The organism is Paenibacillus hebaui (assembly GCF_051934385.1).
In the GTDB taxonomy this organism is placed as follows: domain Bacteria; phylum Bacillota; class Bacilli; order Paenibacillales; family Paenibacillaceae; genus Paenibacillus.
In genome coordinates this window covers 4,093,412-4,324,097 of the sequence record NZ_CP196836.1, presented here as the reverse complement: position 1 = coordinate 4,324,097, position 230,686 = coordinate 4,093,412, and the positions used below count along the sequence as shown (strand labels likewise).

The following is a 230,686-nucleotide window of genomic DNA, read 5'->3' as shown; positions in this document are numbered from 1 at the left end:
TCGGACGATTGAATGCAACCAATGAGGAAGTGGAGGAAGCAGCGAAGGCTGTTAATGCCCATGAATTCATTATGAAGCTGCCAGGCGGATATGATACCGAAGTCGAGGAACGTGGGAATGTACTATCCATGGGACAAAGACAGTTGTTATCCTTTGCTCGTGCGCTCCTTGCTGATCCTCGCATATTGATTCTGGATGAAGCGACAGCCAGCATTGACACCGAGACGGAGCTTAAAATTCAGGAAGCGCTGAAGGTTCTGTTACAGGGAAGAACGTCCTTTATGGTCGCTCACCGCCTCTCGACGATTCGAAACGCGGATCACATTATCGTCCTGGATCATGGCGAGATTAAAGAAGAAGGAACCCATGAGGAACTTATCCAGAAACAGGGCGTTTATAATGGATTAATTGAAGCTCAGTACAGATTTTTATAATTAAATGCTGGACGCGTGCGAAGCGTCTCGTAGCAAATGAACTCATAGCACTCTGGCGTTCTTTAGCCTGATCCTTCAAAATAAGAGAAACTTACTTATTGAAGGCAGGTATAGGGATTGCCGGAGTGTTTTTATGTTGATTAAGAGGTTGCTCTTCTCGGTACTGAAAAACAGACTTTTTGAACACGCACTTTAAGTTTTTCGAATTTAGCTCATGGTTGTCCAGTATGTTATATTTTGAAAGGAACAATAGGAACCCATATTCACGGCTGGAGGGAGATCAATGCACATTGACAACAACGAAATAAGATCAGAGCGTTTTGATCACCTGGATCAGATGAGCTTTAAGCTCATAGATGTGGATCATACTAGTGAAAATGCAAGGGAGTGGTCTTTGAGGAAACACTTCATTGAAACATACATGTTATTATTTGTAGCCAGTGGTCAGGGCTGGTTAATGGCAGATGGAAACTTTATTGAATTGAGGTCGGGCGGACTGTATATGGGATTCCCGGGACAGCTGGTTGAAGCGGATGTCCGTTCCTTGGATGAACGCGGCGTATATCACATGAGCTTTGATGTCATGTATTCATCGGAGCAAAATGGTCAGGGGGTCCTTGATATTATGAAGCAGCTTCTGCGTTATGAGGTGAACGGCGAGGTCACGTCTGCTTCTCCGGTTGCCGTGGGTGTACTCTGTCAGATGATTTACCACCACACCTTGAAGAAGGATGGATTGCAGCGTTATTATGGTCAGATCCGTTTTCAGGAGCTGTTGTATACGATGTTTTACGATGGTGCCTGTGCAGAAGGGACAGATTTAGCTTCACTGATTGAACATGTTAAGGCCTATCTGGAACAGAATTACACGAACAAAATAACAATTGAGGAATTGGCAATCGTTGCACGAATGAGCTCTCGTCACTTCATGCGTTTGTTCAAAAGAAGATATGGCTGTAGTCCAATGGACTACCTGACCATTTACCGAATAAAACAGGCCCAAATATTAATGAGGAATGATCATAATTATCGACTCAAGGATGTTGCATCGTATGTGGGTTACCAGGATGAAACGTATTTCCGGCGCAAATTCAAGCAAATCTCCGGCATTCCGCCAGCAGCATTTATACGCAATAGTAAACAAAAAATTGCTGCGGTTCATCCCTTAAGTATTGGTACATTGCTAGCCTTGCAGATCATCCCTTGTGCCGCTCCAGCAAGTCACCCGTGGACATATTATTACAGACGTAAATATGAAACAGACAAAGTTATGCCGCTGGCAGAGGTCGAGACGATCTGGTTGGAACAGCTTCGTTTGGTCAATCCTGACTATATTATCACGCTCCAGACCGAGATGTCTGCTGCCCTGCATAGTCAGCTTCGTGCCATCGCACCAGTATGTATCATTCCGTATAAAAAAGGCGATTGGCGGGAGCATTTGAGATTTCTTGCACACTTTTTGGACAGATCGGATATTGCAGAGGTGTGGTTGCAAAGATATGAAGAGAAGGTAGCTTTGGTGAAGCAGCAGCTTGCAGTAACCATACAGAAAGATCGGCTTCTTGTACTGAAAATATACGGTGAAGCGTTGCAGGTGTTGGGCCCAAGTAGCATTGCATCTGTATTTTACGTAGATATGCAAATGGACGGCCCAGAAGAAATAGAGAAGTATTGGGAACAGAGTAAAGTGACAATGGGGCAATTGTCGACCCTTAACATCGAAAGAATACTGCTGATCGTGGGTGAAGACGAGACATCCAGACAGACATGGGCATCCCTTCGGAAATCCGATGAATGGGGCGGTATAACAGCAGTACAGAATGGGCGCCTGGATATGCTTATGTCGAGTGTTCTGTTGGATTATACAGCGTTTACTCATGAACTTATGCTTGATGAAATATTAAAGTTATGGCAAGATCGTCCATAGCAAAAAGTCTGAATCGTCAATATCATGCCAGCGCGTATTTTATTATACTACTCCTATATCACAATGATAATGATAATTATTATTAATTAGACATTGTCAACTATTATTGACTTATAGGGGGTACATACAGAGATGAAGTTCAAATGGTTAACAGTCGTATGCTCAATTTTGATCCTGCTTGTTATATCGGCGTGCGGTGTGAGCAATCAGGAGAAGTCCACGAGCAATGAAGAAGAGGCGGGCTCTGCCAATTCATCAGCAGGGAAAGCCGATAAGGTGAAAACGGTGAAGAGTGAAATGGGAGAAATTACGATTCCGGAAACGCCGCAAAGAGTAATTGGTCTCTCGGTGGTATATCCAGAATTTTTATACTCACTTGGTATCGTACCTGTTGCTGTACAGAACTATCACTCCGACTTTCCTTCTTATTTAGAAGGACCGTTCACCAATACTCAGAAAATGGGTATAGCAAATACACCGGATTTTGAAGCCATCTTGGATGCAAATCCTGATTTGATTGTTGCACCTACCTGGTGGTCGAAGAAGGACTATGATCAGCTAACCCAGATTGCACCAACCGTACTTCTACCACAACGTGATGATTGGCGTGAGGAACTGCGTGATATTGCAGTGATTGTGGGCCAAGAGGAGCAGGCAGAGAAAGTGATACAAGACTTGGAGAAGAAGGAGAAGAAGGCTGCCGAAACGCTACAAAATTGGATTGGTGACGAGACGGTGCTGTACATCAGAGTGATGGAGAAGGAAATTATAGTGCATGGCGAGAACATCGACCGGGGAGGCTTTATCCACAAACGATTGGGTATGAACCCCCTTCCTAATTTCCCGAAAGCAGAAAATGCAATGTCTGTATCCTTAGAAGTACTGCCCGAATATGATGCAGATCATCTGATCGTTCAGCTCGACGATGAGACGAACACAGCAATAAAAAACAAATTCGAAGAGATGTTATCTACGTCGTTGTGGCAGAATCTAAAGGCCATCAAGCAGGACCATGTGTACATGGTCGGAGGCAAGGAATGGTTCAATCTGGGGATGTCTCCGCTTGCGGACAACTACGTAATTGATGATATTGTTGCTGCTTTTGAGGAGAAGAATAAATAAGTCAGACAGGCTACTGCTTAAGCAGTTTATGATTGATCAAACTCCAAAAACAGGATGTGTTCAAAATGTGTGAAGAAGAAATAGTTGACGTGACCATTATCGGGGGCGGACCGGCTGGAATGTATGCCGCCTTTTATGCAGGGATGCGTGAGATGAAAGTCAAAATCATTGAAGGCAAGGACCAGCTTGGCGGATTTCTGCATACCTATTCGGAAAAAACAATTTGGGATGTAGGCGGGGTGCCGCCTATGAAATGTTCCAAGCTGATCGAGTGGCTTGTTCAGCAGGCAATGACCTTTGATCCAGCCGTTGTGCTGAATTGCAAAGTGGAGAAATTCACTCGTCTGGAGAACGGAATATTGGCCCTGCATACTGCCGGCGGAGAGCTACATTATACGCGTACCCTTATTGTGGCTGTAGGTCGTGGCATAGCTGAAGCTCATAAGCTGGATATCGAAGATACGAATGAATATGAACGGGGTAATCTCTATTATACGGTGCAAAATCCGGAGCATTTTAGGGGTAAACATGTACTCATCTCTGGTGGAGGCAACAGCGCCGTTGACTGGGCGATTGAACTTGCTGGTATAGCCGATCGTGTAACCGTTATTCATCGTCAAGCGGAGTTTCGCGCCATGGAACGAAATGTAAGTCAAATGAAAGATATCGCTGATGTGAAGACACCCTATCAAATCACAAAGCTGCATGGCAATGGCGAACGTATCCATCAGGTGGTCATTACCCATATGCACAGCCAGGAAAATGTATTGTTAGATGTGGATGAAGTTGTGGTCAGTCACGGCTATAAAAGCAATGTAAGTGATCTCGCCAGCTGTGGCTTGGTCATGAACGATGGAACGATACTTATGAGTCAGCTTGCCGAGACCAGCATACCCGGTATTTTCGCGGCAGGAGATTGTGCAACCCACGATAGCAAAGTCAGACTTATTGCCGGAGCCTTTAATGATGCGATTGTAGCAGTAAATAGTGCGAAAAAATACTTGACTCCAGAGGCTCCCGACATGGCCTATGTTTCCTCACATAATGAGCTTTTTAGAGAAAAAAATCGGCATATCAAAAGCGTTTGAGTTTGAGAAAAACGTGTTTAATCAGATTTATTAGATGAATGACATTAACACTGTCAATATATCCTTATTTCTGGGAAGAATGGAAGGAGTATCGAATCGCTGAGCAGTAATTGTAAAATTTGATCGAAAAAACACAAAAAATCTTGTAAAATTCACAAGAAAAATAGGGAGCACTCTTGCATTCTTTAACCAAAACCCCGAAAATAGAGAGATAGATATAGAAGATTTCTCTTTGGGAGGATTGGAAAGAACATGTGGGGTGCTCCTTTTACGGCTCAAGCCAAAAAAATGCTGCTTTTGGGTAGCGGAGAATTGGGAAAAGAGGTCGTTATTGAGGCCCAACGACTCGGAGTGGAAACGATCGCTGTAGATCGTTACGACAATGCGCCTGCCATGCAGGTTGCTCACCGGTCATACTGCATCGACATGCTGGATGCGGAAGCTTTGAAACAATTGATCCGTAAAGAAAAACCTCATTACATCGTACCTGAGATTGAAGCTATTGCAACAGAAGCTTTACTGGAACTTGAGGAAGAAGGATTTTGTGTCGTACCTACGGCTCGTGCTGCACGTTTAACGATGGATCGCGAAGGCATTCGTCGTCTGGCAGCTGAACATTTGAAACTTCCGACAGCAGCCTACCTTTTTGCGGACAACCTGGAGCAGCTTCAGGAAGCCGTTCGTGAACTTGGCACACCTTGTGTCATTAAACCGCTAATGAGTTCTTCCGGCAAAGGGCAGAGCGTATGCCGTACACCGGATGATGTGGAGGATTGTTGGGACATCGCACTTTCGGGTGCTCGTGGCAAATCCGTTCGTGTCATCGTGGAGAGCTTTGTGCAATTTGATAGTGAGATTACATTGCTCACTGTTAGGTCTGTATCAGGCACCGTATTTTGTCCTCCGATTGGTCATATTCAGAAGGATGGGGATTATGTCGAATCCTGGCAGCCACATGCAATGACTACTGAGCAGTGGGAGCAAGCTTGTCATATTGCCAAATTAGTTACGGATGAACTTGGTGGTTATGGACTATTTGGAGTTGAATTGTTCCTGACATCGGATGGCGTTGTGTTTAGCGAGGTATCACCTCGTCCGCATGATACGGGCATGGTTACAATGGTAACGCAAGACAGTTCCGAGTTTGCGCTGCATGTACGTGCAATTCTTGGTTTTCCGGTCACAGGAGTACATTTACTGACACCGGGAGCTTCAGCAACGCTGAAGGCTAATGATGAAACATCTGACTTTACGGTAGGCGGGATCGAAGAAGCACTGGCTCTTCCTCGTACTCAGGTTCGTGTATTTGGCAAGCCTGAGACCAAAGTGGGACGCCGAATGGCCGTAGCGCTAAGTGCTGGCCAAGATGTGGAAGAAGCTCGTAAAACAGTGGTGCAAGCCGCTAATATGCTGAAAGTGGAGGTAAATCATGTCCTATAATGTTGAGGCCCCTGTACTGATGATCCGAGAGTGTGAGCTGCGAGATGCTGAAGCGGTAACGGGACTGATGCGAGAGGTCAGCTACCCGACAACAGCCAATGTTATGAAAGAGCGCATTGAATGTTTGGAGACTAATCCAAACGCATGTATGCTTGTTGCCGAAGTGGATGAACAAATTATTGGTGTGATTGGCGTGCAATGTGTACAAAGTCATGCCTATCCGGAACCAGCAGCACAAATCACTTCCCTCATTGTAGGTCAGGAATATCGTGGAGGCGGAATTGGCCGCAGGCTGATGGCTCGTGCTGAAGAGTGGGGTAGAAAAAAAGGTGGTAAACAACTGTTTTTCACTGGTGCGAACCGTGAAATTACTTCAAAGACTTGTTCTTTCTATGAGCACATTGGCTTCCAGAAGAGAGGCTATCGTTTCAGTAAAGTTCTCTTGTAGCAAAAAGATTCTCATTATATCGTGATCTTCACGTTCTGTTGTGGTGAATGATAAATAGATGATAAAGTGGCATTCGGCAAGCATTTTTTGTCCGAATGCCGTTTTTTTTATGATTTGACGTGAAGCTACCGAATCCTGCTGACTGAACCTTACTTTAAAGTAATAAAGAGCCCAGTGCAGTGTGATATAAACCTTCTGAACCTGCTTGAAACATGCCCTAAAAATGACAAAAAATTTACTTTTCCATATTTTATAGGTTAACATGCTTCCTATGAATTGATATACTGCTAGAGTATTCATTACAAAGTTGTAATAACTAATTCTTAAGGAGATGAATGAATTTGAAGAAGAAATGGATGAAAACAGTCGTAACTAGCAGTCTGACAGCTGTACTGGCCGTAGGGATCATGCTCCCTGCCTCCGCATCTGCTGCAGATACAACATATAAGACTACAACGACGTACAAGATTGCGAGCACAGACAGCCTGAAGGCTTACATTGAGAAATGGCTGAAGCAAAACGGATACACCGTATCCGAGGGACAAATAGTAGTGAAGCCTGTAACGAAGCCAGAAACTACAAAGCCAGAAACTACTAAACCTGCTCAACCAACTCAAGAAGAGAAACCGGCAACTACACCGGCTAAAAATCCTTCGAACACGGGTAATACGGATAACAATACAAGCAACAGCGGTAGCGAAAGCACACAATCAAACTTTGCAACTGAGGTTGTTAAGCTTGTGAACGCTGAACGTGCGAAAGCAGGCCTGAGCGCGTTAGCTTCAGATGCTCTACTCGACAAAGTGGCATTAGCCAAAGCTAAAGATATGAGCGATAACAATTATTTTGCTCACCAATCCCCAACGTACGGTTCTCCGTTTGACATGATGAAACAATTCGGAGTAACTTACAGCTATGCTGGCGAGAACATCGCCAAAGGGCAAAAGACACCTCAAGAGGTGGTTACAGCCTGGATGAATAGTGAAGGACACCGTGCAAATATCCTGAGCAAAAACTTTACGAAGATCGGTGTAGGTTACTACAACGGATACTGGGCTCAAGAATTTATCGGCAAATAATAATATATTATGAAAAACGTTCACACTTGATTTGAAAAAGGTTATGTCATCACAGCTTGGAGCTGTGCATGGCATAGCTTTTTTTCGTAGATTCGATATGCATTATGAATTTTCATATATATATCGGCAAAGTTTGCAAATTAACGACAGAACATTTATGTTATTTAGGAAAAGCGTCATCTTAATGTAGAAATATTTTAAAAATTTTAGCACCAAGTTCCGGTGTACATGAGCGGAGATGTGATGAATGAAAAGTAAAAAAAGCCTTGATTCAGCGCCAGGGATCTGGAGAACCATCAGTACAGTATCCATTTTGGCAACCTTGTTGCTGTTATTCGGATTCGGGTACGCCATAAAAGATGTGATCTTTCCCAAGGGAGATTCTGAGTTAACTACAGGCCAGGAGACAACCGCATCACCTAAGGATAACGAGGGGCAACCAGCTGTAGTGGAGGATGGCAAGATTCGGATGGCTGTCATCGGTGATTCCCTGGCAAGAGGCACAGGAGACGATGAGGGTCTTGGTTTTGTGAGACGGGCGGGGAATCTGCTCAAAGATAAAGGATATGATGTACAGGTTCTTAACAATCTGGGTGTGAATGGTCTGAGAACAGACGCACTTTTGAACAAGCTGGATGAACAGGGTGTACGTTATGTATTGCAACAGTCCAACTTTATTCTGTTGTCCATTGGAGCCAATGACCTCTTTCAGGGTGGACAAGTACTTCAGGGAGAAGACACGCCAACGGCTGAGCAACTGGCGGCAGCTTTACCAGAGACATCGAAACGTCTGCAGGAGATTTTGAAGAAAGTGAAAGAGATTAACCCTGATGCACAGATTGCTTACATAGGGTTGTACAATCCATTTGGTGATGTGAAGGAACTGGAGAAACCGGGAAATGCAGTTGTAGCTGCATGGAACGATGCTGCACTGGCTATTTTGAACAACGAGGACAAGATGACACTTGTGCCTACATTTGATTTGTTTGAAAATCATCTCGGACAGTACCTGTCTTCAGATCATTTCCATCCCAATGGCGAAGGATATGAGCAAATTGCAGTTCGGATTGCACAAGAATATCAGGCAGAAACCCCAGCAGAAGGGAGTGTGAAATAAATGACAGAAGAGCGAGTTGATCCCGTACTGTCTGTTCAGCATCTGAAGAAAAAAATCGGACGTAAGTGGATTATTAATGATGTTACATTTGACGTCAAACCTGGCGAGATTTTTGGCTTCTTGGGACCCAACGGTGCAGGGAAAACAACAACCATTCGTATGCTGGTCGATCTGATCAAACCAACGGAAGGCAAAATCAAGGTCTGTGGTTATGATGTGAATCGTGATCCTGAACGAGCATTGAGATACGTGGGTTCTATTGTGGAGAACCCGGAAGTCTACACGTATTTGACCGGATGGGAGAATCTGGAGCACTTTGCCCGTATGCAGCCTGGCGTGGATAATGATCGTATTCAGGAAGTGGTAGATATTGTACGCCTCGATCAGCGGATTCATGATAAAGTAAGAACTTACTCCTTGGGCATGCGTCAACGTATTGGTATTGCACAGGCTTTGCTCGGACGTCCTCGGTTGCTGATTCTGGATGAACCAACGAATGGGCTTGATCCCAAAGGAATCAAAGAATTGCGTGTCTTTATCAAGCAACTGGCAAGCGAAGGCATGGCTGTATTTGTCAGCAGTCATTTGCTGAGTGAGATTCAGTTGTTATGTGACAGAGTGGCTATTATCAGTGCCGGACGCGTACTGGCGGTTGGTGGAGTCAACGAACTGATCGAAGACCATTCCAAATTAGCGATATGGCATGTTTCTCCACTGGAAGCTGGCAAAAAGATATTGCTGGATGCAGGCTTTGCCTTGGTCGATCGGCCTGCTGATGTAATGGATGATACCATCGTTGCAGGACTTGGTCCAAACGCTGTCGTTGCTGAAATGCATGAGGATCAGATTCCGGTCCTGGTACAACAGATGATTCAAGCTGGAATTCAGGTTGAAGGTGTACAGCGGATTCAGCCAACGCTGGAACAACTATTTTTAAAATTGACAGAAGGTGAATCCATTGAGTAACATTATGCCTCTGATCCGAAACGAAACGATCAAGATGGTGAAGAAAAAACGTCTTTATATTATTTTTATCGTACTCGCGGTCCTGGTACCGATGTTCACGTATGCCCAGATGAAATCTGCGGAAAATAACCGTGACAAGTTTAACGGCGATTGGCGGCTTGAACTGCAACAGGCCATCACGGATAATCAAAACTCGCTGGGTAGTGATCGGGTACCTGAAGAATACAAAAAGTATAGAACAGTGTACATTCAACAGATGCAGTATTATCTGGAGAATGATATCAATCCGAAGGAACCAGGCGGTGTTACCTTTACGCGTGAGTTCATGAATAATGCGGTTGGGTTGTTTATTCCGTTGCTGATCATGGCGATTGCTTCAGATCTTGTGTCAGGCGAGCGCACCACAGGCACAATTAAAATGTTACTGACCCGTCCGGTCAAACGATGGAAAGTATTGCTGAGCAAACTGATTACGCTGATTATGTTTGTGTCGATCATTGTGGTATCTGCGTATATTATCTGCTATGTGATATCTGGAGCTGTGTTCGGATACAAAGGTTTTGGTATGCCGATCTTCACCGGATTTAAGGTTGTGGGAACGGATGTCGATATGTCCGCTGTGCACGCGGTAGACCAGTGGTTGTATCTGCTCATGCAGGCGGGATTAATCTGGTTTGTCAGTGTAATCGTGGCTATGCTTGCATTTATGGTATCTGTGCTTGTCCGCAGTACTGCCGCAAGTATTGTCATTATGATGGCCGCTCTGATTGCTGGAACGATCTTGACCAGTATGGCGGCATCCTGGCAGACAGCGAAGTATCTGTTCATGGTTAACCTTGAGCTTCCTAATTATTTGTCTGGAGGATTACCGCCAATCGAGGGAATGAATCTTGGTTTTTCCCTTATTGTGCTTAGTGTTTGGGGCATTGCTTCACTCATTGTGTCATTCCTTGTCTTTACGAAACGGGATATCTTGAATTAAAATGGACAAGGATAAGAAAACATCTGTTTGCATTTTAGGCATTTTTTTAGTTGCAAGTTAAGAAGGGGGAGCATGAATGGTCGAGCAAAGCGATATGTCGGCAGGTTCGACAGGCGGAGGACAAGGGTCTTCAGGCTACGACGCGGACGACATTCAAGTACTTGAAGGGTTGGTAGCGGTACGGAAACGGCCGGGGATGTACATCGGCAGCACCAGCACTTCGGGTCTACATCATTTGGTATGGGAAATCGTGGACAATGCTGTCGACGAACATCTTGCCAAATTCTGCTCCAAAATCGATATCACACTGCATAAGGACGGTTCTATTACGGTTCAAGATAACGGTAGAGGAATTCCGACAGGTATACATAAAACAGGAATTCCTACTCCCCAGGTCGTGTTTACGATTTTGCACGCAGGCGGTAAGTTCGGTGGATCAGGTTACAAAAAATCCGGCGGTTTGCACGGTGTAGGTGCGTCAGTTACAAACGCATTGTCCGAATGGCTTGAAGTCGAGATTTTCCGTGATGGCAAGATTCATCGTCAGCGATTCGAGTATTGGCAGGACAAAAAAGGGATTGAACATGTCGGAGAATCGGTGACCGGTCTCGAAGTGTTGGGTAATACCAACCGGACAGGTACAAAAGTTACATTTAAACCGGATATTCGAGTGTTCCAGACCGGCATTCAATTTAATTATGATACACTGGCAGAACGTCTTCAGGAGATTGCTTTTCTGAACTCTGGACTGAGAATTGTGCTCAAGGACGAACGTTCAGGTAATCAGGATGAATACATGTATGAAGGTGGAGCAAGCCAGTTTGTTGCTTTTCTTAATGAAAATAAAGATGTGCTGCATGATGTCATTCACTTCTATGCGGAGAAGGATGACATTGAGGTTGAAGTGGCGATCCAGTATAACGCGGGTTATACGGAAACGCTGGCTTCGTTCGTGAACTCGATCCCTACTCGGGGTGGCGGAACACATGAGACCGGATTCAGGGCAGCTTATACCCGTGTGATGAACGATTACGCACGGCGTACCAGTATGATTAAGGAAAAAGATAAAAACCTCGAAGGTAATGACTTGCGTGAAGGCATGATGGCTGTCATCAGTGTCAAAATGTCAGAGGTTGAATTCGTGGGGCAAACGAAGGATCAGCTCGGTAGCGCTTCCGCTCGAAGTGCAGTGGATTCGGTCGTATCCGAGAATATTCAGAGGTTCCTGGAAGAAAACCCACAAGTTGCGCAAACGTTAATTCGCAAAGCGGTTCAAGCTTCCAGGGCTAGAGAAGCAGCTCGCAAAGCACGTGATGATATGCGCACAGGCAAAAAACGCAGTGAAAGCTCCAACCTGAATGGCAAGCTGACTCCTGCGCAATCCAAGGATTTTACCCGTAATGAGTTGTTTATTGTCGAAGGTGATTCCGCAGGTGGTTCTGCCAAACAGGGACGTGACTCGAAGATTCAGGCTATTTTGCCCCTCAAGGGAAAACCGCTCAATCCGGAAAAATCGAAGCTGGCTGATATTCTCAAAAATGAAGAATACCGTGCCATTACAGCGGCGATCGGGGCGGGCATAGGAACCGAATTTGCAGTTGAAGACAGCAATTATTCCAAAATCATAATTATGACCGATGCCGATACGGATGGTGCACATATTCAGGTACTGTTGTTGACGTTTTTCTACCGCTATATGAAACCGTTAATTGACGCAGGGAAAATATATATCGCTCAGCCACCACTGTACAAACTCACTCGCAAATCCGGCAAAATGGCAAGTGTACGTTATGCCTGGACGGATGAAGAGCTGGCGAATTACATGAAAGAATTTGGAAACAATGTGGAGCTTCAACGTTATAAAGGTCTTGGTGAGATGAATCCAGATCAACTGTGGGAGACAACGATGAACCCTGAAACGCGTGCGATGCTTAAGGTACAGATTGTTGATGCAGCAAAAGCGGAACGTCGTGTATCTACGCTCATGGGTGATAAGGTTGATCCACGGAAACGCTGGATTGTAGAGAACGTCGACTTTACAGAGTACGAAGAATAGAAGGTGCTTGGAATGAGTCCATCAGAACAATTTATGCCGGCCTTTCTCGAAGAGGTCGTAGGTGACCGTTTTGGTCGCTACTCCAAATACATTATTCAGGATCGAGCCATTCCCGACGTGCGGGATGGTTTGAAGCCTGTACAGCGGCGTATTCTGTATGCCATGTACGATTCAGGTAATACGCCTGATAAGACTTACCGCAAGTCTGCCAAAACCGTTGGGGACGTAATGGGTAACTATCATCCTCATGGTGACTCCTCCATCTATGAGGGTATGGTGCGGATGGCACAGCCATGGAAAATGGGCCATATGCTCGTGGACGGTCATGGTAACTGGGGATCTCAGGATGATGACCCGGCAGCGGCGATGCGGTATACGGAGGCTCGTTTGTCGCCCATTGCGATGGAGATGCTTCGCGATATCGAGAAACGTACCGTTCTGTTTAAGGATAATTTTGATAATACGGCTAAAGAACCGGTTGTACTGCCATCTCGTTATCCGAACTTGCTGGTTAATGGTGTAAGTGGAATTTCCTCAGGGTTTGCAACGGAGATTCCTCCACACAATTTGCGTGAAGTCATTGATGCTTCCATCGCTGTAATGGAGAAGCCGTCCATTGAGCTGGACGAGATCATGATGTTTATGAAAGGTCCTGACTTTCCGACAGGCGGATTGATTATGGGCGGGGACGGCATTCTGGATGCCTATCGAACAGGTAAAGGACGGATCTATATCCGGTCCAAAACCGAGATTGAAAACATGCGCGGTGGCCGACAGCAGATTGTCATTACCGAGATCCCTTATCAGGTCGTGAAATCTCGTCTGGTTACAGCAATGGAGAACATTCGACTTGAGAAAAAGGTTGAAGGTATTGCCGAAGTGCGTGATGAGAGTGGACGTGAAGGTCTGCGAATCGTGGTTGAGCTGAAAAAAGAAGCGGACGCACAAGGTATTTTGGCTTATTTGCTGAAGAAAACAGACCTACAGGTCACCTATAACTTCAATATGGTTGCGATTGTAAATAAAGCGCCTCAGCAATTGGGATTGAAATCAATCCTCGAGGCTTACATTGCCCATCAGCGTGAAGTTGTGACCTTCCGTACCCGGTTTGAGCTGGAGAAGGCGGAAGACCGTGCTCATGTGCTTGAGGGCCTGGTTAAAGCTCTTAACATCCTCGACGAGGTCATTGCTGCGATCAAAGCCTCGAAGAACCGTCAGGATGCTCAAAATAACCTAATGTGGATGTTTGGATTCACCGAACGTCAGGCAGATTCCATCCTTACGTTGCAATTATACCGGTTGACGAATCTGGAGATCAATTCTCTGGAGAAGGAACTCGGTGAACTGATGAAAAAGATTGCACAATTACGATCCATTCTGGATAGTGACCGCAAGCTGATCGGAGTCATTCGCAAAGAATTGATGGAGATTCGTGAGAAATACGGAATAGACCGTCGCTCGGCGATTCAGGGTGAAGTGGAAGAACTCAAGGTGAATCTGGAAGTGCTGGTCAACTCGGAAGATGTATTCGTTACGTTGTCCAAAGAGGGATACATCAAGCGCACAGGTATGCAGTCATTCACACGATCGGGCGGCGAACGTAACGCAAGTGGTGTGAAGGACGGCGATTATATCTCACAGGTCCTTGAAGTCAACACGCTTGAAAATCTGCTGGTATTTACGAAGAAAGGCCAGTATTTCCTGTTACCTGTTCATCAGGTGCCGGAATTCAAGTGGAAGGACCCGGGAACAGCGATTGTCAACGTCATTCCACTTGCGAAGGATGACCGGATATCCAGTGTACTTGCTGTGAAATCCTTCGAAGAGCCGAATCACAGTCTGGTCTTTGTCACGCGCAAAGGACAGGTGAAACGAACCGAGCTGAAGGAGTACGTTACCAAGCGGTCAGGGGCAGTAGCGGCGTGCAAAGTGGGCAAGGATGATGAAGTATTATCTGTACATCTGAGTACAGGTGGTAAAGATATTATGCTGGTTACCAGGGAAGCGATGGCGATTCGTTTTTGTGAGGATGAGGTCAATCCGATGGGCCGTGTATCCGGTGGTGTTCGTGGTATTCAGTTAAAAGACACGGATGAAGTGGTTTCTGTTCTATGGGTAGAAGGCGATGAAGGCGAAGTTGCTGTATTGTCTGACCTCGGTTATGGTAAACGCTCGTTATTGCTTGACTATGCTCTTCAGAGCCGTGGAGGCAAGGGACTGGCGACCTTTGAATTCAAGGAAGGCAAACGGGTGAAACCAAACGGTAGCCGAATTGCCGGAGCTTTCTATTGTCGAGAACAACGGAATGTAACGGTGATGACCAAGGAAGGACAAGCACATCACATTTCTTCCGAAGCCGTACCTATTACTGAACGCAAACATATCGGTAAATTATTAATTCATGTGGATAAACAGGATGAAATTATGGAGCTTATGATAGATATCACTGAGAATCAATCCAGTTCATCCTCATAAAAAAGGAATGAAATAAGACTCTTTGCAGCGCAGGATAGCCTGTCATGCGAAGAGTCTTATTTTGTTGTTCTGGCGCGGAATGAAAGAGGCCGTCCATGCGAAGTTTAACAACCTTCGTCGATTACGGTCGATCGCTAGGAAATTGAAAAAAGGCAGCAGGAATGCGGCTTTGAAGCGCGAAAACTTAAGCATGTGAAGTGATAACCGGTTGCAGAGAGGAGCGATTCAAGATGTATAATTCCGATTTTGCCAAGTGCTGGTCGAAGCTGACCAAGGACTACAAGCTTCATATGGATCATGAATTGGCACCAACATTAACGGAGGCACAGCTGGCCGTGCTGGAGGTTCTTGAGGATCACCAGAAGATGAAGCCGTCCGATCTTATTCCTTTTCTGGCTACAACACCAGCAGCGGTAACTATGCTGTTGGATCGTATGGAGAAAAATGGACTGATTCGCAGGAACCGGGACGATCAGGATCGGCGTATTGTATGGGTATCCCTTTCCGATAAGGGGCGGACGGAGACCGAACGGGGAATCTCCATCCGCAATGAATTTATGAATTCGGTTCTGAGCAACATTTCGATGCATAATCAGCAATTGCTGGTTTATCTGTTAGGTAAGATGACCACACCTAAGAACAAAGAGCATGCATTGTCCACATCTTAATAATCGATCCTGGTTGATCATAATAACCATAGGAGAACCTGTCTGTGTACAGGAGTCCTATGGTTATTTTATGTGTAGCTATCGATATACAACTCGCATGACAAGGGTAATCTTATGGTCAATTTGGATATGGATGATGTGTTATTTAGTATGCTTCAATATTATTTGTTAAAATTATATGTAAAGAGTTGACTATGTAAATATTTTTGCTATAATAAGTAATTGTTCCCCTGATATTTCGTGTACGAAATATTATATTCCATAAGTAAAAGGGTGAATTAATGTCACACATATACGAAGTATTTTACATTATTAATTCGTTTCGGCAGGTCAATCAAATGCTCTTCCGGGCATTCTGGAATGAAAACAAGCAGATTGAGCTTACTTCAATTCAATTTATGGTGTTATCCATATTGAGGGAACGTCCTTCCATCGGAATAAACGAAGTGGCTGAACTATGCCATATGGGAAGCAGTTCTATGAGTGCTGTTGTGGAGCGTTTGGTTAAAGGCGAGTATATTGTTCGCACACGATCTCACTCTGACCGCCGATCCGTCATGCTGCAAATTACGGACAAAGGGGAAAAGGCCCAACAGGAGACACACCACTTGTGGATGGAGAGAGTATCTCCCATTCTGGATATCCCGAAGGAAGACATTGAGCACCTGCTCAGAATTCATAATCAAATGATTGAAAAGTTAGAAGGAAGAGAGATGAACAACCCATGAGTACTACTGCAACAGCAGCGCCATCCTCCGCAATGGACAACATTAAGAAAGGCCCAATTGTGGCCGCACTGTTAATCGGTGCTTTTGTTGCCTTCCTGAATCAGACCCTGATGAACGTAGCTCTTCCTAAAATTATGGAAGACCTCGCTATTAATGCAAACAAAGCTCAGTGGTTAACCACAGGTTATATGCTCGTCAACGGTGTGCTGATTCCGATTACGGCTTATCTGATCGCCAAATTCTCGACACGTCAAATTTTTATTGCAGCCATGACACTATTTACAATAGGGACTCTGGTCTGTGGATTAAGTCCGAACTTTTCTATCCTGATGGTCGGTCGTGTGATTCAAGCAGCAGGTGCAGGTATTCTGATGCCTCTGATGACCGTTGTGTTCCTGACCATCTTCCCAATTGAAAAACGCGGTCAAGCGATGGGTACGATGGGGATCGCGATGATCCTGGCTCCTGCGATTGGACCGACTCTGTCGGGTTATGTGGTTGAACATTATTCATGGAGATTACTGTTCTACATCATTTTGCCATTCTCCGTTATTGCGACTGCAATCGGAATCGCTTTTGTCAAAAATGTAACACGGCAATCCAAACCTAAACTGGACTATCCAGGTGTAATTTTATCCACACTTGGTTTTGGTAGCTTGTTGTACGGCTTCAGTGATGCGGGTACAGACGGATGGGGAAGTGCCATTGTTATCGGATGTCTGGTCATCGGGTCGATCTCCCTGATCCTGTTCGTTATTCGCCAGCTGACAACCGATCATCCGCTCTTGGAGTTCCGTATTTTCAAATACAACATGTACACATTAACAACGATCATCAATATGCTCGTGACGATGGCGATGTTCGCCGGTATGATTTTGCTTCCGATTTTCCTGCAAAATATTCGCGGCTTCTCACCGATTGAATCGGGTTTGCTGATGATGCCGGGCGCCATCCTGATGGGGATTATGTCTCCGATCACTGGCCGCATCTTTGATAAAGTTGGAGCACGCTGGCTGTCTGTTGCTGGTCTTGCAATTACAGCCATCACAACATGGGGACTCAGCCGCCTGTCGATTGATACAACTTACAGCTACATGATGTTTATCTATACAGCTCGTATGTTTGGTATGTCGATGTTGATGATGCCCATTCAAACGGCGGGTCTGAATCAGTTGCCACAGCGCCTGAACGCGCATGGTACAGCGATGTCCAATACACTGCGTACCGTTGCAGGTGCGATTGGTACAGCGATTCTCGTTACGATTATGAGCAGTAAGCTGAAATCCCATCTGGCAGATGCCTTGGCTACAGGCCAAGTCGCTACAGATGATAAGGCTGCGATGCTTCGTGCTACCGCCGATGCAACCATCTATGGGGTAAACTATGCGTTTATGATAGCAACCGCAATGACAGTTGTTGCTTTGCTGCTGGCGTTCTTTATCCGTAAAACAAAACCGGCTATTGAACCTGTAACAGCTGAGCAGCAAAAAGTGAATGCAACTGCGTAAACCGTACTCGCTTAATGTCCTTATCTATTCAATATTTCGCGTTAAAAATAATAAAAGAGAGTTCAGGCAGTCTCTACTGCTTGAGCTCTCTTTTTTGGGATTATGTCGTGAATGGACATTATTCTTCATGAGCCGATGCATCTATGAGAAAGATCGGTTCAGGATCATGGCCGTAGATTCTGAGGTTGATACTTCCATCCATTTGAAATTCAATACCTTCGCTTATGAGTTCCGTTTCTTGCATCAAGCGCGAGTGTTCATCTGGAATGGAGATTTGACCTTTAGCATTGACAACACGGTGCCAAGGAAGGCGCTCCTTGCGGCTCATGGAATGCAGAATGCGTACAACCTGTCTGGCAGCTCTAGGACTGCCGGCATGAGCAGCAATCTGCCCATACGTCATCACTTTGCCTTCAGGAATGGCTGTGATAATGGCGACGACCTGTTTGGTAAATGGTGTCATAATGCAGAGTCTTCCTTTCTGGTGGAGGTATCGAATAAGGCTCCAAGTGTGCAGTCTTCTAAGGAACAGTTTAACATATGGTTGGAGTCGTTAAGAAAGAGTTCGTTCCGAAAGGCAGCTACTAAAAAACCGTGCCATCGGGATATAGAATCCAGATGACACGGCTTACGATCAACTCTGATCCTGTGATCGTGTATAGTAAATGAATAATTTAATGATCCGTGTTAAACGCGTTGTCATAAACAGCAGACGGCCACTCTGCCCAAGGAAATTCCCGGGGAGGCAGGGACTGTAGAACAATCTCTTCCTTCGTGACCGGATGAGGAAAAGCTGCAATAGTAGACCAAAGGGCAATTTGTTGGCCTGGCTTATTTACATCTGCGCCGTATTTCTGATCTCCAAACAGGGGGCAGCCGATTTCTTTCATTTGCACCCGAATCTGATGAGATCTGCCTGTATGCAGTTCAATGTGAACCAGACTGTAACGGTCATTTTGGCCGATGACTCTGTAATCCAGAACGGCATCTTTGCCGCCAACTGTACCCTGAGGCACAACGGTGACGGTATTTGTGCGCGCATCCTTCAGCAGGGTGTGCTTTAACGTTCCTTGCTGAGCAGGCGGCTTGCCGTGGACAACAGCCGCATATATTTTGCGAAAATGACGTCCTCGGACCGTCTCGGATAATCTGGAAGCCGCTTTTGATGTTTTGGCAAAAATCATCGCTCCACCAACGGGTCGGTCAAGTCGATGCACCAGTCCAAGATAGACATTGCCGGGTTTGTTATACCTGTCTTTCAGGTCCTGCTTCAGCAAGGTAAGCAAATCCGGATCACCTGATGCATCTTCCTGGGTAGGTACATTGACCGGCTTTGTAATGCCTAACAAGTGGTTGTCTTCGAACAAGATCGGAATTTCTCCGGTTCCATGCAGTTGTTCCGACATGATCAGGACTCCCAGCGGCCCAAGATGCCACAAGGCAGATCAAGGCCACTGCGGGTAATCGGAAGACCAATTTCACCTGCCGTAATGTTTCCACCGTATTGTGCAGACATCGTCATCGTCAGCATGTTGCGCAGAACCGTTGAGGAGATGCCTGTTGTATAGGAATTAACCAGCATGAATAATGGGTTGTCCGACAAAATATCCATGCACGATTTCAGGAACGGGTAGAGGTTCTCTTCCAGCTTCCATGTCTCTCCGTTAGGGCCTCGGCCGTAGGAAGGAGGGTCCATGATAATCGCGTCATATCGATTTCCACGCCGCTGTTCCCGTTGTACGAATTTGAATACATCATCTGTGATGAAACGAACAGGACGATCAGCCAGTCCAGATAATTGAACATTTTCTTTGGCCCACTGTACCATGCCTTTGGCAGCATCTACGTGTACCACCGAAGCCCCGGCATAAGCAGCCGCAACGGTTGCACCGCCTGTATAGGCAAACAGATTCAGTACAGAAATCGGACGTCCTGCACCTGCGATTTTATCCATCATCCAGCTCCAATTGGCCGCTTGTTCAGGGAACAGGCCCGTATGCTTGAAGCTGGTCGGTTTAATGTGAAATTTCAGGTTCTCGTATCCGATGGTCCAGCGTTCCGGGATCGGTTTTTTCATATCCCAGTTTCCGCCGCCGGAAGAGCTACGGTGATAATGACCGTGCACCTGGCGCCATTCATTCGTTTCTTGTTCGAGAGGCCAGATAATCTGTGGATCAGGTCTGCGCAAAATGACATCGCCCCAACGCTCTAGCTTCTCGCCACCTCCTGTATCGATTACTTCATAGTCCTTCCAGTTCTTTGCTACGTACATAGTGGTTTATCCATCCTTCAAAAGTCATTTGGATACTATTGTACAACAAAAAAGGGCCTGTACGCCAGTTGTGGTGGGCAGGAAAAGAAAGAGGTGTGAGCATTTTGCCTGAAAGGAAGGAGTGCTTTTCATTGTGGTGAAATTCGACACACGCCATATACTTGGAAAAGTATAATAGATAAGTTCAACTATACATTTACACAATAACGGAGAGGACAGAAATAACCTGAAGAAGCGAAGCGTTCGCCTTTATCCCCGGATTTTCCCTATTGAAAAGGAATTGAAAAAATCTGGGGGTAACAGTGATCGGAAGGTTGTTCTGTCATCGGAGTGCCAGTGTAAATATACATAAGTTGAATTTATATAGATAAAAATTAATTTGACAATGATAATCATTATCACTTATGATTTTGATAATTCAAATGTTACTTCTTCAGGAACAGTATGTAGATGATTAAATAAAGTGAGGGAAAATAGATGGCTAAATTGTTGGTGGCTTATGCAAGTATGACAGGAAACACAGAAGAAATTGCAGAACTGATTGTTGAAGGAATTACGCAGGGAGGACACGAGGTGGATTTGAAGTCAGTAACGGATTGCAATGCAGCCGATGTGTTGGACTATGACGGTTTTCTCATCGGGGTCTATACCTGGGGAGATGGCGAGCTGCCAGACGAATTTCTTGATTTTTACGAAGAATTGGATGAGCTTGATTTAAGCGGCAAAAGAGCTGCGGTGTTTGGAAGTGGTGACACTTCTTACGAGCAGTACTGCGGGGCGGTTGATCTTGCGGCTGCGAAGCTGCAGGAGCGTGGGGCGGAGGTATCTCCAGAGATGCTGAAGATTGAATACAGTCCATTGGAGCAGGAGAAGGATACATGCCGTGAATTTGGCAAAAACTTCGCTGCTGCCGGATTACAGGTATCTTAAAACGTATGGTAAGACATCATGTTCAGGCAGCTATGCAACCGGGAAAGTCAGACATACCGGAACGGCTGCTTGAAGATTACCGATTGGAAGAGATGCTGCGCAGTCCGCACTGGTTCATCCGCCCGGAACTGGAGGCTGAACAGCGCTCTCCGCTGCAGTGGAGACACCGCGTACAGTATGCGGTCAGCCATGCAGTCAATGCATTTTACAGTATGGAGCCAAGTGTACGCAGAGAAGTGCCGGTACAATATTTGCTCGAAAAGTGGTGGCCCAGAAAGACAACCGGTTTCGAATCGGTACTTCATTACTGGGACGTGAAGAACAAGATTACGGATGAATTATCACTCGCAATTGCGATGAACGATGTTTTGAAGCATCCTTCCATTCTGTTTGAACAGTGGAGAACGGAGCTTCCTTCATTGTCGATGCATTTATCGATGATCTTTCAAGCGGCCTGGCAGCCTGAGGGTTGGGATTCCCTGCTCGTTCAGAAATATATGGTTGTCCATGATCCAAACGTCGTTGAGGCGTTTCAGCATATGGTGAGTGTATTCTGCTGGGAAGCTTTCGGCAAATTACCGGGTATGATCGAAGTCTACTGTCTGCTGGAAGGTCGCAAGATTCGATATATCCCTGGGCGTCAATCTCTGGTTCGCGCCATGGATTATATTCAATTGATTCGTGACAGTATTCCAACTGTGGAAAAAGTGGAGTCTGACCGATTTACGATGCGGGACAAAGCACGTGTTCATGAAGAGGTTGATCGCTGGAGAAGTGAGGCTGAACCGAAGAAAACGTGGTTAATGTGAAGACTTGTAGGGGATGACGTGATATATCGTGCAGATAGAGGAAGGGATGATGTTATGTCTACCGGTTTGAGACAAGAGGCGATAAGCAGCAAGAGGCGTACAGGAGCTTGTGAATTCAGCCCGTTGCCGGTGCCACAATCCGTAATAAGACGATTGCTGGATGAAGCAGATCCGACTTTGTATGTCATGAGTTCAGAACCTTGGCGGTTTATGTTATTTGCAGGTGAAGGACGGCAGCTTTATCTGGAGGCAGTCAGACAGAGTTACCCGCCCCATCTGGCTGATCGCTACGGGGATTGGGCTACATATCAATATACCGAGGCCATTCCTGCACATCTGGTGGTCGTGGCCCCTTCATGCGCCCGAGAAGACCATCTATTGCCTGCAAAAGCCTGGAGCAAGCGCTTTTGCATCCTGGCCGCGGAACAGGGATTAAATGCTGTATGGAAAATCAATGATTACCAACAGCATCCTGTGTTTATGAATTTGATGGGCTTAACCAGTGAAGAAAAGGTGCTGGGGGTATTTCACCTCGGTTACGGAGACCAGCCTGCACTGCGCGATGTCGATGCAAGCAGACCAGCCTCTGAACTGATGACGGTCTATGACCATCTGGTTTAAATATCGGTATCAGTCCCGAATCTTATTTGTCGGTGTTGGCGATAAATTCGCGCACAAGCTGACGATACTGGAGATCCTTTGAGCAGGCAGAGTATAGCCGGTTAGAGACTGTAATCGAGTTGCCAAAAAAGAAGCGTTCGAACTGGGTCTGTCTGCCACCAAATGATCCAGCACCAAGCTCCCAGATCAGACGGAACAAGGCTGTTCGTTCCTGGGATGCCATATCTGTTCCTCTCAGGTAAGTATCCAGGTGCGGAGCAATGTCTGAGCGAAATTCTTCTTCCTGAGGAACCATAATTACACCGCTCGAACCCAGGAGCTGAAGGATTTCAATCATTTCAGGATACAGCTTAGGAAACAGAAGGTTTGCTGCCATCAAAGGTTTGGGTGCGGGTAACACAAATCCCCGCCCGTCCGGTATGGCACCGGCTTCTGCAGCCAGGGCCAGTGCTTTTAATGATTCAAGGCCAGCAAACACTCGCGCAGTTTTCTCAACAACGTGAGTCTCGGAAGCCTGGTCGAGCGTATCAACGAGTAATTGGATCGTACCGAGTACAAATTCCGTTTTGGCAATATATCGGCATAACACCTGATGACCCGCGTGAATGTGGAAATGGCTCCCGCTGAAGAGACGGGAGGACATGTCTTCACTGCCGGCAAAAAATATCCGTTCATGTGGAACAAGTACATGATCAAAAATGACAATGTTGTCCATCTCTTCATATCTGGAACTGAGTGGATAGTTGAACTTGGAATCGCCTGCATAGGTATCCCGGCAGATGAAGCTAATTCCGGGCAGGTCGTTTGGCACAGCAAAGGCAAAAGCGAACGGATTTTCATCGTCGAATGGTGCTGGTGAAGGAGAAGGGTATACCAGGATCTCGTCTGACGTTGCGGCCTGAGTAGCCATCATGAACGCACCAGTGATGATCAGACCTTCGTTGGTTCGTTCAACGATTTTGGCAGCAATGGCATCCTCAGTAGCATCCATCTGGCCCGATATTTTACTGGCATGCGGTTGAATGAAAGCATGGGAGAGCGTGATGTCATGATCACGGCAGTAGGCATAGTAATTTTTCAAGTTTTCGGCGTATTGTGGTGATAATTCATTAAGAAGATCCGCACCCGTATAAAAGGCCATGATCGCTGTGTTCATGTAATCTGGTGAACGTCCCAGAAAACCATGATGAGTTCCCGACCAGATCCTCATGGCTTCACGGCGCTTGCGCAGATCATCTACACTGGTGGGAGGAAGAAAGGATATGCCTACAGGTTTTCCATCAGCAGGGGATGCAAAAGTCATTGTATCGATTAATTTTGGATCTGACTGCAGATCGTAGAGCTCGGCCTGTGTCTTCATTAAACCAGCAAAGGCGACATGTTCTGAGCGTTTTTCGGTAACAAGCTCCCCTTTGTACCAGCAGGGAACGGTCTGGGCATCAATTCGTTCAATGTACTGTGTGCCATTTTTGACGGACATTGTTATTCACCTCTTGGATCTAATCGTTCATGGGCAGTTTGACTGCTCTCGTAGTGTACGTAAATGGGCAGTCGAATGTGCAACCTAGGAGATGAATACAATTTTTGCGGGATAGGGCTTGATAATAATTATCATTCTTGTTACAATACAAAAAGAAAAGGAACCCCTTAGGGCTCCTTTAACTGGTTACAACCTGTACATTTTTTATTTTACCTCGAAGGTTTTGCAGTCTGTTTCAGCGGAATGACTTGCTTCTTGTTTGGAACTGTGACTTACAATGTAGATTGAAGATGCGCTGCATTTGTTCTCTTCAGCCCAGTGACGACAGGAATTAACTTCACACAATACGTCTTTTGCCATGATTGTTAACCTCACTTTAGATTGGATTACATTCGTTGGTATAAAGAAATCTGGAGATAGCAAGTTGCCGCTTGCCAATCTGGATATTCTACTCGCTCTCAAGAAAATAGAGGGCTTTTTTGTGTTATACACAACGATGCACTTTCAGGATAGCAAAGTTTCCTGCGGCTTGCAACTAAATGACCTCATCTGTGGCAAAATAGTGGACGTGCTGTAGTTATCTTTGCAAACAGGCTATAGTGTGATATTGTTTAATAGTAAATATTACGATTAAATAAAGTCGAAGTGATTCCTTCTTGAATCACGGAGAGAAACCATAGAATGAAGGAGCACATGCACACATGAGCAAAACGAATCATATCAACCGAATTCCCCGAGCGAAAGGGATTGATATGGCTACCTTTTACACACCGAAAGAGTGCAGGCGCAGAGCCCAGCATATCGTATTTTCAGCTGAAAACAAGCGCATCATTGATGAATTCATCACCATTCTGGGCATGAAAGAGAAATTCAGAGAGCATGAGGTATCGATACCCAACAAGATGGTCATGTTTGGGCCACCCGGCACGGGAAAAACATTAACGGCATCACATCTGGCTGAACGTCTTGATCTACCCTTGGTGCTCGTGAGACTGGATGCAATTATTCATAGCCATCTTGGGGAAACAGGAAGCAATGTGCGCAAGTTGTTCGAATATGCACGAGTTAATCCCTGTGTGCTTTTCCTGGATGAATTTGATGCCATAGGTCGTACACGTGAGAGTAATGATGAAGTGAAAGAGATGGCTCGTGTCGTAAACACGTTGTTGCAGTGTCTGGATGAATTCGAAGGTGACAGCATTCTGGTTGCGGCTACCAATCTGGAAACCCAACTGGATCACGCCATCTGGCGTCGTTTTGATACTAAAATGACGTACGGGATGCCAGATGATTCAAGTCGCAGATTGTATATCAGCAAGTTGGTTGGCACATTTGAACAGGAGGCCCAACTGGATGATTACATATGTGAACGTTTGGCAGGATGCAGTTATGCGGACGTAGAGCAGATTGTTCTAAAAGCAAAGCGGAAAGCGATCATTGCGAGCAGTGTACTTCATAAGGAATTGATCTCGGATGCTTACGATGAATACAGGCCACGTGTATTATAGGGCTAAAGCTGCCATTTATGATAATACGACGAGGAACGAAGAACAACATGCCAAATAGCCCAGTCTCCTGTAATGGAGTGCTGGGTTATTTGGCATGTTAGCGCGGTGCGTTAAGCCTTGGCGGGCGTTCCGTATGCCTTTTCTGGTACAGTGGCTTCGTGTGTTGCCATCCAGCGCGGAAGGCTTAGTCTGAACATACTTCCTTCTGAGCTACTGGAGACAAGCGTTAGTTCACCGCCCTGTTCCTGGGCAAGCAGGCGACTATATGTCAAGCCAAGACCCAGACCACGATTGCGACGTTTCTTGAGTTCCCCACGGTAGAAACGTTCGAAGATTTTGGGCTGATCTTCCTGGGCAATGCCTGTACCGTTGTCCTGAACATCAATGAACAGGTGATCTTCTTCGACGCGCAGTCGAATATGAAAGATCGTTGCCTGTTCTGAGGCCGCTGCCTGGAGTCCATTATTCAGCAGATTTACGATAATTTGCTGAATCCGGAGGGCATCACCGATCGTATAATGCGTGCCCGAAGGGGTATGCAGCTCAACCTCGGGAGATTTATCCTCATAAGCGATTTTCCATTGATAGACAATTTCACCCACCAGCAACTTCAGATCAATGCGTTCTTGACAAACGGCAACACTGCCAGCACTCATGGCGTTGTAATCGAGCAGATCAGTTACCATACGCTCCATTCGTTCAGATTCCTTCAAGGCAATGTCGAGGAACTCCTTTGCTTCCTGCGGAGACACGATATCATCCCGAACAGCCATTACCAATCCTTTAATAGAAGTGACCGGTGTTTTCAATTCATGACTTACACCAGCAAGTGACAGGGCACGCCATTCCTCCAACTGCTGCAAACGAATGGACATCTCCCGGAAGGATTCAACGAGCTCGCTCATCTCCCGTTCTCGTGTGTTCAGATCCAGATTCACTTCGTAATTTCCGTTTCGAATCTGCTCGGCGGCATGAGCGACCTGCCTTATGGGCCTGGACAGTTTACGAGACAACAGGTAGATGGTAAACCAGCCACACAGAATGAGCGCTGCAAGGAGCAACCCAACAATCAGCAGTGTTTCCTGACTGTAGGAAATGGATTTTTTGGATTGCATTACCCAGACTTTCCCCAGTGGTTGATCACCGTCCAAGACAGTGACGTTTACGCCTGCGTATTTACTATTCCGTGGTTCACGCATGTCATCAGACAGTCTGTAATGAACATCTTTCTGAGTCATTTCAGGCTTAGAGTAGAGTAATTGGTTGTCATTGTCCAGTACCATAATGCAAAAGTAATTATCGGTATTAAATAACTGTGTACGCTTGTCCATCAGCCTGTCGAGATCTGGAGGAATCTGTAATTTGTTTTCACTGTCGGTCACTTTTTCGGCAATTTCCAAGCCCAATAGCTGGGCTGTCTTCAGACTTTTCTCAATGGACGTTGTCCTGATCCAGTAGAGTGCTCCTGCGGCAATTAACGTGAAGCCGATACAAAGGATTAGAAAATATTGAAGTGTCCAGTAAGACAAAATGGATGTCTTCCGTCTTGGCGTCTTTCGCTTCAGTTGGCGATCCAAAATTGATACCCCATTCCCCGTAAAGTCCGGATTTCTCCCGTTTCAGGTAACCAGTGGGAGAGGGCCTGGCGTAATCGTTTGATGGAGAGGTCCACAGCGCGGTCGCTTCCATCGTAGTCCATGCCCCATACCTGCTCAATGAGATGATCACGCGTAAAAGTACGGTTGGGATATTCCGACAGAAACAGCAGCAACGACAAATCACGCGGGGTCAGTGCGACTTCGGCTCCGTTTAATAGTACGTGTTTGGCTGCCAGGTCAATGACCAGATTGCCAAAATAACGTTTGCCTTTACCACCAGCTGTCCAATGGGAGTTGCGGCGAAGTACAGCATTAACCCGGGCTACGACTTCTTCGGGCACAAATGGTTTGCTCATATAATCGTCAGCACCGGCATTCAGACCGTCCAGTCGGTCCTGAATATCATCCAGTGCAGTTAGCATGATGACGGGACAAGCACTTTTTTCGCGGATGATCCGCAATAAATCCCAACCGTCCATTCCTGGTAACATAATGTCCAGCAAGACAAGAGAAGGCACGGCAGAGTCGAACAAGGTTAGAGCGGTGTGTCCATCAGCGGCGTGACGAACTTCAAATCCCGCTTTTCTCAGATAGGCAGCCAGCACACGGGCGATAGCTTCCTCATCTTCGACGATGAGTATGGATTTCAAGAAGGTGTCTCCTTTCACTTCGGAAGCTTGTGTACTGATTTTACATGAGGTGAGGGATAAAGCCAATCCTGCAATTATTTTCTGAAAAAAATGCATGATGAGTCATCGCTTGACGTCTTCCTGACACATTGGGCTGATAAGATGGATTTTAACAACCAACTTATACATATACCATTGGAGGAGAATAGAGATGAACCAAAAAACAAAAACGTGGATTATATCAGGTGTCGCAGCGGTGGCAGTACTCGGAGGTGGAGGTTATTACTTCGCGAACAGCTACCTGGGAAACAATGTAGCGATTGAGCAGGTACTCCCTGCCAGCACAGCAGCGTCTACAACGGATGCGGGAGCAGACAGTGGCAAAGGAAAAGTGGTAGCTAAGGAGTCTGCTGGACCAGAACAACTTAATGGAGACTGGAGCATTAGCGAAGGTTCGAAGGTATATTTCTCTGTTACGACATCTCAGGAGACCGTCAACTTTGTGGACCCGCAGGTAAGCGGTAAATGGACCATTAATGTTGATGATACATCCAAGATGAAAGCGGATGGACAAATCGAGATGAGTGGAATTGATTCGGGTAACGGTCAGCGGGATGCTCATGTCAAAGAAGCGGATTTCTTCGACGTCAGCACTCATCCACAAGCTACATTCACTGCTAATTCATTCGAAGGACTACCGACAGAATGGCCTGCGGGTCAGACAGTTGATTTCAAAATGAACGGAACCATTACAGTGAAAGGTGTGGAGAAAAAGGTCACGTTGGACGCCAAAGCGGCTTATGAAAATAACCAGGTGTTGTTGTCTGCAACAACAATGGTTACCTTTGAAGATTTTGGTATGAAAAATCCCCACTCTGTTGTGCTCACGACTGAAAATGACATCAAGGTTCAACTGGAGCTGAAGCTTAGCAAGTAAGCATTCGGCATATATTCAGAGAGGAAATTTAATTTGAGCCTATAAGGATTAACATAAAAAAATCAAAATCTGTTCCTTTCTGCCAGAGGCGGTGGGGGACAGGTTTTTTTCATTAGGCATTCCCAGTCCGTCTAGGTTGTGATGAAGGTAGTTATATCGCCAATTCGTTAAAATAACTGCTGTTTCCTTTGAATAATACCGTGTCCACTATCGTTGTAAAGCGCTTACAATGATAGTGGTTTACAACATTCATTGATCCAAGCACATTAAAACACAAAAAGGGGGAGATCAAGAGTGAACAAAAGATACATAAGCGGGTGTCTGGTTTTGCTAATGCTGTTCTGTGATCTAGGGATGATGGTTCGTCCGGCAGCGGCGGCAACGAAAGTGAACGTTGCTTTGAACAAGGAGGTAACGGTTAGCTCTGAATATCTGGAGTGGGGTAGCAATAAGGACCATCTGGTAGATGGTAAAACAGAAACGCATTGGAGTGCGAATGATGGAACCTCGGTGGAACAGCCACAGTGGGTGATGATTGATCTGGGTGGAGCCTATCATTTATCCGGGGCTGAACTGTTATGGAAAGATGATAGAATTGTGAAATATATGGTTGAAACATCTCCAGATCAGACCAACTGGACCAAAGTAGCTGATCAGAGTGACAATAATTCGCTTCAACAGACGGTTAATCTGGAATTTCAGATGGATGCTGTTCAATATGTAAGGGTTACGATACCTTTTTACGATCAAACAGGCGCGTGGCCTGCCATTTCGGAGATCAAAGTTTGGGGAGAAGAGGAGGGACGTGAACCAGCAGACATTAAGAGTTATGATACGGTTCAAGTTTCCACTGTGACTGGAAGCGCTCCTATTTTGCCTGCGGAGGTTCAGGCAAAATATCAGAACGTAAAATCGGGAGCTGTTCCAGTCGAATGGGAGAACATTGATTCTTCGCAGTACGCAAAGGCGGGCGATTTTACCGTGACAGGTGCAGTATATGGTGCGTCTGTTAAACCGGAGGCCACTGTAAAGGTAGGAGGATATCGAGCGGATTATGTCAGAGGAGTGGATATTTCCACGTTAACTGCCATTGAGGATAATGGTGGGAAGTATCTGGATAGCAATGGCACAGAAAGGGATTTGCTCGATATCCTCAAAGACCGTGGCGTGAACTATGTGCGTCTGCGTTTGTGGAATGATCCACAGAAATCTGGCGGGTATAACGACAAAGATGATGTCATTGAATTAGCTGCGCGTGTGAAGGCAAAAGGCATGAAAGTGCTGCTTGATTTCCATTACTCAGATGAGTGGGCACATCCCGGACAGCAACTTCGTCCGAAGGCATGGGAAGGTCTGTCATTTGATGAGTTGAAGCAGGCTGTTTATGATTATACGGTTGAAGTCGTGGGTGAGATGAAGGCTGCAAAAGCGATGCCTGATATGGTTCAAATCGGTAACGAGATAAACAGCGGTGTACTGAATGGCTTGAACAGTAATGTTAATTTTGACGAGAATGTAGCGTTGTTGAAGAGTGGGGTAGATGGTGTGCACGCGGCCGCAGGAGAAGAGAAGGTTCAAATCATGATCCATCTGGCTGAAGGCGGCAAGCCGGAGATGTTCGACTGGTATTTCAGTGAGTTAAAGGAGGGTGGACTGGAGTACGACATTATCGGACTTTCCTATTACCCGTTCTGGCATGGGACATTTGCCGATGTGCAGAAGACCATGAATGAAGTATCTGACAAGTTCAAAAAAGACGTTATTATTGCCGAGACTTCGTATCCGTTTTCGTATAAAAACGGGGATGCTCACGGTAATATCATTGGATCAGACGAAGCGCTCCATGTGGGTGGAGCAACATTCCCTGCAACGGTAGAAGGTCAATATGATGCTATTGCTGGCATTATGGATATGATCGCTGACGTGCCTGAGGGTCGCGGAGCAGGGTTCTTCTATTGGGAGCCCGCATGGATTGCAGCAGAAGTAGGCTGGATTGCTTCCGAGGGAAATGCGTGGGAAAATCAAGCCATGTTCGATTATGATGAATACCCGGACAATGGGGGTTACTCTTATGAGGGGCGAGCCTTACCATCCCTTAATGTGTACAAACGCGGACTGGAACTTCTGCCAGCAGATCGACAGCATTTGTCGGCAGCCCTTACACGGGCAAAATCGCTGGTTTCCAGTGATTTTACACCTGAAAGCTGGGGAAATCTTGCTCCTGCCATTGAAGCCGCAGAGGCTGTTTATCGTAAGGCATATACATCAGGTGGACTTACGCAACAGGAGACGGATACAGCAACAACAGCACTGGAAGGTGTAATTCTACAGTTAGGTGTTATTGCTCCGCAGCTGGGCGATCTCACAGCAAAAATGGCGGAAGCACGCACGTACAAACAGGAAGATTGGTCTGCTGCAACGTGGGCTGTTTTAACCAAAGCGCTTGAACGCGCCGAGCAGGTGATCGCTGATCCAAGGGCGACTCAGACAGACGCCAACACTGCGGTAAAACATCTGAATGATGCCATTCAGGGTCTATCCAATGTGGACAAGACGGAGCTGCATAAGTTGATTGGGGAAATGCAGCAACAGAATGAATCTTCATATACACGCAGAAGCTGGACAACATTGAAGAATGCGTTGCAGGCGGCAATCGTTGTTAGAGACAACACGAGTGCCGTGCAGTCCGAAGTGAATTCAGCGCTGAATGGATTAAAGCAAGCCTCTAATGACCTTGTATTGCTGGAAGCATTGACCACAGGCAAAACAGCAACCGCTTCAACCAGTGCCGGTACAGGTGGCGGACAAGACAATTCTCCAGGAGGAGCTATTGATAGTAATCCAAACACATCTTGGGGGACCGATCAGAGCGTAGGCAAAAGGTGGTGGCAAGTGGATTTGGGACAGGTTGCTAACCTTCGCAAGATCGAGATGTCAATGTGGAGTGGCGGGATCAAATACATGATCGAAGTGTCCAACGATAACGAAAATTTTGTGGAAGTGGTTAATACCACAAATGATGTTATCGTTTCGACAGCGCCAAGCCATGTACTTCCTGCTAATACAGAGGCACGTTATATTCGCGTAACGATTACCGCAGGTTCTACATGGGTAGGATTTATGGATTTTGAAGCATATGGTACATTCCCGGCGGATAAATCTGCACTGCAAGCTACGGTAGATACCGCTGTGAAATTAAAGCAAAGCGAATACACCGCTTCAAGCTGGAATGTATTCAGTAAGGCGCTTGCTGAAGCGAAGGCGTTCATTCAAGATGCAGAATCTTCAACTCAAGACGTAAGCAAGGCTGATCGTGCGTTACAAGATGCCATTAGCCAATTGGTACGTCAAGATGCAACACCTGGCCCTGGCCAGCCATCAGAACCTAATGGTCCATCGCAACCTTCCAACCCGGGAACAGTTACAACGCCGGGGAACCCAGCTGTAACCCCGCCGGTTGGAACGGGTGATACGCCAGCGAAGGGTTCCATCACGTTAAAAGGAACGACATCCGGGGATAATCAGTATTCCATTCGTCCGGATGCATCCCAATTAACACGGGCACTGCAATCCATGGATGCAGGAGACCGAACTTTGAAGCTGATTGCAGATGTGCCTGACACCTCCAAGTCAGTCACATTCCAGTTGGCTGCAAGTCAACTTGCAGCGTGGATTCGTTCCGAGGAAGTGCAATCCATGGATGTAGTCGCAGGACAGACAAGCATACGCGTACCATTGAAGTCGCTTCCGCCAATGAATGCGGAGACTGCTGGAACGTTGGATATTGTAGTGGCCAAAGGATCAACAGACACGCTGTCTGCATCGCAAAAAGCAGCCATCGGTAATCATTCGATTGTCAATGTGGATTTGTTGATGAACAATAAGCTATTGCAATGGAAGGACCGAGCGGTTGAAGTTGCCCTATCCAATGTGAAGAAACCTCAGAAGAGTGACGTCGTTATGGTTGTGCAATCCATATCTCCAAGCGGGGAGATGAAGCCTGTTACGTATTCCAATTACGATGACAAGACAACGACCATGGCGTTCAAACCTCTGGAATCCGGCAGTTATGTCATTGTAGAAGTTGAGGTGCCACTAAGTGATTTGCAAAATCACAATTGGGCAATCCAAGAGGTGCAGAACCTTTACGCTAAAGGGATTATTTTGGGGATGAGCCAAACCCGTTTTGCCCCGGAAGGTGAACTGACCAGAGCACAATTTTTACAAATGATTATTAAAAGCATGGGTGATGCACGCCAGCCCGATCCATCGATTTCAACTCCATCGGATGTGAAGGAAGGGCAGTGGTATGCAGACTCGGTACGACTTGGTATTGAGATGAACATTATTCAAGGGCGAGCAGATGGAACATTTGGAGCTAATGAGCGCATCTCTCGGGAAGATATGGCCGTTATGCTGAATCGAGCTTTACAGGTTATGCAGCATGATCTGGATGCGACCACTTCTGCACAAGGAAATACGGTGTTTGAAGACAACGCCGAGATCGCAGGATATGCCAAAGAAGCCGTAGCCTCGATGCAGCAACTTGGACTGCTGAATGGCATGCCTGATGGCACGTTTGCTCCGAAAGAAACTGCGAATCGTGCACAAGGTGCGGTCGCAGTAGCCAGACTGATGAAACAGCTGTATTAGAGGTCCATTTCTAGCTTCATCCCATCTTCTCGGTACTGAAAACCGGTCTTTTTGAACACGCACTATTAGAAAATAATGAAGCAGGTAAAGAGATCGGATCAAATGATTCGATCTCTTTATTTTTTTTGCGGAAGAAGAGAAGTTCAGTCTTTCTCCCTTTTTTAATAGGCATATGAATAATTTGTTAATGTCGTATTGACAATATCATTTCCGTTTGTTATCATTTCGATAATATCATAATGACATTATTAAGGGATGGGGAATGAGCCATGTTTGGATTCCGCTTTGTGAAGTTTCAACCCAGTGAATATGTGATGAAAGTGAAGAACGGTCAGGTGCAACGTCAGGGTGTGGGTTTGTCTTTTTATTACTATGAGCCGACAACGTCGGTTGTGGTTCTGCCAGTATCCTCTGTTGATGTACCATTCATGTTTGAAGAGATTACCGCAGATTATCAGACAGTTACCGTTCAGGGCCAACTCAGCTATCGCATTGTCGATTACATGAAAATCACGCAAAGCTTGAATTATACGTACAATTTACGTAAAAACCGATACATCTCTGACGACCCGGGCAAGCTGGATCAACGCGTGATTACCACCGCCAAAGTGTTAACCAAAAAACAGCTGGAACAGATGCCCATGAAAGAAGCCATTCAGTCCAGTGAGCGGCTGGCAAGCAGCATGAAACGTGAAGTGGTTCAAAATGCGGAGCTGGAAAAATGGGGCGTAGAGCTCATGAGTGTATCCATACTCGCCATTCTGCCAAACAAAGAGACCATGCGTGCATTGGAAGCACAGGCGCGAGAAGAGATTTTACGTCAGGCTGACGAAGCACTGTATGTACGGCGCAATGCTTCCATCGAACAGGAACGCAAGGTGAAGGAGAATGAGCTGAACACGGAAATCGCGGTAGAAACGAAGAAACAGCAAATCCGTGAGGCACAATTACATGCTGAGCGTTCCGTGAAACAGAAACAAAATGAGATGGAGCAGGAGCAGCTTCAGTTCAATACAGCGATGGAGGAACGCAAGCAGCAGCTCATTGAGCTGACCATTGCGAATCATAATGCCGAAGCGGATGCCAAGGCCTATGAAATCGCGGCCGTAATGAATTCATTGCAAAATGTACAGCCGAATGTACTGCAAGCGATGGCGAACATGGGGATGAATTCCGATAAGCTGATCGCACTTGCATTCCAGGAATTGGCCGAAAATGCAGGCAAGATCGGACAGCTTAATATCTCGCCAGATCTGTTGCAGGGATTGATGTCTCCCGCACCAGGCAGAGAGCAGGGAGGTCGAACCAGATGAGGCTGGGTCAAGCAGGGAAGTCAGCACGTCAGCAGACTATGACGGACGATCGAATGAGCGAACACAAGCTAATCCTGGTTAAGCGCAGAACGAGGCTGGAGGAACTGGTGGTTCGATATAATACCGTGCAGCAAGCACAATTTTATATTGAACGTCTGGGTGCAGACTTCAGTGATTATTTGGAGGAAGACCGCCGCTACCGGCAATCCGTGCAGCAGGCGCAGCAGCAACTGGGTCAGCTGGGGAGGGTGCAGACCATTGATCGTGAACATGTGCCCAATTTTATTTTTGGAGAGCAGGATATCGTGGTGGTAATCGGACAGGATGGGCTTGTGGCCAATACCCTCAAATATGTAACCGAGCAGCCACTCATTGGTGTGAATCCGGATCCGATGCGTTGGGATGGTGTGCTGTTACCTTTTACCGTGGAGGACCTGAGCTTCATTATCCCGGATGTCATTCGTAAGCAAAGATCGCTAAAAGAAGTCACTCTGGCCAAAGTCGAACTGAACGATGGGCAATATCTGTATGGTGTCAATGATCTATTCATTGGCCGGAAAACGCATGTATCTGCCCGTTATGAAGTTCGATGGGGTTCGTCAGTAGAACAACAATCCTCCAGCGGTGTCATTGTGTCCACGGGCATGGGATCGACGGGCTGGTTCAAAAGTGTACTGGCTGGAGCCGCCGGAATTGTTGAGTCAGCGGCTTGGCAGCGTATGAGTCCAGAAGGTGAAGTTGCTCCAGCATCTGCATTTGTTCAAGAAAACAGGAATAGTCTGGCCCACTTTGGCTGGGATTCACCTTATCTTTATTTTACAGTACGTGAACCGTTTCCTAGTCGGACAACGGCCGCCAATCTGGTGTTCGGGCAGATTGATCAGAAGCAACCACTGCGGATTGTATCGCAGATGCCAGAAGATGGTGTCATTTTCAGCGACGGGGTAGAACAGGACTTTCTTGAATTTAATTCAGGGGTGGAAGCAACCATTGGTTTGGCAGAGAAAAGGGGGCGTCTGGTGGTCTGACCCTTTATTTCTAATCCGTTTCCGACTAGAATGGTAAATTAGATCATATAGGCTACGTCAGCGAACGGAAAGAAGGGTTACGATGCAATCGATATTATTGGTCGAAGATGATGCTAAGCTTGCAGGCTTGCTGGCGGTTTATCTGACTCGAAATGGATTCCAGGTGCAGATCACAGATGAGTTCCGTCATGTACTGGATGAATTTGTGAAGCTGAAGCCAGATCTGGTACTGATGGATGTGAATCTGCCACAATACGATGGTTACTACTGGTGCAGGCAGATTCGTACACACTCTATCTGTCCCATTCTGTTTATTTCGGCACGCGACAGTGGCATGGATCAGGTTATGGCGCTGGAGCATGGGGCGGATGATTATATTACGAAACCTTTTCAATATGAAGTGGTGCTTGCAAAAGTAAGAAGTCATTTGCGCAGGGCTTACGGTACGTATGCTGCTGCACAACAGGAAGTGAGAGTAAGAAATGGTCCCATGAACCTTTACCCCGAGCGCTATGTGCTGGAGTATGGCGATCGTTCAGTGGAGCTGACACAGAAGGAATCGATACTGGTGGAGGTGTTAATGGCAAAAGCCGGCCGGGTTGTCAGCCGGGAGCGTCTCCTTGAACTGATGTGGGAGGACGAGCATTTTATCGATGATAATACGTTGAATGTGTACATTACACGTGTTCGCCGCAAGCTGAAGGAGCTGGGTGCAGAAGAGATATTGGAGACCGTTCGGGGAGCGGGGTATCGGTTACTGGAACTGGATTCCTCCGTTCAGGAGAAAGGGCAATGAGGCTTTTTCTGAAGGACCATTTGACTTTATTCAGCTTCTATTTGCTGCAAATGCTACTTGTTCCTTGTGTATATTGGCTCTCCGGTGAGGAACGGCCTATGAAAATCGTCCTTTACGGTATGGTGCTAAGTACGGTTGTTCTGATTATATTTCTGGTTGTACGTTATTTCCAGCTAAGTCATTACTACCGAGCACTGCAACAGCCGCAACTGCTGGTACAGGAGCCTTTTCAAGCGCTTGGTACAACTCCAGTAGCTGAAGCGGCTCATCGTTTGATGCACGAACTGGAGCGTAACCGCCAGAATGAACTCAGCCAATTGCGTACCCATAATGAACAGCAGGTTGTCTTCATGAATCGATGGGTACACCTGATGAAAACCCCGCTCTCCATCATTCAATTAACACTGGAAGACGTGGAGGGTGAGACGGCTGGCAGCATTCAGGATGAACTGGATAAAATGCGAAAAGGACTTGAAATGGTTTTGCACTCTTCCCGGCTGGAACAGTTTGAAGGGGATTTCCGTGTGGAACTTCTATCCCTGCGTGAGGTGGTCCGGAGCAGCATAGCCGAGAATCGGCGTTTGTTCATTCGCAGAGGGATTGCGCCGGATATTCGGATCGAAAGCGACCTCCAAATCTATAGTGACTCCAAGTGGCTGCGTTTTATGTTTACCCAGATTCTGACCAATGCTGTTAACTACTCCGATAGCAAATCAGGCAAAAAAGTGATCATTACCGGCTATAAGCAGGAAGACTGTACCGTACTTGATATTCAGGATGAGGGGATCGGCATATCCTCTGAAGATATTCATCGCGTGTTCAATCCCTACTTCACAGGGGAGCGGGGAAGACAATATCATGAGTCAACAGGCATGGGATTGTATCTGGTTCGTGAGATCAGTGCACGTTTGGATAACCGGATCGAGCTGTTCTCAGAGCCGGACGAGGGAACGTTGGTCAGATTCAGCTGGATGAATCAGAAGTAGAGCGCTTTGCCCATGGGCAAAGCGCTTTTTTTATTGGATGCAAGGTTTGGGCACGAAAGGGGAACACAAGCTTAATGACGGTGTAAGGAAAGTTTAAGGTAAATCGATAGCGTGGTTCTGGGAGGTCGTTTAGGATAGGATAAGTAAACTAATAATGGTTATGTTGGAGGGGATATACGTATGGAGATGTTGCAAGTAACGGCACTTAACAAAGTGTATCAGGGCAAAGTGCAGACACAGGCCCTTAGTGATATTCATCTGACCATCAAGCAGGGTGAATTTGTAGGGATTATGGGACCATCCGGCAGTGGCAAAACCACGTTGTTAAACATGGTCTCCACCATTGATGAACCCACCTCAGGCAAAGTGCTGATTAACGGCATGAATCCTTTTGATATGAAAAAGAAAGAACTCGCCATGTTCCGGCGTCGGGAACTCGGGTTTGTGTTTCAGGATTTCAATCTGCTGGACACGTTGACTGTCGCTGAAAATATTGTCCTTCCACTGACCTTGGACAAGGTGAAGTTTAAGGAGATGGAGAGCAGACTAAACCGTATAACGACCCACCTTGGAATCGATCACATTCTGGATAAACGCGTATATGAAATCTCGGGCGGACAACGGCAGCGTACAGCCATAGCCAGGGCCATGATTAATATGCCATCCCTTGTACTGGCTGACGAACCAACCGGAGCCTTGGATTCTACCTCTTCACAGGCCGTGATGGAATCGCTTGAACAGATTAACCAACAGGAGAAAACAACGATTCTGCTGGTCACCCATGATCCTCTTGCTGCAAGTTTTTGTAATCGGATTGTGTTCATTAAGGATGGTAAATTGGCTGCCGAGGTGCATCGGGGAGATAATCGTCAGACATTCTTCCAGCGAATCATTGATACCTTATCTTTCTGGGGAGGGAATTCACATGAGCTTTCCTCAGTTCGCGTTTAACAACATTCGCCGAAATGGGCGAGCGTATATTGCTTTTTTTCTCAGCAGTGCATTTATGGTTATGATCTTCTTCGCGTATGCGATGTTCATGTATCATCCGTATGTGACAAAGTTGCCGATGGGTGCAACAACCGCTGCGGGTATGCAGGCGGCTTCGGTTATTGTGTATGTGTTTGCATTCTTCTTTGTCATGTTTTCCATCAGTGCTTTTCTCAAATCACGGAACAAGGAATTTGGCATTCTGACCATACTTGGTGCAGAACCCGGACAGATTCGGAGATTGGTCATTCTGGAAAATATGTTGATCGGTTGCTTGTCTATTATTGCCGGTATAGGCGGAGGCATGTTGTTGTCGAAGCTGTTCCTGATGTTAACCACTCGTTTTATCGGCATGGATGATCTGCCCTTTTATTTTCCGATCAAAGCGATTCTGATTACCGTAGGAGCCTTTTTGCTATTATTCTTCTGCATTTCGCTCTTCACGCTGGTTTTTATCGGGAACAAGCGGGCATTGGAGCTCTTGAAGGGTACCAGCAAACCCAAAAAAGAACCCAAAGCTTCATGGTTCTTCTCACTTCTGGGATTGGTATTACTTACAGTGGGTTTTGTTGCACTCCGCAGTGACTTGAATGGCGGGACGATCATGACTGCAGCAGTGACAGGAATTGCAGGAACCTATTTCTATTACTCTCAACTTTCCGTGCTCGTCCTCCGTTTGTTGAAGCGTAACCGCAAGCGGGTGTGGTATGGAACACGATTGTTGTGGATTTCGGAAATGAGTTACAAGATCAAGGATAACGCACGGATGCTGTTTATGGTGACCGTGGTTATTGCCATTGCTTCGATGAGTGCGGTTGTGATTTTGTCACTGGATCAGGAGAATCGGGAACAGTTTACAAATAATGATTTTCCAATTCGTTACAACGTATACAGTGCATCGGAAGAGCCAAATATGGCTCCTGTCAATGAGATTCTCGATGCCGCTGGTCTTCAATATGAAGCGATCTATCTTAAATATTTATGGGCAAGCACGAATGATAGCGGCATCAGTGTGATGTCTATAAGTGATTACCATCGGTTCAACACGATTCGGAACAAATCAATCCGTACGCTCCCATCTGATGCAGCGATTTTCATTGATTCTCGGAATGAGAAAAACAAGGATCAGTACAGCCAGTTTCGTACCTATGCCGAGGGAGATTCGTTGAAGCTGAATATGAAATCAGAGCAGGTTAGACTCGATATTAAATATTCAGAGAAAGAACCGGAGTTCAGTGACCTTCTGCACTCGTCAGCCATGGTTATTGTTAATGATGAGGAGTTCAAGGCAATGGCCAGAAAAGTGGATAAAGATGATATTTTCAGTAAATACCTGTATCAAGTTCCCTCATGGGGAAAGGCAGTTCCTGATCGGCAATCTTCGGAGGTCATGGTGAGCCATCGCCTGGATGGCATGGATGAGATCATTAGAAACCACTCTAGTGATAAGGAGTATTCTGGATTTTTCACGACGCGATATGCTGACTACGAAAAGTTCAGACAGACGACGGCACTCTTTACCTTTTTGGGCATTTTCATTGGATTGATCTTCTCTATCTCGTCCGCCAGCTTCTTGTATTTCAGGCTGCACACGGATCTTGAAGCCGATGGGAAAATGGTGCATTCTCTTTCGAAAATGGGTCTCACTTTCCAGGAGATGAAACGATCATCCACCATTCAGATTGCGATCCTGTTCTTCTTTCCGATCGGGATTGCGATTATTGAAACCTTGGTAGTGGTTAAGCCATTCCTGACTGCATTCGGTATTACCAATTATACCGTTCCGGTATTAACCGTATTTGGTGCATTTCTGCTTGCACAGACCTTCTATTTCTTCGTTATTCGTTTAAGATATATATCTTCACTGCGCAAAATGATGGTTTAATCCAGAGTCAGGTTACGCTGGAAAGGGACCGATCATGAAACATAGCCTGGAATCCTTGATTTAGATCAAGGAGTTCCAGGCGTTTGTGCGTTATGATGAATTCATCCCAAGGTGATAGAAGGAGGAAAACAATCATGAGTATTACATCTCTGCAAAGCGTCAAGGAGTTTAGTGCAGACCGTTTTACAAAACGTGTTTTATTTCAACAGGGAGGTGGAGTCACATTTGTGCTTCATTTTCTGCCAGGACAACAGCTTCCGGTTCATAAACATCCGGGCACAGACGTTATTTTGCTGGTGGTCGAAGGTACAGGCACACTTATTCTGGATGGAACAGAACAAGAAGTGAAACAAGAGGATGTGATCCATTGCGGCGGTGAGACGGAGTTTGCATTCCATAATACGGGAGCTCAGGAAGTTCGTTTGTTCGTTGTGTTAAATAAAGTGCCAGAAGCTTCGTATGCAAAGGATATCTAAGCAGTAAAACAACAAAAAAAAGCGTACTTGGGCCTGAGATCCTCAGAGCTTAAGTACGTTTTTTAATAAGCATTTTAGGATTAATCTATAAACCATCAAGTGATTCCTAACCCAAATTACGAAGTTCAAGGTGAGCCGGAAACCATCCATCTTCTTATTTTAGAAGTATCCCAGCATTTCCTTGGCTTCACTGGACATGAGTTGAGGGGTCCAATGAGGCTCCCACACGACTTGAACTTCAATGTCGGTCTTATTCGTATTCTCCTGCAATACCCACTTCACCGCACCTACAATGGTGTCATGCAGAGGACACCCTGGTGTAGTCAAAGTCATCCGTACATATACTCGCTCCGGTTCTTCCCGCACTTCATACACGAGCCCCAGGTCAACGATATTGACACCCAATTCAGGGTCATAGACTTCCTTTAGACATTCCAACAATGGCGTTGTTTGTTCCATCATTTTCACTCTCCAGTTATTCAAGTTAACGTCTGAACACGAAAGCAATATTCGTTATATAAACGATTGAGACAAGAGATAAAATCGTTCCTCCAACCATCATGACCTCTGCCAGATTAATCAAAATTCCACTTACAAGCAGAAGGCTTCCAGCCATCATGGCGAGCAAACCCCAATTGACGTTCCGTTCGCTCAGCATACCGGCCATCAGCGGTGTGCCGGGTCTGCCTGCCAATTTTCCATACTTATGGGTCCACCATAGAAATGGTACGATTTTGGAGGCGTAACCCAATATGGTGAGAGACACCCAGCCCCCGAGATATACCCATCCCGACAGTAGAACAACGCGTGGATGGAGCAGCAGTTCGAACCCTTGTGCGGAATAGATTAGCAGCGCAACAGCATACACGGCAAAGGCACGGCTTACATAGACAGACCAGCGAATGCCTGGTCCCGGATTGCTTTTGTGCCGTTTCTCCTGAATTTGCTCCAGATGGTACACGTAACAGATCAGTGCTGCGGTCAGAAGCAAGAGCGCGAACCAGAGCAAGCCACCCTTCATCCCCGTCAGAAATGCGACGACACCTGTAACAACAGCTGCATTCCATAAAATCAAGACCACTTTTTGCAGCCGTATCGAATAATCGTGAGACAAGTAGAACATAGGCAGCATCTTGTAGCTGAATCCGGTAATTAACATGCCAAACCAGCCGAGTGTTCCCATCCAGATATGTGCTCCGAATAAGCGTTCATGCAGACCATTCCAATCACCAAAGGCAAAATTCAGCCCCATCAGCATGCCGGACAGACCGGTTAACACCAGGTAAAGACAGGAGCAGGAGGCACTAATCGTCACGGGGTTCCACTGTGAAGCTCGGAAAAGGGTAACGGCCATATTCCATGCAAACAACAGAATGCCTGAGAGCGCCAGTGTGGCAGAACCTGCAATCCAGCTGACATCTGCACGAATGAAGCCGTATAACATGCCCGTAATTCCGAGCGTGAACAAGAAGTAATGACAATAACCGAGAAACAGACTATAGATATTGGATTGCAAAATGACATGTATCAATTGATAAACGGCACCCATGGCCAGCATGGTTGCCCACCCGAGCACAAACAGATGGGCATGAAACCAGCCTTCGGGACCTCTTAGTTCATCACCAAGCCAGCCTGTGAGCGAGAGCAGGGAGAATGCGTGATACATTACAAATCCAAAGATGCCTGTGATGATAAACAGAAACGGCAGCCTGGACATCGCTTTCGCCCCCTCACCCTTTTTCAATTCTCACTTTGGCCGTACCATCAGCTTGATCCTCAATCGTATAGGGACAGCCCAGGCTGGTGAGTTCCTCAATCAAAAATACAGGGACCCGATCATTGTGAATCAGAACCACATCCCCGGGCTTGCAGCGCTCCAGTGCGGCAAGCGTTCGCATCATCGGTTGTGGAGGTTCTAATCCGCGGTTATCCAGCACAACGGTTGGAGCTTTGAGACATTCATTTCCTCCAACTGCAACAGCATTCGCCTCCGGATGTCCCGTACATGAAGCTGATTCTTCGTCTGAATCTGGTTCTGAATTATCCTCGGAACCGGATAAAGCAATTGCAGATAATGCTTTTGCACCGGTTTTATTTTTTTTGTGAATAAATGTGGTGACCCAGTGATCTGAACTCTTTTTTTCAGATGAATTGGAGTACCCTTTCAGTTTGAGAATACCGAGCAGGGGAGTAGGTTTAAATGGAGCATGAAGTACAAACACATCCTCGGTTCGTAGTCCTTTCACCGTATCCATGATCAACTGAAATGGTTCAAGCTTTTTACTCAGATGAGGACGGACATCCAATTCAACAATATGAACATCAGATGGAGACATGTGCGTTCACATCCGATCCTGTTCCTACTACATCAGTCTGCTGAACCAACTTTAGAGACGATTCATACAGGGCAGCCATTCCACCATACAGGGCATAGAAGAATGAATCAGGCGCATCAAGAGAGAAGGACAAATATTGTTTGGGGTCTATCCCGAGCATATGCTCAAAGAGTCCTGCACTGTCATAAGCATAAAAACAGAAATGAGTATATTCAAATACAGGCATTTTTTCATAAATAGTCATGATTTCTTGTGCATATTTCACTTGCTCACAATGCGCCATCTGCACCATGGCAATTGCATCCTCCAGCCGAAGCGTGATGCGAAGTGTAGTGTCATCAATGATTTCAACTTGCGGCATGGCTGCTCAGCTCCAATCTATAATTTGCTGATCTTGACCTGAAAGGTAGTAGGACCCTGTTCAATATACTCCCACTTAAATCCGTCGGGATGTGTAGATTGGAACTGGAATCTCAAAGGTTTCGGGTCGTGATCATTGATCAGCAGCATAGCTTCCTGAGGTTTAAGCTGGTCAAAGGTTTCGAAAATAGTTTTATGTTTCAGGTGTGGTGGGTACTCCGTGGCATTAATAGTAGCTGCATATGTGTTCATGTGTTATTCCTCCTAATTGGGATCATGTGATGTTACAATTTGATTATAGAAAACGTGATGAAGGGTCTGTGTGAGCCTGCTCACATATTTGTTTTTGTCATGAGCTTGCCTTATTTAGGGCAGGCACCCTGCTCGGTAAAGCGGTGCGGTTGTCCAATAAATGTCCCGATTAAAAGTGCATACCAAAAGAGACCTTAACATGGTTGCAGGGGTTAAGGTCTCTTATATATACAGATCATATATCTCTTTGTTCTTTCAATGCTTGCAAATCATGTATGATAATCCGGCTGCGATCCACCTCGAGCAGATGTTCCTTCGTTAGCTGATTCAGAAGTCGATTGGTCGTTTCTCGGGTTGTTCCGATGGAATTGGCGAACTCCTGATGCGTCATGGGCAGGTTAATGATGCTCTGGTTACCCTTGATTTGGCCGTGTTGCTCTGACAGCATCAAGAGGAAGGAAAGTACACGGTTACGAACATCCTGACCGGAGAGTACCTGCAGTTTATCTTGTAATTCCCGTATTTTATCACCAAGTACACGCATGATTTTGATCGCAATGGATGGTGTGTCCAGCATTAACCGTTCAAATAATCGGACGGGGATGGCGAACAGTTCGGTTGGTGTGATCGCTTCGGCCGTTGCTGGATAAGGGTGGGAGTTGAAAAATCCGGTGTGTGGGAACATATCTCCCATTTTCAGGAATGAAACAATCTGTTCATGTCCATTCTCATCGGTTTTGAATGCTTTGACAATGCCAGTACGGATGAAAAAAACAGCTTCTTTTTCACTGCCTTCGGTAAAAATGACGGATTTCTTGTGAATCGTTCTGGAGATGGCGATATCTTCGACCTGCTTCAATTCCTCGGCACTTAGGTCCTGGAAGATGGGGAACTGCTGTAGAAACTCGGCTGCTGTATCTTTGTTTTCCCTGCTCATAACGATTCTTCCTCTCTGCGTTAGATAATGGTGTGATTTCCAGTAGTCCGCTATTATGCATCATTCCATCATATCGTGATTTCGAAGGGTGATAGGTGATATAGATCACAAAATTTCCATTTGTCACATGGGATAGTGTTAGCGATGAAAGAGAGATACACTCCACTTGATTTCGCTTGCTGTTTGTGGAATGCCTGCTCGGGTTAATGGAGTGATAGATCATAAATGAACAAGAGAGGGGTCGGCCCAGATGTGGACTGCATTCATGTGGGGCGGCATCTCCGCCTCAGCGGTTGTAATTGGGGCGCTTGCGGCGCTGTTTCTGAAGATTCCGAAACGTGTTATTGGATGGATTATGGCTTTTGGTACAGGGACTCTGATTGGTGCGGCTGCATTTGAATTGATTGGAGATGCATTGAATGATGGAGGGATTGTTCCTACAGCGATCGGCTTTACTGCGGGGGCGGTTGTGTACACTCTGTTTGATCTGATCATTTCCAGTAAGGGAGGAGCAGGGCGTAAACGTTCAGGAGAGGCGGGCACAGGTGAATCGAACCAAAGTGGGCTCGGTATTTTTGCAGGTACGGTAATGGATGCCATTCCGGAATCGATTATGCTAGGAGCGAGTCTGCTGGCCGGGAACGGTGTCAGCGTGGTCCTGGTTGTTTCCATCTTTGTCAGCAACATTCCTGAAGGACTGTCCAGTACAGTTGGACTGCAGCGTAATAAGTTTACGAGGTCCAAAATTATGTTCATGTGGTTGGGTGTGCTGTTGATCTCCGCGACTGCAGCGTTGGGTGGATATCTGTTTCTGGAGCAGCTTCCCGACGAGCTGGGAGCTGCCATTGGAGCATTTGCAGGTGGTGGAATTATTGCCATGATCTGCTCGACCATGATGCCTGAAGCCTTTGAAGAAGGTGGGCCCATTGTAGGATTCATTGCATCCATGGGATTGCTTGTGTCGCTACTGCTCGATCTTTAACAAGACTGGTTGACTATATACGTCAAAAGAGTATCCGCTCAGATCCTTACCTGATGCATGGATACTCTTTTTTCTAGGTTTAATGCTGTGAACTAGTAAAAAGTTCCTGAAATAACGTGCTTAAGCTGGAAATCCTCAAGCTGATCCTTGTTATTCGCAAGCCAATGTTTTATATTGACATAAGAGTAGGTCAAAAATAAAAGAGGTGAACGGACGAGATGACTCCACGCACGAAGGAACAAAACGAACAGATCCGATTGCGGCGTCTGGCACAAATCCGGAAAGCCGCTGCCGATGTGTTTTTGGCTAAAGGGCTTTTGCTGGAAATCCGAGATGTAGCCGCGGAGGCGGGACTCGGCTATGGCACGGTATACCATTATTACAGCAATAAGGGCGATTTGCTCCACGATCTGTTATGGGACGCGTTGGAGCGGGCCGAGGGATGGCTGGAGGCCCCGCTAGAAACTTCGAAGCAGGCCCCGTTGGAGGCTCAACCGAAGGCCCCTCTGGAGGCCCCGCGCGCTTTGGCTTCAGGGCGGCCGCCAGCGGGCGGGGATTTCGGCTTGCCTGTTGCGACGGAGACAGGGAACTCGGCAGCAGCGGGTTCCCGAAGCAGCAGCCGCGAAACGGCCGCTGCCGGAGAGCTGGCTCCCATCGCCGCAGCCAGCGTCCGGCTGCTTCAGCTTTGGGCGGAGGACCACGCCCTGTACCTGCTGCATAAGCTGGCCGGTGAGGGCTTTGCCTCGCTGCCTGAAGCTCGCTCGGGCCCGCTCTTGGCCGCCTTTCGCCGGGAGATACTCGCGCCGCTTGCGGCGTTACTGGAAACCGGGCGTGCGGCGGACGGGGCAGCTGCTTCCGGCGGAAACGCGGCGGAGCCGCCCTATCGGTTACAGCACGCGGAAATGCTGCTCGCCGCCTTGGTCGGCTGCGCCTCACTTTCGCTTCGCCGCGGCAAGCTGCATGAAGAGGCCATGGATATCGTCCGGTTTTTAAAATTATAGAATGGATAAGGAGCGAATAAACCAAGATGATCATTATTAAATCACCTAGGGAAATTGAAGAGATGAAACCGGCGAGTCAAATCGTTGCGGACTGCTACCGCGAGGTGTCCAAATTGATCGAGCCTGGGATCACCACCCAAGAAATCAATGACTTTGTTGCCAGACACATCACCAAGCTGGGCGGAAAGCAGTTTACGAAAGGGTATAACGGTTACCCCGCCGAAACCTGTATTTCGGTCAACGATGTGGTGGCCCACGGCATACCTTCGAAACAGGTGCTCAGGGACGGCGACTTGATGAAGCTCGACATCGTCGTGGAATACGGCGGATGGTTCGGTGATGCGTGCTGGTGTTATGCGGTAGGCAATATCCGACCGGAGGCACAAAAATTAATGAAGGTGACAAAGGAATGCTTGGATCTGGGGATTGCCCAGGCGCTCCCCGGGGGCAGACTCGGCGACATAACGTCGGCGATTCAACAGCATGCAGAAGCAAACGGATATTCGGTCGTACGTGATCTGCTGGCGCACGGGATCGGGCGGAGCCTGCACGAGGAGCCGAGCTATGAGCATATCGGCGTATCCGGTAAAGGCATTCGGTTAAAAGAAGGTATGGTGTTTACGATTGAACCGATGATCAACGTAGGAACGTACCGTATCACGATTGATGACGATCAGTGGACGGCGAGAACGGCCGACGGCAAGCTATCGGCGCAATATGAGCATACGATCGCAATCACGGCGGACGGACCGCTGATTTTAACAGCCCAGTAAGGATAACATAGTTTACTGTTTGATCGGTCTGAATATATAGCTTCCCTAGGAGAAGTTGAAATTACAACAGCGTCAGCCATGGACTAGAGAATAATGTCCTGGGCTGACGCTGTTGTATTGAACTTTTGTTGAATCGAATGATGCAAAATGCTGAACTAATTCATCGATCACAGCCATTTCGTATAATGATCTGCGAGTGATTGTATCTCATTATACATCAGACCGGCATGGTAACCGTCACAAACAGCATGATGGAATTGGGCTGACAGTGGCAGCAGTATCTTCCCATCAGACTGAAAGTATTTTCCCATGGTAAAGATGGGTAGTAAATAGGTTCCTTCATTATAAACGTTCAGATTGAAGCCGGTGAAACTGACCCACGGAATACTAGAAATGGGGAAGGTATTTGGTGGTTCTTTTGGTTTCGCAACAAATTGTTTAACATCTCCATACTTATCCAGATCATCAAGATATCGACTGTAGAAAACATTAAAATCTTCACTGTACAACGTCCAGATACTTGCAAAAGTTTTATCATCATCATGGAAAATGGTAAAGCTAGGCGACATGCTGTCCCAATAACCTAATCTGCCCTCGGAATCGAGACTGATGCGACACTCCCTGTGGCGGTTTACCACCGTTGTGATCATGTGAATCAGGGCTGGGTAAAGCTTAATTCCCTTATTCTTAAGTTCTGCAAGTAACCGGGTAATGTCAATATTAGCCGTCATACTATAGGTGCATCTAACATGGTTTATATAATGCTCAAAATAGGGTTTTCTGCTCCAGTTCTCTAGGTCAATCCGATTGAAAATCATTAATGATAACCTCCTAAAAATCATATTGAATTCTTCATTTTAGGAGGTATGTTTCACTGATTTAACCATATCCTTATCACAATCCCAAGCATTTATTTTTAATACTATATAAGTTGAATTAAAGATTATTTACAATGACAGAACAACCTTCCAAATGGCAAATTAATCTCTGACTTAGAGTATACACTATCATGATACCCCAAACATTAAAAGAAGCCACAGGCTTCCTTGAGTTGTTCCAGTTGAAGAATAAGTATGCAGTTTCCTGTAACCTGAAGAAGTCCTTGTTTCTGCATGACGGCCAGTTTGCGGCTAAGTGTTTCGGGTGTGATGCCAAGCAGTAATGCCATGTCCTTTTTGAAAACAGGCAATCGAATCTCATGTGGTGTATGATTTCGAGTATGAAAATACAAGAGCAGCTTTGCTATCTTTTGTTCTGTGTTCATGGAGCTGAGCGCACTATTCCACTCATCTGTCGCACCGAGGAGATCAGAAACGGCAAGCAGGAAATGATACGCAAGCTTAGGATAATGTTCAAGCAGCTGATCAAAGCTGCGCTTGTTCATTGAGCAGAGGGCAGAAGACTCCAGAATTTCGGCGTTTGCATCATGAGGCTTCTGGTGTAACAGGGCAGCTTGCCCAAAGAAATCACCGGGAAACAGGAAGCGGATGATATGCTCCTTGCCGTTCTGAGCGTATTTCGATATTTTGACACATCCCTGATGAACAATGTACAGCGTATCCGAGCGTTCGCCCTCCTGAACGATACACTCTCCTTTATCATACTTGCGGGAGTGCAGGAGTGAGGTCAACATTACAGATTCTTCTGGGCCCAGATGTTGAAATAGAGGTACTTTGGAAAAACAGGGGTCTTGCGTTTGATGTGTACAGATCATTTCATCGGTCACCTCGATTCGTCCAGGATATGTGAAGCTTTCAGGATGTCTCAGTGCGACATTGCTTGACCCCCGTGGTTCTTGCCATCTTTGGTTACACGAAGGACGGCAGAAGCCCCTTTGGATACATGGTTAAACTGATGCGTCACAATCGGATAATCTCCTTCTTCCGTTACGGTGAATTCTACAACAGCTCCACCACTTGCCGGAAGCATAACCGTCTGTAGGCCATATTGTATATTTCGTGGATTTCCGTCTGTGTATACTCGGTCCATGATCGTACCCACAATGTGGAAAGAAGAGACTTCATTCGGTCCAGCATTACTTACATAGAGTCGAACCGTATCTCCAACTTTGGCAAGCAGAGGATTACGGGTTAACCCATAATCATTCCCGTTGAACACAACGTAGTTCGGTTCTTCGTTCAAAAAGGCATGATAACTATGCTCCTTGTACCATTCACTCTGAACAAGTGTATACTCACGTTGAATCAGATGATCAGAAGGGTAACCGTTTTTGGGTTCAACAATAATCATGCCATACATACCGTTGGCAATATGAGCGAGAACGGGTTTCGTCCCGCAATGGTACATAAACACACCAGGTGAAGAAGTGGCATAAGTGAAGGTACCTTCCTCACCTGGCATGACATCAATGAATTTGCTGCTGGGGGAAGCATGAACGGCATGAAAATCCATAGAGTGTGACAGGCTGGAATCTTTGTTTACAAGCGTGAAATTCAGTGTATCTCCCTCGGTCACACGAAGTATCGGTCCCGGGGCTGTACCGTTGAACGTCCAAGCGTTGTACAAGACGCCTTCCGAGATTTCAATATCCGTTACTTGAGCAGTCATCTCAATATATACGGTGGTGCCTTCTCTGCGAATGATCGGATCGACGGGCGGTTGACTCGGTTGACTGACCCCGATCGAGGAGACTTCACTATGCTCAACAGGTTTAATGGTTCCAGAAGAACTGCAATGAGAGAGTACAGTGGTGAATATAACGAGCGCTAAAGATAATTTAGATACATTTAATAAAGAGAGCATGGAGGACACAACCTTATTCAAGTGATAGTGATATTTTTCACAAATAAATTGAAACGAATTTGGTTCTTTTAAACATAGATTACGACATTGGAACGAGGTCGGGTGTGATGCGAGACACACTTTTTTACGTCATTGCTGTGAAAACAACGATCTTATCTGATTAGGTTTCTTGTGATAAGCAAAAGAGTTTCATATAATTTTAGATAGTACAACTGGGAAATGTTGAATATTTCGATTCGGTCATACTCTATTTGGGTAATGAAACGCGGCATTCTATGATTTTGTGTTATTTCATTTTACAGACATATGGCGTATTTCAAAAAGAGAAGGTATTATCTGACTATGCTCTAGCTGTAGACGTCAACGGAAAATCTTATGAAGCCTGGCCGCTTATTAATAGTTTTGCCGCCATGGATAAAGAAGGAGACAACCGTCAGTTATACTACAGGGTGGACATGAACCATATCCAATACCTTTTTCACATTGCCTATCAGGAGTATGAAGTTAAGTCAAGTGAGGACAATCCGTATCTGGCGGGTAACGTGAACTATCAGTACACGGATAACACATATGTAAAAAGCGAGAGGCAATATAAAAATGCCAATGACTTTATTAACATTACGGAATTATTCCACGATAAACTGGATATCGACGTGAAGTTGCATGTAGACGAAGAACATAAAGTAGTAACCATTCGAATGAATAAAGCGGAGGCGAGATCATGAATTCAGGTGGTGTACATAGAGGACCTGCATATTTGGAAGGTTTGGTTCAGGAAATCTCGGATGAGCAGACTCATGAGGTCGAATGGAAAGGCAAGCTGCAAACAAAGGATGCACATGACAAGTTCCATATTTTTTATTATGGTGACTTAACCGAAGATGATCTGATAACTTGGAAGGGTTCGACACCGTTGATCGTATACGCAGAACACACCGTTACTGGGGAACGTTACTTGCTTATTGATGCAGCGAAACACGGTTATAATGCGATGGTATGTGAGACCTATCCAGAGGAAGATCTGAATAACAGACCGCTGCGGCCCTATTTGGACGTTGAAGGTGAGGACATATTTGAAGTGCAGCTATCTGCTTTTTACAATGTGCCGTGGGATGAGGAGTTTGGAGAAGATGTGCAGGAAGATGGAGCCTTTGAATTAATTACGGGTGAGCGCATGGAGTTTGAGCAGGTGAAACGTGATGGCTATGATGCATTTGCCATTAGTATTGTAAACCGCAAGGGTGTAGTGACCGAAATTGTGCAGGAAGAGCTGGCTTAGCTGATGGATTACTGAGAGGTTGAATAACCGCCACCGCCAGATATTCCATGAATGATTCTCAAGAAATGAATAATTGAATGAATCAATAAACGATCTGATTGTAGGGAGATGCCGCAAAATGTATATCGTAACCCGTGCATTTAAGCCAGTACTTGCTGAAGAACTGGATCAATTTGAACAACAGTATGCCATTTCTTTGCCTCCATCTTACCGCAGATGGCTTGAACAGTATGGGGAAGGAACATACACAGGCTGGATGAATGTGCAGCGACCAGATCAGGAGGTACTGAAACCTTTTGCCGAATATGACTTTTGGATGCATACGGAGGATACTCCCGTCACTCAAGATCAGCTTCAGGAGTGTATCAGTATCGGTAGTTCGGTTGAGGGTGACTTCCTTGCGGTTCATCCTGAAGTGGAAGGATTACTATGGTTACCGCGTCATGATGAGAACATCCTCCTGTGGACATGCCCTGAAGCGGAGTTTGGAGAGACACTGGACCGGATCTATTGCCGTTATTATCATCAGGATAAACCCCTGGCCCCAGCCTATTTTGAACCATGGAATGAACTGCGTAACCACACGTTTTACCACTTGGCAAAAGTAGAGCATGATAACTCGATGAAAGAGCTGGCCGATCTGTGCAGGGCACAATTCAAGTGGGATGCCGTGCTGGAAAATGAGTATATGTGTAAGCTGTTTATGGCTTCCATGGGAGGATATTTACGTTTTAATTATGCCAATGGCCGAGAAATTGCGCTTTTCTATGAAGAAATGGACGGTACAGAAGGGGCCATGGATCACGAGATTAATCTGTTTTTGTTGGCACATCACTGTACAGCATTGGATAAAGGCGGAGTGGAGGACTGACAATTGAGTTGGATAAATGAAGAAATTGCGGAATCATGGCGTAATGAAGGCAAACGATATGCAAGGGACGTTAATACATTTGTACGAAGAGGAATGGCAGGAGAGCAGCTGGATGAATCGGAACTTGCGGAGGATGCCAGAGTCCGGATAAGCACTGAAGTGTGGAGTATGGTGAAGCAAGCCAATCTTCAAGGAGATTTGGAACGGCTTCGGAGCGAATTACCTGCTGCGACGTGGCCGCTGAGCGAAACCTATTCATCGTCCATGCAGGCTGTGCATGTGGCTGGTTATCTGAACGACGAAACGATCGTATTCCATACGGCTACCCCTACAGAGAGTGGTTGTGTGTATACAGCAGATCAGCAAGGATGGTTGCTTTTCTCCCAGTACCTATTCGCAGGTTGTTCACCGGACGGTATGGACTATGCGCTGGCTGGAACGGAAGGTATCCGTGTTATTAGACAGCCGAATCGTCAACTGGAAGGACAAGAGCTTGCCTTGTATCGCTGGCAAGATATACAATCCAGTATTCAGAAGGCTCTACCCCGCATCGAGTCACTTGCTGATTGTGAACAACCCGAACGCACTCTTGAAGGACTTATTCCATTCAATGATGGAAAATCCATTTTGATTCTTTCCCGTTATGGAATCTATTTGTTGGATCAGGGTCAGGTATCCTTGCTGCATCCTGATCTTGCGGAGATCGAAGAGTACGAATTGGAAGATACACAGATGGATATGGGGCATGCGGCTGTATCCCGCGATGGTCGGTGGATTGCCTACGGCAGCCAGAGCAGTAATCATATGGTGCTGGATCGCAAGCTGGATAAGACATATTCACTCTACCCGGAATCCAGCTATCCTCATCATGCGGTGTTTACAAGGGACAGCTCGGAAGCTTGGTTTAATGCATGTCACTTTTACAACGGGGTCACGATACAGGTTCAGCTGGAATCCATGGATGGCAATGAGAGTAAGGAAGATTGGCCCGTCATGGATGAGAATGCCCGCGTATACGCCGCAATGGAGATCAGCGCAGGTATGGTGCTTGGGGATGCATACGGTTATTTATATTGTGTGGATGGTGACGGTCAGGAAGTCTGGAGACATTATGTAGGCAGCACCATCTATTCCCTAGCTGTTTCGCCTGATCAATCCAAGCTTGTGGTTGGTACGTATGGAGGGATGCTGCATATTCTTGATCTGCAATCCGAAGAGATGGACGAGTATGGGATCGGAACAGGAGTCATACGTGAGCTTGAGCGTTACGTGTTATGGCGTGGAGAAGATCCCCTGCGCTGGTAGACCCCAAGTATTAATGAATGAAGTTTGGATAAGAGGGACACTGAAATGAAGCGTGAAGAAGCAGTGATTTTGTTAAAATGTCATGCCTTTTCCTATGAGGATCTGTATCATCCCAAAATGGAGACGGGCTTTCTTGGCAGTCTGCGTCCCTTCCGAGGGCAGCTAATGGAAGAAAACTTTCATGAGTTAATGGAAATTCTGCGTACTCTGGTTCCAGATCTGCAAGGACCTACGCTGGATCGTGAAGTTATGGCTTGTCTATGGGGGATTACCCATCTGGGACGTGCCTGGGCGGTTGAACCTGACGGGATGCTGCGCAGCAATAACATTATCTCAGATGAGCAGGTCACCCTAATGGAAAAGTGGCTGGACCTGTTCTCCTATGCGGTCATGATCCTCATTGAAGACGGTGGGGAAGATGAAGCTTTCTGGGGTTACCGGGAATATGTACAGGAACGGGCAGAAACAGAGTGAGGAAGGAGAGATCTTCATGAATTCAAATGCAGAATCCACATTGAATGTGTTGGCTGATGAGTTGAATCGATTACTGGATGAAAAAATACAGGATGATGAGATTCGCCAATTGTATGAAGAATATCAGCATCGGGAAGGCGCAACCGAGGAAAGTCTGGATATATTCGAAAAGGATTATAGTATCCGGCTGCCAGCTGATTTTCGTGCGTTCTATCAGCACAAGGACGGCAGTGGGTATGCGTTACATGTCCTGTATCCAGGTGATGAAGAGATTGATGAATGTACTCCCTTTTATCTGATGTCCCTGGATGAAATTCGAGAAACCAAGCAGTATTTCTGTGAAGTGGATGAGAAGTTGGAAGCGTATTATTCTCCTGAAGAGATCAGCGAACTGGACCCGGAGATCAAGCCATATTTATTTCATAAACAATGGATGCCTTTTGCAACAATGGCTGGGGGCTCACTGTACCTCATGCTTGATTTTGATCCGACAGATGAAGGAACCTATGGACAGATTATTATGTATGTGCACGATCCGGACTTTGTATATTATCTAACGGATACATTCACTAATCTGCTCACCGTTTCGAACCGTAATCTGAAGTTGATGGATGAGATAACCTATTAGTACGTGTTCAAAAAGTCAGTTTTTCAGTACCGAGAAGATGGAATGAAGCTAGAAATGGAGTAGCGGAGCGTAGGGAAAACTACGTGAGTAACGGACATTTCGGCTGAATTTCAACTTCGATGCTGACGATGCTGCTAGGCATGATTCGTAATCAAAAGCGGACTTTTTGAACAACCTCTATTAAGTCATGGGTAGAAGTGTATGGAGATTTCGGGAGCCCATTTTCATCATCATAGGTTTGGGGAAGATGAATAAAGGAGCTGCCAAAAGCAGCTCCTTCTTCTGGGTGTAGCCAGGGATTACCCTTGAAAGTAGCGATGTCCGTGGAACCCACCACCAGGCCCGCCGGGCCCGCCAGGACCGCCAGGACCTCCTCCATGAGGTCCGCCGTGATAACCGCCTCCCGGGAATGGACCGTGAGGTCCGCCTGGATAGCCACCACCCGGATAGCCGCCATGCCACCAAGGGCCGCCGATGGGGAATGGGAGTGGAAACGGGACGATGGGCGGGTATGGATAAGGGTAAGGGTAGGGATAAGGTGGGGGTGGAGTCGGTGGATAATAAGGGTAAGGATAACCCGTTGGTTGCGGGGATGGAACAGAACCAGGGCCATATGCCATGTTACATGCCTCCAATGACTTGATTGATGATATCAGCCTATGCCGCGATGTGATCAGATGATACAACGGATTTAACATAACGAAACAAGTGTGGAGGAGGGGGATGGTATTCTTCAAAATGGGCTCACGCCTCTGGGCTCATCGCATAAGCTGTCGTATAGGTAATCACCTAAACCGAGAGCGAAGGGCAGGCGTTTTATTTTGGCAACCTCCTATATGGACTACACTTTACCAACCACCCAGTTTACTTATGATTTGAGCCAGAATCCGTTATTCAAAAAAGATGAAAACAACTATATTAACTCCCTTTCCATCCAACAGTTAAATACACTGGGCAATGCCTCTTTATTGGATATTTTCCTCAGTGCCGGCAATGTCGTTGAACCACATACTCATCCAAATGCGACAGAACTGGTCTATTGCATTAGCGGCTCAGCGGTAGTTTCCTTAATTAATCCGTTTACCAACGAGCTGTTGAATTTCACAATTACGCCAGGCCAAGTAGCTAATGTTCCGCAAGGCTGGTGGCACTATGAGATTGCGATTGCTGATCATACCCACTTGCTTGCCATCTTCGATGCCCCTGTACCCGAGGCGATTTTTGGTTCTGACACGTTGCGTCTGACACCCGCCGCTTTACTCGCACACACCTACTGTCTTGATGTGAACAAAGTGAAAGAAACCCTTGCTCCAATACAGAAAACCGTGATCATCGGACCACCTGCGGATTGTGCAACTGAGATTTCGCCAACCACGAACAACATGCCGAAAGCGAATAGCCAACCAAATGCACAACCAAACGCACAACCAAATGTACAACCGTATGCACAACCATATGTGAATCGGCTCCCCTATTGGGGAACGTGGGTTGATCCACGCATTATTCACGAACCGGGCTGTCCCTATTATAGAGAACTTCCCGTGAATACGAATCATCAAGGATAGAATAAGCGTTGCTTGTCTATTGGGAATTCCATCACAAGATATTATGAATAGTAAAGGGGTATCTCGTATAAAAAAAGGGAAGCGTGCAATAGCGAACGCTTCCTTTTATGTTTGTTATCATCTTTAATTCACGATGTATAATTCCGGCCCAAACCAAGCTCTGTCAGTAACTGACGATAAGCAATCGAGGTGCGGTCTGCGGGAATATGTGCTTCTGCGTGCAGATCGAGCGGCAAATCCTCCGGCTTCTGTGATTCCACCATTTCACGGTCTTCCTCGAATACCTGCAAATTAAACTTAATCGTGTCTTCAATCGGAGCATCTTTGTCGAAGTTGCGTGTGATTGGGCAGAATAGACGTGTATAACGTGCAGAGATCGGCGATGCACAGTTTAGAATGTTCAGCTTGTCGTTTCCCGGGAAATGTACCGTTAGTGATGCAGCAAAGGGTGGGAATACACGGAATTCACGTAGCCATTGGAAGCCTTCCGGCGCCACGTTATCCTGACCTTTGCCGTAGTTGCTGACGGAACTCCAATACTCGGCAAACAGCTCATTACCTTCACGTATCACTTTGTATTGCGGCACTTCGGTATTGTTCCGATCGCCGAATGTCTCGGTATGCACATATGCAAAATGGGAGACATCCAGAAATCCTTCCATCTGTCTTCCAGCAGAACCTGCGATATCAAAGTTTGGAGGCAGGATGTTGATATAATCTGGATTGTCCCATCCCGGGAATGAAGGAATCTGCTCGTCAGTGCAAGCAAGTGAAGTCCAGATCAATCCGTAGCGTTCCACTGCCGGGTATACGATAAGCTTTAACTTGGGAGAGATTTTGGAGCTGGGGTGTGCAGGCACCGCCGTACATTTACCCTCACAATTATAACGAAAACCATGATACGGACACACGATCTCGCCGTTCTCCACCCAGCCTTTGCTAAGTGGAGCCCCACGGTGAAAACAAAGATCCTTCGCTACGACAACCTTGTCGTTACTGCGGTAAAGAACCAGTTTTACATCAAGCAGTTGAGCAGCCAATGGTGTATCGGTCACTTCACTTGCCTGAGCAATCGGATACCAATATTGGGATAATACATGCCAGTCTTCGGCGGAGAACGTGCAGCCGCGGGGCAGTTCGGATGTCATTGGAGAATTGGATTGGGAATTGGAAGTTATCATGTGAGTCACTCCTTGCGGGATAAATGAACTATTTAATATGATTATCTTACATGTTAGAAAAGTTTACTTTGTAGCCGTATGTTACTACTTCTTTGGTCGAAGTATCAATACATGTAATGCTATTTTGTTTGAAATCACAAACGATACAGCAAAGAACGAACATGAATACGGAAATATTCGATTTTATTTCACGTTTAATGTTAATTGTATGTAAGAATATAGTCTTTCCCGTATGTTATTTCCTTTACCGATGGTTGGATTGTGTGCCTTCGTGCTTATGGAAATAAATATTTTTGCAAAAAGAATGTCACAGAATACAGCCTTCAATTGTCTTCAGGATGTACACCAATTAACGGAGGCGAATGAGATATGAATTTAAGAATGAACTACAGAGTAGCAAATCCAAGTGCTTTTAAAGCGATAATGGCGATGGAGCAATACATTTCAGGCCAATTTGAAGACAAAGTGTTGTATGAACTATTGAAGATTCGGGTATCCCAAATCAATGGCTGTGCCTTTTGTCTCGATAAACATGCCAAAGATTTGATGAAACTGGGAGAGTATGCAGATCACATTTTGCTGCTCAGTGTGTGGCGCGAGGTACCTTTGTTTACGGAAAAAGAACGTGTTATGCTGGAGCTGGCTGAAGTGGTGACCCGGATCTCCGATCAAGGCGTACCGCTTGAATTGTTTGAAAAAGTGAAGGAACATTTCAGTGATGCCGAAGTCGTGGATCTGATTATGGCGATCAACACCATTAACAACTGGAATCGAATTGCAATTACAACGGGCATGTACCCGGGCTGCTTTAATTAAATGTTCTAAACAACCATCTGCCAGAGGAGGCCATTCTCATGAAATCCAATCCCCTCACCAATGAGCCAGAACAGTCTTCTCTGGAAGTTGGTGAATTGTATATTCGTTACAAAGCCTATGCGTTCTCCATTGCTTATCGTATGCTTGGCAGTGTGATGGAGGCTGAGGATGTTGTGCAGGACTGTTTTGCAGGAATGCATAGTCACGCTACAGATGTAATCCGAAATCCCAAATCGTACATTGCCAAACTGGTCGTGAACCGAAGCCTGAATCTGCTGAACTCTGCCCGCAATCAGAGGGAAAGTTATGTTGGAGAATGGCTGCCAGAGCCGATGGGTGACGGTCAAATGGGAAACATTCCAGAGGAAACCATGCAGCAGAAGGAGATGATCTCCTACGCCTATCTGGTCATGCTGGAACGTCTTTCGCCCATGGAACGTGCTGTCTTTGTGCTTCGTGAAGCGTTCCAGTATGAGTATTCCGAAATCGCGGAGTGGCTTGGCAAAACGGAAAGTAACTGCCGTCAGATCTTTAGCCGGGCCAGAAGGAATCTGCCCGAAAGACTGCCAGTGATGGAACAATGTCATGCTGATCATGCTGCAAAAGAGAAGCTGCTCGCTCGTTTTACAACGGCTTTCCTAAATTATGACGTCTCTGCCATGCTGGAATTATTAGCTGATCAGCCTGTATTTACGGCAGATGGCGGGGGACGTGTTCACACCGTCATGAGAACGATGAATGTTCACAAGGGCGTGCTTGCGCTTCTGACCTCTCGGCGAGTGCTTACCCGATTACGGGAAAGGCAATGGCTGCCAACATTCATTAATGGAGAACTTCAATTGGCCTTGTTGGATGGGGAACAGTTGTCCGAGGTGCTTTGTTTGCAGCTGAGCCCTTCTGGAGAGCAGATTGAGGGGGTTTATCTGGTTGTGAATCCGGACAAACTTGCATCGGTACACACTTCAATCCATTTTCAATTGGAGAAATAGCCTGGAAGACAAGCCAAAGCGGCACATCCTGTAAAGAGGAGTGCCGCTTTTTTTATGTTCTGTTATTCTGTTATATCATTCTTTGGCAAATTGCGTGTAAACAGGATCGATAATTTTTCTGACTTCAGGCGTAAGTTCGTCATTGTTTTGATTAAGGACAGTCAAGATCTTTTCCATGGTATCCAGAAGTACACTCTTGGTATGGGGCTCCCTTTTTGCCAACGCCTTCTCGTATGCCTTTTTCAATTCAGGATCGATTGTCCGAATCTCTTCGTCTGTGTACCAGTCATAAGCAGGTGTGTTGTCACTTCCGTAGAATAGATAATCCACAAATAACCAACGCTTCACCGTTGTTGTGCGATTGGAATTCGGGAAGTTGTTCAAGAAGGCTTCCTTCTCCAAAGTACGCTGAATTAATTCGTCCCAGGGGATGATAATGCCGCCATCCGAAGTGGTCATTTGATTGGACTCGGTAGCCATGATATCAATATATGCAGCGATATCAGGCTTCACAAAGGGTTGAAACTTTTTGTAAACCTCATAATTAATGATTGGATAATAGATGCCTTCGCTGGTTTCCAGCTTGTATCCAAGGTCAGAGGCTTCCTGTAATAGCTTGCGAACAGTGGGATCTTTGATCTCTTTGAGCAGACTGCTGTATGTAAGCTGTTGTTCGTAACCGATTTTGGTATGGGCTTCGGACAGTGCGGATTGGACCAGCTCCGTATACATTTTTTTCATCCAAATCAGCCAGCTTGATATTTTGTATATTCTCCAGTTGCAAAGTCATTAAGGTGGCTTGCGAAGGACCCACTTTGTCGATGTTATTTATCAGATATTTACGTGCCTTAATTAGACTGGCTGTGGATTTCACCGCATCTGTGCGATAGGTTTGGAACTGATGATACACCGCTTTGGAAGCTGGAACAGGCGCAGCCAACGCTGTTTGGGGTGTAAGTGTTGCGCCAATGGCAGTACAACCCAAAGTCATAGCCAGAAAACCGAGTTTGATCAATTGATTCATTCGGATCCTCATACCTCCCAGAATAAACAATACGTAATTTAAACCATTCTATGGCTATATAAGTTGAAATAATCATTTACACAGAAACGGAGAGGACAGAAAAAACCTGAAAAAGCGAAGCGTTCGCCTTTATCACCGGATTTTTCCCTTGAGAAAAGGAAATCAAAAAAATCTGGGGATAACAGCGATTGGAAGGTTATTCTGTCATCGGAGTGTACGTGTGAATATATCTTTAGTTCAACTTATATAGAATACACCATGTATTATACGTATGATCGACATATCGACCGTGTATAGGTTTTAAATCAGTTTCTGGTAACCGAATCAAGGAATATATGCATTGAACATGTGTACCCATGGTATGATGGATTCATGAAATGGAAGCAAGAGCTTTACATCATGACTAAATTCATGAAAGCGGTGTAGTCGCACGTATGAAAATAGATTGTTTAATTGTAGATGATGAGTTGGAACTTGCCGAGAGCACAGCGGAATACTTCAATCTGTTCGGTGTTCACACGGAGTATGTCACAAGTGCGGAGGCGTGTCGTGTTTTTTTGCGTGAACATTCCGTTTCTCTCCTTCTGCTGGATATTAATCTGGGTGAATCGTCCGGGTTTCAATTGTGCAAGGAGCTCAGGCAGACAACGGACATTCCAATTCTGTTCATCAGTGCCCGATCAAGTGAAGATGATGTCCTGATTGCCCTGAATATCGGTGGAGATGACTATATTCACAAGCCTTATACACTCCGAATTATCCTTGCCAAGGTCAAGGCTGTGTTAAAGCGGTATGGGAACGAGGATGAACCCCCGCCTAGAACGGTCAAGCTTCAGGCAGGTCCGATACAGATCGATGAGGAGTTGCGACGTGTTAGTCTGAATGGGAATCCACTGAAACTTACCGCGATGGAGTTTAAATTGTTGAATTACCTGATAAGTCACAAAAATCGAGTGATTCCGAAGGAAGAGTTATTCAGGGAGGTATGGGGAGACAGTATTACCGGAGATGGTACCCTGAATGTACATATTCGTCATTTGCGCGAAAAGATTGAGTCTGATCCTAAAGATCCGGTGCTCATTCAGACGGTCTGGGGCATCGGATACGTATTAGAGGATTCATTAGATGTTTAAAAAAATGATCTACGCACTGTTGTGCGGCATTGTTGTTTTTGTAGTCGTACAGACCGTTTTATTACAAAAGTTAATGCAGATGCCTGTAACGGATCGGGCAGCCATTAACGCAGTTGTTAAAATTACAGAACAGCATTGGGATGCATTAAATTCGGAGCTTTATGCACAGAGTGCACTTGATTTTACCATTCTCGATAACGAGGGAACCGTCAGGTTTCAAACCAGGAAGGATATCTCTGCAACCATCAATGACGCAGTTAATCATCGAGATACAATGCTTGATCTAACAGTAGATCGCCAAACCGTGGGAAAAGTGATCTTTGACAATAATAATCAGGTCATATTTGAACAATGGAGAACCCGATTGGCCGTGGCGGGCATATGGACAGCATTATTGCTGTTTCTGCTCGGCTTGATCTATGCGCTGTACCTGAATCGTTCCATTCTTCGTCCGTTCCGGCGATTGCAACGGTTTGCAAAACAGATTGCCAAGGGCAATCTGGATGTTCCTCTGGAGATGGACCGTAATCATCTGTTCGGAGCCTTTACTGAAAGCTTTGACATGATGAGGGAAGAGCTGGCCGCTGCCCGCCAGAGTGAGTATCGCGCGAACAAAAGCAAAAAAGAACTGGTCGCCAGCCTCAGTCACGACATCAAAACTCCGGTTGCCTCCATTAAAGCGTTGACTGAACTCATGCTGATCAAAACAACGGATGAGAAAACGTCTAGACAGCTGCACACCCTGTATGCCAAGGCAGACCAGATCGATCGGCTTGTGACAGACATGTTTCATTCCACGCTGGAAGAGCTGAACGAGCTGCAAGTTCATGTGCAGGATGAAACAAGCTCCATTCTGAATAAATTGGTGGAGGAAGCGAATTTTTATGAACGAATTACAACGGGTGTTGTCCCTGAATGCCTGATTTCGGTAGATCCACTGCGATTGCAGCAGGTGCTGGATAACGTAGTTAGTAATTCCTATAAGTATGCCGGTACATCTATAGTGATTTCATTTACGATTCAGGATCCGTATCTCGAAGTGGAAATCCGCGATTATGGACCAGGTGTGCAGGAAGATGAATTGCCCCTGATTTTTAACAAGTTCTACCGGGGGAGTCACGCCGGAAATCAGATAGGTTCGGGCCTTGGCTTGACGATCTCCCGCAATCTGATGCGTGGTATGGGAGGAGAGCTGACCTGCCGCAATCTGGAGAATGGATTCGTCATGACAATGCTGATCCCGCTTGTCGGCGTGAATTAAGGATTGCTTAAGGAATGCACAAAGACTCGTTAAGAACCTGCATTGTACGATAAGGATGCAATAGCAGTAAATAAGGCGATTGCAGCCATTATGGTGCCTTTATCTCTAACAGGAGTTGATGTGTGGCATAATGAGCATCAACGTAAATGGAGTGTTCCGAGTGAACAAAATGGTGAATAGCTTGAATACAGATCGTAATAAAGAAAGATCGGATTTTAGCAAAGACACGGCTCGAGTGTTGCTTCAGACTACCAAGCTTGGGAAAACATTCTCGCACGGCGGAAACCAACAGCATGTTCTGAAAAATGTGGATCTAACCTTGTACGAGGGAGATTTTACAATCATTATGGGCAGTTCAGGGTCAGGAAAGTCAACGTTGTTATATGCCATTTCAGGCATGGATAAACCGACATTGGGCGAGATTATGTTCGGAGGGCAGGACATTACAAAGCTGAACAATGACCAACTTGCGGTATTTCGGCGACAAAATTGCGGATTTGTATTTCAGCAGATTCATTTGCTCGACACGATGAGTGTGTTGGACAATGTGCTTTCCAGTGCATATCTGGTACAGAAAAATAGATCAGAAGCAGTCTTCAAAGCGAAGGAAATGTTGGAGAAAGTAGGTCTTGGACCTGAAACGTGGGGGAAATTCCCTTCCCAGATCTCGGGCGGAGAAGCTCAACGTGCAGGTATGATCCGGGCACTTATCAACAGTCCCAAAGTGGTATTTGCCGATGAACCTACCGGTGCGCTCAACAGCGCCTCGGGTACAAGTGTGCTTCGTGTGCTCACGGAAGTGAACAGGCAGGGGCAGAGTATTGTCCTGGTGACTCACGATATCAAGACAGCACTGCGTGGCAACCGAATTTTGTACCTGCGTGACGGCATCGTTGTGGGAGAACTTCGGCTGTCCTCTTACGATGAAGATCATGGCACAGAGCGGCTAGAACAGGTTCAATCGTTCCTCTCTGAGTTGGGGTGGTAGTGATGAAAAGTTTAACAAGTATGCTGGCCTGGTCCAATATTCGCAGACGGAAGAGTGCAACGATAACGTTAATCATACTCGTCATGCTGGCCGTTCTAATCCTGAATATCGGTCTTTCCATTTTGCTCAAGCTAGGGTCTTTTCAGAAGGAGAGAATGAAAGAGCTTCACACACCTGATATCATATCCTATTTTGAAAAAGGCAGTCAGACCAAAAAGATTGAGTCTGTTGCGGAGCAGTTTCCACAGACGAAACATTGGGAGAGCGAGCAGGCACTTCTACTGTACGAGGCCAGGATTAACCAGGGAGAAGAAGTGGTATCAGGGAACCTGATGATACTGGATGCTCATCAGCAGCGGCAACTAAGTCCTTTTCAGACGATTACACCGCTAGAGTCAGAGGACGCTAGAACCATCTATCTTCCCTATACGTTCCAGGTAGGCTCAGGGTATAACGTGGGTGATCCATTTGCCTTTATGTATGATAATCAGCTGTATACCTACACCATCGGCGGATTTATTGAGGACCCACTCATGGGTACATCAACCATCGGCGCCATGAAAGTTTTTCTGACCTCGGAAGGTTTTAATTCGTTATATGCCAAGGTATCGGCACAAGCTCGATATCAGTTTCTCAGTGTTGCCCTGACTGACCCTACGAAGGCGGTAGATTTGGAAAAAGTATTGGGAGAAGCAATCTCCTCTTCAGGCGGAAATGCTTTCTTTTCCGTAATGACTGCTGAGGCGGGGTTAGAAGGAAATCGAATATTTGTGAGCCTGCTCGCTGCGATTCTGGTTATTTTTGCAATGATGATGGTTATCATCTCATTGATTGTCATTCGATTCCAGATTGTCACACATATCGAAGATCAGATGATGAATATGGGTGTGTTGAAAGCGAATGGGTATACTACGGGGCAGATTGTTCGTGCGATTCTGCTGCAATTTACGGCTGTTACCCTGATTGCGGTCATCCCGGGCCTCATTCTTTCCATTCTCGCTATGCCGCTGGTGGGGAACCTGATTTCGGCTTCCATCGGTTTATTATGGCCTTCGACGTTTGACGGACTTAGTGGTTTGCTGAGTCTGCTCATTGTTACAGGTCTGGTACTCTTAGTGGCGCTACTATCCAGCTTACGCATTCGGTCCATTACGCCCGTAATGGCATTGCAAAACGGATTGAAGGCCCATAATTTCCAGCGGAATTATGCTCCACTTGAGAAGAATCGTATGCCCTTACAATTTGTCTTAAGTCTGAAGTCCGTATTGCAGCAATGGAAACAGAACGTCATGATTGTGATTGTGGTGGCGGGGCTGACTTTTTCCTCCATTTTCTGCTCTATCCTGAATTTTAACTTCAATGGCGATGCCACTGCTTTGACGGATCTTATTGGGCTCGAACGAAGCAGCCTGCTTCTTACACTGAAAGAAAAACAAAAACAGCCGCAGTTGTTCGCAGAAGTTGCTGCTCTGAATCACGTTGACAAAACAACGATACTGGACACCAAAGTGGCGTCCGTGAAAGATATCAACCTGGCGTTACAAGTGTCTGACGACTTCAGCCGAATGGAAACCAAGACGATCTATCAAGGCAGACAACCAGAGCATGACAATGAAATTGCCATCTCCGGTATTGTTGCTAAAAAGGCTGATCTCCACATCGGAGATGAAGCGCCAGTAACTGTGGATGGTGTCACGTCTACATACCTCATTACAGGTTTGAGCCAGCAGATCAATCAGTTGGGCATGGTGGCATCTATGACGACAGACGGCATGAAACAGATGTTGCCCGATTACCGTCCTGCAATGATCAATGTGTATCTGGATGGGGAGACGACTGCTGAAGAGTTTACGCAGCTATTGAATGAACAGTACCCCGGAGTATGGAATATCACGAACATTCAGGAATTGCAAAAAAGTAACATGGGCTCGTTCACTTCAGCAGTGTCGTCCTTAACAACTGTCATTACAGTGGTCACGATTCTGGTGGTCAGTCTGATCCTTTATCTGGTGATCAAGACCTTAATCCAGAAGCGAAAGCTTGAGTTTGGCATACTCAAGGCAACAGGATACACGACGCTGAATCTAATGACTCAAATTACATTAAGTTTACTTCCGGTTATTGGTGCAGGAGTACTGCTTGGTGGACTGTTGGGTTACTTTTATACCGATCAGACCTTTGTATTGATGTTATCCAGTCTCGGTATATATAATTCGAAACTATCGGTTAATCTGCCTCAGATGTTGCTGTTATGTATTCTAATTCTTGGGGTTGCTTATATGGTATCGATGCTGGTGACACGCCGAATCCGTAATATTAGTGTATACGACTTGATGAGCGAATAGAGAGATAAGATTTGCAGAGATAAAGGAAAGAACAAAGAACAGGACAAAAAACAGGACAAAGAACAGGACAAAGAACAGGACAAAGAACAGGACAAAGAACAGGACAAAGAACAGGACAAAGAACAGTCCCTTGAAACCTGGATGGGTTAGAGAGACTGTTCTTTGTTTATTGATCTTGCTTTACTGTAGATTAGTGGAGGGGCGGTTTATTGTTCTGTGGCATCTGAGGTGCTCCAGTTGCCGGGACATAGGTCTGAAGCATCTGTTGCGTATCCTTCGCGTTTAGCTGCGGTACTTGATAATAGGCATTCTTGTTTTGATACATGAAAATTTCGTAAGCCATCTCGATAAAATGCTGTATCTGCGAAGCGATAACACGGCGGACAGTGCCGTTCGTGATTTCAGGAGCAGACATAGCAAGCAGGGAAGCGTGGGACTTGATCAGTCCCAACATATGACCACTGATTCCAGCGTCTTTCACATCAGTCATGGCTTGATTGGGCTTTTTGGGTGCAGATGGTGTGAGACCATATACAGGTGGTACCATGTTTGGAATCATGTAGGTTGCCGTCTCTTGATGTGGTTTCTGTCCGGTTGAGAAACATTCTGCAGTCAGATTGTATTGGGACAGCATGAAGTTGTATTGACGATCAAGAATGCCAAGCAGTTCAGAGTCCTGCACAAATGTACGGAACATCATGTACTGATCCAATACATTGACGGCCCCTGACAGAATTTCATGCATATCAAACATTTCATGTCCGCCATGGTTCATTTGAGGTGTAAGGGCTGGATTTGCGTTCGTTGTAGGTTGCATTTGGTTTTGAGGTTGCATTGAATTTGGATTCATTGTGAATTTGATTCTCCTTTGGTAAATGGTATGATTCTAGTATGCTTAATCAAGAGTAAAATTATGTAATATGTTATGGGAATGAGCAGAAATAGAGACAGGTATGGTGGTGGTTGGATGGAAACAGACTGGAGTATTCCCAAAGCAATGTTCGTCAAACATTATGGAAGTGCAATATAGATGCATCGAGAAGGTGTATATACCGACTACAAGCATTGGGAGATACCGAAAGAACTGGAAGAACTGTGGATGGATGAGAGAATCCGACAATTAACCTCGGAGTTATCCATTATGAACTGGGATGCGGTGGATGAGCTTACGTTGATCGCCAAGCATTATGCAGATCCAGCTATTGTTGCTGCGATAACGGTATTTGCTTCAAGACAACTGAAGAGCGCGGATAGTATGGTGCGTGTCGTGTATGCTGAACGCTTGATTGAACTGATCAAACGTTATGAGTCGCTTCTGCCGATGGACAAGCTGCGTGAAACCTATCAACTGACGATTAACTTGCTGGAGGATGTGGCAACCAAGCCATTGGTGCTTGACCCGGGTCATGAGCTACAACAGTACGGTCTAAGGGACAAACGTGGACTGAACCTGCGTGTCGAAAAGAATAAGGAAGAGATCATCCGATATTTTCGGAATTGATTGAATTTGATCAAGAGAGGTCTAAATCATTGAGAAAATTGAATTATATCAAAATATTTATATTCCTTAGTTTGGTTACTGTGGTGACCCTCGGTTTGTATTATGCAGAGGCGGATTGGCTGGATCAGCGCTATTTTCGTTTCCTGATCTGGAATCTGTTTCTGGGCTGGATTCCATTTGTATTCTCTTATCTGGCCTATGGCTTCAGTTACGTGAAATGGAAAGGGGCAGTATGGCTTGCGGTGGCAAGTGCTCTGCTGTGGTTACTGTTTTTCCCTAACTCGTCCTACATTGTAACGGATCTGGTTCATCTGACGGCCAGAAGTTCCCGTTATTACGGTGGTGATGGCCTGGATTACAACTATTGGTACGACTTGATTGTTGTATTAATGTTTGTCTGGACTGGACTTCTGCTTGGATTCTTATCTATGTACCAGCTTCAGGAAGTGATATATTACCGAATCGGACGGATGGCATCCTGGATCTTTGTGCTGGCGGGATGTGCTTTGGGGAGTTATGGGGTACTGCTTGGACGTGTGTATCGTCTGAATAGCTGGGATGCATTGACGAATCGGGAGACACTCATTAATCTGATGCATGAAAGTGTAAGCCGTCCATCTCTGGCGTTTTGTATGTTCTTTGGTGTATTTCTCCTCACGATCTATGCAACGCTGTACTATCTGATCAATACGAGGGCTTCAGGTGAGACGAAGACGAGTGCAGGAAATCCAGATGCTGATCTGCAAGCGTTGCGGTAACCAACTCGGGAGACAGCACAGTATCTAAGTATCTAAGTATCTAATCATTCCAAATCTAATTCGTCATAAAATGTTTAAGGGGGGTGTCCCAAGTCATGAACATGGCTTGTGGGACAGCCCCTTAAACATTTTCAACGAACTGAGTGTGTTATTAGATTCTGACCTATTGTTGATCTGGGAGTAACTCAAGGATGGTCTGCACAACCAGTTCGGGTTCATCATGAATAATCATATGACCGCTTTTCTTGGCAATGATGAGCTGGCTATTCTCCGATATATTCAGCATGCTACGTTGCCCTGATTGCCAGATGGATTCAAGTTTCTGTCCAACTTCCGCTGAAAGCCCTGCCTGAGCATAGTTCTGGGGGAGCCCGCGTGCCAGGATACGTACAGGTATTGAACCGAGATGTTGGCCACGAATGGCATTTTCAGTTGTATAGGCGAGAGCTGCTTCTTCTTCTTTGGCATGAAAAAAGGCGGGTGTTGCGATCACATTAATAAATGCATCCCGATCTTGCTTGGCTACCAGGCCCTCAAGCATAAAGTCTGGAAAAAGCCTGAAGCTTCCCGATAACTTCAATACAGACAGTAACCAAGCAGGCGGGGTTCCTTGGAACTGAGCTTGTTCTAGCAAAACCTTCGTATTCTGTTCATCATCCTCAGGTCTTGCATCAATCAAGACAAGGCTCTGTACTTCATTCGTATAGGTCTGTGCGAACAGTCTTGCATACATGCCACCAAGGGAATGACCTACCATAATATAAGGGCCAGGGATCTTCGCTTTCTCTAGAGCTGAATGTAACTCTTTGACGATATTCGCGCCCGTACGTTCTGTAGCTGCAGATTCACTCCATGCATATCCCGCGCGATCATAAGTGACTACCGTTGCATGTTTTGCTAGTTCCGTAGGAATATCTCTCCAGGACAAACTGGTCTCACCACTACCCGCCTCCATAATAATGGTCGGTGAACCACTGCCCTGTTTATGGATATGCAGCTGATAACTGCCGACTTGCACCAATTTCCCGGGAGGTGGAAAGTCCTCTTTGGCCTGAGAAGAGGCATACCATTCATAGAGAAACCCTGCACCGATAAGCACTAGTACTGCGAAGAACATTCCTAGTATGAATTTTAATACTCCAAATTTTTGGCGTCGTTTGTCTGGAATGCTTGTGTGTATCATCCGTTAATTCCTCTCTGTGCAGCTTTATGTTATTTTTTAATACGTTGTATTAAAAAGATTATAGCACAATGTATTATATAAATAGAAGCTTAGTGTATAATGGAACTATGCCAAAAATCGTAGATCATGAACAACAAAGGAAAATCGTTGCTGCTGCGGCCATTCGAGTCATTCGAGATCATGGGCTGGAGCATGCTACCGTTCGGAATATAGCGAAGGAAGCGGAGCTATCGGTAGGTTCCATGCGACACTATTTTGCCACACAGGCCGAGCTGTTCGCCTTCTGCATGAATCTTTTTGCGGAACGGGTACAGGAGAGAGTAGAAGCGTTAGAGATGACCGGATCTGTGCTGCAGAATATGAAAAATCTGCTTTTGCAATTTCTCCCGCTGGATGAAGACAGAATTATGGAAATGGAGGTCTGGTTTTCTTTTACAGCGAAAGTGCTGGTATATCCCGAACTAAAAAAGTTAAGTGATCAGATGCATCATGGGATGTACCTGTCTGCTCAATCTGTAATTCAGGAGTTGCAGAAGCAGGGCATGACACATCGGGATCTGGATGCAGGGATGGAGACAGAGAAGTTATACGCGCTTGTAGATGGACTGGCCCTTCACCTCGTCATGCAGCCTGAAAGGCTTACGGTTGAACGAGTGGAACAAGTGATTGAACAACATTTGAGCATGTTATGTCAAACGTAAACTGCAAGGATATGAAGAAGGGGGATTACCTTGAAAAAGGGATTAGCCCTTCTTTTTTGTGAAAATTTGAAGGAATACAGCATATGATGAAGAAATAGGATGAAGAACATAACAAATACATAGATAAGTCTGTAGGTGATTTTGGAATGATTAATGTAACGGATCTGACAAGTAAGATAGAAGAAGTCATGGAACACGTTGATTTTTCGGGTGTAGTTTTGCTCAAACAAGGCGGTCAAATTCTTATGAGTATCAAACGTGGTTACGCAAATCGCAGCGAAGAGCTTCCCAATCAGGTAGATACCCGGTTCGGGATTGCTTCTGGTTGTAAAATCTTCACGGCTGTGAGTATATGCCAGCTGATTGAGCAGGGCAAGCTGTCCTATGATTCTAGGCTGACAGATGTTCTGAATATTGATTTTCCCCTCTGGGACAAAGGGGTTACTGTCCATCAGCTGTTAACACATACTTCAGGTATCCCTGACTATTTTGATGAAGAAGTGATGGAAGACTTTTCTGAATTGTGGAAAGAGAGACCTGTCTATTCCATGCGGGAGTTGAGTGACTTTCTGCCCATGTTTCAGCACCTGCCGATGAAGGCGGCACCGGGTGAGCGTTTTCACTATAACAATGCGGGATTCATCGTCTTGGGGCTGATTGTGGAGCAGCATGCAGGACAGGCCTTTGCCGACTATGTGGAAGAGCACATTTTCGAGCGGTGTGGCATGAGTGATTCAGGTTATTTTGTGACATATCAGCTTCCACGCAACACAGCGATCGGATATCTGGATCATGAGGATGGCTCATGGAGTACCAATGTATTCTCCATTCCAGTCAAAGGTGGAGCGGATGGTGGGGCGTATATTACGGCACCTGATATGATTCAATTCTGGGAGGCATTGCTGGGTTATCAATTATTGAGTGAAGAGAGCACCAAACAGTTATTAACTCCACACGCCCACTACAAGGATGAAAAATATTACGGACAGGGTGTCTGGATTAATCATAAAGGAGAAGGCATCTTTAAAATGCATGTGATGGGATTCGATCCGGGAGTGTCTTTCATGTCTTCCGTGTATCCCGACCATGATGTACAACTTGTTGTGATCTCTAACAAGGAGTCCGGTCCATATCCAGTAACGCTTGCCGTGGAAGAAGCGCTGGCATGATCGTGGTGATGCAGTGTAATGTGAGCGTTAATAACAGAATGCTACATTAGTGCAACAAGGTTAGAGCGATGACAATGACCCCCAGCCCTTCGGACCGTTCCGGGTTAAGGTTGGGGGTTAACTTTTGTAGATATGGAATAAGAAGTCCTGTCTATAACAGTTTCCATAACGGAGGGGCAAGAAGCCGAGGAAAAACATCCAGTGGAGGTTTTTCCTTCTTTCGTTTGTCATTGGTCAACACTGTAACGAGTTCCAGTTCAGGCACAACATACACGAACTGACCGCCAAACCCTCGCGCGTAATAATAGTGAAGTTTCGGTTTGTCCTGATCTGTTGGGGTGGAAGGAGTGGATATGGAGTCGGCGGAGGCCTCGGACACAACATTTCCATTATAGGTATCCACCCACCAGTGCCAGGCGTAACTGCCGCGATTAGGTGGGGTAACGGTAATGGCAGGTTTGGTAGAGAGGGCAACAAGTTCACTCGAAATCAGGGACTTCCCGTTCCACATGCCTTGCTGTAGAAACAGCTGACCGAATTTCAGCAAATCAACAGGTAACATTTTTAAACCAAATCCACCGGTATGTACACCCTGAGGGTCACTTTCCCATTCATAATCCTTGATTCCCAAAGGGCCGAACAGATAACGTTCCGCAAACTCCGCTACGGGCATACCCGTATTTTGCATGAGGATCGCAGATAACATCTGTGATACGCCTGAATTGTATTCCATATGTGTACCTGGCACATGACTTAAGCGTTGCTCCAACGCAAAATTTACCCAATGCTCGGTACGCGTCATGCGAGGGAAGGAATTTTGTCCACCGAACTCGTCCCAGTTGAAGCCGGCTGTCATGGTGAGCAGCTGTTCCAGTGTAATTTGCGGTTTGCGTGGGTCAGGATCGGACTTCAGCTGTGGGAAAAAGGTAGAGATGGGTGCTGATGCCTCGGGCAGCCATCCGTGATCCATGGCAATACAGACGAGTGCGGACAGCACACTTTTGGTGCATGAATTGATTTTGGCAATATGAGTCGCAGCCTCTTGGTTGCGATAGTGTTCGTATATGATCTCACCGCGCACGCTGACAAGACAGCTTCGCAGATCCAGCGGCGGGATGATTTGATTCAACATGGAGATTATGGATGAAGGATTCATAGTGTCCTTTCTGTAAGCTTGATTTGTTATAGAATGTTGTGGAAATAGATGTCCATTATCTTAGCATAATCTCGAGGTAGGGCTCAACAAGCATACATTTTTTTGCCAAAGCAAGCATGTAGAATGCGATTTTCTAGGAAAGTTTAAGAATCATATGCGAATATCGCATAAAACCCAATCATTTTCTGCGAATCTTATATAATGGCCTTGAGAAGAGTGAAAGACCTTTATTCGAGAAAGGAGGGCTGTGGCGTGGGAAGTATAATAGAAGAAATATATTACGGTAATCTCAGACCAGAAGAAAGTATTGTTCCTCAAGATGCTGAGTACCGCGAGTTGAATAAGAAAGTTACAGTGTACATAGAGACGCTTCAAAGCAAATTATCAAAAAATGATTTTGAGGACCTTGAACAAATGATGGATCTTATAGATCAAGTACATTCATTGTATTCAGCTGCTTGTTTTGTTCAGGGATTCAAGACAGGTGCTATGATTATGGCTGAGGTATTTACAAAAGATGAATAAGTGAATTTTGGGATAATGATATATTAAATAAATGCAAGGAGGTTACACCTTTTTTCAAAATCGGTAATCAATGAACGTTTGAAACGTTGCTCGATCACGCCATGGCGATCTACAAGGGAGATGCTGCTGCGGTAGAAAAACATATCACAGAGAGCATGGATCTCGAAAAAGAGATTTCACTCAGTAAATACATAGCTTTGACCCCACTGGACCTTGCTCTTATTACCAATCAACAGGCAGTGGTCAAGCTGTTGGTGGAGCATGGGGCTAAACTGAATGTAAAGGATAATCCAGCGATCCTCAAGGCGGTCAGATACGGCGGAGAAGAGATTATTCGATATTTACACCAGAACGGTGCAAAGTTGAACGGTTTAAGCAGGTCAAGTCCAATGCATACGATGAAGCGTATTACGGTAACATTAACTAACAGACCAGACATACAAACAACATCTGACAAGACTCAACGAATTTATATCAATGCGCCTCTTTCCGTATTTTATATGCGAAAGAGGCATATTTGTGTAGAGGTAATTCTTCGATAGGAAAAATAACACAGGAAAAATGAACTATATTAGTGCGGAAAGAGGTTAGAAATGGTAAAATAGCAATGCCTAAACATGAAATCAATATAATCATAGATTTGGGCTAAGTGATACTTTGTAAGTAGAGTTATAGTACGGATAACGATTTTGAGATTCTAGTAACTATATACTGAAGTGAGGAATTGAACATGGCAATTATTGATGTAATTAAGTATGATGGTTCACCAGATGTGTTTGCCTGGAAACATCCAGAGAATGAACTCGGAACATGGACCCAACTTATCGTGAATCAGTCTCAACAAGCCATTCTTTTCAAAGATGGTAGAGCACTCGATTTATTTGGACCGGGGCGTCACACCTTGAGTACAGCTAATATTCCTATTTTAAACCAGATTGTAAATCTTCCGTTTGGTGGTAAGTCGCCTTTTGCTGCAGAAGTATGGTATGTAAGTCAAGTTAGCGCTTTGGATGTAAAATGGGGAACAGCTAATCCGATTCAAGTACAGGATCCCAAATACAATATTATTGTTCCTGTAAGAGCTTTTGGACAGATGGGCATTAAGATCACTGATTCACGAAAATTTTTGGTCAAGCTTGTGGGTACACTGCCTGAATTCAATCAAACTAATTTAATCAATTACTTCCGTGGTTTGATTATTATGAATATTAATTCCATGCTTTCTTCATATCTAATACATAAAAAAGTTAGTGTTCTGGAAATTAATGCTTATATCTCAGAAATATCCCGACATTTTGCAGATACAATAGCTCCAACATTTGAAGAGTTCGGTATTGAATTGATTAATCTCTATATTCAAAATGTGAATCTACCAGAAGAGGACCCTTCTGTCATTCGATTGAGAGAGGCGCTGGCGCGCAAAGCAGAGATGGATATTATCGGATATACCTATCAACAGGAACGCTCTTTCGATACGCTTGAAGGTGCAGCCAAAAATGAAGGAAGCATGCAATCTGGCTTAATGGGAGCGGGACTTGGAATGGGCATGGGGGTTGGCCTAGGTGGCACATTCGGAGGCGAAATGTCCCAGATTTCACGGACAATGTCTACTACCGAAACACCAAGCATGCGCTTATGTGAGCATTGTCAACACCCGAATCAGGAAAATGCTTCTTTCTGTAGTAAATGCGGCAAGTCTTTGAAAAATGAAACAGCATTGAAAGACTGTAATCAATGTGGACATGCCATGCAAAAAGGAACCAAATTTTGTCCGAATTGTGGAGACCAATACCATGCGTGTCCTTCTTGCGGAGCAGATAATCCGGAGAATGCAAATGAATGTGTTCAGTGTCATCAACCCATGCCAAGACCATGTCCATCGTGTAATCACATCAATTTAGGTAATATCAAATTCTGTGGCAATTGTGGTTCTAGCTTGGTTTTGAAATGTAATCATTGTCATCACGAAGTGAAACCAGGTCAGAAGTTCTGTCTGGAGTGCGGCAACAATCTGCAGCAAGATGGAGGGCAGGCCTAGTGATGGTTAATCGGAGCAATCTTGTCATTTTGAATGTTATCTATCTGATCGGCATGCTGGTAACTTCCATTCTTTCAGTTACGGTGTTTAGTCATGCCATTGTATCGTTTTCTTTTTGGATGAATCTTGTGGCTTCTTATGTCGCGATTACGGCGATTTGGATCTATCTGAGGCATGTCATGCTACATATGGATCGCTTTAAACGATTTGTTCCTGGTTACACAGCGTTAGGTGTAGTATTGGTGATTTATCTGATTTGTGTAATGATATATTCTCTGTTTACAGGTTCAGCAGATCATGGTCTCCGCTGGTTCGTCTTGTTACATACGGTAACTTTAGCACTCGCCGTCATTCTGTGCGGAATCATTTTGATCTATATTCAGATTACACGTCGGAATGAAGCCGTTGAGCAAACGAAAATGGCCAATCTACATTTGATAGAGAACGCCTTGCAGCAGTTGTTTCAAACGATGGAGCACCATTCTATCCTGACGGTGGAAGAGGAACGAAAGGCAGTTCAGTCCTTAATTGAACTGGTGAAGTATAGTGATCCAATTGCTCCAGATTTACTTGAACATACGGACCATCAGATATTGATGGATATTGAATTAATGCACAGTGAGATTGCAACACAATGTAAAGCAGGGGAACTGGTAAATAGCGAGCATCTTGTTTCACAGCTATCGGGGTTAAAACTCCGTTTACAAGAACGCAATCAACATATTCTGTTAAGCAAATCATAGGGTTGGAGGAGGAACCGCAGTGAAAAGATTCTTTGGGATTATTCTAATTATCATTTCGTTCCTTATGCTCCTGTTATCTTTGCTTATGCTCTCGGAAGGAACCGATGTAGCCATTATCAGTACGATCATACTTTTTATACCTGGGGTTGTCGTGCTTGTTACGGGGATTAAAATGTGTGCTCGACCTAAATCTCATCGCAAGGCTGATAAGTATCACTACAATAACAAGCGTGACGAGAAATACGATAAGGAAAGTTATAATGAGCATAAATACAATGAGCATAAAAACAAGGAACCGCAAGAGCCTATATCTGTGAATTGTTCCGGATGCGGAGCCAAGGCCAAGGTTTACCCCAATTTATCGACGGACTGTGAGTATTGCGGAACACGGATTAGGATCTCGTAGACTAATAACATATATACCATGGTCGTGGTTGTTGGGAGGAATCATCTTGAGAAAGTTTTTCGGTATATTATTTATTTTTTATGCAATTGTGCAAGCAATCGTATTTTTTAATACGGAGAATGGTACTATATGGGCATTTATTCTTGTTGAATTTATCTTTTTATTCTTTGGTATTCGATTGCTCAGAAAAAAAAGAGTCCCGCAACGGAAATTTTATGGTGGAGACTATGGAGGCGATCTTGATCGCAAAAATGAGAATGTGCATGCTTATTCAAGTTACAATAGCAACACCGTGAGTTACACCAGTCACAATACAATCAACTATACGGAAATCAATATAGCAGATGAGGCAGACGTTGAAGAAAAGGTCGAAGAGCCGCAAAGGCAAGTTTCGGTAAGTTGCCCGGGATGTGGGGCGAAGGCGAAGGTATATCGGAAGCAATCCACGGATTGTGAGTATTGTGGGACTACAGTTGAAGCACCGTAAATTTGAATAAGGGATGCGCGAGAAAGGTCTTAGCCTGATTCCTGATTCCAATAGGAATCAGGCTTTTTCTTTCAACTCATTTTAGAAAAACAGGTCTTTCATATCTCATTTATCACCGAATCTAAAAATCCCTCATGTAATCAAACACCTCATATACTGCCTCACGATGAATCTCGATAGTACTTTCTTGACCCAGTTTCTGTTCCAGTTGATCCAGTAGCTCCATAAGAACAACGTAAATTTCCTCGCGCTCAATCGTTTCAATAAAACCAGCCTTGGCATCCATTTTGTTGAAGGTCTGTGTATAGGTTTCAACCATGGAGATGAGTTGTTTCTGGAAAGCTTCTTGGTCATTTGCGTTTTGACTCAGAAGACGAATTTCCTTTAGACATTGTTTGTACAATTGGGCCGCTTTCTTGGCATGAGTTGCCTGAATATGGGTCCGTCCATCCCAATCCCGGAAAGGATTGCTCAGATTCTCGGCAAGCCATTCCGGTTTGCGTGGTTTGCTGACTTCCAGTTCAAGCCCAGCTGCGGCCGCTTTTTTGTATCTCGTTTTGATCGATTTGGCGGCATCTGCTGGCAGGCTGGTTAGCCAGAGTCTAGCCAGTTCAGGGAGCTGTTCGGGGCCAGGAAATTGTTCCCCACTGAATCCGAACAGGTCATATGTAGTGAACTCTTGCAAATGTGTTAAATGCTGAATCGACTCCAGATTGGATAAGTTCCCCGGTTTACCCCACAGACGTAATTCCTCTAGTTCGGGATAAAGCTGTACAAGCGGCTCCAAGTCGAGTTCCTTGATTTCTCTGATAAGCAGACCTCCAAGACGTGCAACTCCGCTGACCTGTGGCAAATCTGCTGCAACATTCAACGTGATCCATCTTCCATCCTCTGCAGCCTCAATACGGAGTTCAGGAGAGAGGTTTCCTGTGAAATTCAGACTTTTCATCTTGGGGTTCAAAACGAGTCGTTCCAACCCGCTGACATCCAGGACAAGTTTGGTCAAATGACTTTTGCTGAAATCCAGTGATATTTGATGATGCTTCATCAGGTGAAGTTCATTCACCAATGGGTTATCGTTAATAAACGGAATAATCGATTCCGAATATCCGTTTATTTCAATGTGTGTCAGACAGGGCAGCTTTGCAAGTTCACCCACATCTTTCGCAGAGTGTGGACTGAAATCACGAATAGTACTTGTGTTACGACTCATTACACGATCACCAACCGTGATATCTTGGTAATCGTCCATAGCTTGTTTGAATTGAGCTCTCCGTGTTTCGTCAATGGATTCCCATTCACGCTGTAGATACAGACTGTTCCCCATCAGCCAACCCCCGCTATAACTATTGGTTTCCGCTGTGACAAGGGGAGTGACATTTCCTGCAAGAACATAATCAGAAGGAACGTTGGCTTTCACAAAGCTGTGATCAAACCGGTCTTTCCAGAAATAAAAGTTACAGATTAACGGTTTCATCTGACGGAGCTCCGCTTCATTGGGCAGTTGAACACCTGACCAGTCCAATTGCAGGACAGCGGCGAGCGGATAGGAACCTTTGCCCTCCGTTTCTTTGAATCCAGTTACCTGACAGGCAGCATATTGTTGTATTTTTTCGACGTACACACAATAAATATCTCCGATCGTTGGGACCATGTTATGCTCCTTTCGTTCTGCACGAATCAATGCTAAGCTACTTGTTAACACAGCATTCTGCAAAATATTAATAATTAAATTATATCAAAGGCATTCAGAGACTTCCATTTTTGGATAGAGTCTGTGTTACTTTGATCCATTTTTACATAAAGGGGCGGTGTATATGAGATGAGTACAGGAGCGAGCCGTAACAAAACACTGGGTGAATTTTTGAAATCGCGGAGAAGCCGCCTTCAGCCAGAACAAGTCGGATTATCGGGATCTTATGGACAGCGAAGAACTCCAGGTTTAAGGCGAGAAGAAGTGGCGGTATTGGCTGGTGTCAGTGCAACATATTACACATGGCTTGAACAGGGCAGGGAATTGGCGGCTTCGCGAGAAGTGATGGAGAGTATAGCGAGTGCACTCCAGTTAACGCTGGAAGAGAAGGATCATCTGTTTCATTTATGGGACCCGAATGCGGAGCATAAATTCATTGCTTCGTATTCTCAACTGGAGCCGGGGTGGGAGAGCATTATTGGGCAGTTGACATACCCTTCTTTTATTACGAATGAACGCTCGGAGGTACTTGCCTGGAATAAAGCTGCAGATAAGAGCCTTTTCAACTTTTCCTCAATGAAGGTTAATGATCGTTTCATGATGCGAATTTTGTTTCTGGATACATCGCTTAGGGAACGCATGCATAACTGGGAGGAATTCGCGCGGCACTCGGTAGCCGTGTTTCGGACGTACTATGACAAGTATCAGGGTGATCCTGAATTTACCAAAATAGTAGAACAGTTGAGTGAAGAAAGTGAGGATTTCCAAACGATCTGGAACCTGCACCAAGTTGGATTGAAACAAGTCAATCGTGTCCTGCTTGAAACTACTGATCGGGCAGATAGTGTTGTTTATGCGTACGATATCTTTTCCATGAATAATCTGAACAGCCAATCAGGCATTCATTGTTGTATTTACGTTCCTGTTGCCGTATAGAAGGTTGATCAGACTGGTAATCTCATTACTAGTATAAACAGAGTGTGGTTGGGAATTCGAGAGTGAAATAGAATGAACTCAAGTTCAATAGTTTCTATTTCAACATGGAAAGAGGGAACCACATGCTCAAGATAAGAACGCTGGGAAATGATAAATTACGGATATCCGGGCTCGGCCTAGGCGTGATGATGATGCCGGATAATGACGAATCCGTACATACAATTCAGGGTGCGCTGGATGCAGGAGTTACTATGTTTGATACGGCGGATCTGTATGGAGAATATGTAAAACAGCAATTCGGAGGCAATGAAAAGCTGCTTGGACGTGCACTTCAAGGTCGAAGATCCGAGGTCGTTGTTGCGACCAAATTTGGCATAACGCACACTCAGGGCCCCAAGGGAGATCCGGCCTATATTAAAAAGTCGGTAGATGCCAGCCTGTACAACTTGGGAATGGATTATATCGATCTGTATTATCAGCATCGTCCTGATCCTAATACTCCGATTGAAGAGACGGTAGGCACCCTTGCCGATCTGGTCCAACAGGGGAAGATTCGATATATTGGTTTGTCCGAAGCGCCAGTAGAGATCATTCGGCGTGCGCATGCTGTTCACCCGATTACAGCGCTCCAGACTGAATATTCATTGTGGAGTCGTGAGATTGAGGATGAGATTCTGCCGGTCTTGCAGGAATTGAACATTGGCCTGGTTCCGTACAGCCCATTGGGACGTGGCTTCCTGACAGGTCAGATCCGATCGGTGGATGATCTGCCGGAAGATGATTATCGTCGTCACTATCCACGTTTCCAGGGCGAGAACTTTCAGAAAAATCTGGAGGTTGTTGAACTGATTCAAGAGATGGCTAAGCAAAAAGGATGCACTGTTTCTCAACTTGCCCTGGCCTGGTTGCTTGGAAGGGGAGAACATATCGTTCCAATCCCGGGTACTCGTAGTCTTGAACGAGTCCGCGAAAATCTTGGCGCATTACAAGTGTCACTATCCTCCGATGAAATGGCTGAGATTGAAGGGATATCGCCAAAAGGAATTGCCACTGGTGGAAGATATCCAGGGATGGCTTGATGCACACATGAGCGTTTTTTGCATCCATCCAAAGAGCGGTTTGAATCGAATGATGCAAAAATGCAGACATAGATAAAAATGGCGCCCCAGACCGGTCTCTATAGGTCTGGAGCGTCATTTTTTAACTGATCGTGATTGAATACTAATATTACATTTCACCGTGCGTTAAGGTGTCCATTGATCATGGACGATTCCGACGAGTGTATGTTCTTCACCGATCTTCTCAAAAACAAGACGTAGTGTGCTCCAGTCTCTTCCGTCGGCTGCAGTCCCTTTGACATGAAATTCAACAAAATCATGATTGGCCTGAGGATATACTTCATATAAGTTGCTTGGATCGGAGCTTGTTGCGATATTTGCATTCACTGCGTTCTCGCCAGCCGTAATAAAGTCTTTGTTATATACATATTGCTGATGATAATCCGCATAAGTCAGTTCAATTTTATCCTCGTTACCGGGTGTGCTGCGCCACACATATTTGGTTGTATCTTGCATCAGTTTGGCAACTTCATCTGCACTGAACACCAGATCATGTTCTGGATTGATGTTGGCATAGGGAGAGAAACGTACTCCTTGATTGGATACCCATGATGAGACCGTTTGTAAATCTTCTGCCTTTAGAGCTTTAATAACCTCCGTGGATGCTTCGGTAATGGTTGGTGACTGTCCTTCCTCGGAATTATTCTCCGAATTGGGTTCCTCTGGTTCAGATGTTTGACCATCCTGATCCTGCTCGGATTGGTCTTGTACGGGCACTTTAACTTTAGGTGTCACACTCTCTTCTGGGACAGGACTGCATGCTGCAAGAGATGAAGTGATGGCAACGATCATTGCAAGAAACGTGATTTTACTTATTTTCAACATGTGTTCTCTTCCCACTTCCTTCTGCCTATTTAGTGTATTAACCTTATTGACGTTATTGAGCGCATGAAGTTACAGAGCAGGTATAAAAATTGTAATGGAATAGCTATATAAGTTGAACTAATCATTTACACAGAAACGGAGAGGACAGAAAAAACCTGAAAAAGCGAAGCGTTCGCCTTTATCACCGGATTTTCCCCTTGAGAAAAGGGAATCAAAAAAATCTGGGGATAACAGCGATTGGAAGGTTATTCTGTCATCGGAGTGTACGTGTGAATATATCTTTAGTTCAACTTATATAGCAACAGTATTATTTCTATCCTATAAGGCATACAGTACAACAATGCATGAGTGAGTGATCGAAATGGAACGACTTTTGGCATTGCGTACGCAAAACAAGGGAAGAGACAGCTCGAACACGAGCGACTTATAAGGAGGAAACAACGGAATGATTAATCCGATTCTGCAATCTCCGAATGTTCAGCTTGCGGCTGATTCCACAGCAGTTATGAATTATCAGAGGGATTCGCGCAATTATATCACCCAATTGTTTGGAGAGCAGCTGCCTGCAATCAAAAATGGATTCTTTAACGTACACATGAGCAAGGGGATTATTGTTCAGCCTCACTGGCATACGAATGTGACCGAAATGGTCGTTCTGATTAGCGGCGAGATAACCACATCAGTCTTCGATCCGTTTACACGTGAACGAATAAGTTATCACTTGAAACCGGGTCAGGTTTCGATTTTCCCGCAAGGATGGTTTCACTGGTTTGTAGCGGAGACAGATGATGTGCATCTTTTAACCATTTTTGATCAGCCTACACCGGATATTGTGCTTGGGGCTGATTTCCTCGCTGCAACGCCACCGGAAGTGGCACATCGGGCATACTGTATTGATGAGGAAGCATACGCGAAGGCGATTGCCTCTATCAAAAATGATGCCATTGTGGGGCCACCCGTTGGCGGATGTGATGAATTCGTTTCAGATCAGTCGACCAAAGCTACCAAAGCCTCCAAATCATCCAAAGGATCTTAAGGCGTAGCGACAACCTTTGCTTCCCAATATACCTGTTCAAGCCCATAACTGGAAAACTTCCGGTTGCGGGCTTATGTGTACTTCAGTTTACTTCATTGCTACCTTAAGTTCATACTATGGGATTGGTGTAAAATAGCAAAATTAACACGTTCAGATTTCTCTGTTAATATAGTTGTAACCGTTTGTATCTTTACAATAATGAGGATGGCAGGAAGATTAGCGTGAAATGATGGATGGTACATAGATGATACATCCTGAAATTGGAGGCGTTATCCATGACAATGACAGAGGCGGAAATGCTGGAAACAGCGAAGAGTTATGCACCTGTGTTGATGTTTGATCAGAATGAACCCTTTTACCCGGATTTTGTAGGTGTTTCGGTATTGGATCGTTCCGGACCCTCTCCGTCATTCAGACGAGAAGTTCATTTTCCAACTGAGGTAGTTCAATATGTCATCGAATATGCGATCTGGTGGGATTACGAGATTGGGCATTTGTATGAAATGGAGCATGTGTGGGTTTATGTTGACCATGATGGTGAAGTCGTGGACTGTGAGGCCAGCTTTCACGGCAAAGTACTGCGGGGGTTGTTGAAGGATCGGGTCAATATGGTGGGACGCCATGTCTGTCTCTATTCGCAGCCAGGCAAACACGCTTTTTCACCGCTGCCTGTTGTGTTTGAACTTTTGCCAGACTTGTACAGTGCAGCAGGTGCCAAAGCTGGATGTGACGGATTACTCGTGAATGAACTGTTTCGCGTCTATTTTGAAACCAATGATGAGATCGATGGTCAGGTTAGGGAATATTTGCAGACGAAGGCTTTTGTACCTGCCATGGTGTTCGAAGAATTCTTACTGGAACCAGCCATGTTCATGACTTGGGAGCAACTGTTTGTCATCATTCCGCAGCGAATTGCGCGCCGATTAAGTGATTTAGAACAACTGTATGCGAAGTGAATCTTTGATGTTAGATTAGTAAATAAAACGTTGGGCACGTATTTCGATGCCATGAACCATCTGTTTGGCGCAACGATCCTCGAAACGGCAGGGTTGCCATCATATTGGACGCATCTTATCTGGTCAGCATTAAATGAGACCTACAAAATGAGACCAACTAGAAGAAGAGCTTCATCATCCATGAGTGGACGGTGAGGCTCTTCTTGTTTCTACTGATTGCTAAGGGCTGAAAATAAGATCCATAAAACGGTTTGCTGCAAGAGAAATCGGCATATTTCGCTTCGTCATAATCCCCACGTGGGAAGGGGGCAGTGGGACATCCAACTGAATTTCAAAGAGAGATCCTTCTTCCAGCTCTTTGGAAATAAATTCACGCGTAACATAGGAAATGCCCAATCCTCGCCGTGCAAATTCAATTAACAGATCTACGCTTCCGACCTCTATCTCAGGTTTTAACGTATAGCCGTAGCTGTTAAACAATTCCGTTATGGCCATCCGAACCCGGCTGTTCCGGGAGAAGAGAATCAGTTGGTGCTCCATCAGCATCTCCAGTGTCATGACTTTGCCTTTCAGCTGAGCATAACGTTCACCTGCTACGAAACAATCCTTGATCTGAATACTTTCCCTAACTTCTAACTGGGGATCAACTATGGGCATACGGACAACGCCTAGGTCAATTTTTCCTTCTTTCAGGAACGTAATCACTTCCGGCGTCGTCCCGTGACTTAGATGCAGCTTGATGTTAGGGTAGAGCTCATGGAATTCTTCCAGATAGGAAAGCATGTAATGCTTGAACAGCGAATCACTGCCGCCAATCCTCAATTCGCCGTTATCCAAACTTTTCAGTGCGGCCATTTTTTCTTCCGCAAGCGAGATCAGAATCTGGGATTGTTCAATATAGGAATAGAGACTGAGACCTTCCTGTGTGAGCGCAACGCCCTTGGAATTTCGATAAAACAGGATCAGTCCGAAGCGCTCTTCAAGCTGCTTGATGGCATGACTGACGCTTGGTTGGGTGATGTAAAGTGCTTTTGCCGCCTGGGTTAAACTGCCCGTTTTGGCGGCCCAGTAAAATACCTTATATAGTTCGTAATTTGTTGTCATAGATATGGTCTATAGCTCCTGTGAAATATATTAATTACTTGTATGGCTATAAAACGTATTATAGTGTAACTAGAGCAAAGAAACCAGAGTTACTTGGAAGGAGAACGGTGAGATGGAACCAACAACCATTATTTTATTTGGTGCTACTGGCGATTTAGCCAAAAGAAAAATATATCCTGCCTTATATAATTTATACATTGAGCAGAAGCTTCCTGAATCCTTCTCATTGATTGGTCTGGGGCGCAGAGAGTGGTCTGATGAATTCTTCCAGGCACAAGTCGAGAAATCATTGAATGAATTTTCCAGACGCCAGGCTGACCCTGAAGTTGTGAAGTCATTTGTGAAGGCTTTTCGCTACAGTGTATTGAATATAAGTCATAAGGAAGATTATATAAAGTTGTTAGAAATGGTTGAGCGAAGAGAGGCACAGCTTGATCTGCCGTCCAATCGACTGTTTTATCTTTCAGTCGGTCCAGAGTTCTTCGAGCCGATTGCTGAGAACATCCAGAACAGTGGACTTGGTTCCAATGAAGGCTGGAAGCGTCTCGTGATTGAAAAGCCATTTGGTCATGATCTTCAATCCGCCCGTGATCTCAATCTCAAGTTGAGTGAAGCGTTCACGGAAGAAGAAATTTATCGGATCGACCATTATTTGGGTAAGCCAATGGTACAACGTCTTGAAACTTTGCACCAGAGCAACCCGATCATGAAGGCATTGTGGAACAACCGATACATCTCCAATGTGCAGATTACAGCCAATGAGACTGTTGGTGTGGAAGAACGGGCATCCTATTATGATCATGTAGGCGCTGTGCGAGATATGTTCCAGAATCATATGCTGCAACTGCTTATGATGATGGCGATTCAGCTTCCTTACAACAGTACCTCTGAAAAAGTCGGGTTGAAGAAAAAGCATATTATGGAGTCCATTCTGCCTTTGCAAAAGCAAACTGTGGGCGCAAGCGTCATTCGTGGACAATATGCTGAAGGTAGCATCCAAGGCAAACAGGTAAGTGGTTATGCTGCTGAACCGGGTGTAGCCGAGAATACGATGAATGACACGTTTATCGCTGCAAAATTGCAAATTGATGATTTCTTCTGGCGCGGTGTTCCGTTTTATATCCGCACGGGTAAAAGAATGAAGGAGAAATCAACACGTATCGTTATTGAATTCAAAGAACCATCAGGACAGGCTAACGTGGTGAGCAATGGCTCCAAGCCGAATCTGCTTGTCATCGAGATGAGTCCTGACCAGAGCATGACGCTACAGCTCAATGCGAGCGACCCGCAGAACAAAGGCGAATTCAAACCGGTTCATATTGATTTGTCTCCAGATCGTGAGGATCTCGCCGAAGCGTATGAGAACCTGATTCATGATGCAATGCACGGTGATCCAACGTTCTTTGCCCACTGGGACGAGGTTGAGTTGTCCTGGGCTTGGGTGCAACCGATTCTTGACGCATTTAGGGAAAACCTGTTGCCGCTTCATCTCTACCCTGCGGGAAGCTATGGACCAGCAGAGTCCGATGAGATGCTCGCAGCTGATGGTCACCACTGGTGGTTTGATGAGCCGTCTGGTCAGGATAGCGAGAATGTTGTTGGAACACCGTTGGCTGTTAATGCAAACCTGTAAAACAAAAAAATCCTTTGGAGGTAATTGAATATGAAATTTTTTATCGATACTGCAAATGTGGAAGATATCAAGAAAGCCTATAAAATCGGCGTGTTGTCTGGTGTAACTACAAATCCCTCTTTGGTAGCCAAAGAAGGCGTGAAATTTGAAGACCGCATTGAAGAAATTCTGCGTTTGGTGCCTGAAGTTGAATCCGTTTCTGCGGAAGTAACACCAGATGCAATCACAGCTGAAGAGATGATTGCTCAAGCGAATGAGTTAATCAAAATCAACAATAACGACAAAAACATTACGATCAAACTGCCAATGACACTGGCAGGATTGGAAGCTTGTCGTTACCTGACCAAAAAAGGCGTGAAAACAAACGTAACGTTGATTTTCACTGTGAATCAGGCTCTTCTGGCAGCTCGTGCTGGCGCAACGTATGTATCTCCATTCTTGGGACGTCTTGATGATATTTCCGAAGATGGCGTACAATTGATCGTGAAAGTGGCTGAATTGTTCCGCACTCATAACCTGGACGCTCAGATTATTGCGGCATCCGTAAGACATCCGGACCATGTTACGCGTGTAGCTATGGCTGGAGCACATATTGCTACCGTTCCATTCGCAGTTATTGATCAAATCTCCAAGCACCCACTGACAGATCAAGGCATGGAGAAATTCGCAGCTGACTGGAAAAAAACAGTTCAATAATAGTTAATAATTAATCCGTTCAACTTATAAATACGATATAAAACATGGACTATCGGGAGGACATAATGAGTAAACAACAGATTGGTGTTATTGGATTAGCAGTAATGGGCAAAAACCTGGCTTTGAATATCGAAAGCAAAGGTTTCTCGGTAGCGGTATTTAACCGTTCCCCAGAGAAAACGAATGACCTTCTGAAAGAAGCTGAAGGCAAAAACCTGACAGGAGCGTTCTCGATCGAAGAGTTCGTGGCATCGCTGGAATCCCCACGCAAAATTTTGATTATGGTGCAAGCGGGTAAAGCGACTGATGCAACGATTGAGCAACTGCTTCCTCATCTGGATAAAGGCGATATTATTATCGATGGAGGTAATGCCTACTTCCCTGACACCCAACGTCGCAGCAAAGAGCTGGAAGCCAAAGGGTTCCGTTTCGTTGGTGCAGGTGTATCCGGGGGTGAAGAAGGCGCACTGAAAGGACCGGCGATCATGCCAGGTGGACAGGAAAGTGCGTACGAACTGATTGAACCGATTCTGACAGCCATCTCAGCGAAGGTTGGCGACGATGCTTGCAGCACTTATATCGGACCAGATGGTGCCGGACACTATGTAAAAATGGTGCATAACGGTATTGAATACGGAGATATGCAACTGATCGGTGAAGCTTATCACTTGCTCAAATCCGTATTGAACGTTTCCGTTGAGGAATTGCACGAGATCTTCACGGAGTGGAACCAGGGTGAGCTGGATAGCTACCTGATCGAAATTACGGCGGATATCTTCTCCAAATATGATCCAGAAACCGGCAAACCGATGGTTGACGTCATTTTGGATGCTGCTGGACAAAAAGGAACAGGCAAATGGACAAGCCAAAGTGCGCTCGATCTCGGCGTACCACTGTCCATGATTACGGAATCCGTATTCTCCCGTTTCCTGTCTGCCATGAAAGACGAGCGTGTGGCGGCCAGCAAAATCCTGAATGGACCGGCTACCGAGGCGTTCTCTGGCGACAAAAAAGCATTTATTGAGAATGTGCGTAAAGCACTGTTCGCAAGTAAAATCGTATCCTACGCTCAAGGATTTGCCCAAATGCGTGCGGCATCCGACGAGTATGGCTGGGATCTGAAATACGGCAACATTGCTATGATCTTCCGCGGTGGTTGCATCATTCGTTCACAGTTCCTGCAAAACATCAAGGAAGCGTATGACAAGGATGCAGAACTGAAAAACCTGCTGCTTGATCCGTACTTCCAAAATATTGTTGAATCTTATCAAGGTGCATGGCGTGAAGTCATTTCTGCTGCGGTAACCCAAGGAATTCCAGTTCCTGGCTTCTCCAGCGCACTCTCTTACTACGATAGCTACCGTACAGAGCGTTTGCCAGCTAACCTGCTGCAAGCACAACGTGACTACTTCGGTGCTCACACATTCAAGCGTGTGGACAAAGAAGGTTCATTCCACTTCCAGTGGATGGACACTAACGAATAAGTTGTAATTTCGATTACGATCAAGCAGCATCCCTGCGGTCGTTCATGATGAAATTCATTCATGAGCGGACGCAGGGATGTTTTAGTGTTCTCACAAAAAATGGTCTTCTGTTTGTGACTTGTCCCCTTATTCGTAATGGTTAGAATTTAAGTATCACCAAATTGTAATAAAATGTACGAATCTGGTTAATGGAAACAGATGATCTGACCTTTGAACTACGTTATACTTGTTCAGACGGTCATAAATCCGTTTTGAGAATTCAGAATACAACTTATTGACGTGGAGGTTAACCGGGGCATGTTTGTATTAGTAGGTATATTGTTTTTGGTTGTATACAGTTTATTAGTGTTCTACATAGGGTGGAGCGGCTGGAGTTGGATGAAACCTGTCGTGTCAGCCAGATTCCGTTGGTTCTATATTATAGCGCTTGTATTTCTCGCCATCTCATTCATTCTGGCACGAATGTTTGGAAGCTTTTCCTTTCTAAGTATCATCGGTTCATACTGGCTGGCGATCTTTTCGTTGTTGTTATTGATCTTGCCAGTTGTTCATCTCACATTATGGTTACTAAAGTTGACACGGATTCCAAGACATCATGCGCATAAGTGGGCAGGGGTTGTTACACTTGTGCTGCTGCTCTCAACGATGGGTTATGGAGTTTATAACGCCTATAGCCCAGTAGTCAGAGAATACAACATTCATATTGATAAAAAAGTGGAAGGTGTAGATAAGCTCAACATTGTGATGGCTGCGGATATGCACTTTGGCCTGTTGTCCGGTCCTGCCCATGCGAAACGCATGGTGGAGGAAATTAACGCACTGAAGCCGGATCTGGTGCTGTATCCTGGAGATATTATTGACGACAATCTGGAGATGTACCGCAAGAGTGGCATTGCGGACATTATCAGTGACATTCAGGCCCCTTACGGTGTCTATGCTTCTCTTGGCAATCATGACAAGTTCGACGGACCGATCGAAGATCTGATTGCAGCTCTGGAGCAGAGCAATATGCAAGTTCTGTACGATGACAAGATTACGTTGGATGATAAGATTACTTTGATTGGGCGCAAAGACCGCACAGAGAAAGATCGGGCAGAAGTGGCCACATTGATGCAAGATACGGACTTGAGCAAGCCGGTGCTTATGATGGATCACCAGCCTTATGATCTGGATATTGCAGAGCAGAACAATGTAGACCTGGTTGTGTCCGGTCACACCCATCGTGGGCAGATTGCACCCGCTCAGTTCATTACACAGGCTATCTACGAGAATGATTGGGGTTATCTGCAAAAGGGCTCTATGCATTCCATCGTGACCTCAGGATTTGGTTTCTGGGGACCTCCGATTCGCACAAGCAGTCGTTCGGAGATTGTACAGATTAATGTAACATTCCAGCAGTGATAGAAGGCTTGGAAATGACCTGGTGAGGAGGGTTGAGGAATGGAAATGTTTAATTCCTAATGGATACCTTGCCTCCTTACCTGGATAGAGACGTCACAAAAGCGTTTTTTCTCCTTGGAGATCTTCTACGTGGTGTCATAATTAATGAGAGTGTTATCATATTTAGTAGGAAAACTTTTGCATAATTACTGATAAGTATATTTTTATGCATTTATGTAGATTTATTGAATTAGTTGTAAGATTATGGGTATTTTTGAAGAATGGAATTGAATTGTAGATAAAGGGTAACAAAGTCTGAAGCAGTATTTTTATCAGATATGTAACGCTGGGGGACGGTGCCGCACGGATATCAACGTGGCGCCGTCCTCTATCTTTATCCGAGATAGAAAGTGAAATACATAATGTGAAAAAAACGGAAATTCATGACCCGTATATTCTTACCATTTCGTTCTCATCCAGCGTCACGTCTGTGCTTAAACTGGCAAGTTGAAACAAAGGGTTACACACCTTTCTTGTTCATGGTTGTTCGAGAATTCCATGATTCCAAACAAGCGAGGTGTTTTTTTGTTGAAAAAAATAGCTGCGTTGAATTCTTCTTACGCCTCCATGGGGTTAGGGCGATATTCTAGGCGCGAAAGGTTGAGTTTTCAGTTTTTTTGTTGAGTTTTTATGAATAAATATGGTATCTTTTCTTTTATGAGTGATTTAACACTTTAATTTTACATGTAAATAAAATACATATTGTATATTTATACAAAATAAAACGCTTTATTCCCGGAGTTATATTTGTTCGGTATTCATTAGTTTACATAATACAAACTAAGTAGGGGTGAATCCAATTATGAGTTTAATTCTTCCGATGAACTATCCTGTTGTTACTTGCTATCCAAATCATTCAAATCTATTATCTGTTATTTCGCAAAACGAAAGATATGTAGATTGGTTTTTGGATAATTATATCCAACTACTAGCAAACAAGGATGAATATAAAAGGAACATTCTGAGACTCGACTTCTATACAAATGATTTATGGAAAACCTGCCCGTTTGTTCAGATTCAACAAATATCTCGAAAAACTATAGCGAAGAAGTATGATAATATAATAGATTTCTTTCGAGACAGTATAAGAGAGCAGAGTTATGTATATGTGTTAGTTGATAAATATTATATTTCAAAATATCAAAACTCCTATAAGAAAAATCACTATGTACATGACATATTTTTATATGGTTTTGATAATGACAAGGAAGTTTTTTATGCAGCGGATAATTTTGCTGGAGGCAAATATAGCTACGAAACAATTAAATTTAGTGAATCGACTGACGCCTACAATCACGTCGGAATTTTAAATTTGGAGGACTGGTTGGAGGGAATTCAGTTAGTTACATATAGAGAGAAAAATAATTTTTGGGGCCTTACACATTATTATAAGTTTGATATTGATAAGTTGATCATTGAGCTCAGTGATTACTTAACATCCTTTAAGACAGTTAAAAGATATGGTCATGCATACTATCAATGGATGCTACATGCAGCCGATTATGCTTTTGGGTTGGAAGTATATGATGTAATCATTAATTATTTGAATGCTACATCTGATTTAAATGACTTAAGACCACTCTTTGTTTTATGGGAACATAAGAAAGTTATGTTATTACGAATTAAGTATCTTGAAGAAAATAAATTCATTCATACTGTCTTGTCAACAGGTTACATCAAAATTGAACAAGAAACAAAAATATTAATGGGATTATATTTAAAATATTTGTTAACAAGAGAAGAAAAGATACGTCAACGTATTATAAGTAAACTATCAGCTGTAAGACAGGAGGAAGAAGTAATTCTAAGAAATTTATTAAACCTACTAAAGACTTCAAATGCTGATCAATTGACAACCGATAAGGTTAATTAAACAAATTTATAGAAGAAGGGCTTAATTTACTTGATAATACACTTTGGGACGGTATTAGTGCAGCCCATGTAATAATGTCGTCGGTTTCTGAAATAATATGAGTGGAAGGATCAATGCTGTATGTATGACAATATTCGTTACCCTTTGGGGCAATTCAAATTGGCAGTACAAAATCCAACATCAGAAGAACGGGATAAATGGATCAATGATATTGGTGAGATGCCAAAAATTCTAAGATATACTGTACAAGGTCTTTCTATGGAACAGTTGCAAATACCGTATCGTCAAGGCGGTTGGACAATCAAACAAATTGTTCATCACTTAGCCGATAATAATATGAATGCCTATATTCGTTTCAAGAAAGCCTTAACGGAGGATAATCCAACATCTACGACGTACAGGGAGGACTTATGGGCAGAATTGTTTGATTATAAAGATGAACCAATCGATACTTCATTGATACTCATTGAAGCACTTCACAGTCGCTTTATAACGTTACTTCGCTCATTAAGCACAGTTGAATTCTCAAAGCAATTAACAAGTCCGACTCATGGAATCATGAGCTTAAATGTCGCAACACAAAGATATGTCTGGCATGGGCAACATCATATTGCACAAATAAACCAATTTAAAAATCGAATGGGTTGGTTGTCTATATAAATTGAACTAAAGAAAATTTACACTTGCCACTACGATGACAGAACAACCTTCCAATCGCTGTTATCCCTAGATTTTTTAAACTCCTTTTTATAAGGGAAAATCCAGGGATAAAGGCGAACGCTCCGCTTTTTCAGGTTATTTCTGTCCTCTCCGTTCTCGTGTAAATGTTTAGTTCAATTTATATAGTTAACAAACGGAAAAACATTTCTACAATGTATTCTCTAATAGTTATAATAAACTGACCTACATAATTAGACGCTAAAATCGACATTATCTCATTCCAACTTTAAAGCCTTCAATTATTATAGTAACCATACAGACCTACAGGTATTTTCGTTTACCATCAAGCTAAAAACAGCTAATATCTTGTCACCTTTTTTATTGATTGTGATTGTGCCAACAAGGGTCGGAGCTCCTTTCTTCATAAACGTGTATTCGTTATCTTTGATACTAACTGCATACCCCTTTAAGTTCATTCCAAATATGGATTTTGCTTTAGGCGTAACGATGGATAGTGCTTTGCTTTTACTAAGCTTGGGTTTGGCAAAAGATCGATTGAAATCAGCGTGGTCGTTCCAATCTATGCCGAATTCGTTCGTGACCTTCCATACTTTACCTGAGCTGCTGCCGATATATACATGGTTCATATTGATGTCATCGCGATATTTCCATAACGCATCTTTTCCTTTTTTGGTGAGCTGTACGTAATCAAAGGGGAGGATTGGTTGAATTCCAAGTGTGTTGAGTGATTTTCGAGCTTTGTTGGTCAGCGCAGCCTGGACGTCTTTTATTTTATAATTCATACTTGCCGAAATTTGATTTTTATTATCCAGGTCCATGTACAGACTTTGATTCGGGCCCCAGATGACCCAATAATTTTTGAGCCCGTCTTCATTCACCAGATCTTTAACACGCCAAAGAGCTTCCGGTTCGAATTTTTGGTTTTTATCAAATGTTTTCAGGAACGTCGCTATTTTTAAGCGCAAAGCATTATCCATCACTTTGTTTATGTCAACGACATTATAAACGAGGATTGTTGAGATGACACGTCCTTTCTGGGCATCGTAGGTTTGAAAGGAATCAGCATTAGCGGTTCCATTTACAGTTCCGTTTACGATCCCATTTGCCCAAAGACGTATCTGCTATCGTAAAATGAATCTTTTGTTTTCCCGTCAATTCAGTTATGGCATCGGTCAAACGTTTCACTACATTCGGATTCAGATTCAAGGTGGCTTGTGTCTCCTGAATCACTGAGGAGGCTGTTTGCTGTGTTGCTGATATGGGAGTTGCGGATTAAATCAATGTCATGGCTGCGATGGCTGCGGTAATGGAAGTGATTCTTTTCAAAGTGAATTCCTCCTGTTTGCTTTTGAGTTATCATATAAATATTAAACCTTACATCAATTTTAAACGTCGAATAAAAGGAAAATGTTGCATAAGAATATGATGATTGGACTCAAACTAAAAGGGGTGGCTTCATGACTTCCAGGATGGTATACTGTGTTCGTATTGGGGAGGGGTAACCATGAAGAAGCCTATTATTGCTGTAGATATGGATGACACGATATGTCATCTGGTCCAGCGAGCGATTTATCATAACAACATCAACTTCCCAACCCATCCGCTACGCTATGAGGATATGATCCACTGGGATACAACCCACATGCGTCATCCGGATAGCACCCATGATGTATTTTATGGTCGGCCGGGTCTGTTTGAGGAGTTGGAAGTGTACGATGAGTATGTTGTAGAAGAGATGAAGAAGCTGAATGATGCCTATGATGTTATTGTTGTGACGGCAGCGGAACCGAGAACGGTTGTTGAGAAGTGGAACTGGCTTCAGCAGCACATGCCTTTTATATCGGCAGAACAGTTTATTACGTGCAAAAGAAAGAATTTGCTCGGCTTCGATCTTTTGATTGACGATGGAGCACATAATCTGATCCCTGCGCTGAACGATGGCAAAAAAGTGATCTGTATCCCCCATCCATGGAACGTGAATGAACGGGAGCAGTACAAGTTTCCTTTAATGTCATCCTGGGAAGGTGCCAAGGAATACATAGATGACCTTATACAGACGGTGCATGTATAGATCATTTGGAGCAAACATTATACGATCACGGTGAGGGCAGAACAAATCTGGAGAGAAGAGGAGCGTTTGCTTTTATCCCCGGATTTTCCCTTCTATAATAAGAGATTCAAAGAAATCTGGAGGATAACAGCCGTCGGAAGATGGTCTGGCGGCGCAGTGCTCCAGTGTAAAAAGCTTCGTAAATGATGGCTGTCGAGGGCATCATACTCTGGATTTTCTACGGTAAACAAGAGGGGTCTCTCCCGTAATTCTTCTGAATACGGCGTGAAATGAGTCGACATCTTGGTACCCAACCTGTTCTGCAATAAAGCTGACTTTTTGTTGTGAACTCTTTAGGAGTTCACAGCTTTTTTGTATGCGCAGATGCTGAAGATACGAACCAAATGTCTGCCCGGTATGACGAAGAAACATCCTTCCAATATGCTTTTCGCTCCATCTGGAGAACTTGACCAAATCATTCAGACGTATTCGTTCATGGATGTGCTGGTCTAAATAATAGAGGATATGCTCAAAATCAGTTGGTCGACCCTGTTCAAAATGGATGTCCTGGTGCAGCTGCCGGTAGGTAGTGACGACCAGCTGGCTTACGAGTGTGTATAACATAGTAGAAGATCCTATACCGGGTACGGAGGATTCGCGGTACAGCTTCACCATAAGCTCCTCAATGTGTGGACCGGTATTTGTAATGGACACATAAGGAATTTGATTTTTAGCCAAATCAGTCCAATGATCTCTAATCTCTTGCTCATGGATGATGAAGGACAGTGTAAGCATCAGCTCCGAATTGAAAAGACAATTATATAGTATCAACGGATGTTCAGAGTTGTTCGAAGTTGCCGGACGAAAAACGTGAGGGACACCGACGGGAATGACAAAAAGCATCCCTTTGTGAACAGGAATAATATCTTCCCCAATATGGTGAAATCCCTTTCCCTCTGCAACATAGCTGTATTCAACGAAATCGTGAGTATGAAAAGGCAGATCGAAATTTTCAGAGCAACGGTTCACGAAGAGCTTCAAATTATTTTGTAAAAAGGACTCACTCTTGAAAAGCTGGATGGAAGGATTCACAGGTTAACCTCCTCGCTTTGATGGCTGGATCACCGGGTTAAACAGTCCTTATTACCGGGTATTTCCGATCACAGGATCGATATAATTATATCGTAACCCGGAACGGTAAAACCATGATGGAAAGGATGTTTTGCTGATGCTTAGTGTTCATCATCTTCGCTGTGAGTATAGAATCAATCCGCTTGGTCTGGATGTGAAATCGCCAAGATTAAGCTGGCAGCTGCAATCGGATCGCCGAAACTGTATACAATCCGTTTATCAGATTCAGCTATCTCTGAAGGAAGGGTTTGACCAGATGGTATGGGATTCCGGCGAGCAAAGCTCAGATCAATCCATACATGTTGAACTGGAGCATTTTGAACCAGAGCCCCGAACTCGCTATTACTACCGGGTTCGTGCATGGGATGGTGTTGGAGAAGAATCGGATTGGTCCGAAACGGCATACTTCGAGACGGGACTTATGGACAGTGACAATAAGTGGCAAGCCGATTGGATTACTGCCCGTCCCACAGAGGAGAACGATACCTCATGCCCACGTCTTCGCCGACAATTTGAACTGCAACAACCGGTTATTACAGCGAGGATTTATGTGACGGCACTTGGGTTATATGAGCTACATTTGAACAACACAAGAGTGGGAGAAGATTATTTTACACCCGGCTGGACCACGTATCGTAAGCGGTTGCAATATCAAGTCTATGATGTTACGGATTTGCTTCAGACTGGACAAAACATACTCGGTGCATATCTGGGAGATGGCTGGTACAAAGGATATCTCGGCTGGAAGAAAGAGCAGAAAATATACGGAACAACGTCCGCGCTATTACTGGAACTTCATATAGTGTATGCAGATGGTTCGGAGGAACGGATTTTATCAAATGCGGATTGGTCGGCGACTTCAAGTGCCATTTGCATGTCAGACATTTATATGGGGGAGACGTATGATGCCCGCATGGAGTCCGATTGGTCGGATTCATCTCAGGCAAACGGGGCGCAAGTGGAAGTGCTGAAATATTCAAAAGATATTATTGTTGCGCAGGAGAATGTATCGGTCACCAAAGTGGAGCAGCTTCAACCAATCGCCATACGGATAACGCCACAGGGGGACCGGGTAATAGACATGGGTCAGAATATGGTGGGTTGGGTGAAATTCAGTATTCAGGGTGAAGCGGGACAGACCGTCGAGCTGCATCATGCCGAAATATTGGATCATGAGGGTAACTTCTATACCGACAATCTGCGAGGGGCCAAGCAGTGTATCCGATATACGCTGAAGGGTGACGGAGTGGAGACGTATGAGCCGCACTTCACATTCCAGGGATTCCGTTATGTGAAGCTGATCGGCTTCCCGGAACAGGTTCGTCTGGATCATTTCACTGGAGTGGTCTTGCATTCCAATATGGAGCGTACAGGTCAGTTCACTTGCTCCAGCCCACTGGTGAATCAACTGCACCATAATATATTGTGGGGGCAAAAAGGTAATTTTCTTGACGTGCCAACAGACTGCCCGCAGCGGGATGAACGGCTTGGCTGGACCGGGGATGCACAGATGTTTGTGCGCACAGCTTCCTATCTGATGAACACGGCACCGTTTTTCACGAAATGGCTTCGGGATCTGGCAGCCGATCAGGGGGAGGATGGAGGTATTCCCTTCTTCGTTCCTGATCTGAGGAGTTCCACTTCCGAAGGGTGGGGGGATACCAGCCACTCCTCCGCTGCTTGGGGAGATGCGGCAGTAATCTGTCCATGGACTTTATACGAAATGTATGGCGACCGCAGATTGCTGGCTGAACAATATGACAGTATGAAACGATGGGTTCAATATATTCATGCTCAAGGGGACAATCCATATTTGTGGAACACGGGATTTCACTTTGGCGATTGGCTGGGACTTGACTCCAAGCCTGATAGTTATGTTGGCGCAACGGACACGGATTATGTAGCAACCGCATTTTATGCTTATTCTGTTTCTTTAATCAAGAAAACAGCCGATGTGCTTGGGCATACGGAGGACGCGGCTTACTATGAACAGTTACATGACAACGTTGTTCTAGCATTCCGGGATGAATTTGTAACGCCAGCGGGCAAAATAGCTGTACCAACACAGACGGCACATGTACTTGCTTTACACTTTGACCTTCTGGACTCGAAGGATCGAAGCCGCACCATTGATCAGTTAGGGAAGCTGGTTGCGGAAGCTGGCAATCATCTGACCACGGGATTTGTGGGAACACCTTATCTGAATCCTGTGCTTAGCGATGCAGGTCTTCACGACCTGGCGTATACATTACTTTTTCAAGAGGATTATCCGTCCTGGCTATATCAAGTCACACAAGGAGCCACCACGGTCTGGGAACACTGGGATGGGATCAGAGAGGATGGCAGTCTCTGGAGTGCAGATATGAATTCGTTTAATCATTATGCGTATGGAGCTATTGGTGAATGGTTATACCGCTATGTTGCAGGTATTCGTTTGGATGCAAAGCAACCAGGATTCCGAATCGTGCATATTGAGCCGCAGCCAGGGCCGGGACTGGACTGGGTGGAAGCAAGTCTTGACACCCTGTATGGTCAGGTCGCTTCAAGCTGGCACCGACATGAGAATAACGAGATGGAAATCCGGGTGGATATCCCTGCCAATACGAGCGGTACGGTTCGACTTCCAAGAGCAGGTATGCAGACGGTTCTGGAGCAGGGGATACCTGTCGATCAGGTTAGCGAAATTCAGGATATTCGAAACGTTGGGCATGATGTTGAGATCTCATTGGGATCGGGAAGCTACCAGTTCACATATAAGGTACTCGAAGAGAAGAAGGAATAGGCTGTACAGCAGGGGAAATGGACAGAGCCCGTATAATAATAGAATAAGCAGACGATGGATCATGAAGAGGATCTGCACATACGCAGGTCCTTTTTCACACATGTGTAAAGGTGAATTTGGAATTCTTGAGAAATGAAAGGAGCATAAACATGACAGTGCCAGCATTTAAAGATGCACCTGTGCGTCAAGAGATGGAAAATGTGGCTAAGCAAAAGGATCACCACACATTGGCCTATTGGGCTGCGGGATGCGCGGAGCGTGTGTTACATTTATTCGAAGCACAGCAGACGGAGGATCCTCGCGCCCGTGAAGCCATTATCGCAGGACAAGGATGGATACGTGGTGAGATTGCCATGGCTGACGCTCGAAAGGCAGCTTTTGCAGCTCATGCTGCTGCACGAGAATCGGATAATTCGGCAGCTTCGGCTGCAGCTCGTGCGGCGGGACATGCTGCCGCAACCGCTCATGTGAAGGAACATGCGGTGCATGCAGCAACATATGCAGCGAAAGCAGTCTTTTATGGTAGCACTTCGGAGGCACGGGAAACTCGTGTTAGGGAAGAACGGAATTGGCAATATCAATCGCTGATAGGAGGAGGCAAATAACATGGCGAAAGAAAAAGTTAGACTTGTCAAACCATCGGTAGAATATCAGTCAACCTATTTGGCATTTTATGAGGATTGGATCGAAAGTGGAGAATCGATGGTACCCTGGGTGATTGCCAAAGAACCGTATCCATTTGAGGAAATGTTGGCTTCTCTCCAGCGCAGTGAACAAGGAATAGATATTCCAGAGGGATGGGTCAGAGACAGTACATACTGGCTTGTGACGGAGCGTGATAATAACGTTGTTGGAGCCGTGAATATACGGCATGAGCTGAATGAGAAGCTGCTCAACGGCGGAGGGCATATCGGTTACGGAATTCGTCCGGGGGAGCGACACAATGGTTACGGTTCAGAGATCCTCAGGCTGTCTCTGGAGAAAACGAGGGAGCTTGGAATTACCAAAGTACTGGTCGTATGTGACGCGTGTAATGAGCCTTCCAAAAGAGTCATTCTTCGAAATGGTGGCATCCGGGATGAAGACTACATAGAGCCGGATGGTAACGTCGTCGAACGCTTCTGGATAAAATTTGTCGAATAATGAAGAATAATGATTAAATATGACGAAAATAATATCGATTAAGATTGTAATATCCTCGCTTGCTGATTAAAATAAAGCATAGAATCTGGATTGCGGCCGGAAACTATCATCCCATATCAGTCATAAGTGAGGTTTTTTTATGAATCAACCGGTTAATCGGCCCCGGCGCATTGAGTATCTGGATCTTTATCGGGCATTTGCAATCATGGCGGTTGTAGCCATTCATGCCACTTCAACGGCAGTTGCGCATTATCCCAAGCACACGCTACATCACGACTTTTATTATTTTTGGAACAGTTTTCTGCAATTTGCCGTTCCTGCATTTCTGTTCCTGTCCTCGCTGGTTTTGTTCTACAATTACAGTTCCAAGGTAAAGGAAAAGGGCTGGATGCCCGCTTTTTATAAAAAGCGTTTATTCTATGTGTTTGTCCCTTATCTAGCGTGGTCCCTCATCTATTTTACAATCAAACAACTGCTTACAGGTAAAGAACCCTTGGAGCATGCCATTCCGTTTGCCAAGCAATTATTAACGGGAACGGCCCACACACATTTGTACTTTTTTTTGATTATACTTCAGTTTTATGTCGTATTCCCGCTGCTCCTATCGTTAACACGCCATCGTTTATTTAATCGTTACCTACCATTGTTCTTTATTGCGGCACAAGCGATATTTTATGCATTGCATTTGCAGTTTCACTTCGAGCGAATGGGCAGTCTGCTGCCGAGTTATCTGATCGTTATCGGATTTGGCGCATGGATTGGGTTAAACTTTGATCCAGCATTGAAGAAGCTGTATACCTATCGTTATGTGTTAATCGCTGCATTATTGAGCGGAGGGGCCATCTTTATTTATGGAAATGCATATGTTAAATCGACCTTTGCTGAATCTCCGGTGTTCACTTATACGTTGTTGTTTCTTTTCCGTAACCTATTTACCCTCTCAGCCTGTTTACTCTTGCTCATCGTATGTGAACGAATAGGTTCATGGAATAAGAACAGAAACCTTCGGGCAACCCGCATGTTGGACTCTTTGGGGACAGTTGCCTTTGGTATATTCTTGATCCATCCCTTAGTACTGCTATTCTGGAGAAGAGAACTTTCGGTGGAACTCGCCCCGCATTTCAGCATTGGCATTATACTTTCTTATATTGTGGCGATTTTGCTCTCATGGGCCATGGCCATCGGACTGCGACGAATGAATTGGGGATGGGTCCTGATTGGACGTTAAAATTGGATATGATATGAACTGATCAACAGGAGGTTTCAAGCCCTTAAACAACAGGGGATACTTGAAACCTCTTTTTGATTTTGGTCATGCATAACGAGGAGATGTTTGAACCTGGAACCCATGTAAACTTATGAATCTAGGGGTGCTACGCCGCGGGAAATGTTCACTCGCCAGGAGTTGAACAGAGAAGGCCACCAAACGGACCTTCTCCTAGGTCCACGCCAAGGTGGGCCATCAACTCTGGCTTAGCGAAGGCTTGCCCTTGCCGATGCCCTGCCTGCTGAAATCATTCAGCAACAGTTCGAGCGTTTCTTATTCCAGTTGGTACAGGGAGCCCAACCTGTCAATTAATTAGATAATATTTTCCTCAGATTGGGTTATCTCGTATTTCAAAAATTGGTTAAGCATAATCGTTGTTTCTTTTTCGATTCGAGTATAGTTATCCTTAAAAACGGCGGGGAAACGATAGTGTCCTTCCTGTTCAATATATTTAATTTTAAGATTCATGAATTTCTTATGCTCTCTAAGCGTATACACCAAACGTGCATCAATGGTTCGCTGCTTGGAAAGCATCAACTCAAGAATCATTATAAGTTTGTTATAAATCTCCAGTCCAAAGGTTCGATCCGAGTACAGCTTTGGCGTGTAGAAGCTTTTAAAATTCTCCGCCTCATTAATGGAGGTATAATAGTTTTCCATGCATTCCGCAAAATACGAGAGGGAGAATTCATAGATTTTGCCGTCGTGGTACTCCGGGTTAATTTTTAGCAAATGAGTGTAGTTAAGAAAATCTTCATCGATATCGCAATGCTCGAACGCCGTCTTCAAATCATCGTATGAGATGGTTGTTCGAGAATAGTTACGATACTTGAAAAATCCGGCAAGTTGGAACTCCCGAGTTGAGTCATCATATCCGTAGATCATAACCGCATGAGCGAACCGCCGGTATTGATATGAAGGCGTATCGGGGATATAGTATTCGTCAACATGTGTCCAAACGTAATATCCTGAGTCGATTTGATTCTTAATAAACGATACTAGATTGGGAATAGATCCCAGAATGAGATCGCGGTGCAGTCTTTGTGAATCCTTAAACCAGGGGTTAAAGTGATGCTCTGGTGTCTGTACATAGAAATCCAGAAAAATCTCATCATTTTTCCAGTCAGATAAAAACATATTTGTATAGTTGGAGTAAATCCAAGGTTGGCAATCCTTTTTGTCAGAAATAATCGATAGGTAGAAGGCATGTTGAGGGTAGTTCGAAATTAGAGGATCGCAAAGAGGTAACATTTTCATGATTAGAGCTCCTTTCACCAAATGAACTTTTTATACATACTGCAACAAAAATGGGTAAAACTGGTTTATTTATATTTTAAGGGGAATTGGTAATTAATGCAAATATTCAGATGTGAAAGTGACCAAATTTGGCTATGATATGGTAACATTTTCTCGCTGTTTCCTTATGGTCCGATTCTGGCAGGGGCCATTTAAAGACTTCCTTTATATCTAATATTCATTATTCAGACACATTAACCCCTCTCTTGTGGAAGACTTTTTTGCTAAATCATGATCGGAATTTCACATAATTTAAGATGGTTGTAAACTAGATTAGTAGTGAAGAAGTGCAAGCTTCTCGGGATTGAAATGACGTAAGGAAGTATGGGGAGAAACAAAGAAGAAGTTAATTTATATAGACATGTTAAAGTCTGGAGATCCGTTAATGGTGGAAGAGATTGCACTTCTGTTCCTACTCCTTCAAGACAAGTATAATTCCCCGCATATGTCAGCATGCTAAAGGAGTGATGTCTGCCGACATTCGGGAAGTCCAGAACGGATACGAATTAAATGAAAAAAAACACAAAGCAGATAAACTGATTTATATAGACCATGAGAACGCGGTTTATCAGGCTTCAAGCCCAACCGATTTTTATGTTGCATCTTGTAGAAAAATGTAATACCATGAACGCACATATAGTTAACATTGAAGTGAAATGGGCAAGGCCAGGACCTCGTGGAAGGTACGGTTTGCCTTTTTCTGTATATTGGAGTGATGAAGTGAAAATCGAGAAGGTGTTAAACAATAATGCTGTAGTTGCGATCAAGAATGAACGGGAAGTCATTGTCATTGGCCGGGGGATTGCTTTCCAGAAGCGGGCTGGCGATGAGGTGTCGGAGCAGCTTATTGATAAGATCTTTACTTTACAGAATGAAGATATTCAGGAAAATTTCAAGGCATTAATCGCGAGCATACCACTGGAGTACATGAAAGTATCTGAAGAAATCATCGCCTATGCCAAGAGGAAGCTCGGCAAAAATCTTAACGAGAGCATTTATCTTCATCTGACGGATCATATTCATTTTGCCATCGAGCGTTACCGTAACAATCTGCCGATCCGTAATGGATTGTTATGGGAGACCAAGCAGCTCTACAAGGATGAATATGAAGTGGGGCTCGAAGCGTTGAATATGATCTGTGATCAGTTTGGTGTGATCCTACCGGAAGATGAGGCGGGGTTCATGGCACTTCATTTTGTAAATGCGGCACTAAATGAAGAGATGCCTAACATTCGAAGCATGACTCAGGTGATGCAGGAGATTTTGACGATTATCAAATATCATTTCAAAATGGACTTTGATGAGAATGCACTGAACTATTATCGATTTGTGACCCATCTTAAATTCTTCGCTCAACGACTGGTCAAGGGCAAGCATTACAAGAGCAACAATGATGAAGAATTGTTTGATATGATTCAGAAGAAATATCCTGACGCACACAAGTGCTCGGAGAAAATTAAAAAATTTATTGAAAATAACTACACGTATCAACTGACTAACGAAGAACTGATGTATCTAACCATTCATATTGAGCGTGTGGTGCATGCCACATCAGAGTAAAACAAAACAAAATGGGACTTTAGAAAAAACGCTTGCAAAAGATCAAAAGGTATACTATTATGAACTCATAAAGTAAGCGCATTCATCAATCGGCTTGTAACTGTTCAATCAGGCAATGCCGACTACTCTAAGTCAGTAAAGATGGGTTGCAACTTACTTTAAGCTGAAGTTGTAAGGGTATAACAACTAAATACCAATGTGTACAGCCTTACAGGGTTGCAACCGTTAAGGGCAAAACCTGAATTGCTGAATAACACGACTGATTTCCGGATCTTCCGGTACGTTGTGTATGTTCAGTAGTTCAGGTTTTCTTTGTTTCACAAGCATGGGGAGTCTACTTAGAGAGGGAGATTACAATGAGTAACTACGATCAACTAGCCAAAGATATCCTGTCTGGTGTAGGTGGATCTGGGAATGTGAATAGCGTGTTCCATTGCGTAACCAGATTACGTTTTAAACTTAAAGATGAAAGCGTTGCTAAAACAGAGGAGCTTAAAAATCTGCCAGGTGTCATTACCGTAATGCAGAGTGGTGGACAATATCAGGTCGTTATCGGTAATGAAGTGCCAGATGTATATAAAGCAGTTGTTAAAGTGGGGAATCTACCTGCTGAAGGACAGGTTCCAGAGGAACAGGAAAATTCAGGTAACAAGGTGGGATTGTTCAGTCGTTTTATCGACATGATCTCCGGCGTGTTCACTCCGCTATTGGGATTACTTGCAGCAACCGGGATGATTAAAGGTTTTACAGCCATGTTCTTATCGTTTGGATGGGTCGCAGAGACTTCCGGAACATACCAACTGTTGAATGCAACGGGTGACTGTCTGTTCTTCTTCTTCCCGATCTTCCTTGGATATACAGCAATCAAGAAATTTGGAGGTTCACCGTTCCTGGGTATGGCGATTGGTGCATCTCTCGTATATCCGACATTGGCCGGCCTTAAGGCAGGGGATCCACTATACACATTGTTCGCAGGTACATTGTTTGAATCACCAATTCACATTACGTTCCTGGGTATTCCGGTTATCCTGATGACCTATTCAACATCGGTTATTCCGATCATTATCGCTACATTCTTCGCTGTGAAAATTGAAAGATTTTTCAAAAATATTATTCCTAAAGTAGTCAGCACGTTCCTTGTTCCGTTCTTTACTTTGCTTGTTATCGTTCCAGCAACGTTCATTCTGATTGGTCCAGTATCCACTTGGGCCGGCCAGTTAATTGGTGCAGGAGCAACTGGGATCTACGATTTAAGTCCAGTGGTTACAGGTTTGATTATCGGTGGATTATGGCAAGTGTTTGTATTGTTTGGTCTTCACTGGGGACTCGTGCCAGTCATGCTTCTTAACTTGAGTACCTCTGGGGCAGATCCGATAGTTGCAATGTCTTTCGCTGCCTCCTTTGCCCAAATCGGTGCTGTGCTCGCCGTTATGTTGAAAAGTAAAAATACAAAAATAAAATCTTTAGGTATTCCCGCCTTCATCTCGGGCATCTTCGGTGTAACCGAGCCAGCAATTTACGGTGTGACACTTCCACTGAAAAAGCCGTTTATCATGAGCTGTATTGCCGGTGGTATCGGTGGGGGTATCTTGGGATTGGCCGGTTCGAAGTTATACATCTTTGGTGGACTGGGTGTGTTTGGTTTCCCAAGCTTCATTAATAAAGCAACAGGCGTTGATTCCGGATTCTATATGGCTCTGGTTGCATGTGGAATAGCGTTCATCCTTGGTTTTATTCTGACGTACGTGGTTGGATTCAAAGACAAAGTAGAAGCTACACCAGCTCCAGCTCCTGTACTCGATCCAAACCCGAACAACAGATACGAAATCTTCAGCCCAATGGCTGGTGAAGTGGTTCAACTGAAAGAAATTAATGACGTAACGTTTGCAGGAGAGCATATGGGTAAAGGGATTGCGATTCGTCCAACCAATGGTAGAGTGGTATCTCCAATCACGGGTGTCGTTCAAACCGTATATCGTACCAAACACGCCATTGGTCTTGTAAGCGATGATGGTGTAGAGATGCTGATCCATATTGGGCAGGATACGGTAAAGCTGAAAGGTCAACATTTTAAAACTCATGTGAAGGACGGAGATCGTGTTAACGCAGGTGACCTGATTGTTGAGTTTGATCTGCAAGCGATTAAGGATGCAGGGTATGAGACTGTTACACCAATCATTGTCACTAATACTTCGAAATATCTGGACGTTGTAGGTACGAAAGATGCATCCGTTCATGAGAAAGATAAATTGATCACCGTATTAAGCTAATCGAAATTACAGATGGTTTAGGAGGAACTTCTCAATGAATGAAAAGTTTACAGCCTTCCCGGAGAATTTTCTCTGGGGAGGAGCAACCGCAGCGAATCAGCTAGAGGGAGCCTATCTTGAAGGGGGCAAAGGGTTAACTACAGTTGACCTGATTCCCACAGGGGCTAATCGCTTCCCCATTGCCATGGGAAATCTCGATTCATATGAACCAAAAGAAGGGGAGTTCTATCCTTCACATGAAGCTATAGACTTCTATCATCGGTATAAGGAAGATATTGCGTTATTTGCAGAAATGGGTTTCAAGTGCCTCAGGCTCTCCATTGCATGGGCACGAATTTTCCCGAATGGTGATGACGCGGAACCGAATGAGGCTGGGCTTCAATTTTACGATGATGTCTTCAACGAGTTGCTGAAATATAATATCGAACCTGTTGTGACCATCTGCCATTTCGATGTCCCTGTACATCTGGTCGAGACATACGGCGGTTGGAAGAATCGGAAGATGATCGGATTTTTCGAGACCTATTCGAAGACACTCTTCAAGCGTTATAAAGACAAAGTGAAGTACTGGATGACATTTAACGAGATCAACATGCTGCTGCATCTTCCTTACATTGGCGCAGGTATTGTTCTTCAGGATGGTGAAAACAAAGAGCAGGTCCTGTACCAGGCAGCGCACCATGAATTGGTAGCCAGTGCACTTGCGGTTAAGGCTTGTCATGAGATGATCCCCGGCGCACAGATTGGATGTATGCTCGCCGCAGGTATGGTTTATCCTTACACTTCGAATCCGGATGACGTATGGAAGGCAATGGAGAAAGATCGCGAGTCCTTCTTCTTCATCGATGTGCAATCCAAGGGAGCATATCCGGGATATACCAAAAGATTTTTCAGGGAAAATGACATTCAGATTGAAATGCAACCGGAAGATACAGATATCTTGATGCAAAATACGGTCGATTATATCGGTTTTAGCTATTATGCAAGCCGCTGTACAAGTACAGACCCTAAGATTTTGAGAGATTCGACAGAAGGCAATGTATTTGGTTCGGTGAAGAACCCGTATCTTCAAGCATCGGAGTGGGGATGGACGATTGATCCAAAGGGACTTCGAATTACATGCAACCAACTTCATGATCGTTATGGCAAGCCCTTGTTTATTGTAGAAAACGGACTCGGGGCTACAGATGTATTGCTGGAAGATGATAGGGTTGAAGATGACTATCGCATCGAATATTTGAACAGTCACTTTACCGAAATGGCCGAAGCCATTCAAGATGGAGTCGAGATTTTGGGTTACACAAGCTGGGGACCGATTGATCTGGTCAGCGCGGGTACCGGCGAGATGAAGAAACGTTACGGATACATTTATGTAGACCGGAATAATGATGGAACTGGCACACTCCGCAGAGTGAAAAAGAAAAGTTTCCATTGGTACAAAGAGGTTATTGCTAATAATGGTGCACAATATTTCTGATTCAGGGTGTTCGCCGCTTTAGCATAGTCAAAGAGCAGTCTCGTTGACAATGGACTGCTCTTTGCTTATGAGGGATGAATTTGACCCATGTTGTGTTTCTTATATATAATGAAAAAATCAAGAGAATCTTGTCACTTAAGAAGGGAGGAGCATCCAATCATGAAGAAAAAATCACTTGTGTTTATATCCTCGGGATATGGATACTCCACTGCTGTCTTTTTCTAGAATTTATTCCAAGGGTGAAGTCTGTCTAAATTAGGAAGAAAACTAGGGAATAACACAGAAAAATCTTAAGAATGACGAGGTAATCAAAATGAAAAACGACAAAATTACTAGAAAAAATCCATCTAATATGCCAGCCCCTGTAGGAAACTATACGCATATTACAAGAATTCCGAGGAATGCAGAGTTGTTTGTGACTTCGGGTCAAATTGGAGCAGACCGTAGTGGGCACTTTTCAGACAGTCTGAATGAGCAAGTAACAAATACATTCAATAATATCAAAACCGTGTTAGAATCTGAGGGTTTAGATGCTGAACATATTATCAAAGTTAACGTATGGGCAACGGAGAAAATTGATTGGGATTTCTTATATGCCGAGTGGGGACAATTATTTAGTCATGATTATCCTGCGATGACGATTGGATATATTACGGAGTTAGGTCTACCAGAGATTAAAATTGAAATCGAAATTTGGGCAGCAAAAGTTTAAATTTAAATCAATTACATGCAAACCAAGGAGCGTCTAACTTACAGATGCTCCTTGGTTTTTTAATTCGTGAAAAATGGAGAGGGCTATGCTCTGTGTAATCATGATTCAATGTAGGTGTATTATGGCACTTGCAGACTCTGATAGGCATTCAGTCGCCCATAGGTCCAGTAGATACCAGAGCCCGATACAGGATCGGAAGCGAAACACAGGGCATCGCGAATCTGAGCATTGGTTTTGCCGCGGGCGGCGATCAATGCTGCGACTCCAGCTACGTGGGGAGCAGCCATGGACGTCCCACTTAGATAGGCGTATGAACCGCCCAGATATGTGGAGAGGATCGCATCACCGGGGGCAGCCATATCTACCCACGGACCATAGTTCGAAAAGTTTGATTTGAGGTCGGAAGGATTGGTGGAAGCTACCGCAATGACGTTGGGATAAGACGCGGGTACGATTGGAAATGAGGTGTTATCATTCCCTGCTGCGGCGATGATGACTGCTCCCCGATCCCATGCATATTGCACGGCAGCTTGAAGAAAAGCTTCTCCCGTGGGTCCACCGAGGCTCAGGTTAACGACTTGAACACCGTTGTTGGCCGCGTAAACAAGACCGTTTCCGACGTTACCCGTTGTACCTTGTCCATTGTTGTCCAATACACGCAGTGGGACGATGGAAGCGAGGGGGGCCACGCCTGCAATACCAACACTGTTATTGGTTATGGAAGCCGCAATTCCGGCTACATGGGTTCCGTGTCCATTACCATCTTCGGGGATATTGTCGTAATCGACGTAATCGTAACCGGGCAGAATCTTGCCTGCGAGCTCCGGGTGATTCAGCTGTACGCCTGTATCAATGATGGCGATTTTCACCGAGCTGTTACCCTGGGAAATATCCCAGGCAGCGGGAGCATTGATTTTTGGCAGGTTATATTGGTAGGGAAAAAAGGGATCATTTGGAGTAAACGATGACTGGACATAATAGTTGGGTTCAGCATGTTTGATAAGCTCATGATCCTTATAGCACTTTAGAATGCGATGCATTTTCTTTCTTGATTCGACGCGGAGCCAGCCCAGGTCTTCGTACGTTTCGGCTACGCTGCATTTCGCTTTTTTATGCAAAGTGTACATCTCGTCGGCCGTTGTACCTTCTCTGAACTTGATTAACAACTGCCTTGGTGCGTGGGGATGAAACTTTTTGGCTGCACGTTTATCTTCCACGCAGTGATAGACGAGCCCAATGGCCATTAGGATTGCAACAGAAATTCCTAGCCATAACCACATATGTTCTTCCCCCTTGAAATTTGATATTGACACGCCTTATCGTATGCGAACTCTATCAAATCGCGTGGGCACTCTGCTATTTTGGTCAGGAGTTTAGATAGATTGATAGGAAGGGGGGAATTCGGTAGAATTGTAAGTAGAGAGCGAGCTTGTAATTCGAAATGAGTTCGTATGCGGAGCTGAAAACTGGCTCTAATCTTAGGATAAGGAATGTGGGCTTATTGACACAGCTTCAGACGGAACCAAGAGTGATAACTATTCAGGAGTACCAAATGAATGATGCCATTGATTTTGCCATGCGTGTACGCAGAGAAGTGTTTCCTATGATGGATCATACGAGATTACCTGTGGACTTCCAGCAGTTCAAGGAACATTATCTGGACTCCGATGATGCGATCTTTCTTGTCGCAGTCATGGAGGACAACCGAATTGTGGGTTCCATTGGCATCCTGCCATATGATGGACGTATCGAAGCAATCGCAGGAAGATACCCTGCGCAGTCTGCAGCCGAAATAGTAAAATGTTATGTCGATCCTGCGTATCGTAGGTACGGTATTGGTTCACTAATGGTGAAAGAGCTGGAGCGTGTGGTGAGAGAAATGCACTACACAACGTTGTATTTACATACACATCGCTTCTTGCCTGGAGCCGTGGATTTCTGGAAACGTCAGGGATATGTGGTTGTTGTAGAGCAGGACGATGATTGGCAGACGGTGCATATGGACAAGTTGTCATGTAAGTGACCGTTGAAATTATTGAGGAATGGGAAGTATCAGACCCGAAGCAAGGAACGGCAACCGGAAACGGATAACCTAAAATCTTGTATTAAAACAACTTCCAATAAATAGCGGAAATTGCTTTTGCGATGGTATTGGGTGAGAGCGACTTTTGGCTTTGCATAAACAAAACAAGGGAAGTGAGCAGTCAAAACCGGAACAAATGATAGGAGAGATGTATCTGTGTATACAAGTCTGATTGAGAAACTGGAGCATACGGAAGAGATTATATGGATTAGAAATGATTGAACTAACATATGCAAGATACACAATGGGGGCAAATGCAGATGAACACAACGAATCGAAAGATTGTTTTTATTGATATTGATGGCACATTGGTAGATGATGACGGCAGCATTCCGTTGTCTGCACAACAGGCGTGTAAGCAGGCTCGAGAGAATGGACATCTTCTCTATTTATGCACAGGTCGTTCCAAGGCGGAAATCTATGATTCCATCTGGGACGTGGGTTTTGACGGTCTGATTGGTGCTGGTGGTGGTTATGTGGAGCTTGGTCAGGATGTGCTGTATCACAAAAGGGTAACGGCTGAAGATGTTCGTCATATGGTCGATTTCTTCAATGAACACCAGATTGACTTTTATCTGGAATCCAATTCGGCCTTGTACGCAAGCAGCCATCTTCAACCACATCTGGAACGTCGCATCTATGGCGATGTGCAGAATGATCCCGCGGCCCGAGCGAAGAAAGAGCAAAAGCCACATCCATTTATTTCCGGATTGACGTATGGCGAAGCTGATTTATACAAGGATGACGTAAATAAAGTATGTTTTCTGGAAAGTCCTACGGTTCCGTTCGACCGAATTAAGCAGGAGTTTGAAGGCAAATTTGAAGTTATTCAGTGCACCGTGCCGATCTTTGGTGAAGGAAGTGGTGAGCTGATGATCCCTGGCATACACAAAGCCATTGCCATCGCAGATTTGCTGGAACATCTGGACATGTCACGTGAAGATACATTCGCCATCGGAGACGGCATGAATGATGCAGAGATGCTGGAATTCTGTGCCGTCGGGATTGCGATGGGCAATGCGAAGCCAGGTCTGAAAGCCATTGCAGATGATATCACCGGAACGGTCGAAGAGGACGGATTGTACCAAAGCTTTATGAAGTATGGATTGATCTAATCCTCTCTAACCATAAAACCAAGTTGAGACACAAAGACTGGTAATACGCACATCCTTTATCCCAAACCTTATTTTAGACCCTGCATATATTAATTGCAGGGTCTTTATTTTGGTCTAAAAAGATCACTTTTATTTAGTTTAGTGAAGGATTGAAATTAAATCATAACACCTAAGTAGAGGAGATAATCGATATGACCATTCTGTCAACAGGACCTATTGAGAATAATGCCGTCAGTGGTGTTCGCCCAACTCAACAGGTTACAGTTAAAATCGATAACAGGAATTCTCTGGATGGATCTGCTGTCTTAATACAAGGTTTTAACTTGACCTTAACGCGGAGTTTATATGTTAGCGAGCAAATATCCATTGCTCCGGATCAAGTCGTGACAAGGACTTATTTCGCCGATCTTGATGCGTTTGAATTCGTCTTTACAGTAGAAGGTGTGGCTATAGAGCAGACAGAGATTTCCGTGTGGGGCAAAAATGCATCTGGGCAGCTTGTCGCGGCCCATCGATTAGTCTCTTCTGAACTTGAAATGAAGGAAGATAACACATCAGTCAACCGCATTTATGTAGCCAATTTCAACAGTAACGATGTTTCCGTTATTAACGGCGCAACGAATACAGTGATTGCTACCATTCCAGTGGGCACGAATCCTGCGGGGGTGGACATCAATCCGTTAACGAATCGTATTTATGTCGCGAACAGAGGCAGTAATACTATTTCCGTCATTAATGGTGTAACCAACGCGGTAATTGCTTCTGTTCCGGTTGGGAATGAGCCAGGGGACGTAGGGGTCAATATAGCAACCAATGCCGTTTATACAGCAAATTTTAATTCATTGGACATCACTGAAGATGTAACCGTCATTGACGGATTGACCAACACGGTGATTGATGCCATTACTATTCCGGGGCTGAATTTTTTAACTGGAGTAGGTGTCAATTCCTTAACCAATCGGATCTATGCAGCTAATTTTAATTTTGATGCTGTGACTGTGATCGATGGAGTAACCAATACTGTGATTACTACGATACCGGTTCAGGTCAATCCATTCCGTATAGGTGTCAATCCAGCCACCAACCGTATTTATGTATCGAATTTCACCAGTAATACGGTTTCCGTTATTGATGGAGTGACCAATACCGTGATCGATACCATTCCGGTCGGGATTACGCCAGCTGAAGTAGCTGTTAATACTTCGACAAACGCCATTTACGTACCAAATCGAGACACGGATAATGTTTCAGTAATTAGCGGATTAACGAATACCGTGATTGCTACTGTTCTGGTCGGGAATAATCCAAACGGAGCGGGCGCCAATCCGTTAACCAATCGAGTTTATGTAAGCAATCAAGATGACAATACCGTTTCTGTGATTGATGGCGCAACGAATACGGTAATTGATGTCATTCCGGTAGGAGCGCGTCCGTTCGCAGTAGGTGTAAATCCGTAGAAAGGTGAGGTGTTTTGGATGAAAGAAGTTATAACAGCAGAAGACTTAATGGAGCAACTGATAACCATGAACAAAGAGAATTCCGTATGCCAAGTTAGGATTCCAGGTAAGGGGATGTATGCCATTGTATTACAGGACGATTATTCAACTGTACCCGTAATTCAATCTAATCCTTATCCAGATCAAATGTTGAATGATACAGAGAACGAAGTGAGCGAAAAATGGGGATCTAAAATAAATAGAAATCCTTTTCTCTAAGATATGTGGTTAACACACCATTTTAAGTTGACACAGTATTTGCTCTCTTATCTAATGATTCCGGCTATTCATAAAGCGAGCACTTAGGATAATGGAATCGTAAGCCTTGAATAATCAGATAAGAACGAGACAGGCATCTCCTCATTGGAGGTGTCTATTTGCATTAGTATTCAGACTACAGACAAGATCCAGTAAAGAACAGCACTAAATGCCCCGACACAGAGGCCAACAAGGAGCCCAAAAAGGATCACGAATTTTTTTCCGTTCATAGATATAGATAACCCTCCTTTTGACTTTATTATTGCATAACTCACAATGAAAGTTTATTATAAATTTTGCAAACAAGGAATTTATTGGTTTTGTTTAGCTTGGGTATATGAAATATAAAGTTGAATACATGGAGGGTGCTGGATGAGTAATGTAGCTCTGTTGTTTCCGGGACAAGGTTCTCAGATGGTTGGAATGGGTAAGGGCTTTTGGAATCATTTCGATGTAGCCAAGAAGTTATTTGAAGAAGCCAGTGATGCTATTTCTATTGATTTGAGAAAGTTATGTTTTGAAGGCAGCATGGATGATTTGACCATGACGATGAACGCTCAGCCTGCACTTTTAACTGTTAGTGTCATAGCTTTTCAGGTGTATATGCAAGAATTGGGTGTAGAACCCGCTTATTTGGCTGGACATAGTCTGGGAGAATATTCGGCTCTGGTATGCGCTGGTGTTCTTTCTTTTCATGATGCTATTAAACTCGTAAGACAACGAGGGATCATTATGCACAATGCAGACCCACATCAGCAAGGTACTATGGCGGCTATCTCACACATTCCATTAGATACACTTCAAAAAATATGCGATGAAGTTTCCACGAGTGAGCGCCCTGCCTGTGTAGCTTGTATGAATACCGACCAACAGTTTGTGATCTCGGGACATCGTCACTCCATACAAGAAATTATAAAAAGAACAGAATCCATGGGAACAAAACATTCTTATATCAATGTAAGTGGTCCCTATCATTCGCCCATGATGCAACTCGCAGCAGAACAATTCAAAGTTGAATTGGAACAATATCAATATGAACATGCGAAATACCCGATTATTTCCAATGTTACAGCGGTACCCTATCAGCCTGATCAATCTGTCGTGGATTACTTAAATGGGCAGATGACGATGCCTGTAAGATGGTCAGAGTCTATGCACTATCTGGTTGAAAATGGGGTTACTGAAGTTATAGAGTTGGGTTCTAAACATGTGTTAGTTAGTCTTATGAGTAAAATTACGAAGCGTATTGTACCTTACTCTCTAAATCAGCCTTCTGATTTACTAATGCTTACAAATACACAAGAAAGAAAAAATAAGTTGTTAACGATTCGGAAAAAGTTGTTATCTAAACTGATGGTAACTGCACTCATTTCACGGAATTATAACCAAGATTCGATATCATACACCAAAACGGTTGAGCCCTTATTTCATCAATTACAACGGGTAAAGGAACAAATAAACAAGAATGGATATGGACTCAATGAAGAAGAGATAAATGATGCTCTACAGGTATGCCATTCCATTCTTACAGCGAAACAAATTCCAATGGACGCAACCGCGTTGATTGATGCAATCTAGTACCCTATTTGTTCTCTCGCAAGATTTATAATATAGCGCCAGGCTGCCTCATTAAAGGTGGCCTGTTTGTCGTTTGATGCTTCTGAAGTTGTTGAAGGTTCAGACATTTTGTCATAAATATGTAAAAAGTCAGCTATTTAATCTCTATATTTTACCATATAGTAACAATAAATTGATTGAAATTACATATATTTCTATGGTAAAATTTTGCTTGAAAGTATGTGTAACTAATTAGATAAGCGTGATAGAGATGATCCATTTGGAGGAGAGATATGTATACTAATCAGTTTCGAACATTAGTGGATGTAATCCACGACAGAAGTAAAATAATGGACCGTGGTATTCGTTTTATCGACGCGGACAAACGTGAAACTTTTATACCATACCATCAATTATTCATTGAAGCACAAGGCTATTTGGGTCACCTACAAGACATCGGCATGAAACCAAAGCAAGAGATTATTTTTCAGATCCAAGAGAACAAACGCTTTTTAGTCGCATTCTGGGCTTGTCTACTAGGTGGAATGATCCCCGTACCTGTAAGTATTGGTGAAGATGAAGAACAAAACTTGAAGGTATGCCGTATATGGGAATTGCTGAATAACCCCTTCATGATTGCATCTGAAAAGGTACTGGATAAACTGAGAAAGTTCGCTTTAGAACATGAATTACTGGATTTTCATCATCAACTAGAGTCTAGAACGGAAATGATACAAGACCACGTATATGATTATAAATCTGTAAAATATGATGAGCCTAAGCCAGATGACTTGGCATTTATTCAATTTTCTTCCGGATCAACCGGCGACCCCAAGGGCGTTATGCTGACCCATCGAAACCTCATTTATAATGCTTGTGCTGCTATTAATGGTACTAAAATCAGCTCAAACGATAGTTTTCTCTCCTGGATGCCACTTACCCATGATATGGGTTTGATTGGATTTCATCTCGTACCCCTCGTGGCAGGTATTCATCAATACTTGATCCCAACGGAAGTATTTATTCGAAAACCGATTCTATGGATGAAAAAAGTAAATGAACACAAAGCAACCGTACTGTCCTCTCCTAACTTCGGTTATAAGTATTTCTTGAATTTCTTTCGCGAAGACAAAGCGGAGGGATGGGATCTGTCATCTGTCAGAGTCATCTATAATGGTGCGGAACCTATATTACCCGAAGTGTGCTATGAGTTCCTAAATGTATTGTCAGCATATCACTTAAAGAAAACAGCTATGTTTACCGTATATGGGTTAGCAGAGGCCTCTGTTGCCGTTTCCTTTCCTAAGGTAGAAGAAGAATTTACTGCGGTATACGTTCACCGGGATCATCTGAACTTAGGGGAGCGTGTCATCGAAGTCGAGAAGCATGCTGAACATGTGGCATCGTTTGTTGCCGTTGGCGAGGCAGTTGATTATTGCCATTTTAGAATTTGCGATGAGGAAATGAACAGTGTTCCCGATTTGGTTATTGGAAAAATTCAAATCAAGGGGGATAACGTCACCCAAGGTTATTATAATAATTCACTAGCAACGGAGAAGTTATTAACGCACGACGGATGGGTGAATACAGGAGATCTGGGTTTCATCATGAACGGAAAACTGGTTGTAACAGGGCGGGAAAAAGACATTATTTTTATCAATGGTAAAAATGTATATCCCCATGACATTGAACGTGTCGCCATACAATTAGATGATATTGAACTCGGAAGAGTTGCTGCTTGTGGTGTGTTTGATTCGAATAGTCAAAGTGAAGAAATTATTGTGTTTGTCGTTTACAAAAAAAAGATCGAACACTTTCTGCCCCTTGCTAAAGAAATCAAGAAACACCTATATAAACATGGAGGATGGAGTATCAAAGAGGTACTGCCCATCAAAAAATTACCAAAAACAACAAGTGGGAAAATCCAGCGATATCAGTTAGCCAAGCAGTATGAAGCAGGCAAATTCTCAAGAGAGTCTGCTTTCATCCATGACTGGAATAAGAATGATAATGACAAGGCAAAAGAAAAGGCTGCTGTTTCGGTTCGAGTCATAGAACGTGAATTGATTTCACTATTTTCTGAAGTGCTGGTTGGGAAAAAGGTTGAACTTGAGGATAGTTATTTTGATATGGGTGCAACTTCATTGCAGCTGGCCCAAATCGCTGAACGTATAGAACAAAAATATGGAGAAGAGCTCGCTGTTACGGACCTCTTTACTTATCCCTCGATAACTGAATTGGCAGCATATCTGGTTAGAGGCTACAGTGAGACCAAGCAAGTCAACAAAACGCTGGAGGATCATACTCCCTCCAAAGATATTGCTATTATCGGTATGTCTTTGAATCTCCCTGGTGCATCGAATGCAAGCGATTTTTGGCGTGTTTTGGAAAATGGAGTGCATAACATTCGGGACTATCCTGAAAGTAGGGGAAAAGACGCAGCGGATTATATGCAATCCATGCGAAGTGAAATGAGCGAAATTCAATGGATCAAGGGTGGTTACTTAGATCAAATTGATCAATTCGACTATTCTTTCTTTGGAATAACCCCAAAAACCGCACAATTTATGGACCCGAATCAAAGAATGTTCTTGCAAACGGCATGGCATTCGATTGAAGACGCTGGGTACGCAGGGGAAGGAATCAATGGAAGAAATGTGGGCGTGTACGTGGGGTATTCCAAAGTTGGATATGACTACGAACGGCTCGTGACGGCGAGTTACCCCGCAGAACTCAAAAATTATATCATTGGAAATTTACCATCTGTACTGGCGAGCAGAATTGCATATTTCTTGAATTTAAAAGGCCCAGCCTTAACGATTGATACCGCCTGTTCATCCTCACTTGTTGCTGTTCACATGGCATGTAAAGGATTGCTTGCTGGAGATTGTGAAATGGCAATCGCAGGCGGCATTCGAACGGCATTATTACCGATAAGTATCGGATTGGATATGGAATCTCCAGATGCATTGACAAGAACGTTTAGCGAAGATGCCAACGGCACGGGATTTGGCGAAGGTGTTGGAGCGGTAATGTTGAAGCCAATGCAGCAAGCGATTAAGGATGGGGATCATATCTATGGTGTGATTAAGGGAAGTGCGATTAATCAGGATGGTAAGACGGTAGGAATCACAGCACCTAACCCGGAGTCACAGACAAATGTGATCGAACAGGCATGGAAAGAAGCTGGCATTTCTCCTGATACGCTTAACTTTATTGAAGCACATGGAACCGGGACAAAATTAGGTGATCCTGTTGAGTTCAATGCTTTGCGTAAAGCTTTTGAGAAATATACGGATCGGAAACAATTTTGTGCGATTGGATCTGCCAAAGCAAATATTGGACATAGCTTTGAAGCGGCGGGTATTGCTGGATTAATTAAATCTATTCTTATGTTTCAACATAGAAAGATTCCACCATTGGTTCACTTTGACAAGCCTAATCCCATGCTTAAGTTTGAAGCTTCACCTTTTTATGTGAATCAGGAATTAATGGCTTTTGGTGAAGAAGAGGGTCCATTACGATGCGGGGTTAGTTCTTTTGGTTTCAGTGGTACCAATGCGCATGTGGTTCTCGAAGAATATGTTCCTTCCAAAACAGTAGATAGAAGGATGTCCCAAGAGCCTAATCTATTTGTTCTATCTGCTGCTACGGAACGGGCGCTGGATGAACTGGTCAGAACGTATCATCAATATATAACCGATCACACGGATGTTTCCATTCAACAAATCTGTTATACAGCCAGTACGGGAAGGGCTAATCTGGATTATCGACTTGCCATCGTAATCACGAGTACACAAGAATTACATGAAAAATTGCAACACATTGCAAGCGGAGAGGGCAAGCTGCCAAATGTTTATTTTGGTTATGCCAAAAAAGACAAGACGCTTGTTACCGAACATCTGTATGCTCGGAGGAAGGCAGAATCTTTAAATGAACTCGGTCAGTTATTTACACTTGGGGCAGTGATTGATTGGGAGAGGTTTTATAATCACGAAGTCATTCGGAAAATTCCATTGCCTTTATACCCATTTGAACAGAAGCGGTGTTGGATTGAAGTTAAACATCCGATACCAGCGGGACATAGGTCAGAGAGGAATGAGGTTCAAATGGAGATGAATACAAACGATATTGAATTAAAGATTAAAACAAGCATCAGTCGTGCCTCAGGGTTGAAGTTGGAAGAGTTGGATCATCATGCTCATTTTCTCCAAATGGGGTTGGATTCCATCATTCTTGTGCAAATTCAGAAGGAGATATCAGAGCTGTTCCGTTTGGATATCCCGATGGAAATGTTCTTTGAAACCCTTACAAATATTAATTCCTTAGTTAAATATGTGTCAGAGAATAGTAAGCATAATGATGTATTTGAAAATATAAACAATCAAACGGATCAGGAGCATACCGAACAACGAAATCTGGCATCTGTGAACAATACAAACATGGCAAAATCATCAGGTAATGTTTCGGAGCAAATTGTGATGTCTGCCATTCAGCTCATGGAATCCCAATTAAAAAGTTTGAATATGCTGTTAGGCGACCAGATGAATGCTGTTCAATCCCCGCTTTTGGAAATGAAACATAATGAAACCAAAAAGATCCAACCTATTTCGGAATCGAAGGAAGCTAAACCCTTTATACCGTATCAATCGTTGAAAATTCATGAAGAGAGTGGATTCTCACCGCTTCAGAACCAGTATATTGAACAATTTATAACAAAGTATACCGCAAGAACCAAAGGCTCGAAGTTAAAAACAGGCCAAACTCGTTTGGTTCATGCGAATAATCGCAATGTATCTGGATTTCGTTCGTATTGGAAGGAAATGGTGTATCCCATCATTTCAACTCGTGCAGAGGGATCTAAGATATGGGATATGGATGGCAACGAGTATTTGGATCTGACGATGGGATTTGGTGTGAATCTATTTGGCCATAATCCAGCTTTTATTCAACATGTAATGGTAGACAGCCTTCAAGAACAAATGCCCCCATTGGGTCCGATGTCAGACTTGGCAGGAGATGTCGCAGCAAAAATTTCCGAGCTGACGGGTGTAGAGCGTGTCGCATTTTATAATTCAGGAACAGAGGCTGTCATGGTTGCGCTTCGTTTAGCGAGGGCAGCAACAGGGCGTTCCAAAGTTGTATTATTTTCAGGATCTTACCACGGTACACATGACGGAGTGTTGGGTGTAGCGAATCCAGGGGATGCTTTATCGTCTGCGCTGCCTATGGCTCCTGGTATTGTACAAAGCGCTATGGATGATTTGATTATTCTTAATTATAACCATCCGCAATCATTGGAAATGATTCAGAGCCTGGGTGATGAATTGGCTGCTGTGCTTGTAGAGCCGGTGCAAAGTCGAAGACCTGATGTGCAACCAACGCAGTTTTTACGCGAACTCAGAAAGATTACGAAACAATTCGGGATTTCACTTATTTTCGATGAGGTCATCACTGGATTTAGAATTGGTTTGGCTGGAGCGCAGGATTGGTTTGGCGTTCAAGCAGATTTGGTTACCTATGGAAAAGTCGTCGGTGGAGGTTTGCCTATTGGCATAGTCGCGGGTAAAGCTGAATTTATGAATGCGGTAGATGGTGGAACCTGGAACTTTGGTGATGATTCTTACCCTTCCGACGCAGATAAGAAAACGTTTGTCGGTGGAACCTTCTGTACACACCCTCTTACGATGAGAGTAACGTTAACGGTATTACAGTATCTACAATCCGAAGCAGGGACTTTATATAAGGAATTAAATGAAAAAACAGATTATCTTGTAAAAGAATTAAATGCGTTTTTCAAAACATCGAATGTACCTATGCAAATGGTAAACTATGGATCTTTATTTAGATTTATTTCATTTGGGGATATGGAGTTATTCTTCTACCATTTAATTTATAAAGGTTTATATATTTGGGAAGGCCGCAACTGTTTTATATCGACTGTGCATTCCATGGATGACATGGATACGATTATCAAAATTGTGAAAGAGACGATCCATGAACTCCGTGAGTGGGGATTTATCCCTGGCGACTCGCCTGTTTCGGAATATCCGCTCTCTTTAGAGCAAAAACAATTATTATTAACTTCGTTACATGGCGAAGATGCAAATGCTGCATTAAATCAGAGTGTTATTTTAAAAATGACAGGCGACATAAAACCTTCCACACTGGATCAGGCCGTGAATCAGATCGCACAGCGTCATGAAGCCCTGAGAACAGTCATTCATGCCGATCGTGAAACACAACAAATCAGATCCGTAATGGAATTTCAGTGCACTTGCTTGGATTTCTCATCGTATGCCGGTGAGGATCAGGAACAGGAAATTTCCAATTGGTTATCTGCCGATGCGAGTGAAGCCTTCGATTTACAGTCTGGGGAACCGCTATTTAGAATCACCTTGCTGAAACAGGCAGCGAATCAATACCTTATGGTGCTGACATTTCATCATATTGTTGTAGATGGCTGGTCGATTGCTGTATTCATTCAAGAGTTGGAACATACCTATTCTGCTCTTGTCCGAGGGGTTCCGGTTCAATTACCTGAAGCCACTCCATTCCGTCAGTATTTAAGCTGGCAACGACTTGAACATGAAAAAGGGTCATTTACCCAAGGGGTCCAGTTCTGGAAAGAGCAATTCTCCTTATCCTATCCCAACGTTACACTTCCAACGGTGCAGTCCGATGATGTGCAAAAGGGTTATTCAGGTGAAAGATATTCCATGAAGCTGGATCATCGATTAACAGAATCATTGCGAACGTTAAGTATTAATAATAAGAGCAGTTTGTTTGTAACCATGTTTGCAGCGTTTCATTTATATTTGCATCAACTAACAGGGCAGTCTCAACTTGTCATCGGCGTGCCTACGGCGGGGCAGTCTCATATGCGAAAAAATGCGCTGATTGGCAACTGTGTCAACATTGTACCTGTTCATCATGCCGTGTTGACGGAGCAGTCCGTAGTAGACCATATTACTCAGCTCAAGGAAGCGCTGGCTCTTGTCATGAAGCATCAGCATGTTCCATTGACCCTCGTATCCGAACAGCTTGCTCATATGACTGCACCGGATACCCGGATTTTATTCAATATGGACAGAACGATTCATCATCTTCAATTTGAAAATATAAAGACTGAATTCATGTCGTATCCCATCAAACATATTCCTTACGATTTATTTCTTAATATTACGGATGTTAGCCATGAATTGTACCTGGATTTTGATTACAATACCGATCTTATTGGACCTGAGATGATGAAATTGTGGTCCGAAGGATTTAAGGGTTTGCTGCAAAATATGGTGAGTCATCCAGAGGCTGAAATTTCGTCTTTGACGTTGTTCTCATCCGAGCAACAGGACCAATTACAGGAAATGTACAATCGGTTTGTTACGGAGCGACTTCCTCACGTTAATTATGCAGCCATGTTCGAGCCTCCAGTCAATGATGTAGAGAAAAAGCTGGCTTTGATCTGGGAGGACGTATTATCCCTGGATCAAATGGGGAGAAATGATCACTTTTTTGATCTCGGAGGAAACTCGCTCAAGGCGACAGTAATGCTCTCCAAGGTACATGAGCAGTTTCAACACAAAATTTCAATCGTTCAATTTTTCAAAAACCAACGTCTGAAAGAGCTTGCCAGTCTAATTACAGGCGAGAACGAGGAAGCATTCATTCCGATCAAGGCATTGGACGTGAAGGAATTCTATGAGACGTCATCTGCACAACAGCGAATCTACTTTCTGGATCAATTTGAGCCGAATAGTGTGTTTCAGAACATGTGCGGTCATATTACGGTTACAGGAAAAATCGATGAAGCTAAATTAATTTCGTCATTAGAACAAATCGTGCACCGTCACGAAGCTTTTCGCACCAGTTTCCATCTGATTGATGGAGAGCTTTACCAGCGTATTGCCCCAACGATTGATTTTGAAGTGAAACGATCTCAGGAAAGCCCTGATTCATTCGAACAACATGTTAAGGCGTTTGCAAAACCATTTGATTGTTCCAAGGCGCCATTAATACGTGCCGAGTTCATTCTTGTAAACGATGATCATGCAGAGATTCTCATCGAGATGCATCATATTATATCGGACGGATATTCTGTTGGCATTCTTGCGAATGAACTGATCGATGCGTATGACGGAAGAAGCATGCCGGAGATTGAGGTTGAATACAAAGACTTTGCAGCTTGGCAGAAAGAATTTCTGGCGGGGGAGTCGTATAAGCAGCAAGAAAAATATTGGCTGGATCAATTTAAAGGGGAGATTCCGAACCTTAATCTGCCTACTGATTTTGTTCGGACACCCCATTTGACTTCGGCAGGGTCAAGACTGTCATTTGTGTTGGATCAACATTTGAAGCAGTCGCTGGAGAGGCTTGCGAAACAAACGGGAACCACGATGTTTATGGTGTTATTGGCAGCGTACAATGTGCTGCTTCATCAATATACGGCTCAAGAAGACATGATTGTAGGTACGCCGACATCAGGAAGAAACCATCCGGATGTCGAGAATATGATAGGTGTCTTTATTCAGACGGTAGCAATTCGATCACAGCCAGCCGGGAATAAGTCGTTTCGATCCTATCTCGAAGAAATTAAAAAACAATCCCTGGATGCATTGGATAACCAGGACTACCTTTTTGACAACCTTGTAGAGAAATTAAACACACATCGTGAGTCAACCGGGACAGCACTTTTCAATACCATGTATATCTTTTTGAATACTGCGCTGAACCAAAGGCGAGAAAAGGATTGCAGCTTTAAAGTCAGAGAATTAAATATCGGTGTATCGTTGTATGATCTGATGTTCATTGTTGAGGATGATAACGAGTGCCTGGAAATGCACTTTAATTACAAGACAGAACTATTTGAACGGGATACCATCGACAGGATGAAAACCCATCTGTTCAACATCCTCAGAGACATTGTGATCGAACCGGATGCTGCCTTGTCCGATATTCAAATGCTGTCTGAACATGAGCAGAACATTCTTTTATATGACTTTAATGATACTAACATAGAATATTCCGATCGGACCATCCAGGAATTATTTGAAGCGCAGGTGGAACGGGCACCCGATCAAGTTGCCGTTAGCTTTGGAGATCAGCGATTGACGTATCGTCAATTGAATGAACGGGCGAATCAGTTGGCACATACGCTTAGAGCTCAGGGAGTGAATCAGGATCAATTTGTAGGCATCATGACAGATCGTTCGATTGAAATGATCGTTGGCATCTTTGGCATTTTAAAAGCAGGCGGGGCGTATGTACCGATTGATCCGGATTCTCCTGGAGAGCGTATCCGGTACATCTTGCATGATTCGGGAGCAACGCTGTTAGTCACGCAAACCCATCTAAAGCAGGTGGTATCGTTCAATGGCCAAATCATGGATTTGAACGATGAAAAAACCTATGCAGCTAATCTGTCGAATCTGGATCCGGCCGGGGATTCCGGGCAGTTGGCTTATGTGATCTATACTTCGGGTACAACTGGTATGCCAAAAGGCGTGATGATCGAACACCGTCAGATTCATCACTTGGTAAAAGCGTTGTATAGCCAGGTTATGGATGATCAGCATAAAAGTTTGCAAGTCGCTTTACTTGCGCCATACTATTTCGATGCATCTGTTAAGCAGATTTTTGGCGCACTGCTATCAGGTCACGCCTTGTTTATTGTAGACAAGGAAACGGTATTGGATGGACAAGATTTAATGAATTATTATCAGCAACACCAAATTGATTTGACAGACGGTACACCTGCGCACCTGAAATTACTTTCGAAGGCAAACAACGTTCAAGGAATATCGTTGAAATATATGCTCATTGGCGGTGAGGCTCTTTCTCCGCACAGTGTAGCTGAACTCACATCATTATTTTCTCGCAATCATATCACGCCGCCAGCCATGATCAATGTATACGGTCCGACCGAATGTTGTGTGGATGTTGCGACGTACAGTGTAACTCCAGAGCAACTGAATACAGCAAATAGACAAGCTTACCTACCGATTGGACGAACGTTAGGAAATAACCGGCTGTATGTATTAAACAAACATGAAAAAGTCCAGCCTGTGGGCGTCGCGGGAGAATTATGTATTTCTGGCGATGGGGTAGGTAGAGGGTACTTGAATTTACCTGAGCTAACAGCGGAGAAATTTGTGCGTGATCCGTTTGTCCAGGGGGCGAAAATGTACAAAACGGGAGATTTGGTGAAATGGCTTCCGGCTGGCAATATCGAGTATTTGGGAAGAATGGATCACCAAATTAAAATTCGCGGATATCGGATCGAAGTAGGGGAAGTCGAAGCAGCACTGGTAAATATAGAGTGTGTGAAAGAAGTCATCGTCATTGCACATGAGGATGATCATGGGGACAAATCGTTATGTGCATACTTTACAGCGGATTCCACGCTGACCGTGGGAGAGTTAAAACAAAGCCTCTCTAAGGTATTGCCAAATTACATGGTTCCAGCCTACTTTATACAATTGGATCACATGCCTCTGACATCAAACGGGAAAATCAATCGCAAATCACTTCCGAGTCCAGAAGAAAACATACAAACGGGAAGTGAATATATAGAACCCCGAACTGGGGTGGAAAAACAGCTACTGTCTATTTGGCAAGACGTGCTTGCCGTGAAAAAAATCAGTGTAAAAGATCATTTTTTTGATGTAGGTGGCAACTCTTTACGTGCGACCAAGCTGGCATCCAAAATCAATCAAAAACTGAATATCCATATTTCGGTAAGAAACGTCTTTGAGTGGCAGACCATTGAACAGATGGCTCAATGTATTGAACAAATGGAGCAGGATGTATTAGTGTCCATTCCCCAAGTGGAGGAAAAAGAATATTATCCTATTTCTTCAGCACAAATGAGAATGTACATCATGAGTATCAAAGCCGGCAAGGAACTCATGTACAACATGTCAGGTATGTTTAGGCTGGAAGGAGCGCTTGATCGGATCAGATTGGAAGAAGCATTCCAACAATTGATTCATCGTCATGAATCGCTTCGGACCGCATTTAAAGTCGTACACGGGGAACCCAAACAAATCGTATATTCTGAAGTGAATTTTGGGATTGAATTGATCAAGTCAACGGAAGAAGAGATCGAAGACCAAATTGAACAGTTTGTTCGATCATTTGATCTCGGACAAGCACCTCTTATGAGAGTAAGGCTGATTGAACTTCAGCAGGAGCGTCATGTATTGCTGGTAGATCTGCACCATATCATTGCAGACGGGCTATCCGTGCAAATTCTGATGACCGAACTTAGTCAGTTCTATAAGGGAGAGGAGCTGTCTCCTCTTCAAATTCAATACAAGGACTATGCTGAATGGCAGCAAATGCAACTTCATAGTGAGCGGATGAAAAAGCAGGAGAAGTATTGGCTTACTGTGTTTGGTGAAAGTATCCCGCTATTGGATCTGCCAACAGACTATGAAAGACCCGAAACCCTAAGCTATGAGGGAGATGTATTGGACATTGTTTTGGAGGAAGACATCCTTCCGGGCTTAAGAAAAATGGAAGCTCTGACAGGAACAACGCTATACATGATTCTATTAGCCGCCTATACCATTTTGTTGTCTAAATACAGCGGGCAAGAAGATATCATCGTGGGAACGCCGATTGCAGGAAGGACGCATGCTGAGCTGGAGCCGGTTATGGGGATGTTCGTGAATACACTGGCTATTCGAAATTATCCTGCGGCGGATAAAACATTCACGGAGTATCTGCTGGAAGTGAAAGAAAATATGTTGAACGCTTATGAGAATCAGGATTATCCGTTTGAGGAATTGATCGAGAAAGTGAATGTAACCAAAGATGCTCGGCGGAATCCGTTGTTTGACACCATGTTTGTATTGCAAAATACAGATGCCTCAGAGATTCAGATGGATGGAGTAACATGTATGCCTTATGCTCCAAATACTAGAGTATCCAAATTCGATTTAACGCTGTATATCACCGAACTGCATCACAAGTTAGAAGTGGCCTTTGAATACAGTACGATATTATTTGAGAAAACAACGATTGAGGCGATGTCACAAAATTTATTGCTCATATTAACGACGATTTGCCATGAACCTCATATCGAAATCAACAAGATTCAATTGGTTGAAGAATTAATGAATGAGGATACGCTGACAGATTTAATTGAAGTGGATTTCTTCTAAACTAACCTAAAAATATAAATGTGATCGGGGTGCCGTATGTCTATTTTTAAGAAACAGGAATCGTATTGGGCAAGCCGATTTGAAGATGATGATGTTCTTGTTCATTTGCCTTATTGCAAGACAACTTCCAAGCACTCAGACGATACGCAGCGCCAGAATTATATATATAAGCCTTTGTCAGCCGATATTTCACATAAAATCAAGTCCATGTCGCGAAACGCTCCGATGGCAATTTATACGATATTATTAACCGGAGTTCAGTGTCTGTTATATAAATACACAAATGAAACCAAGATGATTATTGGCATACCGACGATGGAAGAAAAGAACAATGATCTGTCGCTCTCGAATAAGGTTCTTATCTTAAAAAATAATATCAATCATGCGATGACATTCAAATCCTTATTTAATCAAGTGAAGACCAGTTTAACCGAAGCCATTCAGCATCAACGAATACCTTTTAGAAAAATGGTTGAGCATTTAAATGTTCAATATGATTCGAACCATGTACCTCTGATTCATACCTTGGTTTCGTTGAATGAAATTCATCCTACCCTTGATGAAAACAACGTAAAAGCAGCGACTATTTTTCACTTTGATCTGGAGAACGACTTCGTTCATTTAAAACTAATTTATGATGAAGAACGTTATGATCAAGATTATATGATTCAAGTTGTAGAACATCTTGACCAACTGTTATCCGTTGTTTTGAACCAACCTGATCTGGAGTTAAGTAAGGTCGATATGCTATCAGAGTTTCATCGAAACAAGCTGTTATTCGACTTTAACGATACAAGGGTGGAGTATCCAAAGAACAAGACGATGCATCAATTATTTGAAGAACAGGTGGAACGAACACCGGACCATCCAGCAGTGGTATTTGAGAATAAACAACTAACGTACAGAGAGTTAAATCATCAATCCAATCAATTGGCCTGGACACTTCGGTCTAAAGGGGTGCAGCCGGGTCAGTTCGTTGGGATTATGGCAGAACGCTCACTTGAGATGATCGTAGGTTTATTCGGTATTCTCAAGGCCGGGGGCGCTTATGTTCCAATCGATCCGGAATATCCGGCAGATCGTATTCACTATATCCTTGAGGATTCAAAAGTGGATTGGTTGCTGCATCAAAGTCATATACAGAAACCTGAACATTTTGCAGGGACATGTGTCATTCTGGATGCTGAACTAATTCACAATAATCATAATTTGAATGTGGAGCATGGAGCGAGTGCAAGTGACCTGGCATACATGATCTACACGTCTGGAACAACAGGCAATCCCAAAGGCGTGATGATTGAACATGCCAGCATTGCGAATTCCCTGCAATGGAAATCGGATTTTTATCATTTTACCGGAGATGATCGGGTATTAATGCTGAATCCCTTCGTTTTTGATTCGTTTATTACCCACTTCTTTGGTCCGATGATATCTGGATCGACAGTGTATTTGTTAAACCAGCAACAGTGTAAAGATGCTGTAGCCATCAATACGATGATAAACAAACAGCAAATCACGCACATCCAAAGTCCACCCAGTTTCTTGATGACTCTATTGGAACAAGTGAACGCGGATGATTGGGCATCCATGAAAAATGTGGTGGCTGCGGGAGAGAAGATTGTTCCTGCCTTAATACACAAATTGCAGCGCATCAATCCACTCATCGAAGTGTGTAATGAATACGGTCCAACCGAAAATAGTGTTGTGTCCACGGTTCTGTCAATCAACTCCGCAGATCAAAATATCTCAATCGGGAAGCCTATTGCGAACAATAGAGTCTACATTTTAGGGGAATGGAATGAATTGCAGCCTATTGGAGTTCAAGGAGAATTATGTGTAGCCGGAGCAGGGCTATCCAGAGGTTACTTGAACCGTCCAGATCTGACGGCGGAGAAATTCGTAGATGATCCATTTGTTTCGGGAGCGAAAATGTACAAGACGGGTGACTTCGCAAGATGGTTGCCCGATGGGAACATTGAATATATGGGAAGGGTGGATCATCAAGAGAAAATTCGTGGATACCGGATTGAACTTGGCGAAGTAGAGACAGCCCTTTTGAACATGTCCAACATACAAGAGGTCATCGTTCTGGCCAGAGAAGATGAAGCGGGAACAAAGCAATTATGTGCATACCTGGTAGGAGAAGATGCAATCACGATCGGGGAACTGCGGGAGGAGCTGTCCCAGCAGCTGCCAAATTACATGATTCCGTCCTATTTTGTACAACTGGATCAGATGCCGCTCACGTCCAATGGGAAAATCGATCGCAAAGCGCTACCTGCTCCCAAAGAACATATGTTAAAGGGAATGGAGTACGAAGCACCCCGAACGATAGTGGAACAACAACTCGCATCCATCTGGGAAGAGGTGCTTGGCGTAGAGAACATCGGGATTTTGGATAATTTCTTCGAGCTAGGTGGAGATTCGATTAAGTCCATTCAAGTCTCTTCAAGATTATATCAAGCAGGTTACCAGGTACAGATGGATCATCTGTTTAAACACCCAACCATTGCAAGCTTGGTTCCCTATGTTCAACCCATAAGTACCATGTCAGAACAGGGAATCATCACTGGAAAAGTGATGCTGACTCCAATCCAGCATTGGTTTTTTGAGCAATACAAGGTGGACGCCCATCATTATAATCAGTCCGTGATGTTGTATCGGAAAGAAGGTTTTCACGAAGCCACACTTCGCCGCGTATTCGATAAACTGAGTGAGCATCATGATGCACTTCGTATGGTATATCGCCTTACGGAACAGGGTTATGAAGCGTGGAATGAAGGGCAGGAAAAGGAACCCTTATATACACTTGAAGTGGTGGACTTCAAGTCATTAGCAGATCCGTCTCAACAGATCGAGAAGAAAGCAAATGAAATTCAAAGTGCGTTTACCTTGGAACGTGGACCCTTGATGAAGCTGGGCGTGTTTCAATGTGCAGACGGTGATCATCTATTAATCGTTATTCATCATTTGGTCATCGACGGGGTTTCATGGCGAATTTTGATCGAAGACCTATCAAGGGGTTATGAACAATTATGTCATGGAGAACCGATTCAATTACCGCAAAAAACGGCTTCATTTCAATTATGGGCAGAACAGCTCAAGTTGTATGCGGACAGTGATGCGACAACACAAGAGCTTGCATACTGGAATGAAATTGAACAGGCATCCTATAAGCCGTTACCTACAGATTTCCATGCGGATCATGCACTGGAAAAAGACAGCGAAGAAATCACGATGGAATGGACAGCAGCGGAAACGGAGCAGTTATTGAAACATGCGAATCGTGCTTATAAAACGGAGATTAACGATTTGCTGCTCCATGCATTAGGCATGTCTATTCACCAATGGACGGGCATGGATAAAGTGCTGGTCAATCTGGAGGGACATGGAAGAGAATCTATTATACCGGATCTAGATATTACACGAACGATCGGATGGTTTACGAGCCAGTATCCGGTTGTACTTGATATGGAAGCAAGTTCAAATATGTCTCTTCTCATCAAGACAAACAAAGAAATGATTCGTCAAATCCCTAAAAAAGGGATTGGTTATGGTATTTTAAGATATTTAAGTGCACATCAGCAAGAAACTCCATTTACCTTGAATCCTGAAATTAGTTTTAACTATTTGGGACAATTTGATCAGGATCTTCAGAATAGTGGGATGCAGATCTCTCCCTACCCAGGCGGAGCAACAGCAAGCGACAATCACAGAAGAAATGTTCTTATTGATATGAATGCCTTAATTGTGGAAGGCAAATTGACGTTGTCACTTCGGTATAGTCGCACACAATATCGAAAAGAAACGATGGAGCGAGTGGCGAAATATTTTAGAGATCATCTGCAAGAAATAGTGATGCATTGTGTGACAAAAGAGAAGCCGGAATTAACACCAAGTGATCTAACGTTAAAAGGAATTACCATTGAAGAATTAGAAGGATTTGTTCATGAATCGGAACACATTGGTGAAATCGAAGATATTTATGCTTTGTCACCGATGCAAAATGGGATGTTCTTCCATCATTTGCTTCATTCAAAATCTGAAGCGTATTTCCTTCAAACGACGCTGGATCTTCATGGTTCGTTAGACGTGGACGCTTTTACGAAGAGTTTGGATCAGTTGATGCAACGAAATTCGATTCTCAGAACGAATTTCCACAGCAAATGGAAGAATGGACCCCTGCAAGTGGTATACCGTCATAAACGGAATGGGCTTATCTACGAAGATTTGCGTGAGATGAATGAAGATGATCGTGAAGCATACGTGGCAGACTATACGAGAGCAGATAAAATAAAAGGTTTCGACCTGTCTCAGGATGTGTTAATGCGTATCTCGATCTTGCAAACTCATGATCAAACCTATCGTTTTATTTGGAATTATCATCATATTTTGATGGATGGCTGGTGCCTATCTCTTGTCATCCAGGAGCTGTTTGATGGATACTTTGCTATTCAGGAGCAACGAAAACTAGAGGAAAAGGGTACGATTCCATACAAACACTATATTGAATGGCTGGACAACCAAGATCATGAAGAATCCCTGAAATACTGGAGTGACTATCTGCAAGGTTATGATGAGCAGACCACTTTGCCAAAAGAACATTCAATAACGAAGAGTGATGAATATCATTCAGAGCATATGATTTGTACACTTAGTCAGGAATTAACCGGACAAATTGCACAAGTTGCCAGTCAGAATCAGGTGACGCTGAATACGTTAATGCAGACCGCATGGGGAATGTTGCTACAGATATATAACGGCAGTGAGGATGTCGTATTCGGAAGCGTGGTGTCGGGCAGACCAGCGGCGATTGTCGGAGTTGAGCGAATCATTGGCTTATTCATCAATACCGTTCCCGTACGTATTCAGACTCAAGGTAACGAGACATTTGCAGCGGTCATGAAGCGGAATCAGGAACAAGCTGTCGCTTCGCATCCACATGACACCTATCCGTTATACGAGATTCAAGCGGAAACATCGCAAAAGCAAAATTTGATTGATCATATCCTGATATTCGAGAATTATCCTGTACAAGGCATTATGGAACAGTTTGGGGATCAGGGGGAGACAGCTCTTCGGATTACGAATGTAGAAGCAGATGAACAAACGAATTATGACTTTAACCTGATTATCAAACCAGGCCAATCTATGAAATGCATGTTCTATTACAATGCTAACGTCTATGACCGGGCAAGCGTAGAACGGATTCAAGGTCACTTGATTCAGATGTTGGAGCAAGTGGTCAACAATCCGCATATCCCTATCCATGACATTGACTTGACCACAACACAGGAAAAAACACAAATTTTGGAACAGTTTAATGATTCTATGGCTGAATATCCAAAGGACAAGACGATTCATGGACTGTTTGAGGAACAAGCGGCTAGAACTCCTGAACATGTTGCGGTTGTATTTGAGGATCAACACTTGACCTATCAAGGGCTGAACGAGAAAGCCAATCAATTGGCAAGAACGCTGAAGGTCAAAGGCATTCAAAATGATCAGTTAACCGGGATCATCGCTGATCGTTCGCTAGACATGGTTATAGGAATCCTTGCGATTTTGAAAGCGGGTGGCGCATACGTACCGATTGATCCCGAATATCCAGAGGATCGTGTAAACTACATGCTTGAGGATTCGGGCGTACATGTATTATTGCTGCAAAGTCATTTGCAAAAACGCATCTCTTTTGCAGGAGAGGTCGTTTGCCTGGATCAACCTGAGTCCTATCATGAAGATCATTCCAACTTGGGAATTACTGTTGCCCCAACAGGCCTAGCATATGTAATTTATACCTCAGGAACGACAGGGAAACCAAAAGGTACCTGTATCGAACATAAAAATGTGGTTCGGTTGTTGTTTAACAGTAAAAATTTGTTTGATTTTAATGCATCCGATACATGGACACTGTTTCATTCCTTTTGTTTTGATTTTTCGGTATGGGAAATGTACGGGGCATTGCTCTATGGCGGAAAACTGGTTATCGTACCTCAAATGACGGCAAAAAGTCCGGAGCAATTCTTACAATTGTTAAAAGACGGGCAAGTGACGATATTGAATCAAACACCGACGTACTTCTATCATCTTCTTCAGGAAGAACTGGCAGGTCATGCAGCAGATCTGAAATTAAGAAAAGTGATTTTTGGAGGAGAAGCCCTCAATCCCGTGTTATTGAAGGACTGGAAGCTGAAATATCCATTTATCCAGTTAATTAATATGTATGGGATAACCGAAACAACGGTTCATGTGACTTATAAGGAAATAACCGACATCGAAATACATGCTGGAAAGAGCAATATTGGAAAACCAATCCCGACGTTGCAGACCTATATTTTGGATCAACATCAACGAATTCAACCGATCGGTGTTCAGGGAGAATTATATGTAGCAGGTGAGGGACTTGCCAGAGGATATCTGAACCGGCCTGATTTAACAGCAGAGAAATTTGTAGAGCATCCCTGGATTACAGAAGGGAAAATGTACCGAACAGGAGATGCTGCGAGATGGCTGACGGATGGGAATATTGAATATCTGGGACGGATCGATCATCAAGTGAAAATCCGTGGTTACCGAATTGAGCTTGGCGAAGTGGAAACCGCGCTTTTGAAAATAGACTCCATTCAGGAAGCGGTTGTTATTGCCCGTGAGAATGAGGATGGTTCGAAGCAGTTGTGTGCATATTGGAAAGGCGACAGCTCACTGACAGCGAAGAATATCAGAATGGCATTATCTCATGAAATTCCGGATTATATGATCCCGTCATATTTTGTTCAATTAGAGCATATGCCGTTAACATCCAATGGAAAGATTGACCGAAAGGCATTGCCATCTCCACAAGAACGTATGCAAAAAGGTACCGAGTATATGGCACCGCAAAACGCTGTAGAACAAGCGATCGTCTCTGCCTGGGAAGCTGTGCTTGGCGTTCAAAAGGTTAGCATATCAGATAATTTCTTTGAACTCGGGGGCGATTCGATAAAATGTATTCAAGTTTCCTCACGACTGCTTCAAGCAGGGTATAAAGTGGAAATGAAGCATTTCTTCACCTATCCGACAGTAGCAGAGTTGAGTGAACACGTTACATCCGTGAGCACTATTTCTGACCAAGGGGAAGTTACGGGACAAGTGATGCTGACACCTGTTCAGCGCTGGTTCTTTGATCAAAATATGGCGGACGCACATCATTACAATCAGGAAATGATGTTCTTTCGTGAAAAAGGGTTTGATGTCCGCTTTATTCACAGCATCATGAACAAAATCGTTAAACAGCATGATGCTCTCCGCATCCGTTATCGTCAAGCGCCTGAAGGCGGGTATGAGGCGTGGAACCAAGGGGCAGACGAAGATGGATTATACAGCCTTGAAATCGTTGACCTCAAAACAGAAGCAGATCCTGCACCGTTCATTGAAAATAAAGCGAAAGAAATACAGAGCGGTATGGATCTGTCTCACGGGCCTTTGATCAAACTCGGGTTGTTCCAATGTGCTGAAGGGGATCACCTGCTTATTGCTATCCATCATTTGTTGGTAGACGGGGTTTCATGGCGTATTTTATATGAAGATATTCAGACAGGGCAAGACCAGTTCTTAAGAGGTCAAGAAATTCGGCTTCCCCAAAAAACGACCTCGTTTAAACAATGGGCAGAACAATTGTCTACGTTTGCAGACAGCGCGGCGATAAAGCAAGAGAATCAATACTGGAGTCGTGTGGAGCAGGCTGAGCTAAGCCTTTTGCCTAAAGATATGGATTGGGATGAGACGATTGGCAAAGATAGTGAAACGATCACCATTCATTGGACATCAGCGGCAACCGAGCAATTATTAAAACAGACACATCATGCGTACAATACGGAAATTAATGATATATTGCTAACGGCTTTGGGAATGGCTGTTCATGATTGGACAGGCATGGAAAAAATCCTCGTAAATCTGGAAGGGCACGGTAGAGAAGACATCCTTCCGGAGCTGGATATTACGCGTACAGTGGGATGGTTTACCAGCATGTACCCCGTCATGGTTACGATGGAATCCGGGGCTGACATATCAATGAGAATTAAGTCCATCAAGGAAGGGCTGCGCCAGATCCCAAACAAGGGCATTGGTTACGGGATTTCAAGGTATTTGTCACACGGACATGAAGGATTCAAGTTAGAGAAAAACCCCGAAATTAGTTTCAATTATATGGGACAGGTGAATCAGGATTCAGGCCAAGATGGCATTAAATTCTCGCATTATTCCAGCGGACCATCCGTAAGCGAAAACAACAAGAGACCATTTGTGCTTAATATCAATGGCATCGTTACAGAGGGTCGGTTGTCGCTGTCCATTAACTATAGTCAAAAACAATATCGCCAGGAAACGATGGAGCAACTGGCTTGTCTCTATAAGGAAAGTCTTAATAGAGTCGTTGAACATTGTGTAACGAAAGAACAAACCGAACTTACACCAAGTGATATTTCATGCAAGTCATTATCCATTGATCAATTGGATCAAATCGTGGAACAAACTGGGCACATCGGTCGAATCGAAAATGTGTACCCACTTACACCATTACAGAAGGAAATGCTTTACGAAAGTGAACGGAATCCAATTTCGGGCGCTTACTTTGTACAAATCATGTTTGACATGCGTGGAGATTTTGATGTTAACTCTTTTGCGCAAAGCTTGGATCAATTAATGCAAAGGCATGCGATATTAAGAACTAATTTTTACAGTGATTTCGTGGACATCCCTCTTCAAATTGTGTATCAAGAGAAGACATTTGAATTTAACTATGAAGATGTAGCGGGCACAAGTGAACTGCAACGTAAAACGTATGTTGACGAGTATATTGAGCAGGACAAGGCAAGAGGATTTGACTTACAACGAGATTCACTAATACGCATGTCTGTTTTACGAACAAAGAATGAGGGATACCGTGTCATATGGAGTTTTCACCATATTTTGATGGACGGCTGGTGTATGTCTCTGGTAAGCAAAGAGATATTTGAGAATTACTTTGCGATTCGGGAGAATAGAAAGCCTGAAGTGACTCTATTAACACCGTATAGTCAATTCATTGAATGGTTGGAACAGCAAGATCATGAAGGTGCAATAACCTATTGGAGTCATTACCTGGAAGGTTATGAAGGGCAAACGAAATTGCCTGGAGAAAAAATCAAACCGAAACATGAAAGACAGGATTCCAGAACGCTAAACTGCTATTTGGATGAAGCACTGGTTCAGCAAATGAAACAGATCGCGGAACAGCAGCATGTAACTCTCCATACGTTAGTGCAGACTGCCTGGGGTGTATTGTTGCAGCAATACAATGAAAGCCATGATGTTGTATTTGGCAGTGTTGTATCGGGCAGACCACCTGTCATTCCTGGAATCGAAAGCATGATTGGATTATTTATTAATGCAATTCCTGTTCGTATCCACGCTAAGGGTGAAGAATCATTTACATCCTTAATGAAAAGGAATCAGGCACAAGCTGTGGAGTCACATGCATATGATACGTATTCGTTATATGATATTCAAAATCTGACCAAGCAAAAACAATCTCTGATTAACCATGTTGTTGTATATCAGAACTTCCCGGTAGATCATCGAATGGAGAGTTTGGGTGAAAAAGGCGAAATACCGCTTGAGATTATGAATGTTGGGGGTACAGAACACAATAGTTTTGATTTTACTTTGATCGTCAAGCCTCATGAGAACATGAAGATCATATTGATGTACAATGCCAATGTGTATGACCTATCCATCGTTGAACAGATTCAAAAACATTTTATTTCCATGATTCAACAAGTGGTAGGTAACCCGGAACTTAAAATAAATGAACTTGCATTGATTACGTCGGACAGTTATTAATGCACTCAAACAAACCCAAACAGCTTCGATTCCAATGAAGCAAGCTGTTTGGGTTGTTTTTCTGTTCAGTTGTTTTTGATAATTCCCCCGGACTGAGCAACAAAATGAGGCTGTCCCCGTCTAGGAGGTATGGAGAAAATATGCAAGGAGTGTTGAGATGAAACGATTATATTTAATAATCATCACAATATTGTGTATCACCTGCGGTTGCAGTTGGAAAACCAATCAACCTCCTATCGCCTATTCTATGCCCCAAGAAATGCCTGGGGATTTTAATTTCATGGTTCGTTTTGGATATGGTGAGGTGACCAAAAATGAAATAAACACTTATGAGGATCAGGTTGTTAAGGATCTCATTATTAAAGGAACGGCCACGGCAGACATCATCTTGACTACCGAAGAGATGCGTAGTATCTATAAAAAGATGTATGAGATGAACGTGATGGGGATGCAAGATGTTGCATTAACTGGTTTAAACTCAAACTGTTCAAGAGAACCTTATAATGAAGAGAGCTGGAAAATAACTGTAGATGGAGAAATACAGTCTCTTATGTGGTCGGATCAACATTGTGATGTCACAAACGAGGCAGATCAGCTATTGAAATTGCGGAAGTTCATTCAACAGATCGTTGAAACGAAAGAAGCCTACAAGGAACTGCCCGAAGCTGAGGGAGGGTATGATTGAATGGATGCCCGTATAAACTCTGACCACCCTTTTAACAATTCCTCCCTTCTAACCGATATATAATAAGTACGCCCAAATGACAAGACAGCGAAAGGAGTAGAGAGCATGGATATTGCAGCATTATCAATGGCGATGAGCCAGGTTTCCGTAGCACAAACGGCGAGCTTGCAGGTGATGTCTATGTCGAAAGACATGGCGGAGCAACAAGGACAGCAATTAACGGAAATGTTAAAGTCAGTTCCGGCTCCTCATCCCAATCTGGGTGGAAGCCTCGATCTTTCGGTTTAGTTGAAATTACAGCATGTGTCCTCATGTAAGACCCATTGCAGCAAGCAAAACCCAAACAGCTCCAATTCGATTGAATTGAAGCCGTTTGGGTTGTTTTTTTCTAAATGTTCATTTCGAACCTTACCATCTTCTCAGCGGAACTTCGACAAGCTTGGCAATCTGCCTTCAAAGGGCAGTGTATCCTTCAATGTCCATAACTCATCGTAACTGGAAATCCGAAGATCGGCTTTGGACAAGTCCTGGTTGCCTGATCCCGGATTGCGATATCCGATGCAGCGCATGCCTGCACTTTTGGCGGCCTGAACACCATTGCGCGAGTCCTCGATCACCAGACAATTCGAAGGAGATGCACCAATCATTTCAGCTGTGGTCAGGAAAATATCTGGTGCCGGCTTGCCGTTCGCAACTTCCTCACCTGTCATTCGCACCTCAAAGTATTGCCCAAGTCCGGTTTTGTCCATGATCAAATCAATCAGTGCACGTGGAGAGGAAGAAGCAACGGCTATTGGAATGTGTTGCTCATGCAGCCAGCTTAACCAGCGTTCCACGGAAGGCATTGCCGTCAAATTGGGATGAGCGAGCATCGTTTGCATCACATTATGCTGATGATAAGCGAATATTTCTTCCAGCGTAGCTGTCAGCTGATGTTTGTCCAATACTTGCTGCCACATGGATTCCAGCGTAACTCCAACATAGGTATGATGTTCTTCATCAGTCACCACTGCGCCAAAATAGGCAAAAGAGCTGCGCTCAATCTCGAAATAAATCGGTTCGCTGTCAATCAGTACGCCATCCATGTCAAAAATGACCGCTTGAATGATGTCATCATTGGACGCTCCCAGTCCGTCAGACTCTTTGTTTGCTGCCATGTTGTATTCCTCCTCCAGGATTCTGTAAACATATATCTCTAATCTAATCCATTCATGATTAACTTTCCGCTTTAAAAACTGGAACCGCTGGATTGCAGTACAACTTTAATGGCATGTGAAGAGGCTTGAAGTGTACGTCCCTGAATATCGCAGCCGAGTGTGCGGAATGCCTCTTCGTAATCCTCTAACGGGAAGGAGTGGGTGATGATTTTTTTTGCCGGAATAATCTGTTGTTCAATCATATAATGTGCGGTAGCAAATGTCCCCAGAGAATCGATGGAACCAATAATTTTCAGACTGCGGTCCACGACTTCCTTGGGATTGAAGGATGTGTTTCCATCTCTCAGACCAACCAGCATCAGGTAACCTCCGCTGGCGAGCTGGGAAAGCACTTGTGTGCCCACAACACCTGTCGTATCCACGATCATATCGACCTGATGGGTTGCAGGTGCCAGCGACTCAATTGCATGTTCAAAGGATGAATGAACCTCCCAACGATCTGGGGCTATGGAACCTGCAATGGCTAAGCGTTCTTCGGAGATGTCAACCAGACAGCCGGTAACACCTTTGGAAGCGAGTGCGTAGCTGTACAGAATGCCAATCGGGCCTGCGCCGAGGATGATCGTTCTGAAATTCGGCAGCAGATGAATCTGATTAATCCCCGTCAGCATACAGCTGAGCGGTTCTGTCAAAGTTGCTTCCTCATAGCTCACATGGTCCTTCAATTTGTACAAAAAGCGATCCTCGGTCACATAATAATCCGTAAATGTTCCGTCAGCACTCACACCTGTCTCGGTAACAGACTTATGTGAGCAATGATTTTGTCTGCCTGTTCTGCACATGTCGCATTGTCCGCAGTAGTAGGTAGGATCGATCACAACACGGTCGCCCGGTTGCAATGTCGTTACCGCAGAGCCAACATCAATGACTTCCCCGGCAGACTCATGACCGAGAATGACGGAAGGAACCGCATGATATTTCCCACTGACAATACCAAGGTCGGTACCGCATACTCCGGTTGCTCGAATACGAACCAACACCTGATTATCTCTTGTGATCTCCGGAACAGGCCGTTCCTCTAATGCGACATCCCAAGCCGATTTGTATACTAATGCAAGCATGATATAACCTCCTTGTAATTATATAAAATATAAATATAGCGATTCATCTTAAAACAGTTTCTGACAAGATACGAAAGTAGTGAAGGGGACGAAATCGAATCTGGAGAAGCGAAGCGTTCGCCTCAAAGCTTTCTGAAAGAAAGCTGCTTCGGAAGCATACGCTATCCACGGATTTTTCCCTTGGGAAAGGGAAAAATCCGTGGATAACAGCGATCATAAGAACGATTCGTAACCGGAACAATCACTTCGAACAGTTGCATTGAAATGTTTTAATGAACGCTGGCAAGCACTGAATCCAGCCGCTCTACAATCTCAACCAGTTCGTCTTCAGTTGTGGTAAGGGAAGGCCGGACCTTAACAACGTTGCCAAAGCCATATCTTGAACTTCTCAAGATCAGATGCTCATCTGTAAAAGCGCGGTCAATAATGGCATTGGTTTTTAGCGTATCCGGTTCATTACCGTCACCTACAATCTCCAAACCCCACATTAACCCAACGCCGCGAGCTTCACCGATACTTGGGTATTTCACAGCCAATTCTTGCAGCAATTCACCCAGAATTTCACCTTTGCGTTTCACGGCATCCAGAAATCCGGGTTCGGATACCACCTCCAGGGTGGATTTGGCAGCGGTAACGGAGATCAGATTGCTTCCAGAGGTGAAGGAATGTTCATGCTTATCCAACACGTTCAGCCGGGATTGCATTAATACGGCAGCAACAGGTACGCCGATTCCGCCAAGACCTTTCGCAAGGGTAATCATGTCAGGCTGGATATCAAACAGTTCGCTGGCGAACATGGTTCCGGTACGACCGATGCCGGTCTGTACTTCGTCAGCAATGAGAAGGATGTTGTACTCATCACACAGTTTTCGCAGTCGTTTGAAATATCCGGCAGGAGGGATGATATTGCCGCCATTCCCGAGAATAGGTTCGATAATCATGCAGGCGACTGAGCCGGAGCTCGCATATTCTATGGCATCAGATATTGCTTCAACGCATTGATAGCCGCAGTCACCGTTTAAAGATTTGAAAGGGCAGCGATAACAGTATGGGGCAGGTACATGAACAGAGTTAGCCACAGCCGAATTGGGGAACCGTTTCCGACGGAAGGCATTCCCCGAAATCCCGGTGGCAAATTGGGTCTGTCCATGATGGGACAGATACAGGCTGATGATGTCTGTCGACTCGGTATACTTCTGTGCAATTTTGGTCGCACATTCGTTTGCAGTAGAACCAGTAATATCCCGCATCCATCCGGCATTAATGTCGTTTGGAGCATATTCGATTAAGTGATCAAGCACTTCATTTACGTACGGTTCGGTGAAGGAGGAAGACATATGCGTCAGATTGCCGACTTGTTCCTGAATTTTGCTGACTACATGTGGGTGATTATAGCCCAGTGACAGATTGAACGTGCCCGACACGCCATCCAGGTATTCAACACCTGAATCGTCAATCAACTTAATCCCTTTTCCGGCTATGAAGCGGTTGTTGGTTAAAGTTTGCATACGATTTCCTCCAATATAATGGTGTACTAGCTCGAACTAAGCTCAACAATCCCGGATTATGCGGGCATCACCTCCCTTAAGAAACGATGTTTACATTTCCTTACTATGTTGTGCGAGAGCAGCACTTACTGCATTATTTTTTACAGTCCATAGATGAGAGACCATCAATGTAAGAAGCAAGATCAGACAGAATCCGGCCAAAATCCAGATCGTATTCACGACAGGCCCTGTGCTCATACTCCATCCAGTCACATACTGCAAGATGGCACCTCCAATACCCCCCGATGCGATCAGGATACTAGTTGTCCGCTCGGTCATGCCGGGAATCAGAATATTTGCATAGACCAGTGCGATACAGAACAGCCCTGACATGAACAGACCGGTTCCGAAGATCAGGACATACGTTGCCCACTGTCCAGTTACAAATACCATAGCGACTGCAAACAAAAGCGTGCCGACCGTACTCCAGATCAGGAAAGGCATATAGTTGACGGCTTCCGCTATTTTCCCCGAGAAAAGACGGCCGATGATCATCGCAATCCACAGGATGGAGACACTCAGCGATGCGACAGATTCCTGAAGCTGCAGTCGTTCTACGAGAATGGAGGGCAGGAAATTCATTAACCCAAGTTCCAATCCCATGTAGATGAAAAAGAAGATGACGAAAATCGTCAGCAGTCCCAGATGCTTTCTCGAATAACGGGCTTTACCTGCTGCATGTGCAACTGTATTCTCGCCAGCCTGTTTCAGATAGAGTGAAGCTGCACGAGGCATGGTGACCCACAGCAGCATGAGAACCAGTGACAACACGGCCACCGTATAAAAAGTAAGATGCCACAGATCCAGCCAAATGAACAGGGCAGCGATAGCTGGAATGAGGAGTGCACCGAGAGCAAAGAACACATCAAGCTTGGACATCGCCACGGCCTTCTGATTTTCAGTAAATTCTATCGTAAACGCACCAACGGAAGGCTCAATGATGCCTGAGCCGAAGCCTATGAGAATGGTAAGTAGAAGAACGACAGTCCAGGATGGCAAAAATCCGAGAACAGCATAAGCAGCTACAATGCAGACAAGCGCAATCAGCAGCATGGATTTTCTTCCGATGCGGGCAGTCATTGAAGGAGCGACAAGCACCCCGACAAGAAAACCGAGGAACTGCAAAAAGAGTAAAAAGCCGCCATCACTGTAACCGCGCCCATAGTGTGACAACACCACAGGTAAAAGCGCCCCCATTACTACGCTGGTTATGCCGATTAATAGATAAAAACCGCAGCTTAAAGCGAAAATTCGTCTCATCCGTTACCCTCCTGAGGTGGATATAAATTTAATATTATGTAATAATTGTTTCTTTCGTATATAACTTATACCATAATTATGAAATTGTACATGCTTTTTATTGTAAAATAATGTTATCTTTTGGCGAATAAATCAAGTTTATCGAACCATGTTTGTCCTAAAACGATTTCGTGTCGAAAGGATAGATATGATCAAATCAATATGACCTTTTAACAGTGTTTGGCATTTGTATTGATCAGGGATTGTAAGATGTCCATATTAAAAAACGTTCCCTGTCTGAGCAGACGGGAAACGTTCTGATTATCCGTTCTATGCGAAGATATCTGACATAAACCTATCGCTATTAAGCAATCTGTAAAAAAAATCCCGTCGAATGGTGCGTGAGTAGACGCGCTATAATGAATTAATCATGAAGGATATCACGTTACATTTGAACTGAAACTGCATCCCCAAACAGCTTGCGCGCTATGTTCCAATTCACACCAAGATTACCTTCCCAGCCCGCCCACGGCATCTCCATATCGGAGCGACCTTTGGTATTGTTAAGCAATAGCTCACCATCGAGAATTTCTTCAATGTTAGTCCAGTGGTCAGGACTGAGAGGAAGAACCCGGTTAGGCAGAACCCCTACCATGGATAGCGATTTCAAGATCCCTCTGCGGATTCCAGCGTGTCCTTTGACCAGTTTTGCAGCAGTGAGTCGTTTTTCATATTTTCCTGGAGATTCCTCATCCTCAGCCTGATCCAGACTGTGAAGCAGTTGGTTGAACGTTGCAATGTCATCCACAGTTGGTGTAATTGGCCCTTGCGCTAATAAGGTGACAAACTCCGTAAAATCGGCATATGCACCAACGCTTGTCCCGCTATAATCATAACCCTGGTGGAGGGAATTCCGGATAGAGGAGAGATTCTTCCAACCCTCATCGCTGTGACTGAAACCGCAAACCTTGCAAGCGAGGAATCGTTCCGCTTCTTCATAAGGGTGTTGCTGCATATGAATCATCATATGGTAGCTGGCGAGTGTAGGTATGCCGCGGGGGTAGCTGCCACCGACACCTGCAATAAATGCATTCGTAATGGTGGTCCAGGACAGACGCTTATTCTGCTGCAAGGCAATGAATTGGTGAATGATATCATCGTGGCGGATCATCTCCAGGTCATTAGCTACCCAGTCATGTGTGATTAATAGGTCCTGTTCGGCAGCAGTTAGTGTATCGGTATTGTATATCATAACTTCGCGCTCCCTGTCGTAGTCACCATTAGCGTGCAGATATAACTTTTTCAGTACTTTCATGCATTTTTTGTCCATGGATATCTCCTTTTAGAGGTTGTTCAAAAAGTCCGCTTTTGATTACGAAGGATGCCAAGTGGCATCATCAGCATCGAAGTTGGAATTCAGCCGAAATGTCCGTTGCTCACGTCGTTTTCCCTACGCTCCGCTACTCCATTTCTAGCTTCATCCCATCTTCTCGGTACTGAAAACCGGTCTTTTTGAACACGCACTTTTAGAGTGCAGCTTGGCTTTTCTATGTACCGTCGTATGTGTTTTCAATAACCATTCATTGCTTCGTTTCATTATAAGTGAGATGATATGGAATGAGAATCAGTACAAGGTACTAACTCGTTGAACGAAGTAAATGAACGTACCTTTAACTCAACGAACCAGCGGAAATATTACAGATGAGAAGCGGTGGAACATGTTAATTAACAAATACATAAGTGAAACTGGGTTCTGCTCCCGCAGGGAAACGAACCGATTAATTGCAGCTGGACGCATAACGATCAATGGCAGGGTATGTGAAAAAGGGGCGAATGTTGAACCTCACGATGTCGTACTCATTGATGGCAATGAAATTCCTCATCATGACAGCGAGCCAGTTTACCTCGCCTTGAATAAACCGATCGGTATTGTGTGCACCGCAGCCGAACAGGTGAAGGGGAACATCATTCAGTATGTGAATTATCCATCTCGCATTTTTGCCATCGGCAGGCTGGATAAAGCATCAGAGGGTTTGATTTTGCTTACGAATGACGGCGGTATTGTGAACAAAATGATGCGTTCGGAGCATAACCATGAGAAAGAATATGTGGTGACTGTAGACAAACCGGTGACCGATGCATTTGTGCAGTCCATGTCCCAAGGCGTTGAGATTCTGGACGTGGTGACCAAGCGATGCAAGGTTTACAGGCAAAGCGAAGACGTATTCCGTATTATTTTGACACAGGGCCTTAACCTGCAGATTCGCAGAATGTGCAAAGCCTTGGGGTACAGAGTGCTGAAACTGGAGCGCATCCGAATTATGAATATTACGTTGGATCACCTGGAACGGGGACAATGGAGACATCTGGAGAAAGAGGAACTTGAGATTCTTTTGTCCAAATTGAATTAGCCCATAATTAGCCCCTCCGTTATGTTGGTAAAAAATGAAACAGACACTAACCCATACTGAGATTAGTGTCTTTGGATTTGCTTCGACCTTTTCGCTCTGAAATAGTTGATCCCAATAAGGTTAAGAACGCCCCAAGAATGATCACCCAGGTTATCCGTTCATGAAGAATCAGTGTAGATGACACGACAGTAATGACAGGCACCAAGTAGATATAAACACTCGTTTTGACTGCTCCGAGAAGACTCACAGCACGGTTCCAGGTCACAAAACACAACGCGGAGGCACCCAGACCAAGGTAGAGAAAATTGGAGAGATTGGCCATGTTTGTAAAGCGTCTGAGATCAAAGTGAAACTCGAACAGGAACAGGGCTGGCAGCATGAAAACTAAACCATAGAAGAACACTTTGCGCGTGGCACCGATGGTGTGATAGGGAAGCACACCAATTTTGCGCATGAGCACAGAGTAGATGGCCCATACCGCTGGTGCTATGAAAGCGAGCAAATCACCCAGCGGATTCAGCTGCAGGATGAAACTGCCGTTCAGTGCGATGAGTATGATGCCGCTCAAGGCAATCCCGAATCCGATAATAAAGCGACGAGTTAACTTTTCTCCATCCAGAAAGAAATGCGCGAGCACGGCAGTGAAGAATGGGGCAATGGAGACAATAACACCCACATTGGAAGCCGTTGTGTACACCAGCGCAATATTTTCAATGAGAAAATATAACGTCACCCCGCATAATCCGGCTGCAATAAAGAGCAATTCTTCTCTGAATGATGTAATCTTCACTGAACGCGGATAGATCAGGAACAGTACCAAATACCCGATCAGGAAACGGAAAAACAAAATCTCCACAGGGGTAAAGTCATTCAGCAGAACTTTGGTGGAGACAAACGTTGTGCCCCAGATCAGTATCGTTAGTAAAGCGAGCAGATGTCCGGTAGGGACTTTGTGTTGACTCGTCATACCTTATTATCCGGGATACGTTTCGGTTCCGTGTCATGGTTGAAGATACGTCTGTATTGCTTGGGCGTGAGGCCGATCAGTTTTTTGAAAAAATTCGTAAAGTGGCTCTGGTCACTGAATCCTGTCTGTGCAGCCACTTCAATCGGAAGCTGGCCTTGTTCCAACAGCCGTTTGGCTTGATTAATGCGAATCGTTTCCAGATAGCGGTAAGGGGATATCCCTTTCTGGCGGGTGAATAAACGCAGCAGGTGATACTTGCTCAATTTCGTCAAGTCGGCTAACTGGTTCAGCGTGATACTCTCCATGTAATGAGACTCTATGTAATCACATATGTGTCTGATCTCCGTGGTGACGTCCTGCGTGGAAACAGGCGGCTCAGCATCCGCATACTCTCTCATCAATTGATCCAGCAGAAAGAGTAACAGTTCTTCTTTGTAGAAATCGGATTGCTCTTCCAGGATCATCTGATGCAGCTCATGCAGGGAACTAACAAGTTCACTTTGGTAGAGAACGGGGGAAGTAAACCGGGGTAAGAAATTTTGTCCGGTAATTTCCCGCGCATACTCTCGCATGACCTCAGGCTGGATGTTGATACAGCGATAATCGAGTGTTCTCCCGTCCACCTGTTCGCAGGCATGGGGATCATGTGGATTGAAGACAATGATGTCTCCACTGTTCAGTATATATTCTTCGTTGTTGCAGACGAGATGTCGCTTGCCTTGCTCAATAAATCCAATAACATAATAGTCATGAAAATGATTGGGAAACTTCTGCATAATGCCTTCAAATTGATAAGCTTCTAGCTGTAGATCGGTATCAAATACGACGGTCCGAACTTCCCGAGTCATGATGCACCTTCTTTCTGGTATGTTAACGTCATTATAATATGCATAGCAGGAATTTTCTTGGACGATATTGCTATTGCTCGAAGGGCACGCCCAACAGCTAGATCGAGTTAACTAGTTGAAAGGGGTATATGTACATATGAAGTGTGACTTAAGACTCCGTTACATCTAGTCCAAATGTCCTGTTGATGTTATAATTTATGAGGTATAAATTTCCTGAAGGAGGTGAAATGGGAAGGGGGTTATTTTTTTTGCGTGAAAATAAAATGATTAAAGGGTGTGCAGTGTTGAAGGGGAAATCGAAGACAAAGGGTTTAGCATTAACTCTACTTATTGGGTTAGTGACTATTATGTTATCTGCGTGTGGAAAGCCAATAACAGAAGAGCTGTATTCAGAGACTGTCTCACAGGATGTGAAGACTACGACTGAACTTACACAAGAAGATAAAGATTTTTATAGCAAGGCAATTGAGCATGCAAGCAGCGAAAATACAGACCTCTCATCAAAAACGGTGATCCAAATTATAACGGATGAAAAAGAAAGACAGCGGAAGATTGAGGAAGAGGAAAAAAAGAGACAAGAAGAAATTAAAAGAAAACAGGAAGAAGCAGAAAAAGAAAAACAAGCCCAATTAAAACTTCTGAATGATACATTGAGCGTAGGGTTACTCAAAAAGAGTGTGACGTTCAAAGATACGGATAAGTGGATATTTAAAGACGTCATCAACATGACGCTTGACATTAAAAATATCTCTGACAAAAAGGTGAAAGGGTTTCAAGGCCTCATCACATTCAAGGATATGTTTGATAATGAGATCAAATCACTTAATGTAAAATATGATAAAGCAATTACGGCCGGAACATCTGCTACATATGACGGTAGTTTCGAAGTAAATCAATTTATGGATGAGGATATTGAGTTTAGGGATACTCCAAAAGAAAAAATTACGGTTGAATTTGAGATGGATCAAATCATTTTTGATGATGGCACTACGGTCAAGCGTAGCGATATTGAATAACTTAGCGTAGGTGAGACACATTAGTGAGGAGCCTAAGCTAAGCTTAGTTGGATGGGGACCACTTGTTCTAAAAATAAAACCGCTTATCTCGAGACCAAAGTCTCAGGGTGAGCGGTATTTTTATTCCTTAATCGAAACTACGATGAAGAATATGTTTTTGAAAAATAATATTTTGCTTGCCGTTCTCATCTGAGGTTGTTGTTATTTATGTTGATCTGTCGGAGCTTCAAAGACGAATGTTCGAGAATAGAATATTCAGCATTTTTTCAATGCTTCTGAGATATGTATTTTGCGATGTAAATGGGTGATGTTAACCCATTATGTTAATTAATATGACGCGAAATAGGCGGCGTCCGATTTTATTTTGTACAATATGCCCAATAAAATAAGATTTATTTGGCCCGTATAACAATTCTATGTTATGAATCATGGAACTGTCTTGAGTTGTTTATATAATGTGAATCAACATAACATGATTTTGCAGCGGATTCGGTTGATTCTAATTCAGGGGGGCAACTTTGGATGAAAGAAATCAAAAAGATGAGAATTTTTTCACTGGGGATTCAGCACGTATTGGCGATGTATGCGGGAGCGATTTTGGTTCCATTGCTGGTGGGAAGGGCTCTAAACCTGACTGCTGAGCAATTGGCGTATCTGGTATCCATTGATCTGTTAACGTGTGGGATTGCAACTTGGCTTCAGGCTCGAAAAGGAAAGTATTTGGGGATAGGCTTGCCAGCGGTGCTTGGAAGCTCTTTTGTAGCAGTCACACCCATGATTGCGATAGGATCACAATATGGGATTCCAGCCATTTACGGGTCCATCATCGCAGCGGGAGTATTCATCGTTGTCTTCGCTGTGTTTTTCAGCAAAATCGTCAAACTGTTCCCGCCAGTCGTGATTGGTACAGTTGTAACCATCATCGGTCTTGCGCTTATCCCAACCGGTATTAAAAACATGGCGGGTGGAGCAAACAGCGAGAATTTCGGAAGTTTGGATAATTTGATGCTTTCTTTTGGGGTGTTACTCTTCATTCTGATCCTGAATCGATATGCTCGTGGCTTTGTTAAATCCCTCGCGGTTCTCCTCGGCATTATTGTAGGTACCCTCGTCGCTGCTCTCATGGGGATAGTGAATTTCAGCTCTGTGCAGGAAGCCTCCTGGTTCCACTTGCCACAGCCCTTTTACTTTGGGTGGCCGACATTCGAAATCGGTCCGATCATTACCATGATGATTGTCGGTACGGTTGTCATTATCGAGTCTACAGGTGTGTTTATGGCCTTGAGCAAAATCTGTGATCAACCGATTAACGAAAAGGATCTGGCAAGGGGGTATCGTGCAGAAGGTCTGGCGTTTGTACTTGGCGGCATATTCAATGCTTTCCCATATAATACATTTGCTCAGAATGTCGGTTTGGTTCAGCTCTCTAAGGTGAAAACGACCAATGTGGTGGTTGCGGCTGGAGGCATTCTGATTTTTCTCGGACTTATTCCAAAAGTTGCTGCGTTCGCAACGATTATACCCAGCGCGGTACTTGGCGGGGCCACGGTTGTTCTGTTCGGCATGGTGGTTTCATCCGGTATTAAAATGCTGCAAAGCGTGGATTTCAGCAAGCAATCCAATCTACTGATCGTTGCTTGTTCGGTATCATTGGGGCTTGGTGTCACGGCTGTACCCGATCTGTTTGCCCAGCTTCCTCAAAGTATTCGCATTATTGTTAGCGACGGCATCATCACTGGCAGTCTGTGCGCCATCCTGCTCAATGTCTTCTTTAACCTCGGATTTAAAAAGGAGAGTTTGCCCGTACAGTCTGTACAGGCACAAGAAGCTACGTAATAACTAGCTTGTGCTGATGATAAATTCACCCGTCAGAGTGGATAAGGCTCATGGAAAGTGCCATGAGCTTTTTTTGTGCTAAAATCAAATAGATTCTGATATGATAAAATTATAGTATCGATTGAATATAGCAATTAATTTTGGTCAAAGGGAGAGAAAGGTTTAAATGAATAAGATTTTAGGTGGGTTAATGGACCTTTTATATAGTCCATTAATTATAGGTAGCATATTAGCAATTTCATAGTGGTATATTCTTTAGAGGAATTAACTATGAAGCTAGCATTAACTATGAAGCTAGCATTAAGTGTTATTTTTCTAGTATACATATTAAGTCACAGGAAAAGAAAAATTTGGATTTTATGTTTGTTGCCTGCGATTTTTTCTCCTCCCTTCATTATTTTGTTAGCTATATTTCCTATTTTCTTAGTAATGGTAATAATGCGGTATAGAAATGCCTATAATAGGTGGTTAAAGCGAATATATGGACTGAATTTTGCAAGGATATATTTTAAATATTTGTTCATAGTGATGGGATATTTTTTGTTTTTTACTTTATTCTTGTTTATGCTATCCCCACTAGTTAGTTCTAATTATACAGGGAATTACGATAAATATATCAACATAGGTGTTTAATAGGGTATTTATGTGCAATCATTTCGGTATCAGTATTGTTTCTATTGGTATTCTTGAGTATCGATCTAGTTAGAATAACATTACAAATTCATAAAGGAAATGATGGTTTGTTAAAAGTCATACTCTCCTTTGTATCAGTAATTTTAGTCTTCATGTTGTTGCCGGATTTTCTTTTTGCGACAATTTATAGCTTTTCGTTAAATATAATATTTAATTCGTCTTATGAAATAATTGATATGTTCTATTATTCATTTATCCTACACTACCTTATACCAAGGCAGCGTCAAGATTTTTGTGTAAATGAAATAACCTTTTCTTATGTAGGGTGATGTTACTCTTTTGTGGTGAACATGGCTAGCAGTTCTGCTCGTGCTTGATCGAAGCCAATATGACAACGGGTAGCAAAACGTTGGTTATAGCTTTCAAACTGGGAAACCAGGAATTTTTCTAATGCCTCTTCATGAGGGAATTGTTCTTTCCGATTCGTGTATTTCTTGATTTGCTTGTTAAACGATTCGATCAGATTCGTCGAATACAGGCTTCTCCAGATGGGTTTGGGAAAGCTGTAAAACGTGAAAATATAGGGATTCTCTCTCAACGATTGAACCACTTTGGGATAGGTGGCTTTCCATTTGTCACAGAAGGTAGTCAGAGCAGCCTTACCTGCTTCTTCATCCTCAGCACGATACACGGACTTGAAATCTTCACAGATCTCTGCTCGATCCGTCACCCGAACTTTGTGGGCGATGTTACGAGATAAATGAACGCAACAGGTTTGGTACTTCGCTTGGGGATATACCTCTTGGATTGCATTCACAATCCCGGTCAGTCCGTCAGAGATAAACAGAAGGATTTGTTCGGTGCCACGCTGTTTGACGTCCTGAAGTAGTTCTTTCCAGATATAAGCGGATTCGGTCGGTGCAATCGCGTACGTAAGTACCTCTTTGGAGCCATCCTCACGAATGCCTACGGCAATATAGACCGCTTCCTTGGCTACCGTTTCACGCTTCACAGGGATGTACGTCGCATCAATATAGACGCAGACATAACGCTTCTCCAGCGGTCGTTTCATAAATGCATCGACATGCTGGGTCATGACTTTGGTCATGTTGGAAACCGTTTGAGGCGTGTAGTGATGGCCATACATTTTCTCGATGAGGTCAGCGATTTCCGTCATGGTGACCCCCTTTTGAAACAGGTGAATGACAAAGGATTCCAGGGTGTCATTGGAACGTTTATACGGCGCTACCGTCTGCTGTTTGAACACTCCATTCCGATCCCGAGGCATACTAAGCTGCAAGTCGCCATACTCGGTATGAAGCGTACGAGTGTACGATCCGTTACGAGAGTTGCCTGAATTCACGCCAGCACGGTCGTATTTTTCATAATCCAGAAACGCTGTAAGCTCCGTTTCGAGCAAGTGGTTCATGGCAGACTCTAAATGATTGCGAAATACTTCTGTAATATCTTGTTTGGTGACTAGAGCTTGAACTAAATCTGTTGTAAAATGATTCATAGGGAAGACCTCTCTCTGAATTGTTGTGTGGTAACTCAATTCTACTAGAAAAGGTCTTCCTTTTTCTATTTACACAATATATTTTACGCTCTCTATACCAATGAATAGCTACTACCTTTCTATACAAAGTGTTATTCAACAAAACTATATGTTAGGGTTACTCAATGGAATACATACAATTATGATTAAGGCAATAGATAACATTGTTATTACCTCAATTGTTCTTGCTTTATTTACAAACAATCTATTAAAGAGGGTTGATGAGCGAAGTTAGAATAGTAAACTTGAGGTTTGGAGATTATTATAATGGTTTAGAGAATGCAATTCAAAATGACTAAATCTAAGTACTAGGGGTCAATTATAAATGTAACTGGAATAGGAAAAGGAGTTGTGATCACATGCAACCAGAAACAAAGAAAAAAGGATGGAATTTGGACAACAGTTATGCCCGTTTGCCGCAAACCTTCTATACGAGTCAGGGAGCTGTACCTGTTCAAGCCCCTGAGCTGCTCATTTTCAACGCACCACTGGCGACAAGCCTTGGATTGAATGCCGTAGCGCTTAACAATGAAGAGGGGGCGACTGTTTTTGCAGGTAACCTGATTCCTGAAGGAGCCGAGCCTCTCGCCCAGGCATACGCAGGTCATCAATTCGCTAATTTTAACATGCTTGGTGATGGACGGGCTTTATTGCTTGGTGAACAGATCACACCACAAGGCGAGCGAATGGATATCCAGCTGAAAGGTTCAGGAAGAACACCATATTCCCGCGGAGGAGATGGGCGTGCTGCCGTTGGACCGATGCTGCGTGAGTATATTATTAGTGAAGCGATGTATGCACTGGGTATTCCAACAACCCGAAGTCTGGCAGTGGTATCTACCGGAGAAAACATTACACGCGAAACAGAACGGCCTGGGGCGATACTGACCCGAGTTGCGGCTAGTCATATCCGAGTAGCAACCTTCCAGTACGCAGCCAGATGGGGGTCTATTGATGATCTTCGAGCATTAGCTGATTATACGTTGCATCGACATTTTCCTAATATCGCCGTAGCTGACAATCGCTATCTTCTGCTCCTTCAGGAGGTGATTCAACGCCAGGCGTCTCTCATTGCCAAGTGGCAACAGGTTGGATTCATCCACGGTGTGATGAACACGGATAATATGGCGATCAGTGGTGAGACGATTGATTATGGACCGTGTGCCTTTATGGATGCTTATAATCCGGCGACAGTATTCAGTTCAATTGATACACAAGGTCGGTATGCCTACGGCAATCAACCGTATATTGGTGGCTGGAATTTGGCTCGATTTGCCGAGACACTTCTGCCGCTGCTGCATGAAGATGAAGAACAGGCTGTGCAAATCGCTCAGACTGCCATTGCCCAGTTCTCTGAGTTGTATCATCATCATTGGCTCTCCGGTATGAGATCCAAGTTGGGTTTGTTTAATGAAGAGGCTGAGGACGAAACGCTAATCAGAGACCTTCTTGAACTCATGGAGAAGCATAATGCAGATTACACCAATACTTTCCTGGCATTGACCTTTGATACGTTGGAGAGGAATTCTTGGTTTGGCACTTCAGAGTTTGCTGAATGGAACGATCGGTGGCAGGCAAGGTTGGGCAGACAGCAGGAAGCGAAGGATGTTTCGCAGCAATTGATGAAAGACAGCAATCCGGCGGTAATTCCTCGGAATCATCGGGTAGAAGAAGCACTTGAACGAGCGGAGAATCATGGAGACCTTAGTGTGATGGAAAAGCTTCTTGCTGTTCTGGCAAGCCCGTACGCGCATTCCCATGATCAAGCTGAATATGCTAAACTGCCTGCACAATGCGATACGTCTTATCAGACTTTTTGTGGGACTTGATTGAAAATGTGTGTAATGAAGAGGCTGCCATTGGCAGCTTTTTCATTATGAGGTCAACGTCAGCTTTCACCGTTCTTACTGAATTCGGAGAAAGATCGTGCAACCAAATGAAATAGAAGTGTGTAACTTTTTGAAGTGGGTGATTTCATGTCCAACATCCGAAGTAAACGAGAACTGGCAGCCATTCTTATAAAGTTGCTTGTGCAGACATCATTCCGTAGGGAACAGATGGAGAACTATGTTAATCGTTTGTTTGAGACCTTTAAATGGGAAGGTGTTCCATATGTCAGGCAAACGTCAGGAGCTTGAACGGCAGACACTAAAACCAAGAAAAGAGAGGTGATTGACGTGAGTGAACAGGATATCAATGATATCTGGTATGAGTATGCGGTATCATTTGTCGAGAAAAAGAATGAATCTGCACAGGGATGGGCTGCGTTAACTCCAAATGAGCAGGAAATTGCTGCTATATGGCTGTTAGAGGTGGATGTCTTTAACGGTGGCTTTATACAGTTTTTCTGCAACTGGGGCGAAGAGGCATATCTCCATGCCTTGCGGGCATTACATACCATTGGTGCGACTCAAGTGTTGGAGATTATAAAGTCAGCATACGGCTGCATTGAGCATTTGGAAGAGGATGAAAGGCTTACAGAGCTGTGGGATATTCCTCAATATCTAACAGCAGAACAGGAGCAACAGCTGGATACACTGGATCAGCAATTCTGGGCCAATGAGGATCAGATCGCGCAGAAGGCCTTTGATTATTATCACGGGAAGTTAAAAATGATGACTCTATAAGTTGGGTGCAGGCTCGCATCTATCGTTCGGTCTAGAGATTGTACACTTGCCCTTGCAATGATTTTAACGTTCGGCTATACTGGCTATAAATTGAATACATGAATTACGTTGATAGAGCGCAGTAGCGGCTTTGTCCCTGTTACAGAAAGTCAGGGGGTGATGGAACCTGATACATACAAGGGCTGCGAATTACACTCTGGAGTACTTGGGTAATGCCAAGCGGAATGGCGATCGATATTTTGCCGAAAGCGGTATGGACAGCGTGTAAGCTGTTGTCTGTGCAAGTTGGGTGGTACCACGGTTATGATAATCGTCCCTATGTCTATTGAAGACAAGGCGGCGATTTTTTTGTGTCCAAAAAAGTCTCACCAGGCTTAGCTCTTTATGAATTAACGTAAATCATGGACTAATACCAATGGATAGAGAAGGGGTTGTTTGTTTTGAATATTATTGATGAACTGGAATGGCGCGATGCTATTAACCAACAGACGGATGCGGAGGGTCTTCGTGAGTTGACTGAGACGACGTCGGTTTCCTTGTACTGTGGAGTTGACCCTACAGGTGACAGCATGCATATTGGGCATTTAATTCCGTTTATGATGCTGAAACGTTTCCAACTCGCCGGCCACCGTCCTGTCATTCTGATTGGGGGAGCTACAGGCACCATTGGTGATCCAAGTGGTCGTCAATCGGAGCGTTCCCTGCAAACGATGGAAGAAGTACAGGCTAATGTGGATGCTCTGACTGCACAAATGAAAAAGCTCTTTGTCACCGATGGAGACAATCAGGTACGTATGGTAAACAATTACGACTGGACACATAAAATCAATGTGATTGAATTTTTGCGCGACTACGGGAAGAACTTTAACCTCAACACGATGCTGGCCAAAGACGTGGTTGCGAGCAGACTGGAAGACGGAATCTCGTTTACCGAGTTCTCCTACCAGATTCTCCAATCGCTCGATTACCTGCACCTGTTCCAACATGAGGATGTTCAGCTGCAAATCGGCGGTTCTGATCAATGGGGCAACATCACAAGTGGTCTTGATCTGATTCGGAAAAAAGAAGGATCAGAAGCAAAAGCTTATGGTCTGACGATTCCACTCATGCTCAAAGCAGACGGTACTAAATTTGGTAAATCGGCGGGCGGTGCCATCTGGCTTGATCCAAACAAGACAACTCCATTTGAATTCTACCAGTTCTGGGCGAATACCGATGACCGTGATGTGATCAAATACCTGAAATACTTCACGTTCCTGAGCAAAGAAGAAATTGAGGCTTTAGCGGAAAAAGTAGAAACCGAGCCGCATAAGCGTGAAGCACAAAAGGCGCTCGCTGAAGAAATGACGAAATTCGTTCACGGCGACGACATGCTGGAGCAGGCGAAACGTATTACCGCAGCACTGTTCAGCGGAGATATTCGTTCTCTTACAGCAGGCGAAATCGAGCAGGGCTTCAAGGAAATGCCAACGTTCGAAACCGACGGTGAAGCGAAAAATATTGTAGACTGGCTCGTGGATCTTGGCCTGGAGCCATCCAAACGTCAGGCACGTGAGGATGTCACCAAAGGAGCGATCTCCATGAACGGTGAGAAAATTACGGAGCTGGAATTCACGGTCTCCGCAGAGCACGCCATCGGTGGTAAATTCATCATTATCCGTAAAGGCAAGAAGAACTACAGTTTGGTGAAGTTGAAGTAGTATTCTTAGCAATCGTATGAATCCTGGAAAGGTCATAACGGATGTTTTACCTTCCCAAGGAACACAAAAAGACCGTCTCCATTCATGTCAATGACATGATGGAGACGGTCTTTTACTATTCCATCCGCAGATGGCGTATATTATTGATTTACAATCGCTGTGATCTCTTCATCCAGATCAAGCCTTACATTCTCACGGTATGCCCGGATGTTGTATTCACTATGCAGGTAGCGCAGGATCGCTTCGATCATGTTGGATTCAACCAAAAATTGACTACGGCCCTGAATCCAGACTTCAGCGGAATACCCTGTGTCTTCTTCCCAGCTCAGTTCTACGTTAACATCGGTTGGACGCACACCTTTGCGTTCAGCCATATGAATACAGATCGCGTTTATAATCTCATCCATGCTCAGAACCATAGAGATTAGTACCGTCCGTTTCTGTTGCGGTCATCATCGCGATCATTACGACGGTCATATCGACCATCCTGTGCTGGTTTACGACGATTGGTAATAGCTCTGAAGATAGCCATTGCGAGCATAACGATCAACATGATTGCAGCAACGTTTACCAGCAGTCCAAGAATATTACCGAGGGCTCCCATGCCACCAAACAATCCACCAAACATCATACCTGCCAAACCACCAAGCATCATGCCTTTCATGAATCCGCCGCCACCGCCGAAGAATCCGCCACGGTTTGTATTTGCTGCTCCGGAGTTGTTATTGGTGTTTGATTTGCTCACATTATTGTTGGAATCGGATTTCTTAGGTGTGTTGGTATAACTTTTCGTACCTGATTTGAAACCGCCGCCACGTCTAGCGTCAGCAGAATCCGGATTTGCGACTCCAACTGTTGCGAACAACAATGTAAAGGCCATGAAAACCATCATGAGATGTTTAATTCCGAATTTTTTCTTCATTGTAAAGATCGTACCCCCCGATTAATTTGTTTGATTACCCAAAAAAATGGGCCTTACTCCAATAATACGGTCGACTTACAGGAACGTTTCAAATTTTGATTAATTTTCTGAAATACTTGGACAATGATCCTGAATGGCCGTTTGACCATCGAGTAATTGGGTAACCCAGTTGCACCATTCGAGGCCTGTCTGTGCATTCATTAAACCTTTTTGGACCAGAATGTAACTTCCGAATTCCCGGCTGCCTACACGCAGATTATCCTGAGGTATTCGGGCCTTCAGTTCCTCAAAATATCGAATGCGTTCCATAAACCAGTTTTTACGTTCATTCAGAATGCGTCTCATGCTTCCGTCTTCCGCAATGCCGACACATAGAATACGCAGATTGAACTCATCGCGTGTAACCGGAGCGGTAACGGGAGTGATCATCCATCCCAGCAGTTTTTCAATTCCTTTGTCCGTGACTGCATACATTTTTTTGTCCGGTTTATCAGACTGTTGCACCCAGCGGGAGGCTAAAAGCTCATCGTTTTCCATTTTGGAAAGGAGTGGATAGATCTGACTGTGTTTGGCCTGCCAATGTGGCTGGATCTTCAGCATCAGATCATATCCTGATGACTCCTCGCGGGTAAGCAGCCCGAGCAATCCGTAGGAAAGTATGTTCATGCACATGTCTCCTTAATATTAGGGCTGGGCCATTGAGAACAACAAAAATTGCTTTCTTTGACCGCTTTCATAAAAGTGTACACTGAAACTGTATGGTTTGACAACCTGACAGCTGAACTGCCTCAATTTAGACAAAAAAAGAGTGCGGACCCCGAGGTCCGCACCCAAAACCATTTAGAGAGAGGTCTATTGCCCATATCCCTCAGCGACAAGATCAAGCTTACCTGTGTAAGAATCAATGACCATGCCGTGAACGGGTACATTGGGCGGAAGCAATGGATGTTTATTGATCACTTCCACAGTATGTTTTACCCCTTCTTCAACGCTGTCAAACCCGCGCAACCACTTTTGCAAACGGATGCCCGAGTTCTCCAGCGTGCTCATGACTTCTGCCGATACTCCCCGTTCAACCATATGTCCAATCATCGTTTCGGCGTGCAGGGAAGCCATGCCGCATTCCGTATGTCCGACAACCAGGACTTCATCTGCACCCAGCTCATAGATGGCGACAAGTACACTACGCATGACAGATCCAAAGGGCTGAGAAATAATCGCACCAGCGTTTTTGATGATTTTCACATCGCCATTCTTCAGGTTCATGGCCTTGGGCAGCATTTCTACCAGACGGGTATCCATACACGTAATGATGACCATCTTTTTGGTTGGAAATTTGCCAGCCGTATACTTTTCGTATTCTTTAGTCTCGACAAATGTTTTGTTGTACTCCAAAATCTCTTGAATGTTGTTCATGTCTATTGCCTCCTGTTATCCAATACGATGAGCACGACCACTTGCACCAAAGTGCAGCTTGTCCTACGTCCTATATTTTTATGTTTTTTACCACGGTCAGCAACTCGCAATATTTTGCTCTATAGAAGAGTAATGCAAATTGCATCTGTTAAAAGTTGATTATATACAATGCAAAAAGTATCATCAATAGGGTGTATACATTTTTTTTGAAGAGGTGACGTTAACAATGGAACAACAAACACAGAAACATCTGGAATCCTTCCGTAATCTGACTCGCAAAATCAAGAGTTATCATGAAGCTATTGGCTTGCTTCACTGGGACCTGCGCACAGGTGCGCCGAAAAAAGGCGTTCCAACCCGTTCGGAGACGCTGGGTATGTTATCGACCGAAGCATTCAAACTGCAAACCTCTGCTGAGATGAAATCCTGCCTGGATGCCTTAACTAATCCCGAGGTATTGGAACAACTGGAAGATATCGATCGCCGTCAGGTCGAAGATTGCCAGAAAGAATATAATCGCAGTCAGTCCGTGCCGCCGGAGAAAGTGCAAGCTTACACCGTGCTCACCGCTAAGTCGGAAACGGCATGGGAAGATGCCAAGCATAACAGTGACTTTGCTGGTTTCTCACCTTACCTCACTGACATCGTGAAGCTCAAACAGGAGTTTATTGATTATTGGGGTGTGAAGGATACACGCTATGATACGCTGCTTGATATGTATGAGCCGGATCTGACCGTTGAGAAAGTAGACGCCGTATTTGCCCGCCTCAAGGCACGCCTAGTACCTCTGCAGGAAAAGATCAATGCCTCGGAGAGCAAGCCGAATACGGAGTTCCTGAACCAGCTTTTTGACACGGATCAACAGGAGAAGTTCAGTCTATTCATTCTGGAACAGATGGGATATGACTTTGAAGCAGGACGACTTGACGAAAGTGTACATCCTTTTGCAACAGGCCTTAACCCGGGTGATGTGCGAATCACGACGAATTATTTGCAGGATGACGTTACCAGTGCGGTTTTCAGTTCATTGCATGAGGGTGGACACGCCTTGTATGAGCAAAATATTGACGACAGCCTGGCGGGCACCCTTCTTGCCGAGGGAACGTCTATGGGTATTCATGAATCCCAGTCCCGTCTTTGGGAAAATATGATTGGCCGCAGCCTTCCGTTCTGGAAACGCTATTACACCGATTTGCAGCAGCATTTCCCACAACTGAGTGAGGTTGAACTGGAAGACTTCTATCGTGCAATCAACCGGGTGGAGAGTTCTCTGATTCGGATTGAAGCGGATGAATTGACGTACAATCTGCACATTATTATCCGCTATGAAATTGAGAAAATGCTGTTCAATGAAGGCTTGGAAGTCAAAGACCTGCCAGAGACCTGGAATGCTAAATATAAAGAGTACCTTGGCATCGTGCCTCCAAATGATGGGATGGGTGTGCTTCAGGATGTTCACTGGTCCGGTGGGGATTTCGGTTACTTTGCTTCATATTCACTAGGCAATATGTATGCAGCACAAATTCTACATACATTGCGTAAGGAAATGCCTGAGTTCGATGCCAATATTGCGCAAGGCAACTTGGTTCCCATTAAGGAATGGCTGACAGATAAAATTTATCGCTATGGTAAAAGCCGCACACCTTCCGAATTGATCATGGCAGTTACGGGGGAAGAATTGAACCCGGATTATCTGGCCGATTATCTGGAAGCGAAGTATGCCGAGATATACAAGCTGTAAGACAGAGACAACAACATTGTAAAATCTAGAGGAGCGGGGCTTCATTGCCCGGCTCTTTTTTTTGCGTGTAAGTTCTTAACCTTTTGTTGGGCATCAGCATATCCATAGTAGAGAGAAACAGCCGAAGACCAGTGAAGGAGGGAACTGCCATGAAATACACGCCCTGGTTTGTCCGGGCCATTGTCATTTTGCTCATTATTATTGTGGCGCTCACCAGCTGCAATCAAGAGAAGAATGAAGCCAAAATTACGATTGGTGAGGTTACACGTTCTGTATTCTACGCACCCGAGTATGTAGCCGTGGCCCAAGGTTTTTTTGAGGAACAGGGGCTTGAAGTGGACATTCAAACGACAGCTGGCGGGGATAAAACGATGGCGGCATTGCTCGCAGGTTCGGTAGATATTGCGCTGGTTGGAGCAGAGACGTCTATCTACGTCTATCAGCAAGGTGCAGAAGATCCGGTCATTAGCTTTGCCCAGCTCACACAAACGGATGGAACCTTTCTGTTTGCCCGGAATCCGGAAGGCACCTTCGATTGGGATCAACTGAAGCAGAGTGCCTTCCTTGGACAAAGGAAAGGCGGCATGCCTCAAATGGCAGGTGAATTCACGCTGAACAAACACGGGATTGATCCTCAGAATGATCTGGAGCTGATCCAAAATGTGGATTTTGCCAATATTGCGTCAGCATTCGCCTCAGGTACCGGAGATTATGTGCAGTTGTTTGAACCACAGGCATCAATCTTTGAACAAGAAGGTCGTGGCAAGGTCGTTGCGTCATTTGGGGCGGAAGGCGGACACCTGCCGTATACCGTTTTTATGACCAAACAAAGCTATATCCGTGACAATCAAGATATCGTCCAGAAGTTCACGAACGGCCTGCACAAAGCGCAAGCTTGGGTGGATTCCCATTCTGCTGAAGAGATCGCCGAAGTCATCACTCCCTATTTCAAAGATATCGATCCAGCCATTTTGGTAAGTAGTGTGAACCGTTATAAGGAACAGGGCACATATGCAACCGATCCAGTCATTGATGAGAAAGAATGGAATAACTTACTGGACATCATGAGCGCTGCGGGGGAGCTGAAACAGCGGGTAGACTCACATACTCTTGTTGATAATACCTATGCAGAACAAGCGGCGGTAACCAAGTAAGAAGGTATTCAGGAAAGGAAGTGAGCATATATGCCTGAATCCGAAATGATGATCAGAATGGAAGGAATCTCTCAAGTCTATGTGAATGAGCGTGAAGCATCCCTGGTTATCGAAAATCTGAGTTTTCAGGTCGAGCGAGGAGAATTCGTCAGTCTTGTCGGCCCGAGCGGATGCGGTAAAACCACATTGTTGTCGATCATCGCCGGGCTGCTCACCCCGACTGCAGGTGAGATCAAGGTTAAAGGTAAACTGGTGGAAGGGCCATCCCCCCAGATTGGCTATATGCTGCAACAGGATTATCTGTTTCCGTGGCGCACCATTCTGGACAATGCCCTAATTGGGCTTGAATTGACAGGCAGACTGGATGGGCGGAGTCGTGAGCATACGCGTGAACTGTTGGCAGGCATGGGTCTTGCCGGAACCGAAGATCAGTATCCTTCGGAGCTATCCGGCGGGATGAGGCAAAGGGTTGCGTTGGTACGCACACTGGCTATTGATCCAGGAATATTGTTGCTTGACGAACCCTTCTCCGCCCTGGACTACCAGACCAAATTGCAGTTGGAGGATCTGGTCTCCGACATATTGAAGAAGTCCGGTAAAACATCAGTGCTTGTCACACATGACCTGTCCGAAGCCATTGCGGTCAGTGATCGCGTCATTGTGCTTGATCGTAATCCGGGCCGTATTCGACGGGAATTCATTGTTCCCGAAGCGATTCGAAATGCACAACCTTTTTACGCCAGGGAGCAGCAAGGATTCAATGAGCTGTTTAAGGCATTATGGAGTGAGCTGGATCAGTCCGGAGGAGGTGAGAAGAGCGGGTGAATCAGACAAATCAGAAGCAGGAAATGCGTGACGAATGGATGGGACAGCTGCACCGAAGCCATATCCAGCAAGTTGCCAGATGGCGCCGTCAAGTACTCATGGTGCAGCTGTCCATGCTGGTGTGTATGTTTTTGCTGTGGGAGCTGGCGGGAAGGCTGCGCTGGATTGATGTGCTCTTGTTCAGTTACCCAAGCAAAATTTTCAACCAGATTGGCAAGGACATCGCCAGCGGGGAGCTGTGGGCTCATGTCGCGGTCACCGTAGGAGAAACGGCAGTCGGTTTTTTGCTGGGGACACTTATCGGAACGCTACTTGCGGTTCTGATCTGGTGGTCTCCTTTTTTGTCCAAAGTGCTTGATCCCTATATGGTTGTATTCAACAGTATGCCCAAGGTAGCGTTGGGTCCGATCTTTATTGTGATGTTTGGTGCGGGTTTTACGGCGATTGTGATGACAACCTTGTCGATTACCGTCATTATAACGACACTTGTCGTGTATAACAGTTTCAATGAAGTGGATCAGAATTATATTAAGGTTATTCGTACGTTCGGCGGGGATCGCTCCGAGATTTTTACCAAGGTGGTTCTGCCAGCTTCATTTCCAGCCATTGTGTCTACTCTAAAAGTAAACGTTGGCATGGCCTGGGTAGGTGTTATTGTAGGGGAATTTCTGGTCGCGAAGCAGGGGCTTGGTTATCTGATTATTTATGGCTTTCAGGTATTTAACTTCACCTTGGTTCTATCGAGTCTGCTGATTATTGCCGCTGTTGCGACAGCCATGTATCAACTTGTTGTATTTGTAGAGCGCAAATTACTGGCTGGGCGAAGATAATTCGGCATTGTGCAACATGCTGATATAACCGTTCATAATATGTATACAATTTCACAAGGGTTGTCACGTTGCCCGAACCTGTAAAATCAAGTACGATAATTATTACGAAGAATATGCGCAGATTCGAAATGAATGCGACAACGGAGAAGCGGGCCGTGTGGCTTCCGTCGCATCAATCCAATTGCCAGCGTCCCTTATCTGGGGGGCGCGTTGTTGTGACCGGCATGTATGCGCATGCCGGTTGATGCCGTTTATGAGTAAAGAAAAAATTCCGACTTACCGTCATCCAGACGAATTCTTTTATATCGGGAAAGAAATGGTTTATAGCAGGATGTGTAATACTACGTATACAACCTACGATAGGACATTCTGTCATGTATAAGGGACAAGCGTTACCGATGGGTCTTGACTTGGTGGTTTTGACATTTTTGCAGCTTAGAGGAGAGGGAATGTTAGATGGGTTTTAGGGTAATTAAAACCGCGATAGCCGCGCTGATGGCCGTGCTGATTGCGGACTGGTGCCGATTGCCGGGACCAACATCGGCAGGTTTGCTTGCGATACTTGGTGTCGATGTAACCAGAAAAAGAAGTATTCGTACCATATCAGCAAGATTTTTTGCTTCAGTGGTAGGACTTTTATTTGCAAGTGTACTTTTTCACTTTCTCGGCTTTCATTACTGGGTGCTGGGGGTCTACATACTGATTGCGTTTCCGGTTATTGTTCGGGTTGGATTCAAGGAAGGCATTGTGACGGGCTCGGTCGTGGTGTTCCGGGTATTTGGCGGGGGAGTAATAGACGTACACGTCGTTTTAGTGCAAATTGCACTTCTCCTGATCGGTCTTGGTTCAGCAATGGTTGTCAATCTGGCTTATATGCCAGCTGCGGACCCGCAGATGCTGCGTATACGTAAACGGATTGATGAATTATTCTCTGTGATCTTTCGGGAGTTTGCAGCCACATTGCGCAACCCAAACGAAGTATGGGCAGGGGAAGAATTGATTGAAGCGGATAAGGCCGTGTTGGGCGGTATTGAAGCAGCCAAACGTTCATTAGAGAATCAGGTGATCCATCCCAATGAGGAGTGGAGTGTTTATTTTTATATGCGCAAAACGCAGCTGGATTCCATCCAGCATATGATGCATCTGGTGTCCCAGATCTATCAGAAGATGCCTCATGCGGAGATGGTGTCAGAACTGTTTGATCAGCTCAGTCAGGATGTACTCACTGAATCTTACACCGGACGTACGGAAAAACTTCTTGCAGATGTGCAAGAAGAATTCAGGCAAATGGAGTTACCGGATACAAGGGAAGAATTCGAGATTCGTTCCGCGATTCTCCAGCTGTGCCGGGAACTCGCACTGTATCTGAAGATTGCGAAGAAGGACAAAGCGCCGTCGCCGATTACGGACCGGTCCCAATCTACAAACGAATAATAGAAAATAGTTGTCACCCTAGACGGATGTCCTGCATACACTTGTAGTGAATGATTGTATGGAGGAGGTTTAAAGATGTCATTGAGTCATAAACATCAATGTAGAGAGATCATCACGAAGGCGATCTGCGGCAAGGGTCGTAAGTTCTCTACCGTAACACATACCGTGACTCCGCCACATGGTCCGACCAGTATTTTGGGGGCTTGGATTATCAACCACCAATATGAAGCCGTATCAGCGGGGGACGGAATTGAAGTTATTGGTACTTACGATATCAACATCTGGTATTCTTATGACAAAAATTCGCAGACGGATGTAGCCAAAGAAACAGTGTCGTATGTAGAACATGTGCCTTTGTCCTATCTGGACCCGAAACACCGGGCCACCACAGTAGAGGTATCTGCGGATGCAACGCAGGAACCAAGCTGTGTGGAAGCCACGGTATCGGCAGGTGGTAGCAGCGTAATTATCCGGGTAGAACGGGAATTCGCTGTGGAACTGGTCGCGGAGACCAAAGTATGTGTGAAAGTGTGTACAGATGGCTGTGGAGATTATGATGACAAGGATTATGACTATGGCAGTGGCGATGGAGATTATGACGATCTCGATCCCGACCTGCTTGACGAAGAACTGTAAGTTCGTCGCTCTGGGTTCATTAGATAAGGTATCATATGCGCCGCAAGCGGCATTGAAGAGGGCGTAAGCCCTCTTCTTTCATAATTATTTATGTTATCGGTGGAATGGGCCTCGCAAAGCACCTGGAATACCTTTCACAGGAAGGCTCCACTTTGTGGGGTTGTTTTTATTTGGGGCGAAAGAGAAGGAGTGACGGGATGAATGTGAGGGAAGAGGCTGAGGAGGCGGTGCGCCGGTATGAACGTATGCTCCCTGGTGAACGGGCGGATCGGCTGAAACGGTCCGGCATTGAAGTGCTTGCATCACAAGGAAGACGTACCAGAGAGCCGGGCCTGCGTGTGCGTTACGATGTAGAGGTAAGCTGCCTGCAAGCGATTAAGATCAAACGCAGGGATACCAGTGGCATGGGTGGGGCTCAGGAAAGCGTGCTGGCACGTGAAGCAGCTTCAACGTTGTTTAGACGCATTGAACGGCTCGCAGTCAAAACACTATATACACTTGGCTTGGATCATGGAGCTGTACGATTGGAGGCCTCGGGGAAAAGCGGTTGCGCTGTGATCTCGATTGATCCACGTCCATGGAAGGGCATGACGAACGTTACCGCTGCCTATCAGGCAAGCTGGAATCAGCTTCAAGCTGAGCTGGATCAGGAAAGGCGGCTTAATCCTGTCCCCATATTGGGGATGGACCCGGAGTTTTTACTTGTGCAGATGCCAGAGTCCAAAATCGTTCCTGCTTCCCGTTTTCTCGATCGTACAGGAGTAGCGGGCTGTGATTCAGTGACAATCAATGGACGGCGAATATACCCTGTAGCCGAACTGAGACCGGCTCCCAGCTCTGAACCGCGTGAACTGCTTGCCCACTTGCTTAGAGCATTTGCCTCCGCTTCGCGCAGCATTACGGATCACTCGCTAATCTGGCAGGCTGGAGGTATGCCGCAGCGTGGGCTGCCCTTAGGGGGACATGTTCATTTCAGTGGCGTGACGCTGAATGGTGAGATGCTGCGTGCACTGGACAATTATCTAGCCTTGCCAGTCGCCTTTCTTCAGGACCCGCGAGGTTCAGGCAGACGTCCACGATATGGGGCATTGGGTGATTTTCGACTGAAATCCTATGGTGGGTTCGAGTACCGTACATTACCGAGTTTCCTGGTATCCCCCCTGGTAGCCAAAGGGGTGGTTGCCTTGGCTGGTCTCATTGCCGGAGGCTATGGTCAACTTCGTCAACGTCCTTTGGCGAAGGCTGCTGTTCATACTGCTTTTTATGAAGGCAACCGCGAGGTGATGCAAGCTCATATTTCAGCGCTGCTGAATGACCTGATGGGGTTGGAAGGTTATGCCCGTTATGAACGGTATGCATCTCCCTTGCTTAATCAACTAAGACAGGGAAGAACATGGGACGAGAGCCGGGATATCCGCAAACTCTGGAATATTCGGGCAGGTTCATGAAGAACGGACTCTTTTTTGTTATAATGGGAAGTAAGACAATTTTGATCATCGTTACGGAAGAAATGGAACAGCACCCTGTGAGGGAAGCGGCGGATGGCCCAAAAATGAGGCGGAGGCACAAATAAGGTGCCTGACCGCCTTATTGTTCCTTCCAGGGCAGTGCCTCTTCCTGACATCATAGGAACGGATGGAGGATACTCATGGCTCAATATACGCCAATGATTCAACAATATTTGCAAGTGAAGGCCGAAGCGCAGGACGCTTTTCTTTTTTTTAGATTAGGTGATTTCTATGAAATGTTCTTCGAGGATGCGGTCAACGCTTCCCGTGAGCTTGAGATTACACTGACTGCACGTGCAGGAGGCGGAGATGACAAAATCCCGATGTGCGGTGTGCCTTATCATTCGGCTGACAATTACATACAGCGTCTGATTGAAAAAGGATACAAAGTAGCCATTTGCGAACAGATGGAAGATGCATCGGTAACGAAAGGCATGGTACGACGTGAAATTGTACGTGTCATTACGCCCGGAACGGTAATGGAAGGCAAAACACTGGGGGACAAGTCCAACAATTATATGGTGTGCCTGACGGGTGACCAGAATACGTTGGCGCTGGCTGCCTGTGATTTGTCTACCGGGGAGCTTTATGTGACTTCGGTCCCTTATTCCCAGGAATGGCTCAAGGATGAGATCGGCATTTACGAACCTTCGGAGCTATTGGGAGATGCTGCATTACTGGATACGGTAGCTACCCAGGCTTCTCCAATCGGTCGACCTGTTGTATACACTCCATGGACCAAGAGTAAGGAAGATCTGGTACGTCAGCAATTCGGTGAAGCGGTATGGGCGCGTCTGGAACCTGAACGTCAGACGTGTATTGCGCGTCTCTTCTCCTATCTAAGTGAGACACAGAAACGTTCACTCGGACAACTAACACAAATCTCGACGTATGAGCCGGATCACTTCATGATTCTGGACCCGTTTACCCGTCGTAACCTGGAACTGGTGGAAACGGTGCGCGAGCGCTCCAAGAAAGGTTCGTTACTCTGGCTGCTGGACCGCACTGAGACGTCGATGGGTGCAAGGATGCTGCGACGCTGGGTCGATAAGCCCTTGCTGCAAAAAGGGAAAATCAACGAGCGTTTAGAAGCGGTGGATACGTTGTATAACCAGTTTATTTTGCGGGAAGATCTGCGGGCAGAACTCAAAGACATCTATGATCTGGAACGTTTAGTGGGTCGAATTGCTTTTGGTAACGCCAATGGTCGGGATCTGAATGCGTTGAAGCTATCACTGGACAAAATTCCGAGGCTTCGTCAGTATTGTGAAGGTTCGCCTTCCACAACGCTGCAACATATTGCTGGCATTATGGATGACTGTAGTGATCTGCGTGATGCGATTGAGCAGGCTATCGTTGATGAACCTCCGGTGTCTGTGCGGGACGGGGGTTTGATCCGCGAAGGTTACCATGAACGGTTGGACGAGCTGCGTGAAGCATCGGTGAACGGCAAACAGTGGATTGCAGAGCTGGAAGCCAGAGAACGGGAAGCGACCGGTATTCGTTCGCTGAAAATCGGCTACAACAAAGTGTTTGGTTACTATATCGAAATTACGAAATCGAACCTGGCTTCTCTGCCAGAAGGCCGTTACGAGCGGAAGCAGACCCTTGCCAACGCTGAGCGTTATATTACTCCAGAGCTAAAAGAAAGAGAAATCCTGATTCTCGAGGCTCAGGACAAAATGGTTGATATCGAATACGGCTTGTTCGCCGAGTTGCGGGAACGTCTCAATCAGGAGATTGCAAGGCTGCAGAAGCTGGCTGAACAGGTCGCAGAGATTGATGTGTATCAATCTTTTGCTGTGATCAGTGCGGAGCGCAATTTCGTAAGACCTACATTGACCGATGGTTACGATATGGTCGTGGAACAAGGCCGCCATCCGGTGGTTGAAGCGGTGATGCGAGATGGAGCATTCATTGCGAATAGTACGGCTATGCGCAAGGAGGAGGCTCGCATTTTGCTGATTACCGGTCCGAATATGGCTGGGAAAAGTACGTATATGCGGCAAGTGGCGCTAATTTCGATTCTGGCGCAGATTGGTTGTTTCGTGCCGGCAGGACAGGCAGAGGTCCCGATTATGGATCGTATCTTCACTCGAATTGGCGCAGCCGATGATCTCATCGGCGGGCAGAGTACATTTATGGTGGAAATGGCTGATATTCAGGTCATGACGGATAAAGCGACACCGCGCAGTCTGATCATTATCGATGAATTGGGACGGGGAACGTCAACCAGTGAAGGCATGGCGATCGCTCAGTCTGTTATTGAATATGTGCATGATATCATTGGCTGTAAAGCGCTTGTATCCACCCATTTCCATGAGCTTGCTCATCTGGAGGAGAGCCTGGACAAGCTGGCGAACTATTCGATGGCCGTTCAGGAGAGCGGGGACAAGGTCAATTTCCTGCGCAAATTGATTGCCGGTGCAGCAAGCAGCAGTTATGGCATCTATTGTGCACGGCTTGCGGGTCTGCCTGACAGCATTATTGAGCGGGCGAATGGTTTGTTGCACGGTTTTGAGCATGCAGCTGCACAGGTCGCGGTTGGAATTGAATATGTCGGGAATGACAAACAGCGAATGGGTGATCCTGTTCAACGTGCGGAGTTCCAGGCAACAGATCATTCACCATTGATCCGGGAGCGCGAATCTGCGGAAAGTGTAGACTCTACTGTTTCGGTTGAAGATTCAGATAAGCAACATCCCAAGAAACCAAACAGCAAAGAGCAATTGGGCTCCAAACATACAGATGTGGTTCAACTCTCCATCTTTGGGGATGACGAGCCACGTGTCACTCCGAAACCAGATGTGGTTACGGTTGACAAGCCAGCCCGGGAGTTTATTCGCAATCTGAAAGATATTGATGTCATGAATATGACGCCTCTCCAGGCGATGCAGATATTGAATGATCTCAAATTAAAGGCACAGCAATTATCCTGAGTATAGGGAGGGGGAAAACCTGTGGCGAAAATACATGTACTTGATGAACATATTGCCAACCAGATTGCGGCAGGTGAGGTAGTTGAGCGGCCTGCTTCAGTCGTCAAGGAGTTGCTGGAAAACTCGGTGGATGCAGGCGCCACCAAGATTGAAGTAACGGTGGAAGAGGGCGGACTGCTCAGTATTCGTGTCAAGGACAATGGTTCAGGTATCGAGCCAGAGGATATGGAAACCGCCTTTTATCGTCATGCGACCAGCAAAATAATGCATGGCCGTGATCTGTTCCAGATCACAAGTCTTGGATTCCGCGGAGAAGCCTTGGCGAGTATTGCTGCTGTATCCAAGGTCGAAGTGTTATCAGCCAGTGGAAATGACGGGCGAGGGCGCCGCATCGTGATTGAAGGCGGGAATCTCTGCTCACATGAAGATGCAACCTCACCCCAAGGTACAGATTTTGCCGTGAGAGAGCTATTTTTTAATACACCAGCTAGACTGAAATATATGAAAACGATCCAGACCGAGCTGGGACATATCTCGGATGTCCTTTATCGGATGGCGATGTCTCATCCTAATATCTCGTTCAGGCTGCGCCATAATGAGAATGTGCTGCTTCAGACGTTGGGAAACGGGGATCTGCTGCAAGTGGTTGCAGCGATCTATGGTACAAGTGCAGCAAAAGCGATGCTCCCCATCCAGGGAGAAAGTCTGGACTATCGTGTGAGCGGGCTGATCAGTCTGCCAGAATGGACACGGGCGAATCGTGGCGGTATGTCGACCATTGTTAATGGGCGATTTGTTCGCAATTACGGGCTCAATCAGGCTATTCTGAAGGCCTATCATACCTTACTGCCCATCAATCGGTTTCCGCTTGTGGTGGTGCAATTGGAGATGCATCCGTCCCTGGTTGATGTGAATGTGCACCCCGCCAAACTGGAAGTTCGTTTCAGCAAGGAAGCGGAGTTGTATGAGTTTGTGGAAACGACACTTCGTGGTATATTGCGTCAGGAAGTGCTCATTCCACAGGTAACCAAACAACAGATCAGACGTGGAGACAATAGTTCTTTTATTCAGGAACAATTTCTCTTTCCGAGGGGGCCTCTGAAGGAGGAAGCCGAATCCGCAGGTTACGGGCAACAGGGCCCAATGGGGAAACCTCCTGGACTCGTTAACATGACTGTGGAGGATGATGATCTGGATGCTCCTGCTGATGTACAGACTGGTCATGATGGGAATAGTGACGGAGAGGGGTTGCCATTACCTGAAGCTCCGCCCGAGATACGGCCATCCTATGACCCATTTGAGATTCCCAGTGGGGATAAGCCGAAGGATAAACAACATCATGTTGAGAATGCCAGTAGCCAGTCAGCTTCTACAATGAGCGGTAGTCCCGTTTCTAAAGATTTGACAGGTTCTACAGAGCAACCTTCCCAGACTGACACAGCTTTACGAGACGACGGAGGTCCATCTACATCGCAGGATACTCCTGCTGAATCCGATTATCGTTCCAATCTGGTTCACCCTCCGGTTAGAGAAGCTCGTTCATCCTATAGTTCTTCTGCGGCTGCTGCAAAAGGTGAACGGAGCTGGAAGGTCCCAAGCATGCCGGACCCTGTGCGGCTGGCGGCTGCGGTGAAATCGGATGCATCAATGCCAGCGTTTCCTGAACTGAGCTTGATAGGGCAGCATCACGGAACGTACTTGATCGCGCAAAATCAAAACGGTCTATATCTGATCGATCAGCATGCCGCCCATGAACGTGTGAATTATGAGTATTATTACGAGAAGTTCGGGAATCCGGCTCAGGCCTCACAAGAATTACTGCTGCCCATTACACTGGAGTTCACGCCATCCGAAACCGAAAAGCTCAAAACAAGACTGGCTTGGTTCGAACAGGCAGGTGTGTATTTGGAGCATTTTGGCGGGCAGACCTTCCGGGTGCGTTCCCATCCATTCTGGTTCCCCAAAGGGGATGAGAAGGACATTATCGAAGAGATGTCGGAATGGGTTCTGAGTGAACGCAGCATCGATGTTGCCAAGATGCGAGAAGCGGCCTCTATCATGTGTTCTTGCAAGGCATCTATCAAAGCCAATCAGAAGCTGACGGATCAGGAGGCAGAAATGTTGATTCAGCGTCTTGGTTCTTGCCGTCAGCCGTATACTTGTCCACACGGGCGACCGATTGTGGTTTCATTTTCAACCTATGATCTGGAGAAATTGTTCAAACGGGTCATGTAGCTGTTTAGGAGGAAGTTATGTATATTACAACCGGTGAAAAGGAAGCAGCCTCACTTGTGGAGCGCGCACGAAACCTTGCTGAAACAACGGGGGGAACCTACGTACCACGCAATAAAATGTCTCTCCCCATGCTGATTGAACACTATGGAGCAGAGGAAGTCCTGATTGTGCTCCAGGGTAAGGTACGTTTGTTTCGTAAGGATTCACCGCTGCTTGAGTTTCACCCCAGTATGGGATTTGTTCGTGCCAAACGTATTTTAAGAGGAGAACCTGATCCGATGCTGGAGGCGGGGGCAGTGAATGAAGGGGATACCATTATTGACTGTACAGCCGGTTTGGGTACAGATGCACTGGTATTCTCGGTTGCAGTGGGCAAAAGTGGACGGGTGATCGCATGCGAAAGCTCCCTTCCGCTTTACACACTATTAGTTGAGGGGATGTCTCAATATGAGACTATCAAGCCTGCGGTAAATGAAGCTTTCCGGCGGATTGAGCTGCGTCATGCGAATCATCTGGATTTACTTCGATCCTTGCCGGATCAAAGCTGTGATACGGTTTATTTTGACCCCATGTTCCGTGAAGCGATGATGGATTCAAGTGGCATCAAGCCTTTGAGGAATTATGCGAATCACAATGCACTGGATGAACAGAGTATTGTTGAAGCGAGACGTGTTGCCCGTAAGCGGGTAGTCATGAAAGAGAAGCGCGGAAGCGCGGAGTTTATGAGACTCGGTTTTGAAGTGCATGACCGGGGCAATGCCAAAACACTGTACGGAGTGATTAATGTTGAAAGCGGAAGTTAAACCGAAACTGCTTGTGTTGGTCGGACCGACAGCTGTCGGTAAAACGAGAATGAGTATTGAGCTTGCACAAGCGTTCAATTGTGAGATTATTTCAGGGGACTCGATGCAGGTATATCGCGAAATGGACATCGGAACGGCTAAAATTACCAGCGAAGAGATGAAGGGTGTTCCCCACCACCTGATCGATATCCATGAACCGGAGTATCCTTATTCTGTTGCCGAATTTCAGGAGAGCTGTAGAGGTTTGATTGGGAACATGCATGAACGCGGCAAGCTGCCTTTTATTGTTGGGGGAACGGGTCTATATGTGGAATCGGTCTGTTATGGCTTTCAATTCTCGGAAAGCGGCTCCGATGAAGCATTTCGGGATGAACAGTTTCGTTACGCTGAGCAGCATGGCCCACAGGCGCTCCATGATAAATTACGGGATATTGATCCGGTTAGTGCTGATCGCTTGCACCCGAACGACCAGCGTCGAATTGTTCGTGCATTGGAGATTTATCACCTCACAGGTGAGAAATGGTCTGAACAGCTGGCTTCCCAGAAAAAAGAGTCTCCTTATGACCTTCTTATTATTGGTCTGACGATGGATCGGCAGAAGCTGTATTCCCGGGTAGAAGAACGGATTGACCTCATGATTAAGCAGGGTCTGGTTGAAGAGGTCAAGTCACTTTTGGAGCGCGGCGTGTCCAGAGGACATATTTCCATGCAAGGGCTCGGCTATAAGGAAATAGCTGCTTATCTTCAGGGTGAGGTGAGCTGGGAGGCTGCGGTCGAGTGGCTAAAAAGGGATACGAGGCGTTTTGCGAAACGCCAACTGTCCTGGTTCCGGCATATGAAGGATATCGAGTGGGTGGATATGGCGGATACCAAAGATTTTGAAGGCAATTATAATCAGGTATGTGAGTTGATCAAACGCAAGTTTAACTAAATCTAGAAGGTGGAACTTGCACCCGATTAGAACGATGTGGCCTCTATCTTTTGACTATCAAATGATAGAGGCCTTATATATACCTTCAACTTCTCATTATTGAAGAAAACGTTTAAAATCGGAGGATTTATCCCTCTTTTGCAATTCTGACAAGCGGTGTATAATGGATAAGTCTTCTAGTTGCATGTGAGGCTCAGGCATGGGTGCAAATAGCAGGCAAGGGGTTTTTGTGGATTATATGAATCTGTTCATGATATAATAGCACGAAAGCTACTCAGCGATATTGAATACTATTCAAACACGAATTCAAATGAACCAATGGGGGTACGGCTAATGAACAAGTCCATCAACATCCAAGATACGTTCTTGAACCAACTGCGGAAAGAAAACATTCCGGCTACGGTCTATTTGACCAACGGCTTTCAAATCCGCGGAACGATCAAGGCATTTGACAATTTTACGATCGTCATTGACAGCGACGGACGCCAGCAAATGGTCTACAAGCACGCCATCTCCACGTTCACGCCGCAACGCAGCGTATCGCTGATGCAGCAAGATAACAGCGGCGAAGCTTAAAAATTACGAAACCTTTTCATCAACCATTTCGTCTACAAGTATAGGAATTGAAGCAGAGCAACCTGAATAAGGGTTGTTCTTTTCATTCCGGGCAAAATATGCTTAATATAAGCCCTAGCCAACAGACGAATAGAAATTATGCAACCGAAAGGGAGTCAGGAGGTAACATGCCAAACGATCCGTTGTCGAGGTCTAACAATCGCAACAGTAACAACAAGTCAACCAAAAAAGCGAAGCCAAAGACCTCTAAAAAGAAAAAAATTACGGGTAAACGTGTTGGGTGGACACTGTTCTTCACAATGGCCATAGCCATTTTTTGCGCACTTGGCGGCTATTTGTTTATTATGGTGAGTGGAGAAAAGCTACTTGCTGCCAACATGGACAAAACCACAATAAATGAAACGTCAAAAGTATATGACCGCAACGGTCAATTAATGGGCGAGCTGTCCATCCAGAAGTTGGAGCCGGTCAAAAGCGATGAAATTCCAAAACTGTTGAAGGAAGCTTTTGTCGCAACAGAGGATAAACGGTTTTATGAACATCAGGGTGTGGACATCTGGTCCATTGGGCGTGCTGCAGTAAAAGATATCATGGCGCGTTCCATGGTTGAGGGAGGCAGTACGCTAACTCAGCAGCTTGCCAAAAACATGTTCTTGTCTCGTGACAAGACATTCTTCCGAAAAGCGACGGAAGTGTCGATTGCCATGGCACTGGAGCGCAAATTCACGAAAGATGAAATTTTGACGATGTATATGAATCGGATTTTCTTCGGTCATCAGCGTTATGGAATTAAGGCAGCATCTGAGTTTTATTTTGGAAAGGGAGATTTGGAGAAGCTGGATCTTTGGCAAATTGCCACACTGGCTGCCATGCCTAAAGGGCCCTCAGCCTATAATCCACTGAGCAACCCGAACGATTCCAAGGCACGCCGCGGCGTTGTGTTGCAGCTGATGTATGAGCAAGGTTACATCACCAAAGCAGAGATGGATGAAGCCAAAGCGGTTGATTACAACTATACACCGCCAGTAAAAGAGAAGAAATATCAAGCTTTTATCGACTATGTGCTGCGTGAAGCTGAACGTGTAACAGGTAAAACCGAAGATGATCTGAATATCGGCGGGTACAAAATTTACACGACGATGGATGCTCAGGCTCAAACGGCCATGGAGACCGCCTTTACAGATGATAATCTGTTCGAGGCAAGTAAAGATGATCAACAGGTTCAAGGCTCGATGGTGATCATGAACCATGAAAATGGCAGTCTCGTCGCATTGCTTGGTGGGCGGGATTATCAAACGAAGGGGTATAGCCGGGTAACGCAGAGTCGCAGACAGCCGGGATCGGCATTTAAACCCATTGTGTCTTATGCGCCGGCTCTGGAGACAGGAAATTATAGTTCCAACTCGTCGCTTAGTAATGAAAAGCAATGTTTTGGCAACTATTGTCCGGGCAACTTGCACGGTTATTCTTCAACCATTAGCATGACGGAAGCCATTACGAAATCGGAGAACATTCCGGCAGTATGGCTGTTAAACAAAATTGGTGTGAATACAGGTGTTCAGTTTGCTAAAAGTGTAGGCATCCAGCTAACGAATGAAGACAAAAACCTGGCGATTGCCCTTGGTGGGCTTAGCAAAGGTACAAACACGCTAGAAATGGCGCAGGCCTATAGTGCGTTTGCCAACCTGGGTGAGTATCAGGAAGCCTACGCCATTAAAGAAATCAAGGATAGTACAGGAAAAACAAGCTACAAACATGATAAGTCGGATACAAAGCGTGTAATGAGTGAGCAAAATGCTTATCAACTGACGCAAATGCTCCAGAATGTTGTTAATGATGGTACAGGTCGTTCAGCACGTCTGGATCGTCCGGTTGCGGGTAAAACAGGAACCGTACAAAGTGGTATATCAGGAAACAGTGCTAACCGGGATGTATGGTTTGTGGGATATACACCGGAATGGACTGCAGCCGTCTGGATGGGTTACGACAATCCGGATGCAACCCATATGCTCAAAAATAGCAGTAAGCTGTCTGCAGCATTCTTTGCCAAAGTTATGGGCGATGCATTGAAAGGAGTTCCTGTGAAGGACTTTAAAGCTCCAGCAGGAGCGCAGACACCTCCGCCGGAAAAAGAGCCAGAGAAGCCAACGCTTTCGGTTAGTGGTTTGAATGGCTCTTACGATCCATCTACACAAACGGTATCGTTGAACTGGACTGCAACGGGGGATTCTTCAACGCAGTACCGGATTCACCGGAGAGAAACATCAGAGGTTCAATTCGCCCATCTCATGGATGCGGTTGGTAGCACCACTGCACAGGATCTAAGTGCTCTGCCGGGTCTGACTTATGAGTACTATGTCACCGCCTATGATCTTGCTACAGGTGTTGAGAGCAATCCTTCCAATACGATATCGCTTATGATTGAAGCGGAGGAAGTGGAACCGGTGCAGCCTGATCCGGGTACGGACCCAGGAACAGAGCCGGACACAGGAGAGCCTGGTACAGAGAATCCGGATAACGGTTCGCCGGGCATTGACAATCCTGATGGTAACAATGGCAACGGGAATGAAAATGGCAACAACGGGAATGGCAATGGAAATAACGGAAATAACGGCAATAACGGCAATAACGGTGGGACAGATCAAGGGAACGGTCAACCGGGAGATGGCAACACGCCGCCTGGGCAAGGAACAACAGAGCCTGGTGGCACTGGTGAGGGTTCCAATGATGGACCCGTAACAACACCGGGTGAGGTAGTACCGCCGGATAACGGCAATACTGGTAATACGGGAGAGACGGATGCTCCTGTAGACCCTCAAGCGGGTACCAGTGGTTAAAGAATGAAATAGTTTCAACTTGAAAACCTGCTTCCCCGAACTTCGGCGAAGCAGGTTTTTTTGCATCCGACACAGACATTCGGAAATAGTGTGCATATACATATAGATGGGACAAAGCATGATTTTGAGTGTATAACTTAAATATGGTAAGCTGTAACTATTGTAATACGTTGTGCAAAGCGGATTCAGGAGCTGTCGGGATCGGCAATGCGGACGTTATTCGCTGTTCATTAATATCAGCAGGTCACGGACCTGTGGTCGGCAAAGAGGGGTTCGTATGAAACGGAAATTCGGGGACCGCGCGAACTGGCGCCGGATTACGAACCGACAATTTACATGCCGGTTCGTTCAATCCAAAATATTTACAGGTTACATTACGTTGTATACGATTCAGGATTTGAAAGAACCTTTGTGGAAAACCTATGGAGGAAGTACCTTTTGCATTGCAGATAAAGGATATTCTTGGTTGCAGTATTATCCAAAGGGCGAGCACTTTGTCGTTACGGCCATGTTTGACGATCAGGAGCGGATTGTTGAATGGTACATTGATACATGCCGCAGCCAGGGAATCACGGATCAGGGCGTTCCATGGTTTGATGATTTATATCTGGATGTTGTTGTGCTGAAGGATGGAGAAGTATTTTTGCTTGACGAAGATGAACTTGAAGATGCTCTTTCGCGCAAGCATATTACGACGGGGGATTATGATCTGGCTAATCGAACGGCTAAGGAATTGTTGCATGCCATTGATGCCCATTTATTTCCTTATTTCCAACTATCGCTGAAGCATAGAAAGTCCTTATTCGAGAATGGAGAGTTCAGAAAAAATACGCAGATATGAGTTGAGGGAAAAGCCAAAGAATTCTTCGTCATCCTTCTAATATTGGAGCACCTGATAGAATACATTAATAATCAGGAGAGTTCAGCCCGATAAAATAGAGGTGATGGCGAATGAACGGACGGGTCATGGCTGCAGGAGGACAACCGGGAGGCAGACCATCCAGACAAATTAATGTTGTACTGCGCAACCAGGAACCTCAGATGCTGGTCAAGGAAGACGAAACGGCAGTACAGGCAGCCAAAGGGTTAGCCAAGCATGCGCATTTCCAGGAGATTCAAGGTGAATTGGAGCAACTGGTTGGACTTGAAAATATCAAGGATTTGGTATTCGAAATCTATGCTTTCTTACAGATTGCCCAGATGCGTACCGAAGCAGGATTGCTAAGTGGCGCGCACGTGTATCATATGATTTTCAAAGGAAACCCGGGAACAGGCAAAACTACGGTAGCACGGATTGTTGCCAAGCTGTTTCAGAAGATGGGTGTGTTAAGCAAAGGTCACCTGATTGAAGTGGAACGGGCGGATCTCGTCGGAGAATATATCGGACATACGGCCCAGAAAACCAGGGATCTAGTTAAGAAGGCACTGGGAGGCATCTTGTTTATAGACGAGGCGTACAGTCTGGCTCGCGGGGGCGAGAAGGATTTTGGAAAGGAAGCTATTGATACACTTGTAAAGTCCATGGAAGATAATAAGAATCAATTTATTCTCATCTTGGCGGGCTACTCGGAAGAGATTGATTTTTTTCTACAGACGAATCCCGGTTTGCCCTCGCGTTTTCCGATTCAGGTTGAATTTCCAGACTACAGCATTGATCAGTTGATTCAAATCTCTGAGATTATGGCCAAGGAACGTGACTATATTCTCATGCCCCAGACAATACTCAAATTAAAGCACCATCTGCTTCAGGAAAAAAATGATTCTCTGCACGCATTCAGTAATGCCCGATATGTTCGAAATGCCATTGAACGCTCGATTCGCCATCAGGCGGTTCGACTGCTGGAGCAGTACACCCAGGGAAATCCAGGAAAATTGGAACTCATGACTATTCGTACAGAGGATTTGAAGTTTGAGCAAAAGTAAGCGATAATATAATTTTCAGATCAGCCGGCCGGGTTAACCGGTTCGGCTTAAAGCATGCCATGGGAGCATGGTGGGAATAAATATATGCTGAAGAGTAATAGAAGGAGTGAATCTAAACGATGACAACTGTCACACATGATACAGACATGGAAAAGAAAGATCGCGCCATATTGGTAAGTCTCGTTACCGATGAAGTTAAGCGTTCAGGCATCAACCCGGAGTACTCTCTGGAGGAATTGGTGAAGCTCGCCGAGACGGCTGGAGTAGAAGTACTAAGTGTGCTCTCTCAGAACCGGGAAAAACGCGATACAAAATGGTTCATTGGTAAGGGGAAAGTGGATGAACTCCGCGCAGCGGCTGAAGAATTGGGAGCAACAACGGCTATTTTTGACCAGGAACTGTCTGGGGCTCAGGTTCGTAATCTGGAAGAGGCGCTGGATCTCAAAATTATTGACCGCACCCAGCTGATTTTGGATATTTTTGCGCAACGCGCCAACACAAGAGAAGGGATTATCCAGGTTGAATTGGCGCAGTTGAGCTACTTGCTGCCACGCTTGTCGGGTCATGGCAAGAATCTGTCCAGACTCGGTGGAGGAATCGGAACCCGGGGACCTGGTGAAAGTAAGCTGGAGACAGATCGTCGTCATATTCGGGGTCGCATTGATGACTTGAAGCGTCATCTGGAAGAAGTAACGCGTCATCGTACATTGCACCGAGAACGCCGCAAGAAGACGGGGATCGTGCAGGTTGCTTTAGTGGGTTATACGAATGCAGGCAAATCAACCTTGCTCAAGCAATTAACTGCAGCAGATGTGTATATTCAAGATCAGCTCTTTGCTACACTTGACCCAACGTCACGGACGATGGAACTGCCAAGTGGTAAAGAAATCGTACTAACTGACACGGTAGGATTTATACAGAATCTTCCACATGACCTTATTGCTGCTTTCCGGGCAACGCTAGAGGAAGTGAATGAAGCAGATCTAATCTTGCATGTTGTGGATGCATCATCTGCGATGCGTGAAGATCAGATGAAAGTTGTATACACGATTCTACAGCAGCTGGGTTCAGGAGATAAACCCCAACTGGTGTTGTATAACAAAAAGGATGCGTGTACACCGGAGCAACTTGAGATGCTTCCATTAGATAAAGATCATATCAAAGTGAGCGCATTGGACGAAGACGACTTGCTGAAAATTCGGGAGCATATTCAAAGCGAATTAACAGGTGATACGAAACGATTCCGTATTCCGGGTGAACGTGGAGATCTTACATCTGTGCTCTACAAAATTGGTGATGTCGTTGAGACCACATTTGAAGAGAACGATGTGATTTATGAAGTGGAATTACAAAAAGGCGAATATGAGAAATACGGATATGTACTTGAAGAATTCATAGAACTGTAATATTCATGACATATTTGTTTGATAAGTTGACACGATAATTGATATTTGACGTCAGATTCGTGCTATGAAGGGGAATGGAGCAAGATGGCAAGCTTTGATTCAGACATTAATGAACTTCAACATCAGGTCGAACGTGAGATTGAAGAACAATTACGAAAGATAGATCAGCTCACAGATCACAATCAATGGAAAGTCATCAATGCTTTTCAGCGTAGAAAAGTCAGTGACTTTCACTTTGCCGGTTCAACGGGTTACGGATATAACGATCGCGGTCGTGAAGTGCTGGATGAGGTATATGCCGATATATTTGGCGCGGAGGCTGCGTTGGTTCGTCCTCATTTTGCATCAGGAACACATACAATCGCTACGGCTCTATTCGGAGTATTGCGGCCGGGGGACGAGTTGTTGTACATCACAGGTAAGCCTTATGATACGTTGCACAAAGTCATAGGCAAGCCGGGTGATGGGACAGGTTCATTACGGGATTTTGGCATTGGTTATCGGGAGACGGCTCTGCTTGCAGACGGTGGGGTGGACTGGGAAGTGGTAGAGAAGAGTATCAATGCAGCTACCAAAGTCATCGGTATCCAACGCTCACGTGGATATGACTGGAGGTCTTCGTTCTGTATTGAAGAAATTGCTGATATGGTTGCGCGTGTAAAGGCAATTAAGGAAGATGTCATTGTATTTGTGGATAACTGTTATGGTGAGTTTACAGAGGAACGTGAACCCACAGAAATCGGAGTAGATCTGATGGCAGGATCACTAATCAAGAATCCCGGTGGCGGTCTGGCGGAAACCGGGGGATACATATGTGGGAAGGGAAAATACGTGCAATTGGCAGCCTATCGATTGACTGCACCTGGAATCGGCGGTGAAGTTGGGGCAATGTTAGGCACAACTCGTGGCATTTATCAAGGACTTTATATGGCTCCGACAATTGTGGGGCAAGCCATTAAGGGCAGCGTGTTTGCTGCAGCGATGTTTGCCGCATCCGGATTTGTAACCAAGCCTGCGTGGCATGAGAAACGCACAGATCTGATTCAGGCAGTTCAATTCAGTTCGGCAGAACATCTGATTGCTTTTGTACAAGGAATCCAGCGTGCGGCTGCGGTAGATAGCCATGTTGTTCCTGAACCGTGGGACATGCCGGGTTACGAGCACCCTGTCATTATGGCGGCAGGTACGTTCATCCAGGGTGGAAGTCTGGAATTATCAGCCGATGCGCCTATTAGAGAGCCCTATATTGGTTATATGCAAGGTGGTTTAACGTACTCTCATGTTAAATATGGCGTTTTGATGGCGTTACAGACCATGAAAGATCGTAAATTATTGTGAGTTTATCTAACACATCATTGACACTTAGTAATAACTGAATGTACAATAGGGTCAAGAATAGAGACTGGAAGGTTGATGAAGATGGGTGACGAAATTCGCAGAAATATGGCCTTATTCCCGATAGGTATCGTAATGAAACTTACGGATCTGTCCGCACGTCAGATTCGTTATTATGAGCAACACAGTTTGATTGTTCCAGCGAGAACATCAGGTAATCAGCGTTTATTTTCTTTTAATGACGTAGAACGATTACTTGAGATCAAGGCTTTGATCGAAAAAGGGGTTAACATTGCTGGTATTAAACAAGTGATGAACCCTGTCTCGAAAGAATCCGAAGAGGCAACTGTCATTACGCCAGATACCGAAGTGAAACGCAGAGAGTTGTCGGATACGCAGCTGCATCGTTTGTTGAAGCAACAGCTGGTGTCAGGTAAGCGACCTGGACAAGTATCTCTCATTCAGGGAGAGCTTTCCCGCTTCTTTAATAAAAAATAAATTCGTATAACCTCGCAGGTCAGGGGAAATCCTGCTTTTGAGAAGAGGACTCCTTGACCCGTGGAACTTTCTAAGGTACAAATATAACAGGCAAGCCAAATACGCAGATAAGAAAGGGAGAGGGTAACGTGAGTTTTACTAAAGAAGACATTCTCCGCATCGCAAAAGAAGAAAATGTACGATTCATTCGATTGCAATTTACCGATTTGCTTGGGGCTATTAAGAACGTTGAAATCCCTACGAGCCAGCTTACAAAGGCTCTGGATAATAAAATGATGTTCGATGGATCTTCCATTGAAGGTTATGTACGTATTGAAGAATCCGACATGTATCTCTATCCGGATCTTGATTCTTGGCTCATTTTCCCTTGGGTAGCTGACAATCGGGTTGCTCGTCTGATCTGTGACGTTTATCTTCCAGATGGTAATCAATTTTCTGGAGATCCACGTGGCATTTTGAAACGTGTTCTGAAGGAAGCCGAGGAAATGGGCTACACAGCAATGAACGTTGGACCTGAGCCGGAATTCTTCCTGTTCAAGACCGATGAAAAAGGAAACCCAACCAGTGAATTGAATGACCAAGGTGGATATTTTGACCTTGCGCCAACAGATCTTGGTGAAAACTGTCGTCGTGATATCGTAATCACGCTCGAAGAGATGGGTTTTGAGATCGAAGCCTCTCACCATGAGGTAGCTCCTGGTCAGCATGAGATCGACTTCAAATATGCAGATGCTTTGAAAGCGGCTGACCAAATCCAAACGTTCAAATTGGTTGTTAAAACGATTGCACGCCAGCATGGATTGCACGCTACCTTTATGCCGAAGCCACTGTTTGGCATGAACGGTTCCGGTATGCACTGTAACCAATCCTTGTTCCAAGGCAATGTAAACTCATTTGTAGACGAGTCGGATGAGTTGGGTCTGAGCAAGACAGCACGTCATTACATGGCTGGTATTTTGAAGCACGCTCGTGCATTTGCAGCAATCACTAACCCAAGTGTAAACTCATACAAACGTCTCGTGCCTGGTTACGAAGCACCTTGCTATGTAGCATGGTCTGCAAGTAATCGGAGCCCAATGATCCGTATTCCGGCTTCCCGTGGTTTGAGCACACGTGTTGAAGTGCGTAACCCGGATCCGGCTGCGAACCCGTACCTTGCTTTGGCTGTTATGCTGAAAGCAGGTCTGGATGGAATCAAACGTGAGATGTCCTTACCAGCTCCAATTGACCGCAATATCTACATCATGTCGGAAGAAGAGCGTGTGGAAGAAGGCATTCCAAGCTTGCCGGCTGACCTGAAAGAAGCTTTGAACGAATTGATCCGCAGCGAAGTGATCTGTGATGCTCTCGGCGACCATGCCTTGGCTCACTTCTATGAGCTGAAAGAAATTGAGTGGGATATGTACCGTACACAAGTTCACCAATGGGAACGCGATCAATATATTACGTTGTACTAATAGCGGAATCCCTTGGCGCTCTAGCGCTGAGGGGTTTTTCTTTTTGTGGGCGAATGCTATGAAAACTAACTTGAAAAACTAATGCCCACAAAATGCCCACAAACTTTTTACTATTCAAATATATGTTCAGTAAATTTTTCGAATCTGTCCATATTGCTTGTAGGGATTTTGTCCGAGATGTGGGGCGTATACGTCTGATGTGAATTGGATGCTTGAATTATCTGGTTGCTCTTTCACAAATTAGCACGGGATTCTAGCAAGAGGACTGCACAATTATGTCGAAGAGAGTGAATAGAAAGTGAAAGAAGGTCACAACGCTCTAAAATGCGAAAATAAGCATTGAACAGTTGGGTTTGAAGTTACCTGCACAACACTAGATCAAGATCATGATGATATGATACTTATCCCCTAAAGCTCCTTTGTTTTGTCCTTGCCACTCTCTATGATATTCGATGTCCTTTTACTAGGTTTTTAGTTATCTTTATTTTTCTTTCTAAGTTCCTCGTCTTTGTAGCTCAAAATAATTATTCTTTGTTTTTTTCTGTGAAATCCAAAGTCCATCTATAATGATGAGTTGATTTTCTAAAACTATATCCGACCAATTTAGTGTAGCGGCTTCACCTTTGCGCATGCCAGTTTCGGTCAAGGATTTGAAGGATATCTAAAAGATATAATCATGATACTACCTATTATATGTATACAAACAACGTCCGGTTTGCCATTACAATATGAAAGATCACCACTAGAGAGTAAGGGCGATATTGTTGTGTTTGGAAGGTAAGAAGTATCTGAAAGCACATACCTGGAGAAGGGATACCGTAAGGATGTTTCTGGCGTTGCAGCAACTACATTAGCAGATAAACGGTGTAGGGCAATAGCAAACATTGCTAACAAGCTCAAATTCAACCGAACATTAGACTTTGTGATAATTGATTATGGTCGTGGTCGGAATGCAGAAGGAGAAGTGGGGTCAAGAATGCCAGAGTGAAATTATAAAAATGTGTAATTAAAAAAATATCGGAAATATTAACATTACCTTAAATGGCGGAAAAAGAATACATAAAAATATCATCTCTTTTAATAAAAGGTTGGCAGCGTCAAGATTTTTGTGTAAATGAAATAACCTTTTCTTATGTAGGGTGATGTTACTCTTTTGTGGTGAACATGGCTAGCAGTTCTGCTCGTGCTTGATCGAAGCCAATATGACAACGGGTAGCAAAACGTTGGTTATAGCTTTCAAACTGGGAAACCAGGAATTTTTCTAATGCCTCTTCATGAGGGAATTGTTCTTTCCGATTCGTGTATTTCTTGATTTGCTTGTTAAACGATTCGATCAGATTCGTCGAATACAGGCTTCTCCAGATGGGTTTGGGAAAGCTGTAAAACGTGAAAATATAGGGATTCTCTCTCAACGATTGAACCACTTTGGGATAGGTGGCTTTCCATTTGTCACAGAAGGTAGTCAGAGCAGCCTTACCTGCTTCTTCATCCTCAGCACGATACACGGACTTGAAATCTTCACAGATCTCTGCTCGATCCGTCACCCGAACTTTGTGGGCGATGTTACGAGATAAATGAACGCAACAGGTTTGGTACTTCGCTTGGGGATATACCTCTTGGATTGCATTCACAATCCCGGTCAGTCCGTCAGAGATAAACAGAAGGATTTGTTCGGTGCCACGCTGTTTGACGTCCTGAAGTAGTTCTTTCCAGATATAAGCGGATTCGGTCGGTGCAATCGCGTACGTAAGTACCTCTTTGGAGCCATCCTCACGAATGCCTACGGCAATATAGACCGCTTCCTTGGCTACCGTTTCACGCTTCACAGGGATGTACGTCGCATCAATATAGACGCAGACATAACGCTTCTCCAGCGGTCGTTTCATAAATGCATCGACATGCTGGGTCATGACTTTGGTCATGTTGGAAACCGTTTGAGGCGTGTAGTGATGGCCATACATTTTCTCGATGAGGTCAGCGATTTCCGTCATGGTGACCCCCTTTTGAAACAGGTGAATGACAAAGGATTCCAGGGTGTCATTGGAACGTTTATACGGCGCTACCGTCTGCTGTTTGAACACTCCATTCCGATCCCGAGGCATACTAAGCTGCAAGTCGCCATACTCGGTATGAAGCGTACGAGTGTACGATCCGTTACGAGAGTTGCCTGAATTCACGCCAGCACGGTCGTATTTTTCATAATCCAGAAACGCTGTAAGCTCCGTTTCGAGCAAGTGGTTCATGGCAGACTCTAAATGATTGCGAAATACTTCTGTAATATCTTGTTTGGTGACTAGAGCTTGAACTAAATCTGTTGTAAAATGATTCATAGGGAAGACCTCTCTCTGAATTGTTGTGTGGTAACTCAATTCTACTAGAAAAGGTCTTCCTTTTTCTATTTACACAATATATTTTACGCTCTCAAAAGGTTAAATTATATATAAAAAGAAAAATATTTAAACAATATACAGATTCTATTAAAATGAAAGATAGAAATATATAATTTGAAAGAGAGGTTTTTTTGAAAAAAAACTTTTAGCAACATCAATGGTATTATTTTTATCACTAAGTTCGGGAATCGTAAGTGCAAGTGCTGCAGAGTCAAACATTACCCCCGTTGCATCTAAAGTTCTTACTTACACTATTACATTAAAGGTTGGACAAACTTACCAATTAGGTTATAACCCTACTTACGGACGTCATTATACATATTATAAATCTGGCTTTGCAGAGGATTCTTTCGGGGTTAGTAGTAATTGACTATTAACAGCATATAGTTACACTTTTCAAGTGGCGGACTGGGAAGATCATGGTATTGTAAATGTTGTGGATGCTAATGGGAACGAGATTGAAGAAGTGCACGTAAGAATAATTCGATAAGTAAATCAATATATTTTTCTATCTTTGAGAAGACAGACAAGAGTATAGGGACAAGTGACTAAGCATTCTTCGGGGTGCTTTTTATTTTGCCTTTGAGAGGAAAAACCTTCTTGACTATCGAAAGTGGACTTAAGAAAAAAGGGAGGCGTGACTTTGAAGAACACTTTGTTGATGGGTTTTACTCATTCGTTAGAAATAAAGCAAAAGAGTACCCTGTTTGGGCTGTATGGGTTATAAAAACGAGCAGAAAACAAGAAAATTCATCAGTTCTACAAAGGCGGGAGTAACTCTAGAATGTCGAGACTGTAGTAGTGAATGAGTGGTAACTATAAAAATGGGATTAACAATTAAAAGTAAGCAAGTCGCCTTTGGGCGGCTCCTTATTTTGCCTTTATGTGAAAGAATGTGAACTGTTCTGAGCCCATTTGCTTTAAATTACAGAACCATTCCTTTTTGAAGTGCGGAGAACAGTGTCTGGATGAGCTTACGCATGCATATGAGGGTATCCCAAACGCGGTAACCAACTCAACACAAATTCACTTGGTGTAAATTCCAGAATCTGATTATGATAGTTCTGAGAGGAGGGATAAGATGCGCGAAGTCAACAAAGACACATTACACCTGGACCTTGATGATTTGCAAGAGATTGAATTTCATTTGAAGAATACTCCTGGAGCAAGTTTATTAGAGGCACTGGGAAGTCAAGCCTATTTGAGTAGAGTTACTTCAGATATCAAACTTCCAGAACACTACACAAAGATTGAAGTAAATGAAATTGCGGTACCCCGGTACAACGATTTGGTTTCTCTATTAGAGGATGCACTTAGAGTGCGTAATAATTAAATATGATCAATAAGGGCAAGCCACGGAGTTGGTCTTTTTTTATTTGTTACGTTTTCGTTTGTCCCCTCGATGATCAAGCGCGAGATATCTAAAGGCAGCTATACCGAGTTTAAACATTTCAGGAAGCGTGTCACTAAGTAAAACTTTCAAAAGAGAAATGTCGATTTTCCAATATGGAACTTCGATATTCCTCTTTAATACAGATGAATTTCATAACAGTATAGTTAGGGAATCTCTGATAATGATTTAATACGTACGCCGAACACGTGCAACTCATCCTACTTAAGCCGCATCTTCAAGAGTTACAAGAATGTCCATAAAATACTATTTGATCCAGTTCCGAATTAGCCGGGTTATGGAGCTTCTCAAGCTGCAGCTTACCTTTCCATCGAGGAGATCTGACGGGAGATCGAGTATGCGAATGTAAGCTACTTAAGCAAGAACTTAAAGCTCGAACGGGACTTACTCCAGGTCAATACCGAAACCAGCAAGCGGCAGGCAGGCTGCTTTCCTAGAGAAGGAAGGGGCGGAATAAACAGATCTATACAGCGCCCGCTTCTAGGTTCAGGATACATAACTGTAGTTGATGCCAAGCTCCCTGGCGATAGTTATCTTCATTTATTGAATGAATATTCTTACCTCTTTAAGGGATAAATAGAACTGCTTCTTTGGCGTCCCATTTGATATGAGTCTACACAGGAGGTTGGAATAACATGCCGGGCGTTACTCACAAGCAGACAGTCAGAGCAATTGACAGTCCTGAGATCCGAAATCTGGTTCAGCGAATAGACAAGGAGTCATATGCCACAGTCTTAAAGCATCTGGCAACTTACCCTACACGTCATTCAGCAAGTGAATCCTTTAGAGAAGCAGCGCTGTGGAGCAAAGAACAATTTCAGAAGATGGGTTATGATCAATTGACTGAGCAATTCACCCTTCCTGGCAACGGTATTGGTAGTTGGAATATTGTCGCCGGGCAGAACGGCTCAGGAACAGTACCCCGTAAGTTATTCCTGCTTACTGCCCATCTGGATTCAGTGAATCTTGCAGACAATGGGCTAGGTATTGCTGCTCCAGCACCAGGGGCGGATGACAATGCCAGCGGAAGCGCAGGGGTGCTTGAACTTGCGCGGATATTGGCAGGAGTCAAATTCAGGAATGATGTGAGATTTGTACTTTTTGGAGGAGAAGAGCAAGGATTATTTGGAAGCAAGCATCACATTGAGCAGTTAACAACTGAAGACCGAAATCGTATTCAAGCGGTAATCAATATGGATATGATCGGGTGCATCAATGTGAATCCTCCATCGGTTTTAATTGAAGCCGCAGCTATTTCCGTGACCCTTATGGAGAGTCTGCAGGCTGCTGCCTCTGCTTATACCTCATTGCAAGTCCACACATCGCTGAATCCTTTTGCAAGTGATCATGTACCATTTCTGGATGCCGGAATCCCTGCGGTCCTAACCATCGAAGGGGCGGACGACCATAATCTTTTTGAACACTCTGAAAAGGATACCGAAGAACGTATTCATTATGACCTGGCCGCGGACATTCTTAGAATGAAGCAGCCGTTCTGATACAACAGCTAGACATCATCTAATCCATGGAGGTAAACACATTGAATGATTCCAACAGAGAAGCCTCAGACAGTTCCAACGAAGCTTCACCAGTTACTGTTCCATCCCACAGAAGATGTGCCACTGACGAAAAGCACCGCTTGTTGCTTGCCTCTTCCTCGGAGTATGCAAACAACCGCAAGCAGCTGCAACAGACGGTTATGGCTGCGCTCAGTAATGTCCGTTCCAGTAACCGTGAGGTCGTCACCATTCCGGTGGTGGTGCATGTTGTCTGGAAATTACCCGAAGAGAACATCTCAATAGAGCAAATCAACAGTCAAATCGATGTGCTCAACCGTGATTTTCGCAAAAAAAATAGCGACGTGTCCAAGGTGCCCGATGTGTGGAAGCCACTTGTAACCGATGCACGGATAGAATTCAAGCTGACTTCTACAGATCCCAACGGAAATCCTACGGATGGTATTACACGGACTCAATCGAATAAAAATAGTTTTGATGTTAACGAGGATGATGTGAAGTTCTCGGCAAATGGAGGCAGCGATGCTTGGCCTTCCGGCCGTTATCTTAACCTTTGGGTATGTAGACAGATCAAGCAAGGAGTCCAAGATGGAATTCTAGGTTATGCCCAATTTCCTGGAGGTGCGGCCAAGACGGATGGCGTTGTCATTATGACTAGTGCTTTTGGCACCACCGGGACGGTTAATTTGCCTAATAACCCTTATAACTTGGGTCGTACAGCCACGCACGAAATCGGGCATTGGCTGGACCTGTACCACATTTGGGGTGATGAAAAGCCATGGGAGGACGAATGCAGTAAATCCGACAAAATAGATGATACCCCCAATCAAGGCCAGTTTAACGTTGGAAAACCTGAATACCCCCACATCAGCTGTAATAACGGCCCCTATGGGGATATGTTCATGAACTACATGGATTATGTTGACGACGACACCATGTATATGTTCACGAAAGATCAGGTGGCCCGCATGGATATTTGCCTAAGTACGATTCGCTCATCCTTTCTGAATCAGCCGGTTCATAACTAATCTTTAGAACATATTCGAATGGAGGCCAAGGATGAAGAAACTTCAGAAGGAAGTTTTTGGAATATGGCGGCACTCGTATGAAGAAGATGACGAAGACATCACCGTCTTTCGACCTGCCGGCTATTCTTTCGCACCCTCCCGTGGAAGGGACAGGCTGGAGATCAAGCCAGACGGTACCTTCGAACGATCGGTTCCTGCTCGTGGGGACGGATTAGACACGATAAGTGGGGAATGGAAGCTTGAGGAGAATAACCGGATTAAATTCACTTACGATAGCGAAGGCTCCTCGCCACATAAGATTGAAATTACCGAAAGCTCAGACGATATCCTGAAGGTGCGTAAAGTGTAGGCAGACCCTAAAGAGGTATCCCAAAAGCCATGAAATGGCTTCTTGGGATACCTCTTATTTTGTTTTTTTTCACTTTGTTTTAATTGTTATATCATTGTATCAGTTTCAATTCAATTCGCTTTATATCAGAGTATTGTGTAGATTCCCACAAGAACGGATCTCCGATGGCTCTAGCCTTTGCGACGGTGGAGGGTGAATTACGTGACATCTAGTGGTTTCACACCGATCGTGAAGTGAATTTAAAAATCAAGATATGGATGAGTTTCTGAAAACCTTCCACATAAGCAGTTCCCTCCATATGAAAGGCTGTGCCTACGATAACGCGGTGGCAGAAGCCACGTTCAAAGTCATGAAGAGGAGTTTGTGTGTCAGATGGATTTTCAGAGTCTTCAACATCTGGAATTGGAGCTTTTTAATTATATAAATTGGTACAATAAACATTGTATTCACGGAACAGTGGGCTACATGCCTTCTGTTCTTTATCGAAACGCAGCCCTTAAAAAAGTTTTTGATTAACTGTTGACAGAGTAGTGGCAGAAAGAGTGAATATAGAGGGTCAGGAAACTTTCCCTGATCTTTTTTGGTTGTTTAGGAGTTCAGCAGTATCTTCTAAGGAAGGTTGCTATGGCGAGAGTAATCGTTTATCTATATAAGTTGAACTAAAGATTATTTACACTGACACTACGATGACAGAATAACCTTCCAATCGCTGTTATCCCCAGATTTTTTCGATTTCCTTTTCTCAAGGGAAAATCCGGGGATAAAGGCGAAGCGTATGCTTCCGAAGTAACTTTCTTACAGAAAGCTTTTAGCTTCGCTTTTCCAGGTTTTTTCTATCCTCTCCGTTAACGTGTAAATGATTAGTTTAACTTATATAGTAGAAAATCAGTAGTAAATCTGAAAAAAACTGATGTTATTCTGTATTTATAGAAGTTTGCAGTGAAAGGTGGTAAAAATTTGAAATGGCATCATAAAGTCATATATTCATTTGCAATTCGGTTCTTCCGGCAGCGGTAAAGCGTCAGATGATGGGTTTTGGCAGGATGACCTCACAAAGTTCTTCAACCCGATGGGATATATTCGATTGGCTCTCGAAAAAGTACCAGAGTGCTAATAATATTGATCTGACCAAACTCCAAAACCATACAGCAGAGGAATTACTTGAGATTCTTGTGTCTGTTCATCCCGATATTCGCATGCACTCTATAACTTTTGCGTATGGGGGATACGCCACTTACGTTTACAGCCAAGAAACAGAATGGTAGTGATGATAAGACCGGACAGAAATCGTTGAAGTCAATTAAAAGCTTGTTCGAGTCCCCACTTCCTTCACCGGGTTATCTGCATGGAAGGTCGCTGGACAAGCTTGATACAATTCAGCGGATTATGATCATGGTACGTGAAGCTTGTGCTGGTGAAGAAGTTCTGAATGAACGCTGTACGATGTGATCGATATCGTACCTGTCGACCCTGCGACGATTTGGTTAGGAGAGAAGAGGGAACGAATCGACGTGTGCATTGGCAATACGTCAAGAATCCACGACCTCGCACTGGAGAAGAGTGGTTTGGACAGTATAAAAAGATTGATACACCGATATTCATCTATGAAGAGTTCGATCCGAATATTGATGATCGGTATGGACGAACACCAATATTGCCGGTTCTTCAAGCAGTGTTTTTTCATATACAGGTATTGCAGGACTTGAAGGCCGTTGTTCACAATCAGGGATACCCAAGGCTGGATATATCCGTAGTTGAGGAAGTTTTATTAAAAAACATGTCTAATCAAAATAAAAATAATCCTGCTGGTCAGCAACAGTGTTTGACTGAACGTATGAGTGAAATTATGGGGGATTTCAATTCGCTGAATCCAGAAGATGCCATGATTCATTGGGATAGCGTAAAAGTAGAGTACCTTAAGGGCGGGAATTCAGGCCTGATGATTGATATCAAAAAAATTGATCGATATTATTGATACGCAGAGGGCAACCGGATTAAAAACGTTGCTCACATTACTGTCCAGGAATCAAGGTTCTACTGAGACGTACAACTATGTGGATACTCAAATATATATCAAGTTCGTAGAGTCCGCTCGAAACGTAACCAAGCGTTTCTGGAAGCCGGCTTTTCTATGCTGCAAGAGTGCGTGGCGTTCAGACGCTGGCGGAAGCGGACAGTGTAACTATAAATGTGCCTAGTCTGCGTGACTGGGTATTTCTGTTGTTGGTAGAAGAACGAGTGTTCACATACAATGAATCCAAGTTTATTAACATGTTGCCGCATCTTATACAACTAATAGGCAAGCATGAGCAGGATGTAAATGGCTCTCTGGATGCAGTTGTTGCTGCTGAATCAATACATTGGGAAGACAATTCAGATAAGGCTAATATCGTCTTCTTGGAGGATTGGGAGCGTGAGGGAAAACGTCCGAAGATTGAATGTACACCTTCGTCTGGAAACACAGATTATTGGGCTGAATATTAAAGGAGAATTTTTTGATTGAACACTGTTGAAAATAATGTTAAGTTGAAGTTAGGTGAAGGGTATCGCTTCGGGATTGTTGCTGAATAATATCTGCATCTCTATGACATTTGTATGATTTTGGCTATGTAATTGCCGCATCGTCCTTTATAATAATTTTAAAGTTATTTTAATTAGGATGGTGCAGATTGAACACAGTCATTTATATCACTCTCGGTTTTTTTGATGCGCTTGCAATGCTTCTTTTGATTCTAAAACTATACATGCTACCGGTTCGAGAGTATGCGGGGAAAATGTTTGCTTTTTCTTTTTTCATAGCGTCTTTCTCATATATGATGCGTATCACTTTAGACTCGGCAAAGCTAGATCTTCCTTTGCAATATATCTTCTTTATAATTTTTTTACGCTTTGGGATGGAATTGAAAGTTCATATTTCAGCATTTATTACCGGGGCAGGAATATCAGCTTATGCGACACTTCAAATGGGCATATTTCTTTTGTACAAATGGTTCGATATAATGCATATTGGAGTTTTGCAGGAAAATGAAGGCATGGTTAACATTCTTCAATTGTCATCCATACTTGTTGTATATCTCATTTGTTTTATATTTCATATGTTCGACTATGGGTTCTCTTTCGTTATAAAGCCACCACACGATTTCATTACCAAAGAGGATTACTTTTCGAAGGTAAATGTACCCTTCATAATAGGGACAGTTGTTTCCTCAATAACGATTAGTGCGACTCTAATATTATTGTATAATGCTGATCCGATGTGGCTATTTTTAATGACACTTCCGACTTTTGGTGTTTCATGTTACTTTTCATACAGGAGAGAACAAGGTGATATTAGAGAGGCTGTCGAAGCGTATCGCAATAGAAATAAAAGAGTCTGACCCAGATGGACCTGGGACAGTAGAAATTTTGGAGTACGAGTTAGGGCTACGCCTTAATTGGTACACTGGATTATTATTAACTGCAATTTTTGGTTTATTATTAGGGGATTTTTTTGGTGCATTAATAGCATTGTTCTCATTTGCGTTTATAAGAAAATTCTCTGGCGGTGTTCACTTGCCAATTACAATCTGCTCTATCGTAACAGGACTAGTGGCGGCTCTAATTCCGTTGGTAGACTTAAACTATGAAACAATGATAATTTTGAATCTTCTTAGTCTTATGATCATGCTACTTTATGCCCCTAATGAATTTGAATATGTTAATCCTTCCGTATGGGACCCTTGGCTTAAATGGATTTCAACCGCACTTGTGATTTGTAGTTTAATTGTACAGTCGCCGATTATAACGATTTCCTTCTTTATTCAATCCTTGCTCATACTTCCAGTATGGGCAAAACAGAAAGGAGGTGTTTAAATGAATAAAAAAATAGCTCGTGTTTTTTCTATTGACCTGACCAAAGGCGCCAATAAATCTTCAAAAAAGCGCAAAAGTATTGCAGGAGCAGTGAAAATGCCAGAAGCGCTTAAAAAGAAGTGAGATTTGCAAAATGAATGAACGTAAAATTATAGGAATACAAGCGCGAAGCGACGGTTCTTATGGGCCGCGCTTTTAATTTTCGGAAAATGATATATGGGTGTCGAAATGTGAAAGCTGTCAAATAACTATAACGTTTCATTTTTTAAACGAGATCAGGAAACTTCATGTTCTAACGACGATGGGTTCATATTGTAGCTCTTTGAATAGAGGCCTCTTTATTATGAAAAATTGAATCATACATATAAAGTAACACAAATGAAAAAAAGGCTCTCCGGCACTTGAGCTGGGGAGCCTTTAAAAATCGACTATAATTATTTAGCTAGTTCTTGTGAATTGAATTGTATAAGGTTCGTTGTAGTTGTTGATGCCGTTATCCATAATTCTGAAGTAAACCTTCTCACCAGGTTTAGCACTCATACCAATTGCCTCAGCGTAACCAGGTCCATTCCAGTTATCCATTTGAATGGACAGTATCGCACCGCTTGCATCCATTTTAATAACACCCATAATAATATCGAAATTAGCTGGTGGAGTAGCAATAACGCCAAATGAAATTACAGAAGATCCATTTGTGTTGTCTACAACATAATAATCATTATCACTCATGCTATCTAAACGAACGGTTGCATTGTATGAGGAATTTTGACTAACGCTTGAATACATAACCTCAGCAGTCTCAAAAGAGTCGCCCCATCCAATAGCAGCGGACGCTGACGAAGAGCCGAATGCCAATAAACCAACTGCTAGTGCAACGGAAGCAGATAATTTTCTTAATCTTTTCATATTCAAACCTCCCAATTATACTAGAACCAATAAAATTTAGATTCTGTCTTAAGTTGTTATTTGAAATTAAAGATATCGAATAAACTATTACATAATTAGGTTGGCCAACCATGGGTAAATATACCATATATAATTTATATTTGTAAATGAAATTAATGTAAAATGTTGTTTTTATTGGTAATATTATAGAATTTGATGTTTATGATATTGCATGAAATAAGAGTTATAATAAAAAAGTGTTTTTTAAATTGCGCAAAAATTAGTTTTAATATAGGCACAATACAAAAAAGAGCAAAGTGTATAACCTCGTTTTTCTTTTGTAATCTAACCTACTGTTTTAACCGATTTCTCATTGTTGTTTCCCACAACAGTTGGTAGAGATGTAAATGGAACGGTTACGATAACTGATCCAATTGAAATTACACCAAGAGAATACCAAGGGATAAAAGTAGAAGTAGAGGAAGTAGCTTCTTGCGCTCACCTAAGTGAACTTACGATAGGTACAACTAATCCCATTATTATTGACATTAAAGCAGATGCGGCCAATAAGCATAGTAAATAGTGCAGAGAGTTATACAATGCGATATGGGAATTGAGCCAGGCAATTATACAGAAACCGTTGTAGCAACAACACATGAATATGAATACTTAATTATTCCAAATTAACAAACGGAACTACTTATTATTTTGGAGTAGCTGCCACAGTTAATAGTGTTGAAACCGAATACTCCAACGAAGCATCAGCTACTTCAAATGAGGAAGAACAACCTATTCCTGCACCTAAAGAGCCTACAACTCCAAAACAACCTTTAGGCAACTGAGCCTATCTTGTGGTGACCATGACAAGTGGAGTCGAGATAGAATTTGACTTAAGTATGAAAGAAGTGAATGACTTTATCGGGTGGTATGAAGTCTAGCAGGCTGGAAGCGGAAAGGCATCGTATGCACTTGACAAGCATGGAAACAACTAAGGCCCGTTCAAGAACCGCTAGTACTGCATTCTATTTGATCGGGTTCTGACGTTTGAGGTAAGTGAATACTAAAAAAGTTAAGTTCCATCAGTTTATACTGATCGGGCTTTTTTTGCACTCTCAATGAGAGTTGCTACTATTACTTAATGAACGCCATACTTCTGCAACAAAAGAGTTGTTCATATTTTTCCAAATTACATATGATCTCATTATGTTGAAAGTTTCATATGATTAGGTTATAATATATTTGATTTTCAGCAATTTAATTTTGGATTATTAATTGGAGATGTTAATATGGATCAAGCGAAACAACTTGTTACAGAACAGCGGACATTTTTTTATACAGGTCAGACCAAGAATATTGAATATCGCATTGGAGCTCTTCAACAATTAAGACAGGGAATTGAGAAGTATCAGCAACGTATTTTGGACGCACTTCGTACTGATCTCAATAAATCCCAGGCAGAAGCTTATGGCTCCGAAATTCGCATCGTACTGGGTGAATTGGATTTTGCATTGGAACATCTGAAGGAATGGGCTACACCAAGATCTGTTCCAACAAATTCGGCTATGCCGGATGGCGTAAGTACAATTTATCCTGAACCCTATGGAGTCGCTTTAATTATTGCACCATGGAATTATCCGTTCCAGCTGGCTTTTGGCCCACTGATTGGAGCGATTGCAGCAGGTAACTGTGCCATTATCAAGCCATCTGAATTAACGCCTGCCGTATCGCGTCTGACTTATGATCTGGTTCACGAGATTTTTCCTAAAGAGTATGTGACGGTTATGGAAGGGGAAGTCGAGACCAGTACAGCATTGTTGAAAGAGAAATTTGATTACATCTTCTTTACAGGTAGCACTGGTGTCGGCCGCATTGTTATGAAGGCAGCTGCAGAGCATTTGACTCCTGTTACGTTGGAACTAGGTGGTAAGAGTCCAGCCATTGTATATGAGGATGCAGATTTGGAGCTGGCAGCTCAGCGTATTGTTCGTGGTAAATTTCTGAATGCCGGACAAACTTGTGTTGCACCGGATTACTTGCTTGTTCATGAAAAGGTACATGATAAGCTATTAGATCTGATTGGTGCAGAGATTAAGGATAAATTCGGAGATGATGTGTTGCAGAATGCTGATTTTCCGCATATTGTGAACGCTCGTAACTTTGATCGATTGGCGGTTTTTCTCAAAGACGGTAATGCTCTGATCGGTGGTCGTTCTGAACGGGACCAGTTACTCATTGAACCAACAGTGCTGGGAGATGTAAATTGGGATTCGCCTGTTATGCAAGAAGAAATTTTTGGCCCAATTCTACCTGTATTCAAGTACAGTGATCTCAACCCGATGCTGAATGAGATTGTGCGTCGTCCAAAACCACTGGCATTATATCTATTCACTCAGGATGAGGAGCTACAGAATCGGGTGCTGAATCAAGTATCCTTCGGTGGAGGTTGCATTAACGATACACTATCTCATATGACCTCTCATTATCTCCCGTTTGGTGGCGTAGGAGAGAGTGGTATGGGTTCATACCATGGCCAGCAGAGCTTTGATGTGTTCTCTCATCACAAGAGTGTCCTTAAACGCAGTGAGTAGAGGGGCAGCATACAATGAATGAAATAATTAATATGTAAAAAAGAGGTTATCCCGAATCATCAGGACAACCTCTTTGCGTATTTCATTGTATTACATCTGATCTGTGGTGATAAATATTAATGAATATCACGGAAAAGGCCAATGACTTTTCCCAGAATGCTAACGTGCTTCAAACGCAAAGGTTCAAAGGTCGAATTCTCCGGTTGAAGGCGAATATGATCTTTTTCTTTGTAGAACGTTTTCACCGTTGCTTCATCATCTTCAGTCATCGCAACCACGATATCACCGTTATCAGCAGTTTGCTGTTGACGTACAATAACGTAGTCTCCGTTAACGATACCCGCTTCAACCATACTGTCTCCCACGACCGAAAGCATAAATACTTTCTGCTCTCCTACATAATGTGTAGGGAGAGGGAAGTAGTCTTCGATGTTCTCTGTAGCAGTGATAGGAACCCCTGCCGTGACTTTACCAACGACAGGAATGCGTGCAACGCTGTGAGCAAATTGATGTGAGTGCTCAGACTCTTCCTGGCTCAAAAGTTCGATGGCTCTTGGTTTGGTAGGGTCACGTCTAATCAGACCTTTCTTCTCCAAACGATCCAGATGTCCATGTACTGTAGAGCTTGAAGCCAGTCCAACAGCTTCTCCAATTTCTCGTACGGAAGGAGGATACCCCTTCAACCGGACTTCATTTCGTATAAACTCCAGAATAGCCTGTTGCCTGCTGGATATCTTCGACATACCGTATCAACCCCATTTTAGTAACGTTTGGGAAAATTATAACATAGAACCTCCGTTCGTACAAACATAAGTTCTAAATAAAATGCTATGAAATCAATGTTTTTGTGTGATTTGAGCTAATGTCTTTCTGTAGAGCAGAGCAAATAATACAAAGCCATTTTTAAAACGATAGTATAAAGAAGATTATGAATAAAAAAAGCGAACAATTGTTCTAAAATTCTATTGAACAAAACAAGTGTTCGTGCTATATTGATTTCAATAGATAGGAACAAACGTTTGGAGGTCGATGTTTTATGAGATATTCTACTTATCAAAGTATTTATGAACCGGTTAATTCAGAAGTGGTCAAAACAAACATAGGGAACTTCAAGAACGTTTTTGTACAAGGTAAAGTTTCGACTTGGTTGCTGAAATTAATGGTGGTGTCCTTAATTATATTCATTGGATGCAGTACTGTACTAACCGTTTTTGCGGGGGATGAGAACGATTTGTTGCCTGGAGGCAAGATGGCAGTTTCACAAGGAGAAACGTTGTGGAGCATTTCCTTGGCTCACAAACCGGATAACATGGATACACGTATATATATAGAAGCAATCAAAAAAGTGAATCAACTTCATACAACCTCAATTCAGGTCGGACAAGTGTTGGTTTTGCCTCAATTCTCAGAATAAAATGTACATCAATGAGTGCCAGTGCGTGTCAACTTGACAAGGCGCCCTTATCATGGCAAAGTTAATATGACTTTGTATTTTTGGAGGGGACAAGCTTGGATATAGATAGTCTGGTAGCACGTATTAATGAATTGGCCCGTAAGCAAAAGTCCTCTGGATTATCGGAGGAAGAACTTGCAGAACGTGCCAAGCTTAGAGAAATTTACTTGAACAACATTCGCAGCAATTTCAGACAGCAGCTGGAAACCATTGAAATTGTGGATGATGAGAATGATCAGGACCACCAGAGCAAACTCAAACACTAAGGAAACCTAATGATATCATTATGATATTTAGGTTTCTTCCTGTTATTTCGAGTGGGCAATTTATAGGGGGAAGCATTGGTTTTCATTTTATGTAAGCCGATACAAAAACACATAAGGGGGATTCACATGTCGCGTTCGTTCGAGAGAACGGTTCGGAAAAATTCAAAGCAGTTGAATCATCAGCGCAAAAAAAATGGTCAACCGATTTCAGGTACACCAGGTGAAGATGTCTTTAAAGGACGAAGTCTTCTGTTTCCCATCTTTTTGATTGGACTCGCTTTTTTGTATCTGTTTATGAGCACTTTCCTTGTACAAGCACCGATGACAACTTGGGACTGGGTCACTATGCTGTTGTACGTATTTTTGGCAGTCATCTTCATGCTCCGGCGTCCGTATATCAAAATTGGAAGTAACCGGATTTTGACAACAAAAGGGAACCGTGAGCGTTCAATCGGGGTTGATGATATTGTCAAGTTCAGAATTGAACCAGGCTCCATCGTTATTGAGCATAACAGTCGTGGTAAAAGATGGGTATTTACCAAATTGCTAAACCGCTATGATACGGATGCAATTGCTGAGCGTCTTCTCAAATTTGCGAAAGCGCACCAGATCACCGTGGAAACCGTCGAGAAGTAATTACTGCATAAAGGGGAAGATGATCGAAATGGCGTTAAAAGCGATTTTGTTCGACCTGGATGATACTTTGTTATGGGATGAGCGCAGTGTTCGAGAGGCATTTCATGAGACTTGCCTAATAGCATCGCAAGAGACCGGGATTAAACCTGAAGAACTTGAAGAATCCGTTCGTAATGAGGCACGCGGTCTTTATGAGTCCTATGAAACCTTTCCGTTTACCAAAATGATTGGGATCAACCCGTTTGAAGGTCTTTGGGCTAACTTTACGGGTGGGGATCAGCCGGAGTTCCGCAAGTTGGAGCAACTTGCTCCCGCGTATCGTAAAGAGTCTTGGCATCGTGGTCTGTTAAAGCTGGGAGTAGATCGGGAAGATCTGGCTGAACGGCTAGCTTCACAGTTTGGGGCAGAGCGGAGATCCAGACCCCATGTCTATGAGGAAACAATGGATACCCTGCGCCATTTACAAGGGAAGTTCAAACTTTTGCTGTTAACCAACGGTTGTCCCGCTTTGCAACAAGAGAAGCTGGACGGGGTTCCTGAATTGGCTCTTTTCTTTGATGAGATTATTATCTCGGGTACCTTTGGTAAAGGAAAACCGGACCCTTCCATTTTTGAACATGCCTTGAGTAAGCTCGGTGTGAAACCCGAAGAAAGCATGATGGTGGGAGATAAGCTTACGACTGATATTCGTGGAGCTTTATCCGCAGGGATCCAATCCGTATGGATTAATCGTGAGAATAAAGGCAACACAGAATCCTATACGCCTGACCATGAAATTAAGCATTTATCAGAATTAGAACGTCTTATTGCTAATTTCTGAGTAGATGCATCATAGCTCTTTTTCTCTATACCCGAAAACATTGATGGCTTTCATGAGTGATGAATCATTCATGAAGTTATCAATGTTTTTTATTATGGAAAGTGCCTTAGAACTACAATCGTGTTAATGTAAGACATATTTTTTTTCAAAAAGTTATTGAAATTATGAAACAGCTGAATTAGAATATAACTAACATACTAGTATGACTAGTATGCGAATCATCCCAATACAATATCTTTTGACTTACCAAAATGAATGGAAGCAGGAGTAATTGTATATTATTTTTATATTTATTGTAAGCGCTTTACATAAGTGAGAGAACACTTTTATTTTGGGAATCGCAATAGTTAATGAGTGATTTCAGCATGAAGGTAAGGCTCTCGTACTGTGTGATTCTAAATAGCACATCAAAATGATATCGCTTACATTCGCAGAGTTATTTATTCCGTGGTGGGGGTGAAGTTAATCAGGTTGATGGTCTTCTACAAAGAGAGATGGGAGTTGTAGTTGAATTAGATTTTACTTTATCAAGTTAAGGATCGGAGTGAATAACAAATGGAGTCGGAGACTGCTAAAAGAACTTTAACCATGACATCTTTACGTAAGGAGAGCAGATTACGAACGGCAGCAACCCTGTTCCGCAAAGATTGGCAGCTGTACTCACTGTTAATTCTTCCTATCATCTACCTCATCGTTTTCAAATATGGACCGATGGTTGGTAACATTATCGCTTTTAGACGTTTTGTGCCTGGAGGAAGCATATTTGGAGAAAGTTGGGTCGGGTTACGATATTTTAAGATGTTCATTGAGGACCCTACGTTTTGGAGAGTTTTCAGTAATACGCTGATGCTTGGTGGACTTGCGTTACTCTTCACGTTCCCAGTGCCAATCATTTTTGCCCTGATGCTTAACGAAGTGAAGAGCAAACGGTTCAAAAAGTTCGTGCAAACGGCATCTTACCTACCACACTTTCTCTCCATCGTTATCGTAGCTGGCATGATTCTGCAACTGACTGCAGTGAACGGCTCAATTAATGGTATGGTGGCTTTCTTTACAGGAGATAACATTCCTTTCATGCAGCGGGCTGAATGGTTCAGAACGGTCTATATCACCTCTGAGGTATGGCAGGGTATGGGCTGGGGAGCAATTCTGTATCTGGCTGCTCTGACGACCATCGATGATTCTTTGTATGAAGCTGCTCGTATTGACGGTGCGAACCGTTGGAAGCAAACGATATATATAACCATTCCTGGTATTTTGCCAACGATTGTTACCTTGTTGATTCTGAATATGGGTAATTTCCTGGCAGTTGGTTTCGAGAAAATCTTGCTTCTGTACAATCCACTCATTTACGAAACATCTGACGTGATCTCCACATACCTGTATCGGGTTGGACTGGAATCTAGCAATTTCAGCTATGCTACCGCAATTGGCTTGTTCGAATCGCTTATCGGTCTGATTCTGGTGTTCTCCGTAAATGCAATCTCACGCAGACTGACACAAAGAAGTTTATGGTAAAGGAGGAGCATCATGCAGGAATCAAGATCCTACAAAGTGTTCAAAGTATTCAATGTCATCTTTCTGCTATTCGTGGTGTTTATTACGCTCTACCCATTCTTAAATGTCGTGGCTCAATCCTTTAGTAGTGAATCCTACATCAATTCGGGCAAGGTTAGTCTGTTCCCTAGAGGGTTCAATGTGGAGACGTACAAGATGATTTCCCGTGACACCATGTTTTGGACCAATTATAAAAATACGATTATCTATACGGTGGTAGGTACGCTGATTTCGATGTTCATGACTACGATATTTGCGTACGCCTTGTCTAAAAAAAGATTGATGGGCCGCAAGTTTTTGACTATGTTCGCTGTGTTTACGATGTTCTTCAGTGGCGGACTCATTCCTAACTACGTTTTGATTAATTCCCTTGGTTTCAACAACACCATGTGGGCGTTGGTTGTCCCTGGTGCGATCAGCATATACAACATGTTAATCATGAAATCATTTTTCGAAAACATGCCGGAAGAACTGGAGGAAGCTGCCGCAATTGATGGACTGAATACCTATGGCATATTATTACGCATCATTTTACCACTCAGTAAAGCAGTTATGGCGACGATGGTCCTGTTTTACGCAGTCGGTCATTGGAACTCATGGTTCCCCGCCTTCCTGTACCTGGATAAGAAAGAGTTGTTCCCGGTAACTATTTATTTGCGCAATATGATTGCAGGGGCAACGAGTGGAGCATCAGCCGGTGCGACCTCAGCCGATAACCTGACCCAGATTGCTGCAAATATTAAATCGGTAACGATGGTATTGACTATTTTACCAATCCTTACGATCTATCCATTTGTTCAAAGATACTTTGTAACCGGTATCATGCTGGGATCTGTGAAACAGTAGTCACCAGATATATCAAGCTTACACATCATCATGATGTGTAAGGTCAATCTAAACCATATGCAGGGGGAGAATTGAATGAAACTGAGACCACGGAAGCTTGTAGGCAAGATGGTGTTGGCAACCATGATGAGTGTTGTTTTGGCGGCATGCAGTAGCGGCACGGGCGGAGAAAAAGTTGAACCTGAATCCAAAGGGGCCATGGAATCCTACAAAGTAGGGGACACATTTAAAGCCACGGAGCCGTTTGATCTGTCCATCCTATACAGTGATCAGCCTTCATACCCGTACAAAAAGGATTGGATGCTTTTCCAAAAAATCACCGAAATGACTGGAGTAACGCTGGACCCTACCATCGTACCGATGAGCGACTATCCTCAGAAGAGATCTCTTTTGATCAGTTCTGGCGACGCTCCACTGGTTATTCCTAAGACATATCCGGGTGAAGAGTCTGCTTTTGTATCTTCAGGTGCGATTTTGCCAGTGAGTGATTATGTGGACTTGATGCCAAATTTCAAAGATAAGGTAGAGAAGTGGGGGCTTGAGGACGAACTGGAGGGACTGCGACAAGAGGATGGGAAGTATTACGTGCTTCCGGGCATGCATGAAGAGGTTTGGCCTGACTACACGCTCATTGTTAGAACAGATGTTTTTGAAAAAAACAATATCGCTATTCCCAAGACATGGGATGAACTGTATAATGCAGCCAAAAAGCTGAAGGAAGTTTATCCAGATTCTATCCCGTTCTCCGATCGGTTCAAGTTCAATAGTACGTTGGGTATTGCATCTATTGGCTTTGGTACAAAAGGTGGATGGGGCTTCGGAAACGGCCTGACGTACCAGGCTGACAAGGATGAATTTGTTTACACCGCTACAACACCGGAATATAAGGAGATGTTAACGTACTTTAACAAACTGGTATCCGAAGGACTACTGGATAAGGAAAGCTTCACGCAAGACGATGATCAAGCTACTCAAAAATTTGTATCCGGCAAATCTTTTATGATTAACGGCAATTCCCAAACGCTTGTATTGCATAGAAATGATATGAACAAAACATTGGGAGAAGGAAAATTCTCTGTTGCGAAAATTACGGTTCCGGGTGGTCCTAAAGGCCAACTGATGTCTGGCTCAAGACTTGAAAACGGTGTCATGCTTTCCGGGAAAATTAAAGACAGTGAATATTTTAAAGCAACTCTGCAGTTTATCGACTGGCTCTACTATAGTGATGAAGGCCAAGAGTTTGCCAAGTGGGGTGTAGAAGGGGAAACCTTCACTAAAGAAAATGGTACACGTAAGTTGGCAGAAGGCGTCAATTACAATGGCTTGAATCCAAAAGGCACGAAGGACTTGCGTATTGACTATGGTTTCTCTGGTGGTGTGTTTGCGTATGGAGGAACCACAGATTTGCTGCAATCCATGTTTAGTGAAGAAGAGTTGAAATTCCAGCAAGACATGAAAGATACAAAGGAAGTAATTCCGGCTGAACCGCCAATTCCTTATTCTTCTGAGGATCGCGAACGAGTGACACTTCTTAGTACACCATTGAAGGACTATTCGGATCAGAATACGCTCAAATTTATATTAGGAGAACGGAAGTTATCCGAATATGATACCTTTGTTAAAGAATTGGAGAGTCAAGGCTTGTCTAATTACCTGAAGCTTGCAAATGATACGTACAAAAACTATAAAGCAAACAAGCAATAGAAGAAAAGTGGCTTAGATTGGCTGGGTTACCGTTTCACTCGTAATATTTAAGTGAAGCGGTAATTTGTGCTAAGATGAATGAATACGGCTGAGAGGAAGAGGTTAAGGAATGTCACTTAATCAAAAAATTAGAGGCTCGACCCGGGCATATTCATACAATCTGTTAAAAGAACGAATCCTCCACCTTGAACTGAAGCCTGGTACCAAGATTTCAGAAAAGGAAATTGCTGACGAATTGCAAGTGAGTAGAACGCCTGTGCGTGAAGCATTCATGAAACTTGCTGAAGAGGAACTACTGGATATTATTCCACAGAGTGGAACCATTGTTTCCCACATTAATCTGGAGCACGTTGAGGAAGGCCGATTCATGAGAGAAAAAATGGAGAAGGAAATCGTCACTCTGGCTTGCGCATCTTTTCCAGAGGAATTCAGATTCAGGCTTGAAACCAATATTGCAATGCAGGAAGTCTGCATAGGAAAAAATAATTTTTATAGACTTTTTGAATTGGATGAAGAGTTTCATCAAATATTGTTTCAGGGCACGGGGAAGATGAGAACGTGGAAAATGTTGCAGCAACTCAATATTCCATTCAATCGCCTTCGTTTATTGCGCCTGTCTGAAGATTCCAATGCAGAGGTTATTATTTCGCAACACAAAGAGATCTACCGTCTTATCACAGAACGAGAGACTGATCAAGCTGTTGAAGTCATGGAAGCTCATCTTAGACTTGTTGTCGTTGAACAGGAGACGATAAAGGCAAAATATCCGCATTATTTTATATAGTGCACAAGTGTTGTATAATATTTCAATATGCAAACCCCCTGTTCAAACGAACAGGGGGTTTGCATATTGAAATATATCACCAAACGGTAGAATTAGGCTTGTTTGATAAATGTAGGATCCGGGTATGGATCTGCGATCCAACCATCTTTTTCGATAAACAGACGAACAGCAATAATCTGTTTGTTCTCCATTAAAGTGAAGAAGTGTGGTGTGTTTTCAGGAACTGAAATAACGTCCCCAGGAGACAATTCTACATTAAAATAACCTACATCGTCTGTAGCTTTGATAACAAAGATTCCTTTACCGGCAACGATTGCACGGATTTCATCTTCAGCGTGGGTGTGGATCTCTTCAAACTTGGCAAGTTTAGCTTCAATGTCCGGTGTTTCATCAGACAAGGTGATAACATCCCAGATTTGGTATCCACGACGTGCGGCCAAGTCTCTGATCTCATAATCATACGTTTCCAGAACTTTAGTTTTCTGATCCTCAGTCAATCCAAAGTTGTTCTGCAGATCGGCGTTCAATTTGGATGCGTCCCACTTTTCATATAACACTTCATATTTGTCTAAGAAATTTCGAACATTTTCGTCTCCAGTGATACGTTCGTTCGTATTTCGGATTACAATTTCAGCCATGTTCTTTCCCTCTTTTCCACTTGGTTTAATCGCTATTATATCGGATTCCTCTGTTTTTGTCGATTCGCAAATTCATTCCGAATTCACATAAACCCGCCACCCTATTGAACAAAACCGATCTTTCACATTAAGTTAGTTTCTGTTAAACTAATATTTAACGTTTTGCGGGGGTGAAGATATTGGATAAGCTTAGTCTACACGATGCATTAAAACAACGAATATTAATCCTCGACGGTGCAATGGGGACCATGATTCAACAGGTTGATCTCACAGGCGCAGATTTTGGCGGAGAAGACCTGGATGGATGTAATGAAATGCTTGTACTTACGCGTCCAGAACTGATTCAGCGTATTCATGAAGATTATCTGGAAGCCGGTGCGGATTTAATTGAGACCAATACATTTGGTGCGACTTCTGTTGTACTCGCTGAATACGATATTCAGGACCGTGCACGTGAGATCAATCTGGAAGCAGCCAGAATTGCGAAAGCTGCCGTGGATCGTTTCTCCACACCTGAGTCTCCGCGTTATGTGGTGGGTGCAATGGGACCAACAACCAAAACGCTGTCTGTAACCGGTGGGGTGACGTTCCAGGAACTCATCGACAGTTATTTCGAGCAAGCGCTTGCTTTAATCGAGGGAGGCGTTGATGCGTTACTGCTTGAAACCTCGCAGGATACCCTTAATGTAAAAGCAGGTAGCATTGGAATCCAGCAAGCATTCGAACAGAGTGGTATCCAACTTCCTCTCATGATCTCAGGAACGATAGAACCGATGGGAACGACCCTTGCCGGTCAGAACATTGAGTCCTTTTATATATCCCTTGAACACCTTAACCCAATTTCGGTAGGACTAAACTGCGCTACAGGTCCTGAGTTTATGCGTGACCATATTCGATCCCTTTCCGGGATGGCGTCGGTTGCGGTCAGTTGTTATCCAAATGCAGGTCTTCCAGATGAGGACGGTAATTACCATGAATCACCTGAGTCACTTGCTCAGAAAATCGGTGCCTTTGCTGAACAGGGATGGTTGAACATTGCCGGTGGTTGCTGTGGAACAACACCAGCACATATTCGGGCAATGCGCGACACACTTGCCAAGTACCCCCCAAGAGATCTGAACGGAACTCATCCACCTGCATTGTCAGGAATTGATCCAGTCTACGTTGAGCAGGACAATCGTCCATACATGGTCGGTGAACGCACGAACGTGCTTGGATCACGGAAATTTAAGCGCCTTATTGTTGAAGGCAAATATGAGGAAGCTTCGGAGATTGCCCGGGCTCAGGTAAAAAATGGGGCACATGTTGTAGATGTTTGTGTTCAGGACCCGGACCGTGAGGAAGCGGAAGACATGGTGAAGTTTCTTGAACTTGTTGTCAAAAAAGTAAAGGTGCCACTCATGATTGATACGACAGATGCAGCCGTCATCGACCTGGCCCTGCAGTACTCTCAAGGTAAAGCGATCATTAACTCCATTAACCTTGAGGACGGTGAGGAGAAGTTCGAACTGGTCACACCGCTCCTGCATAAATACGGGGGTGCTGTCGTTGTCGGAACGATAGATGAACGTGGTCAGGCGATTAGTCGTGAGGACAAGCTGGAGGTAGCCCAGCGATCTTACGATCTGCTGGTGAACAAATATGGACTAAAGGCAGAAGACCTGATCTTTGATACCTTGGTGTTCCCGGTAGGTACAGGAGATGAACAGTATATTGGTTCAGCCAAAGAAACCATTGAAGGTATTCGCGTCATTAAAGAGTCCATGCCTGAGTGTCATACCATTCTGGGGATTAGTAACATTTCATTTGGACTGCCAGAGGCAGGCCGTGAAGTGTTAAACTCCGTATTTTTGTATGAGTGTACCAAAGCAGGTCTTGACTATGCGATCGTTAACACGGAGAAACTGGAGCGTTACGCTTCCATTCCGGACATGGAGCGCAGACTCTCGGAAGAACTGTTATACAATACGAATGATGAAACACTTGCAGCTTTCGTAGCCGCCTTCCGTAACAAGAAGGTTGAGAAAAAAGAAAAAATTTCGAACCTGTCGTTAGAAGAACGACTTGGATCATATGTTGTTGAAGGAAGTAAAGAAGGCTTGTTGCCCGATCTGGAGCAGGCACTTACCAAATACACAGCCCTTGAAGTGATCAATGGTCCGCTGATGCGGGGCATGGAAGAAGTAGGGCGACTGTTTAACAACAATGAGTTGATTGTAGCAGAGGTATTGCAGAGCGCGGAGGTTATGAAGGCTTCGGTGGCTTTTCTGGAGCAATACATGGAGAAGAATGAGACATCGGTAAAAGGGAAGATTATGCTGGCGACGGTGAAGGGCGATGTACACGACATCGGTAAAAACCTGGTGGAGATCATCCTGTCCAATAACGGTTACCGGATCATTAATTTGGGTATAAAAGTACCACCAGAGCGAATTATCGAGGCGTACAGAGAAGAAAAAGTCGATGCGATCGGCCTATCCGGTCTATTGGTGAAATCAGCGCAGCAGATGATTCTTACAGCTCAGGATTTACGCACAGCGGGTATTGATGTACCTATTATGGTTGGTGGAGCGGCATTGACACGCAAATTCACCAAAAATCGGATACGTCCCGAATATAACGGCATGGTTGTATATGCAAAAGATGCAATGGACGGCCTAGATCTCGCTAACAAGCTGATGAATCCAAGCACACGCGAGGTGATGCAACTGGAGATGGAGGCAGAGAAAGCGGCTGACGCTTCCGGTGCAGAAACCGCTCAACCACTTCCAGAACTTACACGCGTAGAGCGTTCGGATATTGCCATAGACAATCCGGTACTTATTCCACCGGATCTGGAACGGCATACGATGCGCAACTATCCGCTGTCGCACATTTTACCTTATGTGAACATGCAGATGTTGCTCGGTCATCATCTCGGTTTGCGTGGTTCGGTTGAGCAATTACTTGCTTCCGGTGATCCCAAGGCAACCAACCTGAAAGCGGTAGTGGATGAGATTATGCAAGAGGCTGTTCGTGACGGAATTATTCAGGCGCATGCCATGTATCGTTTCTTCCCGGCTCAGTCTAGTGGTAACAGCGTCATCATCTATGACCCGGAGAATACCAGCAATATTTTGCATACTTTTACGTTCCCACGCCAAAAAGTTGAACCATTCTTGTGCCTGTCCGACTTCTTGAAGCCCGTAGAATCCGGCCAAATGGATTACGTTGGTTTCATGGTTGTCACTGCCGGACATGGCGTGCGTGAGCTATCAACTGCTTGGAAAGATCATGGGGATTATCTACGTTCACATGCTCTGCAATCCGTAGCGCTTGAAGTAGCAGAGGGGTTAGCTGAACGGGTCCATCATATGATGAGAGACATTTGGGGATTCCCAGATTCTGCACAGATGACCATGAAGCAACGTCACGGTGCGCGTTATCAGGGGATAAGGGTATCCTTTGGATATCCGGCGTGTCCGGATTTGGAAGATCAGGGGCCTCTATTCAAGTTGCTGCAGCCTGAGGATATCGGTGTGGAATTGACGGAAGGTTTCATGATGGAACCTGAAGCATCCGTATCGGCGATGGTGTTCAGCCATCCGCAAGCGAAGTATTTTAACGTGGAAAAGGCTTAATTGAGTAGATAGTCAGGCAAAGCCCTCCGCATTGTCGGAGGCTTTTTGCTGGCAGCAGAAAGAGGTGCGATCCAGAATGGAACTATATTTCCTGGGAACTAACGCTGGTGTACCTACGCTACAGCGGAATGTAACTTCTATAGGGCTCCGCATGCTGGATGAGCGCAGAGCTTTGTGGTTGTTTGACTGCGGGGAAGGAACCCAACACCAGATTTTAAGTTCTCCACTTAAACTAAGCAAATTGGAGAAAATATTCATAACCCATCTTCATGGTGATCATGTATTTGGACTTCCGGGTTTGCTCTCCAGCAGAGCGTATCAGGGAGGCACCACACCTTTAACCGTATATGGTCCACCAGGTACGGAGCGAATGATTACGACAACGATGGAACTTAGCCAATCACGTGTCAGCTACGATTTGAACATTGTAGAACATACGGGCGGAGTCCTTTTTGAAGACGAGAGCTTCATTGTGGAGTCTGAATTGCTGGAGCACCGAATTGACAGTTACGGGTATCGGATTACCGAAAAGGATCGTCCAGGCAGTCTTGACCCAGCCAAATTGGCCGAATATGGTTTGAAGCCTGGGCCTCTATTCGGTCGCTTGAAACGCGGAGAAACCATTATCCTGGATAACGGGGACTCGCTTCGTCCTGAAGATGTGCTTGGAGTACCCAAGCGTGGGATGGTAATCACCATATTGGGCGATACACGACCATGTGACAATGTACAGCCGCTTGCTCTAAATGCAGATGTTCTGGTACACGAAGCTACCTTTCTGCATGATATGGCCGATACAGCTCATGAATACTATCACAGTACTTCGAAGCAAGCTGCCGAGGCGGCGAGAGCGGCAAATGCAGGGCAGTTGATTATGACTCACTTTAGCTCCCGCTACAAGGATGAGGAACAATTGCAGCCCCTTCTGGAAGAGGCACAGTCAATATTCCCAAATACAAGACTGGCAAACGAACACCAGTTGATTCCGGTTGTTCACCGCAAGGACGAATCCTACTAGTGATTGTGGACGGGTTGCACAGCCAAACACGACTTGAGAAGAAGCCGTTAATTGCACGGGACTGAGGGGGAGTTTCTCCCACGGTCCCTTTTGCAATCTGGTCAGAAAGCGTGTAGGATGGGCAATATAAGTAGGGAAATGATTCAAATTATTTTCCGGGAAAGCGCAGGAAATGACAAGCTTGTACAGAAGACGCGTGAGACCAACCGTCTGTGTTCGATCCGGTTCGACTTGTTGCGTGCAGATGCGAGCAAGCTATTGATTTACCTGTATACATAGCTTTGCGTTGAAGTTCGATGTAAATGGTTAAGGACATGAAACGTTAATGGAATAAAGAAAGGAAGTGCTGTGTATGATTAAGGCCTATCTGATTGACCTGGATGGTACGCTCTATCATGGCAGACATCGCATTGAAGGAGCCGATGAACTTATTCGAACATTGAATGAGCAGGGCACACCTTATTTGTATGTGACTAACAATTCTTCGCGTACTCCCCAAGGAGTGGCTGATCATCTGAATGGGATGGGAATTCCAGCCGATGCTTCTCAGGTATGCACTTCTGCCGTGGCGGCTGCGGAATATGTGGCAGATGAGGCTCCGGGTGCAAAAGTGGCCTGTATCGGAGAAGAAGGGCTTTTGCAAGCCATAGAAGATGCGGGACTAATCCTGACGGAAGATGAGCCAGAGTACGTTATACAAGGGATTGATCGTGAATTTTCCTACAATAAACTGACTAAGGCGCTCCGATGGATTAATGGGGGCTCCAAATTCATTATGACCAACCCTGATCTGCAGCTTCCTTCCGATGACGGGCTTACACCAGGTGCGGGAACGATTGGAGCTGCGATAGAAGCAGCGACCGGTGTTCACCCTACAGTCATTGGCAAACCGTCGAGTATTATTATGAAGTCGGCGATCAGCCGATTGAACTTAAAGTCTGATGAAGTTGCTGTAATTGGAGACAATATGCGCACAGATATTGCAGCAGGAGCAGCAGCGGGATGTGAGACACTACTTGTTCTTACCGGAGTGACCACACGGGAAAATATGGATAGCCATATCCAGGCAGCCAGAGTTCGTCCTGATCATGTGTTCGAAGATTTGCATAAACTGATTGAGTGGCTGTTGCAGACGACAGGCCAAGCATCCAAGAAGGGGTAGATGTACGATGCCAGAACTGCCGGAAATGGAAAACTACCGGACCTTGCTGTCCGAAAAAATACTTGATTTACTGATTACAGGTGTGATGGTTAATCGTGAGAAGACCATTAATACAGAACCTGACGTGTTCATTCGTGAACTTACAGGTAACCGTATCATATTTGTAGAGCGCCGAGCCAAACACCTTATCTTTCACCTGGCAAATGGCAAACGGCTTGTACTGCATCTCATGCTGGGCGGAATGATTTTCTGGGGCACGGAAGCCGAACGCCCTGATCGTTCCACTCAAGTAGAGATTCAGTTCGGAGAACATATTTTATTCTTCATTGGACTCCGATTAGGATATCTACATCTACTTACCTCGAAGGAGACCGAAGAGGCGATGTCTGACCTTGGACCTGAACCTCTTGATCGGCGCATGAATGCAGAGCGTTTTGCTGCCCTGTTGAAAGGACGTCGAGGTACACTCAAAACAACATTGGTTAACCAACACATTATTGCAGGCATCGGAAATTGTTATTCGGACGAGATTGCCTTTGCAGCAGGTCTGAGACCCAGCTCCAAAATGCCCAATATTGCTGCTTCACCTGAGCTAACGGAGCGTTTATACCGGTCTGTACAGTCCGTGTTGAGGGAAGCTGCATCGGAAGGCGGTTATATGGAAATGCCGCTGATGCAAGGAGATACCAAGACTGGAAGTTATGATGAGCAATGCCGAGTGTACGATCGTGAAGGGGAAACCTGTCCGCGTTGCGGGGGAACAATAGAACGTGTGGAAATTACGGGCAAGAAGGCGTTTTTCTGTCCGGATTGCCAGCATGAGGCCTAAAAGCGGACTGGGGGCACATGTCAGCACGCGAGGTGGGTTTCTTCAGGCAGCCAAGAGGGCATATGAGATGGGAGCTACGGCATTTCAATATTTTCCGAAGAATCCCAGGAGCCTTGGCCTGAAAGATCTGGATGCCAAAGATGCTGAACAGTGCAGGGATTGGTGTGAAAAGCAGGAACTTGCTTCAATTGCCCATTCACCCTATCCCACCAATCCGGCCTTGGGCATGACTCGTGGAGAGGCGGGTTACCATGCAACAATAGCTTCTATACGAAATGATCTGGAGATTGCGGATGCCTGCGGTTCAGTGGGAACCGTGGTGCATTTTGGTCATATCAAAAGCAACGAACCACTTGAAGGTTATCAGAATCTTATTGCCTGTCTCGATACCGTGTTAGCGAATTGGAAGGGGCAGGCGAAGATTTTGCTTGAAAACCAAGCTGGAGATCATGGCCCCATGGGAACAACGATGGAAGAATTGATACAGATTCGCAAGCTAAGTCGGTATCCCGAGCATATTGCTTTTTGTTTTGACACGTGTCATGCTTTTGCTTCGGGTATGTGGACGACAGGCAACGAGATGGCGATGCTGGAGAGAGGCAGGTTGCTGGGATATTGGGATGCCCTTGCGGCTGTACATTTTAATGATTCGAAATATCCATCCGGTTCATGCAAGGACAGACATGCACGGATTGGACAGGGTTATATAGGAAAAGAAGCGATGCAGGAACTGTTATGTGCGCCTGAGTTTCATCAAGTGGTAGTTGTGCTGGAGACCGAATCAGGCGAAGATGGAACACACCGTGGTGACATTGAACTCATGCGTTCCTGGCTTTAAATGGGGAAAGGAGCGATTGTAATGCATGTTTTTTTGGATGATTACCGGGCATGCCCAAAAGGATTTGTTCTGGCTACCAACGCAGAAGAATGCCTGATGCTGCTTAGAGAAGGTAACGTGGACATTTTATCCCTGGATTATGAACTGGGTCCGGATTCACCGAATGGCGGCGAGGTTGCTGCTGCAATCGTACGGGAAGGATTATTTCCACGTCAGATCTATTTGCACACGTCCAGCATGTATGGCAAACGTCAAATGTACGAATTGTTATACGGTAATAAACCGGATTCTCTAACTGTCCATAATGGACCGATGTCGGGCGAGGTCATGCTTCGTGTTGCTGCGGGAGAAGAAAGCAGATGAAGCCGATCACGACTAAAATGTTAATGCGCGGTGTATGGGAAGGCATGCCACAGGCTGTATTTATCTATACCCCATTATGTGGAACTTGTGCGGCAGCCCGGCGGATGCTGGAAATCGCTGAGCATTTGTTACCAGAGGGTATTATTTCTGAGATGAATATTCACGATATTCCCGAACTTGTACAGCAGTTTCAGATTTCGAGCGTGCCAGCAGTCATGCTTTTTGATGGAGAACATGATGTCCCCAAAATGGTCTATCGGATGAGCTCTGTAGAGCATCTGCTAGGTGAGATCCGAAAGGCGGTACTGAAATGAGTATAATTACGATGGAACATGTCTCTCTTCGACGGGAAGACAATCAGATTCTGGATGATGTTCATCTGCACATCGAAGAAGGCGAGCATTGGGTCATTCTCGGTCGCAATGGTTCTGGCAAAACAACGCTGCTGGAAATGATGAATGGATATATGTTTCCAAGTCAGGGGCGTATTGAGGTATTGGGTAACCTGTATGGACAATGTGACGTCCGGGAAGTTCGGAAAGAAATAGGCTATATCAGTCAAACGCTGATTGAGAAGCTGACACCACGTGATCCGGTATGGGAGGTTGTCGCGACAGGGGCTTATGCTTTTTTGCGTTTTTATCAGACCATCCCGGATGAGGTAAAGGACAAAGCGATGAATCTGCTTGATGAGATGGGCTTCGCAAAGCTGGCAAACCATTCTCTTGGAACCCTTTCTCAAGGAGAGCGCAAAAAAGTGATGCTTGCTCGTTCATTGATGGCTGATCCTAAATTGCTGATTATGGACGAGCCTTGTGCAGGTCTGGATCTGTATGAACGAGAGAAAATGTTAGCCGAAATTGATCGACTGCGTCAGCGTAATATCACAGTTGTATATGTGACTCATCACGTCGAAGAAATCGTACCATTGTTTACACATGTTGCCTTGATCCGCGATGGACGTATTGCTGCGGCAGGGCCCAAACATGAAGTTTTAACACAAGATACAATTAAGCATACGTATGATGTTCCGGTCGATATCCAGTGGGATGATGGACGTCCTTGGATCCGCGTACGTTCTGGAGGGTAACACAATTTGAGTACACAGTCGTCTTGGGGAGAAGGAAGCTTCTCCCGTTTTATCTGCACAGCCAATCATGGCTTTGCTCCTTATGCTCAGGAAGAGCTGCGCCGTACGTTTGGTGCAGTCAAGAGTACGGTACTTGTACCGGGAGAAATTCTGCTTGCCGGGCTGCCGGTAGCGGAGGAAGAAGTAGCGGTTAAGCTTTTAGAAGAATATCCGACGTTTTTACGTCATATTCAGCCTGTTCAGTTTCAGGAGAATACGGAAGATTCTACGGAAGCTATGGAGAAATTGATTGCATTTGTATTGAATCATACCGAATTGTCAGGTGCCAATGTAGTGCTTCAGGTTCGAAAAACGGAAGGTTCCTTCTGGCTGGAAAATGCAGCTTCATTGAAACAATTGCTCAGCGAGAAGCTGGATGAACTTGGTTGTAAGTGGGTTGTTCGTGATGCCGATTATGTCATTTCCGTATTTGCTTCGGATGATATGTTGTATGCAGGCGTATCCAGACCTGAACAAAATCTGTCAGATTGGAGTGGGGGAGCCGTTCGTTTTCAAAAAGAGGATGGGCAGATCTCACGGGCCAAATTCAAATTACTTGAAGCCGAGCAGACATTTGGCATTGACTTTACTTCTTTTCATAAAGCTCTGGATATTGGTGCTGCGCCAGGCGGATGGACCTCTTTCCTGCTTGAGCGAGGGCTCGAAGTTACGGCAGTTGACCCAGCCAAGATGGATGCAACGCTCCTCAGATCGCCCAAACTTACCTTTTTGAAAAAAAATGCAGGTGATGTACGTTTCCGCGAAGGTGAATTCGATCTGCTTGTATGTGATATGAGCTGGAGCCCCAAGCTGATGAGCCGACTTGTATCGGACTTGCTGTATAGCCTTCAATCGGGGGGGACTGCCGTCGTGACGGTGAAGCTGCTGCATAAGAAACCACTGGCGTTAATTAAGGATGTTATCGATACATTTGAGCGCTCGCGAATGCAGATCCAACGTTCCAAGCAGTTGTTCCACAACCGGGAAGAGATCACATTATATATGATTAAGTATTAAGATATTAAAGTGCGGTTCAAAAAGTCTGTTTTTCAGTACCGAAAAGATGGAATGAAGCTAGAAATGGAGTATTGGAGCGTAGGGAAAACGACGTGAGCAACGGACATTTCGGCTGAATTTCAACTTCGATGCTGATGATGCTGCTAGGCATAATTCGTAATCAAAAAGGACTTTTTGAACAACCTCTTAAAGGCATTAAATTTATGCTTTACAATATCTTATGGCATATACTATAATGATACCAATATTAACCATAACGAATTGAGGGAAAGCATCCCGAAGTGAACAAGTCCGGATATCCGGTTTGTTCCGCTTCGGTGAAGCTTTCCCTTTTTTGTTGTGCAGAAGGAGGAGTACACATGAGACATCCGGCCAGGCTGGAGCACGGAAGCCTGCTGGGAGGACGATATCGTATCGTGTCCATTCTGGGTTCGGGCGGAATGAGTCATGTATATGAGGCAGAGGACCTGAAGTTGCCAGGCAAGACTTGGGCAATCAAAGAAAGCGTCACGGCGATGCCATATGAAGGCAGTATGGAGTCGGAAGCGGCTCTCCTGACATCTCTCCGGCATCCCAGGCTGCCGCAAATTGTTGATTTTTTTGTCCCGGATGAGCACGGATACACCTATCTTGTAATGGAATACATAGAGGGATTAACACTGGGTGAATATTTCAAACAATGTCGAGGGAAGATTCCGCTTGAACATATGACAGAGTTTGTGCTTCAGTTGCTCGATGTATTGGGTTACTTGCATAGTCTGGACCCTCCTGTGATCTATAGGGATCTGAAACCATCCAACATAATGATTACACCAGAGCATGAAATAAGGCTGATTGATTTTGGCATAGCGCGGAGCTATAAAGCACAACGATTGGATGATACGGTCAAATTGGGAACAGCCGGCTTCGCTGCACCAGAACAATACGGCTCAGGTCAGACCGATGCACGCTCAGATCTGTATGGGCTTGGGGCACTGTTACTTTATCTCTTGACTTGTGGTACTTATACGGAATGGATTCAGGGAGTAGAGGGTTCTATTCGAAGTGATGTTCCACGTACCTACATACCTGTTGCAAGACGGTTGCTGAGACTGAATCCGAATGAGCGATTTCAATCTGCTGATGAAGTACGTAAGGAACTGCTGCGCAGGCCAGGAGTAGCAGCAAGTGGTGCAGAAACAATGCTGACGATAAGTGGAGGGACAAGAGTGATCGCTTTGACGGGGGCATCCTCCGGAGTGGGGGTTACACATACGGCTATAGCCATCAGTCACTATCTGGAAAGACAGAATTTCAAAGTGGCCGTGATCGAGATGTCTCCGCGTTCTCAATCGTTTGCTCGTATTCAACAAGTGGCCCAAGCGGGTAAACCGATGCCAACAGGCAGACAGTTTGCAGTGGATGGGGTGCATTATTGGAAACAATCGGGACGAGCAGACATTCTGTCTTTACTTGGGGGCAGCTATCAGTTCATTGTGATGGATCTGGGCAGTGGTCAGGACCAGAACCGGCTTGAAGAGTTTCTCAGAGCTGATCTGCCTATTGTTATCGGTTCCGGTGCGGAATGGAGACAGGCCGAGATTGGAGCTTTTGTCCGTTCACACCATCGATACCCGAGAGACAAATGGATTTACTGTCTGCCGCTTGCAGCAGCCGAAGCCGTTCAGCGTGTACGCAAAACGTTGGATACTTCCAGTGTCTACGGTCTGCCGTTACATATCGATCCCTTTGATCGGGAACCACAGATGGATAAGGTTTTTGCTCATATTTTGACTCATCTGATTAGGCAGCTTCCCAAGAAGCGTTCATTCTTTGCAAGGAAAAGAGTACATGATTAGAAGAGTTTGCGAAAGGAGAGCCTCTTTTGTCTAAATTAAGAAAACAAAGCCGTCAACTGATTTATGCCGGCCTGACGGGAGCGGGAGTGATTGGCCTGCTGTTTGGGGCATATGTCATTTATAATGTCAAAACCATGAGTGATGCGAGGTCTGCAGTGGAGGCCCGTTACTCGTCAGCCTATGAACAAAAAGAAGCCGAATTAATGCAACAGTGGAACTCGGGGGCACAGGGCTGGGTAACGATACGCGATGTTGAAGCAGGAGAGCCGATATTGTCTGAGGATATCAAACTCATTGCAGTTCCAGATGCACAGGCACCTAGGAATCTATGGTCCAGCACAAAGCAGATGGATGGTCAAGTAGCGAAAATAGAATTGAAAAAAGGTACAGCCATTACAACGGAAATGGTATATGAAGATACGCCAGCGCCACCGGATTTAAGGAACCGTGAATTACAGGTCGTTTTGTTGCCCTCTTCACTTGTAAAAGGAGATAACATCGATATTCGTATTCAGTTTCCCACGGGGCAAGACTACATTCTGCTATCCAAAAAGAAAGTCGAGAGATTAAATGCAGCTACGTTATGGATTACGATGACCGAGGAGGAAATTCTAACGCTTTCAAGTGCAATTGTAGATGCTTATTTACATAAAGCTTCAATCTATGCTTTAACCTATGTAGAACCACAGTTCCAGACACCTGCGATTCCGACCTATCCCGCCAACAATGAAGTGTTAAAACTGCTGGAGAGCGACCCAAACCTTGTTCGTCGGGCCGAGGTGGAATTAGCTCGGCAGGTGCGAAGTTCGTTGGAAAGCTCACTCGCTGCATCCGTGACAGCGCCATCCCGAGGTGTGGAACAGGATGTTGCACAATCTTCCGTCACTTACAATAACCGTCCTGAAGCGAATAACTCTCCATCTGCTGAGGGTGTCATCTGGAATGACGGTTCAGGAACCGGGGGAACGACTGGCATAGGAAGTAGCGATTCTTCAGCGTCAGCTTCGAGTGTGGATGAGCAGAAAAGCTTGTTGACTGGTGGAGAGTGAAAAATAGGGGGGGATTCTCATCTGATTCATATAACAATGTATAAAAGAAATTTATAAGGAGTTTTGATAGCTATGCATACGTGGATCTTTGCCGGGTTATGCGAGAAGAATGACCTGATGTTGTACCTTTGCAAAATACTGGCCTCCTCAGGCAAACATGTCTTGCTTGTTGACGGAACATTACAGCAGAAGTATGGATATGGCGTGGGGGGAAGTCAGCAATCTTTGCGCATAACGGAATTTGAGGGGTTTGATATCGCTTGTCAGTTTGTCACTTCAGCAGCTGTCGAGAACCATCTTGAGGCCAATGGCGAGAAGTTAGAGGCCTATGATTACGTCATTTATGATATGGAAACCTCTCACTTCGCTTCACGCGATCTATGGCTCAAGGCAGATATTCGTGTCTGGGTCAGTGATTATGAACGTTACAATCTGGAACGAGGTAAGGGCTGGCTAAAGCGGTTGCTTGAAGAACAGTCCCTGCCAGCAGAATTAACGTTTCAACGGATTTTGATCAATGCGGTTGATTGCAAGCTGGAGTCTCGATATCTCTGGGCGTATCTGGAAGGCAGTCCGTTTGTATGGACAGGGGAATCTTTAATACTCCCTTGGGATGAGTTGACCGCGGCAGTCAAATTGGAAAATGAGCATCATCGACGAGTTCATCTCGGAGCATTGTCACGAAACTATAAAAAATCGCTGTGCCGCTTGGTGGAGCAATTGACTGGCTGGGAAAATGTCCGAAGTCGACGGGCCATTAAAGAAGCAGAAAGGATGAGGGCATGAGTACCATTACGTTTTGGAGCCCTTTCGCAGGGACAGGCAGCACTTCAAGCGCATTAATCAGCGCCTATGCTATGGCACTTCATTATAGGACAAGGATTTTACTTGTAAACACAGGTCCAGTGGGGAGCAGCACTGAAGCTGCTCTGCCAGCCAAAGAAATAGAGGATATGGGTTCGGCGTTCAACTTCGAAGAGGGTGGCTGGGATGCTATTGAACGACTGCACACAAGTGGCAGCCTGAACAAGCATAATTTGAGGGATTATACGAAGCCGCTTCTCAAAGACCGTCTGGATTTGTTGACCGGTAGAATTAACAGGATGGAACGTTCCCCGCAGGAGCATGTAGAGACATTGAAAAGACTGCTGGACGTAGCAAATGAATATTATGATCTGGTTCTTCTGGATGCAGATCGAGCGGATACAAATGCTCGGGTACTGCTGGATCAGGCTGACTATGTTGTCGTGAACCTGAACCAAAACATGAGGGATATGGAGTATTTTTTTGAAGGGATAAGGCCAGAGAGCATGAGTAATCAGAAGATGCATATCGTACTGAACAAGTATGATCCGCATTCACGCGCAACCATTACCAACATTCGCCGTCGTTTTCGATACAAAGGATCGATATCAATACTGCCGTATACAACCGGATTTCTGGATGCCTTCAATCGCCGTGATACGGCAGCGTATTTACAGTTGGAAGGTCTGAGTGACAATAAGGACATTCGTAAGGGGAGCTTTGCTGCAAGTATGGCTGAACTCGCTCGCCTCATTATGGACGGCGCAGGTATGCGTACCGTTCTGAAGAGGCTCGAAAGGGGAGCCTGAACCTCCGATGCTCTGGAATACCCTGTGGATAAGTTTAATTCTGTTGTTATGTCTTACGTATATCTGGTTCAAATATAGAGCTTCCCATCGTGAAAAGAATAACCGTGCTCCTGAGCGTGAATCCTTCACGATTGAAGTACTGACAGAGAAAGTGAAGATTTCACTTCATGAGCTGAGTCATAGCCAACTTGCAGATGCCGGCCTGCATGAAGAAGAATACCGCCGGAGAATCAATCAGCGCGCTGAGATGCGCAAGGCACTTAAAGGCTGTGTATCAGGCAGCATCAGTGACAAAACGTATGTCAAAAATCTGATAGGGGATCTGTTGACTCGTAGTATAGGTCTGAACAAGTCCAATATAGATGAGGTCATTTATTTTGGAGAAACGGATTTGCTGACGATCCAGGATCAGTTCGAAATTGTATTTTATCTCTACCGGCAGCAATTTGGTGTGGATGCTTTATCCCGCATGATCGATACCTATGATCTTGGCAGGCTGAGGCTGGAAGAAGGTGCGGATGACGGAGGAGGATATTATATCTCTGAAGAGGATATCCGCTATGTATTCGAGTGTGAGTATAGAGAGCTTGGATTCAGAGAAAAAACGGATATTATTGTTCAACGCATCTATCAGCACTACAAAGGATTTTCAGTTGTGGATGAGATTAGGGATCAACGTATTGATGGTGTCAGTGGTGGGGTTAGCGGCATGCTGGATGCAGTTCAGGATATGGGACTTCGCCAGCCTGCTTCATGGAATGATCTGTTAGAGGATGGGCTTGAAGATGCTCCACATGAAGAACCGCTGAGTGGGATGGAAAGTGTCTGGATTTTCTATAAGGGTAAATCGATTCATCTATCCTTCCTGTCATTTGGCAGTATTCGTGAACTGAAGAGGGTATGTCAAAATATTTATAAATACAACTATCCAGGACAGCTTTCGGAAGCAAATGGATACAAGGTGAACGAAATGAAGGATGGATCGCGGGTTGTGGTCGTACGTCCTCCCTTTACTGAGTCATGGGCATTCTTTGTCCGGAAATTCGATATTCCCAACGCTTCACTGGAACAGCTGATTACCGGAAACAACGCAGATTTGCCCATTACGTTGCTTCAATATCTGATGAAAGGTAGTCGGATTACAGCCGTAACAGGAGCACAAGGTTCGGGTAAAACGACGCTGCTAATGGCCATGGTCAAGCACATCTATGCTTCGTATACCTTGCGTGTACAGGAGATGGCCTTTGAACTTCAATTAAGACGGATATATAGCCGGCGTAACATCTTGAGTTTTCGAGAAACGGAGCACATTTCTGGTCAACAGGGGCTGGATTTACAGAAAAAAACAGATGGTACTGTAAATATTCTGGGTGAGGTTGCAAGTGACGAAGTAGCTGCATGGATGATTCAGATGTCCCAGGTTGCCAGTCTGTTCACGTTGTTCACCCACCATGCCAAAACATTTCGCGATCTGGTCTTCTCTCTTCGTAATTCCTTGCTCAAAACAGGCATGTTCCAACACGAACATATTGCAGAGGAACAGGTAGTAAGTGTCATTAATTTCGATGTACATATGAAAAAGGACGCAGAGGGACGCAGATATATTGAGCGGATCACAGAGTGTTTACCACGTGCGAATAAAGGCGACAGCGTGGAAGAAAGAGCAGGTTTTACGTTCCGCAATGTGTTGGAGTACAGAGAGGGTAACTACTTTGCCACAGCTCCGATCTCAACAGGCAGTATCGAGGATATGCGGGATCAGATGACACTACACGACGCTGCACAGTTCGAACAGTTCATCAAGCAACACTGGGGTGATACCTATGAACATTAAGTTCGCTCTTCTCCTGGTACTGGGGATATGTGTGGGTGGTTTGCTCCTCACGCTACTTGTTCTGAATCTGTTGCGTCATCGGGGAGGTGATTCTACAAGTAAATCGATCGGCATCGTTACTCTCAACGGAAGTCGAACGCTGCAATGGGGATCATTCCTGTTACAGTCCTATCGCTGGGGCATGAAATTGCCAGTGATCTCTGCTTATATTTTACAAGTGCAAAAGCGAATTTCCTTCCGGCATATTGGAGACGAAGTAGCACTAAGACGAATGACTATGACCGTGGTTCTGATTATATTCGGAGGATACGGGAGTATCAGTGTGATTTTGTTCCTCATGCAACCGGGTATCGCCTTTGTCATATTGTCGGTACTCTGCGCTGTCGTGTTGAACAGTCTGGTGCTGGACATGTGTTTAAGCCGTATGGAGAAACGACTCTTGGTGCAGATGCTGGACCTGTTTGCCGATGTGAGACATCGGTATCATCAGCATGGAATGGTGGAGGAGGCACTCTATGAAGCAGCGGAAGCTGGTCAAGGAGAGGCCGCCGAGCAAGTGCTGCTAATTTATGAAGCCTTGACTTCTCCAGATCCAAACGAAGCTTTGGAAAGATACTATGAAGTTGCTGCTAATCGTTTTCTGAAGGGTTTTGCAGGGATTTCATACATGGTGATGGAGTTTGGTGATAAAGACAGAGCACAGGGTTCAATTTACCTTAAAGGTCTGGGGAATCTGACGCAGGAAATTCATCTGGAAATATTGCGGCGTGACAAACTGGATTATCTGTTAAAAGGGCTGAACATCATTGCGCTGGCTCCTGTCCTGTTCACAGCATCAATCGAACGTTGGGCCAGAGGAAGTTTTCCGACCATGGATGAATTCTACCGTAGCAAGATCGGATTTGTAACCAAAATATCGATCTACATCATTATCATCCTTGCCTACCTGCTCTTACAAAGACTTCAGCAATATGATGAAACCCGCTTTAGGACAGGACGCAAACAATCCAGAATCGATCAATTCCTGTATAAGCAACCATTTATTCGTAGAGTGGCTATGTTGTTCGCAGCCAAACCTGGCAGTGTCCATTACAGTCAAACCTTAAGACTCATGCGGGAAAGTAGCTCAGAGCTGAAATATGAATGGCTGGCTATTCGCAGGGTGATGTTATTTGCAGGTTGTTTTGTCCTGACCATTGGATGTGTTTTGCTACTGCATCAGGTTGAACGCAATCATATCTTACATGATCCTGTGCGAGATGACCGGATGTTTGGCGCGATGGGAGAAGCGGAATTGAATCAAGCCAGAGAAAAGACAAGCTTGGATCAAGCTGTTCTTGAGCGCATCGAAATGAAGCGTGGGACAACTTATGATGAGATCTCCAATGCACTGCAGACTGTGAATCTCATTCAACTGGATCATGATACTCAGACTGAAACCATCGCTCGTATCATGCAGAAGCTGGACGTGTATAACAAGCAATATCTTCACTGGTGGGAGCTGATTATCGCAGTGATGATAGGAATAGCGGGTTATCACATGCCGGTCTGGCTCATGATGTTCCAGCGCAAGATGCGAAGTATGGATATGAGACATGAAATCTATCAGTTTCAGACGGTTATATCCATTTTGCGAGAAATGGACCGCATGTCTGTAGAAGAGATATTGGAGTGGCTTAATCGGTTTGCTGTCATTTTCAAAAGACCGCTTCAAAAATGTCTGTTGCACTTTGAACATGGGCCGGAGCAAGCGCTGGAACAATTAAAAGAAGATGCGGTTCTGCCTGAGTTTCAACGTCTGGTTGATAAATTGCAGCTTGCTCTAGGGAAAATCTCGATTCGCGAAGCTTTTGATGATCTGGACAGCATGATGGCCTTTTATTTTGAACAGCGCAAGCAGGAATATACCAAGATGATCGATGTAAAAGCATCCTGGGGGAGAATGATCGGATTCACACCGATGTATGCTCTGATCTTTCTCTATCTGGTCATTCCGCTGGTAGGCATGAGTTTCCTGCAAATGAACATGTATTATGAACAGATTCAGAAACTGTAACGAACAAGTACGTCACAGTCTGAAATAAATGAATTAAAACTATAAAATTAGGAGGATTTATTATGAACAATGCATCAAGCGCTTTAAAGGTGGCAGCAGGGATTTTCCTAACCATCGCCCTTATTACCATTGTGGTTCTGTTATTTATTTCGGCTCAGGAAGCGACCAAAACGGCACAGAACAATTTTGCCGATATCCAGACCGAGTTGTCCCAGGCTGCATTTACGGTGTATGACGGTACAACCATTAGCGGCTCACAGGTAACCAACGCGTTGCGTAAATACGCGGACAAAGATCAGTTTGGTATTCAAGTTATTACAGGTAAAAATAAATCAGGTCAGTGGTACGGAAATCAGTTGAACATTTCTCAGGATCTCAATAATGCGGATTACGGCTCTGTAATTGCACCTGATGACAAAGTGGGCATTATTAACCAGACCATGAGTGAAAAAGACAATCAATATGTCAATCCAAGTGGGAAATTTAAAGCCTTAATCGTAAAAGACAGATCCAATGTAGTCAGAGGACTTATTTTCCAGCAATCCTGACAGGAGTTGGTTTAGAATGTCCCAGAATACACAGCAGCTCATGTTGTTCTGTACGGCGGTTGTCCTTTTTGTGACAGCCTGCCTGTACGGGCAACAGAATGTTAAGGTTTTGTCAGATTCTCTGAATCGTATGGTACAGACAACAGCAGGCATGGAAGGACGGCTAAATACAACTTTACGCATTACAAAGCCAGATCGATACAGCGGTGCTGAGGTGCTACATACAGTGAGGCTAATGACAGGGACAGCGATCCGTGTTGAGGTGGATGGGATTGCATATGTCATTGATCCCCTTCTGAATAGAACAGTGACTATTCCTGTCCAACTTAATGCATCGTATAGGCCTGAGTTCATAAGAAGTGAGGCTGGCGAACTGCTGAAGATTGCCTTTTGGAAGGAGGCCAGTATACCTTGATTAATGCCGCATCCAAGTTGCTTGCCGTTTTGCTGGCAGTGAGCTTGTTATATATATACCCGGCAGCAGAGACCGCAGATCGACAGGATGATATGGCACGCATGACCGTTGTTCAGACGGTTACACGTTTTGTTGATGCTGTGAGGACCAAGGGGTATATTTCCCCTGCCATGTATGCAGAGTTCGAAGAACAGATGGCCCGAACGGGGAATGCTTATGAGATTTCCATGGAACATTTACACAAAAAGTATGTACCTCATTACTCAGATCCGATGAATCAGAGTACATTCTCAGGAACTTATGAGATCGTGCAGGATGGCTATTATTCAGCTCAAATTCAAGCAAAGTTATTTCCCTCTTCCGGTGTATTGGCAGCGGATGACCCTGGGCGCAGATATACACTGGCCATGGGTGATTTTTTCACGGTAACTGTCAAAAATACGAATCGGACACCTGCCATGCTGATTCGTGAGTGGTTGAATGGGTCTGCACAGGCTGCAGCCGTGTTTACCACATATGGAGGTATGGTGCTCAATGAAGATTATTGATCTTTCCATTGTGTTTGTACTTATATTTCTACCTATTTTCTGGGTCATATCACACAACACGAACCATGCTGAAGAGGCTCAATATTTAAGCAATCGATATCGGATGGCACTTCAAACTGCCGTATTGGATGCAGGAGCAGTCATGCATCAAAATGAGAAGCAAAATGATGAAGCGGGTTATGATTCGACCAAGTTCGTGAAAGCAGATAAAGAGCTTGCATTGCTTACGTTTACCCAAACGATGGCTCTAAATATGGGAATCCAGGATGATCCTGTTGCTATACGAGCCATGTTTAACTATATTCCAGCGATGGTTGTACTGGATTATGACGGTTATTACATTTTGGCTAACGAAACAGAAATGACCGGAAATCTTGAAGATTCATTAAGGCAAGTGTGGAGCCCCAAAAAGCCTTATACATATTTCGATGCAAATGGTAGCAGTATTAACTTCACCCTCGATGACTACGTGTATGCCTATGATGCAGGTTTGGGCAAGTGGGTGGAGGGTTACCAAAAAGAACTGGTCTCCAGCACACACATCCCTCTGCTTCAAAATGCCGAAACGTTTGAGCAGGTGAGACGAAGCCGAATCGTTACAGCTGTGCAGGAAGATTTGGCAGATGTCATCAACCGACATAATGAGTTTGCAAGGAAGAGCGGTATATCCTATACCTTTACCCTGCCACAGATCTCTCAGGAAGACTGGTACAATTCGATAAATGATACGGGTATTATGGCGTTTATTCAAGGTATGCCTGTGGGTAATCAGAAGGTTAATAATTACGCAATCGGTGGTGGCAGACTGGTGAAGAAAAAGGCGATTGTTGGTGGAGTTGATCCATCAACAGGCATTAAATATTATTACTCTTCCACATGCAATAATGGTTACAGAGCCGAAGAAGTGTTTACAGATGCCAAACAAGCGGCAGCACAAGGTTATTTTGAGTATAAATGTTCCATAAATTAGGGATAGTTCGTTTGAAATATAAATGAGAGGTTGCATGAGATGTTTACATTACTTTCAGAAAGGGCGGGACCTGTGCTAAAATAGGGTTTCGGAACTATATAGTAATGTCCAATAGATAGGAGCAACCTCATCTTATGAGTTTATTGTCAGTAGAGAACGTGAGTCACAATTTTGGAGACCGTACGTTATTTAAGAATGTATCTTTTCGTTTGCTCGCCGGAGAGCGTGTAGGCCTTGTTGGAGCAAATGGTGTGGGCAAGTCCACATTGATGAACATCCTCACCGGGAAATTGTTGAAGGACGAAGGGAAGGTTGAATGGACCCCCAAAGTTCGTTATGGATATCTGGACCAGCATACCAAGCTGACGCCGGGCAAGACGATTCGTGATGTGCTCAAGGATGCATTCCTCCCCTTGCTTGAATTAGAAAAAGAAATGTTGTCCATCACCGATCAAATGGCGGATGCCGATCCGGACAAGCTTGAATTGTTGTTGGAAGAGATGGGTGATATCCAGGAACAATTGGAGCAAGGTGATTTTTATCTGATTGATGTAAAAGTGGAAGAGATGGCTAATGGTCTTGGTTTGTCCGCCATCGGACTTGATCGTGATGTAGCCTCTCTGAGTGGGGGTCAGCGTACAAAGGTTTTGTTGGCAAAGCTTTTGCTGGAGAAACCTACTGCTCTTCTGCTGGATGAGCCGACGAACTATCTGGATGTGGAGCATATAGAGTGGCTGATACGTTACCTGAAGGATTACCCTTATGCGTTCATTCTGATCTCGCATGATACAGAGTTTATGAATGAAGTCGTCAACGTCATTTATCATCTGGAATTTGCTAAATTAACGCGTTATGCAGCGAACTATAACAAATTCCTTGAAATGGCCGATATGAATAAAGCTCAGCATATCGATGCTTATGAGAAACAGCAGGAGTACATCAAGAAGCAGGAAGATTTCATTCAGCGGAACAAAGCGCGTGCTTCCACTTCTGGTCGTGCCAAGAGCCGTGAGAAGCAACTTGGCAAGATTGAACGGATTGATCGTCCAGATGAAGCTGCCAAACCAACATTCAAATTCAAAGATGCCCGGGCGAGCAGTAAAACGGTCTTCGAGGGTATTGATTTTGAAATTGGATATTCACATGCTCTGTTACCCAAGATGACAATGACCATCGAACGCGGTGAGAAAATCGCCATTGTCGGCTGTAACGGTGTAGGTAAATCCACATTGCTCAAGACCATTCTGGGGAAAATACAGCCACTTAGTGGTAAGACTTTCCTAGGGGATTACCTGGAAACAGCCTACTTCGAACAGGAAGTGCGGGCGGGTAATATTACTCCGATAGAAGATGTATGGAATGAGTTCTCCCATCTGACCCAGAATGAAGTTCGGGGTCATCTCGCCCGTTGTGGATTGAAGAATGAACATATTACTCGTCCGCTGAACATGCTTAGTGGTGGAGAACAAGCCAAAGTTCGTTTGTGCAAACTTCTGATGCGTGAAAGTAACTGGATCTTGTTCGATGAGCCAACCAACCATCTGGATGTTACGGCAAAAGCGGAGTTGAAGCGTGCCCTGCAAGAATTCAAAGGTACCGTTCTGCTGGTATCTCATGAACCTGAGTTTTACGAGGGCTGGGTCACCAAAACATGGGATGTTGAGGCTTGGTCCGAGAAATAATAGATTCAACGAACAACTCAACCCACCTTAGGTGATGAGTGAACGATGAAACAAACGAAAATGTACGGTGACAAAAAAAGGGGTCTATGGTAACATAGGCTACAACTTCATATGAACACTAGGGGGGCCGCGCGAGGCGGCTGAGATGGAAGAATGCGATTCTGGACCCTTTGCACCTGATCTGGATCATACCAGCGTAGGGAAGTGGCGCGTTTCAGTTGATGACAGTGTGACAGCAATTCACTTATATTGTGAAGATTGCTTTGCCTGCCTCAGAATGAAGCATGCAGTTTCTATGTTAAAGCTTACAACTATGCATTTCATGGTTGCTATTACATAGAGTACGGCATGGCAGTCATCATTCAAGCTGATTCCTGAATTTAAATTCGCGGCCACTCCCCTATGGGAGTGGCTTTTTTGTCGTTTCGTAGGCGTTTCGTAGTTGTTTCATATCATGCTTATATCATACAAAAGGAGGGTGAAGGAGACGTCATTATCCCACGAACATGTGAAGACAACTTCCTTCGAGCTGCATGCTGTTTCGCAAGGCAGAGGAGACAGGTATTCTTTTCTGAATGCAGCTAAGGAGGTATGGCGATGGGTGGATTATATTCACATCCGGGAAAAACAGCTGACGTTGGAGCAACGGATGAACTGGGCACAAAGCCTGAAGTCGCAAGGGGTTCCGCCTGAACAAATTATCATGAATGGCTCAGAGCGGCTTGCTCCAGATCCGTTGCTCGGCGGTGCGCATTGGGGACAGGCTGCTCTACGAGACTATGATTCTAGTGAGTTAAATCGAGAGGATCGGCTTCGGCTAGGGGTATCGGTTCATTCTCTGGAAGAAGCCAAAGTTGCAGAAGAACGTGGAGCAAATTATCTCTTTTACGGACATGTCTATGCCTCAAATAGTAAACCAAATAGCGAACCAAGAGGACTGGAGGCATTGGCTGAAATATGTTCCAATGTATCGATTCCCGTAATTGGCATTGGCGGGATTGGACCGGAAAATATTGCTGCGATTCGATCTGCTGGTGCCCAAGGCGCTGCTGTGATTTCAACCATTTGGATGAGCCATAACCCGGAACTGGCTGCTGCTTCATTACGACAGGTGATAGCGGATTCAGAAAAGTAAACTGAACTAAGGAGATGAGACGATGAAAGATGCAGCAATAAGTCGTAGCCGGAATCGTTCAGGATATCATCCAGAAGCAGAATCTATAAGTAAAGCAGGAGCAGCTACTCGGAGTAAGCTTTATGCAGAAACCATTATCGTAGGCGGAGGAATTATCGGTTGTGCCATTGCATGTGAGCTTGCTACAAGAGGACGGGATGTACTGCTGGTTGAACGCTCGCGGATTGCCGTGGGGACTTCATGTGCAGCGGCCGGAATGATTGCAGCCGACAGTGAGGAATTCACTCAACCTGTAATGGCGAAGCTTGCCCGACAGAGCAGAGAATTACTTCATGAGCAGAAGGAACGTATCAGCTCACTCAGTGGTGTGGAAATGGGGTTACAGCAGCATGGATTTATTACCCCTTTTCGTTCATACAGTGAAGTCAGCAGTTACAAGAATAATCGATCTTCTATCTTGTCTACAGAGCATATATGGTGGGATCGTTTCTCCGTTCAACAAGAAGCAGCATGGTTAAACAGGAATACTTATGGTGCTTATTACTTGCCTTATGAGAGCGAGGTTCTTCCTGTCCATCTTACGCAAGCTTACGCTAAGTCGGCTCAGGCAATGGGTGCGCGAGTGATGGAAGGTATACAGGATGTCCGCTTGCATACGGATATAAACGGTGTGCAGGGAATAGAGACATCCTTTGGAATAATGACATCCAAGAACGTCATTATTGCTACAGGGCTGCATGGTGAAGAATTGATGAAACATGTGGGTCTGAATATGCCTGTTTTGCCCGTCAAAGGAGAAATTGCAGCGGTTCAGTTCTCATCTCATGATGCAGGCTATAGGCCTGACAGAACGTTATATGCAGAAGATATTTACATTGTACCCAAAGCCAATGGAGAAGTGTGGCTTGGGGCAACGAGCCTTCCTGGAAGGACGGATATGAAAGTGTCTGTTCAGGGAATACAGAAGTTACTTA

The 230,686-nt window shown here is 44.6% G+C and carries 198 protein-coding genes, 1 pseudogene, 1 riboswitch and 1 other annotated feature (2 of these 201 cut by a window edge); of the genes and pseudogenes, 153 read left to right on the top strand and 46 right to left on the bottom strand.

Annotation, left to right across the window (positions count from 1 at the left end):
• The 15 genes from ACR32F_RS19060 to ACR32F_RS18990 form a co-directional block, all read left to right on the top strand.
• A protein-coding gene (locus tag ACR32F_RS19060) for an ABC transporter ATP-binding protein (protein WP_440109695.1) crosses the window boundary here: on the top strand, window positions 1-434 show its 3' portion. Its footprint begins 1,417 nt before the window's first position; 434 of the gene's 1,851 nt are visible here — the last part of the coding sequence; its start codon lies off the left edge, out of view; its stop codon occupies window positions 432-434.
• 283 nt (window positions 435-717) lie between these two features.
• Window positions 718-2,361, top strand: a complete 1,644-nt coding sequence (locus ACR32F_RS19055; RefSeq protein ID WP_440109694.1) for an AraC family transcriptional regulator — start codon at window positions 718-720, stop codon at window positions 2,359-2,361.
• A 132-nt stretch (window positions 2,362-2,493) separates the two neighbouring features.
• Complete coding sequence (locus ACR32F_RS19050) at window positions 2,494-3,483, top strand: ABC transporter substrate-binding protein (protein ID WP_440109693.1); 990 nt, start codon at window positions 2,494-2,496, stop codon at window positions 3,481-3,483.
• Window positions 3,484-3,548: 65 nt separating this feature from the next.
• Complete coding sequence (locus ACR32F_RS19045; protein ID WP_440109692.1) at window positions 3,549-4,571, top strand: NAD(P)/FAD-dependent oxidoreductase; 1,023 nt, start codon at window positions 3,549-3,551, stop codon at window positions 4,569-4,571.
• Between the two features lie 252 nt (window positions 4,572-4,823).
• Window positions 4,824-6,011, top strand: coding sequence for a formate-dependent phosphoribosylglycinamide formyltransferase (gene purT, locus ACR32F_RS19040; protein WP_440109691.1), 1,188 nt, complete (start codon window positions 4,824-4,826; stop codon window positions 6,009-6,011).
• Window positions 6,001-6,459: a GNAT family N-acetyltransferase gene (locus ACR32F_RS19035; protein ID WP_440109690.1), complete on the top strand. Its 459-nt coding sequence runs from the start codon at window positions 6,001-6,003 to the stop codon at window positions 6,457-6,459. The genes purT and ACR32F_RS19035 overlap by 11 nt, the downstream gene beginning before the upstream one ends.
• A gap of 341 nt (window positions 6,460-6,800) precedes the next feature.
• The gene (locus tag ACR32F_RS19030) at window positions 6,801-7,538 is read left to right on the top strand and encodes a CAP domain-containing protein (RefSeq protein ID WP_440109689.1); all 738 of its coding nucleotides are present in this window, start codon (window positions 6,801-6,803) and stop codon (window positions 7,536-7,538) included.
• Between the two features lie 247 nt (window positions 7,539-7,785).
• Complete coding sequence (locus tag ACR32F_RS19025) at window positions 7,786-8,655, top strand: GDSL-type esterase/lipase family protein (RefSeq protein ID WP_440109687.1); 870 nt, start codon at window positions 7,786-7,788, stop codon at window positions 8,653-8,655.
• Window positions 8,656-9,621: an ABC transporter ATP-binding protein gene (locus ACR32F_RS19020; RefSeq protein ID WP_440109685.1), complete on the top strand. Its 966-nt coding sequence runs from the start codon at window positions 8,656-8,658 to the stop codon at window positions 9,619-9,621. It begins immediately after the preceding gene.
• Complete coding sequence (locus ACR32F_RS19015; protein ID WP_440109683.1) at window positions 9,614-10,603, top strand: ABC transporter permease; 990 nt, start codon at window positions 9,614-9,616, stop codon at window positions 10,601-10,603. The genes ACR32F_RS19020 and ACR32F_RS19015 overlap by 8 nt, the downstream gene beginning before the upstream one ends.
• A gap of 76 nt (window positions 10,604-10,679) precedes the next feature.
• Window positions 10,680-12,659, top strand: coding sequence for a DNA topoisomerase IV subunit B (gene parE, locus ACR32F_RS19010; RefSeq protein WP_440109681.1), 1,980 nt, complete (start codon window positions 10,680-10,682; stop codon window positions 12,657-12,659).
• A gap of 12 nt (window positions 12,660-12,671) precedes the next feature.
• Window positions 12,672-15,134: a DNA gyrase subunit A gene (gene gyrA / locus ACR32F_RS19005; protein WP_440109679.1), complete on the top strand. Its 2,463-nt coding sequence runs from the start codon at window positions 12,672-12,674 to the stop codon at window positions 15,132-15,134.
• Window positions 15,135-15,364: 230 nt separating this feature from the next.
• Complete coding sequence (locus ACR32F_RS19000) at window positions 15,365-15,802, top strand: MarR family winged helix-turn-helix transcriptional regulator (RefSeq protein WP_440109677.1); 438 nt, start codon at window positions 15,365-15,367, stop codon at window positions 15,800-15,802.
• Between the two features lie 281 nt (window positions 15,803-16,083).
• Complete coding sequence (locus ACR32F_RS18995) at window positions 16,084-16,530, top strand: MarR family winged helix-turn-helix transcriptional regulator (protein WP_440109675.1); 447 nt, start codon at window positions 16,084-16,086, stop codon at window positions 16,528-16,530.
• The gene (locus ACR32F_RS18990) at window positions 16,527-18,038 is read left to right on the top strand and encodes a DHA2 family efflux MFS transporter permease subunit (protein ID WP_440109673.1); all 1,512 of its coding nucleotides are present in this window, start codon (window positions 16,527-16,529) and stop codon (window positions 18,036-18,038) included. Before ACR32F_RS18995 ends, ACR32F_RS18990 begins: the two co-directional genes overlap by 4 nt.
• Before the next feature lie 118 nt (window positions 18,039-18,156).
• Here ACR32F_RS18990 and ACR32F_RS18985 read toward each other — a convergent pair whose 3' ends face one another.
• The 3 genes from ACR32F_RS18985 to ACR32F_RS18975 all read right to left on the bottom strand — a co-directional run bounded on the left by ACR32F_RS18985 (window position 18,157) and on the right by ACR32F_RS18975 (window position 20,310).
• A complete protein-coding gene (locus ACR32F_RS18985; RefSeq protein ID WP_440109671.1) occupies window positions 18,157-18,501 on the bottom strand; it encodes an MGMT family protein in 345 nt (114 codons plus the stop codon).
• 211 nt (window positions 18,502-18,712) lie between these two features.
• Complete coding sequence (locus tag ACR32F_RS18980) at window positions 18,713-19,444, bottom strand: RluA family pseudouridine synthase (RefSeq protein ID WP_440109669.1); 732 nt, start codon at window positions 19,442-19,444, stop codon at window positions 18,713-18,715.
• 2 nt (window positions 19,445-19,446) lie between these two features.
• Window positions 19,447-20,310 (bottom strand): class I SAM-dependent methyltransferase, encoded by an 864-nt coding sequence (locus ACR32F_RS18975; RefSeq protein WP_440109667.1) that lies wholly within the window; start codon window positions 20,308-20,310, stop codon window positions 19,447-19,449.
• A gap of 477 nt (window positions 20,311-20,787) precedes the next feature.
• On the opposite strand from ACR32F_RS18975, the gene ACR32F_RS18970 reads away from it, so the two are divergent.
• Genes ACR32F_RS18970 through ACR32F_RS18960 form a run of 3 tightly spaced genes read left to right on the top strand, consistent with a single transcriptional unit; the run spans window position 20,788 to window position 22,670 of the window.
• Complete coding sequence (locus tag ACR32F_RS18970; protein WP_440109665.1) at window positions 20,788-21,240, top strand: flavodoxin; 453 nt, start codon at window positions 20,788-20,790, stop codon at window positions 21,238-21,240.
• Window positions 21,241-21,245: 5 nt separating this feature from the next.
• Window positions 21,246-22,049, top strand: coding sequence for a hypothetical protein (locus tag ACR32F_RS18965; protein WP_440109663.1), 804 nt, complete (start codon window positions 21,246-21,248; stop codon window positions 22,047-22,049).
• 54 nt (window positions 22,050-22,103) lie between these two features.
• Window positions 22,104-22,670: a nitroreductase family protein gene (locus tag ACR32F_RS18960; protein WP_440109661.1), complete on the top strand. Its 567-nt coding sequence runs from the start codon at window positions 22,104-22,106 to the stop codon at window positions 22,668-22,670.
• Window positions 22,671-22,692: 22 nt separating this feature from the next.
• On the opposite strand, the gene ACR32F_RS18955 is transcribed toward ACR32F_RS18960, so the two are convergent.
• Both ACR32F_RS18955 and ACR32F_RS18950 read right to left on the bottom strand, forming a co-directional pair.
• Window positions 22,693-24,150: a 4-hydroxyphenylacetate 3-hydroxylase family protein gene (locus ACR32F_RS18955; protein WP_440109659.1), complete on the bottom strand. Its 1,458-nt coding sequence runs from the start codon at window positions 24,148-24,150 to the stop codon at window positions 22,693-22,695.
• Window positions 24,151-24,354: 204 nt separating this feature from the next.
• Window positions 24,355-24,510 (bottom strand): DUF1540 domain-containing protein, encoded by a 156-nt coding sequence (locus ACR32F_RS18950; RefSeq protein ID WP_440109657.1) that lies wholly within the window; start codon window positions 24,508-24,510, stop codon window positions 24,355-24,357.
• Between the two features lie 64 nt (window positions 24,511-24,574).
• Here ACR32F_RS18950 and ACR32F_RS18945 point away from each other — a divergent pair, with 64 nt between their 5' ends.
• A complete protein-coding gene (locus ACR32F_RS18945) occupies window positions 24,575-24,727 on the top strand; it encodes a hypothetical protein (RefSeq protein ID WP_440109655.1) in 153 nt (50 codons plus the stop codon).
• A 124-nt stretch (window positions 24,728-24,851) separates the two neighbouring features.
• Window positions 24,852-25,658 carry an AAA family ATPase gene (locus tag ACR32F_RS18940; RefSeq protein WP_440109653.1) on the top strand — a complete coding sequence of 269 codons (807 nt, stop codon included), beginning with the start codon at window positions 24,852-24,854 and terminating at the stop codon, window positions 25,656-25,658.
• Window positions 25,659-25,768: 110 nt separating this feature from the next.
• On the opposite strand, the gene ACR32F_RS18935 is transcribed toward ACR32F_RS18940, so the two are convergent.
• The gene (locus tag ACR32F_RS18935) at window positions 25,769-27,235 is read right to left on the bottom strand and encodes a HAMP domain-containing sensor histidine kinase (protein ID WP_440109651.1); all 1,467 of its coding nucleotides are present in this window, start codon (window positions 27,233-27,235) and stop codon (window positions 25,769-25,771) included.
• Window positions 27,220-27,906 (bottom strand): response regulator transcription factor, encoded by a 687-nt coding sequence (locus ACR32F_RS18930; protein ID WP_440109649.1) that lies wholly within the window; start codon window positions 27,904-27,906, stop codon window positions 27,220-27,222. Before ACR32F_RS18930 ends, ACR32F_RS18935 begins: the two co-directional genes overlap by 16 nt.
• 190 nt (window positions 27,907-28,096) lie before the next feature.
• Here ACR32F_RS18930 and ACR32F_RS18925 point away from each other — a divergent pair, with 190 nt between their 5' ends.
• The 9 genes from ACR32F_RS18925 (at window position 28,097) to ACR32F_RS18885 (ending at window position 40,949) form a co-directional block, all read left to right on the top strand.
• Window positions 28,097-28,822: a YceI family protein gene (locus ACR32F_RS18925; protein WP_440109647.1), complete on the top strand. Its 726-nt coding sequence runs from the start codon at window positions 28,097-28,099 to the stop codon at window positions 28,820-28,822.
• 294 nt (window positions 28,823-29,116) lie between these two features.
• On the top strand, window positions 29,117-33,475 hold the full coding sequence (locus ACR32F_RS18920; RefSeq protein ID WP_440109645.1) for a glycosyl hydrolase 53 family protein: 4,359 nt from the start codon (window positions 29,117-29,119) through the stop codon (window positions 33,473-33,475).
• 269 nt (window positions 33,476-33,744) lie between these two features.
• Window positions 33,745-34,788 (top strand): SPFH domain-containing protein, encoded by a 1,044-nt coding sequence (locus ACR32F_RS18915; RefSeq protein WP_440109643.1) that lies wholly within the window; start codon window positions 33,745-33,747, stop codon window positions 34,786-34,788.
• Window positions 34,785-35,816, top strand: a complete 1,032-nt coding sequence (locus ACR32F_RS18910) for a sugar kinase (protein WP_440109641.1) — start codon at window positions 34,785-34,787, stop codon at window positions 35,814-35,816. Before ACR32F_RS18915 ends, ACR32F_RS18910 begins: the two co-directional genes overlap by 4 nt.
• Before the next feature lie 82 nt (window positions 35,817-35,898).
• Complete coding sequence (locus ACR32F_RS18905) at window positions 35,899-36,612, top strand: response regulator transcription factor (RefSeq protein WP_440109639.1); 714 nt, start codon at window positions 35,899-35,901, stop codon at window positions 36,610-36,612.
• Complete coding sequence (locus tag ACR32F_RS18900; protein ID WP_440109637.1) at window positions 36,609-37,598, top strand: sensor histidine kinase; 990 nt, start codon at window positions 36,609-36,611, stop codon at window positions 37,596-37,598. The genes ACR32F_RS18905 and ACR32F_RS18900 overlap by 4 nt, the downstream gene beginning before the upstream one ends.
• A 180-nt stretch (window positions 37,599-37,778) precedes the next feature.
• Window positions 37,779-38,549, top strand: a complete 771-nt coding sequence (locus tag ACR32F_RS18895) for an ABC transporter ATP-binding protein (protein WP_440109635.1) — start codon at window positions 37,779-37,781, stop codon at window positions 38,547-38,549.
• The gene (locus tag ACR32F_RS18890) at window positions 38,524-40,473 is read left to right on the top strand and encodes an ABC transporter permease (RefSeq protein WP_440109633.1); all 1,950 of its coding nucleotides are present in this window, start codon (window positions 38,524-38,526) and stop codon (window positions 40,471-40,473) included. The genes ACR32F_RS18895 and ACR32F_RS18890 overlap by 26 nt, the downstream gene beginning before the upstream one ends.
• A 134-nt stretch (window positions 40,474-40,607) precedes the next feature.
• Entirely contained in the window at window positions 40,608-40,949 is a 342-nt protein-coding gene (locus ACR32F_RS18885; protein WP_440109631.1) for a cupin domain-containing protein, read from the top strand.
• A 159-nt stretch (window positions 40,950-41,108) separates the two neighbouring features.
• On the opposite strand, the gene ACR32F_RS18880 is transcribed toward ACR32F_RS18885, so the two are convergent.
• From ACR32F_RS18880 to ACR32F_RS18855, 6 genes are all read right to left on the bottom strand, one after another.
• Window positions 41,109-41,408 carry a metal-sulfur cluster assembly factor gene (locus ACR32F_RS18880; protein WP_440119949.1) on the bottom strand — a complete coding sequence of 100 codons (300 nt, stop codon included), beginning with the start codon at window positions 41,406-41,408 and terminating at the stop codon, window positions 41,109-41,111.
• Window positions 41,409-41,433: 25 nt separating this feature from the next.
• Complete coding sequence (locus ACR32F_RS18875; protein WP_440109629.1) at window positions 41,434-42,666, bottom strand: hypothetical protein; 1,233 nt, start codon at window positions 42,664-42,666, stop codon at window positions 41,434-41,436.
• 13 nt (window positions 42,667-42,679) lie between these two features.
• Entirely contained in the window at window positions 42,680-43,285 is a 606-nt protein-coding gene (locus tag ACR32F_RS18870) for a DUF2249 domain-containing protein (RefSeq protein ID WP_440109627.1), read from the bottom strand.
• Window positions 43,272-43,646 carry a hypothetical protein gene (locus ACR32F_RS18865; RefSeq protein WP_440109625.1) on the bottom strand — a complete coding sequence of 125 codons (375 nt, stop codon included), beginning with the start codon at window positions 43,644-43,646 and terminating at the stop codon, window positions 43,272-43,274. Before ACR32F_RS18865 ends, ACR32F_RS18870 begins: the two co-directional genes overlap by 14 nt.
• A 17-nt stretch (window positions 43,647-43,663) precedes the next feature.
• Complete coding sequence (locus tag ACR32F_RS18860) at window positions 43,664-43,897, bottom strand: DUF2249 domain-containing protein (RefSeq protein ID WP_440109624.1); 234 nt, start codon at window positions 43,895-43,897, stop codon at window positions 43,664-43,666.
• A gap of 235 nt (window positions 43,898-44,132) precedes the next feature.
• A complete protein-coding gene (locus tag ACR32F_RS18855; protein ID WP_440109622.1) occupies window positions 44,133-44,834 on the bottom strand; it encodes a Crp/Fnr family transcriptional regulator in 702 nt (233 codons plus the stop codon).
• Window positions 44,835-45,084: 250 nt separating this feature from the next.
• On the opposite strand from ACR32F_RS18855, the gene ACR32F_RS18850 reads away from it, so the two are divergent.
• From ACR32F_RS18850 to map, 3 genes are all read left to right on the top strand, one after another.
• Window positions 45,085-45,816, top strand: a complete 732-nt coding sequence (locus tag ACR32F_RS18850; RefSeq protein ID WP_440109620.1) for a ZIP family metal transporter — start codon at window positions 45,085-45,087, stop codon at window positions 45,814-45,816.
• Window positions 45,817-46,034: 218 nt separating this feature from the next.
• Window positions 46,035-46,817 (top strand): TetR/AcrR family transcriptional regulator, encoded by a 783-nt coding sequence (locus tag ACR32F_RS18845; protein WP_440109619.1) that lies wholly within the window; start codon window positions 46,035-46,037, stop codon window positions 46,815-46,817.
• Window positions 46,818-46,843: 26 nt separating this feature from the next.
• Window positions 46,844-47,590, top strand: coding sequence for a type I methionyl aminopeptidase (gene map / locus ACR32F_RS18840; RefSeq protein WP_440109617.1), 747 nt, complete (start codon window positions 46,844-46,846; stop codon window positions 47,588-47,590).
• A gap of 167 nt (window positions 47,591-47,757) precedes the next feature.
• Here map and catA read toward each other — a convergent pair whose 3' ends face one another.
• From catA to ACR32F_RS18825, 3 genes are all read right to left on the bottom strand, one after another.
• Window positions 47,758-48,408, bottom strand: a complete 651-nt coding sequence (gene catA, locus ACR32F_RS18835; RefSeq protein ID WP_440109615.1) for a type A chloramphenicol O-acetyltransferase — start codon at window positions 48,406-48,408, stop codon at window positions 47,758-47,760.
• 206 nt (window positions 48,409-48,614) lie between these two features.
• A complete protein-coding gene (locus tag ACR32F_RS18830; protein ID WP_440109613.1) occupies window positions 48,615-49,223 on the bottom strand; it encodes a Crp/Fnr family transcriptional regulator in 609 nt (202 codons plus the stop codon).
• A gap of 131 nt (window positions 49,224-49,354) precedes the next feature.
• The gene (locus ACR32F_RS18825; protein WP_440109611.1) at window positions 49,355-50,353 is read right to left on the bottom strand and encodes a multicopper oxidase domain-containing protein; all 999 of its coding nucleotides are present in this window, start codon (window positions 50,351-50,353) and stop codon (window positions 49,355-49,357) included.
• 275 nt (window positions 50,354-50,628) lie between these two features.
• On the opposite strand from ACR32F_RS18825, the gene ACR32F_RS18820 reads away from it, so the two are divergent.
• The 6 genes from ACR32F_RS18820 to ACR32F_RS18795 all read left to right on the top strand — a co-directional run bounded on the left by ACR32F_RS18820 (window position 50,629) and on the right by ACR32F_RS18795 (window position 54,910).
• Window positions 50,629-51,078, top strand: coding sequence for a hypothetical protein (locus ACR32F_RS18820; RefSeq protein ID WP_440109609.1), 450 nt, complete (start codon window positions 50,629-50,631; stop codon window positions 51,076-51,078).
• Window positions 51,075-51,632 carry a hypothetical protein gene (locus tag ACR32F_RS18815; protein WP_440109607.1) on the top strand — a complete coding sequence of 186 codons (558 nt, stop codon included), beginning with the start codon at window positions 51,075-51,077 and terminating at the stop codon, window positions 51,630-51,632. Before ACR32F_RS18820 ends, ACR32F_RS18815 begins: the two co-directional genes overlap by 4 nt.
• A 118-nt stretch (window positions 51,633-51,750) precedes the next feature.
• Window positions 51,751-52,503 (top strand): SMI1/KNR4 family protein, encoded by a 753-nt coding sequence (locus ACR32F_RS18810; RefSeq protein ID WP_440109605.1) that lies wholly within the window; start codon window positions 51,751-51,753, stop codon window positions 52,501-52,503.
• Between the two features lie 3 nt (window positions 52,504-52,506).
• Entirely contained in the window at window positions 52,507-53,808 is a 1,302-nt protein-coding gene (locus ACR32F_RS18805) for a hypothetical protein (RefSeq protein ID WP_440109603.1), read from the top strand.
• Between the two features lie 45 nt (window positions 53,809-53,853).
• Window positions 53,854-54,282 (top strand): hypothetical protein, encoded by a 429-nt coding sequence (locus tag ACR32F_RS18800; RefSeq protein ID WP_440109601.1) that lies wholly within the window; start codon window positions 53,854-53,856, stop codon window positions 54,280-54,282.
• 16 nt (window positions 54,283-54,298) lie between these two features.
• A complete protein-coding gene (locus ACR32F_RS18795; protein ID WP_440109599.1) occupies window positions 54,299-54,910 on the top strand; it encodes an SMI1/KNR4 family protein in 612 nt (203 codons plus the stop codon).
• Window positions 54,911-55,209: 299 nt separating this feature from the next.
• On the opposite strand, the gene ACR32F_RS18790 is transcribed toward ACR32F_RS18795, so the two are convergent.
• A complete protein-coding gene (locus tag ACR32F_RS18790; protein WP_440109597.1) occupies window positions 55,210-55,530 on the bottom strand; it encodes a hypothetical protein in 321 nt (106 codons plus the stop codon).
• A 201-nt stretch (window positions 55,531-55,731) separates the two neighbouring features.
• On the opposite strand from ACR32F_RS18790, the gene ACR32F_RS18785 reads away from it, so the two are divergent.
• Window positions 55,732-56,475, top strand: a complete 744-nt coding sequence (locus ACR32F_RS18785; RefSeq protein WP_440109595.1) for a cupin domain-containing protein — start codon at window positions 55,732-55,734, stop codon at window positions 56,473-56,475.
• Window positions 56,476-56,603: 128 nt separating this feature from the next.
• Here the strand turns inward: ACR32F_RS18785 and ACR32F_RS18780 are convergent, their stop codons facing one another.
• The gene (locus tag ACR32F_RS18780) at window positions 56,604-57,656 is read right to left on the bottom strand and encodes a Rieske 2Fe-2S domain-containing protein (RefSeq protein WP_440109593.1); all 1,053 of its coding nucleotides are present in this window, start codon (window positions 57,654-57,656) and stop codon (window positions 56,604-56,606) included.
• Window positions 57,657-58,025: 369 nt separating this feature from the next.
• On the opposite strand from ACR32F_RS18780, the gene ACR32F_RS18775 reads away from it, so the two are divergent.
• Together ACR32F_RS18775 and ACR32F_RS18770 are read left to right on the top strand one after the other, a co-directional pair.
• The gene (locus ACR32F_RS18775; RefSeq protein ID WP_440109591.1) at window positions 58,026-58,472 is read left to right on the top strand and encodes a carboxymuconolactone decarboxylase family protein; all 447 of its coding nucleotides are present in this window, start codon (window positions 58,026-58,028) and stop codon (window positions 58,470-58,472) included.
• Window positions 58,473-58,510: 38 nt separating this feature from the next.
• Complete coding sequence (locus tag ACR32F_RS18770) at window positions 58,511-59,461, top strand: sigma-70 family RNA polymerase sigma factor (protein ID WP_440109589.1); 951 nt, start codon at window positions 58,511-58,513, stop codon at window positions 59,459-59,461.
• A gap of 75 nt (window positions 59,462-59,536) precedes the next feature.
• Here ACR32F_RS18770 and ACR32F_RS18765 read toward each other — a convergent pair whose 3' ends face one another.
• Window positions 59,537-60,193 carry a hypothetical protein gene (locus ACR32F_RS18765; RefSeq protein ID WP_440109587.1) on the bottom strand — a complete coding sequence of 219 codons (657 nt, stop codon included), beginning with the start codon at window positions 60,191-60,193 and terminating at the stop codon, window positions 59,537-59,539.
• A 726-nt stretch (window positions 60,194-60,919) separates the two neighbouring features.
• Here ACR32F_RS18765 and ACR32F_RS18760 point away from each other — a divergent pair.
• The 4 genes from ACR32F_RS18760 to ACR32F_RS18745 all read left to right on the top strand — a co-directional run bounded on the left by ACR32F_RS18760 (window position 60,920) and on the right by ACR32F_RS18745 (window position 66,212).
• Window positions 60,920-61,618 carry a response regulator transcription factor gene (locus ACR32F_RS18760; RefSeq protein ID WP_440109585.1) on the top strand — a complete coding sequence of 233 codons (699 nt, stop codon included), beginning with the start codon at window positions 60,920-60,922 and terminating at the stop codon, window positions 61,616-61,618.
• Window positions 61,611-62,879, top strand: a complete 1,269-nt coding sequence (locus ACR32F_RS18755) for an ATP-binding protein (protein ID WP_440109583.1) — start codon at window positions 61,611-61,613, stop codon at window positions 62,877-62,879. Before ACR32F_RS18760 ends, ACR32F_RS18755 begins: the two co-directional genes overlap by 8 nt.
• Before the next feature lie 169 nt (window positions 62,880-63,048).
• The gene (locus ACR32F_RS18750; protein ID WP_440119947.1) at window positions 63,049-63,867 is read left to right on the top strand and encodes an ABC transporter ATP-binding protein; all 819 of its coding nucleotides are present in this window, start codon (window positions 63,049-63,051) and stop codon (window positions 63,865-63,867) included.
• A 2-nt stretch (window positions 63,868-63,869) separates the two neighbouring features.
• Complete coding sequence (locus ACR32F_RS18745) at window positions 63,870-66,212, top strand: FtsX-like permease family protein (RefSeq protein WP_440109581.1); 2,343 nt, start codon at window positions 63,870-63,872, stop codon at window positions 66,210-66,212.
• 190 nt (window positions 66,213-66,402) lie between these two features.
• On the opposite strand, the gene ACR32F_RS18740 is transcribed toward ACR32F_RS18745, so the two are convergent.
• Entirely contained in the window at window positions 66,403-67,047 is a 645-nt protein-coding gene (locus tag ACR32F_RS18740; protein WP_440119945.1) for a spore coat protein, read from the bottom strand.
• Window positions 67,048-67,242: 195 nt separating this feature from the next.
• Here ACR32F_RS18740 and ACR32F_RS18735 point away from each other — a divergent pair, with 195 nt between their 5' ends.
• Together ACR32F_RS18735 and ACR32F_RS18730 are read left to right on the top strand one after the other, a co-directional pair.
• On the top strand, window positions 67,243-67,713 hold the full coding sequence (locus ACR32F_RS18735) for a hypothetical protein (RefSeq protein ID WP_440109579.1): 471 nt from the start codon (window positions 67,243-67,245) through the stop codon (window positions 67,711-67,713).
• 29 nt (window positions 67,714-67,742) lie between these two features.
• The gene (locus ACR32F_RS18730) at window positions 67,743-68,471 is read left to right on the top strand and encodes a DUF1361 domain-containing protein (protein WP_440109577.1); all 729 of its coding nucleotides are present in this window, start codon (window positions 67,743-67,745) and stop codon (window positions 68,469-68,471) included.
• A gap of 163 nt (window positions 68,472-68,634) precedes the next feature.
• Here the strand turns inward: ACR32F_RS18730 and ACR32F_RS18725 are convergent, their stop codons facing one another.
• Window positions 68,635-69,654: an alpha/beta fold hydrolase gene (locus ACR32F_RS18725; RefSeq protein ID WP_440109575.1), complete on the bottom strand. Its 1,020-nt coding sequence runs from the start codon at window positions 69,652-69,654 to the stop codon at window positions 68,635-68,637.
• A 107-nt stretch (window positions 69,655-69,761) separates the two neighbouring features.
• Here ACR32F_RS18725 and ACR32F_RS18720 point away from each other — a divergent pair, with 107 nt between their 5' ends.
• On the top strand, window positions 69,762-70,355 hold the full coding sequence (locus tag ACR32F_RS18720; protein WP_440109573.1) for a TetR/AcrR family transcriptional regulator: 594 nt from the start codon (window positions 69,762-69,764) through the stop codon (window positions 70,353-70,355).
• Between the two features lie 146 nt (window positions 70,356-70,501).
• On the top strand, window positions 70,502-71,524 hold the full coding sequence (locus ACR32F_RS18715; RefSeq protein ID WP_440109571.1) for a serine hydrolase domain-containing protein: 1,023 nt from the start codon (window positions 70,502-70,504) through the stop codon (window positions 71,522-71,524).
• Window positions 71,525-71,675: 151 nt separating this feature from the next.
• Here ACR32F_RS18715 and ACR32F_RS18710 read toward each other — a convergent pair whose 3' ends face one another.
• The gene (locus ACR32F_RS18710) at window positions 71,676-72,680 is read right to left on the bottom strand and encodes a serine hydrolase domain-containing protein (protein ID WP_440109569.1); all 1,005 of its coding nucleotides are present in this window, start codon (window positions 72,678-72,680) and stop codon (window positions 71,676-71,678) included.
• Between the two features lie 252 nt (window positions 72,681-72,932).
• Here ACR32F_RS18710 and ACR32F_RS18705 point away from each other — a divergent pair, with 252 nt between their 5' ends.
• The 6 genes from ACR32F_RS18705 (at window position 72,933) to ACR32F_RS18680 (ending at window position 76,879) form a co-directional block, all read left to right on the top strand.
• Entirely contained in the window at window positions 72,933-73,205 is a 273-nt protein-coding gene (locus ACR32F_RS18705; RefSeq protein ID WP_440109567.1) for a DUF6809 family protein, read from the top strand.
• A gap of 101 nt (window positions 73,206-73,306) precedes the next feature.
• Window positions 73,307-73,747, top strand: coding sequence for an ankyrin repeat domain-containing protein (locus tag ACR32F_RS18700; protein ID WP_440109565.1), 441 nt, complete (start codon window positions 73,307-73,309; stop codon window positions 73,745-73,747).
• Window positions 73,748-73,935: 188 nt separating this feature from the next.
• A complete protein-coding gene (locus ACR32F_RS18695; protein WP_440109563.1) occupies window positions 73,936-75,243 on the top strand; it encodes an SPFH domain-containing protein in 1,308 nt (435 codons plus the stop codon).
• Complete coding sequence (locus tag ACR32F_RS18690; protein WP_440109561.1) at window positions 75,243-75,986, top strand: hypothetical protein; 744 nt, start codon at window positions 75,243-75,245, stop codon at window positions 75,984-75,986. The genes ACR32F_RS18695 and ACR32F_RS18690 overlap by 1 nt, the downstream gene beginning before the upstream one ends.
• Window positions 75,987-76,005: 19 nt before the next feature.
• The gene (locus ACR32F_RS18685; protein ID WP_440109558.1) at window positions 76,006-76,392 is read left to right on the top strand and encodes a hypothetical protein; all 387 of its coding nucleotides are present in this window, start codon (window positions 76,006-76,008) and stop codon (window positions 76,390-76,392) included.
• A gap of 46 nt (window positions 76,393-76,438) precedes the next feature.
• Entirely contained in the window at window positions 76,439-76,879 is a 441-nt protein-coding gene (locus ACR32F_RS18680) for a hypothetical protein (RefSeq protein WP_440109556.1), read from the top strand.
• Between the two features lie 121 nt (window positions 76,880-77,000).
• Here the strand turns inward: ACR32F_RS18680 and ACR32F_RS18675 are convergent, their stop codons facing one another.
• Entirely contained in the window at window positions 77,001-78,533 is a 1,533-nt protein-coding gene (locus ACR32F_RS18675; protein ID WP_440109554.1) for a hypothetical protein, read from the bottom strand.
• A 168-nt stretch (window positions 78,534-78,701) separates the two neighbouring features.
• Between ACR32F_RS18675 and ACR32F_RS18670 the strand changes: the two genes are divergently transcribed.
• Together ACR32F_RS18670 and ACR32F_RS18665 are read left to right on the top strand one after the other, a co-directional pair.
• Complete coding sequence (locus ACR32F_RS18670) at window positions 78,702-79,508, top strand: helix-turn-helix transcriptional regulator (protein WP_440109552.1); 807 nt, start codon at window positions 78,702-78,704, stop codon at window positions 79,506-79,508.
• 122 nt (window positions 79,509-79,630) lie between these two features.
• The gene (locus ACR32F_RS18665) at window positions 79,631-80,587 is read left to right on the top strand and encodes an aldo/keto reductase (protein WP_440109550.1); all 957 of its coding nucleotides are present in this window, start codon (window positions 79,631-79,633) and stop codon (window positions 80,585-80,587) included.
• A gap of 165 nt (window positions 80,588-80,752) precedes the next feature.
• On the opposite strand, the gene ACR32F_RS18660 is transcribed toward ACR32F_RS18665, so the two are convergent.
• Complete coding sequence (locus ACR32F_RS18660) at window positions 80,753-81,451, bottom strand: hypothetical protein (protein WP_440109548.1); 699 nt, start codon at window positions 81,449-81,451, stop codon at window positions 80,753-80,755.
• Between the two features lie 445 nt (window positions 81,452-81,896).
• Between ACR32F_RS18660 and ACR32F_RS18655 the strand changes: the two genes are divergently transcribed.
• Window positions 81,897-82,487 (top strand): cupin domain-containing protein, encoded by a 591-nt coding sequence (locus ACR32F_RS18655; RefSeq protein WP_440109546.1) that lies wholly within the window; start codon window positions 81,897-81,899, stop codon window positions 82,485-82,487.
• Window positions 82,488-82,762: 275 nt separating this feature from the next.
• Window positions 82,763-83,443 carry a hypothetical protein gene (locus ACR32F_RS18650; protein WP_440109544.1) on the top strand — a complete coding sequence of 227 codons (681 nt, stop codon included), beginning with the start codon at window positions 82,763-82,765 and terminating at the stop codon, window positions 83,441-83,443.
• A gap of 219 nt (window positions 83,444-83,662) precedes the next feature.
• On the opposite strand, the gene ACR32F_RS18645 is transcribed toward ACR32F_RS18650, so the two are convergent.
• Window positions 83,663-84,547, bottom strand: a complete 885-nt coding sequence (locus ACR32F_RS18645; RefSeq protein ID WP_440109542.1) for a LysR family transcriptional regulator — start codon at window positions 84,545-84,547, stop codon at window positions 83,663-83,665.
• A 112-nt stretch (window positions 84,548-84,659) separates the two neighbouring features.
• On the opposite strand from ACR32F_RS18645, the gene zwf reads away from it, so the two are divergent.
• The 6 genes from zwf to ACR32F_RS18615 all read left to right on the top strand — a co-directional run bounded on the left by zwf (window position 84,660) and on the right by ACR32F_RS18615 (window position 92,333).
• The gene (gene zwf, locus ACR32F_RS18640) at window positions 84,660-86,180 is read left to right on the top strand and encodes a glucose-6-phosphate dehydrogenase (RefSeq protein ID WP_440109540.1); all 1,521 of its coding nucleotides are present in this window, start codon (window positions 84,660-84,662) and stop codon (window positions 86,178-86,180) included.
• A 30-nt stretch (window positions 86,181-86,210) separates the two neighbouring features.
• A complete protein-coding gene (fsa, locus tag ACR32F_RS18635; protein WP_440109538.1) occupies window positions 86,211-86,876 on the top strand; it encodes a fructose-6-phosphate aldolase in 666 nt (221 codons plus the stop codon).
• Between the two features lie 65 nt (window positions 86,877-86,941).
• Entirely contained in the window at window positions 86,942-88,360 is a 1,419-nt protein-coding gene (gene gndA, locus ACR32F_RS18630) for an NADP-dependent phosphogluconate dehydrogenase (protein WP_440109536.1), read from the top strand.
• Between the two features lie 297 nt (window positions 88,361-88,657).
• The gene (locus tag ACR32F_RS18625; RefSeq protein WP_440109534.1) at window positions 88,658-89,761 is read left to right on the top strand and encodes a metallophosphoesterase; all 1,104 of its coding nucleotides are present in this window, start codon (window positions 88,658-88,660) and stop codon (window positions 89,759-89,761) included.
• Window positions 89,762-90,602: 841 nt separating this feature from the next.
• Window positions 90,603-91,673 carry a hypothetical protein gene (locus tag ACR32F_RS18620; RefSeq protein WP_440109532.1) on the top strand — a complete coding sequence of 357 codons (1,071 nt, stop codon included), beginning with the start codon at window positions 90,603-90,605 and terminating at the stop codon, window positions 91,671-91,673.
• Window positions 91,674-91,793: 120 nt separating this feature from the next.
• Entirely contained in the window at window positions 91,794-92,333 is a 540-nt protein-coding gene (locus tag ACR32F_RS18615; protein WP_440109530.1) for a YfiT family bacillithiol transferase, read from the top strand.
• A 302-nt stretch (window positions 92,334-92,635) separates the two neighbouring features.
• Here the strand turns inward: ACR32F_RS18615 and ACR32F_RS18610 are convergent, their stop codons facing one another.
• Entirely contained in the window at window positions 92,636-93,331 is a 696-nt protein-coding gene (locus tag ACR32F_RS18610) for a hypothetical protein (protein WP_440109528.1), read from the bottom strand.
• An 88-nt stretch (window positions 93,332-93,419) separates the two neighbouring features.
• Window positions 93,420-93,560, bottom strand: a complete 141-nt coding sequence (locus tag ACR32F_RS18605; protein ID WP_440109526.1) for a hypothetical protein — start codon at window positions 93,558-93,560, stop codon at window positions 93,420-93,422.
• 298 nt (window positions 93,561-93,858) lie between these two features.
• Between ACR32F_RS18605 and ACR32F_RS18600 the strand changes: the two genes are divergently transcribed.
• Complete coding sequence (locus tag ACR32F_RS18600) at window positions 93,859-94,425, top strand: 5' nucleotidase, NT5C type (protein ID WP_440109524.1); 567 nt, start codon at window positions 93,859-93,861, stop codon at window positions 94,423-94,425.
• A 201-nt stretch (window positions 94,426-94,626) separates the two neighbouring features.
• On the opposite strand, the gene ACR32F_RS18595 is transcribed toward ACR32F_RS18600, so the two are convergent.
• Window positions 94,627-95,496, bottom strand: a complete 870-nt coding sequence (locus tag ACR32F_RS18595) for a helix-turn-helix domain-containing protein (protein ID WP_440109522.1) — start codon at window positions 95,494-95,496, stop codon at window positions 94,627-94,629.
• Window positions 95,497-95,632: 136 nt separating this feature from the next.
• On the opposite strand from ACR32F_RS18595, the gene ACR32F_RS18590 reads away from it, so the two are divergent.
• From ACR32F_RS18590 to ACR32F_RS18575, 4 genes are all read left to right on the top strand, one after another.
• Window positions 95,633-98,317, top strand: coding sequence for a family 78 glycoside hydrolase catalytic domain (locus ACR32F_RS18590; protein WP_440109520.1), 2,685 nt, complete (start codon window positions 95,633-95,635; stop codon window positions 98,315-98,317).
• Between the two features lie 149 nt (window positions 98,318-98,466).
• The gene (locus tag ACR32F_RS18585) at window positions 98,467-98,922 is read left to right on the top strand and encodes a putative immunity protein (RefSeq protein WP_440109518.1); all 456 of its coding nucleotides are present in this window, start codon (window positions 98,467-98,469) and stop codon (window positions 98,920-98,922) included.
• A 1-nt stretch (window position 98,923) separates the two neighbouring features.
• Window positions 98,924-99,460, top strand: a complete 537-nt coding sequence (locus tag ACR32F_RS18580; RefSeq protein WP_440109517.1) for a GNAT family N-acetyltransferase — start codon at window positions 98,924-98,926, stop codon at window positions 99,458-99,460.
• A gap of 139 nt (window positions 99,461-99,599) precedes the next feature.
• On the top strand, window positions 99,600-100,688 hold the full coding sequence (locus ACR32F_RS18575) for an acyltransferase (RefSeq protein ID WP_440109515.1): 1,089 nt from the start codon (window positions 99,600-99,602) through the stop codon (window positions 100,686-100,688).
• Window positions 100,689-101,039: 351 nt separating this feature from the next.
• Here ACR32F_RS18575 and ACR32F_RS18570 read toward each other — a convergent pair whose 3' ends face one another.
• Entirely contained in the window at window positions 101,040-101,984 is a 945-nt protein-coding gene (locus tag ACR32F_RS18570; protein WP_440109513.1) for a hypothetical protein, read from the bottom strand.
• A 759-nt stretch (window positions 101,985-102,743) separates the two neighbouring features.
• Here ACR32F_RS18570 and licT point away from each other — a divergent pair.
• The 4 genes from licT to ACR32F_RS18550 all read left to right on the top strand — a co-directional run bounded on the left by licT (window position 102,744) and on the right by ACR32F_RS18550 (window position 108,042).
• Window positions 102,744-103,583, top strand: a complete 840-nt coding sequence (gene licT / locus ACR32F_RS18565; protein WP_440109511.1) for a BglG family transcription antiterminator LicT — start codon at window positions 102,744-102,746, stop codon at window positions 103,581-103,583.
• 356 nt (window positions 103,584-103,939) lie between these two features.
• On the top strand, window positions 103,940-105,853 hold the full coding sequence (locus ACR32F_RS18560; protein WP_440109509.1) for a beta-glucoside-specific PTS transporter subunit IIABC: 1,914 nt from the start codon (window positions 103,940-103,942) through the stop codon (window positions 105,851-105,853).
• Between the two features lie 34 nt (window positions 105,854-105,887).
• Window positions 105,888-107,330 carry a 6-phospho-beta-glucosidase gene (locus ACR32F_RS18555; protein ID WP_440109507.1) on the top strand — a complete coding sequence of 481 codons (1,443 nt, stop codon included), beginning with the start codon at window positions 105,888-105,890 and terminating at the stop codon, window positions 107,328-107,330.
• A gap of 313 nt (window positions 107,331-107,643) precedes the next feature.
• Window positions 107,644-108,042: a RidA family protein gene (locus ACR32F_RS18550; protein WP_440109505.1), complete on the top strand. Its 399-nt coding sequence runs from the start codon at window positions 107,644-107,646 to the stop codon at window positions 108,040-108,042.
• Between the two features lie 119 nt (window positions 108,043-108,161).
• On the opposite strand, the gene ACR32F_RS18545 is transcribed toward ACR32F_RS18550, so the two are convergent.
• On the bottom strand, window positions 108,162-109,322 hold the full coding sequence (locus ACR32F_RS18545) for a S8 family peptidase (protein ID WP_440109503.1): 1,161 nt from the start codon (window positions 109,320-109,322) through the stop codon (window positions 108,162-108,164).
• Window positions 109,323-109,534: 212 nt separating this feature from the next.
• Here ACR32F_RS18545 and ACR32F_RS18540 point away from each other — a divergent pair, with 212 nt between their 5' ends.
• The 9 genes from ACR32F_RS18540 to ACR32F_RS18500 all read left to right on the top strand — a co-directional run bounded on the left by ACR32F_RS18540 (window position 109,535) and on the right by ACR32F_RS18500 (window position 137,549).
• Entirely contained in the window at window positions 109,535-110,065 is a 531-nt protein-coding gene (locus ACR32F_RS18540) for a GNAT family N-acetyltransferase (RefSeq protein WP_440109501.1), read from the top strand.
• A 320-nt stretch (window positions 110,066-110,385) separates the two neighbouring features.
• Window positions 110,386-111,240: a Cof-type HAD-IIB family hydrolase gene (locus ACR32F_RS18535; RefSeq protein WP_440109499.1), complete on the top strand. Its 855-nt coding sequence runs from the start codon at window positions 110,386-110,388 to the stop codon at window positions 111,238-111,240.
• Between the two features lie 191 nt (window positions 111,241-111,431).
• On the top strand, window positions 111,432-112,697 hold the full coding sequence (locus ACR32F_RS18530) for a YVTN family beta-propeller repeat-containing protein (protein WP_440109497.1): 1,266 nt from the start codon (window positions 111,432-111,434) through the stop codon (window positions 112,695-112,697).
• Between the two features lie 18 nt (window positions 112,698-112,715).
• Window positions 112,716-112,955, top strand: a complete 240-nt coding sequence (locus ACR32F_RS18525) for a hypothetical protein (RefSeq protein WP_440109495.1) — start codon at window positions 112,716-112,718, stop codon at window positions 112,953-112,955.
• Between the two features lie 411 nt (window positions 112,956-113,366).
• Window positions 113,367-114,572 carry an ACP S-malonyltransferase gene (gene fabD, locus ACR32F_RS18520; protein WP_440109493.1) on the top strand — a complete coding sequence of 402 codons (1,206 nt, stop codon included), beginning with the start codon at window positions 113,367-113,369 and terminating at the stop codon, window positions 114,570-114,572.
• Between the two features lie 272 nt (window positions 114,573-114,844).
• Complete coding sequence (locus ACR32F_RS18515; RefSeq protein WP_440109492.1) at window positions 114,845-126,718, top strand: amino acid adenylation domain-containing protein; 11,874 nt, start codon at window positions 114,845-114,847, stop codon at window positions 126,716-126,718.
• Window positions 126,719-126,754: 36 nt separating this feature from the next.
• On the top strand, window positions 126,755-136,576 hold the full coding sequence (locus ACR32F_RS18510; RefSeq protein ID WP_440109491.1) for an amino acid adenylation domain-containing protein: 9,822 nt from the start codon (window positions 126,755-126,757) through the stop codon (window positions 136,574-136,576).
• Window positions 136,577-136,733: 157 nt separating this feature from the next.
• Window positions 136,734-137,261, top strand: a complete 528-nt coding sequence (locus ACR32F_RS18505; protein WP_440109490.1) for a hypothetical protein — start codon at window positions 136,734-136,736, stop codon at window positions 137,259-137,261.
• A gap of 105 nt (window positions 137,262-137,366) precedes the next feature.
• A complete protein-coding gene (locus ACR32F_RS18500; protein WP_440109488.1) occupies window positions 137,367-137,549 on the top strand; it encodes a YjfB family protein in 183 nt (60 codons plus the stop codon).
• A gap of 131 nt (window positions 137,550-137,680) precedes the next feature.
• Here the strand turns inward: ACR32F_RS18500 and ACR32F_RS18495 are convergent, their stop codons facing one another.
• The 5 genes from ACR32F_RS18495 to ACR32F_RS18475 all read right to left on the bottom strand — a co-directional run bounded on the left by ACR32F_RS18495 (window position 137,681) and on the right by ACR32F_RS18475 (window position 143,655).
• A complete protein-coding gene (locus ACR32F_RS18495) occupies window positions 137,681-138,418 on the bottom strand; it encodes an HAD family hydrolase (RefSeq protein ID WP_440109486.1) in 738 nt (245 codons plus the stop codon).
• A gap of 71 nt (window positions 138,419-138,489) precedes the next feature.
• The gene (locus ACR32F_RS18490; RefSeq protein ID WP_440109484.1) at window positions 138,490-139,539 is read right to left on the bottom strand and encodes a zinc-dependent alcohol dehydrogenase; all 1,050 of its coding nucleotides are present in this window, start codon (window positions 139,537-139,539) and stop codon (window positions 138,490-138,492) included.
• A 269-nt stretch (window positions 139,540-139,808) separates the two neighbouring features.
• On the bottom strand, window positions 139,809-141,047 hold the full coding sequence (locus ACR32F_RS18485; protein WP_440109482.1) for an aspartate aminotransferase family protein: 1,239 nt from the start codon (window positions 141,045-141,047) through the stop codon (window positions 139,809-139,811).
• A gap of 90 nt (window positions 141,048-141,137) precedes the next feature.
• The gene (locus ACR32F_RS18480) at window positions 141,138-142,346 is read right to left on the bottom strand and encodes an MFS transporter (RefSeq protein ID WP_440109480.1); all 1,209 of its coding nucleotides are present in this window, start codon (window positions 142,344-142,346) and stop codon (window positions 141,138-141,140) included.
• Window positions 142,347-142,770: 424 nt separating this feature from the next.
• The gene (locus ACR32F_RS18475) at window positions 142,771-143,655 is read right to left on the bottom strand and encodes a hypothetical protein (protein ID WP_440109478.1); all 885 of its coding nucleotides are present in this window, start codon (window positions 143,653-143,655) and stop codon (window positions 142,771-142,773) included.
• Window positions 143,656-144,043: 388 nt separating this feature from the next.
• Between ACR32F_RS18475 and ACR32F_RS18470 the strand changes: the two genes are divergently transcribed.
• A complete protein-coding gene (locus tag ACR32F_RS18470; RefSeq protein ID WP_440109476.1) occupies window positions 144,044-144,736 on the top strand; it encodes a pseudouridine synthase in 693 nt (230 codons plus the stop codon).
• 46 nt (window positions 144,737-144,782) lie between these two features.
• Here ACR32F_RS18470 and ACR32F_RS18465 read toward each other — a convergent pair whose 3' ends face one another.
• Window positions 144,783-145,703 (bottom strand): DMT family transporter, encoded by a 921-nt coding sequence (locus tag ACR32F_RS18465; RefSeq protein WP_440109474.1) that lies wholly within the window; start codon window positions 145,701-145,703, stop codon window positions 144,783-144,785.
• Window positions 145,700-146,551 carry an AraC family ligand binding domain-containing protein gene (locus ACR32F_RS18460; RefSeq protein WP_440109472.1) on the bottom strand — a complete coding sequence of 284 codons (852 nt, stop codon included), beginning with the start codon at window positions 146,549-146,551 and terminating at the stop codon, window positions 145,700-145,702. Before ACR32F_RS18460 ends, ACR32F_RS18465 begins: the two co-directional genes overlap by 4 nt.
• A 248-nt stretch (window positions 146,552-146,799) precedes the next feature.
• On the opposite strand from ACR32F_RS18460, the gene ACR32F_RS18455 reads away from it, so the two are divergent.
• Together ACR32F_RS18455 and ACR32F_RS18450 are read left to right on the top strand one after the other, a co-directional pair.
• Window positions 146,800-147,567, top strand: coding sequence for a hypothetical protein (locus tag ACR32F_RS18455; RefSeq protein ID WP_440109470.1), 768 nt, complete (start codon window positions 146,800-146,802; stop codon window positions 147,565-147,567).
• A gap of 522 nt (window positions 147,568-148,089) precedes the next feature.
• On the top strand, window positions 148,090-149,403 hold the full coding sequence (locus ACR32F_RS18450; protein WP_440109468.1) for a nucleobase:cation symporter-2 family protein: 1,314 nt from the start codon (window positions 148,090-148,092) through the stop codon (window positions 149,401-149,403).
• 964 nt (window positions 149,404-150,367) lie between these two features.
• Here the strand turns inward: ACR32F_RS18450 and ACR32F_RS18445 are convergent.
• On the bottom strand, window positions 150,368-151,552 hold the full coding sequence (locus ACR32F_RS18445) for an IS256 family transposase (protein ID WP_440109429.1): 1,185 nt from the start codon (window positions 151,550-151,552) through the stop codon (window positions 150,368-150,370).
• Between the two features lie 398 nt (window positions 151,553-151,950).
• Between ACR32F_RS18445 and ACR32F_RS18440 the strand changes: the two genes are divergently transcribed.
• The 4 genes from ACR32F_RS18440 (at window position 151,951) to tyrS (ending at window position 155,918) form a co-directional block, all read left to right on the top strand.
• Window positions 151,951-153,420, top strand: a complete 1,470-nt coding sequence (locus tag ACR32F_RS18440) for a protein adenylyltransferase SelO (RefSeq protein WP_440109466.1) — start codon at window positions 151,951-151,953, stop codon at window positions 153,418-153,420.
• 147 nt (window positions 153,421-153,567) lie between these two features.
• Window positions 153,568-153,729 (top strand): hypothetical protein, encoded by a 162-nt coding sequence (locus ACR32F_RS18435; protein ID WP_440109464.1) that lies wholly within the window; start codon window positions 153,568-153,570, stop codon window positions 153,727-153,729.
• 39 nt (window positions 153,730-153,768) lie between these two features.
• Window positions 153,769-154,218 (top strand): DMP19 family protein, encoded by a 450-nt coding sequence (locus ACR32F_RS18430; RefSeq protein WP_440109462.1) that lies wholly within the window; start codon window positions 153,769-153,771, stop codon window positions 154,216-154,218.
• A gap of 99 nt (window positions 154,219-154,317) precedes the next feature.
• Window positions 154,318-154,539 (top strand) — a binding site (T-box leader).
• 119 nt (window positions 154,540-154,658) lie between these two features.
• Window positions 154,659-155,918: a tyrosine--tRNA ligase gene (gene tyrS / locus ACR32F_RS18425; protein ID WP_440109460.1), complete on the top strand. Its 1,260-nt coding sequence runs from the start codon at window positions 154,659-154,661 to the stop codon at window positions 155,916-155,918.
• A 140-nt stretch (window positions 155,919-156,058) separates the two neighbouring features.
• On the opposite strand, the gene ACR32F_RS18420 is transcribed toward tyrS, so the two are convergent.
• The 4 genes from ACR32F_RS18420 to ACR32F_RS18405 form a co-directional block, all read right to left on the bottom strand.
• The gene (locus ACR32F_RS18420) at window positions 156,059-156,337 is read right to left on the bottom strand and encodes a YxcD family protein (protein WP_440109458.1); all 279 of its coding nucleotides are present in this window, start codon (window positions 156,335-156,337) and stop codon (window positions 156,059-156,061) included.
• 5 nt (window positions 156,338-156,342) lie between these two features.
• Window positions 156,343-156,840 carry a hypothetical protein gene (locus tag ACR32F_RS18415; RefSeq protein WP_440109456.1) on the bottom strand — a complete coding sequence of 166 codons (498 nt, stop codon included), beginning with the start codon at window positions 156,838-156,840 and terminating at the stop codon, window positions 156,343-156,345.
• 99 nt (window positions 156,841-156,939) lie between these two features.
• Window positions 156,940-157,506, bottom strand: a complete 567-nt coding sequence (locus ACR32F_RS18410) for a PadR family transcriptional regulator (RefSeq protein ID WP_440109454.1) — start codon at window positions 157,504-157,506, stop codon at window positions 156,940-156,942.
• A gap of 186 nt (window positions 157,507-157,692) precedes the next feature.
• Window positions 157,693-158,256: a beta-class carbonic anhydrase gene (locus tag ACR32F_RS18405; protein WP_440109452.1), complete on the bottom strand. Its 564-nt coding sequence runs from the start codon at window positions 158,254-158,256 to the stop codon at window positions 157,693-157,695.
• Window positions 158,257-158,482: 226 nt separating this feature from the next.
• Between ACR32F_RS18405 and ACR32F_RS18400 the strand changes: the two genes are divergently transcribed.
• The 19 genes from ACR32F_RS18400 (at window position 158,483) to glnA (ending at window position 183,324) form a co-directional block, all read left to right on the top strand.
• Window positions 158,483-159,997, top strand: a complete 1,515-nt coding sequence (locus ACR32F_RS18400) for a carboxypeptidase M32 (protein ID WP_440109451.1) — start codon at window positions 158,483-158,485, stop codon at window positions 159,995-159,997.
• Between the two features lie 149 nt (window positions 159,998-160,146).
• Window positions 160,147-161,151 (top strand): ABC transporter substrate-binding protein, encoded by a 1,005-nt coding sequence (locus tag ACR32F_RS18395; protein WP_440109449.1) that lies wholly within the window; start codon window positions 160,147-160,149, stop codon window positions 161,149-161,151.
• A 30-nt stretch (window positions 161,152-161,181) separates the two neighbouring features.
• The gene (locus tag ACR32F_RS18390; protein WP_440109447.1) at window positions 161,182-161,976 is read left to right on the top strand and encodes an ABC transporter ATP-binding protein; all 795 of its coding nucleotides are present in this window, start codon (window positions 161,182-161,184) and stop codon (window positions 161,974-161,976) included.
• A gap of 38 nt (window positions 161,977-162,014) precedes the next feature.
• Window positions 162,015-162,806, top strand: coding sequence for an ABC transporter permease (locus ACR32F_RS18385; RefSeq protein ID WP_440119944.1), 792 nt, complete (start codon window positions 162,015-162,017; stop codon window positions 162,804-162,806).
• A gap of 456 nt (window positions 162,807-163,262) precedes the next feature.
• Window positions 163,263-164,240 carry an aromatic acid exporter family protein gene (locus tag ACR32F_RS18380; RefSeq protein WP_440109446.1) on the top strand — a complete coding sequence of 326 codons (978 nt, stop codon included), beginning with the start codon at window positions 163,263-163,265 and terminating at the stop codon, window positions 164,238-164,240.
• 75 nt (window positions 164,241-164,315) lie between these two features.
• Window positions 164,316-164,876, top strand: coding sequence for an outer spore coat protein CotE (locus ACR32F_RS18375; protein WP_440109445.1), 561 nt, complete (start codon window positions 164,316-164,318; stop codon window positions 164,874-164,876).
• 197 nt (window positions 164,877-165,073) lie between these two features.
• On the top strand, window positions 165,074-166,324 hold the full coding sequence (locus tag ACR32F_RS18370) for a putative amidoligase domain-containing protein (RefSeq protein WP_440109444.1): 1,251 nt from the start codon (window positions 165,074-165,076) through the stop codon (window positions 166,322-166,324).
• A gap of 200 nt (window positions 166,325-166,524) precedes the next feature.
• Window positions 166,525-169,323, top strand: a complete 2,799-nt coding sequence (mutS, locus tag ACR32F_RS18365) for a DNA mismatch repair protein MutS (protein ID WP_440109443.1) — start codon at window positions 166,525-166,527, stop codon at window positions 169,321-169,323.
• Window positions 169,324-169,344: 21 nt separating this feature from the next.
• A complete protein-coding gene (gene mutL, locus ACR32F_RS18360) occupies window positions 169,345-171,558 on the top strand; it encodes a DNA mismatch repair endonuclease MutL (RefSeq protein ID WP_440109442.1) in 2,214 nt (737 codons plus the stop codon).
• A gap of 17 nt (window positions 171,559-171,575) precedes the next feature.
• Window positions 171,576-172,361: a class I SAM-dependent methyltransferase gene (locus tag ACR32F_RS18355; RefSeq protein ID WP_440109441.1), complete on the top strand. Its 786-nt coding sequence runs from the start codon at window positions 171,576-171,578 to the stop codon at window positions 172,359-172,361.
• Window positions 172,345-173,292, top strand: a complete 948-nt coding sequence (gene miaA, locus ACR32F_RS18350; protein WP_440119942.1) for a tRNA (adenosine(37)-N6)-dimethylallyltransferase MiaA — start codon at window positions 172,345-172,347, stop codon at window positions 173,290-173,292. The genes ACR32F_RS18355 and miaA overlap by 17 nt, the downstream gene beginning before the upstream one ends.
• A gap of 333 nt (window positions 173,293-173,625) precedes the next feature.
• Complete coding sequence (gene hfq / locus ACR32F_RS18345) at window positions 173,626-173,868, top strand: RNA chaperone Hfq (RefSeq protein ID WP_017687918.1); 243 nt, start codon at window positions 173,626-173,628, stop codon at window positions 173,866-173,868.
• A gap of 167 nt (window positions 173,869-174,035) precedes the next feature.
• Window positions 174,036-176,705: a PBP1A family penicillin-binding protein gene (locus ACR32F_RS18340; RefSeq protein WP_440109440.1), complete on the top strand. Its 2,670-nt coding sequence runs from the start codon at window positions 174,036-174,038 to the stop codon at window positions 176,703-176,705.
• Window positions 176,706-176,982: 277 nt separating this feature from the next.
• Complete coding sequence (locus ACR32F_RS18335) at window positions 176,983-177,546, top strand: DUF402 domain-containing protein (RefSeq protein WP_440109439.1); 564 nt, start codon at window positions 176,983-176,985, stop codon at window positions 177,544-177,546.
• A gap of 110 nt (window positions 177,547-177,656) precedes the next feature.
• Window positions 177,657-178,628 (top strand): AAA family ATPase, encoded by a 972-nt coding sequence (locus tag ACR32F_RS18330; protein WP_440109437.1) that lies wholly within the window; start codon window positions 177,657-177,659, stop codon window positions 178,626-178,628.
• Window positions 178,629-178,747: 119 nt separating this feature from the next.
• On the top strand, window positions 178,748-180,034 hold the full coding sequence (hflX, locus tag ACR32F_RS18325) for a GTPase HflX (RefSeq protein WP_440109435.1): 1,287 nt from the start codon (window positions 178,748-178,750) through the stop codon (window positions 180,032-180,034).
• A gap of 84 nt (window positions 180,035-180,118) precedes the next feature.
• Window positions 180,119-181,372: an aminotransferase class I/II-fold pyridoxal phosphate-dependent enzyme gene (locus ACR32F_RS18320; protein WP_440109434.1), complete on the top strand. Its 1,254-nt coding sequence runs from the start codon at window positions 180,119-180,121 to the stop codon at window positions 181,370-181,372.
• A gap of 81 nt (window positions 181,373-181,453) precedes the next feature.
• Window positions 181,454-181,867, top strand: coding sequence for a MerR family transcriptional regulator (locus ACR32F_RS18315; RefSeq protein ID WP_056689944.1), 414 nt, complete (start codon window positions 181,454-181,456; stop codon window positions 181,865-181,867).
• A 128-nt stretch (window positions 181,868-181,995) separates the two neighbouring features.
• Complete coding sequence (gene glnA / locus ACR32F_RS18310; protein ID WP_440109431.1) at window positions 181,996-183,324, top strand: type I glutamate--ammonia ligase; 1,329 nt, start codon at window positions 181,996-181,998, stop codon at window positions 183,322-183,324.
• Between the two features lie 1,145 nt (window positions 183,325-184,469).
• Here glnA and ACR32F_RS18305 read toward each other — a convergent pair.
• Window positions 184,470-185,654 (bottom strand): IS256 family transposase, encoded by a 1,185-nt coding sequence (locus ACR32F_RS18305; protein ID WP_440109429.1) that lies wholly within the window; start codon window positions 185,652-185,654, stop codon window positions 184,470-184,472.
• A 1,141-nt stretch (window positions 185,655-186,795) separates the two neighbouring features.
• On the opposite strand from ACR32F_RS18305, the gene ACR32F_RS18300 reads away from it, so the two are divergent.
• The 11 genes from ACR32F_RS18300 (at window position 186,796) to ACR32F_RS18250 (ending at window position 193,994) form a co-directional block, all read left to right on the top strand.
• Complete coding sequence (locus ACR32F_RS18300; protein WP_440109427.1) at window positions 186,796-187,047, top strand: hypothetical protein; 252 nt, start codon at window positions 186,796-186,798, stop codon at window positions 187,045-187,047.
• A 713-nt stretch (window positions 187,048-187,760) separates the two neighbouring features.
• Window positions 187,761-188,624: a M28 family metallopeptidase gene (locus tag ACR32F_RS18295; protein ID WP_440109425.1), complete on the top strand. Its 864-nt coding sequence runs from the start codon at window positions 187,761-187,763 to the stop codon at window positions 188,622-188,624.
• Between the two features lie 41 nt (window positions 188,625-188,665).
• Complete coding sequence (locus tag ACR32F_RS18290) at window positions 188,666-189,670, top strand: zinc metalloprotease (RefSeq protein ID WP_440109423.1); 1,005 nt, start codon at window positions 188,666-188,668, stop codon at window positions 189,668-189,670.
• 31 nt (window positions 189,671-189,701) lie between these two features.
• On the top strand, window positions 189,702-190,019 hold the full coding sequence (locus ACR32F_RS18285) for a lipocalin family protein (RefSeq protein WP_440109421.1): 318 nt from the start codon (window positions 189,702-189,704) through the stop codon (window positions 190,017-190,019).
• Between the two features lie 363 nt (window positions 190,020-190,382).
• Complete coding sequence (locus tag ACR32F_RS18280) at window positions 190,383-190,535, top strand: IS3 family transposase (protein WP_440109419.1); 153 nt, start codon at window positions 190,383-190,385, stop codon at window positions 190,533-190,535.
• Window positions 190,536-191,309: 774 nt separating this feature from the next.
• Complete coding sequence (locus ACR32F_RS18275) at window positions 191,310-191,468, top strand: hypothetical protein (RefSeq protein WP_440109417.1); 159 nt, start codon at window positions 191,310-191,312, stop codon at window positions 191,466-191,468.
• Window positions 191,449-191,994 (top strand): hypothetical protein, encoded by a 546-nt coding sequence (locus ACR32F_RS18270; RefSeq protein WP_440109416.1) that lies wholly within the window; start codon window positions 191,449-191,451, stop codon window positions 191,992-191,994. Before ACR32F_RS18275 ends, ACR32F_RS18270 begins: the two co-directional genes overlap by 20 nt.
• Window positions 191,995-192,161: 167 nt before the next feature.
• On the top strand, window positions 192,162-192,503 hold the full coding sequence (locus ACR32F_RS18265) for a hypothetical protein (RefSeq protein WP_440109414.1): 342 nt from the start codon (window positions 192,162-192,164) through the stop codon (window positions 192,501-192,503).
• Between the two features lie 185 nt (window positions 192,504-192,688).
• Window positions 192,689-193,396, top strand: a complete 708-nt coding sequence (locus ACR32F_RS18260) for a hypothetical protein (protein ID WP_440109412.1) — start codon at window positions 192,689-192,691, stop codon at window positions 193,394-193,396.
• The gene (locus ACR32F_RS18255; RefSeq protein ID WP_440109410.1) at window positions 193,344-193,871 is read left to right on the top strand and encodes an accessory gene regulator B family protein; all 528 of its coding nucleotides are present in this window, start codon (window positions 193,344-193,346) and stop codon (window positions 193,869-193,871) included. Before ACR32F_RS18260 ends, ACR32F_RS18255 begins: the two co-directional genes overlap by 53 nt.
• On the top strand, window positions 193,872-193,994 hold the full coding sequence (locus tag ACR32F_RS18250; protein WP_440109408.1) for a hypothetical protein: 123 nt from the start codon (window positions 193,872-193,874) through the stop codon (window positions 193,992-193,994).
• A 315-nt stretch (window positions 193,995-194,309) separates the two neighbouring features.
• On the opposite strand, the gene ACR32F_RS18245 is transcribed toward ACR32F_RS18250, so the two are convergent.
• Complete coding sequence (locus ACR32F_RS18245) at window positions 194,310-194,777, bottom strand: hypothetical protein (RefSeq protein ID WP_440109406.1); 468 nt, start codon at window positions 194,775-194,777, stop codon at window positions 194,310-194,312.
• 779 nt (window positions 194,778-195,556) lie between these two features.
• Here ACR32F_RS18245 and ACR32F_RS18240 point away from each other — a divergent pair.
• Both ACR32F_RS18240 and ACR32F_RS18235 read left to right on the top strand, forming a co-directional pair.
• Window positions 195,557-195,769, top strand: a pseudogene (locus ACR32F_RS18240) (hypothetical protein); the annotation flags it as partial.
• Between the two features lie 273 nt (window positions 195,770-196,042).
• A complete protein-coding gene (locus ACR32F_RS18235; protein ID WP_440109404.1) occupies window positions 196,043-197,344 on the top strand; it encodes an aldehyde dehydrogenase in 1,302 nt (433 codons plus the stop codon).
• Window positions 197,345-197,460: 116 nt separating this feature from the next.
• Here ACR32F_RS18235 and lexA read toward each other — a convergent pair whose 3' ends face one another.
• Window positions 197,461-198,087, bottom strand: a complete 627-nt coding sequence (lexA, locus tag ACR32F_RS18230; RefSeq protein ID WP_024630400.1) for a transcriptional repressor LexA — start codon at window positions 198,085-198,087, stop codon at window positions 197,461-197,463.
• A gap of 293 nt (window positions 198,088-198,380) precedes the next feature.
• Here lexA and ACR32F_RS18225 point away from each other — a divergent pair, with 293 nt between their 5' ends.
• From ACR32F_RS18225 to ACR32F_RS18190, 8 genes are all read left to right on the top strand, one after another.
• Window positions 198,381-198,758, top strand: coding sequence for a LysM peptidoglycan-binding domain-containing protein (locus ACR32F_RS18225; protein WP_440109401.1), 378 nt, complete (start codon window positions 198,381-198,383; stop codon window positions 198,756-198,758).
• Window positions 198,759-198,853: 95 nt separating this feature from the next.
• Window positions 198,854-199,063 (top strand): DUF896 domain-containing protein, encoded by a 210-nt coding sequence (locus ACR32F_RS18220; RefSeq protein WP_440109399.1) that lies wholly within the window; start codon window positions 198,854-198,856, stop codon window positions 199,061-199,063.
• Between the two features lie 126 nt (window positions 199,064-199,189).
• Window positions 199,190-199,699, top strand: coding sequence for a hypothetical protein (locus ACR32F_RS18215; RefSeq protein WP_440109397.1), 510 nt, complete (start codon window positions 199,190-199,192; stop codon window positions 199,697-199,699).
• 28 nt (window positions 199,700-199,727) lie between these two features.
• Window positions 199,728-200,519, top strand: a complete 792-nt coding sequence (locus ACR32F_RS18210) for an HAD family hydrolase (RefSeq protein ID WP_440109395.1) — start codon at window positions 199,728-199,730, stop codon at window positions 200,517-200,519.
• Between the two features lie 588 nt (window positions 200,520-201,107).
• Window positions 201,108-202,037: an ABC transporter permease gene (locus ACR32F_RS18205; RefSeq protein ID WP_440109393.1), complete on the top strand. Its 930-nt coding sequence runs from the start codon at window positions 201,108-201,110 to the stop codon at window positions 202,035-202,037.
• A 12-nt stretch (window positions 202,038-202,049) separates the two neighbouring features.
• Window positions 202,050-202,922: a carbohydrate ABC transporter permease gene (locus ACR32F_RS18200; RefSeq protein WP_440109391.1), complete on the top strand. Its 873-nt coding sequence runs from the start codon at window positions 202,050-202,052 to the stop codon at window positions 202,920-202,922.
• A gap of 75 nt (window positions 202,923-202,997) precedes the next feature.
• Window positions 202,998-204,626: an ABC transporter substrate-binding protein gene (locus tag ACR32F_RS18195; protein WP_440109389.1), complete on the top strand. Its 1,629-nt coding sequence runs from the start codon at window positions 202,998-203,000 to the stop codon at window positions 204,624-204,626.
• Window positions 204,627-204,735: 109 nt separating this feature from the next.
• Window positions 204,736-205,410 (top strand): GntR family transcriptional regulator, encoded by a 675-nt coding sequence (locus ACR32F_RS18190; protein ID WP_440109387.1) that lies wholly within the window; start codon window positions 204,736-204,738, stop codon window positions 205,408-205,410.
• A 92-nt stretch (window positions 205,411-205,502) separates the two neighbouring features.
• Here the strand turns inward: ACR32F_RS18190 and ACR32F_RS18185 are convergent, their stop codons facing one another.
• Window positions 205,503-206,048: an acireductone dioxygenase gene (locus tag ACR32F_RS18185; protein ID WP_440109385.1), complete on the bottom strand. Its 546-nt coding sequence runs from the start codon at window positions 206,046-206,048 to the stop codon at window positions 205,503-205,505.
• A gap of 179 nt (window positions 206,049-206,227) precedes the next feature.
• Between ACR32F_RS18185 and metH the strand changes: the two genes are divergently transcribed.
• From metH to thiO, 23 genes are all read left to right on the top strand, one after another.
• Window positions 206,228-209,668: a methionine synthase gene (gene metH / locus ACR32F_RS18180; RefSeq protein WP_440109383.1), complete on the top strand. Its 3,441-nt coding sequence runs from the start codon at window positions 206,228-206,230 to the stop codon at window positions 209,666-209,668.
• Between the two features lie 76 nt (window positions 209,669-209,744).
• Window positions 209,745-210,686, top strand: coding sequence for a ribonuclease Z (gene rnz, locus ACR32F_RS18175; RefSeq protein WP_440109381.1), 942 nt, complete (start codon window positions 209,745-209,747; stop codon window positions 210,684-210,686).
• A 117-nt stretch (window positions 210,687-210,803) separates the two neighbouring features.
• Window positions 210,804-210,965 (top strand): hypothetical protein, encoded by a 162-nt coding sequence (locus tag ACR32F_RS18170; protein ID WP_440109379.1) that lies wholly within the window; start codon window positions 210,804-210,806, stop codon window positions 210,963-210,965.
• 73 nt (window positions 210,966-211,038) lie between these two features.
• The gene (locus tag ACR32F_RS18165; protein WP_440109377.1) at window positions 211,039-211,848 is read left to right on the top strand and encodes a TIGR01457 family HAD-type hydrolase; all 810 of its coding nucleotides are present in this window, start codon (window positions 211,039-211,041) and stop codon (window positions 211,846-211,848) included.
• 7 nt (window positions 211,849-211,855) lie between these two features.
• The gene (locus tag ACR32F_RS18160) at window positions 211,856-212,677 is read left to right on the top strand and encodes an Fpg/Nei family DNA glycosylase (RefSeq protein ID WP_440109375.1); all 822 of its coding nucleotides are present in this window, start codon (window positions 211,856-211,858) and stop codon (window positions 212,675-212,677) included.
• Window positions 212,667-213,515: a deoxyribonuclease IV gene (locus tag ACR32F_RS18155; RefSeq protein WP_440109373.1), complete on the top strand. Its 849-nt coding sequence runs from the start codon at window positions 212,667-212,669 to the stop codon at window positions 213,513-213,515. The genes ACR32F_RS18160 and ACR32F_RS18155 overlap by 11 nt, the downstream gene beginning before the upstream one ends.
• A gap of 21 nt (window positions 213,516-213,536) precedes the next feature.
• Window positions 213,537-213,878, top strand: coding sequence for a cyclic-phosphate processing receiver domain-containing protein (locus ACR32F_RS18150; RefSeq protein WP_440109371.1), 342 nt, complete (start codon window positions 213,537-213,539; stop codon window positions 213,876-213,878).
• On the top strand, window positions 213,875-214,192 hold the full coding sequence (locus ACR32F_RS18145; protein ID WP_440109369.1) for a thioredoxin family protein: 318 nt from the start codon (window positions 213,875-213,877) through the stop codon (window positions 214,190-214,192). The genes ACR32F_RS18150 and ACR32F_RS18145 overlap by 4 nt, the downstream gene beginning before the upstream one ends.
• A complete protein-coding gene (locus ACR32F_RS18140) occupies window positions 214,189-214,968 on the top strand; it encodes an ABC transporter ATP-binding protein (protein WP_440109367.1) in 780 nt (259 codons plus the stop codon). The genes ACR32F_RS18145 and ACR32F_RS18140 overlap by 4 nt, the downstream gene beginning before the upstream one ends.
• A 6-nt stretch (window positions 214,969-214,974) precedes the next feature.
• Window positions 214,975-216,024 carry an SAM-dependent methyltransferase gene (locus ACR32F_RS18135; RefSeq protein ID WP_440109365.1) on the top strand — a complete coding sequence of 350 codons (1,050 nt, stop codon included), beginning with the start codon at window positions 214,975-214,977 and terminating at the stop codon, window positions 216,022-216,024.
• A gap of 359 nt (window positions 216,025-216,383) precedes the next feature.
• Window positions 216,384-217,862 (top strand): serine/threonine protein kinase, encoded by a 1,479-nt coding sequence (locus ACR32F_RS18130; RefSeq protein ID WP_440109363.1) that lies wholly within the window; start codon window positions 216,384-216,386, stop codon window positions 217,860-217,862.
• Window positions 217,863-217,888: 26 nt separating this feature from the next.
• Window positions 217,889-218,911 carry an SAF domain-containing protein gene (locus ACR32F_RS18125; RefSeq protein WP_440109361.1) on the top strand — a complete coding sequence of 341 codons (1,023 nt, stop codon included), beginning with the start codon at window positions 217,889-217,891 and terminating at the stop codon, window positions 218,909-218,911.
• Between the two features lie 72 nt (window positions 218,912-218,983).
• On the top strand, window positions 218,984-219,697 hold the full coding sequence (locus tag ACR32F_RS18120) for a hypothetical protein (protein WP_440109359.1): 714 nt from the start codon (window positions 218,984-218,986) through the stop codon (window positions 219,695-219,697).
• The gene (locus ACR32F_RS18115) at window positions 219,694-220,524 is read left to right on the top strand and encodes a hypothetical protein (protein WP_440109357.1); all 831 of its coding nucleotides are present in this window, start codon (window positions 219,694-219,696) and stop codon (window positions 220,522-220,524) included. The genes ACR32F_RS18120 and ACR32F_RS18115 overlap by 4 nt, the downstream gene beginning before the upstream one ends.
• Before the next feature lie 7 nt (window positions 220,525-220,531).
• The gene (locus tag ACR32F_RS18110; RefSeq protein ID WP_440109355.1) at window positions 220,532-222,358 is read left to right on the top strand and encodes a pilus assembly protein CpaF; all 1,827 of its coding nucleotides are present in this window, start codon (window positions 220,532-220,534) and stop codon (window positions 222,356-222,358) included.
• On the top strand, window positions 222,348-224,414 hold the full coding sequence (locus ACR32F_RS18105; RefSeq protein WP_440109353.1) for a hypothetical protein: 2,067 nt from the start codon (window positions 222,348-222,350) through the stop codon (window positions 224,412-224,414). The genes ACR32F_RS18110 and ACR32F_RS18105 overlap by 11 nt, the downstream gene beginning before the upstream one ends.
• Window positions 224,415-224,476: 62 nt before the next feature.
• A complete protein-coding gene (locus ACR32F_RS18100; RefSeq protein WP_440109351.1) occupies window positions 224,477-224,962 on the top strand; it encodes an ABC transporter permease in 486 nt (161 codons plus the stop codon).
• Window positions 224,963-224,978: 16 nt separating this feature from the next.
• Entirely contained in the window at window positions 224,979-225,377 is a 399-nt protein-coding gene (locus tag ACR32F_RS18095; protein ID WP_440109349.1) for a hypothetical protein, read from the top strand.
• On the top strand, window positions 225,374-225,925 hold the full coding sequence (locus ACR32F_RS18090) for a hypothetical protein (protein WP_440109347.1): 552 nt from the start codon (window positions 225,374-225,376) through the stop codon (window positions 225,923-225,925). Before ACR32F_RS18095 ends, ACR32F_RS18090 begins: the two co-directional genes overlap by 4 nt.
• The gene (locus ACR32F_RS18085) at window positions 225,912-226,895 is read left to right on the top strand and encodes a hypothetical protein (protein WP_440109345.1); all 984 of its coding nucleotides are present in this window, start codon (window positions 225,912-225,914) and stop codon (window positions 226,893-226,895) included. Before ACR32F_RS18090 ends, ACR32F_RS18085 begins: the two co-directional genes overlap by 14 nt.
• Window positions 226,896-227,029: 134 nt before the next feature.
• Window positions 227,030-228,577, top strand: a complete 1,548-nt coding sequence (locus ACR32F_RS18080; RefSeq protein WP_440109343.1) for an ABC-F family ATP-binding cassette domain-containing protein — start codon at window positions 227,030-227,032, stop codon at window positions 228,575-228,577.
• A 110-nt stretch (window positions 228,578-228,687) separates the two neighbouring features.
• A riboswitch (TPP riboswitch) is annotated at window positions 228,688-228,797 on the top strand.
• A gap of 258 nt (window positions 228,798-229,055) precedes the next feature.
• A complete protein-coding gene (locus tag ACR32F_RS18075; protein ID WP_440109341.1) occupies window positions 229,056-229,712 on the top strand; it encodes a thiamine phosphate synthase in 657 nt (218 codons plus the stop codon).
• Between the two features lie 22 nt (window positions 229,713-229,734).
• On the top strand, window positions 229,735-230,686 hold the 5' portion of the coding sequence (thiO, locus tag ACR32F_RS18070; RefSeq protein ID WP_440109339.1) for a glycine oxidase ThiO. 278 nt of this gene lie beyond the right edge of the window; the window shows 952 of its 1,230 coding nt (coding positions 1-952); its start codon is at window positions 229,735-229,737; its stop codon lies off the right edge, out of view.

What these genes read in the sequence shown, in the direction of transcription:
- ACR32F_RS19055 (WP_440109694.1), top strand. Translation starts at nt 718, where the DNA reads ATGCACATTGACAACAACGAAATAAGATCAGAGCGTTTTGATCACCTG.
- ACR32F_RS19050 (WP_440109693.1), top strand. Translation starts at nt 2,494, where the DNA reads ATGAAGTTCAAATGGTTAACAGTCGTATGCTCAATTTTGATCCTGCTT.
- ACR32F_RS19045 (WP_440109692.1), top strand. Translation starts at nt 3,549, where the DNA reads ATGTGTGAAGAAGAAATAGTTGACGTGACCATTATCGGGGGCGGACCG.
- purT (WP_440109691.1), top strand. Translation starts at nt 4,824, where the DNA reads ATGTGGGGTGCTCCTTTTACGGCTCAAGCCAAAAAAATGCTGCTTTTG.
- ACR32F_RS19035 (WP_440109690.1), top strand. Translation starts at nt 6,001, where the DNA reads ATGTCCTATAATGTTGAGGCCCCTGTACTGATGATCCGAGAGTGTGAG.
- ACR32F_RS19025 (WP_440109687.1), top strand. Translation starts at nt 7,786, where the DNA reads ATGAAAAGTAAAAAAAGCCTTGATTCAGCGCCAGGGATCTGGAGAACC.
- ACR32F_RS19020 (WP_440109685.1), top strand. Translation starts at nt 8,656, where the DNA reads ATGACAGAAGAGCGAGTTGATCCCGTACTGTCTGTTCAGCATCTGAAG.
- parE (WP_440109681.1), top strand. Translation starts at nt 10,680, where the DNA reads ATGGTCGAGCAAAGCGATATGTCGGCAGGTTCGACAGGCGGAGGACAA.
- gyrA (WP_440109679.1), top strand. Translation starts at nt 12,672, where the DNA reads ATGAGTCCATCAGAACAATTTATGCCGGCCTTTCTCGAAGAGGTCGTA.
- ACR32F_RS19000 (WP_440109677.1), top strand. Translation starts at nt 15,365, where the DNA reads ATGTATAATTCCGATTTTGCCAAGTGCTGGTCGAAGCTGACCAAGGAC.
- ACR32F_RS18995 (WP_440109675.1), top strand. Translation starts at nt 16,084, where the DNA reads ATGTCACACATATACGAAGTATTTTACATTATTAATTCGTTTCGGCAG.
- ACR32F_RS18990 (WP_440109673.1), top strand. Translation starts at nt 16,527, where the DNA reads ATGAGTACTACTGCAACAGCAGCGCCATCCTCCGCAATGGACAACATT.
- ACR32F_RS18985 (WP_440109671.1), bottom strand. Translation starts at nt 18,501, where the DNA reads ATGACACCATTTACCAAACAGGTCGTCGCCATTATCACAGCCATTCCT.
- ACR32F_RS18980 (WP_440109669.1), bottom strand. Translation starts at nt 19,444, where the DNA reads ATGTCGGAACAACTGCATGGAACCGGAGAAATTCCGATCTTGTTCGAA.
- ACR32F_RS18975 (WP_440109667.1), bottom strand. Translation starts at nt 20,310, where the DNA reads ATGTACGTAGCAAAGAACTGGAAGGACTATGAAGTAATCGATACAGGA.
- ACR32F_RS18970 (WP_440109665.1), top strand. Translation starts at nt 20,788, where the DNA reads ATGGCTAAATTGTTGGTGGCTTATGCAAGTATGACAGGAAACACAGAA.
- ACR32F_RS18965 (WP_440109663.1), top strand. Translation starts at nt 21,246, where the DNA reads ATGGTAAGACATCATGTTCAGGCAGCTATGCAACCGGGAAAGTCAGAC.
- ACR32F_RS18960 (WP_440109661.1), top strand. Translation starts at nt 22,104, where the DNA reads ATGTCTACCGGTTTGAGACAAGAGGCGATAAGCAGCAAGAGGCGTACA.
- ACR32F_RS18955 (WP_440109659.1), bottom strand. Translation starts at nt 24,150, where the DNA reads ATGTCCGTCAAAAATGGCACACAGTACATTGAACGAATTGATGCCCAG.
- ACR32F_RS18950 (WP_440109657.1), bottom strand. Translation starts at nt 24,510, where the DNA reads ATGGCAAAAGACGTATTGTGTGAAGTTAATTCCTGTCGTCACTGGGCT.
- ACR32F_RS18940 (WP_440109653.1), top strand. Translation starts at nt 24,852, where the DNA reads ATGAGCAAAACGAATCATATCAACCGAATTCCCCGAGCGAAAGGGATT.
- ACR32F_RS18925 (WP_440109647.1), top strand. Translation starts at nt 28,097, where the DNA reads ATGAACCAAAAAACAAAAACGTGGATTATATCAGGTGTCGCAGCGGTG.
- ACR32F_RS18915 (WP_440109643.1), top strand. Translation starts at nt 33,745, where the DNA reads ATGTTTGGATTCCGCTTTGTGAAGTTTCAACCCAGTGAATATGTGATG.
- ACR32F_RS18910 (WP_440109641.1), top strand. Translation starts at nt 34,785, where the DNA reads ATGAGGCTGGGTCAAGCAGGGAAGTCAGCACGTCAGCAGACTATGACG.
- ACR32F_RS18905 (WP_440109639.1), top strand. Translation starts at nt 35,899, where the DNA reads ATGCAATCGATATTATTGGTCGAAGATGATGCTAAGCTTGCAGGCTTG.
- ACR32F_RS18900 (WP_440109637.1), top strand. Translation starts at nt 36,609, where the DNA reads ATGAGGCTTTTTCTGAAGGACCATTTGACTTTATTCAGCTTCTATTTG.
- ACR32F_RS18895 (WP_440109635.1), top strand. Translation starts at nt 37,779, where the DNA reads ATGGAGATGTTGCAAGTAACGGCACTTAACAAAGTGTATCAGGGCAAA.
- ACR32F_RS18890 (WP_440109633.1), top strand. Translation starts at nt 38,524, where the DNA reads ATGAGCTTTCCTCAGTTCGCGTTTAACAACATTCGCCGAAATGGGCGA.
- ACR32F_RS18885 (WP_440109631.1), top strand. Translation starts at nt 40,608, where the DNA reads ATGAGTATTACATCTCTGCAAAGCGTCAAGGAGTTTAGTGCAGACCGT.
- ACR32F_RS18880 (WP_440119949.1), bottom strand. Translation starts at nt 41,408, where the DNA reads ATGGAACAAACAACGCCATTGTTGGAATGTCTAAAGGAAGTCTATGAC.
- ACR32F_RS18875 (WP_440109629.1), bottom strand. Translation starts at nt 42,666, where the DNA reads ATGTCCAGGCTGCCGTTTCTGTTTATCATCACAGGCATCTTTGGATTT.
- ACR32F_RS18870 (WP_440109627.1), bottom strand. Translation starts at nt 43,285, where the DNA reads ATGTCTCCATCTGATGTTCATATTGTTGAATTGGATGTCCGTCCTCAT.
- ACR32F_RS18865 (WP_440109625.1), bottom strand. Translation starts at nt 43,646, where the DNA reads ATGCCGCAAGTTGAAATCATTGATGACACTACACTTCGCATCACGCTT.
- ACR32F_RS18860 (WP_440109624.1), bottom strand. Translation starts at nt 43,897, where the DNA reads ATGAACACATATGCAGCTACTATTAATGCCACGGAGTACCCACCACAC.
- ACR32F_RS18855 (WP_440109622.1), bottom strand. Translation starts at nt 44,834, where the DNA reads ATGAGCAGGGAAAACAAAGATACAGCAGCCGAGTTTCTACAGCAGTTC.
- ACR32F_RS18850 (WP_440109620.1), top strand. Translation starts at nt 45,085, where the DNA reads ATGTGGACTGCATTCATGTGGGGCGGCATCTCCGCCTCAGCGGTTGTA.
- ACR32F_RS18845 (WP_440109619.1), top strand. Translation starts at nt 46,035, where the DNA reads ATGACTCCACGCACGAAGGAACAAAACGAACAGATCCGATTGCGGCGT.
- map (WP_440109617.1), top strand. Translation starts at nt 46,844, where the DNA reads ATGATCATTATTAAATCACCTAGGGAAATTGAAGAGATGAAACCGGCG.
- catA (WP_440109615.1), bottom strand. Translation starts at nt 48,408, where the DNA reads ATGATTTTCAATCGGATTGACCTAGAGAACTGGAGCAGAAAACCCTAT.
- ACR32F_RS18830 (WP_440109613.1), bottom strand. Translation starts at nt 49,223, where the DNA reads ATGTTGACCTCACTCCTGCACTCCCGCAAGTATGATAAAGGAGAGTGT.
- ACR32F_RS18825 (WP_440109611.1), bottom strand. Translation starts at nt 50,353, where the DNA reads ATGCTCTCTTTATTAAATGTATCTAAATTATCTTTAGCGCTCGTTATA.
- ACR32F_RS18820 (WP_440109609.1), top strand. Translation starts at nt 50,629, where the DNA reads ATGATTTTGTGTTATTTCATTTTACAGACATATGGCGTATTTCAAAAA.
- ACR32F_RS18815 (WP_440109607.1), top strand. Translation starts at nt 51,075, where the DNA reads ATGAATTCAGGTGGTGTACATAGAGGACCTGCATATTTGGAAGGTTTG.
- ACR32F_RS18810 (WP_440109605.1), top strand. Translation starts at nt 51,751, where the DNA reads ATGTATATCGTAACCCGTGCATTTAAGCCAGTACTTGCTGAAGAACTG.
- ACR32F_RS18800 (WP_440109601.1), top strand. Translation starts at nt 53,854, where the DNA reads ATGAAGCGTGAAGAAGCAGTGATTTTGTTAAAATGTCATGCCTTTTCC.
- ACR32F_RS18795 (WP_440109599.1), top strand. Translation starts at nt 54,299, where the DNA reads ATGAATTCAAATGCAGAATCCACATTGAATGTGTTGGCTGATGAGTTG.
- ACR32F_RS18790 (WP_440109597.1), bottom strand. Translation starts at nt 55,530, where the DNA reads ATGGCATATGGCCCTGGTTCTGTTCCATCCCCGCAACCAACGGGTTAT.
- ACR32F_RS18780 (WP_440109593.1), bottom strand. Translation starts at nt 57,656, where the DNA reads ATGATAACTTCCAATTCCCAATCCAATTCTCCAATGACATCCGAACTG.
- ACR32F_RS18775 (WP_440109591.1), top strand. Translation starts at nt 58,026, where the DNA reads ATGAATTTAAGAATGAACTACAGAGTAGCAAATCCAAGTGCTTTTAAA.
- ACR32F_RS18770 (WP_440109589.1), top strand. Translation starts at nt 58,511, where the DNA reads ATGAAATCCAATCCCCTCACCAATGAGCCAGAACAGTCTTCTCTGGAA.
- ACR32F_RS18765 (WP_440109587.1), bottom strand. Translation starts at nt 60,193, where the DNA reads ATGTATACGGAGCTGGTCCAATCCGCACTGTCCGAAGCCCATACCAAA.
- ACR32F_RS18760 (WP_440109585.1), top strand. Translation starts at nt 60,920, where the DNA reads ATGAAAATAGATTGTTTAATTGTAGATGATGAGTTGGAACTTGCCGAG.
- ACR32F_RS18755 (WP_440109583.1), top strand. Translation starts at nt 61,611, where the DNA reads ATGTTTAAAAAAATGATCTACGCACTGTTGTGCGGCATTGTTGTTTTT.
- ACR32F_RS18750 (WP_440119947.1), top strand. Translation starts at nt 63,049, where the DNA reads ATGGTGAATAGCTTGAATACAGATCGTAATAAAGAAAGATCGGATTTT.
- ACR32F_RS18745 (WP_440109581.1), top strand. Translation starts at nt 63,870, where the DNA reads ATGAAAAGTTTAACAAGTATGCTGGCCTGGTCCAATATTCGCAGACGG.
- ACR32F_RS18740 (WP_440119945.1), bottom strand. Translation starts at nt 67,047, where the DNA reads ATGCAACCTCAAAACCAAATGCAACCTACAACGAACGCAAATCCAGCC.
- ACR32F_RS18735 (WP_440109579.1), top strand. Translation starts at nt 67,243, where the DNA reads ATGCATCGAGAAGGTGTATATACCGACTACAAGCATTGGGAGATACCG.
- ACR32F_RS18725 (WP_440109575.1), bottom strand. Translation starts at nt 69,654, where the DNA reads ATGATACACACAAGCATTCCAGACAAACGACGCCAAAAATTTGGAGTA.
- ACR32F_RS18720 (WP_440109573.1), top strand. Translation starts at nt 69,762, where the DNA reads ATGCCAAAAATCGTAGATCATGAACAACAAAGGAAAATCGTTGCTGCT.
- ACR32F_RS18715 (WP_440109571.1), top strand. Translation starts at nt 70,502, where the DNA reads ATGATTAATGTAACGGATCTGACAAGTAAGATAGAAGAAGTCATGGAA.
- ACR32F_RS18710 (WP_440109569.1), bottom strand. Translation starts at nt 72,680, where the DNA reads ATGAATCCTTCATCCATAATCTCCATGTTGAATCAAATCATCCCGCCG.
- ACR32F_RS18700 (WP_440109565.1), top strand. Translation starts at nt 73,307, where the DNA reads ATGGCGATCTACAAGGGAGATGCTGCTGCGGTAGAAAAACATATCACA.
- ACR32F_RS18695 (WP_440109563.1), top strand. Translation starts at nt 73,936, where the DNA reads ATGGCAATTATTGATGTAATTAAGTATGATGGTTCACCAGATGTGTTT.
- ACR32F_RS18675 (WP_440109554.1), bottom strand. Translation starts at nt 78,533, where the DNA reads ATGGTCCCAACGATCGGAGATATTTATTGTGTGTACGTCGAAAAAATA.
- ACR32F_RS18670 (WP_440109552.1), top strand. Translation starts at nt 78,702, where the DNA reads ATGAGTACAGGAGCGAGCCGTAACAAAACACTGGGTGAATTTTTGAAA.
- ACR32F_RS18665 (WP_440109550.1), top strand. Translation starts at nt 79,631, where the DNA reads ATGCTCAAGATAAGAACGCTGGGAAATGATAAATTACGGATATCCGGG.
- ACR32F_RS18660 (WP_440109548.1), bottom strand. Translation starts at nt 81,451, where the DNA reads ATGTTGAAAATAAGTAAAATCACGTTTCTTGCAATGATCGTTGCCATC.
- ACR32F_RS18655 (WP_440109546.1), top strand. Translation starts at nt 81,897, where the DNA reads ATGATTAATCCGATTCTGCAATCTCCGAATGTTCAGCTTGCGGCTGAT.
- ACR32F_RS18650 (WP_440109544.1), top strand. Translation starts at nt 82,763, where the DNA reads ATGACAATGACAGAGGCGGAAATGCTGGAAACAGCGAAGAGTTATGCA.
- ACR32F_RS18645 (WP_440109542.1), bottom strand. Translation starts at nt 84,547, where the DNA reads ATGACAACAAATTACGAACTATATAAGGTATTTTACTGGGCCGCCAAA.
- zwf (WP_440109540.1), top strand. Translation starts at nt 84,660, where the DNA reads ATGGAACCAACAACCATTATTTTATTTGGTGCTACTGGCGATTTAGCC.
- fsa (WP_440109538.1), top strand. Translation starts at nt 86,211, where the DNA reads ATGAAATTTTTTATCGATACTGCAAATGTGGAAGATATCAAGAAAGCC.
- gndA (WP_440109536.1), top strand. Translation starts at nt 86,942, where the DNA reads ATGAGTAAACAACAGATTGGTGTTATTGGATTAGCAGTAATGGGCAAA.
- ACR32F_RS18625 (WP_440109534.1), top strand. Translation starts at nt 88,658, where the DNA reads ATGTTTGTATTAGTAGGTATATTGTTTTTGGTTGTATACAGTTTATTA.
- ACR32F_RS18620 (WP_440109532.1), top strand. Translation starts at nt 90,603, where the DNA reads ATGAGTTTAATTCTTCCGATGAACTATCCTGTTGTTACTTGCTATCCA.
- ACR32F_RS18615 (WP_440109530.1), top strand. Translation starts at nt 91,794, where the DNA reads ATGTATGACAATATTCGTTACCCTTTGGGGCAATTCAAATTGGCAGTA.
- ACR32F_RS18610 (WP_440109528.1), bottom strand. Translation starts at nt 93,331, where the DNA reads ATGGATAATGCTTTGCGCTTAAAAATAGCGACGTTCCTGAAAACATTT.
- ACR32F_RS18600 (WP_440109524.1), top strand. Translation starts at nt 93,859, where the DNA reads ATGAAGAAGCCTATTATTGCTGTAGATATGGATGACACGATATGTCAT.
- ACR32F_RS18590 (WP_440109520.1), top strand. Translation starts at nt 95,633, where the DNA reads ATGCTTAGTGTTCATCATCTTCGCTGTGAGTATAGAATCAATCCGCTT.
- ACR32F_RS18585 (WP_440109518.1), top strand. Translation starts at nt 98,467, where the DNA reads ATGACAGTGCCAGCATTTAAAGATGCACCTGTGCGTCAAGAGATGGAA.
- ACR32F_RS18580 (WP_440109517.1), top strand. Translation starts at nt 98,924, where the DNA reads ATGGCGAAAGAAAAAGTTAGACTTGTCAAACCATCGGTAGAATATCAG.
- ACR32F_RS18575 (WP_440109515.1), top strand. Translation starts at nt 99,600, where the DNA reads ATGAATCAACCGGTTAATCGGCCCCGGCGCATTGAGTATCTGGATCTT.
- ACR32F_RS18570 (WP_440109513.1), bottom strand. Translation starts at nt 101,984, where the DNA reads ATGAAAATGTTACCTCTTTGCGATCCTCTAATTTCGAACTACCCTCAA.
- ACR32F_RS18560 (WP_440109509.1), top strand. Translation starts at nt 103,940, where the DNA reads ATGAGTAACTACGATCAACTAGCCAAAGATATCCTGTCTGGTGTAGGT.
- ACR32F_RS18555 (WP_440109507.1), top strand. Translation starts at nt 105,888, where the DNA reads ATGAATGAAAAGTTTACAGCCTTCCCGGAGAATTTTCTCTGGGGAGGA.
- ACR32F_RS18550 (WP_440109505.1), top strand. Translation starts at nt 107,644, where the DNA reads ATGAAAAACGACAAAATTACTAGAAAAAATCCATCTAATATGCCAGCC.
- ACR32F_RS18545 (WP_440109503.1), bottom strand. Translation starts at nt 109,322, where the DNA reads ATGTGGTTATGGCTAGGAATTTCTGTTGCAATCCTAATGGCCATTGGG.
- ACR32F_RS18535 (WP_440109499.1), top strand. Translation starts at nt 110,386, where the DNA reads ATGAACACAACGAATCGAAAGATTGTTTTTATTGATATTGATGGCACA.
- ACR32F_RS18530 (WP_440109497.1), top strand. Translation starts at nt 111,432, where the DNA reads ATGACCATTCTGTCAACAGGACCTATTGAGAATAATGCCGTCAGTGGT.
- ACR32F_RS18525 (WP_440109495.1), top strand. Translation starts at nt 112,716, where the DNA reads ATGAAAGAAGTTATAACAGCAGAAGACTTAATGGAGCAACTGATAACC.
- fabD (WP_440109493.1), top strand. Translation starts at nt 113,367, where the DNA reads ATGAGTAATGTAGCTCTGTTGTTTCCGGGACAAGGTTCTCAGATGGTT.
- ACR32F_RS18515 (WP_440109492.1), top strand. Translation starts at nt 114,845, where the DNA reads ATGTATACTAATCAGTTTCGAACATTAGTGGATGTAATCCACGACAGA.
- ACR32F_RS18510 (WP_440109491.1), top strand. Translation starts at nt 126,755, where the DNA reads ATGTCTATTTTTAAGAAACAGGAATCGTATTGGGCAAGCCGATTTGAA.
- ACR32F_RS18505 (WP_440109490.1), top strand. Translation starts at nt 136,734, where the DNA reads ATGAAACGATTATATTTAATAATCATCACAATATTGTGTATCACCTGC.
- ACR32F_RS18500 (WP_440109488.1), top strand. Translation starts at nt 137,367, where the DNA reads ATGGATATTGCAGCATTATCAATGGCGATGAGCCAGGTTTCCGTAGCA.
- ACR32F_RS18495 (WP_440109486.1), bottom strand. Translation starts at nt 138,418, where the DNA reads ATGGCAGCAAACAAAGAGTCTGACGGACTGGGAGCGTCCAATGATGAC.
- ACR32F_RS18490 (WP_440109484.1), bottom strand. Translation starts at nt 139,539, where the DNA reads ATGCTTGCATTAGTATACAAATCGGCTTGGGATGTCGCATTAGAGGAA.
- ACR32F_RS18485 (WP_440109482.1), bottom strand. Translation starts at nt 141,047, where the DNA reads ATGCAAACTTTAACCAACAACCGCTTCATAGCCGGAAAAGGGATTAAG.
- ACR32F_RS18480 (WP_440109480.1), bottom strand. Translation starts at nt 142,346, where the DNA reads ATGAGACGAATTTTCGCTTTAAGCTGCGGTTTTTATCTATTAATCGGC.
- ACR32F_RS18475 (WP_440109478.1), bottom strand. Translation starts at nt 143,655, where the DNA reads ATGGACAAAAAATGCATGAAAGTACTGAAAAAGTTATATCTGCACGCT.
- ACR32F_RS18470 (WP_440109476.1), top strand. Translation starts at nt 144,044, where the DNA reads ATGTTAATTAACAAATACATAAGTGAAACTGGGTTCTGCTCCCGCAGG.
- ACR32F_RS18465 (WP_440109474.1), bottom strand. Translation starts at nt 145,703, where the DNA reads ATGACGAGTCAACACAAAGTCCCTACCGGACATCTGCTCGCTTTACTA.
- ACR32F_RS18460 (WP_440109472.1), bottom strand. Translation starts at nt 146,551, where the DNA reads ATGACTCGGGAAGTTCGGACCGTCGTATTTGATACCGATCTACAGCTA.
- ACR32F_RS18450 (WP_440109468.1), top strand. Translation starts at nt 148,090, where the DNA reads ATGAAAGAAATCAAAAAGATGAGAATTTTTTCACTGGGGATTCAGCAC.
- ACR32F_RS18445 (WP_440109429.1), bottom strand. Translation starts at nt 151,552, where the DNA reads ATGAATCATTTTACAACAGATTTAGTTCAAGCTCTAGTCACCAAACAA.
- ACR32F_RS18440 (WP_440109466.1), top strand. Translation starts at nt 151,951, where the DNA reads ATGCAACCAGAAACAAAGAAAAAAGGATGGAATTTGGACAACAGTTAT.
- ACR32F_RS18435 (WP_440109464.1), top strand. Translation starts at nt 153,568, where the DNA reads ATGTCCAACATCCGAAGTAAACGAGAACTGGCAGCCATTCTTATAAAG.
- ACR32F_RS18420 (WP_440109458.1), bottom strand. Translation starts at nt 156,337, where the DNA reads ATGGTTCTGAGCATGGATGAGATTATAAACGCGATCTGTATTCATATG.
- ACR32F_RS18415 (WP_440109456.1), bottom strand. Translation starts at nt 156,840, where the DNA reads ATGAAGAAAAAATTCGGAATTAAACATCTCATGATGGTTTTCATGGCC.
- ACR32F_RS18410 (WP_440109454.1), bottom strand. Translation starts at nt 157,506, where the DNA reads ATGAACATACTTTCCTACGGATTGCTCGGGCTGCTTACCCGCGAGGAG.
- ACR32F_RS18405 (WP_440109452.1), bottom strand. Translation starts at nt 158,256, where the DNA reads ATGAACAACATTCAAGAGATTTTGGAGTACAACAAAACATTTGTCGAG.
- ACR32F_RS18400 (WP_440109451.1), top strand. Translation starts at nt 158,483, where the DNA reads ATGGAACAACAAACACAGAAACATCTGGAATCCTTCCGTAATCTGACT.
- ACR32F_RS18395 (WP_440109449.1), top strand. Translation starts at nt 160,147, where the DNA reads ATGAAATACACGCCCTGGTTTGTCCGGGCCATTGTCATTTTGCTCATT.
- ACR32F_RS18390 (WP_440109447.1), top strand. Translation starts at nt 161,182, where the DNA reads ATGCCTGAATCCGAAATGATGATCAGAATGGAAGGAATCTCTCAAGTC.
- ACR32F_RS18385 (WP_440119944.1), top strand. Translation starts at nt 162,015, where the DNA reads ATGGGACAGCTGCACCGAAGCCATATCCAGCAAGTTGCCAGATGGCGC.
- ACR32F_RS18380 (WP_440109446.1), top strand. Translation starts at nt 163,263, where the DNA reads ATGGGTTTTAGGGTAATTAAAACCGCGATAGCCGCGCTGATGGCCGTG.
- ACR32F_RS18375 (WP_440109445.1), top strand. Translation starts at nt 164,316, where the DNA reads ATGTCATTGAGTCATAAACATCAATGTAGAGAGATCATCACGAAGGCG.
- ACR32F_RS18370 (WP_440109444.1), top strand. Translation starts at nt 165,074, where the DNA reads ATGAATGTGAGGGAAGAGGCTGAGGAGGCGGTGCGCCGGTATGAACGT.
- mutS (WP_440109443.1), top strand. Translation starts at nt 166,525, where the DNA reads ATGGCTCAATATACGCCAATGATTCAACAATATTTGCAAGTGAAGGCC.
- ACR32F_RS18355 (WP_440109441.1), top strand. Translation starts at nt 171,576, where the DNA reads ATGTATATTACAACCGGTGAAAAGGAAGCAGCCTCACTTGTGGAGCGC.
- hfq (WP_017687918.1), top strand. Translation starts at nt 173,626, where the DNA reads ATGAACAAGTCCATCAACATCCAAGATACGTTCTTGAACCAACTGCGG.
- ACR32F_RS18340 (WP_440109440.1), top strand. Translation starts at nt 174,036, where the DNA reads ATGCCAAACGATCCGTTGTCGAGGTCTAACAATCGCAACAGTAACAAC.
- ACR32F_RS18335 (WP_440109439.1), top strand. Translation starts at nt 176,983, where the DNA reads ATGAAACGGAAATTCGGGGACCGCGCGAACTGGCGCCGGATTACGAAC.
- ACR32F_RS18330 (WP_440109437.1), top strand. Translation starts at nt 177,657, where the DNA reads ATGAACGGACGGGTCATGGCTGCAGGAGGACAACCGGGAGGCAGACCA.
- hflX (WP_440109435.1), top strand. Translation starts at nt 178,748, where the DNA reads ATGACAACTGTCACACATGATACAGACATGGAAAAGAAAGATCGCGCC.
- ACR32F_RS18320 (WP_440109434.1), top strand. Translation starts at nt 180,119, where the DNA reads ATGGCAAGCTTTGATTCAGACATTAATGAACTTCAACATCAGGTCGAA.
- ACR32F_RS18315 (WP_056689944.1), top strand. Translation starts at nt 181,454, where the DNA reads ATGGGTGACGAAATTCGCAGAAATATGGCCTTATTCCCGATAGGTATC.
- ACR32F_RS18305 (WP_440109429.1), bottom strand. Translation starts at nt 185,654, where the DNA reads ATGAATCATTTTACAACAGATTTAGTTCAAGCTCTAGTCACCAAACAA.
- ACR32F_RS18300 (WP_440109427.1), top strand. Translation starts at nt 186,796, where the DNA reads ATGCGCGAAGTCAACAAAGACACATTACACCTGGACCTTGATGATTTG.
- ACR32F_RS18295 (WP_440109425.1), top strand. Translation starts at nt 187,761, where the DNA reads ATGCCGGGCGTTACTCACAAGCAGACAGTCAGAGCAATTGACAGTCCT.
- ACR32F_RS18285 (WP_440109421.1), top strand. Translation starts at nt 189,702, where the DNA reads ATGAAGAAACTTCAGAAGGAAGTTTTTGGAATATGGCGGCACTCGTAT.
- ACR32F_RS18270 (WP_440109416.1), top strand. Translation starts at nt 191,449, where the DNA reads ATGAACGCTGTACGATGTGATCGATATCGTACCTGTCGACCCTGCGAC.
- ACR32F_RS18250 (WP_440109408.1), top strand. Translation starts at nt 193,872, where the DNA reads ATGAATAAAAAAATAGCTCGTGTTTTTTCTATTGACCTGACCAAAGGC.
- ACR32F_RS18245 (WP_440109406.1), bottom strand. Translation starts at nt 194,777, where the DNA reads ATGAAAAGATTAAGAAAATTATCTGCTTCCGTTGCACTAGCAGTTGGT.
- ACR32F_RS18235 (WP_440109404.1), top strand. Translation starts at nt 196,043, where the DNA reads ATGGATCAAGCGAAACAACTTGTTACAGAACAGCGGACATTTTTTTAT.
- lexA (WP_024630400.1), bottom strand. Translation starts at nt 198,087, where the DNA reads ATGTCGAAGATATCCAGCAGGCAACAGGCTATTCTGGAGTTTATACGA.
- ACR32F_RS18225 (WP_440109401.1), top strand. Translation starts at nt 198,381, where the DNA reads ATGAGATATTCTACTTATCAAAGTATTTATGAACCGGTTAATTCAGAA.
- ACR32F_RS18215 (WP_440109397.1), top strand. Translation starts at nt 199,190, where the DNA reads ATGTCGCGTTCGTTCGAGAGAACGGTTCGGAAAAATTCAAAGCAGTTG.
- ACR32F_RS18210 (WP_440109395.1), top strand. Translation starts at nt 199,728, where the DNA reads ATGGCGTTAAAAGCGATTTTGTTCGACCTGGATGATACTTTGTTATGG.
- ACR32F_RS18205 (WP_440109393.1), top strand. Translation starts at nt 201,108, where the DNA reads ATGACATCTTTACGTAAGGAGAGCAGATTACGAACGGCAGCAACCCTG.
- ACR32F_RS18200 (WP_440109391.1), top strand. Translation starts at nt 202,050, where the DNA reads ATGCAGGAATCAAGATCCTACAAAGTGTTCAAAGTATTCAATGTCATC.
- ACR32F_RS18195 (WP_440109389.1), top strand. Translation starts at nt 202,998, where the DNA reads ATGAAACTGAGACCACGGAAGCTTGTAGGCAAGATGGTGTTGGCAACC.
- ACR32F_RS18190 (WP_440109387.1), top strand. Translation starts at nt 204,736, where the DNA reads ATGTCACTTAATCAAAAAATTAGAGGCTCGACCCGGGCATATTCATAC.
- ACR32F_RS18185 (WP_440109385.1), bottom strand. Translation starts at nt 206,048, where the DNA reads ATGGCTGAAATTGTAATCCGAAATACGAACGAACGTATCACTGGAGAC.
- rnz (WP_440109381.1), top strand. Translation starts at nt 209,745, where the DNA reads ATGGAACTATATTTCCTGGGAACTAACGCTGGTGTACCTACGCTACAG.
- ACR32F_RS18170 (WP_440109379.1), top strand. Translation starts at nt 210,804, where the DNA reads ATGGGCAATATAAGTAGGGAAATGATTCAAATTATTTTCCGGGAAAGC.
- ACR32F_RS18165 (WP_440109377.1), top strand. Translation starts at nt 211,039, where the DNA reads ATGATTAAGGCCTATCTGATTGACCTGGATGGTACGCTCTATCATGGC.
- ACR32F_RS18160 (WP_440109375.1), top strand. Translation starts at nt 211,856, where the DNA reads ATGCCAGAACTGCCGGAAATGGAAAACTACCGGACCTTGCTGTCCGAA.
- ACR32F_RS18155 (WP_440109373.1), top strand. Translation starts at nt 212,667, where the DNA reads ATGAGGCCTAAAAGCGGACTGGGGGCACATGTCAGCACGCGAGGTGGG.
- ACR32F_RS18150 (WP_440109371.1), top strand. Translation starts at nt 213,537, where the DNA reads ATGCATGTTTTTTTGGATGATTACCGGGCATGCCCAAAAGGATTTGTT.
- ACR32F_RS18145 (WP_440109369.1), top strand. Translation starts at nt 213,875, where the DNA reads ATGAAGCCGATCACGACTAAAATGTTAATGCGCGGTGTATGGGAAGGC.
- ACR32F_RS18140 (WP_440109367.1), top strand. Translation starts at nt 214,189, where the DNA reads ATGAGTATAATTACGATGGAACATGTCTCTCTTCGACGGGAAGACAAT.
- ACR32F_RS18130 (WP_440109363.1), top strand. Translation starts at nt 216,384, where the DNA reads ATGAGACATCCGGCCAGGCTGGAGCACGGAAGCCTGCTGGGAGGACGA.
- ACR32F_RS18120 (WP_440109359.1), top strand. Translation starts at nt 218,984, where the DNA reads ATGCATACGTGGATCTTTGCCGGGTTATGCGAGAAGAATGACCTGATG.
- ACR32F_RS18115 (WP_440109357.1), top strand. Translation starts at nt 219,694, where the DNA reads ATGAGTACCATTACGTTTTGGAGCCCTTTCGCAGGGACAGGCAGCACT.
- ACR32F_RS18110 (WP_440109355.1), top strand. Translation starts at nt 220,532, where the DNA reads ATGCTCTGGAATACCCTGTGGATAAGTTTAATTCTGTTGTTATGTCTT.
- ACR32F_RS18105 (WP_440109353.1), top strand. Translation starts at nt 222,348, where the DNA reads ATGAACATTAAGTTCGCTCTTCTCCTGGTACTGGGGATATGTGTGGGT.
- ACR32F_RS18100 (WP_440109351.1), top strand. Translation starts at nt 224,477, where the DNA reads ATGAACAATGCATCAAGCGCTTTAAAGGTGGCAGCAGGGATTTTCCTA.
- ACR32F_RS18095 (WP_440109349.1), top strand. Translation starts at nt 224,979, where the DNA reads ATGTCCCAGAATACACAGCAGCTCATGTTGTTCTGTACGGCGGTTGTC.
- ACR32F_RS18085 (WP_440109345.1), top strand. Translation starts at nt 225,912, where the DNA reads ATGAAGATTATTGATCTTTCCATTGTGTTTGTACTTATATTTCTACCT.
- ACR32F_RS18080 (WP_440109343.1), top strand. Translation starts at nt 227,030, where the DNA reads ATGAGTTTATTGTCAGTAGAGAACGTGAGTCACAATTTTGGAGACCGT.